This window comes from Acidobacteriaceae bacterium (assembly GCA_028283655.1).
Classification (GTDB): domain Bacteria; phylum Acidobacteriota; class Terriglobia; order Terriglobales; family Acidobacteriaceae; genus Granulicella.
The window spans coordinates 1-230,686 of the sequence record JAPWKE010000003.1; the positions used below are offsets into that span (position 1 = coordinate 1).

Genomic DNA, 230,686 nt, shown 5'->3' on the forward strand with positions numbered 1-230,686 from the left:
AACACATACTTCTGTTTTCACGGCACCAGAACCTGCCCGGCAGGGTCGCGGCCGCGAACGTCATTGCCATCCGCCACCGAGTGCGGCGTAGAGCTGCACCAGGGAAAGCGCCTCCTGCTCCTGCACACTCGCCAGATTCAATTGTGCGGAGAAGAGATTCGTGTCATTTGTAAGGACCTCAAGGTAGCTGCTGCGGCCATTGTCGTAGCGAAGCCGCGCAAGCTTCACGGACTGACTCGCGGCCTCGGTTTGCTTCTCCTGCGCGATACGGTCCTCTTTCGACTTCTGGTAAACAATTAGCGCATTCGAGACATCCCGGAATGCAGAGGCAATGGTCTTCTGGTAGCTGACCACCATCTCCTGCTGCGTGGCCTCCGCTTCCTTAAGATTGTTCTTGAGCTTGCCTCCGGCAAACAGAGGCTGGCTGATGGAGCCGTTGGCAAGCCAGTAGCTGCTGCTTGAATCGAAGAGCTTGTTCAGTTGGCTCGTCGACGTTCCTCCAAGCGCCGTGAGGCTGATCTGGGGAAAGAACTGCGCACGGGCCACACCAATGCGGGCGTTGGCCGCCACCAGTTCAGCTTCCGCTCTCTGGATGTCGGGACGCCGCTCCAGAAGTTGAGAGGGGATGCCCATCGGAATCTCTTCCGGATGTGGCTGTTCGGTATTACGCTTGCCGCGTGGAATAGGTCCCGGGTTGCGTCCCAGCAGCAGGGACAAGCCGTTCTCCTGTTCACGGATCTGGCTTTCGAGCTGTGGTTGCACTGACTCGGCGGCGTAAAGAAGCTGTTCTGCCTGATGGACGTCGGCCATCGTCGTCGCTCCGGTCCGTTCCCGCAGACTCACCAGACGCAGGGATTCCTTCCGGGAATCAAGTGTGGCCTTCGTGATTTCGAGCTGAGCGTCGAGAGCGCGAAGCTGGACATAGGCCGAAGCGACGTCGATCACGACGGAGCTGAGCGTGGCGCGGCGGCCCCACTCCGTCGCCAGAAGCTCGGCCCGCGCAGCTTCGTTCTGACGCCGATAGAGCCCCCAGAAATCGAGGTTCCACGCTGCTGTAGCGGTGAATCCGCCACCGTAGTACTTCGGAGACGACTCATTGCCCAACAGGCCGCTGGGAATGCCAACGGCGCTGTAGGCCGCTCCGGCGTTCGCTGATGGAAGCATCTGGGCCTTCGTCACCCCGACCTGCGCTTGCTGTTCGAGAATACGTTGCGCCGCGATGCGAACATCGTAGTTGTTCTTAATCGCCTCGGCCACCAGGGCTTTCAGCTCCTCATCCTTGAAGACCTCCGACCACTTGAGATCGGCTACGGAAGCCTGTCCCGCAGGATCTTTCGTCACGAGTGCTGCGTCACGGTAGGTGGGAGGGGCCGTAACCGCGGGACGCTTGTAATGAGGGCCAACCATGCATCCGCTGAGAAATAACAAGCTGGCGACAGAAAGACCGGCAATTTCGGCCGGCTTTGTTTTTCGGCCCCGTTTCTTGTGGGCTTGTATAGGCTGCGTCATGATTGCATCGATCCAATCGACCGCCGGAATCGCACCAGCGCGGCTGTAAAAAAGAGAGCGGCGATCCCAAGCATCGCAAGGAACTGTGGCCACACAACATCGAATCCCGCCCCACGGTAAAGAATCGCCTGAGCCAGGCTCACGAAGTGCGTGGTGGGTGCAACCAGCATGATCTTCTGCACAAGCAGCGGCATGCTCTCGCGTGGTGTCAGTGAACCGGAGAGGATCTGCAGGGGCAGGAGAATGAGGATCATCAGCAGGCCGAACTGAGGCATCGAGCGGGCAATCGTACCGAGGAAGATGCCCATGGAGGTCGTCGCGAGCAGGCTGATCACCACACCGGCAAGAAACAGCGGCACGGAACCGGAGATCACTACTCCGAGAGCTCCCTTGACCATCACTTCCAGTCCGAATGCGGCGGCGAGAAGAACCACCAGGGCCATCGACCAGACTTTCGAGACCATAATCTCGAACGGCGTGAGAGGCATCACCAGCAGGTGCTCGATGGTTCCATGCTCGCGCTCGCGGATCAGCGCGGCGCCCGTAAGGATAATCGAAAGCATCGTGACGTTATTGATGATCTCCATCACGCCGGAAAACCAGGACTGTGTGAGGTTAGGGTTGAACATCATGCGCGGTTCGAGCGATATAGGGGCTGCTTCGACCGAACGATACCGCCGGGCGAAGTCGGTGACATCGCCACTCACGATGCTCTGCAGATAGCCTGCACCGATAAAGGCTTGACTGACCAGAGTTGCGTCTACATTCAGTTGAACCGCGGGCGAGCGCCCCGCGAGCACATCCCTCTGAAAGTTGGGAGGGATGTCCACGGAGAAGGTATAGCGGCCAGCATTCATACCCGCGTCCGCGTTCTGCTGCGTGGTGATTGTCGGAGCATTGAAGTAGGGAGGGTAGATGCTATCGATGATGTTCATCGATAGCTGGGACCGATCCTCGTCGACAATGGCGACGGGCGCGCGTTGCAGCGTTTCCGGCTGGGCGTGAGCCGCCACATAGATCCCGAGAGAGAAGGACCACGCAATGAGGATCAGCATGGCAGGATCGCGATACAGGCTCCGGAACTCTTTGATGCCGAGATGAAAGATATTCCCAAGGCTGCGGAGCATCGCTACTCTCCCTGCTTCTTCAGCAGCAAGACGCTGCCGATGGTAAGTACCGGAATCGTTGCAAGCAAGGCGAAGAACGATCCAGACAGATCGGAGAAGGAGAGTCCCTTCGAAAAGGCACCGCGGCAGATGGTGAGAAAGTGTGTGGTGGGATAGATATGGCCGATGAATGCTCCGAAGCCGGAAAGAGACGATACAGGATTCAGCAGCCCCGCAAACTGGACTGCGGGCAGTAGGGTTCCCATAGCCGTCCCAAAGATCGCTGCAATCTGGCTTTCCATAAGCGTCGAGGTGAGCAGACCGAAGGCGGTCGACGCTGTGACATAGATGACGGCGCCTGTGGCAAGCGCGAGCAGGCTGCCATTGATTGGAACACGAAACAGGAATACTGCCATAAGGGTCATAAGGACGAAATTAATCATGCCAACGACGATGTACGGCAGTTGCTTTCCAAGTAGAAACTCGAGCTTCGTGACTGGCGTGGTGTAAAGATTGAGGATCGACCCAAGTTCCTTTTCACGCACGACCCCAAGAGCCGTCAGCATGGACGGAATGAAGATCAAAAGCAGGGGGATCACTGCGGGAACCATCGCGATCAGGCTTTCCACGTCCGGGTTGTAGCGGTACCTTGTTTCGAGAGAATAGAGACCCGCCGTGCTGGCGCCGAGGCGATGGACCGCAAGGTCGGAGAGATAGTCCCCATGCATGCCCTGCACATAGCCCAGGGCCGTCTCGGCCCGCTGCGGCATGGAGCCATCGAGCCACACGCCGATCGCCGGCTGGGCGCCCCGGAGAAGATCGCGTCCATAGTTCGGCGGAAGCTCGATGGCCAGGCTCAGCTCGCCGCTGCGCAGCCGTCGATCCATCTCCTGATAGTCCGAAATCGGCGGTTTTTCTACGAAGTAGCGTGAGCCGGAGAGATTGAGCGCATAGTCCTGGCTGGCTGCACTCTGGTCGTGGTCGAGCACCGCAAAGGTCAGGTTGTCGACGTCCATATTGATGCCGTAACCAATGATGAACATGAGCAACAGCGTCCCGCCCAGAGCGAGGGTCATGCGGATGGGATCGCGCCGCAGTTCCAGCGCCTCTCGATAGGCGTAACTCAGCAACCGCTGCAGGCTGAAGGTCCTGTGCTGTCGCGTTTTGTTCCCAGCTTGCGTTGGAGCTGGTTGAGTAGCAGTCTCCGGAGTGGCATCATGCTTTGCATCGGAAGTCTGGGCCTGCTCGAGATACAGGATGAATGTGTCCTCGAGTGTCTTTTGCCCGCTCTTTGCGACCAAGTCGGCGGGCGTTCCGGTGGTCAGGATTCGTCCCGCATGCATGAGCGAGATCCGGTCACACCGCTCCGCCTCATTCATGAAGTGCGTCGAGATGAAGATCGTCACGCCATCACTCCGGGAGAGGTCCAGCATCAGCTCCCAGAAGGTGTCGCGTGCTACCGGATCGACGCCAGAGGTCGGCTCGTCGAGGATCAGCATCGCAGGTTTGTGAATGACTGCGACCGCGAGCGACAGGCGTTGGCGAATTCCCAAGGGCAATCCTTCAGGAAGTTGATCGATGACCGAGGCCAGATCGAAACGCTGCACCATCTCATCCACACGCCCATCGATCTGCTCTTTAGGCACGTGAAAGAGCTGCGCATGAAGTACCAGGTTCTGCCGGACCGTAAGCTCCGTGTACAGCGAAAACGCCTGAGACATGTATCCGACATTGCGGCGGGTTTCGATGTCACTGCTCACCGATTTGCCGAACAACAGTGCTGTGCCTTCGGTCGCCGGAAGAAGTCCGGTTAGCATCTTCATGGTGGTCGACTTGCCGCACCCGTTCGATCCAAGAAAACCGAAGATCTCCCCACGCTCCACGGTCAACGTCACATGATCGACGGCGGTAAATTTGCCGAAACGCCGGGTCAGGTCACGCGCTTCAATCGCCACCTCCGCATTCGGCTTTCGTGGCGGAATCACAAGCGTATGGTGGCCCTGCCGGTCCTGTTCCGGGAGTAATTCCACGAACGCTGCGTCGAGTGTCGTTTGACCGGTACGCTGCCGTATTTCCGCTGCGGTCCCTGTGGCCAGAACGCGGCCGGCATTCATGGCGACCAGCCAGTCGAAGCGTTCCGCTTCTTCCATATAAGCGGTCGCAACGATCACGCTCATGCCGGCACGACGCGAGCGTATCCGGTCGATCAACTCCCAGAACTGACGGCGTGAGAGAGGATCGACGCCGGTGGTGGGCTCATCGAGGATCAGCAGATCGGGATCATGGATCAGCGAGCAGCACAGGCCAAGTTTCTGCTTCATGCCACCCGAAAGCTGACCCGCCGGACGGTCGCGAAAGGCAGACAAGTCTGTGCTCTCAAGCAGCTCGTCGATGTGCCACGTTCTTTCCGACTTCGATTGACCGAAGAGGCGCCCGAAGAAGTCGATGTTTTCGAGCACAGAGAGCGTGGGATAGAGGTTTTTTCCCAATCCCTGCGGCATGTACGCAACCTGTGGGCAGACGCGCTCACGATGGCCGCTATCCGCCATGCTGCCGCCCAGCACTTCGACAGAACCGCTCTGGATCTTTCGTGCTCCTGCGATTAGCGCCAGCACGGTAGACTTGCCGGTTCCATCGGGGCCGATAAAGCCGACCATCTTTCCTTCGTGGATATCCAGCGTGACCCCCTCGGCGGCGAGCGTCTTGCCGTAACGATGCGTTACGTCTTGAAGGCGCACCACGGAAGAGGTCTGAGCCATTATTGGGTGATCCTTGTCTTCAGGTTGTCAGGCCAAGGCACAGAGGGATCCACGCGAACGTAGGCAACTCCGGGCAAGCCGGACTTCACCTGCGTAATGTGCTTGCGCAGCAGATCGGGATCGATCCTCGCCTTAATGCGGAAGACAAGCTTTTGGCGCTCGCTTTCGGTCTCGACTGTTTTTGGTGTGAACTGAGCGACATTGGCGACAAAGGATACGGTGGCGGGGATGACATACTGCGGAGCAGCATCCAGCACAATATGAACTTCAGATCCCATCGCCACCTTTCCGGCCACCGTCTCCGGCAGGAAGAAGGTCATATAGACATCGCTGAGATCGACCATGCTGAGGACTTTGCCGCCCGGGGAGACGACCTCACCTGGTTGGGCAATGCGGAACTGGACCCTTCCGGACCGCGCAGCGCGCAGCTCGTTGTCCGCGATCTCTGACTTCAGACGATTCTCCGTGGCGATAGCGGCGTCCACATGAGAGCGGGCTTCCAATACCTGGGAGTTCGCTGCGGTGACCGTTGCCTTTGAAGCGGCGGCCTGCGCCTTGGCTGCAAGGACAGCTGCCGCGCTTCCTTTCTGGCGAGCCATGTCGTCTTCGTACTCCTGGATGGAGGCCGCATGCTGTTCGGACAGAACCCTGGTGCGTTCCGCGGTCTTCTCGGCCGAGACCTGCTCCGCCTCCCGCTGGGAGACAACAGCGTTCGCGGCCGCGACTTCGCTCTGATGCTGACCGACAACCGAAAGCGCGGCCTCGATCGCGTTCCGCGACTCGGCTTCTTCCGCCTTTGCCTGCTGCAGTTGTGCCTGAAGGACATCCGTATCGATGCGGGCTACCACCTGGCCAGCGGTGACGAAGTCACCATCGTTCACCAGCATCTCGGTAATGCGTCCGGCATTCTTGGACGCAATATCCAGTTCGGTGGCTTCCACGCGTCCGTTCCCGCTCGCGAAGGCCGGACCTAATGTCTTCGGCCGCAGGCGTAGCCATGCAATGTATCCCGCAGTAGCCAGCACAGCAACAATCAGCACAGCCACGATTCCCCTGATCAGGCGGTGGACTGATGACGGAGCCGTGGGGATCCTGGATGGCGGCTTTATGGCAATGCCGGCTGCGGGTTGAGGAGGCTGTTGCGAAGAAGGGGTGTCATTCATGCTGTCAGCGGCCGGTCCTGGACTATAGCATTCGCGGGCGGACTAGAACGATTTTGTCGGCCGACCGCGCGTACTTCTCAGATTCAACTCGCTGCAGCAAAGTCGCAGAACTTCACTCGGAGTCCTTCGGATGAGCTTACATTTTCGAGCGATACGCATCCATATACATACTGTATACGAAAGGCGAATGGTAGTGGTAATTGGGTCTCACGGCAATGAGAAGTACGTAGAACCGGGTTCATCGATGAGGGGCTGTGTGAGAAGCCTATATGCAAGCCTAACAAGCTCCGCAGGCAGGGTTTGTGACGCCAATCACATCCGAAACGAACGCAGGGTACCGTTGCGGTTCTGAACGAGAGGGGTTTCTTGAGTCATGTACGTTCAGGTTTCGTGACGACGGCGCAGATACCGTACCGTCTTTTCGAACGCACGACGGATTCGCGTTTAGAGGAATTGAGCCTAAGCTTCCAAAGCTGCCGACAAGTGCCTGTGTCATATACATACTGCATCGAAAGCGCGCCACTGGCCTCAGGTGGTGAGTCACGATAAGGAAGTCGTCGCGGGCCTCTACCTTTCGGTCAAGTTGCATACGTGAAGTGAACCAGAAATGCGACTGTCCTATCCGAGGGTTCATCAAACCCATAGCGGGGCATAGGAGGGTACATCTCCTCATGCGCGCCTGCGGAATTATTGAGGAAGGACCGCGCTTGGAACAACTCACCACGATTCTTGTTCTGCTTTTTGCAGTGTGCGTAACGGGTGTGCTTTCGCTCGTATCGCGAATCCCATTACCACTCCTGCAGATCGGTCTCGGCATAGCTCTGGCGGCTCTTCACGTCCACAGCGCTATGGACCCATCCTTGTTTCTTCTATTATTTGTGGCGCCCCTACTTTACGTGGACGCCTACCGCTTTCCTCGCTCAGAATTTGTCAGCCTGAGGACTCCCATTCTGAGGATGGCTGTAGGCTTGGTGGTGTTCACCGTCGTCGGAGCCGGTTACTTCATTCACTGGCTCATTCCATCCATGCCGCTGGCTGCCAGTTTCGCCCTCGCCGCCGTTTTGTCGCCTACGGATGCTGTCGCCCTTTCAGGTTCGATTCGAGGAGTGCGTATCCCCTCTCGTCTGCTTCACCTGCTGGAAGGAGAAGCCCTTCTTAATGATGCGTCTGGGCTTGTCTGCTTCCGGTTCGCGGTTGCGGCAGCACTTACGGGCGTATTTTCCGCGACACATGCCCTGATGACCTTTCTTCAGGTTTCACTGGGTGGCATTGCTGTCGGGGCAGTGATTGCCTTTGTCGTGATGCAGGGGGAGCGATGGATTGGGAAGAGACTCGGTTCCCATCCAGCTTCCCAGATCCTGATGACGCTCCTGCTGCCATTTGCTGCCTATCTCGGGGCGGAACACATGGGTTTCTCTGGCATCTTATCGGCCGTCTCAGCTGGATTCATCGGCAATCTTGTCCTCCAGGAGATCCCGGAAGCAGAGACCCGGATCAAGTCGGAAGTCATCACCGACATGATCGAGTTCACCTTCAATGGCCTCATCTTCATCCTTCTCGGTCTGCAACTGCCCGCGATCGCGAGGAGCATTCCGGCTGTCATCAAGGAACATCATCTTCACTCGCCCTGGGTTCTGGGCGCATTTGTTTTAGGGATCACAATCGTTCTCGGGTTCCTGCGATTCTTCTGGTCATGGTCCTCCCTGAAATGGACTTCTCTTCTGAGAAGACACAAGGAGGACACCCGGACCCGCACGCCCAAAAGACTGCTCGTGGCTACAGCCTTCGCTGGCGTTCGGGGTGCGGTGACGCTGGCTGCGGTACTTTCACTGCCCACCAGCTTGAACGATGGCACACCTTTCCCCGGACGGCAGTTGGCGATTCTCCTGGCTGCCGGCGTGATTCTGTTTTCCCTCGTGTCGGCCTCAGTGGCGCTGCCTATGGTCATGAAAGGGATTCACGATCCACCAGAGTCCTCTCTCGCGTCCCAGAGTCGAAGAGCTCGGATCTCTGCCGCTCATGCAGCGATTCGAAGGCTCGACGAGCTTGAAAAGGAGTCGGCGAAGGAAGGCAGTCTGCCGGAAGACGTGGCAACGGTTTCGAACCGTCTGAAAGATTACTATCTCAGGCGGGTCGAGGGGCTTGATGGTCACGGGGCGGGCATGGAAAGAGCCAACACACATCGGCAGCAGGAGAGGATGCTTCGCATGGAGGCACTTCGTGCGGAGAGGCACGAGATCAACCGCCTGGTTCAGGAAAGGCTTCTCGACTCGGAAGCTGCGCGTGTCATCCTGCACAAACTCGACAATAGCGAGGTGACGCTGTAGGACGTCTACGCGCGGATACGGGCCGACGCGCGTCCATGCCAAACCGACGCAGCGGTCTCTTCTGTAGCTCGCGGCGCGCACGCAGGCGCCGGGATTTTACGGCTGCCAGCGAAAGATTCAAGCGTTTTGCCACCTCTGGAAGAGGGACCTCTTCCGTAAGCTCGATTTGAAGGATGGTCCGGAGGGAAGCCGGCAGGAACATGATCGCCGAACGAACCTGGTCAATACTCTGCTGTCGAATGAGCCGTTCCTCAATGGACTCACCTGCAGGAAGCCGGCCCTTTCGGATAAGAACAGCCTCCATCGTCGTCAGTTCATCGGAGTACTCGATACGACGATGTTCCTGACGTCTCTGGATCATATAGACCTCGTTGATGACGATCCTCGTGATCCACGTCGAGAAGAGAGACTCATTGCGAAAAGTAGTCACGTTCCGCCACGCCTTGAAGAGTCCGGACTGAACGGCATCTTCCGCCTCAGACCGGTTAAGTGTATATCGTTCTGCGGTCCGGAGCAGGCGTTCGCGCCAGCGCTCGCTCAGCACTTCAAAGGCTTTCTCATCCCCGTTGAAGGCTTGTAGAACGATGGATTCATCATTCTCGTATTTCATGGAATCCTATCCGCTTCAACGATTGTGACCCTTGCACATACGATTTGATATACATACTGTACATGAAGGATTGATTGACCTATCGGAGAGCGGACGATGGCAAATGCGGAACGATGGCAACCTAAGGCAAATCCGTGGCTTATCGCGGCGACTGTTGCGCTGGCTGCTTTTATGGAAGTGTTGGATACATCCATTGCGAATGTCGCCCTTCCCCACATCGCAGGCAATCTAGGGGCCAGCCAGGACCAGGGAACGTGGGTGCTCACAAGCTACCTGGTTTCGAACGCAATCATCCTGCCGGTCGGAGCGTGGGCTTCGAGCGTCATCGGGCGCAAGAACTTCTTCCTGCTCTGCATCATCATCTTCACGGTCGCAAGTTTTCTCTGCGGCATCGCCCCATCGCTTCCGATTCTGCTGCTAGCTCGCATCATTCAGGGAATTGGCGGAGGCGGTCTTCAGCCGATGGCGCAGGCCATCATGGCCGACTCCTTTGAAGAGAAGAAACGCGGATTGGCGTTCTCGCTCTACGGACTCGTCGCCGTTCTCGCTCCGTCCATCGGACCGACTATGGGAGGTTGGATCACGGACAACTATTCCTGGCGATGGATCTTCTACATCAATCTTCCGGTCGGTATTCTGGCGTTCGTTCTGGTGACCAGGCTGGTCGAAGATCCACCCTGGATCAGAGCAGATCGCAACAACCTTCGGCGGCTGGATTACATTGGCCTCGCGTTTCTGACATTGGCCATGGGTGGTATGCAGATCTTCCTGGATAAGGGCGAGGAGAACGACTGGTTTGCGTCCAATTTCATTCGCGCGTTTGCGGCCATGTTTGTGGCCGGCATGGTAGGTCTGATTTGGTGGGAGTGGCGCGCGAAGAATCCCATCATGAACATCAAGCTCTTTCGCTACAAGAACTTTGCGATCTGCTGCGCTCTGATGATTCTGGTGGGGGGCGTATTGAACGCCGCAACTGTGCTCCAGCCACAATTCCTCCAGCAGTTGCTGGGTTACACGGCGACCAGTGCCGGGGAGGCGCTCACGTGGGGAGGTGTCACTCTCCTCTTCGTCATGCCGATGGCGGGAATTGCGACAAGCAAGTTCGCCGCGAGGAACCTTGCTGCAGTCGGATTCTGCTTTTTCGCGGCTGCTTACTATTACGCGTCCACCCACCTAAGCCTGCAGATGAGCTTTGGCTTTGCCTCCTGGCTGCGGGTGATCCAGATGATCCCAATCCCGTTCTGCTTCATCGCCATCACCAATGCGGCTTATGTCGGTCTGCCGAAAGAGGCAAGCAATCAGGTGTCAGGCATCATCAACTTCGTTCGCAATGTGGGCGGCAGCATCTTCATCGCGGTGACGGGCGCCATCGTCACCAATCGCTCGCTCTTCCACCAGGCGCGGCTGCAAGAGGCGATGCAGCCAGGCAGTATTGCCTTCACGAATCAGGTGAACGCCCTTGCCGGTTATTTCCAGACGATGGTCAGCCATCCGGAGGCTGTCCAGATGGCCCGGGGAACGATCTACCAGCAACTTAACCAGCAAGCCGCCGCGCAGGCCTACCAGGACATCTATCGATGGTTGTCGTGGATGTCCGTTGCCATGATCGCGGCGGCGTTCATGCTCAGCAAGAACCGTCCCGGCGAAGGGGCCCCTGCGGGGGAAGCTGTTCACTGATGCGAATCTCTTCCCTACGGATAAAATGTTGACTTGCCACAATCGGCGACTTGGTACTCTACGCAAATGCCTCGGAAATCTGCTTCTACTCATACCGCTCCAGCGAGGAAACCTCGTCTTTCCCGCCAGGAGCGCAAGACACAGACGCGCGCCAGCCTCATCGAGACGGGGCGGCGCCACATTCTGCGTGAGGGGCTCGGAGACGCTGCTGCGGAACGTATCGCTGAAGAGGCAGGGTTTTCCCGGGGTGCATTCTATGGCAACTTCACCGACAAAGAGGACCTTTTTCTCACCATCGTGCGGGACGACCAGGAAAAACGTTTCAGTGTGTTCCGAACGATCCTTGAAAGCGATGAACCCGTCGAGAGCCTCTTGAAGCGTCTTCGCGAAGCTCTTGCGGACCGGGTCACCGATCCGGAATGGATCATTCTGGAAGCAGAATTCGAGGCTGGCGCGTTACGCAGCGAGAAGATGCGTCAGACCTACATCGAGCTGTATCGCAGCATGCTGAAGGATGGGCGGCGGATCCTCAAGAAACTGGCTCAACAACCTGGAATCCAGTTCACCCTGCCTCCGAACGAGTTCCTGATGGCGATGCTTAGCTTCGCCCATGGCATGGCCGTGAGCCAACGCCTGCTTGGATCGGAGATCTCCGTCAAGGGGACGCGCAAGCTGATCTGCTCTATCTTCGATCGGCTGCTTACGACGAAATAGGGGAAAGCAGAGGAACTCGTCAACATCAGGGTTGCGCCTCCAACACCGTCAGGCTGCGGCCGGTAGCACCCGTTCGAAGGGAGTCCGTCGTCACTACCAGCGTCACCCCTGGAGTAAGTTCCTCGTCCAGTAGCGCGCGAAACGCGTCCGGAATGTGAACGCGACGACGTTCCGAGTCGCTCAGTTCTTTGCTCCCAACCCAGTTCTCTCCAGGCAGGGGTAGCTGCATCCAGTGAAATCCTTTGGCATCAACCTGTGTCAAGCTATATGCCGCGGTTTCTGTGATCTCTCCGGCAATCGTTACAGGAGAAGATCCAATCAGAATCCCGTTGCGCAGAACGATCAATCTGCGATCGGCGCCACTGAGAATGAGCGAGACTGGACCACTCGTCGACTTCTCCGGCTGCCAGATCCAAGCACCATCCTCCGCTTTTTCCGTAGAAGCTTCACTCTGAAGCAGGTCCGGCGTGGGTGCGACCCTCGGAACTTCGTCCAGTTTCGTAATCACGACCGTCATTCCTAGCGCCGTCGTGGCATACAGCAGCTTTGCAAAAGCCATGGGCATCCGGACGCATCCATGGGAGGCAGGAAACCCCGGAAGATTGCCTGCGTGCATCGCCACGCCCGACCAAGTGAGCCGCTGCATGTAGGGCATGGGCGCCGAGTCATAGAGGTTGGATTTGTGATGGACCTGCTTCTGGAGAACCGTGAAGACGCCTGTAGGAGTCTCATGGCCCACCTTGCCAGTAGATACGGTCGAAATCCCGATAAGCACGCCGTTTCTGTAGACATAACACCGTTGCGACGGCAAGCTTACCACGGCCAAAATTGGTCCGGACGGGGCAATGGATGGCGCCCAAAGGAACTCTCCCGGCTTCAAGCTTTGCACCGCGTCGGAGAAGCGATCGATTCCCTGCGCGGTTGCCTGAGTCCACGAATTGCGAGGGCAACTCCACAAGAGCAGGGCACACTTCAGGCCCCCAAGCAGTACATCACGTCGTGTTTGCCGAATTTCCATTGGCCTCCATTGCCGGTTTCGCGTGAGCTCATTAACGAAAATTCTATCCGACATCCATAAAATCCGGCCGTTGCTGCCGACTTGCCGCTGAACTCGCTTCCCGCGAAATCCATAACGGTACATTCTCAGAAGGTATACGATAGTTTTGATATGCATAGTGCATATGAAAGTGAGCACTAGCTACTGCAATCCCAAACGATTGGAGAGGAATCGCACTATGAGCGCACTGTATTCAACCCGGGTGATCGCGCGAGGAGGCCGTAACGGAACGGCTCGGAGCGACGACGGCCTGCTGGACCTTAAGCTCGCTCTCCCCGGGACAATGGGCGGAAGCGGAGATGCCACCAACCCCGAACAGCTTTTTGCTGCCGGATATGCCGCATGCTTCGGCAATGCCGTCATCCATGTCACCCGAAACAAAGAGAAGAAAATCAAGGACGATGACGTCGAGGTTGCCGCGACCGTCAGCATGTCACCAAATGGTGCTGGAGGGTTTTGCCTTTCTGTCGCGCTTGATGTGACGATCGCCGGCGTGGATCAGTCGACTGCCGAAGAAGCGGTCAAAGCAGCGCATGTGGCATGTCCCTACTCCAATGCGGTCCGCGGAAACATTGATGTGGCACTCTCGGTGAAAACACGCTGAACTTTACCAGGTAGCGGTAGTTCCGGAGTTGACCTTGCGATTCGAGTACCGCTCAGCTCCAACACTTCGATTCAGTTTGAAAGCCCGATAGGAGGACGTTATGGCGGAAGCGGGACTTAGAGGAATAGCACGGGAGTCGGTCGGATGGTCTATCGGACTCAGCGTTGTAATGATCGTCGTCGGGTTAGTGGCACTGGCGGCCCCATTGGCAGCAGGCGTTGCCGTGACAGGCGTGGTGGCGTGGGGCTTGCTCCTTCTTGGAGTTCTACACCTGTGGTTTGCCTGGCACACACGTGCGGCGGGTGCTCTTATCTGGGAACTCCTCATCGGTGGAGCGTATCTTTTCGCGGGCATCTTCATCCTTACTCATCCGCTCGCCGGCCTGGTCACACTCACGCTGCTTCTTGGCTCCTACCTTCTTATCAAGGGAGTAGTGGAGATTATCGGAGGTTTCAGCACGCGGGGCGTACCCGGCGGTGGATGGTTGCTGATTGACGGCGTCGTCTCGCTGATCCTGTCGGCAATGATTTGGTTTCATCTGCCTTCGACCGCCGTTTGGGTCATCGGTACATTGATCGGCTTCTCGATTCTGTTCAGCGGGCTATCGCGACTCTTCCTTTCACTAGCGGCTCGCCGCGTACTTTTGCGCGCTTAATGCTTTTGCTGATCTCGCCCAGCCGCTCGACCTACGCTATATCCGCGGGCTGTAGCCACTGAATTCGTGGAGCAAGCTAACACCGGAGCGGTGGTTATCAACCCTGGAATCGATCGTGCTCAGTCGCACGACAACTTACACAAGATGTGCTGTCGACATCTCTCAATTAGAGACAATGAGAATTTCGTATCAGTTTTCGGCTCGAAGTGTTCTGCTTTCCGCAGCAATGTGCGTGCTGGCGGGAGCGTGTCTGAATGCGCAAGCTCTCAAGGCATCCGCCGTCGACAGAAAGACTGTGGAGGAGGCTGCCAGCCAGGCATCTACTCCTGCGGAGATGGCGACACAAACAGCGAACGGCTCAGCGCCTGGCCAGCCGACTGCTCCGAAGCCTGAGACCGCTGCTCGCCTGGCATCCCTTCCGAAGCCTCTGCCACCAGCACTGACCCAGGGCATCAATGTGGACGTGCGGTCCAAAGCCATTCTGGCCCACCTGAACGAGGTTATCCGCTATTACCGTATGGCTGTGACGCCCATCCAGAAAACGGGGGAGCCGAGCGATATGTTGTACGCCGAGCAGGCACAGGCAGGAGCCACTCAGGCAGCGCAGTTGGCCTTTCAATCGGCGAGAGATGAGGCCGCCCTGCTGGCTCGTATTGAGGGGCAGCCCGGTTCGTCTTCAGCAGACGCGCAACAAGGTGAAACCCAGAAGCTGACCGCCGCCCAAGCTGCCGCGACAAAACAGATCAACGATCTTCTCAACCGCCGGGATGCATTGAAGCAGCAGATTGAAAATGCTCCTTCTGCGAATCGTGCAGCACTGCAGGAGCATGAAGAGGATGTCGAGGGTCAGCTCGAACTGGCTCAAGCCACCTCTGAAGCTCTGGCCAAGGTTTCAGGCATCTCGAATTCACAAACAAACAGCGGCTTGCAGGGCGACATCGATTCGCTGCAGCATGCGGCACCGGAGCTGATCGACGGTAAAGTGAAGCCGGTCGCGAACACGATCGAACCCATCGGATCGTTGCACGATTCGGGTGTGACGACTCAGGCTATGGTCCTTTTTCAGTTGCTCGGCGCCGCGCGCGCAATTGATCAGCGCATCACCGAGACGCAGAAGCTGCACGACCAGGCGCTTGAATTGAGAACGCCCCTGGTCAATATCCTCCGTGCCACCCTAGAGGCCGGTCGCAAGCTGCAGACGCAACCGAACCCAGATTCTTCGGTAGCTCCAGGTTCAGGATCCGCGAACCCTCCTTCGTCGGTCGATCTGAAGGCAAGAAAGAAAACCTACGACGAGCTTAGTGACGCCTTCAGGACAATTTCCGCGGTGTCTACTCCGATCAGTCAAGAGGTGCTGTTATTGGAGCAGGCGCGCGGTAACCTGCTGTCATGGCGTGCGGCCGTTGACGCAGAGCGCAGCACGATCGTTCATTCTCTACTGATACGTGTGTTGGCGATCGCGATCGCGCTTTTCCTGATTCTTGCTCTCAGTGAAGTGTGGCGAAGGGCGGCAACTCGCTACGTGCAGGATGTTCGGCGGCGGCGACAGCTGTTGCTCATACGGCGCATCGTGATCGGCTTTCTGATCGGCATCGTATTGCTCCTGGGATTCGTCTCACAATTCAGCTCCTTGGCTACATTCGCGGGTTTTATCACTGCAGGTATTGCAGTGGGACTGCAAACCATTCTGCTATCGGTCGCCGCCTACTTCTTTATCGTGGGACGCTATGGCGTTCGTGTGGGCGATCGCATCACCGTGGCAGGCGTAACGGGAGATGTGGTCGAAGTGGGTCTCGTGCGCTTCTACATGATGGAATTGACCGGTACAGGAACCGAGTTGCACCAGACGGGCCGTGTGGCTGTTTTTGCGAACTCTGTGCTCTTTCAGACCGGCACACCAATTTACAAACAGATCCCGGGAACGAACTATGCGTGGCACGAACTCACGCTCAAGCTCAAGCCCGGGAGCGATTATCGCGTTGCTACAGAGCCCGTTCGGACCGCGATCGAAAAGGTATACGACACCTACAAAGGACAGATCGAGCAACAACACAAAACCGTAGAGTCATGGATGGACACCGCTCTCGACGCGCCAAAGATAGAAGCACGCTTGCAGCTCTCGGATGGTCTGCAATATGCAGTGCTTTATCCGGTTGAGATCGATGATGCTTCCGAGATAGACGAGCAAATCGTGCAGCAGGTACTTGACGTGGTAACGCTGAACACGACGATATCTAGCATCGTGGATGGTCCCCCGACGGTACGGGCCGTCGTAAAGGGCTAAGGTGCGGAATGGTTGGCACGCATCCGTGTTATCGCCGGCGAACGATTCTTGAAGCCTGAGCTTCCTCGCGTAGTTCCGTGACGCAATCTCTGGGGAGCCATGTAAGTGAATGTTGTGACAGCAATGTCGTGCGATAGCCGTTCATCCGTGGCATTCTTTTTTTGACTTGCGTATAGAGCAGGTCCTGGAATTGCCTTCGGAGGGTGCACCAAATCGTTCGACGAGTCGCCTTGACACTGCGGGTTCCAAGTTGCGTTCTGCACTTCTACTGGGCTATCCGACACGGCAGCGCTACGGATTGCCTTCCGCGGGCTGGATCGAACCGCTTAGGTTTCGATTCGCGCCACGCTCCAGTTCTCGCAGAACTCGAACCGCTGCCATGCCGTCCTTCTGACTGACCTCCCGCAGCAGATCGTCACGAAGATCCCGAATCACCTTGTCGAGCTTTCTTACCAAGCCCCTTCCCTTAGGCGTTAGATGGATCGTTTTCGCTCTCCCGTCCCCGGGATCGGGTTTGCGTAATAACAATCCATCCCGTTCCAGTTGATCGACGGAGCGTACGACTGCCGCTTCATCGATCCCGGCCTCATACGCAATAACCTTCTGCTGGACCCCGTTGCCCATTCGCGCAACCACGAGAATCGGTGCTGCCACAGAGAGAGAAACTCCAAAGCGTTCCAAGGCCGCTCCAGCGGCCTTCTGCCATGCGCGCCCGGCTGGAAGAACCATCCAGGTCAGGGCGACCGCCCATTCGTCGCTCGATTTATAAGACATAAAGATAGTTGACGCATCAACGATCTGGCGCGTCTAACAAAGAGTAGCACTCCTCCCAGCGGACGGGTGCAGGGAGAATGGCATATGAGCAGACTGCAGGGAAAGGTGGCATTGGTTACGGGAGCCGCACAGGGGATGGGCGAGTCCCACGTCCAGCGCTTCATCGCAGAAGGCGCGAAGGTGATCCTGACCGATCTCAATCAGGATGGAGGGTCTGCGCTCGCTGCCAAGCTCGGGAAGAACGCTTTGTTCCTTCACCATGATGTGACGAGAGCTGAGGACTGGACAACCGTTATCCAGAAGGGCGAGGCAGAATTTGGGCCCATCACCATCCTTGTGAACAATGCCGGCGTACTTGGTCCAGTCGCAAAGACAATCGATATCAGCGAAGCGGACTACCTGAAGGTTTGTGCGATCAACCAGACATCAGTTTTCTTGGGCATGAAGGCTGTCTTGCCCTCGATGTTGAAGGCGGGCATCGGTTCCATCGTCAACATCTCCTCCATTGCGGGCATCGCAGCCAACTATGGCTTCCCCAACCTTGCATATGTCGGGAGCAAGTTCGCGGTACGAGGCATGACGAAGGCCACCGCAGTCGAATACGCTTCGAAGAACATCCGTGTGAACTCCGTGCACCCGGGCTTCATCCAGACACCTATGATGGTGGCGGCAACCGATGAAAAGGGCGGAGACGCACTCAGTCTGATTCCTCAAGGGCGCATCGCCGAACCGGGCGAGGTCACCAATCTTGTGCTGTTCCTGGCCTCGGATGAGGCGTCGTTCATCACCGGTACCGAACACATCGTCGACGGCGGCATGCTGGCCCAGTAACGGAGGAAGATACATGCGAGCTATCCAACTGAAGGGCGTCGGAGATCTGGTTCAGACCGAAGTGCCGAAGCCAAACATTGTGGCGGGGCAGGTGCTGCTCCGCGTTACCGCCGCTGGCATTTGCCAGACCGACGTGCACATTCGGCGATCCACCAGGCGGATGATTCCGGACGGGACCATTCTGGGCCATGAGATTGCGGGAGAGATCGTCGACATTGCCGACGACGTACAACGCTTCTCGATCGGTGACCAGGTTGTCGTCCATCCGGTATGGTCCTGCGGCATCTGCCGCATGTGTGTTGCGGGCCAGGAGAACGCCTGCCGCAACACCGGGGGGCGGTTCTATCCACCACCAACGCCCGGAGTTTCCGTGAACGGGGGCATGGCAGAGTACGTTGCGGTGCCGTCATCTGCGCTGGTGCCGGCTGCAGGCCTCGACCCGGTCTTTGCAGCTGTCCTTCCGGACGCGGGCCTGGTTCCGTACCATTCGATCGAAGCGGCCAAAGACCTACTCCGTCCAGGAGCGACGGTCGTTGTCATCGGCATCGGAGGGCTGGGACAGTTCGCCATCGAGCTCCTCCGTGAGCTGACGGGAGCAACAGTCATCGCTCTCGACATCAAGGACGACCTGCTCGCCGCCATCAAGGATAAGGTCTCCTATGCCTTCCGCTCCGACGATCCAGCGGTTGCCGCGCAGGTGCTGAAGGTAACCGAAGGCTACGGTGCGGACGTGGTCTTCGACATCGTAGGAAACACCGCCACGCTGGCGTTAGCTGCTGCGGTCGTTGCTCCTTACGGAGCCATCCGCGTGCCGGGACTCAGTAACGGCGTCTTTCAGTTCGAGGCGGACCAGCTGTCCACCTCGCTTCCATGGGGCGCTTCGATTACTCGCCCGTATAGCGGGACGCACAAAAACCTGCACGACCTTGTAGCGCTAGCAAAGACCGGAAGGATCAGGGCAAACCTCACCCCGTACACCTTCGATCAGGCTCTCTTGGCACTTGATGATCTGGAGGCCGGAAAGATCAACGGCCGTGCGGTCATCAAGATGAGTTGAACAGCTTCAACGGTGAACCGGGCCGGGATCTGATCTCGCGCCGCGCTGTCTCTTCCGTCAGAGACACGACGATGGCCGAATCTGTGCGTCGGCCCAGCTAGGCGGAACGCTCGTCAGCGAAAATGCAGCCGGCTGAGCTTGTTGACATCCAATGGAATGAATCGAAAGGAGGATAGCCTCTATGGCCTATCAAACAATCAATCCCAATGACGAAGTGTTGATCAAGAGCTTTCCGGAACATAGCGACGAACAGATGGAAGAGATCATCACGCGGGCTGAATCAACCTACAAGAACGATTGGAGCCGGAAGACTCTGGCTGAGCGCAAGACGATTCTCAAGAAGGCGGCTTCGATCCTACGGGAAAAACGTGACGAATTTGCCAAACCCATCACTCTCGAGATGGGCAAACTATTCCGGGAAGCGCAGGGCGAGGTGGATCTCAGTGCCGACATCCTCGATTACTATGCCGACAACGCCGAGGCATTTCTTGCACCCGAAAAGCTGAAGGTGGAGGAAGGCGAGGCCTATGTCGAGAGTGCACCGCTGGGCGTGATCTTCTGCGTCGAACCTTGGAACTTCCCGTACTACCAGCTGACGCGGGTCGCAGGGCCGAACCTCATGGTGGGCAATACGCTTATCGTGAAGCACGCCCCAAACGTGCCACAGTGCGCTCTAGCATTCGAGAAGCTGTTCCTTGATGCCGGTGCTCCCGTCGGAGCTTATAGCAACGTTTTCCTCTCGAATGAGCAATCAGCTGTAGCGATCGCGGATACGCGCATAAAGGGAGTGGCTCTCACTGGTAGCGAACGGGCTGGCGCCGCAGTCGCCGCAGAGGCAGGCAAAGCGCTCAAGAAGAGCACGATGGAATTGGGCGGCAGCGATGCTTTCATCGTGCTCGACGATGCGGACATGGATACGGCCATCAAGTGGGGTGTTTGGGGCCGTATGAACAACACCGGCCAGTGCTGCGTGGCTGCTAAGCGGTTCATCCTTGACGAGAAGATAGCGGATACGTTCGTCGATCGATTTAGAAAAGAGCTAGAAAAGCTCGTTCCCGGCGACCCGATGGAAGAAAAGACGACACTTGGGCCATTGTGCACCGCTGGCGCTCTCGATTTAGTCCAGAAGCAGATCAAGACCGCTGTAGACGATGGCGCGAAAGTGCTGCTTGGAGGCAAACGTTTGGACCGGAAGGGATACTTCCTCGCACCCACGATCCTGACCGATATCAAACCGGAGAACCCCGCCTATTATCAGGAGTTCTTCGCTCCGGTGGCCCTGATCTTCCGCGTGAAGAACGAACAGGAGGCGGTGAAGCTGGCGAATGATTCCCCGTACGGTCTTGGTGGAACTGTCATCACCAAAGACATAGAGCGTGGGAAGCGAGTAGCCCGGCAGATCGAAACCGGGATGGTCTTTATCAACCAGGCAACATGGACCGCTCCGGATCTGCCATTCGGCGGAGTGAAGAACTCTGGGTACGGTCGCGAACTTTCTGATCTTGGCATCGGTGAGTTCGTGAATAAGAAATTGATTCGCGTAGCTTGAGCACCGCGACTTGACCGTTTGCAGGAAGCTACCCAGCTAAGAGCCCTGACCCGTTGCATAGTGCCAACTGTCTGCGTCACTCACGAGCTATGTACAAACTCGTGGGTGACACGGATCTTAGGAGTGATCCGCGGACTCGCGACGTGAAATCCCGCCGCTCCAGATTCGCTGGCGGTCGTGTCGCTATGACCTGTTCGCCCGAACCGATGATTGCTCCAAAATGCGATTTGGAGCGTGGGAACAGAAAGCCAAATCTGGGAACATTACGGGAACAAGAACCTGTTCCAGGGGCGTTTTCAGAGCTTATGGAGCGACCGAGCCTTGAAAATACAATTAGTTACCAAAACGGTCGGTTATGGCATGAAAGTTCCCGTCGGTTCTGAGATCGCCAATTATGTATCTTTGTTTTCTATGATTTGTCTCTATTAGTCCGGGAACAGAACCGTCTTTCTAGGAACATTTTGGGAACTGCACGGATAGCTTTCTAATTGGTAGAGGTGCTCGGCCCCATTCTTCGGGAATGACTAGTTCCAAGAAGCGATCGTGCGCTATCTATTGCGCCCCCGATCTCACATTGATCCTGTTTGACGGTTTCGGAGCGACCCAATATCCGCCTTGCCGTGTTGTACGGGAGCGCCGCGCCCACCTCCTGCGTAAAGCACATCCTATCGGCACCACCTAGTGTGACGCTTGCCAAGCATGCCGCTTACAGCGTCGACAAGAAATGCATTAGAGCAGTGTCGTCTCTCCAATGCCGCTTTCCCTGACGAGGACTTAACTTGTTTAGCTGCACGCGGAACCGTTCTGGCGTCAGGCTCAGAAACCGGGCTGCAGTGCTGAGATTTTTGTACCCCATGTACACCGAGAGAGCCGGGAGCATGCGATTAATATCAGCGCCGCGTCTATGCCATGCCGTCAGGCGGTGGACTGCAAACGTGTATCGAAGGTCATGCAAGCGAGGAGGCTGAGAGACGCCATCCTGGTCGGTGATTCCGGCGCGGATTCGGAGCCTTCGGAACGCCGTGATGAGATGAGTCTCTGTCAACGGTTTGTCGTCCTTGCAGTGGAAGAACGCTTGAGTACTGGAATTTCGCCGCTGATGGGAGTTGCAGTAGCTTTTCAAGGCTTTGTACAGGTCAGGCCCGAAGGGAATCGTCCGGGACGGCTCTAAGCGGCTATTTCTGATGGTGACCAGTCTGTGTTGGAGATCAACATCCTCTCGCGTGATTCTTACTGCTTCACGGGCCCAGGTACCGGTGCCATAAAGAAACAGCAAAATAGTGCGAAGTGTCCGTGCGTCCATCCGGCAGAAGGCATGTGCTTGTGAGATTCGCGTGCTCTTAAGCAACAGACGAACTTCTGTCTGCGAATAGATGTATGAAACGAAGACTCGCTCTGGTGGGCGTCGCGGAGGAGGCATGGGCAGCGAGCGCATTTGGTCACGGGCTATCCAGAAAAGGAAAAAACTGCGCAGCGCGTTATATTTGTTGATCCAAGTCCCATCCGATGTATGCCGATCGTTAAGAAAGCCGCCGACTTGCTCGTAGCGAATCTTGTCGAGAGGGATGTCGCCGACACAGCGACAAAACAAGGCAAGTCTCTCATTTCCTTCTTTGAAATTTATTCCTGCATTTCGTTTTTGTTCAACGTATCGCTCAATGCCTTGTTGGAGTTTCATAGCACCCCCGATAAGCTGAAGGCCGCCACCTTACGCAGCAAGCGGATGTCGTAGCGGGCATAGATGCTCACAGAATTGAGGTCGCGATGTCCAAGAAAGGCTGCGATCTCCTCCAGGGAGGAGCCTTGGCTGAGCAAGCGAGTGGCGCAGGCGTGACGAAGTCCGTGCGGGCCAGCATTCACCGACTCGATACCCATGCTCTTCATCCGGTCCGATACAACTTGGAACAATCCGCCAACCCCAAAGGGAGGATGTGGCGGACACAAAGAGACGAAAAGGTGGCGGGAAGCGCATTTGGGACGGCACCGGAGGTACTCAATGATCGCCTCGCCTACTTCGTACTGGATCGGGTAGTACTGGATCCCCCCGTTCTTTCCTCGACGCACCATGAATGTCTCACTGCGCCAGTCAAAATCGCCAAGTTCGAGTCTGGCTACCTCACCTCTACGCAGACCGTACACTGCCAGAAGCAACAGGATGGCGCGGGTGCGGAGTTCCTTTGGGCCGGCCTTTCCCCTTTTCTGAACGAGCCTGCGCACGTCCTTCCATGCCGGCCCGCGGGCAGGGCCTCGATACCGAGGTAACCTCGGACTGCGGATGCCAAAGGGAATACCAGGGAGGCACCAGCCCATGATCTCAGCATAGGTGAAGAAGGAGCGCAGTGCATTGCAATATGCTGCGATGTAGCTGTCCGATCTTTTCAAAGCGCGCATCTGCGCGAAGTACTCATCCAGATCTGAAACTCGGATGGTTGCCAAGGTGTTGTGCCGCGGCGCGGCTGATCGGAGGAAGGTCGCGACGTTTCCACGATAGCTCTCGATAGTGTCCAGCTTAAGACCACGGGTGCGCAGCGCATCGGAGTAGTGCCCGATCTCGACCGAAAAGGGTGGTGATGCGACAGGTGCCAAGCTTCCGTTGAAGGTAAACCACTGTTTTGCCCGAAGGACAAAATACTTTGTGATTCCCGGCAGCGGGCATCTCCTTTCTGGCCCGACGTAAGCGGCCCAAACTTGACCCGCGGCTTCAATTTCATCGAGGGTAACGTTGCGAAGCTCCGTGAGCTCCATAATGCGCACGATGTGGAGTAGATAGGATGCCGTCATGCGTATCGTTACGCGGCTGAGCCCTCGCGCAGAGAGGTGTTGGAGAAATTGCTCCCTTTCCTTCAGCAACGGCGCACTATTTTGTCGCAAGCGGAAGCTCGGAAAACGTGAAAGACTTTCGATCACGGTCTTATCCCCTTTGTTCGAAGCCCATCCGGATGAGGCAAGGTAAAACATGTAGCAACGGACAAGAAGCGATATTCAGGTCAGCGGCGTATCAATCAGTGTCGTTCAACAAACCGTCGAGGAATTTCATGAGCGCTGCGTCGTCCCGCCATCTCTTCTTGCCCTTTCGAGGGCTGAGTTTGTTGAGTTGCGCTCGAAACCGCTCCGGAGTCTGGCGTAGATAGCGTTCCGCCGTGACAAGGTTATGTTGTCCCATGTAAGTCGAGAGTGCCGGAATCATCCGGCTCATGTCCGCGCCATGCTTAAACCATGCTGTCAATCGGTGCACCGCGAAGGTATATCGCAGGTCCTGCATCCGCGGCTGGTAGCGTGCACCGTCATCTCGGTCAACGCCTGCTTGCTTTCGCACCTTCTGGAACGTCTTGCTCGCCGTGCTCGCTTTGATTTGCGATCCATCTTTGGTCAGGAAGAATTGCGGGGCCTTCCTCGCCTCTTTGTGAGAGTGCGTCCGATGGTACTTCAACAAAATGTCGTACAGATCAGAGCCAATCGGAATCTCGCGCGCACGGCGGGCCACGCTAGTGCGAAAGAGGATGCGTCTACGGCGAAAGTCTATGTCACTGCGTTCCAGTTGGACCGCTTCGCCGAGCCCCGCACCCGTTCCATAGAGAAATAGAAGCAGGGTGCGAAAGGTGCGAGCTCCGATCACGGCGTTCCTGTCCCGTTGCGTCACTCCGGCGGCCACCAGCAACCGCCGGAGTTCGGTCCGCGAGTAGACGTAGGGAACAAATGTTTGTATCGGAAAACGCCGGGGTGGAGGCAGCGGCAATCTATAGATTTCATTGCGGGCCTTCCAGTAGCAGAAGAACTGGCGTAGGACGCAGTATTTGTTGTACCAGGTTGCTGCGGCGGTCAGAGGGCCGTCGAGAAATGGCTCAATCTGGTTCGCCCGGATTCGATTCAGGGGCAGATCGCCGAGCTGCCGGTACAGAGACCGCAGGTTTTGCGCCCCCTTCAACCATGGAGCGCCTTCGGACTGTCTGGCTTCGATGTAGATTTCAATTCCTTTTTGGAGTCTCATCACAACCCCGCCAAGCGAAAAGCAGCGACTTTGCGAAGCGCGGCCGTGTCGCATTGAGCATAGATACTGACGGATTTTGTATCGCGATGTCCCAGAAAGTCCGCGATCTCTTTAAGGGATGACCCTTTCTGAAGTAGGCGCGTTGCACATGCGTGACGTAAAGCGTGGGGCCCCATATGGCGGAGCTCGATTCCAAGGGTTCGCAACCGCCTCGATACGGTTCTCCATACACTGGTATGCAGGAGCGGTCCCCAGGGGCGTCGCTCTCCAAGGAAGACGTGCCGGTCAGAGACACGCGGCCGAGCATATCGAAGGTAGTTGAGGATCGCTTCTCCAACCTCGTACTGGATCGGATATTGCTGAATCCCACCACGCTTGGCGCGCCGAACAGTGAAGACTTCACTCTGCCAATCAAAGTCTTCCAAACGCAGTTGAATGACCTCGCTACTGCGAAGGCCATACACCGCAAACAACAACAGAAGCGCCCTAGCGCGGATTTGCTCGGGTTCGCTCCCTTCGGCCAGCTTCAACATCTGGCCAACCTGTGCCGAAGTTGGTCCGGTAGGACGCGGCTCGTCTTTTGGAACGCGGGGGATTCGGATGGCCGACGCGAGATTCGGTGCACACCAGCCGCACATTTCGGCGAAACGGAAGAAGCTTCGCAACGCCTGGCATTGGTTGGCAACGCCGCGGGGTCTCCATCCTTCCGTGCGCTTCTCGCTAATGAACTTGTCAACGCCAGCGACCGAGACCGTTTCAAGATCTCCATCCTGGGCTGCCAACCACGTTAAGAAGGCCTGGGCACGGTTGGAATAGCCGCGAACCGTCGCTGCGGAAAGGCGATAAGTAGATTGCAGCGCGTTTGCGAATACTTGCGTCTCTTCGTGGAAAGGAAGGCTTGGGCGAACCTCCAACTTGCCGTGGAACCGAAGCCATGCGTGAGCATACTTGATAAAAGATTTCGGAGACCCCGAGTTGCAATGACCGGGATCTCGGTACTCCCCCCGATATTCCGCCCAGAATTCCGCACCTCTCTTAATCTCCTCTTCGTAAACCACACGTAGTTCATGAAGACCGAGGATTCGGATCGTGTGGAGCATATATGCCGCTGCAGTGGTTAACGCATTATGGCTATAACCCTCTTCGAGCATGTGCCTCAGATATCGTTCCCGCTCCTGACGCAACGGTGCTCGGCGATGTTTTTCAATGACTTCTGACCTCTGATAGATCTGCTCAAACATCTGTCCTCCACGTTTGCTGATTTCAAGCTGTCGCCCTCGAAGAATTGAGGCGTAAAGCGAAATCTGGAGCCATGAGGATAATAGAGCTATTGACCGGCTGCGAGTTCGATCCGGACGCGCAGGTCCAGGTGCAGCTCGTCGGTATGTGTAATCTCACCGAGAGGACTGCCGGTAAGCCCCACTCGAACGGGCACCAAGCACGGAATAAGGATCAGAAGTTGCTTCCGCGATTTGTCGGCGTTAATAGAGTAACCCTAGAGTGACAGGGTCCGCAGAAGTTCGAAATCGAGTAGCGCGTCGGTCACTGGATGACCACCACCGAGTTCCACAAGAATCGTCTTTCGGTCGATCCGAGCGTTATCAGCATCGACGCCGCTGCCATCGACAAGAGCCTCCCAGTGAGATCTCTCCTGCCACTCCAGTCGTGTGGACCATCTTCTATGTCGGCCTATGCGCTATTCGGTAAGCGCGAGCTCGACATTCTTGTCTGGGAAAACTGCGCGAATTTCGATGTGTCCTCCGAGCGCGCTGACGTAATTCCGCAGCGTTCCCAGTTTGACTTCGGCGCGTTTTTCCAAGCGGGAAACTTCGCTTTGCTCGATCTTCATGGCGTGAGCGAGCTTTCCCTGAGTCATCTTGCGGTCTTTGCGCAGCTGATCGAGCGTCATGCGTTCCAGAATCGCATTGGCGCGCTTCCTCGCGCGCGCGCGGCTGGCCTTGGTCATCAGCTCATCGGCGATGCTGTCGTAGGAGAGGGTTTTGTTTGCCATGATGTCCTTTCTGGCTTGAGGAATGCACGTTCAGATTCAAGACTCTTTCTTCAGTGCCCGGAGGTGTTCGCGGTACAGTTCATCCGCCCTGCGGATCAACTTCTCGTAAAACCCGCGACGCCCATGTTTGTCACCGCCGATGAGCAGGATGGCGGCGCGCCTGGGATCGAAGGCAAAGAAGGCGCGAAGCGCCAAATGTTTATCGTGCGCGGTCCGCAGCTCCTTCATATTGGGGAATGCCGAGCCCTTGACGGTATCAACGTAGGGCCGATTGAGTACCGGTCCTTTCTCCTTGAGAAGGTTCACAGCTACGTCGAATGACTCCCGCTCTAGGGGAGAAAGGGTCTGCATCCATTCCCGAAACTCAGAAGTCGCTCGAATCTCATAAGACACTCATATATTATGAGGTACACCTCATATGCGGTCAAGATCATATTCACCATTGCGCCGGCAAGCAGGGACCAAGCGGTCTCAGGATCAGCTTCGAGCTGATATTGCCATCTTTCCCGCAGAGCTGCGAGCGCTTCTGCTGGATCCGTCCAGCTCGATCTGATGATTCATGGCACTTCCGGGGTCTACGCCGATCGCGCCGGAGTAATTGAACATTATCGAACTCTCCATGCCGTACACCAACGACCGTCTTCAGGCTGCGATTGAGCGCGTCGCCCGCATCCTCGGCCAGGACCTTACCAGCCAGAATCCTCACCTGAATACCTGTGGCTCACTCGTCGCAGAGCGCTGATCCAAAAGAGCTGGACCGCCTTGTGAGCCTGGAAGAACAACAGGCCGAAATATTGGCGCTATGAGTCATCCATTTCCGTTTCGCAAGGTCTACGGTGCGGCAATCATCCTAGCCGTCATTACGCTTTACGGACTGCTTTCAGCACCCTTTGGAGACGGCGTGTGGGATGAGCTTTCGTGAATAGCCTTGGCCATTCCGCTCTCTCATAGTATGGAAGGTCGGCCGCGGGGCTTCTAGCTTGGCCAGCAAGGACGCTCCATCTCATGGCGCCCTCGTGATTACAAGCGGCGCGCTCGCGCAACGGACGGGAGACGAGAGAATAACCCCATCTAGCTCTTGATTAAAAAGAGGCTTACTTCGAAATGTCCGTATCGGAATTGGTTTGTCGCCGATATCTCAGGCAGCATCCTTGAATGAGGGGCCTCCGGAATGGAACGACAGCAATTCGGATGGTTGCGGGGACTTAATTTGAATCTGCGTAGTGGCTCGGAACCAATGACCTGAACCAACTTTGGCATCAATTCTAAGGACTTCTAACATCATGATTCTAAAGCCGGATTGCGCGGGAACAATTGACCTCGTTTTGGGAACATTATGGGAACAAGAACCTGTTCCAGGGGCGTTTTCAGAGCTTATGGAGCGACCAGAGCCTTGAAAATACAATAAGTTAGCAAAACGGTCGGTTATGGCATGGAAGAGGTCATCGGTTCGATCCCGATCAGGTCCACCAAACGCTTTCCTCCTTTAGGGACATTCCTATCCGCGACTCGGTCGCAAATCTTACAACATACTTCTGACGTAGCTTCCAAAGCTTTGTTCTTTGGACTATAGATACAGCTGTTCTTTAAATACTGTTCTTTGCTGGGATTTTTCCCGTGAAGAGATGTGCTGGATCTTGTGTGCGAGAGAAAGCCGTTAGCGCGACGGTAGAGTGTCCTGTGCGCTGCTGAGGTCTTTTACTTCGATCCCGCTCTTGCCTAGTTGCTGAGACTGCTGCAGCAGATACGCGAGACGAAAAGCTGCCTCGTAATAAGGGAGGCCTCCGGGGTGCACGTTGGAGATGCAGTTCCGGTCCGAGTCGGTGAGCCCTGGGCGGGGGCCGTAGGTCATGTAGATGCCAAGGCTGTCGGGAGAACTTAGTCCCGGCCGTTCGCCGATGAGCACGATCACGGCGGTGGAGTGTCGCAGTGCGCCGATCTGGTCTCCCAGAGCCACGCGCGCTTGTGTCGCGATGACGATCGCATCCCACTCCCACCCAGCGATGCTGCGTCGTATTTCGGTGAGCAGAGGAACGGCGTGGCGAGCGACGGCAACAGAAGATAGACCATCGGCGATCACTATGGTCAGCGTATTCGCGCGAGCTTCAGCAGGTGTGAGGCGAGCGGCGCATTCGGGGGCAAGCTGTCGGCCCAGGTCAGGCCGCTGCAGATACTGGGCGCGCGTGATGGCGCGGCTTTGAGCTCTTATAGCAGCGAAGCCCGAGGCCATGAGGCTCTGCTCCAGCAGGTCAACATCGAGGGCAACGTGCACGGCATCACGAGCACACGCGTGAGCCATGTCAAAGTTCAGCACTTCCTGCGTGGACAGGCTTGCCCCTGTGTGAGGCAGCGCGATGCGCGCCTTCGTATAGCGGCGCAGAGAGTTCCATGCAGACCCCGGCGTGTGGATGCGTGAGGGGGAATCACTCATGCTGTTTCCCCGCTTGCAAGCCGCGGTGCGTCAAAAGCGTCGGCCAGCGTGTGGCCATCCTTTGGAGTCAGAAGTCGACCCTGCGTGTCTGTAACTCCCATATGTTCGAGCCATGCTTCGAACTCAGGAGCACGACGCAGGCCAAGCACCTCTTGTAGATAGAGCGCGTCATGGAACGAAGTGCTTTGGTAGTTGAGCATGATGTCATCGGCGCCGGGAACTCCGATGATGAAGTTCACACCCGCTACGCCAAGCAGCGTGAGCAGTGTGTCCATATCGTTCTGGTCGGCTTCTGCGTGGTTGGTGTAGCAGATGTCGCATCCCATGGGCAGGCCAAGAAGCTTGCCGCAAAAGTGGTCTTCGAGACCTGCGCGTGTGATCTGCTTGCCGTCGTAGAGATACTCCGGGCCGATGAAGCCGACGACCGTGTTCACCAGCAGAGGCTGAAAACGGCGAGCGACGGAGTAGGCTCGCGCTTCGCAGGTTTGCAGGTCGATGCCGTGATGAGCGTCTGCAGAAAGCGCGCTGCCCTGGCCGGTTTCAAAGTACATGACGTTCTGCCCGACCGTGCCGCGATGCAGAGCGAGTGCTGCCTGTTGTGCTTCTTCAAGCACAGCGAGATTAATGCCAAAAGAGGCGTTAGCCTTCTGTGTGCCTGCAATGGACTGAAAGACGAGATCTACGGGTGCACCTGCTTCTATCGCCTGAATGGTATTGGTGACATGCGTGAGCACGCATGTCTGTACGGGCGCGTCGAAGTGGATGCGAAAGCGGTCGAGTTCGCGCAGAATGCGTATGGCTTCGGGAACGCTGTCGCTGGCCGGGTTGATGCCGATCACGGCATCGCCTGCGCCGAGCATCAGGCCATCGAGCGTAGAGGCGAAGATGCCGCGCAGGTCGTCGGTGGGGTGGTTGGGTTGAAGGCGCACGGACAGACGACCTGGCAGGCCGATCGTGTTGCGGAAACGAGTGACCACGCGCATGTTTCGCGTGGCAAGGATCAGGTCCTGATTCCTCATCAGCCGCGAAACAGCAGCGGCCATCTCCGGCGTAATACCCGGAGCAACGGCGGTGAACTCTTCCGTCGTTCGCGTGAGATCGAGAAGCCACTCGCGGAAGCCGCCGACGGTGAGATGGCGCAGCGGGGCAAAGGCCGCCTCGTCGTGCGTGTCTATGATCAGGCGCGAGACTTCGTCCTCTTCGTAAGGGACAAGGCACTCATTAAGGAAGCTTCTTAGTGGCACGTCCGCAAGCGCCATGCGGGCTGCCATCCGCTCTTTGTCCGACTCTGCGGCGACACCGGCGAGAGCATCGCCGGAGCGATAGGGGCTTGAGCGCGCCAGCAGCGTCTTAAGGTCGGCGAAGCGATATGTCTGGCCATCGACTGTATGCGAGTAAGACATCGTTCTTAGCGGGAGGAGTTCTTACAGAGCCTCTCCGGGAACCTCCTGCGTGTTTTTTGCTGCAAGGCTGCGCTGAATTCGAAACAGAACATATCCCACCGCAAGCATGGCGAGGAAGAGAAGCGATACCAGACGGTTGTAGTAGACCAGACTGCACAAGGCAACCATCGCGCAGATCAGGGTCCACACTGGCATGAACGGATAACCGATGGCCCGGAACGGGCGAGGCAGATCGGGTTCGCGTTTCCGCAGGCGGATCAGCGCGAGCATACTCGACATATACATCACCAGCGCGCCAAGGGCAGAGACGGTGACGATATTGGCCGTCAGCGGCTGGCCGCCGAAGTGGATGAAGCTGTCGCTGTAGATTGCCGCGATGCCCACTGCGCCTCCGGCAAGAATGGCGATCCAGGGTGTTCCGAATCGCGGATGAATCGCGCCGAGAATGCGCGGTAGGTACCCTGCGCGAGCGAGTGCGTACATCTGTCGTGAGTAGCCGAGGATGATGCCGTGGAAGGACGCGACCAGGCCGAAGAGTCCCAGCCATACCAGCATGTGCAGCCATCCGCTGCGCGCTCCTACGATCATCTTCATGGCTTGCGGCAGTGGATCGTTAATGTTGGCAAGCAAGCTCCAGTCGCCTGCTGATCCAGCAAAGAACATGACGCCAAGAGCCAGCAGGAGGAGCGTGCCAATGCCTGCGAGATACGCAATGGGGATAGAGCGGCGAGGCTCGCGGACCTCCTCTGCCGCCATCGCCACGCCTTCTATGGCGAGGAAGAACCAGATGGCAAAAGGCATTGCCGCAAACATACCGCCAACAAGGTGAGGCGTGAAGTGATTGCTGCCTGCCCAGCCGTTATGAACGAAGTTGCTGAGATGTGCGCCGGGAGCTACGACGGCCATGAATACGAGTAACTCCACAATGGCCAGAATGGTGACCATCAACTCGAAGTTCGCGGCAATTTGTACACCGACGATGTTGAGCGCCATGAACACAAAGTAAGCGATGACTGCGGCTGTTCGCTGGGGCAGGGAAGGGAACTGCACGTTGAGATACGCTCCAATCGCCAGCGCGATGGCTGGTGGAGCGAAGACGAACTCAATGAGCGTGGCCGCGCCGGTCAGGTAAGCGCCTGTTGGGCCAAAGGCGCGCAAAGCATACGCGAATGGGCCGCCAGCGTTTGGAATCGCCGTAGTGAGTTCTGTAAACGAAAAGATGAACGCCGTGTACATGGCCGCAACGAAGAGAGTGGTAACCAGAAAGCCCAGAGTTCCGGCCGCAGCCCAGCCGTAACTCCAACCGAAGTACTCACCTGAAATGACGAGTCCGACAGCGATGGCCCAGAGTTGCGTTGTGCCGAGTGTCGCTTTGAGGTGGCTTTCGCTTTCCAATGCGGTTCTCCTTGTGTGATGCTGCGATCACAGTGAGCGTGCAGCATGATGTATTCAGTTTTCGTGCAGGACGGATACGAGGAGAATATCTATTCTGTGGAGCTGCGGGTAGCGATAATCGGCAACACAATGTAGCGACACCTGTTTCCTGCAACATAGCTCAAGCTGCAGCCGCAGCGGTTTTTGTCATAGCTGTTCGGATAGCCGTATTTCGCGGCATGTTGCCGAACCTCGATAACGGCTACTTCAAGACACCGATACACTATGTCCAGAAACTCATGTCACCAGGTGCTGAGGCGTTATTTTCGCTTGCAGCATGTTGAGGTTTTGCAATGACGATGAAGAACTCCCGCCGGGATTTTCTCCGCTTGTCCGGTGGTGCCCTGGCTACTTCCACCTTCCTTCCGGCCAGCATTCAGCGGGCTCTAGCGATCGCTCCCGACGCGCGCACCGGCAGCATTCAGGACGTGCAGCACGTCGTCATCCTCATGCAGGAAAACCGGTCGTTCGACCATTACTATGGAACGCTTCGCGGTGTGCGCGGCTTTCAGGACCCTCGTCCATTTCATCTGCCCGATGGCCAGCCAAACTGGTTCCAGCCCGTGGCTCGTGTGAAGACTCCGCACTACAAAGACCGCGGGCTGAAAGCTGACGCCACGCACGTGTTGCCCTGGTACATCAATCCTCAGCGAACCACCGAGCACCAGGCAGGTACGGACCACGGATGGGCCAGCGGGCATGGCTCGTGGAACCAGGGGCGCTGGAACGATTGGGTCACGCAGAAGCAGGACGTGCTCACCATGGGGCATCTCAAGCGCGAGGATTTGAGCTTCCACTTTGCGCTCGCAGACGCCTTCACTATCTGCGACTCCTACTTCTCGTCGCTGCACGGAGACACATGCCCGAACCGCATCTTTCTGTGGAGCGGCACCTGCGATCCCAGTAACACGATGGGCAAACGCAGCAATGGCCCGGGGCTTTGGGAGCGTGCCCACACCAATGGCTATACCTGGACGACCTATCCCGAGCGGCTGGAAGCGGCCGGCGTAAGCTGGCGAGTCTATCAGGGAGGAACCGGCGAACCTGGTGCTCCAACCGATAACTACACGGATAACTCGCTGGAGTTCTTTTCGGCGTATCAGGTGAAGGAAGGCGCCGATCCTCAAAGCCCTCTCGTGCAGAAGGGCGCGACGAATCGCACTCTTCGTCAGTTGCGCAAAGATGTTCTCGCAGGCGATCTGCCGCAGGTGAGCTGGGTCGTGGCTCCTTATAAAAATTGTGAACATCCGGAGGCCTCCCCCACGGATGGCGCGTATTACATCAACCAGGTGATTGAGGCACTTACTGCAGATCCTGAAGTCTGGAGCCGCACGGTGCTCTTCCTGAACTACGACGAGAACGATGGGCTCTTCGACCACGTTGTTCCACCGATGCCTCCACTTAGCAGCAAGCGCGGGCACCAGGGCATGATGTCTACCGAACTGCACGAAAGCCTGAAGCATGAGCTGCTGGACCTTGACCGCTTTCCTGCGGAAGAGCATCCGCTGATTCCCATGGACAGCGTTGGTCCGACGAGAAAGGGGCTGCAGCCGGTGGGGTTGGGAGCACGCGTGCCCATGACAATCATCTCGCCGTGGACGCGGGGCGGCTGGGTTTGTTCGGAGGTCTTTGACCATACATCCGTGCTGCGTTTTCTTGAAGCGCGTTTCAACGTGAAGGAGAGCAACATCAGCGCATGGCGCCGCTCTATCTGCGGCGATCTCACCTCTGCGTTCGACTTTTCTCGGCGACCGGAACCTGTGGCCGCGCACTTTGCGGTGCCTCGGCCTGCGAAGACGCTGCGTCAGCCTTACAGTGTGCCTGCCGTGCAGGAGATGCCGCAGCAAGAGCCTGGGACGCGTCCTTCTCGCGCGTTGCCGTATCAGTTGCTCGTCAACGGACGCGGCGAGGCCGGGCACTTTCAAGTGAGCTTCGAAAATCAAGGCAAAGTGGGAGCGGCGTTTGCCGTGCAGGACAGCACGAAACCCGACGCTGAGCCGAGGCGTTACACCGTGGTCGCTGGTGACACGCTTACAGATACGTGGACCGCAAAGGGTGGTCGCTATGACCTGACTGTTCACGGCCCACACGGATATCTGCGTCAGTTTGCGGGGCAACTTGGTGATGAGACTGAAGCGGAAGTACGTTATCTGAGCGCAGCGCAGACCCTCGTGCTCTTGCTGCGGAACTCAGGGCCACAAGTGGCTACAGTAAGTGTTGCCGAGAGTTACAGCGGGCAGCAGGCGAGTTATCGTCTGGCGGCTGGCGAAAGTAAGAAGGTCGAATGGCCGATGGCAGAGAGTCACGGCTGGTATGACCTCGTTGTTCGTGCGGATCACTCTGGCGATGTGGCCACGCTGTACTTGCGCCGCTTTGCAGGTCACATCGAGAGTGGTCGTGATAGCCTCAGCGATCCGGCTATCTACAAAGCAGCAGAGAAAGCAGCAGAGAAGGTCACCGCATAAAGTCGTCAGGACTCGCGGTGACCCTTTCTGCTATTTCTGCTCAGCTTCGATGAGCGCTTTTGCCCAGCCGCTTTGCGGATCAAAGATTCCGCCATCCTTGCGGCCGTGCGCTGTGCCTGTCCACACAATGCAGCCATCGGCACCCAGTCGCTTCAGTGTTTGCATGCGAAAGGCCATCTGCTCGTAGGTGAGGAACGTGGTGGTTCCTTTGCGCGACACTTCAGGCGTAACGTACGGCAGAACAGGTTTATTGGGGTCATAGGCGCGGGCCGCATGGATGGCGAACGCAGCCGCACGTTCCCAGTCTTTGTCCTCCAGGGCATGGTCCCAGTTATAGAGCGACGGGCTGAAGTAGTCGACGAGCGCGGCTACCTGGCGGTAGTCGTCGTTCAGGTGGTCGTACTTTGTGGCAAGATCGGGAGTCCAGCCATACGTTACTTGCGGTACGGTAGCGTAAAGCCCAACCTTCGCTTTCGGGTTGACCTTGTGAAACTCCTTCAGCACCTGCACGTAGAGCGCGGGCGTGCGAGGTGTATCGAATCGCTTCCAGCTCTCCATGTCCAGCGATACAAGCTCGCCGGGCTTCGTTTTCGTCGATTCCGCAACACTGTCGATCTTCGATACGTTGATGGCTGCATCGTTCGGATGACTCTTCTCTACATCCAGCAGACGGCCCTCGTAGACGAGGTTGATGGGCTGTATGCCGTATTTTGCGGCTGCAAACGGATCGATGTGGGCAGAGGCCGCAGGCGTGTCGCCAGCCATCGGATACACGATGAAACCGTAGACAGTGAACGGATGTTTCGACTGCGCTTCTGCTCTTGGTGCAGAGCTTTGCAGAAAGCCAAGAGTCAAAACCGAGGCGGTGATCAGTATCCGTTTCGTGAAGTTCATCGTGCAGTGTTCCTCGCTGAAAGTAGTTCGTTCGTTTGAGTAGTACGAAAAGTGTCGAAGGCTGCAACGGTAAGGTTGCAGGGACAGTCATCGAGCATAAGCCGAGAGTGGACTCTTCTCAGCACGGCTTCAGGCGGTTGGCTTCATGCGAAGAATACCGGCGTGCGTATAGGGCAGCAGTGCTTCCCGAATTTTGTGCAGCACGATCGCTTCCGGCTTCATGCAAAGCTCACCAAGACGCACGGCCAGATACTGCGAGGGGAGAAACGCGGAAAGCAGAGTCTCGGGAATGCTCACTGTACTCAGGTTCTCCATCAGGGTTTTGTACGCAGCGTCTACGGCAGGGTGCTTCCAGTAGTAGCGCAGACGGTCACTGTAGCTATAGCGGCGCAGCACCTTTTGCTGCAACTCGTCGCCGTGATAATGCTTGCTCCACTCCTTCGGTGTGGCCAGCATCTCTGCTTCCATCACCTGAGCGAGATGCGAGCAACGGGATTCGGGGATGAGCTCTTTCTCAATGCCTTCCAGGGCGAAGAGGGCTTCGCGCATGGCGAAGGTCAGCGCAGGGCCCACCTTTTGCAGAACAAATCCATCCTGGGCCAGCAGCTTGTAGGCCGAGGCCTTCTGGTAGTCCGTTGAATGCGCTTCGAAGACCATGTGGGGCTCTGCCTGGAGTACAGTCTGCAGCTCTGCTGTCTTCTCCGGGCGGTACTCTACAACGCTGTCGTGGTTGAACTCCACGCCCGGTTGTACGACCAGACCCACCACGCGAGGCCACACATGCGCGAGTCCTGCTGCTTCGAACATCCGATGATGTATCGCCAGTGTCTCCAGCGCATCTGTCCTCTTCGTTACTTCCAGCTCGCTCAGCGATTCGGTCGCTCCTCCCGGAACAGGAACCTCCGTACCGATGATGTAGAAGCGTGGTGCTCCTTCAGCTCCCCGTTCGGCGGCCTGGCAGAGTCGCGCTGCACGCTCGGCGATGATCTCTCCCGGCAGCACGTGCGGCTCTCCGGCGCAGGGCATGCTTGCATCCAGATGAATCTTCACGAAGCCAGCGCGGGAGTACTCCTCCACCATGGCTTCTGCCAGCGGCATGGCCTCTTCTGCGGGCAGGTTCTGCCACGGGTTTGGCCCCAGATGGTCGCCGCCCAGCAGAATCTGATCCAGCGGGAAGTCTTGCTCACGAGAAAGATCGAAAACGAAATCTCGGAAATCTGCCGGGCGCATACCCGTATAGCCACCAAACTGATTCACTTGGTTGCTCGTGGCCTCAACCAGCAAAGGCGAGCCATCGGATTTCGCCTGTTGTAGCGCCGCTTTCACCACCAGCGGGTGAGCTGAGCACACGGAGTACAACGCTGCGGGCTGGCCCGAGGTGTACGTCTGGACAAGCCGTTCAAGCAATTCCGGCATCGTAGAAAACCCTCCAAAAGCATCAATCAATGCAAAAACTAACATAAAGAAGTAAAAAGTTCTTGCAAAATTAAACAATTCGGTGCGAAATGGAGATGCATTCATTCTCATTTCGGTGGAGTCCACTCCATGAAGCGGCTGCCCCAAGCGTTCCCTACGTCGTTGTTCTGTCCATGGCTGTTCTGCCTGTGCCTGGTCTTTTTTGCGGGAACTTCCATGTCTGCGCAGGACTTTACCGTCCAGGCGCGGCCGGGCAAAGCCTCGGTTCTGCCTGGCGGCAACGTGGTGCTGACTCCCGTTGTTCAAGGCAGCGGCGGATACTCGGGGACGACCGCGCTTTCAGCCAGCGGGCTGCCTACGGGAGTGACGGCGAGCTTCGCTCCTGCTTCTGTCAGCGGGTCGTGGGCGGTGAGCCTGCTCACCCTCAGCACGACAAGCAGCACGCCGGCGGGAACGTACAGCATCACACTCTCGGGCGTTGGCGGTGGTCTAACGCGTACGACAACATTCAGCCTTACCGTTGCGCCGTCGTTCACGTTTACGCATCCCGGTATTCTTCTCGGCGCCACGCAGCTTGCGAACATCGAGTCGAAGGTGGCGCAGTCAACCTCACCCTGGAGCAGCGCGTATAGCGCGGCCAGTGGCAGCAGCTATGGATCGTTGACCTATGCTGCAACGCCCCATGCCTCGGTCGATACAACAACAACTGCGAGCACCGACCTCATCAACGATTCGGAAGCGGCGTATACACAAGCGCTGCTCTGGTACATCACTCGGAACAGCACCTACGCGAACAACGCCATCGCGATCATGAATGCATGGTCGAGTACGATGACAGGCGGGTTCTCGGGATCTAACGATTACAACGTCGCGGCCTGGGCAGGGGACAACTTTCCTCGGGCCGCTGAGATCATTCGTTACACCTATCTCGACTCCAGCGGTGCGGCGTTGTGGTCTTCGACAGACATCACGCAGTTCAAGTCCTTCCTCACCTCACAGTTCGTTCCCATGCTCACAAATGATCGTGGACAAGGAGATTACGGTGGCAACCTTCACGCTTCCACGGCTGCTGCTGAGATCAACATCGGCGTCTTTCTGGATGATCCTGCGACGTTCTTTCGTGGGCTCTGGATGTGGCGCTATGCTTTACCCGCATATGTCTATGAGCCCGGCGACGGTAGCTATCCTGCGCCTCCTATCGACTGGACCGCGAGTTATAGCTCAATAACAAATATGGTTACGCTCTGGTATGGCCAACCTATGTTCTCTGAAGGTTTGAGCCAGGAGACGTGCCGTGACCTTGGTCATACGCGCTGGGGTTTTGCGGCACTGGCTAATGGCGCGGAGACCGCATATCTGCAAGGCGTCGATCTCTATGCGGAGTCATCGCTCGGCACAAGCAATGCCACGCGGATGCAGGATGGCTTGGAGTTCAACTCCACGTATCTCAACGGCGCAACGCCACCGAGCACGTTGTGCAGCGGAACGTTGACAGCAGGCAGTTCCGTTGGAACGGGAGAGATCGCCTACAACGCTCTGGTCAATCGCCGTGGCCTTAGTCTGCCAGAGACCAGCACGTTTCTCTCGGGGCAGCGGCCTACCGGTGCGAACTACTTCATGAACTGGGAGACACTTACCCACTACATGAATGCAGCCACGTCGACGGCCTCGATAGCCGTGTCGCCTGCGAGCATCGTCGCCGGAACAGCGAGCTTTCCTCTCGCTGCCACGATCAGCTTTGCGAACACCGCAACGCCAACCGGGGCGGTCACGTTTCTGGTGAGCGGCTCTGCCTACTCTGCATCCTGCTCCACCACCAGCTCGACAACGATCGCCTGCAGCTCCGCAGATACGGGCAGTGCAAGCCTTGCGGCTGGCACGTACACCATCACCGCTTCTCAGGCGGCAGACTCTTTCTACGGATATGTGGCGGGTACAAACTCGCTTGTTGTTACTCCAGCGCCCGACTTTACCTTTGTGTCCTCCGGCAGCGCGAGCCAATCGATTGTCTCGGGAAGCACCGCGACCTTCCTCTTTTCGCTGACTCCGACAGGGAGCGCCTATCCCGGCGCGGTCAGCTTTTCTGTTAGCTGCCTGCCGCAGGGAGCATCCTGCAGTGTGACTCCCTTATCGCTGTTGGCAACAGCAGGCGCACAGACCGTTACGCTGACGGTGCAGACACCGGCACGCACTGCGATGTCCAGGGCTCCACGCGGGCCAGAGTCCTTGCTGCTTGCAGGCCTCATATTTCTGCCGATGGGTTTGCGTCGTCGCCGCAAACGCCGGCTCCGGCCAGCGTTACTTGCGTTGCTCTCCGTGGGAGTACTTCCGCTGCTGATCGGCTGCGGAAGTTCCAGCACCAGCGCGACGACAGCGTACACGCTGACCCTCATCGCGACGAGTGGGGCGGTGCAGCATAGCCGTACCGTTACGCTCACTCTTCAATAAAGCCTGTTTACCGTTTTATGTCGAATTGCATTGTTTGGTTGTGGTAAAAGTGGTCTTACTCATCTAAAAAAATGTATTCGGAACCCCGAGAGGGCGGACCGAGATGTTTGCTTCACCCAGGGAGGTTGTACTGATGGCTCTTCATTCGTCGTTCCTGCAGCGCAACAGAAGTTTCGTGCGTGGCTCCGTAGCATCTGCTTTGGCCGTTTTCCTGTCGTTTGGAGTCTCTGGATGCGGGGTGGGTACGCTGGCGGGTTCTTCTGCGCCGAGCACCGGAGCCTTTACTCTGTCCGGCAATCTTCACGGCGGACAGCAGCCCATCATTGGGGCCACGGTGAACCTATATCGAACAGGCACTACCGGCTACGGCAAGGGATCAACCTTGCTGGCGACCTATACAACGGGCACAGGCGGCAACTTTGCTTTTACCAAGAGTGCAACGAACAGCGACGCGGTCGACGGTTCCACGGCCACATGGGCTTGCCCCACTGCGGGCGATCCGCAGATCTACCTGCTGGCAATTGGTGGTAACACGCAGGGGCAGGCCGCCTCGACGACAACTTCGGGGAACTCGACGATCACGACCTCGCAGTCAAACACGGCATCCGTCATGATGAGCGCGCTCGGCAAGTGCTCCACCATCAGCAGCAGCACTGTCGTCCAGATCAATGAAATGACGACCGTTGCCAGTGTTGTGGCGTTGCAGCAGTACATCAATCCCGGCACATCGGCTGGCACAGCCACTGTTGGTACCAGCAGTTCGACGCAGGGTACGGTTGGTTTGAACAACGCGCAGAGCGGCATTACGAACCTGGTGAACATCGCCAGCGGTCAGCCGATGGGCGTCAATACCGTGACGAACAATGGCCTCTCCGTAACCGTAACGCCCGAGGCTGCGAAGCTCGTGACGATGGCCAACATTCTGGCGGCGTGCATCAACTCCACTAACGGTGTGACGACGACAACCACAACGACAAACGGTTCTTCCAACTCTTCCAGCGTCCCCTCAACCTCGACTTCCTGCGCGGACCTAATGGCTGCTGCTGCGCCACCAGCATTGGCCTCGACCACGAGCCAGCCGTCGGCCACATTCAATGCGGCCGTGGATACCCTGCAGGCTGCGTACTACATGGCGGTCAATCCAACAGATGCCGGCACTGTCGCAAGTTGCCAGAGCACGAGTGGAGCGACGACGAACATCGCTTGCCTCTATGGTCTTAGTTCCAGCATCGGGCCGTTTGCTCCGGGGCTGACCGCAGTTCCTACTGACTGGACGATCGGTGTCAATTACGCGAGTACCAGCGCCTGTACCTATGGCAGCTTCCTGCTCTATCCCTACTTGCTGGAGTCGGATGCTCAGGGCAACATCTGGGCTGTCAGCGGTGGAAGCAACGCGACGCTCTCGGAGCTGTCTCCTGCTGGCGTGCCCCAGGTTTGTGCGCTTGGCAACACCGCCAGCGGTCGTGGCATTGCGATCGATATCGCGGGCTATGTCTGGATCTCGGCGTACACCGGAACCTCCGGCATTCTGCGCTATGACCCAACATCGAGTTCCTCCATCGCGTTCAATGAGAGTGGCATCACGCCGTACGCGATCACTGCTGATGGCAGCGGCAATATTTTCTACACGTCGAGCGTCAGCAAGATCGTGCGTGAGCTTCCGGGAGCGAGCTCAGCAACCGCGGCTGTGACCGGGCAAACCATCGGCGGAGCCATCACAGCCACTCCCTACTTCATGGCGGTTGACCAGGCGGGCCGCATCTGGGTAACAGACACCAGCACGACTGGCGGACTGTATGACTTCTACCCCGATACCAGCGCGAACGCGACGAATGGGTACAGCACTGCAAACGTTGGCAGCACCACGTACACCTATAACAACTATGGCATTGCGGTGGATGGATCAAACGTCATCTGGATGCCAAACAGCAGCTCGCGCAACACTCTGGGCTGGGTCACTCCTGCATCGGCCAGCACGGCGACGCTGAACGCTACGGCTGCCTACGCTGGAGGCATTACCTCTCCGCGCGGTGCTGCTGTGGATGGAGCCGGCAACATCTGGGCTCCGAACGGAGTCGCCGAGCTTTCCGGTCTCTACTCTGTCTCCAAGTTCGATAAGAGCGGTAACGCGCTTTCGCCTACGGTAGGCACGACCTCTGCTGCGAACAACGGTGGTTATCAAAAGCCCACGACAGTGTTCTCCAACACGCTGCGTGGTGTCACGATCGATCCTTCGGGCAATGTGTGGATGGGCAGCAACACCACCACAGGCACCAGCATTGCAGAGATTGTCGGGGCAGCGGTTCCGGTGGTGATGCCCTTGAGCGTGCAACTGCAAAACGGCACGGTTGCTACCAAACCGTAGCTCGTTTCTTACCAGGAAATTCCAGAACCTGCAGAGGCGATGTGCGTCGCTTCTGCAGGTATTTTTTTGTAGCGCGTAGGCTGTGGGTTGGCGTTGTAGCAGTCAAGTCATGTCAGGATCGAAGTGCGCATGGAACAGGAAAGAGGCCCCGGCAACTTGCTGGGGCCTCTTAGCTAACTTGCGACTACTTTTGGATTGCCAGATGTAGCGGGAGATCGCGTGAAGAGTTGCCCACCCACACGGTGTACGTGCCAGGAGTTACGGTCCACGCACTCCGTTCTGCAGACCAGATAGAGAAAGAGCGTGCATCCATCGACAGGTGAACGCGCTTCCTCTCTCCCGGCCGCAGCGCCACCTTGGCAAAGTCCCGCAATTGCCGAGGCGGTTCGCCTGCAGACGACGGATAGCTAAGGTAGAGCTGAGCAACATCCGCTCCTGCTCTTGGTCCATCGTTCTGCACGAGTGCAGAGACATCCACCCGGCCACCAGGCAGAGGCTTGACGCGAAGCGAGGAGTAGCGGAAGTGCGTGTAGCTCAAGCCAAAGCCGAAGGGGAAGAGCGGCGTTTGCTGGTGCGCGTCCTGCCAGCGATAGCCTACCTCCAGCTTCTCGGTGTAATGCTCAACCCCATGCACCCCGGGATATTGATCGGCTGTGTTGGCTGGAACGCTCGCATCCGATGCCGGGAATGTTATCGGCAGTTTGGATGAAGGATCGACGACGCCGGTCAGGACATCGGCGACCGCGTTGCCTCCCTCTTCACCAGGGAACCACGCCTCCAGAACACCGGCAACTTTGTTCAACCAAGGCATCAGCACCGGCGTCCCTGTTTGCAGAACCACAATCGTGTGTGGGTTCGCGGCAGCAACCGCTTCAATCAGGTGATTCTGCAACGCAGGTAGCGCCAGTGTTGGAGCGTCGTAACCTTCATGCGCCCACTCGCCAACAAACACTACCGCCGTATCGGCATGGCGAGCGGCTTCCACTGCTCTTGCAACGCCGGGAGTTTCAACGCCTGCAGGAAGCTTCCAGTAGAGGCGAGCAAGCCCGCGAGCCGTAGAGACATACTCTGCACGCAACGCGTAAGGATGGCCTGCTTCGAGATGTACTCGAAGCTCGCGGTTCTCCAGCGAGTTGGGCGTTTGCTTCTGATCGTCGAGCAGTAGTTTGTCATCGAGATACAAACGCATCTTGCCCCACATCTCGAAGCCTATCGTGTACTCGCCGGTCGCGGGCGCTTGCAGCGTCGTTGTCCAGCGCAGAGAGAACTGCGGCAGCATATCGGCGAACGGCGCACCAAACTCGTCGCGAATCTCTGGAATCCGTTCCGTGCGAACAGCCTTCGGCGTTCCGCTGAAGGTCGTGTTGGCAAAGTACTCCGCCTTCACTCCGTTGCTTGAAGAATTGTTCGGCAAGGACAGAGCGAGGCCATCTATCGTGTCCTGGCGATCAACAAATCCGGTTCCTCCAACGGGGGCATAGTGTACCTGCTCCACACCGAAGCGCTCTCGCAACGCGTCAATGGGCGTCACGGTATGAAGCGGAAGCACGAAGGCTGCTCCACCACCTTCGAGCAACTGATCTGTTTCCGGCCCGATCACTGCAATCGAATGGTTCTTCGTCGTCAAAGGCAATATGCCCCCTGCGTTACGCAGAAGAACGATACCGTCCGTTGCCAGCTTACGAGCTGCGCGCGCTCCGGCAGCTTCGTCGATAGGCTTCACTGTCGGCAATGGGTGATTGAAGAGCCCAAAATGCATCATCGTTTCATAACGCCTGCGCAAGGCCTGATCCACGAGCGCAACCGGCACTTCGCCTGACGCAACCTTCTTCAGAAACTCCTGGTTGAAGGTATCGCCCTTCGGCATCTCGAGATCAAGCCCGGCCCGTATGTCTTGCACTGCATCGTGGGCCGCTCCAAAGTCAGAGACAACAAAGCCATCAAACTTCCAGTCATGACGGAGGACCTTCGTTAGCAGGTCGTCGTTCTGGCAGGCGTATCGCCCGTTCAGTTTGTTATAAGCGCACATGAACGAAGCCACATGCGCACGCTTCACCGCAGCTTCAAAGGCAGGGAAGTAGATCTCACGCATCGTGCGATCGTCTGCTTCTGCATCGACGAAGAGACGATTGTCTTCCTGATTGTTCAGCGCAAAGTGCTTGACGTTCGCGAGTACATGCAGGCTTTGCACTCCGCGAATGTTTGCCACTGCAATCTCGCTCGTAAGAAACGGATCTTCGCCAAAGCCTTCAAACGTGCGTCCGCTGCCAGGTATGCGAGCGATGTTTACGGTTGGAGATTCGAGCATGGTGCGGCCAATGTCGAGCACTTCACGAGCAACGCTCTCACCGTAAAGCCACGCATCCTGCTTGTCCCAGGAAGCGGCGATTGCCAGCGGCGCCGGATAGGCTGTCGCTCGTGGCTGCACAAAGTCCGTAGGGCCAATGCCTGCGGGCCCATTCGCCATTGGCAAGGGAGGAATGCCCAGCCGCGGTATCCCAGGCACCCAGCGGTCATGCACCTTCGTATCCGGGCCATGTAGTTGCTGAATTTTCTCCTCAAGCGTCATCTGCTTGAGCAGTTTGTCGGCGCGCTCTTTCTCGTTCTTGCTTTGAGCGTGCAAGGGAGTGGCAAGCAATGTGGCCGCTAGTAATCCGAGTACGATGCTGCGCTGTTGCATGGCGGGGATGGTCCCTTCTTGAAAGCCTGGTGCTCTCGTGTCTTGAAGAACGTTTTAGAACGACTGCTCGATCTCTTCGAGAGTCCGGCCTTTGGTTTCGGGCAGAAAGAAGGCGGCAGCAACGAAGTACACAACGCTGCACAGCGCCCAGATCGCAAACATTACGGCGTACCCATGGTGCGTGACCGTCGGAAGAAACATGCCTGCGATAAGAGTCGAGACTCCTTGATTCAGCAGCAGCGCCACACCCATGCCGATAGAACGAATGCGCGTCGGCATCAACTCTGAGAGTGTCAGCCAGACAACAACACCAGGTCCAATCGCGAAGCACACGATGAAGAGACCCAATGAAAACGCGATGGCCCAGCTCTGCATATTGCTGGGTTGCGGCAATATGTTCGCCGCTCGTATTTGAATTGCTGTTACACCGTAGGATGTCTGCGGAGCCAGCGAAAGCTCATCATGGCCTGAGCTTGCCAGTGTGGCAATCTTCTCACCCTGACCATCGCTGTAGATCACGGTAAGTGCGGTTGGCGCATGGTCGCTGCTCCATGCCGTGAGGTCCGCAGACGCAAGCTGCAGCGAGCCATTCTCCATATGGCTGCGCACCTGCGAGGTGACGTCCACACGTCTAGCTTCTTCTTTATGGAACAGCAGCGCAGTGAAAGAAAGAGTCAGAACAATACCCGCCGTGCCGATGGTCAGCAGAAACTTGCGACCCTTGCGGTCGATAAGAGAAACCGCCAGCAGGCTGATCACACAATTGACAAGCTTCACGGCAAAGTCACCCTGCGTCGCGTGGGCGGGACTCATCCCTGCCTGCTTCAGAATGACCGCAAGATATCCAAGAATGGAGTTGATGCCCGTGGCCTGATTGCATGCAAGGATCACGCAGGCCAGCACGAACGGGAAGACATATTTGCGCTGCAGCAGCGATCCTGCATGTTGGCTCTTTGTGTTTTGGCTCTCATCGTTCGCAGCTTGTATTGCTGCAATCTCATGGTCGGCTTCATCTTCTGTCGCCAACCGCATCAGAGAGGCGCGAGCCTTTTGCACACGACCTTTGCGCAGTAGCCAGCGGGGTGTTTCGCTCAGCCCGAACGTACCCAGAAAGAAGAGAAGTCCCGGAACCATCACACTGAGGAACATTCCTCGCCAGGCGTGATCTTCCGCTGCGTGAATGAGCGCAGCGTCACCCGCGGCTGCGGCAATCTGCATCTCCGCGTGCCGAATAAAGTACCAGCCAATAGCCGCAGCAAGTACGATGCCGAGTGTCAGCATGAACTGGAAGATCGCCGAACCTCGCCCACGCGTGGAAGCCGGAAGGGTCTCTGCAAGATACAGCGGAACGAGAACTGCGATCACACCTCCGCTGATGCCTTGAAGCAGACGGCCGAGGAAGAGCATCATGAAGCCCTGCGAAAGCACGATCAGCACGACGCTCATCACAAACAGCAGTCCGCTCACGATCATCATCTTTTTGCGGCCAAGCAGATCCGCCAGGATGCCCGCGACCAATGAAGAGAACATGCTCCCGCCCAAGACCGCCGCAACAATAAAGGAGGTCTGTGTCACCGTCAGGTCGATTGTCTTCGCCAGATAAAGCAGCGCAGCAGAGATGATGCCCACATCGATGCCATAAAGCAGGCCTCCCAGCCCGGCGATCAGCAGCAGAAATCTTCCATAGAAGCTCGATGTTCGGGTCGTGGTCAGCGCGGGGACGGTGGGCGAAAGAGTCGGCATCGAAGTTCCTATTGACTATATTTTTATTTCGCTTTGTTTTTTTATGTTACGATAAATTTCGTTGCAGCACATATTGCTAGTGAGAAAAAGCTCACATCTGAAGGGGACGCGTATGCAAATGGAGATGAAGTCGGTGAAAACGCTGTCTGAGATTCTGAATCAGCCCAGTGTCTGGGAGACCTGCCTGAAGAGCGTTACAGGGACGGATCTGGAGACGCTTTTCGGTGCTCATGATCCGCGTCAGGAGTCCTGGCTTTTTGTTGGCTGCGGAACGAGCTACTACCTGGCGCAGGCCGCTGCTGCCAGCTTTACGGAGTTGCTCGATGCGCCAGCTGCTGCTGTCCCGGCTTCGGAGATTATGCTTCAGCCCCAGTTGGTTTTCGCTGGCGGCCGTCCATGCTTCCCGGTCCTGATTTCGCGCTCTGGTCATACCTCGGAGGTTTTGCAGGTTGCAGAGATTCTGCGTGCTCGCGGTGTAGAGTTCCTTGCCGTGACCTGCGACGGCCGCGAACTTGAGAGCACGACGCCCTTTGTTCTCAAGCTTCCTGTGCAGGAAGAGAGCACGGTGATGACCTCCTCATTCACCTCCATGTTGCTCGGTCTGCAATGCGTGGCTGCGCGTATTGCGGGCAACCAGGGGTTCATCGACGAGTTACATCTTCTTCCTGCTCACCTCGAGCGTCTGCTGAAGCAGTACGAGCAGAGCGTAGAAGTGTTCGCGCAAAATCATATTGAAGACTTTGCTGTACTCGGTCAGGGCGCGCTCTATGCGATTGCTTCTGAAGTCGCGTTGAAGCTGATGGAGTCTTCCTCGACCTACGCCCAGTACTTCCACACGCTGGAGTTCCGGCATGGACCGAAGTCCATCGTTGGTCCGGACACTCTCGTTTGTGCGCTGCTTTCGGAGCGTAATTTGAATGTGGAGATGCCGGTCCTTCTGGAGATGAAGCAGCTTGGCTCTCGGATCGCCGCGGTCGTGAACCATGCGCCTGACGCGCTGCGTGCGCAGGCTGATCTTCTCGTGGAGTTGAGCCTGCCCGTGTCGGAGCTGGCGAGCCTGGTTGTGTACGTGGTGTGGGGCCAGTTACTGGGCAGCTACCGTGGTTTGGAGAAGGGGCTCGATCCCGACAATCCACGCAACCTCAGCCGTGTCGTTACCATTTAGCTGGAGGTCTGCGCGTGCGTCGTTTCGACATCACCATTGCAGGGGAAGTGAACCTGGATCTCATTCTTCCGGGGCTTCCTGCTGCTCTGCCTGAAGAGCGCGAGTTGCTGGCGACGGACTTTGTTTCGACGCTTGGCAGCTCGTCCGCCATTTTGGCTCACAACCTCTCCATCCTCGATGCGAAGGTTGGCTTCATCACCGCTGTGGGTGGGGATCCTTTCGCTGGCCTTGCCATGGAGTGGTTGAAGTCGGCGAGCGTCGATCTTTCTAAAGTAGTGGAGTTTGCTGCAGGGAAGACCGGCGTAACGCTGTTGCTGCCGCATGGGAAGACTCGTCATATCCTGACGTATCCCGGTGTGATGGCGGAGATGACGGTGAGCGATCTCGACGTGGACTATCTTGCGTCGGGCCGTCACTTTCATCTCTCTTCACTGTTCCTGCAAACAGCTCTCCAGCCCGGCTTGCCAGAGTTGTTCCGCACGCTTAAGGCACGCGGCGTAACGTTATCGCTCGATACGAACGATGATCCTGAAGACCGCTGGGGCGCGCCTCTCGAAGAACTGCTTGGCCTTGTCGACATCTTCCTGCCGAACGAAGATGAAGCTTGTCGCATCGCAGGCACGCGTGATGTGGACGCTGCCCTGACGTATCTGGCCAAACGTACTCCGGTGGTCGCGATCAAGTGTGGTCGTAGAGGTTCGCTGGTGCAGGCTGGGGAAGATCGTTGGGAGGTCGCCTCGCAAACGGTTACCCCTGTCGATACCATCGGCGCAGGAGACAGCTTCAACTCCGGCTTTCTCAAGGCTTACCTAAACGGCAGTTCCTGGCAGCGTTGTGCAGAGTGGGGCAACGCCACGGCAGCACTGTCCACGTTGCGAGCAGGCGGCGTCGAGGCCTTCCGTGATGCCGAATTGCGATCAGCTTTTTTGCAAACCGCACTCAACCCGCAGGTCGGTTGAGATGCAGGGCATCACGCTGCAAAATGAACTCGCTTCGGCAACAATCATGCCTGCGCAAGGCGGTCGCGTAGCCTCTCTGCGCAGCCTGCTAACGGGCGTCGAGTTCCTGTGGCAGGCGCCGACGCCCTGGAGTTTGCGGCAGCCTGGGGAAGATGCAAACTTTGCTCATGGTGCTGCTGCAGGGATTGAAGAGTGTCTGCCGACTGTTGCTCGCTGCGAAGCCGCAGGGACGCCGCTACCCGACCATGGAGACTTCTGGCAGTTGCCGTGGCAGGTGCTTGCTGTGTCCGCCAACGCTGCGACGTTGCGTGCAGAGGGTTTCTCCCTGCCTCTTGCCTTCGAGAAAACCTACACGCTACGCGGTGCTGCGCTTTGTCTTGAATCGAAGATCACGAACATCGGCGCAGAAGACACGTCATTCCTTTATGCGGCACATCCATTGTTGGCCGTGGACGAGGGCGACCGCATCGTGCTTCCAGATGAGTGCGCAAACCTCGCACTATTTGATTCGCGACACACGCGCCTGGGACACAAGGGCACTCAGCTCTCATGGCCGCAAGCTGCGCTCGCTAGCGGCGAAGGAGTCGTTGACCTCAGTTTGATCGGTGCGTTCGACGACGACACTGCCGAGATGCTTTACACCCCGCGGCTTCTTCATGGCGTTTGTGGTCTGTATCGCAGCGCCTATCGGCAGGGAATCAGCCTTTATTTCTCAGAAGACTCGTTGCCCTGGATGGGCTTGTGGATCTGTTGTGGCGGCTGGCCGGACGATGGCTCGCCGCGGCAGTACGCCTTTGCACCAGAGCCTACCTCTGCTCCATGCGGATCGTTGTCCCAGGCCCTTGCTGAATCCTCTGCAACTGTTCTGTCTCCCGGAGCCAGCTTCAACTTTTCGCTGGAGTTCGCGCTGAGTGATTCTGGCATCGACCTTGCCGACTTTACCGCTCGTACTCTTCACCGAGCTTGACGATTCATGGAAGGGGCGTATCGTAAGGAAACGATAGTTCATTCTAGAAATATTGTTGAGGCGGGAATGAGTCCGAAGGGCCCAAAACAGAAACATGCCGTTAGCGAAGCTGGAAGCGAGCCTGTCGCCGCAGCGCAGAACATGCTCATCGGCGAGCGCCGGCAGCATGTCATGCGGCTGCTGGAGCGTGACGGCCGCGTACTCGTCTCTGAGCTTTCGACTCAGCTAGGCATCTCGCCCATCACTATTCGCAAAGACCTCGATTACCTTGAGTCAAAAGGTCTGGTGGAGCGCACGCATGGTGGCGCGCTGGCTCCACAGAAGACGGCGATGCTCGACCGTCCGCTGAAGGAAAAAGAGTCGCAGCAGACCCGCGAGAAGCAGTTGATCGCAGAAGCCGCCGCTTCGCTCGTGCAGGAAGGGCAGTGCGTTCTGCTGGACTCCGGCACGACCACGACGGCCGTAGCGAAGGAGCTGCGCCGCTTCTCCAATCTCACGATCGTCACCAACGCGCTGAATATTGCAGCGGAGTTGAGCGACACAGACTTCGACATCATCTTGATCGGTGGCAACCTTCGCAAGAACGCTTTCTCGCTGGTCGGGCCACTTGCCGAAGACGTTCTGCGCGAGATTCACGCGGACATCCTTTTTCTCGGTGTGGATGGCTTCGATGTCGAGACGGGCATCACGACGCCCAGCGTACAGGAAGCCAGGGTGAACCGCGTGATGGCGAACGTCTCACGCAAGGTCGTGGCCGTTTGCGATTCGACCAAATTCTCCCGCCGCAGCCTTGCGCTCATCATCCCACCTTCTGCGGTCCACAAAGTCATCACAGACAGCAATATCGACGCAAAAACGAAGCAGGCGCTGGAAGCTGCAGGCGTCAGCGTAGTCACTGTTTAAATCTGGCTCGCTGCGGTATATCGTTTAGTATCGTTTTATATGGAATATCGTTTCCTGGTAAAGCGCATGCTGACGGCCGCCTTGGCTCTGCCCCTGGCGAAGGCTTCCCTGGCTCAGTCACCCTCGACTTTCACAAATGAACTTCTGCCGCAGCCAATGCAATTGCGTGCAAGCGCAAGGGGTTCGTTTCGTGTCGCTGCGGGCTGGAATATCTCTTCGCCGTCGATCGCAAACCCAACGGTTTCCGCTATTGCGAAGCGTACGGTGACGCGTCTGCAGAACGAAACAGGCATCTGGTTCAGCGATCCATGGCAGCCCTCAGCCGGTAAAGCCGCCGCGCTGACGCTTGCCGTAGAGGACACCTCTGTGACGCAGCCATACTTCGGCATGGACGAGAGCTACCGTCTCGATGTGGACGCTTCCGGCGCACATCTTTCCAGCCACACACTCTTCGGTCTCCAGCGTGGTGTTGAGACATTCCTGCAACTCGTACAGCATGATCCTGCGGGATACTATCTGCCTTCGGTCCACATTGACGATGCTCCTCGCTTTGCATGGCGCGGATTGATGCTCGATGCCGGGCGACACTTCCAACCTGTCAGTGTCGTTCTGCGAACGCTGGACGCGATGGCCTCCGTCAAGCTCAACGTGCTGCATCTGCACCTGTCGGAAAACCAGGGCTTCCGCGTCGAGAGCAAGCGCTTCCCGAAGCTGACGGGTGAAGGCTCGAACGGCGAGTTCTACACGCAGGCGGACATTCATCACATTGTGGCGTATGCCACATCGTTGGGCATACGTGTCGTGCCAGAGTTCGATCTGCCTGGGCATACAACGAGCTGGTTCGTTGGCTATCCCGAGCTCGCAAGTCTGCAGAAGAGCTATCAGACCGACCGAACCTTCGGTGTGCATGATGAAGCCATCGACCCCACGCGTGAGTCCACGTACAAGTTTCTCGATGCCTTCTTTGGTGAGATGGCAGAGCTCTTTCCTGACAGCTATGTGCACATCGGTGGCGATGAAAGCAACGGCAAGCAGTGGCAGTCGAATCCTGCGATTCAAGCCTTCATGAAAGATCATCATCTCGCCGACAAAGCTGCCTTGCAGGCGTACTTCAACCGTCGCCTGCAGGAGATCTTGCAGCGGCATGGCAAGAAGATGGTGGGCTGGGATGAGATTATCCACCCCGATCTTCCTTCGGATGTAATCGTGCAGAACTGGCATGGTGTGTCGTTCCTCGCCCAGGCTGCGCGCGATGGCCACAGAGGCTTCTCTTCCAAGCCGTATTACCTCGACCACAACGAGACTGCTGAGTCGATGTATAAGGCTGATCCTGTCTCGCCGGACGCCCACCTCACGGACGCGCAGGCAAAGCTGATCGTTGGTGGCGAAGCCTGCATGTGGAGTGAGCAGGCTGTTCCGCTCACCATCGACTCGCGTATCTGGCCTCGTACAGCAGCCGTAGCGGAACGCCTCTGGTCGCCTGCTACTGTTGTGGACATCGACGATATGTATCGTCGTCTGCGGCAGGAGGAGTTGCGCCTCGATGCCATGGGCATTGAAAACCTCTCTGGCCCGCAGCGTATGCTGCGCCAGCTCTTGGGGCAGCGCAATCCTGTGTCGTTGCAGGTTCTCGCGAATGCCGTGCAGCCCGATGATTTTCATGATCGTGCTCGCTTACAGAAGAACACCGTCGATACGCCAATGACTGGCTTCGTCGACTCTGTCGTCTTCGATCCGCCGCTGCGTCATGATCTGCAGATCACGATGCAACAGTACCTGCAGGGCAACGCAAGCGATTCGTCCGCAGCGCAGCAGCGTTTGCAGGCCCTCTTCTCGAGCTGGCAGCAAGCAGGAGACGCTTTGAAGGCGCAGTGTGCCGAAGAGCCTCGTCTGAACGTTGTTGCTTCTCGCGCAGCTCAACTTGCAGACCTTGGTCGTCTCTCGCTTGCCGTTTTACAAAGTCACCAAAGCCGCACGTCTTTGCCTGCATCGCAGCACCAGCAGTTGGACGCTCTTTTTGAAAAGTCCTCTGCACGTGATGCCTCGATGGTGGAGTTTGTCGTGCTTCCCCCGCTGAAGGAGTTGTTGAAAGCTACGCCGTAAGCGTGCAAACCAAGCAAGAAAAAATGCCCAGCTGCGCTCTCCAACGCAGCTGGGCAAACTTGTTTGCGACGTAATTAACGCTGTAGCTTTGGCAGCAGCCGCAGCGCGTTCTCGCGATACACCTTGCGCAGCACGTCGTCTGGCAGGAAGATGCCGTAAATGTTCCACCGGCCCTGGCGCGACGCGTGCGAAGGATAGTCGAAGTACTCGTCCGCCGTTTCCAGGAAGCGGAAGTGCAGGCGATACATCTCTACATTTGGCAGCAGGTCGGTGCCAAACAGAATGCGGTCCGCATAGCGCAGGAAAAACTCGCGTGCAGCATACGGCTGCCTACCCAACTCCGGCGTGCGCGCGCTCATGTCGATCATCAGGTTGGGCAGGCGATCAAGCTGCTCGCTGAGATAGCGGAGATCTTCACCGCTCTCTGCACAGTGGGCGCCAATAAACGTGATCTCAGGATGCCGTGCGATCACTCGGTTGCGTTGTTCCATCAGCTCGCGCTTTGTTACCGGTACCTCATGAAAGCCCCAGTCCGGGTGAGCGGCCAGCTCTTCATAGCGTTCATTCTGTGGATCAATTGGCTCAAAGAACGCGCTGGGATCAGCCGTGTGGAACATCACGGGAAGCCCCAGTTTGGCACACGCGTCGAAGATCGGAATAAAGCGCTCATCGTCGATCGTCAGCAGCTTGCCCTGTTCATCGCGCAGCACTAACCCGAGGTCTTTCCAGAACTTGATCGCGACTGCGCCATGGTCCACCATCCGCTGAAGGCGTTCGATCGTAGTTTGAATAAACTCCGGGCTATCGATATCACTCCAGTCCATCCACCCGATAGAGGAGAAGCGTTCCGGGGCTGCTGCATGAAAGCGATCCATGATCGCCAGAGCCTCATCGCCCACCTTCATCGTGATGTTCACGACATGCTCAATGCCGGTCTGGTCCATGATCTTGAGCACTTCGAGTGGGTCGGTCGAGTCCAGATGATTGTGATAGTCGATCGCGGCAAACTTCGCCCGCTCCACAACCGACACGGGCGTCACAAGGCTGGACTTGGGGTGAAAGTCGCTCAGGCGAAGGTCCACTTCTGCCGTAGCGTTCACCAGATCAACGAACATGTCCCTTTTCTCGACAGCAGAGTCCATCAGAATCCCCTCCATACCGTTTTCGCTTGGAAAAACGTTCTGCTCCATCATCATTTTCAGTACGCTAGCTGAATATGAATGCAAAAGCGTAAAAAGCGAAATAAAACACTTGCAAAATATAGCATGAAAAAGCTATAAAAACTCACACACCATTTTACGTATCCGTTCCGGGGTTTTGTGCCCGGGAGCGAGGTTGGAGGAACCATGAGTTTGCACCTGATGGGGTCGGCGGTTCTCAATATGCTGAAACCGAAAGCGAAGCGGGTAGTTCAGTCGATGTTCCTCCTTGGTGTTGCGACGGGAGCGCTGGCGCAGACCACGACCACCAGCATTGTTGGTCGTGTGCTCGATCCTTCTGGCGCGGTTGTGCCAAAGGCGCAGGTCGTTATGCAGAACAAGGACACGAACCAGGAGCTTCGCACGCTCACCGACTCGCACGGCGAGTACCGCATCGATCTTCTGCCTGCTGGTACGTATGACGAGAAGGTAACGGCTTCGGGTTATAAGACGACCGTACAGCCCGGGCTCGTTCTCTATGTTGGCCAGGTCGTAACGCTCAACGCCAGCCTGTCGATCGGTGAAGCTTCTACGACGGTGGAAGTGAGCACGGCGCAGCCCATCGTCAACACGACGAACAGCGAAATCGGCGAAACGATCACCTCGCGCGAGATTACCGATCTTCCGCTCGTCGACCGTAACGCTTACACTTTGCTGGACATCATTCCCGGCGTGCAGAACAACCAGAACAGCATCGTATTTGGCTACCCTGAGCAGCGCACCATCGTGAATGGTGGCTACGACGCCGGCACCGGTTCAGTGAACTACTTCCTCGACGGCGGACCGAACCTCACAGGTCTTCGCAACACCGGCAACATCACGCCCAACCCCGATGCTCTGCAGGAGTTCCGCGTGCAGACCAACGGGTACAGCGCAGAGTACGGCCGCTTCCCCGGCGGCATTATCAACGCCATCACAAAGTCCGGTACCAACGACTTCCACGGCACGGTGTTTGAGTTCAACCGCAATCAGGCTCTTGCCGCCAGAACGTATGGTTCTGATGCCTTGCCGAAGGCCCCGCTCAACCGCAATCAATTTGGCGGAACGTTAGGTGGTCCCCTCCGCAAGGACAAGCTCTTCTTCTTTGGCTCCTATGCTGGCCTTCGCCAGGACGCGGCAAACTTTGTGAACAGCGCCGTTGTTCCTACTGAAGCAGAGCGCAGCGGCGATTTCAGTGGCGACGCGGCAACTGCGCTTCCCGTGGATATCTCAGGCACCACACCTGCGCTCTTTGCGTGCGGCGGAGTCGTCGGCAAGATCTGTTCCACGCAACTTGATCCTTCTGCCGTAAAGATCATGAACGACTACATCCCCCACGCCAACGTGGGGACGAATCTCTGGCAGGGGTATCTCGCAACCTCCGTTCACTCTGACGACTTCCTCGCCAAACTCACAGCGAACCTCAGCGAGCGCCAGCATCTGAACGTGCTCTACTTCAACACCAGCGGTAACAGCCTGCTTCCGGCGAACAGCTCCACGAACCTGCCCTGGGCTAACATCTATTACCACTGGCGTCAGCAGAACTCGAACATCGTGCATGACTATGTGATCTCTCCCTCGTTGATCAACCAGACGTGGATCACGTACACGCGAAACTTCGCGGGCCGCGTCGGCTCCCCTGGCACTGGTCTTGACGATCTCGACTCGTCCTTCACCACGCAGGGAACGAAGAGCCTGCCGTACATCACGGTTACGGGTTACTTCACACTCGGCAACGCTGTGCAGGGCCCCGTCGCAGGAACGAACTTCTACTCCGTGCGCGACATGCTCACCTGGACGCATGGCCGTCACTCCATTCGGTTCGGCGGTGAATCCTCGCTCGATAAGGACATTCAGCAGATCACGCAAACGAACTACGGTGTCTTTAGCTTCGGCACAACGATGACCGCCGGCACGGTGAACAAGGTGAAGTACACCGGCAACGCGCTGGCAGCGTTTGAAATTGGAAGCCCCACCGGCGTATCGCAGGGTTCGCCCGTCACGGGCTACACGAATAGCTGGAACACAGCACTGTTCCTGCAGGATGACTACCGCATTCTTCCGCGCCTTACGTTGAATCTCGGTATTCGTTGGGACATCCAAACGCCACCGACTGACCCGGAGAATAAGGAAGGTACTTACATCGCTGGTCGTCAGTCGGTCGTTCGCCCCACTGCACCTGTTGGTCAGCTCTTCCCAGGAGATGCCGGTGTTACGCGAGGCATCACGCCAGTTCGCTGGAACCACATCTCGCCTCGCGTAGGTTTCGCGTACGACCTCTTCGGCAACAGCCGCACCTCCATCCGCGGTGGAGCAGGCCTCTTCTGGGGCAGCACCTCCGGCAACGAGTGGAACCAGATGGAGAACTTTGTGCCCTGGTCGCTTACCTTCACCTTCACGAACGCCGGCAGCATTACCGGCGCACGCTTGAGCGATCCGTACAAGAATCTGGCTGGCGGCAATCCCTACCCTTACTCCGGTGGCTGGCCTGTGGCCGGAGCGCAGATCTACGGCATCTCCACGGACTATAACGGCCCCTATATTTACCACGGCAACTTCTCCGTCCAGCAGCAACTCACGAATACCATCGGCATCCAGATTGCTTATGTAGGAGCTCTGGCGCACGCGCTGCCATTCTCAACGGACGTCAACTATCCAGTGTTGGACGCAACGGCAAAAACAGGTGCCGCAAGCGCTCTGGCGCGGCGTCCGAACCCACTCTTTGGTCAGGTGGCGCTTACCAAGTCGAATCAAACGGCGTCGTATCATGCCCTGCAGGTGACCGGACAGAAGCGTATTGGTTCTTCGTTCACCATGTCTGCGTTCTATATCTGGAGCAAGGCGATGAGCAGCACCTCCATGCAGACACAGAACACAAACTCCGGTGCACAGGACTTCAACAAGCTTGGCGCTGAGCGTGGACTCTCCGACTACGACATCCGCAATCAGTTTGTGGCAAGCCTCATCTGGCGCAGCCATCTCTATAGCGGAAGGTCGCGTTGGATCGGCTCAACGGTCAACGACTGGGGTGTTTCTCTTATCGCAAAGGTCCACACCGGCAATCCTTACAACTTGTTGAATGGTGGCGATGCAAACCTCGATGGCAGCAGCAGCTACGATCGCCCTGAGCTCGTTGGAAACTCCAAGAATATCGCCGTTCGTTCGAATAAGGAGTGGTTCAACACCGCGGCGTTTGCCTACAACACACCAACCAACGGCAATCCTGTAGATGGCAACACGCCACGCAACTACATCATCGGGCCTGGGTATCGTGATATCGACCTGTCGCTTACGCGTAACTTCCATGTCACGAGAAAGACGGTTCTACAGGTACGTGCGGACGGCTCCAACGCTTTCAATATGGCGACGTTCACAACTCCTGCTACAAACCAGCGCACGATCACATCCAGTCTTTTTGGCCAGTTGAACACAACGAACCCAAACCGACTCGTTCAGCTTGGTGCAAAGCTGTTGTTCTAGTTACAGCCGCACGGGTTCAACATAGGCAGAAAAGGGAGCAACCATCTGGTTGCTCCCTTTCTGCCTATGTTCTTTAGCGCTAATGAGCGATGGTTGTAGAGCCTGACTTGGAGTTGCCGCGCGGCCCTGTCACGGTTCCGCTTGCGGTCGAGGTGCCGTTCCCGTTGTTCGTTGTGGAGCCATTCACCGAAGTCGTCCCTCCCTTGACTCCCGTTACCGAGCCAGACTCCGTCGTGCCTGTGGGGGCTCTGGTCGCGCTGCCTTGTCCTGACACCTGGTTGCCTCGCGCTCCTGTGACGGTTCCACTACCGGATACGGAGTTGCCGGTTCGTGAGGCTGTGCTCGTTGCCGTCGTGCCATGCGGGCCGGTGCGCGTGTGCTGTGCCAATGCTGGCACTGTAAGTAGAAGGACGATCGGAGAAACAGCCAGTAGCATTCGGTTCATTGGGTCACCTTTCACAATTCCCATGCTTTTTACTTAGCACGCTGTTCCAATCGAACACATCCTCTTTGGGTAAGTCTTCTTTGCCGACACTTCCTTACACTACAAAGATTCGACTCTCTTTCGCGGACTGCACCCGGGATGGGAAACTCGTAAACAGAACTCGAATAGGTACAGGTGGCGTGTTTTGAATCCTGCAGGCGAACCTTCATGACGCAGATACTGTTGATCGACGACGACAAAGAGTTATGCCACGGCTTGCAGCGGCTTCTTCGCATGGACGGCTTTGAGCTTTCCTTCGTGCACGACGCTCGCGACGGCCTGCTGCGCGCTGTGGAATCGACCTTCGAGCTTATCGTTCTCGACGTCATGCTCCCCGGCGGCGATGGCAGGGTTCTGTTACGAAAGCTGAGAACCTCATCCGATGTTCCTGTCATCATGTTGACCGCTCGCGGCGATGAGAAGGATCGCATCCTGGGGTTAGAGCTTGGTGCAGATGACTACCTCCCCAAGCCCTTCAACGTGCGTGAACTGATCGCACGAATGCGTGCTGTACTCAAGCGCAAAGGCGCGGAAGCCTCGCTGCCTCTGCTTCATCTTGGCGATATCGAAATTCATCCTGTGCTGCGACAGGTCAAGCAGAAGGGGGAAGCCCTCTCGCTTACTGGCACCGAGTTTGAAATCCTTCTCGTCCTCGCGCGATCAGCGGGCAGAGTCGTTACCAGGGATGAGATCGCAGAGGCCTGCCTCGGGCGCTCCATCGGAGCCTTCGACCGCAGCGTCGACAACCACATCAGCAACCTCCGCAAGAAGCTCGGTCCTGCACCCGACGGCAATGAGAGAATCCAAAGTCTGCGCGGTGTCGGCTATCTCTACATCGGCGAGTCGCAACAGTGAGGCTCATCCACTCGCTCTACGCCAAAATTTTCAGCTGGTTCTGGTTGACGCTTGGCGTCGGCGCGTTGCTCGTCCTCATCGTCACTCTCTTTACCGGGACGCAGCCTCTTGGCCGCCGCTGGGCGCGGCTCACGCAGGACATGTACGCTCACAGCGCCATTGACTTTTACCAGAGCGGTGGAACCCCTGCCCTCCAACGTTACGTAGACATCCTGCAGAAGTCGTCCGGCATACAGGCCGCACTACTGGACGAACATCAACAGAACGTTTTGCCGCGTCCCACACCTCCAAACGTCCAAAGTGTTCTGGCAGATAGCCTGCGTCGGCAGCGGTCTGCTGTACATCTGGGAAGAGTCTGGACCTCTGCAACACCACTCTTGTACGGCTCGCGCAGATTCCTCTTTGTGATGGAGGTCCACCCACTGGATGGCTTTGTCGACGGAACCTTTGCAAGACCTTTTCTCAATCGCCTCCTGCTCGCGTTTCTCGTCGCCTCACTCTTCTGCCTGCTTCTTACGCGGCATATCGTGGCTCCTGTAAAGGCGTTGCAGCTAGGTGCACAGCGGCTGGCCGCTGGAGATCTCAGAACCCGAGTAGCGCCGGAAGTAACGGCTCGCAACGATGAACTCGCCGACACCGCGCGCGCCTTCGACCAGATGGCCGACCGCATGCAGCTACTCATACAAGGACGGCAGGAGCTACTGGCAGACATCTCTCATGAGCTGCGATCACCACTTACGCGAATCTCCGTTTGCGCAGAACTCATTCAGCGAGGCGAACTCGATGTTGTTGAGCGCATCCAGGTCGACGTCAAACGCATGAACGCCATGATCGGCCAGATCCTGTTGTTGACGCGCCTGGATCTGCAACCGCCTGCCGTGGTCTCTGATGCTATTGACTTGCCGGGGATGCTCGAAAGCATCACACAGGACGCTGCTTTGGAAGCGCAGCACTTGGACAAAAGCATCCACCTTCATGTTGGTAGTTCCTGCATCATCCACGGGGAAGCGAACCTTATTCGCAGCGCAATTGAGAACGTTGTGCGTAATGCCGTTCGTTACACCGAGCCTGGCACTACCGTAGAGGTCGCTGCTCAACGCCTCTTCCTCCATGAGCAAACCTTGTGTGAGGTCATCATCACCGATAGCGGAACCGGCGTTCCTGAAGACGCATTGCAGAAGCTGTTTGATCCCTTCTTCCGCGTCTCGGAAGCCCGCGAACATGATTCCGAAGGAACAGGCCTGGGCCTCTCCATCTCACGTCGCATCGTGGAAATGCACAACGGCACCATCTATGCGCGTAACCGTTCCGATCGTCCAGGCTTGCAGGTATGCCTGCAGCTTCCTACGAAGTAACTCGTTTACCGCAGGCAAATTAGCCTGGACACTTCGTGACAATCTCATCCGCAACAGCTGAGTCCTCTTGAGGTTCTATGTATGTGTCAGTACGGCGCACAGATCGCCGTGACAGACGCAAAGGAGAACTTCGATGAAGCTCAATATGCCCATACTCGCGCTCGGTGCGCTCGCACTTTCCTTTACAGCAGCTCATGCTCAGGTATCCAAAAGCACCACGGTGACAGGACCCAACGGACAGACCGCAACTCGCAATACTACTCATGTCAACGGTCAGACCTCGGTGACGACCACCGGTCCGAATGGCAACTCTGCATCGCGTACGACCAATCGTTATGCGGGCGGCAGCTCCACCGTCGCCACCGGTCCGAACGGTAACACCGCAACTCGCACGGTCAGCGGCCGCGGCACAGGCGTGACCACGGTCAACCGCTCTGGCCCTCGTGGCAGCTCTTCACGCGTCACTACTCGCTAATCAGATTGCATAACGGCGAGACGTCTACCGCGTCTCGCTACGTACCTCCGCAAGCGACTCGCGCAACAACTTCCTCATTGCTCTCATTACCGGCGGAGAGGGCTGGCATAACAATCAGTCAACCGCGCCCGCTTCGACTGGGACGACCCACTTGCTGGCTCCGGCGGCGGCGCACAGCACTAACGGGAGAGGGTAGCGGCACAGAAAATCGAACAGGCCTACCTCCTGTGCCGCTTGTTTCCCCTGCGTTTTCCTTCGCGCCTCTCAGTAGGATGAAGGAGATGTCTGAAGCCACTACTCTCGATCCGCAAACGCTCTCTTATATCGCTTCAACGCTGAACCTTCCTCTTCCGTCCATCAAGGCCGTAATGGGGCTGCTGGATGAAGGTTCCACCGTGCCCTTCATCGCGCGCTACCGCAAAGAGGCGACAGGCAATCTCGACGAAGTACAGATTCGCGACGTCGCCGACAAGATCAGCTACTTCCGCGACCTCCTGCAGCGCCGCGCAACCGTGCTCGCCTCCATCGCGGAGCAGGGCAAGCTGACCGACGAGTTGAAGGCCCGTATCCTGGCCACGCTCGATCGCAGCGAACTGGAAGATCTGTACCTGCCTTACAAGCCAAAGCGCCGCACCAAGGCAACCATCGCCCGCGAGAAGGGACTCGCTCCACTCGCGGAGTACATCTGGCAGCAGCAGCCTGCCGCGTTGGATCTGATCGCCCTCGCGCAGACTCTGGTCGATCCCGCGAAGGAAGTCGCAACCATCGAGGAAGCTCTCGAAGGCGCCCGCCATATCGTCGCCGAACTCATCACCGAAGACGCGCACGTCCGCAAGGCAGCTCGTCAACTCATGTTCGATGAAGGCACCATCATAAGCCGCAAGCTCACAGACGCCACCGACGAGCAAGAGAAGTTCAAGATGTACTACGAGTACCGCGAGCCCGTGAAGGCGATCCCCTCACATCGCATGCTCGCGATCCGTCGCGGCGAAGCCGAGAACGTACTCTACTGGCTCATCGAACTCGACGAACCTCGCATCCTCTCTCTCGTCTCCTCGCACGTCGTACGCGCCGAAGGCGACTGGTCGCCGCACCTGCGCACCGCCATCGAAGACTGCTGGAAGCGCCTGCTGAACTCCTCCATCCAGGGTGAAATTCGTCTCGAGCTTAAGCGTCGCTCCGACACTGCGGCCATCGACGTCTTCCGCGAAAACCTGAAGCATCTCCTGCTCGCCGCCCCCGCCGGTCCCATCGGCGTTCTCGGCGTGGACCCCGGCCTGCGCACCGGTTGCAAGCTCGCCGTCGTCGACGAAACCGGCAAGTTCCTCGCCGACGACGTCATCTACCCGCACACCGGTCGTGTCCGCGAAGCCAACGACAAGCTCGCCGTCCTCATCGCGAAGCACAACATCCGCGCCATCGCGATCGGCAACGGCACCGCCTCGCGCGAGACCGACGCCTTCGTCAGTGACTTCTTCAAAGAGAAGGACCTCTCCGGCATCTTCCGCGTCACCGTGTCGGAGGCGGGCGCCAGCGTCTACTCCGCCTCGGACATCGCCCGCCAGGAGTTTCCCAACCTCGACCTCACCGTACGTGGCGCCATCTCCATCGCGCGTCGCCTGCAGGACCCCTTGTCCGAACTCGTGAAGGTCGATCCCAAGTCCATCGGTGTCGGGCAGTATCAGCACGACGTCGATCAGCGCCAGCTGCAGCAGTCGCTCGAAGCCACCATCGAGAGCTGCGTGAACCGCGTCGGCGTCGATCTCAACACTGCATCGTGGACGCTCCTGCGTTACGTTGCGGGCATCACCGAGCGCATCGCATTGAACATCGTCAGCTTCCGCGATCAGCACGGCCGCTTCCTCTCTCGCTCGCAGCTTCATGAAGTCTCAGGCGTCGGTCCCAAGACCTTTGAGCAGGCCGCAGGCTTCCTGCGCGTGCGCGACGGCGAGCAGCCTCTCGACAACACCGCCGTGCACCCCGAGTCATACGGCCTCGTGGAAGAGATCGCTCGCTCGCTCGCCACGCCCGTCTCCGACCTCATCCGCAGCCCGCAACTGCTGACCGGCGTCAACAAGGCAAACTTCGCCGTCGGCAGCTTCACGTTGAACGACATTCTCGAAGAGTTGAAGAAGCCCGGCCGCGATCCGCGCGACACCTTCGTCGCTCCTTCGTTCAACGAAGCTGTTCGCGAAATTTCTGACGTAGAGCAGGGCATGGTGCTCGAAGGTGTCGTCACGAACGTCACAAAGTTCGGTGCCTTCGTCGACGTCGGCGTCCATCAGGACGGCCTCGTGCACATCTCCGAAATCTCGAACCGCTACATCAAGGACCCGTCCGAAGCCTTGAAGGCTGGCGAGATCGTCAAGGTGAAGGTGCTCAACGTCGACACGAAGACCAAGCGCATCTCGCTTTCGATCAAAGCGCTGCTCGCACCTTCAGGAGCGCAGCCAAAGCGGCGCAACTCGCCCCCTCCGGCCGAGGTCTCCATGCAGGACAAGCTCGCTTCGCTCTCCTCGCGCTGGCGCACCAACTAACGCCGCACTCGCGGCCACAAACAGAGACGCCCACAGCCTCGGCTGTGGGCGTCTCTGTTGGCACTCTCACGTTAGCGAAGCGTCTGTCCCGTCAGATAAGCCACCGTATTCGCCATCCAGCGCATCTGCAACGGAGCCGCAAACGCAGGCGCGCGATGCACCATCACAGGCGTCTTGCCCACATTGCACAGGAAGCTCGCCGCACCCACTTCGCGGTCATGATCGCGGCTATAACCCATGATCACCACCGGGTCGCTCGCCCCCGCCGCACGCTCAATCATCAGCCCGTTGGAGAGCTTGCCATGCGCCTGGTAATGCACGCCCAGCGCACGGTCCACGGGCATTCCCGCAAACGTAGCGTGCTCGCGTACAAACAGCCAGTTGCCCATCCACGGCGCGCGCGTATCACCCACTTGGCTCGTATAGGTGAACGCACCCATCGTGGCAAGCTGCTTTGCCACGCCATCGGCAAGGTAATCATCCGGCACAACCGCCAGCAGCGGAGTGCCGCTCCTCACGGCCTTCAGCACCGCTTCGTCAATGTGGCCAAGCGGCTCCTTCTCGTGCAGATCGCCCTTCTTCGCCTGTGCTTCCAGCCCGGTCTCATCGCCAATCTGGCGGTCGAACTTCGAGCCCACCTGCACGCCCGAAGCCACCAGCAGATCGTATGTTTCGCCTGCCTTGAACTCCTCCACCGTAACGCCGGCAATCGCCTCAAGCTGCTTGCGCGTCGGGCTTAGCAGACTGCTCACGCCCACGCGCACCGGCTTCTTGAAGCCAAGCTTCGTGTTCGCCACCCAAAGGTCACGAGTGAACGCTGCGCCCGTCGTCAGTGGCGCTTCAAACACCAGCTTGTGGATGCCTTCTTCCTCAAACGCCGGTGTCTGCACATCGCCTGCAAGCAGGTAGCTGAACTGATCGGCAACGTTTGCCGGCACGTCATACTCACCCACAACCTTCCGCTTGCCGGTCGGCGAAACCACCGTCAGCTTCACCTTTTTCGCCGCCTTCACCTCGGCCAGCGAAGCGCCCGTATCGTTCAGCAGAAAGAGGTCGACCGTCGCGCTTTCACCTACGGCGTAGTTGAGGTTGTGCTGCTTGGCCACCAGCCGTATCGGACGCAGGCTCGACGCAATGTACTCGGGATCGCCCTTGAAGTTGCGCAGATTGTCCACGATGCCCGAGTGGTTTTCAATCGCCGTCGACTCCCATCCGCTGATCGCTGCAAAGTCAATCTCGTCGCAGATGCGCGCGTTCTCCATGTACTGCTGCCAGCTCTCGTAGCACTTGTCGCCCAGGGATCGAAAGAGCTTGTCCGTCGTCGGAAACGCCTTCTCAAATCCCCACCGGCGGAAGAACTTCACATAGCTCGTAAGGATCTCGCGATGGTCCGTCAGGTCGTAGCTATGGCCCGTGCCGCCGAACTCCTTGTTCTCCAACTGGTGCACCATCAGCGAGTGGTTGTCCGCAACCGCGCAGCCTTCCATCTCACCAAACTCCACCAGCACCTTCTTCAGCGGCTCGTTGTAGGTGAACTTCTGTGCGCTCTTGTAGAACTCGTCGTACCACTGGTCGCCAGAGCCTTGATGGTTGTTCCACCATCCGCCCCACTCTTCCTTATCGCTGCGATGGATGTCCTCGTTGTACGGCTCATACCAGGCCTGCGCCGCACCACGAGCGACGAAGCCATCGTTCAGCACCACCATGCGAGAAGGGTCTTCCTCATGCATGATCTCCAGTGGGCGGAACGTGTCCGGGTTCTTCAGGTCCGCGCCAATCTCGTTCTGCAGCGCATACTCAATCAGCGACGGATGGCTGCGGAACGCGCGCACCATGTAGCGGCACTTCGCCAGCATGAAGCGCTGCGAGAACAGGTCGGCAAAATCCTTCGGCTTCGCCATGATCAGGTCCGGCGTGTTCGTGTCAGCCTTTGCCGGAATCTTGCCCATCGCAAGCTTGCCGCCACCCGGCTCCATGTAACGCAGCAGCCCCAGGCGGTCATGCACGCGGAAGACATCTTCCTTGCCCACGTTGCGATGGAAGTTCAGGCAGTTCAATCCCAGCTTCTTCGCCTGCACCACCTCGCGCTCCGCAAGCTCCAGCGTCGGGAAGAGAGCGTTGTGCCCCCAGTAGCCCCATGAGATCGACGTATAGATCTTGAAGCGGCGACCGTTCATGCGGAAGAGCGCATTCGTCCCCAGCCCTTCAGGCGCAAACCAGCGGAAGCCGAACGGAACCACACGCACATGCTGCGCTCCGTCAGTGCTCTTCGCCGTCACGCGCACGTGATACATCACCGGCGTATGCAGGTCCCACAGCTGCGCCTTCGGATAGCTCAGCTTCGCCTGCATCGCAGGAGCTTGCGGATCAGCCGCAAGCTTCACACCCTCTCCCGCAGCCTTCGCCACGACGTTGCCCGTTCGCGGGTCCAGCACCTCGAACTCCGTCGAAGTCACCTTGCCCTCAAACTTCGCAAACGCCGTCACCGTGCGGCCTTCAGGCGTATTCAGCACCCAGGCGTCTTCAATGTGCCCGCCCATCGGCGCGGCTTCAATCTCCATGCCGCGATCGAGCCCGCCAAAGCCATGCGACCGCATGAACTTCACCTTGCCCCACGTAATCGTGCCGCCGTCCACCCAGTCGTAGCGTCCGCCGGGGTTGGTAATGCGCACGCTCAGCATGTTCTTGCCGCCGGGCTTTGCAGCCTCGGTCAGGTCGCAGCGTAACGGCAGCTCTTCCATGATCGAGTAGCCCACCAGCTTTTCGTTCAGGAAGACTTCGGCCCGCATACGCGCTCCCCGAATGTGCAGCAGAATCCGCTTGCCCTGCATCGACGCCGGAATCTCCAGCGAGCGTGTCCACCAGCTCACGCCTTCGTACGCTCCGTTTTGCGGCACCGCGTCGGTCGCGGCGTAGCGATACTCCTCCGGCGTATAGGGTCGCGAGCCATTGGTTCCCCAGAAGTACTGCTCGACCGTCGCAGGTAAAGGAACAACCGCGCACTCCTTGCCGGGCTTCTGCGCATACAGCGCCTGCCATCCACCGGTTGGCGGTCGTACCTCCAGCTTGCTCAACTCAAACTCAGTCGGAAGGAAGATGTCATCGTCTTCCCACTTCGCCTGCGTATCCAGCCAGACGGTCCATCCTGTATCGGGAACCAGCGTGCCTTTCAGCACTGTCTCGGGGCCGCTCTTCGTCGCTTCGGGCTTTGCTGCCATTGCTCCGCGAGCTGTTGAAAGCGCACCAACCGCAGCACTGGTCTTCAAGAATGTCCGTCTATCCATCGTTGCTTCCTTTGCCTCTGTTTCGCTTGTTTACTTCGTGGTCGTTGTCATGCCCGCCCCGGTTGCAATGCCCGGTCCCGTGGCGGCTTTTACGTTGAACTCTTTTACGCCCACTTCGGCGTACTGTAGCCGCGCACCCTTTTGCGCGCTCAACTGCACATTCCGTAGCCGAAGCCCGCGAATCGGAGCTTCCGGCAGCCCCACCACCAGCATTGCTTCCTTGGCTCCCGTGGCTTTCACGTTCTCCAGCGTGATGTCATGAAAGTGAGGTGTCAGCCGTGTCAGCGGGGCTTGTTCAATCGTCGGCGGAACCTTCGGATAGAACGCGCTGATCAGCACCGCCGTCCCCACGTCTTCCATCTCGATGTCCCGATAGGTGAAGTCGCCGATATCGCCCCCGCGATCGCGGTTGCTCTTGATCCGGATGCCCGTTCCCGTGCCTTTGAAGTGAATGCGTTCGGCCAGCACATGCTGCACACCGCCAGCGATCTCGCTTCCAATCGAAAGCCCATGCCCGTGCAGCATCACGCAATCGCGAATCGTAATGTACGCGCTCGGCGCATCCGGCCCCGGTGATCCCGGCTGTCCGCTCTTGATCGCAATGTTGTCGTCGCCGGTATCAATCGTGACGTGGTCGATCAGCACATGCGTCGACGAGAACGGATCGATCCCATCGGTGTTGTGCGACGTCTGCGGCGCATACACCTTCATGTTGCGAAACGTCACATCGTCCGAGTAGTAGGGAACGATCTGCCACATCGGGCTGTTCTCCACCAGCACATCTTCCATCAGCACATGCTTGCAGTGGTCGAAAACAACCAGCCGTGGTCGCGTATAGCCCTTCTCATCGCGATGGTTCCACCACGTGTCGCCGCGCCCATCAATCGTGCCGCCACCTGTGATGACGATGTCGCTCGCATCCTTTGCCGAGAGCAGCGACTGCCGTCCCCGATCATGAAACTCTTCCATCTCCGGAAAGTCTTCATGATTGGGCGAAGCAGCCAGCGTCGCGTCCTTCGCAATCTTCAGCGTTACACCACTCGGCAGCACCAGCGGTCCACTCAGAAAGACCCCGCCCGCCAGCGTCACCGTACCGCCATGCGCGCAGCCGTCCAGCGCCTTCTGCAGCGCGGTCGTACTCACGCTCTGGCCGTCAGCTTTAGCACCAAACGCGGTCGCGTCACAAACCTTTTGCGCATGCGCTGCCAGCCCCAGGCTGGTGAGCAGCAGGGCAGTGGCAAATCGTCTCTTCGGGGAGGTCGCTGGCGATTTCATAAGTCGCCAGCAAGTGTAGACACTTTTATTTCGGTCTGACAACTAATTATTCTGACCGCGCGTAAAAGCTTTCAAAACACGCAAAACGCGTCATTTCGCGACGCGTTTTGCGGCCTGTTTTTAGCGAATATTGCCTTCTTCGGGGTCGTAGACCACGATTCCAAGGTCGGTCAGCTTGTCGATGGCCCGCTCCATGGAGCGCCGAACCGTGGGTTCGGCGGACGCCGGAACCTTGTGAGCTTCTTCGAGCGCGATCACGCGGCCATAGGGCCACGCGCTTTCGGGAATCGACGAAACAGCCTCACCCAGCTTGTCAAAGCTGATATTCAGCTCCTGTTTGCGGGCGCCGATCGGGCGTGTGATGCCTCCAACTCCAATGGGGGAAGGGTTGGCATCTGCCAGCGTCACGCGCAGCTCCAGCATCGACGCCTGCACTGTAATGCTGGGGTTTTGCCACGATTCCATCGAGTGGATCGCCATAAAGCGCGACTTGGACGGCGGCGGAATCATCGCCAATTCAGAGCGCTGCGAGTCGACAATAGCCTGTGCGTCTGCTTTCGCCTGTTCGCTCTGCGGCGTCGGAATCGACGACGAATGGCAACCGGTAAGCAGAAAAACGAGGCCGATAGCTGGAAAGATCTTGCGGAGCATCACCGAAACAGCATAGCAAGTTCAGGGTTCTGTATCCTCAGGCAATATCGTGTCGAGAATGAAGCGTCGGCCAATTCGCAGTTTCCCGCTCCAGCTTGGCCTGCTCGTCGCCGTCTGTGGGTTCACCGCTGCGCCCTACAACGCCGCAGCGCAGACCCTGCCACAGGCTCCTTTTGCGCCGCAGGCGCTGCCACAGGCCCCGTCCGCGACGCTGACGTCGGCTGTGACCGGAACCGTTGTGGATTCGGGCGGCAGCGTCATTCCCGGCGCTACGGTGAGGTTGTTGCCTGCCCTTGCGCCGGAGTCTGCTGCGCGCAGCGTCACCACAGGTGCAGACGGCACCTTCCGCTTCAACAACGTGCCTCCGGGAACCGTAACGCTTACGGTGACGGACAGCGACTGGGCGACCGTGACGATGCAGCAGGCGATTGCGCCTTCCAGTGTGATCACGCTTCCGGCGATTGTCTTCACCATGCCTACGGCGCACTTCGAGGTTTCCGCGATCACCCAGCACCAGGCGGCGGAGCTGGAGGTCAAGAAGGCCGAGCAGCAGCGTCTTCTGGGCGTTCTACCGAACTTTGGCGTGGTCTACAACTGGAACGCGCCGCCGATCGATACGAAGCAAAAGTTTGAGCTGGCAACGCGGTTTGTCATCGATCCGGTCACGATCGGGCTCAACTTCGCCATCGCTGGCGCTTCACGGGCTGGTGGCGGGTACACCACCTTTGGGCCGGGAGCGAAGGGCTACTTCAGGCTGGTGGGGACGTTCACGCTGGATACCGTGATCGGTAATGAGTTGACCGGGGCGATCTACCCGACGATCTTCCATCAGGACCCTCGCTACTTCTGGAAGGGCACGGGCAGCGTGGGCTCGCGTATCGGCTACGCGCTTTCGCGTGCCGTTATCTGCCGTGGCGATAACGGGAAAAATCAGCCGAGCTACTCCGGGATTCTCGGCAGTTTTTCGGCGGGCGCGCTTTCGAACCTTTACTACCCGGCGAGCGATAACAAGGGCGCAACGCTTACGCTGGAGAACGGCCTGATCTCTATCGGCAGCACGGCGCTGGGCAATATCGTGCAGGAGTTTGTCTTCAAGCGATTCACGCCGAAGTCACACAAGCCGAAGGACGTCGACCAGACCGCTCCATAACGCAGTACCACAGCGTCGGGGCGATACAATCGTAGAGTTATGGTCAAGGGAATTACATCTATCGTCCCGCTTGCGTCGGGCGAAACATTGGAACGTCTCAGCAGCCTCTTTCGCGCCCTCGGTTTTGAGGACGGCAAGGGCTGGAGCGATGCCTCCGGTCGCGGCTCAGCGCACATTGCGCCACTGGGAAATCTTGAGTTTGTCTCCGGCCGCATGCCGTCTGTTCCGCAACTGCTGATTGAAGTTACGCAGCTGGACCAGATGTACAGCATTGTGCGTGCATGGATGGCGGAGAACGTCGCGCCGACAGAGCTCGATAGCCGTCTTTCGGTTGCGGCTGCGACCCACTGGAACTCGCGCCTCTTTACCGTCAAGTTTGCTGAAGGCGTGGAGCTGGGCTTCTGGGAGTCGGAGAATCCGCTGCATGGCAAGCCTGCGGCGATTGAAGGCGACCTCGTTGTCACCGGTCAGCGTTATGCGATCGTGGTGGCGCGTTGGAACGCGGTGATTACGGACCGCCTGCTGCAGGGTTCGCTGGATGCGTTGCACCGCTCAGGCTGCAAGCCTACGGACATTGAGATTGTGCGCGTTCCTGGCGCGTGGGAGATTCCTTCTGCCGCACGTACGCTGGCGGAGACGAAGCGTTTTGCAGGCATCATCACGCTCGGCGTGCTGCTGCGCGGAGAGACGGCCCACTACGAGGCGATCTACACCGAAGTAGCGCGCGGCATCGGCCAGGCACAGCAGGAGACGGGCGTGCCCCATGCGTTCGGCGTACTGACGTGCGAGACGCTAGAGCAGGCGTTGGACCGCGCCGGCCTGAAGGCTGGCAACAAGGGTTTTGAAGCTGCGATTGCTGCCATTGAGATGGCGTCGATTCAAAGCAAGATTGCAGGAGGCGTGCGCTAATGGGCAGCCGTCGTAAGAGTCGTGAACTTGCCATGCAGATGCTCTTTCAGGGAGATCTGGGCAAGCAGAAGCCGGAAGACGTCGAGCGCGTCTTCTGGGAGTCGCGTGATGACATTGACGATGAGACCCGAGGCTTTGCCGACGATCTTCATCGCCTTGCTACCAAGCACGAAGACGAAGTGGATGCGCTGATCACCAAGCACGCGCAGAACTGGCGTCTGGAGCGCATGGCTGCGGTGGACCGTAACGTCCTGCGGACGGCTGTGGCCGAGATGCTGGGCTTCCCCAAGACGCCTGCCGCGGTGATCATCAACGAGTCGCTGGAGATTGCCCGCCGCTATGCCGCGCCGGAGAGCGTTCAGTTCCTGAACGGTGTGCTCGACGCGATCGGCCGCGAGATGCTGGAAAAGCGCCTGGCTCTTTAGTCAGCCGCAAGTCACTTCCATGTCTCTCTGAGTTCAACCCATAACTTTCGAGCAGCAACAGCAAGGCCCTCCGCGATGGAGGGCCTTGCTGTTGCTGCTTTGCTTTGTGGCTTAGCTGCGTACCTTGCGCGGACGCTGCACGATCAGGTTCGGTGTTGCCGTTCCGGAGTTCGTGAGGTTCGGCAGAGCCGGTGCGAGCTGGCTGCTGTCGGTCAGGGTCGGCGTTCCGCTGGTCGGGTAGGAGACGGTGATGAGATGCACCACGTTGTCGCCAGCCGTTCCGAGGTAGAACGTGTCATCATCGCTTGCCCATGTTCCCGCTACGGGCGCTGTCGGCGTTCCGCTGGCGGTAGACAGGGTGAAGTTCTGAAGCGTTCCCGTTGCCGCCGTAGCGTTGGTGAGGTAGTAGGGAACCACACCGTTGCCGGTTCCGGTGAAGGTCACGAAGGCGATCTCACCGTTCGACGCAGGCTGGACACCGGTGATGGTTGTCGGGGTCACGTTTGAGAGAGCCTTGGTGGAAGGCGTGCTGGTGAACGTCACTGCGGCGGTAGCCGTGGTGCAGTCCGTGGCAGCCGTCAACTGGGCGCTGGGCAGGTACAGGTCCGACACGCCCGTCGCGGTGGAAGCGCCGAGGATGTGCAGACCGCCCGTGGTGGTTGCCGTTGCCAGACGATCGGTCTTCACAGCCTGTGAGTCGGCGATCGGAACGTAGGCGTTGCTGGTCGTCGGGGGCGTGCTCGTTCCCGTCGTTGTGGTGGTCGAGCAGTACGAGCGACCGTCGGTGTTGGGCGAACCGGCGAAGTACGCGCCGATCGCCGGCACCATGGTGACGACATCGTTGTAGGTGGTATCGGTGCCCGTCAGGGTGACCGGCTGCCAGTTGGTGTTGGTGGAGTACATCAGCACCAGATTCGTGTTGGTGGTGACGTACAGCGTGGTGCTGTCCGGCGACCAGGAGGCGTGCGTTGCCGTTGCGCCGTAGTAGGTCGCAACAGAGCCTGCGCTCGATACCAGCGAGACCGTTCCGCGGGAGGAGTCGGTGACCACAACACTGGTTCCGTTCGGGGAAACCGACAGAACGGTTCCGGGGACGGTGGTGAAGGTGGCAGATACCGCGTTGCTGGAGGTGCTGTACTCCATCAGCGCGCCGGGGCCACCGGTGGGGTAGGTGGTGCTGATCGTCGTGGGGTTATTGCCGCCCATCCAGATCGTCGAGCCATCGACGGACATGACCATCGAGTTCGGGATGTAGGGGAGCTTGACCAGGTTGCCGGTGGTGCCGGTGGAGTAGTCAATCGGGTAGATGTACTGCGAGTTGGTGCTCGCGACGTACAGAGCCGAGGAGACGGATCCGCCCGAGACCACATTGATGCCGTTGGAGGCGATCGGCTTGCCGTTGCCGTTGTAGCCGAGTGCCGTGGAAGGCCCGGGGTTACAGGTCGGCGGCTGGCAGACGGCCGTGATCGTGGCCGAGCTTGGATACGTCGGTGTGATGCTGCCGGTGGCGGCAGGAATCGTAGCCGGGTTGGAGGACTGGTAAGTGAGGGTGAGTCCTGTTAGAGACTTTCCTGCCGTATCCAGAATCGTGGCGTTGAACGGCTGCGTGTTGTTCACCGGAACGCTCAGCGGCGAGGTCGCCGTGGTGCCGGTGGCTGCCAGGGTAATCGAAGCAGGGGGGCAGACCGAGAAGTAGCCGGTGTTGAAGCCGCTGGCTGACTGTGCGATCGTCGCCGTAAGGATGGCGGAACCGGGCAGGAGCGCTGTCGCCACACCGTTCTGGTCGAAGCTTACGATGCCTGTGCTGCCCTGTGCTGCCAGCGTGATCTTGCCGGCTTTGCAGGTGATGTTGTCCGCAGCGTTCGTCGTATTGTTGGCGTACACACGCACGGCAACCTGGCGGGTGTCGTTCTGCGAGATGCAGCTTGTTCCGTCATAGACCGTAGCGCCGGTGACGACCGTGGTCGGATCAGCCGGGCAGCAGGTGGTGTCGGGGTCTACGAACGTAGATATGTCCGTGCCGGAACAACTTCTTTGCGCCGATTGGCCGAACGCAATACCTGTCGCAGGGGCGTGAACGTAGACGGCGATGGCATTTGAAGAGATGCCGTTGCTCGTCAACGTGACGTAGGCCTGGTAGTTGGTGGTGCTGGTCGGAGCGGTGCAGGTGGTGTAATCCGCAATGCCGCCGCCGGTGTTGCGGTTCCAGGAACCGCCGCAGATCGAACCCGTTGTCGGGTTGATGTCCGCGAGGGCCATGTTGCTGGTTCCGTAGGTGACCGAACCCAGAGACACCGAGGAGCCTTTGCAGTCATAGCCGGTCGCGGCCAGCGAGGACTGGTAGATCTGGCCATAGTTGACCGAGATTCCCGTCACCGAAAGCGAGGGAGAGAGCTGGATCGACGTCAGCTGCCCGATGACGGGACCGGAGTCGCCGCCGTTGCAGTACTGAACCGTCGTCTTTTTTGCGCAACCAGCAACGGTCATACCGAAGGGAATTGCAAAGAAAAGAAGCATTGCCAGGCCTAACACACGCCGAGCCACATAGTTGGAAAGCAACCGCACTAGTAAAACCCTCCCCGCTCAACCGGAACTCCAGCTCGAACGGTTAATACCCCGCACATCTGCGCAGAAATCCGAGTTTCCAGTTTACAGGAAGGGCGTCGGTCCTGCGGGCACAAGAATGATGCTGAAGAGACCGAGATTCTGGCGTTTGGTGAGCGATACAGCGGAGAAGCCTGAAATCTTTGTCCCGAGAACGCTGCAGACGGCTGGAAAATCTCTCCAGAACGCAGTGAGGGCCGGTGAGGTGTCTCACCGGCCCTCACTGTTTTGGAGCTACTTCATGTTGTCGTCAAACCACTTCTCAATTCGTTGGCTGCGATCGCGGATGTGCGCGGGATCGCGGAAGCCATGGCCTTCGTTGGGGTAAACGACGAGTTGTGTTATTACGCCGCGGGCCTTGAGCGCGCTCCAGAACTCGAAGCTCTGCGGGGCAGGGCACTCGCCGTCGCGGTCGCCCACGATCACGAGTGTCGGGGTGACGACGTTCTTGATGAAGGTGATGGGGGAGGACTTGGCGTAGACGGCAGGATCGTCATAGACGCTTGCGCCGAAGAACGGGATCATCCATTCGGAGATCTGGTTCTCGCCGTAGTAGCTCTGCCAGTTGGCGACGCCTGCTCCAGCCATGGCGGCCTTGAAGCGCGGTGTCTGGGTGACGGCAAACATCGTCATGTAGCCGCCATAGCTCCAACCGAGGATGCCTTCGCGGTTCTTGTCGACGGAGGGGAGGTCGTGCTCGAGTTTGTCGAGGCCGGTGAGGATGTCGCGGAGATCGCCGTAGCCGAAGTCCTTGCGGTTGGCCTGGGTGAAGGCCTCGCCCTGGCCGAAGGAGCCGCGCGGGTTGGGCTGGAAGATGAAGTAGCTCTTCGGCAGCGTTCCGCTCATGGACCAGCGCGAACCGATGGAGGCCGACGGGCCGCCGTGGACCTCGGTGAGGATGCCGTACTTCTTGTGCTCGTCGAAGTTGGCAGGGAAGGTGAGCCAGCCCTGTACGTGGAAGCCGTCGGAGACCCACTCGACCGAGATGGTCTTGCGGTCGGGTGTTGCGCCTGCGTTGAAGTGTGTCAGCGGATGGAGCTTATCAGGCTCCCCACCCCAGATCTCCGGCGCTTTGTTGATGCCGGATTCGACGAAGGCGAAGATGCCGTTGTTGGAGAAGGAGATGGCGTTCTTGATCGGACCGCCGCCGACGGAGACCTCGCCCAGATCGGTTGCGCTGCCGGGAACGAGCGCGTGGGTGTTGGTGTCGTAAGAGGGGATGAGGATGTGGCCGCGGTGATCTTCGGTGAAGCCGATGGTGTGGTCGCTTACCCAGGCCTCGTAGGTGGGGGTGCCGTCGATGTCGGGTGTGATGTCGACAGGGGTAGAGCCAGGCTTGGCGTCGAGGACGTAGATGTCGCCGCCGGTGGAGCCCTGATCGCTCATCAGGCCGCCGATAAGAGCGATCTTCTTGCCGTCAGGTGACCACCGCGGGACGGCGATCTGCAGGCCGTGGAGCGCGCCGGGGGCGGTGACGGGGTCGAGGAGGAGTTCGTCCTTGCCGTTCCTGACGGCGAAGAGCTTGGCCACCCACCAGTTGTTCTCGCCGGGAGCCTTGGCGCTGACGGTGGCGAGGGTCTTCGAGTCAGGAGCCCAGGAGAACTCGTAGGTGTACATGGCGCGCGAGGCCGGAACGAGCCACTCGCCCTTGCCGCTGGCGGTATCTACGCCGTAGACGCCCTGAATTTCGATATTGTCCTCGCCGATGACGCCGGCGAAGGGCTTCATGGCATCGAGTGCACCGGCCGAGCGGGTGGCGTTCTCGACGAAGAGGAAGGCGATCTTCTTGCCGTCGGGGGACCAGGCGGCCTGCTCCAGGTTGCCGGTGATGTGCGTCAACTGGCGGCTCTTGCCGTCGGCCGGAGTGTAGAGGAAGATCTGCTCCTGGCCGGGCTTGGCTTCTTTGCCGGTGCAGGTCGAGGTGTAGGCGAGGGTCTTCGAGTCCGGCGACCAGACCGGCGAAGTGTTCGAGCAGTTCGTCTGGTCAGAGGGGACGACGATCTTTTCCTTGCTCATATCTGCCGAAGGCATGGGGAGCAGATGGAGTTGAGAGCCCTCTTTGCTGCGTATGGTGTACGCCACGGTGCTGCCGTCCGGCGAAATCGCTACGGCACCCGGGGTGCGCAGCGCGGGGGATTTAGGCGTGTGGCTTTGAGCGAAGGTCAGCGCGGGCGCGAGAGCGAAAATGGCGGCCGAAAAGAGGGAAATTCTCATGCACGGAGAATATCAGCCGCAGCCAGAGGAGGCGTTTTGGCAACTGTTGCCGTGTTATCTCTTGCGGAATCAAGAGTTCCGAGCTGATGCGCGGGTGGGAGGGCTCTGTTTCGTTGCTATCTGACGCTTGCTGAAGAGTTTGTGCCGTATCACGGTTGCAGGAGAATCCTTGACTCCCGGTACCGGAATTGATACCTTGACTAGGTTCCGCGTGTTTCGGGAATAGGTGTATCTGCACGACAGGATCACCGCTGTCTGCGACTCGCAAGCCTTGTCCCTGTGACAGGCCAGAGCGGGCCGGAACGAACCGGAAACGGAGTTGGGCAAGCGTTTGTAAGAGTGCGAGAAGCCCCGGCCACCGTCCGATCGTCTCAATGAATTGAGCAGAATGCAGTACGCGCAAGGTTTTTAAGATGTACGGCCACGCGCAGGATTCAGAACTTCGCCGGAGCTTGTTTGCAAGCTCCGCCTTTCGTGTGTGCGCTGTAAGTTACAGCCGCATGAATGAAGAGTGAAGGAGCTGCCCTGTGTTTGTGTTCGAGGAAGAAATCGGAAGTTCCTGGCGTCATCGGCGCTCAGGACTGCAACCAGTAAAGGAATTGAAGTGCCTACATTTCATCAGCTCGTAAAGCAGGGCCGTACCCCGACCCGTTACAAGACCGCCTCGCCTGCCCTGCAGGGTTCGCCCCAGCGCCGTGGCGTTTGCACCCGCGTCTACACCCAGACGCCGAAGAAGCCGAACTCGGCTCTCCGTAAGGTTGCTCGTGTACGCCTGACCAACGGCATCGAAGTCACCACCTACATCCCGGGCATCGGCCACAACCTGCAGGAGCACTCGATTGTGCTCATCCGCGGCGGCCGTGTGAAGGATTTGCCGGGTGTTCGTTACCACGTCGTGCGCGGCACGCTGGATTCGGTAGGCGTTGCCAACCGTAAGCAGAGCCGCTCGAAGTACGGCGCAAAGCGTCCGAAGGCGACTGCCAAGTAAAGGATTCAGGACCCAGATTCAGGGTTCAGAGTTGAAATAAACGTTTGCAAACCCGGGGCCATAAAGCCCCGGGCCCTTGCACCTAACAAGCTCTGCTCGTGAGAAGTCACCGCGCAGAGGGAAGAAGAGAAAGAACGATGCCGAGAAAAGGTCATATTGCAAAGCGCGAAGTGGCGGCTGATCCGATTTACCAGTCGACCCTCGTAACGAAGTTTGTCAACAACATGATGTGGGGCGGCAAGAAGTCGACCGCACAGAAGATCTTCTACGAGGCGATGACGAACCTCGAGCAGAAGGGTGGCGACGAAGCCCTCAAGCTCTTCAAGAAGGCTGTTGAGAACGTCAAGCCGATGTTGGAAGTGAAGTCCCGTCGTGTTGGTGGTGCGAACTACCAGGTGCCGATCGAAGTGAACCCGGAGCGCCGCACCTCGCTGGCGATCCGCTGGATTATCTCCTACGGTCGCGCTCGCGGCGAAAAGGGCATGGTTGACAAGCTCACCGCTGAGCTGCTCGACGCAGCAAACGGCCGTGGCGCCGCGATGAAGAAGAAGGAAGACGTTCATCGTATGGCAGAAGCCAACAAGGCCTTCGCTCACTATCGCTGGTAAAGACAGGGCCGAGGGTCACGGGCCAAGTGCTCTGACCCTCGCGCCAGTTTTGAGATTGGCCCCGGCCCTCGGCCTTTGGCCCTGACAAGGTAAGACGTAACCGCGAGCCTGAGTTGCTCGCAGAAAAGACACGAAACGTGGCACGCACGATTCCTCTTCAAAAATGTCGCAACATTGGCATCATGGCGCACATCGACGCCGGCAAGACGACGACGACGGAGCGCATCCTGTTCTACACAGGTGTCAACCACCGCATCGGCGAAGTGCATGAAGGCACTGCGACCATGGACTGGATGGAACAGGAGCAGGAGCGCGGTATCACCATCACCTCCGCTGCTACCACCTGCACCTGGAATGGCATCCGCATCAACATTATCGACACCCCCGGCCACGTGGATTTCACGGCCGAAGTAGAGCGTTCGCTGCGCGTCCTCGACGGCGCAGTCGCCTGCTTTGACGCTGTTGCCGGTGTGCAGCCGCAGTCGGAGACGGTGTGGCGTCAGGCTGACAAGTACAAGGTTCCTCGCGTTTGCTTCATCAATAAGATGGACAAGGCCGGTGCGGATGCTGTGTACGCAACCTCGACGATCGTCGACCGTCTCGGCGCTCGCGCTGTGCCGATCAACATCCAGATTGGTGCAGAGGCGAAGTTCCTTGGCGTGGTCGATCTCGTCAAGATGAAGGCGATTTTCTGGCACGACGAGACCATGGGCGCCGAGTACTCGGTGGAAGAGATTCCTGCCGACCTGCTCGAGAAGGCCAAGACGGCTCGCAACTTCCTGATTGAAGCTGTTGCTGATTCGGACGACGCGCTGATGAACCACTTCCTCGAAGGCACCGAGCCGAGCGAAGCCGAACTGAAGGCTGCGATCCGTAAGGCGACCATCGGAATGCACATCTTCCCGGTTCTCTGCGGTTCTTCGTTCAAGAACAAGGGTGTTCAGACACTGCTCGACGCAGTGGTTGACTACCTGCCGAGCCCGCTGGACATTCCTCCCATGATCGGTCACAACCCCGACAACATGGAAGAAGAGATCATCCGCAACGCGAACGACGAAGAGCCGTTGTCGGCACTTGGTTTCAAGATCATGACGGATCCGTTCGTCGGTCAGCTGATCTTCATCCGTATCTACTCGGGCGTTCTGCGCACGGGCGATACGACGCTGAACCCGCGTACCGGCAAGACCGAGCGCATCGGCCGTCTGTTGAAGATGCACGCCAACAAGCGCGAAGAAATCACAGAGATCATGGCCGGCGATATCTGCGCGGCTGTGGGTCTGAAGAACCTCGTGACGGGCGACACCATCTGCTCGACGAAGGACCCGGTTGTTCTCGAGTCGATCGACTTCCCGAAGCCTGTTATCGAGGTTGCGGTAGAGCCGAAGACGAAGGCCGACCAGGAAAAGATGGGCATCGCTCTCGCCAAGCTGGCGCAGGAAGATCCCACCTTCAACGTGCGTACGGATACGACGAATGGTCAGACGATCATCGCCGGCATGGGCGAGCTTCACCTGGAAATCATCGTGGATCGTATGATGCGCGAGTACAAGGTGGAAGCAAACGTTGGTAAGCCTCAGGTGAACTACCGCGAGACGATCCGCGGCAACGGCGAAGCGGAAGGCAAGTACATCCGCCAGACCGGTGGTTCGGGTAACTACGGCCACGCCAAGATCCGCATCTCGCCGAACGAGCCTGGTAAGGGCTACGAGTTCTCGAACGACACCAAGGGCGGCACGATTCCCAAGGAGTACATCAAGCCGATCGACCAGGGCATCCAGGAAGCGATGTCGGGCGGCGTGCTGGCAGGCTACGAGATGGTCGACATCAAGGTGTCGCTCTATGACGGCAGCTACCACGATGTCGATTCCAACGAAATGGCGTTCAAGATTGCCGGTTCGATGGCGTTCAAGGAAGCTGCTCGCAAGGCGAAGCCTGTACTTCTGGAGCCGGTGATGGCTGTTGAAGTGACTGTTCCCGAAGACTTCATGGGCACGATCATCGGCGATCTGAACTCGCGTCGTGGTCGCATCGAAGGCATGGAAATGGTCGGCAACACGCAGGCCATCCGCGCAACGGTGCCGTTGTCCACGATGTTCGGTTATGCCACGCACATGCGTGGTGCGACCCAGGGCCGTGCGAACTACTCGATGCAGTTCAAGCAGTACGAGGAAGCTCCGCGCTCGGTGTCGGAAGAAGTTATCGCAAAGGTTCAGGGCAAGGACAAGTAAGTCAGGTCCTAGCTTTACGACTTTCGCAATCGTAAGCCGCGCGCTGGAGCCGAAAAGTACTATTCGGCGCGCGCACAAACAAGGGTTTGCAACAGAAGCACATCCAGGACGGAGAAGGACTCATGGCGAAGGAAAAATTTGACCGTAGCAAACCGCACGTAAACGTAGGCACGATCGGTCACATCGATCACGGCAAGACGACGTTGACTGCGGCGATTACGAAGGTGTTGTCGAAGCACAACCCGAAGAACGCGTTCAAGTCGTTCGATCAGATCGATAACGCACCGGAAGAGCGCGAGCGCGGTATCACGATCTCGACGTCTCACGTGGAGTATGAGACGGCGAACCGTCACTATGCACACGTTGATTGCCCGGGCCACGCGGATTACATCAAGAACATGATCACGGGCGCAGCGCAGATGGACGGCGCGATCCTCGTGGTTGCAGCGACCGACGGCCCGATGCCCCAGACGAAGGAGCACGTTCTGCTCGCTCGTCAGGTAGGCGTACCGTACATCGTTGTGTTCCTGAACAAGTGCGATGCGGTGGAAGACGAAGAACTGATCGACCTGGTCGAGATGGAAGTTCGTGAGCTTCTGTCGAAGTACGAGTTCCCGGGCGACGACGTTCCCGTGGTTCGTGGTTCGGCCCTGGGCGCGCTGAACGGCGAAGCACAGTGGGAAGCGAAGATCGACGAGCTGATGCAGGCAGTGGACGACAACGTTCCCCAGCCTGACCGTCTTGTCGACCTGCCGTTCCTGATGCCGATCGAAGATATCTTCTCGATCTCGGGTCGTGGCACGGTGGTCACGGGTCGTATCGAGCGCGGCAAGATCAAGGTTGGCGAAGCGGCACAGATCGTCGGCTTCCGCGACACGCAGGCGACGACGGTTACCGGCGTTGAGATGTTCAAGAAGCAGCTTGACGAAGGTCTTGCCGGCGACAACGCAGGTCTGCTGCTCCGCGGCACGGCGAAGGACGACGTTGAGCGCGGCATGGTTCTTGCCAAGCCGGGTTCGATCACTCCTCACACGGTGTTCACGGGCGAAGTGTACGTGTTGTCGAAGGAAGAAGGCGGTCGTCACACCCCGTTCTTCAACGGCTACCGTCCCCAGTTCTACTTCCGCACTACGGACGTGACGGGATCGGCGAAGCTGCCGGAAGGTACGGAGATGGTGATGCCTGGCGATAACATCTCGCTGGAGATCACGCTTCACACGCCGGTTGCGATGGAAAAGGGTCTGCGTTTCGCTATCCGTGAGGGTGGCCGCACCGTTGGTGCAGGCGCGATCTCGGAAATCATCAAGTAACGAGGGTCCAGGGCTTAGGGCCCAGGGTCCAGAACGACAAGAACGGCCACCGAGGAATCGGTGGCCGTTCTGCGTTGGGTGGAAGGCCGGAGCTGAAGCCCACCTCGACTCGGGTCGGGAGTCGGGAGTCGGGAAGGCAAAGGCCTAACGCGAAGTTCGTGAAGGGGACCGGGGCGCGCGGAGACGTGGTGGCTCGGCTCGTGGTAAGCAAACCCGTCACTGCGTTCAGGATGGCAAACTTGGCTGGTCGTGGAGTCGCTGAGTGCTTGATGGCCGAGGGGGCGTGGAGGGTAAGGGCTGTGGGCGATTCAGGCGAAGGGATGTTCTGAAAAAACGAAACAACTTTGTTGGCGCAGTGTTTCTCTAATGGAAGGTAAATGGAGGTTCCCATGTTTGGAAAAAGAATCGCGCAGCTTTCGGTTTTAGGTCTGGCTTTTGCAGGACTCGCAGGAACAGTGGCATTAGAACCGGCATCCGCACAGGTTGTTGTCGGTGTGGCTCCGGCTTGTCCGTATGGCTATTTCGACTATGCGCCCTATGATTGCGCACCATATGGATATTACGGTCCTGATTGGTTTACGGACGGTATCTTTATCGGCGCGGGCCCCTGGTTCCATGGTGGACGTGGGTTCTATGGTCACGTCGACAATCGGTATGACCCGCGTCATGGCTACAATGGTCCGTTCCCAGGACGTGGCGTACAGGCGTTCAACAACTTCCACGGCAATGAGGCTCGTGATGGGCGCGGCCATGTGGGCAACGCCGGACATAGCGCCGGTGGAGAGCACATGGGCGGCTTCTCTGGCGGCGGGCATGCTGGCGGTGGTGGCGGACACGCAGGTGGTGGCGGTGGTCGCCACTAAAGCCTAAAGCCACCGCGCTTTCTGTTCATAGAAGGCGATGGCGGCGAATCGGAACAAAGCAAGAGGGCCATGCCGATTATGGCCCTCTTCGCTTTTGCAAAAAGCTAATGTTGTGGGATAATACGAAGAGCCTCGTGTGAGCCTGACCACGTGGTTCCAGCAGTACAACTCAGGTTACAAGTCAGCAGGGGACTCAAGCCCTGCGTCGCGGCGTGTCGGGAGTGATCCTGCCAAGCTGCTTGCCAGCCAAAGCGGCTGGCCACGATAGGAGTAACAAACATGCGCGAAATCATCACCCTCCAGTGCCCCGATTGCAAGAACAAGAACTACTCGACCACAAAGAACAAGAAGACGACCACCGGTCGCCTCGAGTTTTCGAAGTTCTGCAATACGTGCCGCAAGCACACCGCTCACAAGGAAACGAAGTAAACTGTTTCCTGTAGCGCGAGCCAGCGGGCTCTAAACAAGCCCGCCTCCCACAGGGGAGTAAGCTCAACGGTTAAACTGTCGGTCTCCAAAACCGAACTTCTCGGTTCGAATCCGAGCTCCCCTGCCAAACATCTTTAGAGCACTACCCGGGCGCCGCATGTTCTACACGCGCCGCATGTTTCAGGAGCAACCCAGCACCATGTCGAACGCAGTCGTCGAAACCCAGGATACCGGCGTAGCTGAGCAGACTCTGTCTGGTCCTCAGCGCTTGATGCAGTTCCTCCGCGATACGCGGAGCGAAATGGATAAAGTGGTTACGCCCACTCGCGAAGAAGTCAAGACAGGAACGATCGTTGTGATTGCGACCGTGTTCATCTTCGCTGCGTACTTCGAACTCGTCGATCTGGTGATCGGCAAGGGCATCGATCGACTTTTCGTACACGCGACCAAGTAACACCAGCCCCGGCAAAGAGAGCAACGACCCAATGGCAGAAGAATTCAATAACCAGGAAGCCGAAAACCTCGAAGCAGAAGTGCTGATGAGCGGCGAGGTCGAAGGCGATCACGTTGCACTGCCGGGCGAAGAGCCGCAGGCGGAAGAGGCTGTTCCGGCGCAGAACGAGAATTTCAAGTGGTACATCATTCACGCGTACTCAGGCTTTGAGCGCAAGGTGAAGGAGTCGCTTGAGAGCCGCGTGCGCGCGTATCATCTCGAGGATCGTGTGGGTCGTATCGAAATCCCGACCGAGCCGACGACCGAGATGCGCAATGGCAAGAAGTACACGATTGATCGTGTGTTCCTGCCGGGCTATGTTTTTGTTGAGATGGCGCTGGATAATGATCTCTGGCACGTGGTGAAGAACACGCCGCGCGTTACGGGCTTCCTCCAGACGGGCGATCAGCCGAACGCGCTGAGCGAGCAGGAAGTCAACAGCATGTTGAACCGCTCGGACGTTACGCGCGACAAGCCGCGTCTCAAGCTCAAGTTTACGAAGGGCGAGATTGTCCGTATTACCGAGGGACCATTCGCCAACTTTAACGGTGCTGTGGACGACATCAACGAAGACAAGCAGACCCTCAAGGTCATGGTTTCGATCTTCGGCCGTCCGACGCCTACCGAGGTTTCTTTCTCCAACGTCGATAAGTCCGACGAGGAGTAGATTTTCGGGCACTGGCAGGAGGAGATCAGACGTAAGTAAGGGACGGAAATCCCTACTGCTGTCTACGGTCTCACCCGCTGATGTCCCGCTTTACAGGAGCCCAGCCCGGGCGCTTCCCCGGACCTTCTAACTCCTGGCCCTGCAGTACAAATTCGCGCGCTCGTCGCGCATATGAAGAGGTAAGTAACAATGGCACCGAAGAAAATCACTGGTTACGTCAAGCTCCAGATTGTTGCCGGCAAGGCGACTCCGGCACCCCCGGTTGGTCCCGCGCTCGGTCAGGCTCAGGTCAACATCATGGAGTTCTGCAAGCAGTTCAACGAACGCACGAGCAAGGATCAGAGCGTTGCTGGCATGACCGTTCCGGTTGTGATCACCGTTTACGCTGATCGTACTTTCTCGTTCATCACGAAGACCCCCCCGGCTCCGGTGCTTCTGCTCAAGGCAGCTGGCATCGAAAAGGGTTCGGGCAAGCCGAACTCCGAGAAGAAGGGTTCTGTGACCGAGAAGCAGATCATCGAGATCGCAAAGGTCAAGATGCCCGACATGAACGCCGCTTCGATCGAAGCGGCTGCGAAGACCATCCGCGGCACCGCTCGCTCGATGGGCATCGATGTTGTCGCGTAACTTCTGACAATTGCTCTTTGCAAACGGCGTGCCTTCGGGCACGCCGTTTGCTTTCTCGTTTGTGCTTTGTGATGCAGAAAACAAAGGGCACTCCTTAAAGGAGCGCCCTTTGTTGCAGCAAACGCGAGCTAGAGGCTCGCCAGTGAATCGGATGTTCGGTGTTACTGCTTGTCGATGGTCACGGTCACGGTGACTGGAGCTTCAACGGGGATGTGGTTCACCGTTGCAGGCTCGAAGCGGTAATCCTTCACAGTCTGAAGGGCTGCTTCGTCAAAGTTCTTGCCTGCGGACTGAGCGATGGACAGATCTCCCGGGACACCGTTGCGGTCGACGACCAGGTGGACTGCAACCTTGGTTTCCTTGTCGGCTGTGACGATCTCGGCCTGCGGAATGGAAAGACCGGAAGCACGCACGAGGCGGGGAGCGGTCGTATCCGTCGGAGCGCCGAAGGAGTAGGAGAGCGAAGGATCGGTCGAGGACATAAGCGGATGGGCGAAGTCAGAGTCGACAACGGCGCGAATGTACTGGTGGGTGATGATGCGGGGAAGCTTGACGGCTACAGCAGCAGCTGCAGGGTTGGCACCGTGAATCCCGGCTGCCATTGCGCTATCAGGCGCGACGGAAGCTACGGTGTGGGTTTGGGCGAACGCAGCGGTCGAAATCAGGGCAAACGAGAGTAAGAAAGCGGGGCGCATTGGTATGTCCTCCGTGAAAAAAGCCAGATGTAACCAACACCAGAATATTTCTGCCACTATACGACTGTCAATAGAAAAAGCAGATATTTGAAAAGACTGTGGTTTTCACTTCTTTTCAGACGGGAATGTGCAAGAAAAATGGCCTCCGTAAATCGGAGGCCACGAAAACGAGCGCGCAGGCATGAGCTCGAAAGCAGGCAGACGAGTCTTCTGCAGAAGCTGCTCCCTGAGGTCGGCAGAGGCAAAGCAGCCGGGTTAGCCCAGAGAGTGGAGCTTAGGCGAAGAGTTGAGTCTGCCGTTCAGAACGGGCGGGTGCGGGGCCGAAGCGTCCACGAGGAAGGACGGCATCGGCGGATCCGGCATCGCGCGTCAGCAAAGCGTCCGTCGAGCGCTCGTTGAGTTTGAAGCGCCGGACGGCCGTTCGAATTCTTCCCGCCATCAACTGCCGGTAGTTGCTATCCGCAAAGTCCATGGTGGAGAAGCGGCGCGTGTACTCGTCAGAGAGGTGCGGGAAGTGCTCGCGGACGAAGCTCAGATACGTAGGGCGCGAACAAGACTTGAGGAAGAGCGGATGGCCGCCGAGGAAGCTGGCGTCCGCTTCGGCGGCACGTTTCGCGACGGCGTCTATCGAGGCCTGCGAGTCGTTGATGCCGTAGAGCAGCGGCGAGCAGAGCACGCCGGTCGTGATACCGGCCTCGCGCAGCTTTTTTACGGCGCCGAAGCGAAGATCGGGCCGCGGAGCGCGGGGTTCGAGCAGACGAGCGAGCCCACTGTCCGTGGTGGTGATGGTGATGTGAACCACGAGCTGATTGCGTTGGGCGATCTGGGCCAGGAGATCGACATCGCGTTCAATGAGTCGTGATTTGGTGATGATGCCTATCCGCAGTCCCTCGCGTTTGGCGAAGACCTCCAGAAGAGAGCGTGTGATGCCCACACGGCGCTCGATGGGCTGGTACGGATCGGTTGCTGTGCCGATGGCGATCTCCTGGGTGGAGTCGAAGCCGCGCAACTCCTGCTCCAGCAGCCAGGCGGCGTTCTCCTTCAGGTAGATCTCGCGTTCGAAGGCCAGGGCCCAGTTCTGCTGCGGTACATCATGGGTTCCAATCGGGACGGCGGCCACCGGCTCCGGTTGTAGAAACTCATGGGTGTAGCGCGCGTAGCAGTACTTGCAGCCGAACTCGCAGCCACGGTAGGGATTGATCGACCAGGCAACCCAGCCCATCCGCTTGGAGACGGAGTGGTTCATGATGGAGCGAGAGCGCATGGCCTTGAACTCGATCAGATGGCCGTCGTCGGCGTGGGTGGCTTCAGCAGCGAGCTTTGCCAGGCCGGACGGCTGCGAGGGAAGTATGGGGAACAACGTCGCGCCGCTCAGGTGTTCGGAGTTGGTCGTCATGTTATTCGCCATATCTTCGCCTCGTTGAAAACAGATACTAGGCGTTGCGGCTTATCGTGTCAATTGGAATTTTCGACGTCAGGAACGATGTCTTGGTTTCCAGACGGCATAGCCGAATTGCTCCGGGGTTGCCGTTTCGGCTAGTTCGTAATGGGAGTCGATGTATCGGCAGAGCCGCAGTTCAGGCGCGTCGGTATGGCGTATCGACGCGCGATAGTGCGTCAGAAATAGCATTTGCATGAGTTGCTGTGCTTCGGGTTCTGAGACCGTGCAGGGTGCCATCTGTTCGGGCATGATCAGCAGCGGGGCGTCGGGGTGCGCGACAAGTTCCCCGATTTTCCGGTTGATCTCTTCCTCTGTTACGGCATTTAGTGTGCCGAAAAAGTAGCCATCGTAAAGCTCTGGAGCATGAGAGGTGCCGAAGCGGGAAGGCGCGTAGGTTTGAGGCGCCAGTACCGTCTGCCCCGGAGCGAGATGGAAGATCGCATCTGGAGCGAAGGTTGTCGTATGGCTGAGGTCCCTATACATAGCGAGCTTTTGCTTCGCCTTCTCCGGGCCCAGCTCCTTCGTCATGCGCTTCAGTGTCCAGCGATCGAACGCGGTGGAACTGTCGATAGGTTCCTGTGCTAATCGGGAGAGGATTACAACTTTGCCAATGTTGCTGGGCTGTTTCCGCAGGTAAAGCAGGCTGGGCAATACGACGATGATCAACAGGTTCACCGGAAGCATCAACCGCCAGATGCGAGGATAGCCGGCAAGGACGAGAAGCCCGACGAGCACGATCCCGTAAGTGTTGTTCCATAGATGCAGGGAATCGCAACGGCCAAGTGCTGCGGGTAGCGCTGGGAAAGAGACTGCCAGGATCATCATCCAGGAATCCGGGCTGCTTTGCCGCAGCCGTGTTGCGGCATAGCAGGTGGCAACCGTGACGATCGCGAGAAAGAGCACGGTGTAAACATTCAGGCTGATGGGAAAGTTCATGCCGCCCTTGCTGAAAGCTTTGAGGGTGTCAAGGGCGTGCAGGCGATTGGCGAGTGAGATGAGGGCGGCGTTAAGCAGGAGCAGGAGAGCGCACCAGGGTAGCCCCCTGCGCTTGTCAGAGAGAAAGGCGTCCCAGCAGAAGAAGGCAAGTGATCCAATGGCACAAGCGATTGCAAGCTCCGGTGAGAGGACTAGCATCACTGCCGTGCCGCAAGCAGCGACAAGCGTGGTTTGCCCCCAGTGGCTGCCGTGATCACGTCTGAGGATACGGAGCGCAAGAAGCCCGAAGAAGCAAGGAGTTACGAAGCGCAGCAGGGTGTAGTTGAGGCCGTTGGAGAGGAGGCCGGGCAAGCTGCTGCCCCAAAGAATCAGAAAAATAACGTTTGCGCGTGGCCATTTGGGAGCGCTCCAGCGGAGCACCTGCGCCAGCATCAAAACGCCAGCTACGGAGGACAGAATCCAGCAGAGACCGTAGGCGTCTCCAATCGGGAGCCGCAACCATCGCATCAGGGCTGCCGGAGCGTAAAGGAAGAAGGCACCGTAAGCATATTCAAAGTCGATGTACGGGCGCTGACCATTGGCTACGTGCCAGATGCGATCAATCAAGTAGATGGACTCGTCATATCCGTTTACCCGGCGAGTGAGCAGGTAGAAAGCTAGGCAAAGCAGCGCGGTGCACGCAGAGGCCAGCGCAATCGTACGGGTCGAAAGCGGGGCTGGCTGTTGTCCGTCCTGCATCTGCAGGGAGGGCCCGAGTGCCAGCACCAGGAGGATTCCGACAGCCACCAGGGCCAGAGCCGCACGATTGCTGTAGCCAAACTCATAAGATAGTGACACGGTTGGCTGCATGGCCACGTGGTAAGGAACGGTGCAAAGAAGGACGAGAAGCGCGCAGAAGCCAACTACAAGCCAGAGCCAGCGTTTGCTCTGCAGTGCCTTGGATGGTGAGGTCATGTGCACTGATGCTATCGCAAGTCAGACAGACTCCCTTGGCTGCAAGTTGTCCTTCCGGACCATCCTGTGAGGTAAATCATCGTAGAAAGCATTGACTAATCTGAGCAGATACTCCATACTTAGAGGGTTGTCTGCACGCTATGTGTGGGCTCCCGTCGAAACCACGCCCATGCAGTGAACCGCATGTCCCGCCGGCGCCAGCCGTGACAAGGGAACCGGGGTGGAAGACAGAGAGAGAGTTTATGGCACGTAAAGTTTCCAAGAATGTCGCGAAAGCGCGCGCGCTCGTAGAGCAGCGTCCTTATTCGCTGGGCGATGCGATTCCCTTGCTCCAGAAGGCAAAGTTCGCAAAGTTTGATGAGACCGTCGACCTGACGCTGCGCCTCGGCGTAGATACCCGCCACGCTGACCAGATGGTTCGCGGTACGGTTGTGCTTCCGCACGGCCTCGGCGGCAAGTCGAAGATCGTTGCTGTTATCGCTTCGGGTGACAACCTGAAGGCTGCAGAAGCTGCCGGCGCTGAGTTCGTCGGTGGTGAAGATCTCGTTGAGCGCATCCAGAAGGAATCGTGGACCGGCTTTGATGCCCTGATCGCGACCCCTGACATGATGCGTTCGGTCGGTAAGCTCGGTAAGGTTCTCGGTCCCCGCGGCTTGATGCCGAACCCGAAGACCGGCACCGTGACCACGGATGTCGCTTCAGCGATCGCGGAAATCAAGGCCGGTAAGGTCGAGTTCCGCGCTGACAAGACCGCTCTGGTTCACGTTCCCGTGGGCAAGCTGAGCTTCCCGATCGAAAAGATCGCGGAGAACGCGATGAGCGTGATCTCGGCAGTGGTCAAGGCGAAGCCGTCGGCTGCCAAGGGCAAGTATGTGAAGCGCATCGTGCTTTCGTCGACGATGGGCCCGGGCGTTGAGCTCGAGGCTGCTACCGCTGAAGCTGCTTCCAAGGCGTAAGTGTTCCGCGCCGGCTTCCGGCGCACAGAAATTTCGCTGACCGCAGGGTCAGCACGAAGGCGAGATTCCCTATGGCATTGACCAAGGCGAAAAAGAATCAGAAGGTCCAGTTCCTCGCGCAGGAACTGGAAAGCTCGACTTCCGCGATCATTGGCACCTTCAAGGGCCTGACCGCGTCGAAGGATTTTGAGCTTCGTAAGGTCGTCCGCAATGCGGGCGGTCACTACCACGTTGTGAAGAACAAGCTCGCGGCTCAGTCGTCGAAGGGCACCAAGGTTGAGGCTGCTCTGCAGGGTCTCAAGGGTGTTTCGTCGGTAGCCTACACGTCGGGTGACCCGGTGGCGCTGGCAAAGGCTCTGTCGACCTGGGTGAAGGACAACGCAGAGTTCACGTTCAAGCTCGGCATCGTTGATGGCAAGGTCATCGACGTGAGTGAAGTCCAAGCTCTGGCAAGCCTGCCGGGCAAGGAAGAGCTCTTCTCGAAGCTGCTGTTCCTGATCAACGCCCCGGCTACGCGCCTGGCAACGGTGATCAACGCTACCGGCCGCAACCTTGCGGTGGTGGTGAACCAGGCTGTCGAGCAGAACAAGTTCGCTGGCGCTGCTCCTGTCGCTTCGGCTCATACCGAAGAGGCAGCCGCAGGCGAGCAGCCTTCGGGTGCAGCACAGCCGGAAAATTCGACAGCCTCGCAGGCTGGCGAAGCGGTTGACGAAGCACCGGCAGAAGGCGCGTAAGAGCGTAGACGCAAAGTTTCGCTGTTTCTAAGTCCCCGTGGGGCGCATGTCTGGCGCAACGGAACCTGCGGACGATGAAGGGCAGCAACCCTGGGCAGAAGAACGCCAAGGGCAGGCAAAAACATCAGCAACATCAATTTTGTAATACCGGAGAATAACAATGGCAGACATCCAGCAGTTGGAAGATCAGATCGTTTCGCTCAGCCTGCTCGAAGCAGCTGAGTTGGTAAAGAAGCTCGAAGAGCGCCTCGGCGTTTCGGCAGCAGCAGCAACCGTTGCAGCAGCACCGGCTGGTGCAGCAGCACCGGCAGCAGAAGAGAAGACCGAGTTCACGGTCATCCTCAAGGAAGCTGGCGCAAACAAGATCAACACCATCAAGGCTGTTCGTGAAGTTACGGGCCTCGGCCTGAAGGAAGCTAAGGACCTGGTTGACGGTGCTCCGAAGCCCCTGAAGGAGAACATCTCGAAGGACGACGCGCAGGCACTGGCGAAGAAGTTCGAAGGCATCGCAGCAGTCGAACTCAAGTAGTTCGGTGCGGGCTTTTCGCCCGCAGCAGGCAAAGGCAGGGCTTCGGTCCTGCCTTTGTTGTGTGTGAAGCAGGTGCGGACTTGCATCCCGAGGCCGACCGCGGTATCCTCTTTTATGGGGAGGCTTGCGGTAGCCTCGGTGTGCACTGCATTCCCGCTTCCCGAAACGTTCAAGTCCTGGGCAGTACCCCGGTTCATCCTGGCAATGCGAAGCAGGTTACGGAGCCGGCCACACTATCGTTCGAGCAGCGGATCGATAGCGTGAAACATAAGCAATCCAGCGCAATTCTTGAAAGCTCGGCCAGGCTTTCAGAGGCGGCGTTATACCGGGTTTCCATCAACTGATTTCAGTGCAACGGTCTTTACCGGCGCTCTTGGGACTACGTGTCCGCAAGGCGCTTTTCGTGTTTTCCGCGACATTTTAGCCATTTTTTAGTTTTGACCTCGCAGAATGCTTCGCGAGGGTATCAACCTGCGCTGAGGATCAGCCACCACGAGGAGTGGTTGAGCCGGAAGGGCGCAACAGAAGTCAAAGACAGTGATGCCGATTTCGGCAGCACCGTTCTTCCTCGAGACAAGTAACAGGAGAGCTCATGTCCGACTCGACCACCAAGCAGGAACTGCGGCCAATTCGCAGCCGTCTTGATTTTTCCAAAATCCCTACCAGCATCCAGATCCCAAACCTTATCGAGGTTCAGCGCCGTTCGTATGAGCGCTTCCTCCAGATGGACAAACTGCCGCAGGAGCGCGAGGACAACGGCCTCCAGTCGGTTTTTGCGTCTGTCTTCCCGATCACCGATTTCCGCAATGTGTCGGAGCTTGAGTTTGTCGATTACACGATCGGCAACTGGGAGTGCAAGTGCAGCTTCCTCAAGGGGCTGAACCATCTGCGTACCGCGTGCTCGCATTGCGGCCACATGGTGATCACTGACCCGTTCCATCCGGGCGACGTACTCTGCAAGTTCTGCGGAACGTACAACAAGAACACCCCGGACTTCTGCACCAAGTGCGGCGACCCTGTGGGTCTGCAGTTGAAGTACGACCAGGCTGAGTGCGAAGAGCGCGGCATGACGTACTCGGCTCCGCTGAAGGTGACGATCCGCCTGAAGATCTACGATAAGGACCCGGAGACGGGTGTGAAGACCCTGCGCGATATGAAGGAGCAGGAAGTCTTCTTCGGCGATATCCCGCTGATGTCGGCCAACGGCACCTTCATCGTGAACGGCACGGAGCGCGTTATCGTTTCGCAGCTTCACCGTTCGCCTGGCGTGTTCTTTGAAACGGCGAACAACCGTACGTACTTCCTCGGCAAGATCATCCCGTACCGCGGTTCGTGGGTGGAGTTCGAGTACGACCAGAAGAACATCCTGTACGTCCGCATCGATCGCAAGCGCAAGTTCCTGGGAACGATCTTCCTGCGTGCTCTCGGCCTGCGTGCGGATGAGGAAATTCTCAAGACGTTCTACACGGTTGACACGGTCAACGTGAAGGACGGCAAGCTTTCGTGGGCGATTAGCTCCGAGGACAAGGCGACCAACGTTGTTGGCACGCGTTCGACCTCGTCGCTGGTGGTTGACGGCAAGGAAGTTGTCGCAAGCGGCAAGAAGATCGGTGCTTCGGCGCTGAAGGCCCTGCGTGCTGGCGGCGTGACTTCGATCGAAGTCGAGAACTCCGAGTTCGAAGGCGCTTTGACCGCAGCCGACGTTGTCGACATGTCGACGGGCGAGTTGCTGTATGAAGCCAACCAGGAGCTCTCGGCCGACAAGCTGCACAAGATCGCACAGTCGGGCGTGACCTCGCTGGAAGTCTTCTTCCCGGACCGCGACGAAGTGGGCAACATCATCGCCAACACGTTGCGCCGCGACTCCGTGCGCAAGCCGGAAGAAGCGCTGATCGAGATCTACCGCAAGCTGCGTCCGGGTGACCCACCGACGCTGGATACGGCGACCGCTCTGTTCGAAGGCATGTTCTTCGACGCGCGCAAGTATGACTTCTCGCGTGTAGGCCGTCTGAAGTTCAACATCAAGCTGTATGAGAACCAGGATTCGGCTGGCCTCGATCACCGTACGTTGACCCCTGAGGACTTCTACGGCACGATCCGCTACCTGCTGAAGCTGCGCAAGAATATCGGTGTTGTGGACGATATCGATCATCTCGGCAACCGTCGCGTTCGCGCGGTGGGCGAGTTGATGGAGAACCAGTTCCGCATCGGTCTCGTGCGTATGGAACGCGCCATCAAGGAAAAGATGAGCGTGTACCAGGAGATGTCGACGGCGATGCCGCACGACCTCATCAACGCCAAGCCGGTTATGGCCGCGATCCGCGAGTTCTTCGGTTCCTCGCAGCTCTCGCAGTTCATGGATCAGACCAACCCGCTCTCGGAGATCACGCACAAGCGCCGCCTGTCGGCCCTTGGACCTGGTGGTCTGTCGCGTGAGCGCGCTGGCTTCGAAGTCCGCGACGTCCATCCGACTCACTACGGCCGTATCTGCCCGATCGAAACGCCTGAAGGACCGAACATCGGTCTTATCTCGTCGCTGTCGTGCTTTGCGCGCATCAACGAGTACGGCTTCATCGAGTCGCCGTACCGCCGCGTGAAGGACGGTCGCGTGCTGGATTACGTGGCTGTTTCGAATGCTGGTGAGTCCGGTATGCGTCAGGGCGACACGCTGGAGATCAGCGAGTCGGTTGTTCTGAACGATCGCCTGAAGAAGGAAAGCAAGCGTGCGGCAGAGTTTGAGCCGTTCAGCTTCTACCTCTCGGCGTGGGAAGAGGACCGTCACACGATCGCTCAGGCGAACATCGCGCTCGACGGCGAAGGACACATGACCGAAGATCTGGTCAATGCCCGTCGCACCGGCGACTTCGTGCTCGTTCCGAAGGCGGAAGTGGATTACATGGACGTCTCGCCGAAGCAGCTTGTTTCGGTCGCTGCGTCGCTGGTTCCGTTCCTCGAGCATGACGATGCGAACCGCGCCCTGATGGGTGCGAACATGCAGCGTCAGTCGGTTCCTCTGCTGGTAGCTGAGGCTCCGTTCGTTGGTACCGGCATGGAAGGCGTTACGGCTCGCGATTCGGGTGCTGTGATTCTGGCCAAGCGTAACGGCATCATCGATTCGGTCGACTCCGAGCGCATCATCGTTCGTGTAGAAGGCGAGCACCACCCCACGCAGCTTTCGCGTGAGGTCGGTTCGGACATCTACACGCTGACGAAGTTCAAGCGCTCGAACCAGAACACCTGCATCAACCAGAAGCCGATCGTTCGCAAGGGCGACCGCGTTCTCAAGGGACAGGTTCTAGCCGATGGTCCTTGCACGGAGCAGGGCGAGCTTGGTCTCGGCCGTAACGTGCTGGTGGCCTTCATGCCGTGGCGCGGTTACAACTTCGAGGACGCGATCCTCATCTCGGAAAAGCTGGTCCGCGAGGACTACTACACCTCGATCCACATCGAGGAGTTCGAGATTGAAGCGCGCGACACGAAGCTGGGACCGGAAGAGATTACGCGTGATATTCCGAACGTCTCCGAGCACGCTCTGCGTGATCTGGACGAGTCGGGCATCATCCGTATCGGCGCCAAGATCAGCCACAACGACATCCTCGTCGGCAAGGTAACGCCCAAGGGCGAAACCCAGTTGACGCCGGAAGAGAAGCTGCTCCGCGCGATCTTCGGCGAAAAGGCCGGCGATGTACGCGATGCTTCGCTGACGTGCCCTCCGGGCATCGAAGGCACGGTCGTTGACGTTCGCATCTTCAGCCGCAAGGGTCAGGAAAAGGACCAGCGCGCACTGCAGATCGAGCAGGAACAGATCGAGAAGCTGGAGCGCAACCTTGCTGACGAAATCCGCATTCTTACGGACGAGCGTCTGAAGCGTCTTGACGGCATCCTTGGCGACAAGGAAGTGCTGGCTGACCTGCATGACGAGCGTACGAACAAGAAGCTGCTTTCGAAGGGCGATGTGCTCACCCGTGATCAGATCGAGCTCATCTCGACGCGTAACCTGAAGCGTATTCGCTACGCTGACAAGGACCCGCGCGTGAACGAGCAGATCGACGAGATCGAAGAGATGACCTCGCGTCAGATCGACGTTCTGCGCAAGATCACCAATGAGAAGATCGCGAAGATGGGCAAGGGCGACGAGCTGAGCCCTGGCGTTATCAAGATGGTCAAGGTCTACATCGCCATGAAGCGTAAGCTTTCGGTCGGCGATAAGATGGCCGGTCGTCACGGTAACAAGGGTGTTATCGCCCGCATTCTGCCGGAAGAGGATATGCCTTACCTCCCGGATGGAACGCCGGTCGAAATCGTCCTGAACCCGCTGGGCGTACCTTCGCGTATGAACGTCGGACAGATTCTCGAAACGCATCTTGGCTGGGCCGCTCACACGCTCGGCGCCAAGGTGGCTGCTCTCGCTGCACAGGCGCAGGAAGCCAACGCGGTTCGCGAGATCTTCTCCGAGCAGTTCAAGGGCACGGCTGCACTGAACCAGCTTCTGAAGCTGGATGACGAGCAGACGCTGCGTGTTGCGAAGGGCATGGGCCGCGGTATCTGGTTCGGCACGGCAGTGTTCGACGGTGCGCAGGAGACGGAGATCAAGGCGCTGCTTGCAGCGGCTGGTTTGCCGAGCTCGGGTAAGAGCGCGCTGATCGACGGCATGACTGGCGATGAGTTCGAGCAGCCTGTAACCGTTGGTTACATCTACATGCTCAAGCTGTCGCATCTTGTCGACGACAAGATCCACGCTCGTTCGATCGGACCGTACTCGCTCATCACGCAGCAGCCGCTGGGTGGTAAGGCGCAGTTCGGCGGACAGCGCTTCGGCGAAATGGAAGTGTGGGCGCTTGAGGCTTATGGCGCTGCCTACATCCTGCAGGAGCTGCTCACCGCGAAGTCTGACGATGTGTTCGGCCGTACGAAGATCTACGAGGCCATCGTCAAGGGTGAAGCTGCGATCGAGCCGGGCGTGCCCGAGTCGTTCAACGTTCTCATCCGCGAACTGCAGTCTCTCTGCCTGGACGTCGAGTTGGTGAAAGCCACCGGCGCCCCGACCGAGGACGAGCTCGTGAGCGTGCCTGAACTCGCTGTAGCGGACTAACTCATTCCGCCCGACTCTGTTCTTCCTGAGCTTGCGTAACGGCAGGGAAGAACGGAGGGCAGGGCGATGACTTTGAACCATTCGCGGAGTGCAGAGGATCGCGCCGCATAGCAACTTAGCAGAAAGACAGCAGCGAAGCTCGCAACAGGCTCTGATGGAAACGCGACAGAGCGAAGTACAAAGTTGGCATCGAGCTAAGCACTGCAACGGAGAGAAAAATATGTTCCGCTCCAGCCCGTTTGATACACAGAACCCGATCGCTGACTTCGACTCGATCAAGATTCAGCTTGCGAGCCCCGAGAAGATCCGCTCGTGGTCGCACGGCGAAGTCACGAAGCCGGAAACCATCAACTACCGTACGTTCAAGCCCGAACGCGACGGTCTTTTCTGCGCCCGCATCTTTGGACCGATCACTGACTGGGAGTGCCTCTGCGGCAAGTACAAGCGCATGAAGCACCGCGGCGTGATCTGCGACAAGTGTGGCGTTGAAGTCACCCTGTCGAAGGTTCGTCGTGAGCGCCTCGGCCACATCGAGCTGGCTTCGCCCTGCTCGCACGTGTGGTTCTTCAAGGGCCTGCCCTCGCGTATCGGCCACCTGCTCGACATCTCGCTGCGTGAGCTCGAAGCTGTTCTCTACTTCGAGTCGTATGTCGTGGTCGATCCAGGTGACGCGCCCGTAAAGGAGCGCGAAGTTATCAAGGACGAGAATCGCTTCCGCGAGCTCGACCAGCAGTATCGTCCGTCCGGCTTCAAGGCCATGATGGGCGCTGAAGCGATCAAGGAACTCCTCAAGCGCGTTGAGATTCAGGAGCTCGCTATCGAGCTTCGTGAGCGCATGAAGACCGAGACCTCGCTGCAGAAGAAGCTGAAGTACTCCAAGCGTTTGAAGGTGGTCGAGGCTTTCCGTAAGTCCGACAACAAGCCGCAGTGGATGATTCTCGACGTGATCCCTGTGATCCCGCCTGAGCTTCGCCCGCTTGTGCCGCTTGACGGTGGCCGCTTCGCGACTTCGGATCTCAACGATCTGTATCGCCGCGTGATCAACCGTAACAACCGCCTCAAGAAGCTCATGGACCTCCATGCCCCTGAAGTGATTGTGCGTAACGAAAAGCGCATGCTGCAGGAAGCTGTTGATGCTCTGTTCGACAACGGCCGTCGTGGCCGCGTGTTGCGCGGTGCGAACAACCGTCCGCTGAAGTCGCTCTCTGACACCCTGAAGGGCAAGCAGGGCCGCTTCCGTCAGAACCTGCTCGGTAAGCGCGTCGACTACTCTGGCCGTTCGGTCATCGTGGTTGGTCCGGAACTGAAGCTGCACCAGTGCGGTCTGCCGAAGAAGATGGCGCTTGAACTCTTCAAGCCGTTCATTTATCACCGTCTCGAGCAGACGGGCCACTGCACGACCATCAAGCAGGCCAAGGAGATGGTAGAGCAGCAGGAGTCGATCGTCTGGGACATCCTCGAAGAGGTTATCAAGGATCATCCGGTTCTGTTGAACCGCGCCCCGACGCTGCATCGCCTCGGCATCCAGGCTTTCGAGCCTGTGCTGGTCGAAGGTAAGGCCATCAAGATTCACCCGCTCGTCTGCACGGCGTTCAACGCCGACTTCGACGGTGACCAGATGGCTGTGCACATCCCGCTGAGCCCTGAAGCGCAGATCGAAGCTTCGGTGCTGATGCTGGCTTCGCACAACATCCTCTCGCCCGCATCCGGTCAGCCGATCTCGGTTCCGACGCAGGATCTGGTGCTTGGTCTGTACTACCTGACCAAGGCCAAGGTGGGTGCAAAGGGTGAAGGCCGCGTCTTCGCCAACATTGAAGAAGTACTGATGGCGCTCGAAGCCAAGCAGGTCGAGACGCTTTCGCCGATCCGCCTGCGTTATACCGGCCCCGTGCTGGATATGACGACGGCGTACGACGATCAGGACCTCACGCACACCGAGCCGGTCGAGTTCACCAAGCAGTACATCAACACGACCGTTGGTCGCGCGATCCTGAACGATCGTCTGCCGGAAGGTATGCCGTTCGTGAACGGCCTGCTGAAGAAGAAGGGCATCGGCCAGCTCATCAACTACCTGTACCTGAACCTCGGCCTCGAAGTGACCGTGCACGCGCTCGATCGCATCAAGGAACTGGGCTTCCAGTACGCTACCCGCTCGGGTCTCTCGGTTGGTCTGGATGACATGGTCATCCCGGCGACGAAGTACACGGTTGTGGGCGATGCTGAAAAGCAGGTCATCACGCTGCAGCAGCAGTACCTCGAAGGTTCGATCACCAACCTGGAGCGTTCGAACAAGGTGACGCAGATGTGGTCGGCAGTTACCGATCGCGTTGCGGACGAAATGTTCAACAACATGAAGCGCGCTGACAAGGAAGGCGCCATGAACCCGATCTACATCATGGCGGACTCGGGCGCTCGTGGTTCCAAGCAGCAGATTCGTCAGCTCTCCGGTATGCGTGGTTTGATGGCTAAGCCCTCGGGCGAAATCATCGAATCGCCGATCAAGGCGAACTTCCGCGAAGGTCTGACCGTTCTCGAGTACTTCATCTCGACGCACGGTGCTCGTAAGGGCCTTGCTGATACCGCGCTGAAGACCGCTGACTCGGGTTACCTGACCCGTCGTCTGGTCGATGTGGCACAGGACGTGATCATCTCCGAGCTCGATTGCGGCACGGTGGAAGGCATCTACGTGATGCCGATCATCGAAGCCGGCGAAATCATCGAACCGCTGCGTGACCGTATCATCGGCCGCGTAACGCTCGAGAAGCTGAAGGACTTCGAAGGCAAGACGATCGTCGAGATCAACGATGAGATCGACGAAGACAAGGCCTCCGCAATCCAGGCTGCCGGTATCGAGAAGGTGAAGATCCGCTCGGTGCTGACGTGCGAGTCCAAGCGCGGATGCTGCATCCGTTGCTATGGCCGTAACCTTGGTTCGGGCAAGATGGTCGAACTCGGCGAAGCTGTCGGCGTTATCGCTGCACAGTCGATCGGCGAGCCTGGCACCCAGCTCACCATGCGTACCTTCCACGTAGGTGGAACGGCATCGCGTGTGGCGGATGCTTCGCACCTCGAAGCCAAGAACGCAGGTCGCGTTCACTTCATCAACCTCGCTACCGTTCGCTCGAAGGACGGCGGCCTGGTTGCCTTCAACCGCTCGGGTTCTATCGCCATTATTGACGAGAAGGGCCGCGAGAAGGAACGCTACGCGATCGTTTACGGCGCGAAGCTGAAGGTCGAAGACGGCGATCAAGTCAAGCTCGGCGATCTGCTTGGCGAGTGGGACCCCTACACCTTCTCCATCCTCACGGAAATCGAAGGCACGGTGCAATTCAAGGACCTGCAGGAAGGCGTTACGCTGCACGAAGAGATCGATGAAGTTACCGGTCTCTCGCGTCTCGTAGTGGCTGACTCGCCGGACGAAAAGCGCCAGCCGATGATTCTCATCAAGGGCGCCAAGGGAACGAAGCGTTACATCATGCCGAGCCGTGCTCACCTTATGGTGCAGGATGGCGACGAGCTTTCGCCTGGTGACATCCTGGCGAAGATCCCGCGCGAAACGACGCGTACGAAGGACATCACGGGCGGTCTGCCGCGCGTTGTGGAACTCTTCGAAGCGCGTAAGCCGCGTGATCCGGCGATCATCGCCAAGCTTGACGGTGCGATCCGCTTCGGCGATGTGTCGAAGGGCCAGCGTAAGGTGTACATCACGGCTGACAACGGTACGGAAGACGAGTACTCGGTGCCGCGTGGTGTGTACGTCAACGTGCAGGAAGGCGAGCGTGTACGCGCCGGCGATGCTCTCATCGACGGACCGCGTAACCCGCACGACATTCTCGAGGTTCTTGGCGAGCGCGAGCTGCAGATCTACCTGGTAAACGAAATCCAGGAAGTCTACCGCTTGCAGGGCGTGTCCATCTCGGACAAGCACATCGAAACCATCGTTCGCCAGATGCTGCGCTGGGTGAAGATCGAAGAAGTTGGCGACACCAACTTCCTGCTGGAACAGCAGATCGATCGCTTCCGCTTCAACGCAGAGAACCAGCGTGTGTTGATGGATGGTGGCCGTCCGGCTATCGGCCGTCCGCTGCTGCTGGGCATCACGAAGGCGTCGCTCTCGACGGACAGCTTCATCTCGGCTGCTTCGTTCCAGGAGACCACGCGCGTACTCACCGAAGCGTCGATCAACGGCGCGGTGGACACGCTCCGCGGTCTGAAGGAGAACGTCATCGTCGGCCGTCTTATCCCTGCCGGAACGGGTATGGAGTACTACCGCAACGTCGAGCTCTCTCCTGAGCTTGAAGAAGCGGCAGCCCAGATCCAGGCCGAAGTACAGGAAGCGCATGAAGCGGAAGAGCGTGAGCTCGAGCAGATGCGTATGGAAGGCGAACAGGAAGAACTGGCAGCAGAGTAACGCTGCAGGTCAGACTGAAACAGCGAAGGGCAGACTCGAAAGAGTCTGCCCTTTTTGCTTTGCTGGAACTCTCTTTCGCCATCCTCGTCTAACGGGATATGCGCTCCTTTTGTGTGTTTGGCTCCTTGCTGCTGGCGGGTGTTCTTGCCGTGGATGGACAGCAGCCTGTTGCGTCTCAGCCTGTTGCTGTGGATGCAGGTTCTACGCTTTCGGTTGAGGCCCGGCTGGTGGTTGTGCCCGTGGTGGTGCGGGACAAGCATGGGGCGATTGTCAAAGGGCTGGCGCAAAGTAACTTTGCGTTGCAGGTGGATGGCGTGGCGCAGAACGTTCGCTACTTTGACCGCGACAGCGACGTGCCTCTGACGGTTGGACTGCTGGTGGACAGCAGTCGCAGCCAGCGGGAGGTGCTCGAAGATGAGCGAAGCGCGAGCACAACGTTCTTGCAGAAGATGCTTGCGCCCGAGCGTGATCGCGCGTTTGTGTTGCAGTTTGCGGGCAGCGTTGAGCTGCTGCAGGACATCACAAACTCGCGGCCGAAGCTGCAGGAGGCGTTGCAGCAGGTGGACACGGCACCGTCTCGTCCGACGGGCAGAGATTCGAACGATCCGGATGCGAACGACCCTGACCATCGGGGTGGAGGGCGTCAGCGTGGTGGTGGCACGGCGATGTATGACGCTGTGTTTCTTTCAGCCGATGAGGTCGTGAACAAGCAGGCGGGACGCAAGGCGTTCATCCTGCTGACGGACGGTGTGGACAATGGCAGCCGCGAGACGCTGGCAAAGTCGATAGAAGCGGCGCAGCGTAAGGATGTTGTGATCTACGCGATTTATTACAAGGGCAAAGAGCATGATGGCGGTGGCCGTGGCTTTGGGTTTCCTGGCGGTGGTGGGCATGGGATGGGGCTGCCGGGTGGAGGAGGAGGACGTGGTGGTGGATGGCCCGGAGGCGGTGGTGGTGGCGGTCGCAATGGTGGTGGTGATCATCACGAGAACGTCGATGGGAGGAAGATTCTGGAGCGTCTCTGTGGCGAGACCGGCGGGCGTGTCTTTGAGGTGACGAAGAAGGAGACGGTGGAGAAGATCTATGCGGAGATTGGTGAGGAGTTGCGCTCGCAGTTCCGGCTTGGGTTTACGCCTTCGGAGGCAACGGCTTCGGAGGGCTATCACCAGATTTCAGTGACACTGGCCGGATCGGCGGCGAAGGAGAAGGACACGATACAGACTCGCGATGGCTACTATACAAAGGTGGCGAAGCAGGGTGTCGATCGATAGAGTGTAGAGCGTAACAAGGGCGGCTTGCCAAATGGCAAGCCGCCCTTGTTTGTTGGGGCTTGAGTTAGTGCGCCGCAGATGTGGCGAAGGCTGTATTCAGAAGCTTGGCGAGGCGGATGCCGGCGAGTTCGAGGCGGGTTTCGACGATGGGGATGTTCTTGTCGTAGTACGCCTCGTCGATGTTGGTTCCGGGGAGGACGAGCGCGGTGTCGGCGAGGTCGTGCGACTCCTGGGCCCACGCTACGGAGTCGCCGTCGCCGGGTTCGAGATGCTTGTCGGTGATCTGCTGCTCGAGCCTCTTGAGCCACTCGGCATCGGTGTGGTGTGCGTGGTCGATGAGGCCGTCGTCCCAGACTTCGTGGAGTTCATGGTGGCCCCACTTGCTCTTCTCTTCGCCGAAGAAGGTGACGGGGATGTCGTTGGCTCCGCGGCCGAGACCGTAGGCGTGGAAGGGCTGGTGCTCGTCGCCGACGAGGTGGACGAGGAACTTGAGCGCGACGGCGCGGTCGGCGGTGTCGAGCGAGGGATCGTTGATGCGTTCTAGGTTGTAGGGGATGCGATCGACGACGCAGTCGCGCCACTTGTCCGCGTGCGAACCGAGGGTGACGCCGGGTTGCGTCTGGCAGTCGCGGTCTCTGTTGTAGGTCAGGCTGGGCGGGATGTTGACGTAGTGCCAGAAGGCGGTCTGGCGATTGCCTGAGAGGTAACCATCGGCCCATGAAGCCACGTCGCCGAGGCTCTCTTTGCCGAGCAGGGCCTGCACCTGTGCCTTGGCCTGCGGGGTGAGGTGGTCCCAGGCCACTTCCGCGACGAGGCGGTGACCGGTGCGTCCCCAGGCCCATGCAGGGGCCGAGAGCGTGAGTAGCAAAGCAGCAGCGAAGAGCGTGCGCAGTGATTTCATGAGGGAAGTATAAGCGGTGACGTTTTTTCCTGTGTGAGATCTCGATGTTGGGTTTCTAGCCCCACTGAGATGAGGCGTTTCTGACAGATACTGTCATGTCCTTGGTGCTTATCGATGGCACGAGCGTTTTTAGAACAGTAAGTGCTGCGCGTGTTGCGGATGTGATTTGCTATTTGAATCGGAGCAACGGTGTGTTTTCCGCAAGTGATTGATTCCTTGATGCGTGGCTTTTCTTCCTGTAGAAACGACCGATGAGGCACATCTCGTGGAGCGATGCGTGCATCTACAATCACTGAACCGCTTGCTGCGCATGACGCTGGCAAGGGAATTGGAGAAGAGATGAAATTCAAGATTGCTTCAGGTCTCGTTCTGTCTGCGTTGCTTGCTGGTGCTCCTGTCGTGGCTTTGGCACAGCATCATGATGATCACGATAACCACGGTGGAAGCCCCCATGGTTATGTGCAGCATAACGATTGGCACAAGGGTGGACGTATGCCCTCCGGTGACTGGAACCGTGGAGCTCGTGTGGATTATCGCTCGCACCATTTGAACGCTCCTCCTCGTGGTTACGAGTGGCGCGAAGTGGACGGTAACTACGTCCTCGCTGGCATCGCTACCGGCATCATTGCATCGACGATCATTGCTTCGTCAGTTCACTAGACTGCTGTTGAATCGCGAAAATAATAGAGGCGGATTGAGAAATCAATCCGCCTCTATCGTTTTAAGCATTGCAGGGTGTGCGCTTTTTGTTGGCGATTTCCCGTGATCGTCAGGCCTGCAGGAGTGCGTGCAGGTCGAGGGGGCGAGTGTACATGGTGAGGTTGCCGCTGGCGTCGAGGGGCCACTCTTCGCGGGGACGGTCCCAGTAAAGTTCGACGCCGTTGCCGTCAGGGTCGCGGAGGTAGAGAGCTTCACTGACACCGTGGTCGGCGGCCCCATCGAGCGCGATGTTGGCCTGCATGAGGCGGCGGAGAGCGTCGCCGAGTTCTGCGCGTGTGGGATAGAGGATGGCTGTGTGAAACAGGCCGGTGGCGCCGAAGGGCGGCTGCTGGCCGTTCAGGCTCTCCCAGGTGTTGAGGCCGATGTGATGGTGGTAGCCCCCTGCAGAGAGGAACGCGGCCGAGGTGCCGAACATCTGCATGAGCTGAAAGCCGAGTACGCCCGAGTAGAAGGCGAGGGCGCGCTCAATGTTGGCGACCTTCAGATGGATGTGGCCAATGCGGACGCCGGGGTGGATCGGTGGGGTAGCCGCGGGTGATTGCGTTGTCGATGCCATATAGCATCCGATGCGACGGAGCGTGGCAGGACGCAAAAGCGCGGTGACGTCTGCGTCATTTTGTCGCGCTAAGAGGCTTGTCGCAAGGCCAAAAAACTCGCGTAGACTAAGGCCACTTTTTCGAAGGAGGCGTTACGGTATGCGGAAGTTCTTTGGCTGGCTGGTGGGCTTGGTGACATTGGTTGTGATCGTGGTGCTGATTGCGGCTTCCCAGAAGCCGGATACGTATCGTGTCGAGCGCGGCATAGATATCAATGCGCCGTCGAGCAAGGTTGCGCCTCTGGTGCAGGACTTCCACTACTTTGCGCTGTGGTCGCCGTGGCAGCATCTTGATCCCAAGATGAAGGAGACATACTCGGGTGCGGCTTCGGGAGTGGGTGCAGTGTTGGCCTGGGAAGGGAACAAGGACGCAGGTTCGGGGCGTATGGAGATTCTGCGCGCGGTGCCCCTGGAGACGGACGTCAAGCTTGATTTTTATAAGCCGTTTGAAAGTTCAAGCAGCGTGACGTACACCATGACTCCGCTGGCTTCGGGAGGCACGCATGTGGTGTGGTCGATGAGCGGAGCGATGCACCTGCCGGAGAAGGTGATGTGTCTGTTCAAGAACATGGACGCGATGATTGGCCCGGACTTTGAACGCGGACTGGCGAAGATGAAGCAGGTGGCTGAAGACCCTACGCAACCGTAGTTGGTTTGCGGCTTAGGTCAGGTGGCCGTGTGGCTGAGTGGGCAGCGTGAAGTGGAAGGTGGAACCTTCGCCGAGCGTGCTGGTGGCCCAGATGTGGCCGCCGTGCTGCTGCAGAATGGAGCGGCAGATGGCGAGTCCAAGGCCTGTGCCACCCATGGTGCGTGAGTCCGAGGCATCCACTTGTTTGAAGCGTTCGAAGATCTGCTGTAGCTTGTCGGCAGGAATGCCGCGACCGTGATCCTGAACCTCAAGGATGGCTTCATCCGGTGCAACATACTGCGCAGAGAGCCGCACCTCGCTAGGCAACGTTGCGGTGGTGGGCGAGAACTTGATGGCGTTGGAAAGAAGGTTCGTCAACGTCTGCAGAATGCGGTCCGGATCAGCCCATACCATCACGTCGTTCGGCTCGATCTGGAAGCGGATGTTGGCCTTCTGGGCTGTCGCCTGCATCAGGTGTGTGGCTCGCTCAAAGAGTTCGGCGACAGAGCATTGGACCGCGTGCATCTCCGATTTGCCGGAACCGATGCGCTCCAGATCGAGGATGTCGTTGACGAGGCGGCCGAGGCGGTCGGTGTTGCCGATGGCGATGTCCATCATCTGCTTCATCTTCTCGGGACGTGAGCTGAGCGCGCCGCCGCTGATCAGACCAAGGGCCGCTCGCAACGAAGTAAGCGGTGTACGCAGTTCATGAGAGACAGTCGAGATGAACTCGTCCTTCATGCGGTCGAGCTGGTTGCGTTCTGAGATGTCAGAGAACGCGACGACGACGCCGACGGCGCGTCCTGAGATGGGGATTCCGTCCACCATGGAACCGACGGTTATGGAGGAAGAGGACGCAGGAGGCAGCGCTGTGATGTGCGCTCCGGAAACGGTTGTCACGGCCTGGTTCGACTCCCATGCTGAGGGTGCAGCGCTCTCGCCAATGAAGCTGTCGTCCGTGGCTTCAATCTGCGGTCGCGCGACGTACTCCACGGGGAAGCTTGTGCCGTCCTTGCGCCAGAAGACTTCGTTGGAGACGCGGATCGAAGTCATGTTGCGCAGCGTCGCCTGGATGGGGCATTCGCTGATAGGGCATGGTGTGCCGTCTGCGCGAGTGTGGTGGATGAGGTCGTGCATGTTGCGACCGAGCATCTCTTCCGGCTTGTAGCCGAACATCTGCGCGGCGGCGGTATTGACGACGGTGCAGTTGCCCTGCAGGTCGATGCCGTAGATGCCGTCGCCAACTGATTCGAGCACTGAGTTCGATTGACGGATGAGGGTATGGAGCTTTTCGTCGGCGCGGACCTGGTCCGTGATATCGATGCCGAAACCGAGGATATAGCGTTCGTTGTTCTGAGGTTCGACGAGCCGGTTGCGATAGGCGATGACGCGTTCAGAGGCGTCAGGTTGACGCAGATACAACAGGCCGGAGGCTTCGCCCTGAGCAAGCAGTTCCTGGAAGTACGGCGCAATCTTATGACGACGATGAGGCTCGACAAACTCGGCGAGTGAGTGGCCGATAACCTCGTCTACCGTGCGGCCTGCGAGCTGTGCGCCGAAGTCGTTGATCGACAGTATCGTGCCGGAGAGGTCGTGGGTGCAGACCATGCCGAGCGAACCTTCGACGATCTGCCGATAACGTGCTTCGGATTCGCGGATGGCGCTTTCTGCAACGCGCTGCTCAGTGACGTCGATGCCGGTGGCGATCACGAAGGCGACCTCGCCAAGGGAGTCGACGAGTGCGGTGGCAGACCAGGAGATACGGCGACGAGTGCCGTCGGCGGCCGTCCAGTAGTTTTCGTACGCGGTGGGAAACTCGCCGTTGCGGATGCGTTCGAAGCTTTCGATGTACTCGGGTACATCCTCTTCGGGGATGAGGCGTTCCCAGGCGTACTTGCCGAGGAGTTCCGAGGAGTTATAACCGGAGATGATTTCGCAGGCACGGTTGAAGCGCACGATGCGGCCAGCGGTGTCGTAGACAACGACGAGTGCGCCGACGGTGTCGAGCACGGCAGAGACGAAGTTGCGCTCGACGGTCAGCGCACTTTCGACGCGCTGGCGAGCACGGGTGGCGGTGTCACGCTGGCGCACACGTACGGAAAGCTCAAGGCGCGTGGTGACCATGTGTGCGAGGCTTTCGAGCGCGTCGACCTGCGGCTCTGTAAGCTTGCGCGCTGTGTGGTCCATGACCGAGAGCGCGCCGATAGCGATAGCGTGCGGTGTGAGCACCGGAGCGCCAGCGTAAAAGCGATAGCGGTGGTCTGCCAGCGCGATGCCGCCGGGTGAGTACACCGGGTCGCGACGCGCGTCGGGAATCTGATAAACACCGTCGCCGGCGATCGTGGTTTCGCAGGGCAGAGAGTAACGAGGAGTCGTCGTGGCGTCGATGCCGTGGCGCCCGAGCAGAAGGACCTCATCGTGTTCGATGATGGAGACAAAAGCCACGGGAGAGTTGGTTATCTGCGCCGCGAGACGAGCGATGTCATCGTACGCAGGATCACGCGGCAGTTCGTCGAGCGCATAGTGCTCGAGAGCTGCGAGGCGAGCCTCATCGGATTCGTACAGGGTGGACATCATTCTGCATCCTTAAGCATAGAAATCAGGAGCTTTTCGGGCTGTCCCACTTTCAGGCAAGGTTGCGAACGTCAGTCACCAAAGGGTAACCAAAAATTCATTATGGGAAATCGGAGATGATCTGACGCAAACCGAGAAAGGTCGCAAGGGCGTCAGGGCTTAGGCAGGGCGCAGCAGTCTGCTGCGGCATCGTTGGCGGAGGCGTCGAGGGCGACCTTCCACTGGCCGTTTACCTTCTTCCAGACGGTGATGTAGCGGCCTTCGCGCAGCACGGGCTGGCCGGAGGCGTCGTGGGAGCGGCCGGTGTAATGGCCCCAGGTGAAGCCGGAGTCGCCGGAGGGGCCGATACGCGCGCCGTCGGGCGTCCAGGAGAGCTGGTACTGTTTGGGGTCCCACTGGGTGTGGGAGGCGATGGCGGTGTGGCCGATGAGGGGGGCCTTGCCGTCGGGGAGTTCGATGCCGTCGTCGGCAAACCAGCGAGAGAAGGCTGCTCCGCCGCCCTGGGCGGTGTCGGCGGCAAACTTTGCTTCGAGTTGCAGGAGTTCGAGCTCGCCGGGAGTGGTGGAGGGCGAGGTGAGCGGCTGGGGGGCGCTCGTGGCGGGCTCGGGCGTGAGCATTTGTGCGCGGACGCTGCAGGACGCAACGAGCAGGGCGGCGACGAGAACGGCAGAGCGCAGCATGAGTGAATTTTACGGCGGCCGCTTTGAGCGCGGTTGCGCGTTTACCGTGGCGCTGGTTTTTCCGTGGCTGCGCGAAGGCAGGTCAGGCTGGTATGCTCGGCTGCAAGATGCCGAAACGGATGGAACGAAAAGAGTTGACGGTGATTGCCGTCGCAGTGGTGGCGCTTGCGCTTGGCGCCGGACTTCAGGTGGCTTCTCTGCATGCTGGAATCACGGCTGCATCGCTGCATGTTGCAGGTGTGGTGACCCGCTGGGCAGGTGTGCTGGCGCTGGTGTGGTTTGGTATTCGTCGCAAGAGCCTGACACCCTGGATCTTCGTCGCGATGGTGGCGGGAGCAGAGCTGGGGTTTGACGCACCGCACTTTGCCGTCGACCTGAAGGTCTTTTCGGATATCTTCCTGCGTCTGATCAAGACGATCGTTGCTCCGCTGATTCTGGCGACGCTGGTGGTGGGCATTGCGGGCCACGGCGACCTGAAGGGCGTAGGGCGCATGGGTGTGAAGGCACTTGTGTACTTTGAGGTGGTCACGACGCTGGCGCTGGGCGTGGGACTGCTGGCGATCAATGTGACGAAGGCCGGTGTCGGGTTGACGTTTCCGGCGACGAGCGCGGCTGTGGTGGCGACGGTGAGCAAGCCGCCTGCACAGCATTGGAACGACGTGCTGTTGCATATGTTCCCGGAGAACCTGGCGAAGAGTATTGCCGATGGGCAGATTCTGCAGGTTGCGGTCTTTGCGATTATCTTCGCGATCGCGCTGGCGACATTGAGCGAGGCCAAGCGCGCGCCGGTGATGCGGTTGTGCGAAAGCCTGGCCGAGGTGATGTTCCGTTTTACGAACGTCGTGATGTACTTTGCGCCGGTGGGTGTGGGTGCGGCGATGGCGTACACCGTGGGCAGCATGGGGCTGGGTGTGCTGGTGAACCTGGGCAAGCTGCTGCTGACGCTATATGGTGCGCTGGCGATCTTTGCCGTGCTGGTGCTGCTGCCGGCAGCGCTGATCTTCAAGGTGCCGATTGCGAAGTTTATTGCCGCAGTGGCTGAGCCCGCGACGATAGCGTTTGCAACGGCGACGAGCGAGGCAGCCCTTCCGCGTGCGATGGAGCAGATGGAAGCTCTGGGTGTGCCGCGGCGCATTGTGGCGTTTGTGATCCCGGCGGGGTATAGCTTCAATCTCGATGGGTCGACGCTGTACCTGGCGGTGGCGAGTATCTTTGTGGCGCAGGCAGCGGGGATTCACCTGACGCTGGGGCAGCAGTTGGTGATGATGTTGACGCTGGTGCTGACGAGCAAGGGCGTTGCCGGTGTGCCGCGCGCGACGCTGGTGGTGTTGCTCGCAACAGCCGCGACGTTCAAGCTGCCGGAAGCACCTATCTTTGTGATCCTGGGCATTGACGCGTTGATGGACATGGCGCGCACGATGGTGAACGTGGTGGGCAACTGTCTCGCTTCGGTGGTGGTCGCGAAGTGGGAGGGGCAGTTTGGTATTGAGCCTCTGGACCCGGTGGTAGCTGAAGGCGTAGGACTGGAGCTCGAGGGGTAAAGGGTAGAGAAACGCGAAAGCGGTGGCTGAAGAGGCCACCGCTTTCGCGTTTTGATTTGCTGTCTGGGGTGGGCTGAATCCCTGTTCCCTGAAACTAGAGCTGTGGTTAGTGCGAGGGTGCGGGGATGATTTTCTGGAAGACCAGCCAGTCTTTGAGCAGTGTGGGGAAGGCTGAGGCGGTGACTCCGGTAGGGGAGAGGCCGAAGCCGTGGCCACCGTCCGCGAAGATGACGAGCGAGGCGGAGACGCCTGCGTCCTTGAGCGCACGGTAGTAAACGGGGGAGTTGTTGCCGTAGCTCTTGTCGTTTTCTGCAGCGGCGATGAAGGTGGGCGCGACGTCTTTGGTCGGCACCATGTTCGGGTCCACGGTGTGCTGGTCAGGGTCGACGGCGAGGTAGGCCGGATAGCCCAGGATGACGAAGTCAGGACGCGCGGTGATGGTGGCGAGGACGTCCTTGGCCGCAGGCGTAGACAGTACGTGGTCGTTGTCGTAGTGCATGGAGAGGTCGGCGGAGAGGTGGCCTCCTGCAGAGAAGCCCATGACGCCAATGTGGTGCGGGTCGATGTGCCACTCCGCAGCGTGCGAGCGGACGATGCGGACGGCCTGCTGCGCGTCTTCGAGCGGGGCGAGGTTGTCGTGGTAACGCTGCGGCCACGGGACGCGGTACTTGGCGACCGCGCAGAAGACACCCAGCTGATTGAACCACTGGCAGGGGAGCACGCCCTCGTGAGTGTAGGCGAGACGCTGGTAGCCTCCACCGGGGAAAACGACGACGGCGGAGCCGGTGGGCTTGATGCCAGCAGGCACGGGATAAAGCGCGAGCGTGGGAACGGTGACGTTGGAGACGCGTGTGACATTGATGCCGGGGTAGAGAGGGCTGGTGCCGTCGACGCTGGACTCGGCTTCCTTGGTTTGTGGAGGCTCCGGCGTGCCGTGAGGCCAGAGTGGAAGCGTCTGTGCGGAAGCTGTGCAGGCGGCGAAGGCGATCACGGACGCAGAGGCGAGGTGAAGAGCGGAGCGGGACAGACGGTTCAGCATGGACGCCATGGTACTCCGATGGTGTGGCGATTGGCTTTGGAATGCAAAGGAAAACGGCTGCGTCCGAGGACGCAGCCGTTTGGGTGATGCCGGTTCGCTTACTGCACCTTGAGGGTGAAGGTCGCGGTCTTGGTGTAGGAGGTGGACTTGGCAGTGACGGTCACGGTCGACGAGCCGACTGGGGTTCCGTCGTTGCCGCAACCGGTGATGCCAGCCAGCGTGAGGCCGAAGGCCAGAACGATAGCGAGCGTTCCGATGCGCGAGCGCATGCGGCGACGGAAGGCCAGAGGCAGAGCGAGCAAGCCAAAAGCCAGTGCCGTTTCACCACCATGCTTGCCGAAGGGCGAGCTGTTGTGGTGGAGAGCAGCGTTGTCGACTGCGATGGTCACGGTAGAGGTTCCCGAGCCGGTGAGGCTGGCCGGAGAGAACGAGCAGCGCGATCCCGAGGGCAGGCCCGAGCAGGTGAGAGCAACCGTCTCGCTGAAGCCGTTGACAGCCTGAATGCCGACGGTCATGAGCTGCGTCTTCTGCTCAGCAGAAGCTGTCAGTGAGGTGTTGCTGAGGATCAGAGTGAAGTCAGCAACCGGAACCGGGACGATGGTAACCGGGGCGGGTGTAGCCGTCGTATAGGGGGTGGTGTAGGTCGTGTCGCCGTTGTAGGTTGCGGTGACAGAGTGAGATCCGAGAGCGAGCGTGGTGGTGGTGTAGGTCCAGGTGCCGTTGCCGGTCGAGGTGCCTGCGCCAAGCGTGTTGCTGCCGTCGGTGAAGGTGACTGTTCCGGTCGGGGTGCCGACGTTGCCACCGAAGACCGCAGTAAAGACCACGCTGGTTCCGAGCGTCGCCGAAGATGTCGATGCGGAGATGGTTCCGCTGGTGATCTCAGGCGGGGTGGTAGCGTCCTGCACCGACAGCGAAGCGGTAGCTGTGGAGCTCAAGCTGTTCGAATCCGTAGCCTTGAAGGTGATGGTGTAGCTGCCTGTCGCAACTGTTGTCGGGATGGAGTACGTGTAGCTGTAGGTGCCGGTGCCACTTGCTGTTAGAGCCTGGGTGGCCGATCCGCCGATGCTGCTGAGGTCAACAGTTTCGGTTGTCAGGGCGCCGGTTCCAGGAGCGATCGCCACGCTAAAGGCGACGGGGTTGCCGGCAACGATGCTGGAGGGAGTCGCAGTAGCGGAGGTCAGGGTGGGGGCGACGGCTGTGCCTGCGCAGGGAGCGGTTGTTGAGGCCAAGTCGTGCGGCACAGCAGAGGTAGATGTAGAGAAATCGGTCGAGTTGTTACCCGTGTTTGTGCAGGTAACCGTACGTACGCTTGCCGAGGTTGCCGCGATTGTGGGGGCGGCACCTGTGCCCTGGTAGCAATTTGCGGCAGAGCTGCCGACATAGTCAATAATTGCTGAATTAACGCAGGCCGTTCCATTGAGTGTGATCGTCAGTGCGGTGGTATTGTTCACGAGAAACACTTTGCCACCTGCACCAGCCATGGAAAAAGAACCAACGGCTGCTGTTACGTCAGCCGCGACCGGGAGAGCTGCCCCCGTATAGGTTGCCGTCGAGCTTCCCGTGGGACCTGCAATCAGGTAGTACTGGCCCGGAGCCAGAGTGACTCCGCTGGGGATCGCTACAACGTTTGTCGCTGTGGTCGCTGTTTGCCCAGTCGACATGTACTGGACAGACCATCCGCCGATGCTTTGGGTGGTTCCACTCATGTTGAAGAGCTCAACATAGTCCTGGCTGTACAGATAATTGCTAGCTGTGCCAGTACCGCCTCCACCGCCAAATACTTGCGAGATCACGACAGTTGATGAGGTCGATTGAGCCGACGCAAGACTGGACGCTGCGAAAAGTACAAAAACAGCGGCACACAAACGCCGCATGGCGCGTGGAGCAACAGTAAATAGGGACATGGAGGCAATCCTAACCCGTCGAGGAGGCTTTTGTGTGTAATTTTGCGTCAAAAAAATGTGAGCGCGGTGGATTGCCGCTCTGATTGGTACACTTGATCGTTAGGCGTCCGGAGTGGGTGCCCCTGGATTTGAGCAACATGAGTGAGTATTTGAGCCGGATCAAGTCTCCGGCAGATGTAAAGAAACTCGGAATGGTTGAACTGGAACGGCTGGCGGAAGAGATTCGCGAGCGTTTAATCCAGGGTGTGGCCAAAACCGGCGGACATATCGGGCCGAACCTTGGCGTGGTGGAGCTGACCATTGCCATGCACTACGTGTTCGATACTCCTCAAGACAGCTTCGTTTTCGACGTGAGCCACCAGAGCTATGTTCATAAGCTGCTTACCGGGCGTGAGGATCGTTTTGACACGATTCGTCAGCCGGGCGGCTTGAATGGCTTTATGCTTCGGACAGAAAGCGAGCACGACAGCTTTGGCGCAGGACATGCCGGAACAGCTCTGAGCGCAGCGCTGGGCATGGCCGTGGCGCGCGATATGAGCGGTGGCGACGAGCATGTGGTGGCGCTGGCGGGAGATGCGGCGTTTACCAACGGCATCAGCTTTGAGGCGTTGAACAATGTGGCTGCCCAGACCAAGCGGCTGATCATTGTGCTCAACGACAACGAGTGGTCAATTGATAAGAACGTCGGCGCAATTGCGGAGTACTTCCACAAGATTGCGACGAACCCGACGTATGTGAATCTGCACGAGCGCGTGACCGACCTGCTGCATAAGTTCGGTGGCGATGCTGCGCGTCATGTGGCACGCAAGGCAGAGGAAGCGGCCAAGGGTGTGATCGGCCGCAGCATGATCTTTGAAGAGTTTGGCTTGAACTACTATGGCCCGATCGATGGCCATAATCTGCCGCTGCTGATCGAAACCTTCCAGTTTCTGAAGACGCAGAACCGGCCGGTGATCCTACATGCCTTGACCCAGAAGGGCCGCGGCTTCCAGCCTGCGCTGGACAAGGTCAAGAAGTTCCACGGACTGGGACCGTATGACCCGGCGACGGGCGAGACCAAGGCTGTTGGTCAGAAGACGTACTCGGAGATCTTTGCCGAGAGTCTGAACAAGCTGGCGGACATGGATCGCAATGTTGTGGCGATTACGGCTGCGATGCCGAACGGCACCGCGCTCGATGTCTTCCGTCCAAAGCATCCTGATCGCTACTTCGACGTAGGCATTGCGGAAGAGCATGCGGTGTTGTTTGCCGCAGGTATGGCGACAAAGGGCTATCGACCGTTCTGCGCGATCTACTCGACGTTCCTGCAGCGCGCGTTCGACCAGGTGGTGCATGACGTTGCCTTGCAGGAGTTGCCGGTTGTGTTCTGCATGGACCGTGGCGGTTTGAGCGGCGATGACGGTCCGACGCACCACGGACTCTTCGACATCAGCTATCTGCGCAGCGTTCCAAACCTCATCCACATGGACCCCAAGGATGAGGATGAGATGCAGGACATGATGTTCACCGCGCTGAAGCACAATGGCGCAAGCGCGATCCGTTATCCGCGAGGAACGGGGCCGGGCGTTGCGGTGAAGGATGTTCCGGTAGCACTTGAGATCGGCAAGGCTGAGGTGATCCGCGATGGCTCGGATGTAGCGATTTTCTCGCTGGGCAATATGCTGCCCGATGCGGAAAAGATTGCTGCCCAGTTGACGGCGGAAGGGCATTCGGTCGCGGTGATCAACGCTCGCTTTGCGAAGCCGGTCGATGCAGAGTGCGTGGTGAAGTATGCGCGCCGTTGCGGTCTTCTGGTAACGCTGGAAGATCATGTGCTGGCGGGTGGCTTTGGCTCGGCTGTGCTGGAGACGCTGAACGCTGCCGGGCTTGAGACGCCGGTGGTTCGCGTGGGCTGGCCGGATGAGTTCATCGAGCACGGTAAGCCCGAGGACCTGCGCAAGAAGTATGGTCTTACAGCGGAAGCAGCGCTCGAACGTGTGCGTCCGCTAATGCGTAAACCGGTTTCAGCTTAGTCAATTCTTTCGTTCGAACAGCCCGACATCTTCGATGTCGGGCTGTTCGCTTTTTGGTCATCAGGCGAAACGAGTTCCAGCCGACTGGGCTGCTCTGGCGAGCAGAGGTAACGTTCGTTCCTGGCGTATGCGAAAGGCGTAGGCCAGGGCGCGGCGGGCGATGAGGAGGTTCGCCAGCGCGCCGAGAGGGCCGAGCGGAAGCTCATAGGTGATGTCGTCGGTGACGCGAGTGCCAGGGCGGCCGTCCGGGCCGGGTTCCGGCTTCACAGAGTGGCAGTGGCGCCAGCTCTTGAAGGGACCACGGAGCTGTATGTCGCAGAAGCCTTCGTTCCAGCGGAAGTCTTCGATCAGGGCTTCCCAGCCACCGCGCGCTGGTATGCGAGGGAGTGCGCGGGCGCTGATGAGGATACGGCTGCCGTTGCCAGCAACGATGCCGGGAAACCGCGGTGAGTCGAGTGGGCGCGGAGGCGGAGGGGCAAAGGACCCCTCCTCAATGCGGACCTGCTGCCAGGGTGGCATGAGACGGGGGAGATTTTCAGGATTCGCGAAGAAAGCGAAGACCAGTTCCGACGGGTAGGGAAGCCATTGCTCTGCGTGGAATCGGTGAGGCATCACGCTTAGGATGCCGCATCGGACACGTCTGCACATTTTTTGCACAGGAAAATCTATATGCGACTTTCGCAGTCCGATATTTGGGGTAAGGTAGTAAGTGAATTAGGACTACTTGAGTCGCAGATGGGCGGATGGTAAGCCTCTCAGCTTTGCTGCCGCTCGACTCAGGTTTGTGGTTCTCCATTCATATGCTCGATTCCTGGCTGCAGCGCAGTGTTTTGTCTCCGTGCTGTGCTGCAGTTTCTTTTCGGCTTAGACATCAGGCTTTGGCAGCGCATACTGCCAAAGAAGCGCTCGCATCACCCTCATGGTGCGAGCGCCAAATTGTTTTCGGGCAAAAAACGGCGTGGGCCGAAGCCCACGCCGTGAAGTGTGCGTCTTCATTGAGAGATTTTGTTAGGGCATCAGGACGGTGTCGATGACGTGGATGACGCCGTTCGACTGGAAGACGTCTGCGGTGGTGATCCAGGCTGTGCCGCCCTTTTCGTCCGTGATCTTGATCTTGCCCATGTCCATGGTGAAGGTCAGCATGCCGCCCTCAACAGTCTTGGCGCTGTAGGTGCCGCCGCCCTTCTTGATCCACTTCATCAGTTCCTTCGATGAGATCTTGCCGGGGACGACGTGGTAGGTGAGGATCTTGGTGAGCGTGGCCTTGTTCTCGGGCTTGACGAGGTTTTCCACCGTGCCTGCGGGGAGCTTGGCGAAGGCTTCGTCGGTGGGAGCGAAGACGGTGAAGGGGCCGGGGGAGTTGAGCGTGTCGACGAGCCCGGCAGCCTTGACGGCTGCGACGAGCGTCTTGTGGATCGGCGAGTTGACTGCGTTCTCAACGATGGTCTTGGTGGGGTACATGGCAGCGCCACCCACGGTGGGGTCCATCTTCTGTGCGGATGCTGCGCCGGTGGTGAGTGCGAGAGCGGCGACGGCCGCGAAAGCGAGTAGTGTCTTCTTCATCGGGAAAATCCTCCTGGTACGTGGTGCGTGAAGTGCGGGACAGTTCGCTTCTCCGGCCGGAGCGAGCAACATGATGGAAACGCTGCCACGAGGGAAGTGGATTGCCTTGGGCGAAAAATTCTTTTGATGGTGTTTGCGAGGCAGGGTCCGTTGCGTTGACAAAGAGGGCCGTTCGCTCGTCAACTCAAAGCGATGGATGCGGTCACCAAAACGATGAGCACGAAGAGCGGAGCTGCGACGAAGAAGACATCGCGCCATGATGGCGGATTGCTGCTGGTTGCGCTCTTCAAGCTGGGCAAAGCGCTCTTCTTTGTCTGCGTGGGCTTTGGGGCGCTGCATCTGGTGCATCGCGATGTCGGCAATGTGGCGATGCATATTGCCAGCATTTTTCGACTCGACACGGAAGGCCCGGTGGTGCGGTTTCTGCTGGATCGCGCAGACCTGATCCAGGGGCACCAGCTTCGGAGAACCGCGCTCTTTGCGCTGCTGTACTCCGGCGTGTGCGTGGTGGAGGGAACTGGGCTTTACCTAGAGAAGGTGTGGGCGGAGTACTTCACCATCACCCTGACCGTGCTGGCGCTGCCGTGGGAGATTTATGAGCTGATTCACGATCCCAATATGTTTCGGGCGGGATTGCTGGTGCTGAACCTGGTGGTGCTGGGGTATCTGCTGCTGATCCTGCGGAACAGCCGACGCAAGCGCGTGGAGTAGTTAGGGCTTGTGCGTTGTCGGGTCTGAAAACCCTTCTTTTTGTGACCGAGACGGCGGGCTAGGCCACCTCTACTCCGGTGGCGTTGCGCCCCGGGGATTTCGTGTCTGCGCCACAACATTGGCGGCAGGAAGCGATTCTGGTTTTGCGGTTTGCCGATCTGCTCCACTTTCTTCCACTCAGAGCTCGAAAATGGTTTCGGGAGTGAGGTTCGCAGGTGAGGAATGCGGTTTGGTGACTTCGATTCAGGATTTCGCGAATGCGCTGAACCATGATGAATACTGAGTTTTGTGGTGTATTTTCGCCCCAGCTTCGCCTTTAGCTGAGAGCGAACTCCGTCGCAAGTAAGACATTTGCTACGACTCAGCCATGCAAACACTATATGTAGTGGTGGTGTTACCGATTACAGCTATCCGCTGTTTTTTCCACACTTATGCCGCGAAAAATTCTGCGGCGTTCCCAATTTAGGGCTTGCACCGGGAGGTGCCTTGCGAGATTCTTGTGGAGTCAAGTGGTTAAAAGTGGTCTAAAGGGGTTGACCGAAGCAAGATTTCGACTCAATCCTACGTCGTTCCGGGCTCTGAAGGAAGTAGTCGCCTAGGTTCCGTGTCCGAAAGGCAATAAACGTGTTTCGCGGAAATCATCCAGCTCGGGTCGACGAAAAGGGACGCCTTAAGGTTCCTGCCGATTTCAAGCGCCGCGTCGACGAGTTGTACGGGCCACAGTTCTTCATCACGAGCCGCGACGGCAAGCGCGCGGAGATTTACCCGATGAAGGAGTGGGAAAAGATCGAGGAATCGATCGCGAAGGCTCCCGCTTCGGGTGCGAAGCGCAAGTTTCTGGACGTAACGAACTATTACGGCCAGGTGGTTGAGATGGATGGGCAGGGCCGGTTGCTGATTCCGCAGGTATTGCGCGGTGCGGCCGTGATCGAAGGCGATGTTGCGGTACTGGGGCAGCAGACGTTCCTGGCAGTGGTGAACGACCAGAAGCATAAGGCGGCGCTTGAGGCAGAGCCTCTGACGGATGCCGATATCGAAGCTCTGGGTGTGATTGGTTTGTAGGACTTTGCTCCTGAGTGGAGCGCATGAGGCGGATGACCGATGGAAAAGCCGCAACATGTTCCGGTTCTTTTCGATGAATGTCTTGACTATCTGAATTTGAAGCCCGGCGCGACGGTGGTAGACGCGACGCTGGGGTTCGGTGGGCACTCTTCGGGGATTATCCGGAGGCTCGGACCGAGCGGCAAGCTGATCGCGTTTGATCGCGATCCCAAGGCGATGGCTTTGGCGAAGGAACGGCTGGCAGGAGTTGCTGCTGAACTGGGTTCCGAGATGCCGCAGGTTGAGTTTGTGCCGCGAGCGTTTTCTGAGGCGCGCGAAGTGATCGCGCCGAGGTCGCTCGATGGTCTGCTGGCGGATTTTGGCGTCAGCAGCATGCAGCTGGATGAAGCTGCACGAGGGTTTAGTTTTCGGGCCGATGGGCCGCTGGATATGCGCATGGACGCACGCAGCGAGCTGACGGCCGAACAAGTGGTAAATCAGGCGGACGAAGAGGATCTCGCCAACCTGATTTACGAATTCGGAGAGGAAAGGAGGTCGCGGAGAATCGCCAGAGCAATTGTGCGGGCGCGGCCGGTGACGAGTACTGCAGAGCTTGCAGCAATCGTCTCGGCCGCTGCCCCGCCCAATAAATCGGACAAGATTCATCCGGCGACGCGCACTTTCCAGGCAATCCGAATTCGCGTGAATGATGAGCTGGGTGAGATCCGATCGCTGCTGGAAAGCGCGGGGAGCTTGCTGAAGCCGGGTGGCAGAGTGGTGCTGATCAGCTTCCACTCGCTGGAAGACCGGTTGGTGAAGGATGCGTTTCGCGACGGCGCGCAGAAGGGTGAGTGGGAGATGCTCACACGTAAGCCGGTTGTGGCAACAGAAGAAGAAGCGCGAGTGAATCCGCGCAGTCGCAGTGCAAAGATGCGCGCGGCAGAGAAGATTTTTGTAAGGCAACCGAGGCTTAGGCCGAGGTGAGCAGTTGGGCTCGAAAGCGCAGCCGGTATTTGTAACGGGAACGGTGAAGGCTGAAGGCTTTTGGAGGCAGAACAATGGCGACGATGGTAATGGCAGGCGAACAGATGGAGCGGATGCACTCTCGCAAGGCGGCTGGCCGCGGCGTGAGCATGGCAGACCGTAACCGTGAGCTGTATGAAGCGCAGCGTTCGCGTCGTCGCGGGCCTACGCCTGAGATGTTCTTCACCAAACACCTGGACAACAGCCGCATTGTGAAGGCGGATGATCCTGAACGCCGCCGCGAGATGAAGACGTTCACCGTGGTGACGATGGTCTTCTTCATGCTGACGATGGTGTATGTCTACCAGCATTTTTCGGCGATCGAAGTGGGCTACAAGGTGGAAGCGCAGAAGCAGCAGGTGGAGCAGTTGCGTGAGACCAACCGCCAGCTTCGTTTGAGCGAAGCGCAGTTGAGCGATCCGGGCCGCATTGACCGCATTGCGAAGCAGCTTGGCCTGGATGAGCCGTTGCCTGGGCAGGTTGTTCGCCCGAATGGCGGGGACGGCACGGTGCTTGCACAGGCGAAGCTGCCAGGCGCTCCCTTCGTCAACTAACGAGGTCGTCTACTACAACATTTTTCAGCAGGGTCCCCATGAAAACATCGCGACAGACATTGACCGCACCCATTCGTCGGGTGCGCTTTGTCTATGTGGCGATGTTTTTCTGCTTCTGGACGATTGTGATTGCATTGCGCCTGGTGTGGCTGCAGGTGATTCAGCACCAGCATTACGTGGAACGCGCAGCGCAGCAGCAGGAGCGTACGTTTGAGGTGGCCCCGCGGCGTGGTGTGCTCTATGACCGCAACCTTCGCGAGCTGGCGATGACGGTGCTGACGGACTCGGTGTATGCGGTGCCGAAGGAGCTGGGCGAGAACCGCGAGAACGCTGCGGAGCTGCTGGCGAAGATCGTTCATACGGACCCACAGGACCGGTTTACAAGCGAACACCAGATGATGGCGCGTTTCAATGCCTCGCGCAACTTTGCATGGGTGGCTCGCAAGCTTGATCCGGATACAGCGCAGCGTGTGCGTGAGCTGAACCTGAAGGGCGTGTACTTCCAGAAAGAGTTCAAGCGCTTCTATCCGAACTCTGATCTAGCGGCGCATGTGCTGGGGTATGTGGGCACGGATGACAACGGTCTGGCCGGCCTGGAGAGCGAGTTTGACGATGAGTTGCATGGCACGCCGGGGCACATGCTCACGGCGGTGGATGCGAAGCGGCATGTGATGGGTTCGGTGGAGAGTGAGCCTATGCCGGGTGAGAACCTGGTGCTTACTATCGACGCAAATATCCAGTACATGGCGGAGCGCGCGCTGGATGCGCAGGTGGCGAAGTTCAAGGCGTTGCACGGAACGATTGTGGTGCAGGACCCGCACACGGGGAACATTCTGGCGCTGGCGGTGAGCCCGCGTTTCAATCCGAATGATTCGAGGCATATTGAGCCCGGCCAGTTGAATAATCTCGCGGTGAGCGATGTGTATGAACCTGGTTCGACGTTCAAGCTCGTGACGTATGCAGCGGCGCTGGATGGCGCAGGTGTTGAGCCGACGGACAAGGTCGATTGCCAGGGCGGCGCGTGGACGATGTATGGCCGTACGCTGCATGACGATAAAGACGACCACTTCGGCGTGGTGAGCGTGCAGTATGCGCTGGAGCACTCGAGCGATGTGGGCGCGGCGAAGCTGGCGATGAAGCTTGGCAACGACAAGTTCTACAAGTACATCAAGGGCTTCGGGTTTGGCGATCGCAGCGGCATTGAACTGCCGAGTGAGACGCGCGGGCTGCTGCGGAATCCGCGCAAGTGGGGCGCGACGAGCTTCATGTCGATTGCTATCGGCCAGGAAGTGGGCGTGACGCCTGTTCAACTGGTGACGATGGTGTCGACGATTGCGAATGGTGGCGTGTATCTGCCGCCGCACGTTCTGCTGGAGTCGACGGACGAGGTGAAGGGTGATCCTCGGTTGGCGACGCGTCCGTTCAAGCCTGTGATGCAGTTGCCGAAGGATCTGCCGGATGGTTCCCGGCGCGTGATCAGCGAGATGACCAGCGCGAAGATGCGCATGATGATGCAGGGCATCGTGACCGAGGGCACGGGCAGGCTGGCTGCGCTGAACGGCTATAGCTCGGCGGGTAAGACGGGCACGGCGGAGAAGATTGATCCGGCGACGCATACGTACTCGCACACGAAGCTGGTGGCGAGTTTTGCAGGATTCGCCCCGGTGAGTGCGCCGGCGATTTCTGTGGCGGTTGTGATTGACCAGCCCAGCGTGGGAACGGGCTACGGTGGAACGACGTCGGCACCGGTGTTCAGCGAGGTTGCGCAGGAAGTGCTGGAGTATCTGGGTGTACCGCATGACCAGCCGCTGAAGTCGAAGACGCAGTTTACACAGGAGCTGGCGGCGGTGAAGCCAGAGGCTGATGGCCCGAGCGATGTGGAGCCTTCGAGCGATCTGCAGGCGATGTATGACGAGGTGAACACATTGCCTCCGGATGATCCTTTGCGCCAGCCACAGGCCGCAGCAGCGATTGCAGCGAACCAGGTGGCAGATGCTGCCGCGGCGGAAGCTTCGCAGCGTGCGGCGCTAGCGTCGGGTCAGCGCAAGGGTATTCTGGGGCTGCCGGATAAGGTGCTGGCAGCGTTCCATGCGAATGGGAATACGACCTCGGTGATGCCGGGGGCGAGCGTAACGACGCCCGTGCCAGCCACAACGGTGCAGCCTTCTGTGCAAGTACGCAGTTCCACGGCCGTGGTGGTGGATGCAGGCAAGCGTGTGGCTGTGCCGGACTTCCACGGGCAGGCGTTGCGCAGCGTGGTGGAGAACGCCGGTGCGCTGGGGCTGCGTGTGCAGATGCTGGGCAGCGGACTGGCGAAGGACCAGGCCCCCGCTGCGGGGACGATGGTGCCTCCCGGCACGGAAGTGGTTGTGAGGTTCGCACGCTGATGCCTTCGCTCTGGCTCGCGGTTCCGATTGGTCTGTTGATTGGCGTGTGTGTGGGGCTGGCGGGAACAAGCGGTGCGTTTCTGATTCCCACGCTGGTGTATGTCTTCGGAGAGAGGCAACTACGGGCACAAGGAACGGCGCTCTTCATTGCGTTGACGCCGGTGTGGCTGGGGCCGCTGATTCCTTACTGGCGGTCCGGGCATGTGAACTGGCGTCTTGGCGCGGTGCTTGGAATAGGTTTGGCTGTGGGTGGGTATTACGGCGCACAATGGGCGCAGCGGCTTCCGGAAGCCGTGGCGCGGCGATGCTTTGGCGGCATGTTGCTGGTGGTGGCGATACGTATGCTGGTGCAGCGATAGGAGAACAGGATGCAGTGGCGAACGTTGCTGGAAGAGGTAAACCCTCTCGCTTTCGGCGGTGCGGATGTGAATGTCACGGGGGTGCAGTATGACTCCCGACGTGTGGGTGCGGGCGATTTATTTGTAGCGATGCGTGGCGGCACGGTGGACGGCAATCAGTTCATCGCGAAGGCGCGTGAGCTTGGCGCGGTAGCTGTGCTGACGGATTCGCGAGAGATGTTTGATGTGTTGGGTCAGCAGGACTTTCCTGTGGCTCTGGTGGAGCATGGTCGGCGAGCGCTGGCTGAAGCTAGTGCTGCGTTGTTCGGACATCCTGAGCGAGTGTTGAAGGTGAGTGCTGTGACCGGCACCAACGGCAAGACGACGACGGCGTTTCTGCTGGCTCAGTTGCTGGAAGCCGTTGGACGCAAGCTGCTGCTGCTGGGTACGGTGGAGACTCGGATTGCCGGGCAGGTGCTGGAGAGCAAGCACACGACGCCGGAAGCGCGTGACCTGTATGCGTTGTTTGCCGAGGCTGTGAAGGCCGGATGCACGGAAGTGGTCATGGAAATGAGTTCGCATGCGCTGGATCAGGAGCGCGTGTGGGGCGTGCCGGTGGATGTGGCGATGTTCACGAACCTGACGCAGGACCATCTGGATTATCACGGCTCGATGAAGGAGTATGCACGCGCGAAGGCGAAGCTCTTTCATGGCGTGGGTGGCGGAGCGCCGCGTGTGGCGGTGATCCATGACGACGCCGAGTTTGCGGGCCTGATGATGGATGCGTACGACGGGGAAGAGTTCGTTGTGCGCTACGGAACGACGGAGAGTGCGAACCATCGTGCGGAGAAGATTGCGCTGGCTGCAGGCCGGACGGAGTTTGCGTTTGTGACACCGGAGAAGACGGTGCAGGTGGTTTCTCCGCTGACGGGCATGGTGAACGTCGAGAACTTGATGGCGGCGATGTGTGCGGCGTTGGCTCGGGGACTGTCGCTGGAGCAGGTGGTGGAAGCTGCGGCGAAGTTGAAGGCTGCACCGGGACGGTTTGAAGTGGTGCCGGGGAGCGAGGCTGCTGGCTTTACGGTGGTGGTGGATTACGCGCACACCGAGGATGCGTTGGCGAACCTGCTGCGGCTGGCGCATGATCTGGTAGCTCCGCGGGGTGGACGTGTGATTACGCTGTTTGGTTGTGGCGGCGATCGCGATCGCACAAAGCGACCGAAGATGGGCCGCGTGGCTGCTGCGGCGAGCGACTTCGTGGTGCTTACGAGTGACAATCCTCGCAGCGAAGAGCCGATGGAGATACTTGATGAAGTGATGTCTGGCGTACGCGAAGCTGTGGGGCAGTTCGCCGGTGAGTTTGTGGTGGAAGAAGATCGCCGCGCAGCGATTGAGATTGCGATTCGTGCGGCGAAGCCCGGAGACATTGTGTTGCTGGCGGGTAAGGGGCACGAGAAGACGCAGACATTCGCGGACCGCACGGTGGAGTTTGATGACGTAGCTGAGGCTGCGAAGGTGTTGAAGGAGTTGAGCGCTTGAAGCTGACGCTGGGGCAGATTGCGGATTGGATTCATGCAGAGGGCGAGTTCGACTCGGCGAAGGAAGCGCTGGGGTACTCGATCGATACGCGCACGATTGGTGCGGGTGATTTGTACTTTGCGGTGAAGGGCGAGCGGCTGGATGGGCACGACTTTATCGAGCAGGCATTGGCGAACGGCGCTGTGGCTGCGGTGGTGAGCCAGCACTGGCTGGCTCCTTCGGGCTTTGATGAGTGCCTGCTGTTGCGTGTGCCGGAAGAGTGCGACGACTGTGTGTTGAACGCGATGCAGAAGCTGGCGAGCGCCGTGCGCAGGTATTGGGGCAAGCGTGTTATCGGCGTGACGGGGTCGGCGGGGAAGACGACGACGAAGGAGTGCATCGCTGCAGTGCTGGCGGCAAGGTTCGCTGTACTGAAGACGGAAGGCAACTACAACAACCACTTCGGTGTGCCGCTGACGCTGTTGCGACTGGAGTCGGAGCACGAGGTTGCCGTGGTCGAGATGGGCATGAACCACGCGGGCGAGATCGCGCTGCTGGCGAAGATTGCTGCGCCGAACTGGGGCGTGGTGTCGAACGTGGGCATGGCGCATACGGAGTTCTTCGCCGATGGGATTGATGGCGTGGCGCGCGCGAAGCGGGAGCTGATTGAAGCTCTGCCTGCGGATGGTGTGGCCTTTTTGAACGCCGATGATGAGCGCGTGCGTCGCTTCGGCGAAGGGCTTGTGGTGAGGGTGGTGCTTTATGGCACGAACGAGGGCGCTGACGTTCGCGCGACGGAGATTACCGAGCGCGGGTTGTTTGGCACAGAGTTTGTTCGCGTGAGCGAGGGCGTCGCGCCGGGTGTGGAGACGCGTTGGCCTGTGCATTTGCATCTGCCGGGAAGGCACAATGTGCTGAACGCGCTGGCGGCCTTTGCGGTGGCGCGCGAAGCGGGCGTTGAGCTGGGCGATGCGGTGGCGGCGATGGAGAAGCTGCAGCCAACGGAGAAGCGCGGCAGCACGCTGGAGTGGAACGGCGCGATGATCGTGAACGACACGTATAACTCGAACCCTTCGGCGCTGCAGGCGATGATTCGGGCGCTGGCAGGAACGGGTGCTGAGCGTCGGGTGCTGGTCGCGGGCGAGATGCGCGAGTTGGGGCCGGAGGGCGAGGCGCTGCATCGGGCGTGCGGCAAAGCTGCGGCCGATGCGGGGATTGATGTTGTCGTGGGCGTGCATGGGCTTGCGGCGGCGCTGGTAGACGCTGCGCGGGAGGCCGGTGCGGAAGCGCACTTTGTCGAAACGCCGGAAGAGGCTGGCGAGTGGATGAAGACGCAGCTGCGGGATGGTGATGTGGCTCTGCTGAAGGCTTCGCGTGGGGTTCGGCTGGAGCGGGCGCTTGCCGTGTTGTCGTAAACCATTGGCCTTGCAGGTTCCCGTGTCGAAATCAACAATCGCGAAGGCGATACGCCCCGCGTATTCTTAGCCGGAGGTCTCGCGCGTTTGCTTTTCTGGCTGCTTTATCAAAAGCTCTTTCCGTACTTTCGCCTGTTCCGAATTTTTCGGTACGTTACGTTTCGCTGCGTCTTCGCGAGCCTGACGGCGTTGCTGATCGGGCTGCTGATTGGACCGTTTGTGATTGATCGGCTGCGGCAGTTTCAGATTGGCCAGTACATCCGCGAAGAAGGTCCGCAGAGCCACCAGAAGAAGGGTGGTACGCCGACGATGGGCGGCGTGCTGATCTGCATCAGCATTCTGGTCCCGACGCTGCTCTGGAGCGATCTGTCGAATCCCTTTGTGTGGCTGGTGATCTTCTCGACGCTGGCGTTTGCGGCGATTGGCTTTGCAGATGACTACATCAAGGTGGTGCATAAGCGGAACCTTGGGCTTACGTCGAAGCAGAAGTTGCTGTGTCAGTTTGTGGCGAGTGGAGCGGTGGCGATTGCGCTGCTGGTGCTGGATTGGCGCGGCATTTATTCGACGCGGCTGGTCGTGCCGTTTCTGAAGCAGTACAGGCCGAACCTGATTATCGACAGCCTGCTACATACGCATCTTTGGCCGCTGGCTTTTTTGCCGTTCGTGCTGTTTGTGATGTTTGTGATCACGGGTTCGTCGAACGCCGTGAACCTGACCGATGGGCTGGATGGGTTAGCGATTGGCTGCACGATCATCGCTGCTGGTGCGCTGACAATGCTGACGTATGTGAGTGGCCATGCGGTGTTTTCAAATTATCTCGAGCTGCAGCGAATGCCTGCGGTCAGCGAGCTGACGATCTTCTGCGGAGCGATGGTGGGGGCCTCGATCGGCTTCCTTTGGTACAACGCTCATCCGGCGGAGATCTTCATGGGTGACGTTGGATCGCTTATGCTGGGCGGCGCGATTGCGACGGTCGCGGTAGTGATCAAGCAGGAACTGCTGCTGCCGTTTATAGGCGGTGTGTTCATCCTGGAAGCGCTGAGTGTGATGCTGCAGGTGGGCAGTTATAAGCTGCGCAAAGGCAAGCGTATCTTCCGCATGGCGCCGATTCATCATCACTTCGAACTGCTGGGATGGAGCGAGTCGAAGGTGATTGCGCGGTTCTGGATTCTGGCGCTGGTGTTTGCGCTGTTTGCGTTGACTACGTTGAAGCTGAGGTAGGACGTGAGTCAGGCTGAACGAATTGCAGCTATTAATGTTTCTCGAATTTGCTCAAAGGCTGTGGTGCTTAGCTGGCCGAGCGTTTGTGTGATGAGATTCTCATGTGCTGAAAATAACTTCGTCGGGCGAGCATAGCTCACATGAGGAAGGCCGCCGGAAACGAAGGATGGTTTGTCGAGTGCAACGGCAAAGCGATCTGCAAAAGGATTGCTTGTGATTTGGCAGATAATCCAGTCGTGATGCTGTAACGGCACGAGAAGCAACGCTGGGCGAAGCTTGCGACCTGTGAGGTCGGAGTAAGGAAATGGAACAGCGACTACTTGACCAGCTGCAAGTATGCCCATGCTTCGTCCTCTTCCGGTCGCAACCAGTCGGCGAGTGCTTGTTCTGAGGCCTGGTAGAGTTCGTGATCTGCTGAGTCCCAGACCAGCGTTGCGTGACCATTGGGCAGAGTAATAGACGCATCTACTGGGCGGATATTGCCGACTTTGTCGATTACGACCTCAACAGACCTTGTCATCTCAACCTCGCGCTGGCGATCTTGATACAGTGCGATGATAGCAGTCGAGGAATTTGCGCGGATGAGCATGGACGTCAAAGGCAAACGGATTCTGGTTGCAGGCATTGGGAAGAGCGGGCTTGCGGCGGCGCACTTTTTGAAGCAGCGTGGAGCGCGGGTGACGATCTCGGATTCGCGTCCGGCGACGTTGATTGCGGAGCTTCCGGGGTTGTTGGATAGTGCTGTCGATGTTGAGGTTGGCGGGCATGGCTTGCTGACCTTTCGTCGGCAGGATTTGATTGTAGTTTCGCCAGGTGTGCCGCTGAGCGTGCCGGAGATCAAGCAGGTACGCGCGCTCGGGATGCGTGTGATCGGCGAGTTGGAGCTGGGGTATCAGTTCCTCGCAGGTGAGGTGATTGCGATCACCGGATCGAATGGCAAGACCACGACGACGACGCTGGTGGGCGAGATTTTGCAGGCCTCTGGCAAGCCTACGCAGGTGGGTGGGAATATCGGTACGCCTGTGACCGAGATGGTGGAGGGCTCGACAGCGGAGACGTGGTCTGTGCTTGAGGTTTCCAGCTTTCAACTGGAAACGATCGAGACGTTCAAACCTCGCATTGCGGCGGTGTTGAACATTACGCCCGATCATCTCGATAGGCATGGGTCGTTTGAGAACTATGCGGCGGCGAAGGCGCGCATCACCGAGAAGCAGGATGCGAGTGATTTCCTGGTATTGAACGGTGAGGATGAGCCGACGAAGCTGGTCGCTGCGAAGACGAAGGCGCAGATTTTCTGGTTTAGCGCGAAGCGGCAGGTGAAGCGCGGAGCGTTTGTGGATCGCGATGCGGTGGTGTTTCGTCGCGAAGAAAATGGGCCGTTTGAGCCGGTGTTGCCGGTGAGCGAAATTCCGCTGGCCGGGCAGCACAACGTGGAGAATGTGCTGGCTGCGGTGGTAATGGCGAAGCTGGCGGGTGTCGAGAGCGAAGTGATTCGCGCGACGGTGGCGACGTTCAAGGCTGTGGAGCATCGGCTGGAGTTCACGCGCGAGGTAGATGGCGTGCGTTACTACAACGATTCGAAGGCCACGAATGTGGATGCTACGGCGAAGGCGGTGGAGGCTTTTGTGGGCGGCGTTCACCTGATTCTCGGCGGCAAGGACAAGGATTCGGATTATGCCACGCTGGCCTCGCTACTGCGCGAGCGGGTGAAGATGGTTATCACGATTGGTACGGCTGCGGAAAAGATTGAGCGGCAACTGTCCGGTGTCGTGAAGATAGAGAGAGCGGGAACGATGGAGCGCGCGGTGTTGCTGGCGAAGGAGCTGGCGGTGACGGGCGACGTTGTTCTGCTGGCGCCGGCGTGTGCCAGCTTTGATCAGTTTCAGAACTACGAGCATCGTGGCCGCGTCTTCAAGGAGATCGTTGGCCGCTTGTAGCGGTGAAGGCGATCGTTCGCGTTGGGCCAAGAGGGTAGCGGGCGATGGCGAAGCGCGTAGGCGTAGACAAATGGATGTTCGGCACGGTGCTTACGCTCGTGATGTTCGGGCTGGTGATGGTGTTTTCGGCATCGGCCGTCATCGCGAAGGCGACGCAGGGTTCACCGTACGCGTTTGTGGCGAAGCAGGCTGTGTTTGTCGCGATCGGGCTGGTAGGCCTGTTTGTGTTGATGAAGGTGGATTATCGCCGCTACAACAATCCGAAGGTGATCTTCCCGATGATGGGAGTTACGGCGCTGCTGTTGCTGGCCGTGTTTGCGATGGGCGCGATGAATGGAGCGCATCGCTGGATTCGCTTTGGTGGCTTTACCCTGCAGCCGAGTGAGTTGGCGAAGCCGGTGATTGTGCTGTTCCTGGCATGGTTTCTGCAGACGCGTATCCACCAGATTGACAACATTAAAGAGACGATTCTGCCGGCGGCGCTCCCGCCGCTGGTGTTCATTGCGCTGATCTTGAAAGAGCCCGACCTCGGCACGGCGATGGTTTGTGCCGTGGTGCTGATGGCGATGCTTTATCTCGCAGGGATGCAGATGAAATGGATCGGCGCTGCAATTCTGGCGGCTACCCCGGTGATGTACTTCATGCTATTCCGCGTGGCATGGCGGCGGGCGCGACTGATGGCGTTCTGGAACCCGGAAGCCGATCCCCGCGGGGTTGGATACCACACACTGCAGTCGCTGATCGCGGTGGGGACGGGAGGTATCCACGGCAAGGGTTTGATGGAAGGCGTGCAGAAGCTGTTCTTTCTGCCGGAGCCACATACGGACTTTATCTTCGCGGTGATCTGCGAAGAGCTGGGGCTGATTGGCGCGCTGCTGGTGTTGGCTGCGTTCTGTGTCCTGGGCTTTCGTGGGCTGCGGGCGGCGTACAGGTCGACCGATCCGTTTGCACGCTTTGTGGCGTTTGGTATGACGACGACGATCCTGGTGCAGGCATTCTTCAACATCAGCGTTGTGCTGTCGATTGTGCCGAATAAGGGGCTTCCGCTGCCGTTCATCTCTTCCGGTGGCACGAGTGTGGCGATCATGCTGGCGTGTATGGGCGTGTTGCTGAATGTGACGAGAGAGATTGACTGATGGCGTTACGAGTGATCATTGCCGGTGGAGGCACCGGGGGGCATGTGGTTCCGGCGCTGGCGATCGGGCGCAAACTGCGAGAGGAGTATGACGGTGAGTGTGTCTACGTGGGCACGCAGCGCGGCATTGAAACGAAGCTGGTTCCCGAAGCCGGGTTTCGGCTGGAGCTGGTGCGCTCAGGGCAGTTGAACCGGGTGAGTTTGAAGACGAAGCTGAAGACGTACCTCGATCTTCCGCGCGGTGTGCTGCAGTGCATGGCGCTGATGCGGTCGTTCAAGCCGCAGGTAGTGGTGGGCGTAGGCGGCTATGCCAGCGGGCCAGCGATGCTGGCAGCGGTGCTGATGCGCGTGCCGACGCTGATGTATGAGCCGAACGCTGTGCCGGGGATGACGAACCGTTTGCTGGGCAAGCGCGTGAGTGCGGCGGCGGTGAACTTTGCGGCGACCGTACCGTTCTTTCACGGCGCTGAGGTGACGGGTGTGCCGGTGCGCGAGGAGATCTTCGCGATCCCGGAGAAGGTTGGTGGTGAGCCTCGTCTGCTGGTGACGGCGGGTAGTAACGGGGCGCAGATATTTAACGATCTGATGCCGCGAATTGTGGCTCGTTTGCTGCGCGAGGTGCCGGGGTTGACGGTGGTGCATCAGGCCGGTGCACGGCATCTGGAGATGACTCGTGCGGCGTTTGCGGCGAGCGAGGCTGATCCTGCGCGGTGGTCGGTCGAGGCGTTTCTGGCAGACATGCCTGCGCAGTATGCCGCAGCGGATGTCGTATTGGCGCGGTCGGGTTCTACGGTCAGTGAGCTATGCGCGGCGGGCAAGCCGTCGCTGCTGGTTCCGTTTCCGCAGGCTGCGGACGATCATCAGCGGAAGAACGCCGAAGTGCTGGCAGAGGCTGGTGCGGCGCGGATGATTCTGCAACGCGATGTGACGGCCGAGGTGCTGGCGGAGAATCTGCTGGAGATGCTGAGGGATCAGGCACTGCGGAGCAATATGTCGCGTGCCGCGCGGTCGCTGGCCAAGCCGGGAGCTCTGGACCGCATAGCCGGAATGGTTGTGCGGCTGGCTGAGGGTAGAGGGTAGAGAAAAGAAAACGGCTGAGGCGGGTTGCCTCAGCCGTTGCTGTTCTTGCGGGTCTAGTGGTGTCCGCCGTTGCTGTGGCTTCCGCCGCCACCGCCGCCGTGGGATCCACCGCTGGGTGCGCCACCACCGTGAGAGGCGCCACCACCGGAAGGCTGTCCACCGCCGTGGGACGAGCTGCCACCGGAAGACTGGGCTCCATGAGCGGAGCTTCCTCCAGAAGGCTGCCCGCCGCCGTGGTATCCGCTGGACTGTCCGCCACTGTAGCTCTGGGGGGTGGATGTGCTTCCGCTACGGTTGTTGCTTCCGCCGTTGTTATAGCTTCCGCCACCATTGCTGGGCTGTCCGCCGCCATGGTTGTTGTAGCCGGAGTTTCCGCCAGGCTGTCCACCGTGGTTAGAGTACCCCTCCGAACCGCGACCGTTGATGGACGAACCATGGTTGAAGTTTCCACCACCGCCGTGTCCGCCGTTGGAGTACTGCGAGGGCGGATGCGACTGGAAGGAGGCTCCGCCGGGATGGCCGTTATAGCCAGCGTACGGACGGTTGTAGACCGAGCCACGGAAGCCGGGGCCGAAGTGGCCGTAGGAGCGGTTGTACCAGAAGCGTCCACCGTTCCAGTAGCCGCCGTAGAAGCCTACGCCGAAGTAGCCGAAGCCGTAGTTGATGCCGCCGTAGTAGCCGACAGTACGACCCCAGTAGCCGGCATTCCAGTAATAGCCTCCGGTACCCCAACCCCACCAGCCGGGCGTCCAAAGAGCGTCGGTGTAGGGAGGCATAACCCAGGCGCCGTCGACCCAGTAGTAGCCGTCGGGGCCCCAGGCATAGTAGCCGGGCGTCCAGATGTAGCCGTCGCCGGGGATTTCGGGCTGATCGTATGCCGGGATCGGAGGCGGTGCGTAGCCCGCGGTAATGCCTACGGCGACCTGTGCCTGTGCCGCAGGAGCCTGAATAAGTGCCGCAACGCCGAGCACGGCGACTGCGAGGGTAGTACGAATTGCGCCCTTGATCTTCATGATTTCAATCCTGCCACGCGTGGCCTTCGGTTTTTCCTGCGAATCTGCTGCAGGTTTCGCGGCCCACGCGAGAAATTTGCGACCGGTATTGCTCTTTCCCGGCTCTCGTACAGATTAGACACAAGTGTGTCGGTGGAGTTGCGCGGAGTTTTGCTCTCCAAAGATAGTGTCAGGGCCAGATAGCCGTTTGTTACTTGAGGATGAGCGGTATAAGATTTTCGAACTGTGCAGGCAGGCGTAGGTAGATGGCTGTCATCTCGTGATCGCCCTTGGGGGCGAATTGAATCGTTCCGTGGATCGATTGATCGTTAGGGTGGATCCAGCTGTCTGTGCCGATGCCTTTCGTGTTGGGAGGCGTAGTGAACTCAACGAAGGTGTCGGAACGATAGGTTAGCTTGTCGGTTGGATAGGGGCCGAATGGGAAATCTTTCGCAGGTTCAATGCCCTCCGCTATGACGCTTCGCGCGTAACTCCTATATTTGGGGAAGACACGTGCGACGGTCTTCGCCACCGCAAGGCGGCCTGATGTGTCGCCTAACATCTCCGCTACTTGAATGCCATAGCCGGTGATGCCTCTCCATCTCGGTTTGGAGTTGAAGTAGTCACTGGTGGAAATCGGTTCGGGACGGACAAAGAGTTGATGGCCGTCCGATCCCTCAAGAGCGAAGCAGTGCCAACCTTTAGGTGCGAGAATGCCGGGGCCGCCTTTGGCTTGGTAGTAGGCAAGTTGGCCACTAGGATCCTTTGGGATGATGCCTGTTGGCCTGGTCGGCGCGGGCTCGGATCCTGTTTGCCCATCACTCGGGCAGCCAACGAAGGGTGTTGTCGCGTAGCAGGAGTATGAAAGAGTTGCGAGGAAAAATATGGTGAAGATCAGTTTGCGCATAAAAGTCCTCTGCGGCTGGTGCTCATGAGTGAAAAGTAGCATAGGCTGCACCGTGGCTTCATGCAAAATGGAGGAGTCGATCTTTCGCCCGGAAGCAGCCCATTGAACACTCCTGATCACGCCCTTTTTGCCCCTTCGCAGCGTATCCACTTCATCGGTATCGGTGGAATCGGGATGAGCGGCATTGCCGAGATATTGCTGACGATTGGCTATGCGGTTTCGGGGTCGGATATGCGCGAGTCGCCGGGGACGGAGAGGCTGCGCGGGCTGGGCGCGACGATCTATATCGGTCACGCGGCGGGGAACTCGGCAGCGAGCGATGTGGTCGTGACCAGCTCTGCCGTGGCGAAGGACAATCCCGAGGTGATGGAGGCGCGGTCGCGGAAGATTCCCGTGATTCAGCGCGCGGAGATGCTCGCTGAGTTGATGCGGCTGAAGTACGGCATCGCTGTAGCGGGGATGCACGGCAAAACGACGACGACGAGCATGATTGCGGCCGTTCTCGCGGGTGGCGAGCTTGATCCGACGGTGGTCGTTGGGGGGCGCGTGGATGCGCTGGGGTCGAACGCCAAGCTGGGCAAGTCGCAGTATCTGGTTGCTGAGGCGGACGAGAGCGATCGCTCGTTTCTGAAGCTGCCTCCGGTGCTGGCCGTGGTGACGAACCTCGACCGCGAGCACATGGATACCTACCGCGATATGGCGGATGTCGAGGGCGCGTTTCTTGAGTTCATGGACAAGGTGCCGTTTTACGGAGCGATCACCGCGTGTATCGATAACCCGATGCTGAAGGCGGTATTGCCGCGCGTAACGCGCAAGCTCTACACCTATGGCGAGAGTGCGGAGGCGGACTTCCGGCTGCGAATTCTGCCGACGGGCAACGGTGTGCGTTCGACGTTTGAGGTGAACACGCGTGGACTGGTGCTAGGGCCGTTCACGCTGTCGGTGCCGGGGAAGCACAATATTCTGAACGCGACAGCAGCGGTCGCCGTAGGGGTGCAGCTTGGGATTGCGCCGGAGAAGATTGCTGCCGGGCTGGAGAGCTTCCGAGGCGTGGATCGCAGGTTCCAGACCAAGGGGGTGGAGCGTGGGGTGACGGTGGTGGACGATTACGGCCATCATCCGACGGAAGTGAAGGCGACGCTGGCAGCGGCGCGGAGCTGTGGCTTCGGGCGTGTGCTGGTCTTGTTCCAGCCGCATCGTTATACGCGTACACGAGATTTGATGGACGATTTCGCTGGTGCGTTTGGGGATGCGGACGCGGTGCAGGTACTGGATATTTATGCCGCCAGCGAGCAGCCGATTGAAGGCATTAGCGGCGAAACTCTGGCTGCGGCGATACGGCAGGCTGGCGGAGGGCGCGTGACGTATGCGGACTCCGTCGCTCTGGCGGTGGAGCGTCTGGTAGCGGACGCGCGGCCCGGGGATTGCATCCTGACGCTGGGGGCCGGGAGTGTTTCGCAGGCCGGGCCGGTGTTGTTGGACGCGTTGAAGAGCTAGAGAGGCGAGGGGCGTAGGACGGCAGGGCTAGGTGATCTAACCCTTTCTGTTCCTTTCTGTTATTTCTTGCCTACTTCCTCGTTTTCCTACTCTCCTTGCTTTCCCCTACTTTCCTGGTCTCTCCCTACTTCCTTCGCTTTTCCTGCTTTCCTGCCACCTTGCACCTCATCCCCTGTTCCTTCGCGGGTTCCTCGCTGTAACGGCTCGGTTTTGTGGGCGTTGGCGTGGATAGAATCAGTGGCAGGCGATTCTCTCGCGGCCTTGCTCGGGCTGCGTGGTATGAAATTGAAGCTGAAACGCGGATCTCGCGGAAGTGCGGTGCTGGATGCGCCGGAGGAGATGTACGCCTCGGAGATGGAGCATCCATTCGCTGAAGCTTCCGAGACCCCCGCTACGTGGGAACCGGCTCCTGCCGGTGCGTTTCAGCGTGCGCGCGAACGGGCTGCTGCTGGCGAATCAACAGGAGAAGAAGCGTATGTGCCGCGACGTGGCACGACGCCGAAGTTCAGCCTGCGAACCAGTGTGCCGAAGTCCATGGCCGGGCGGCTGGTCTTTGCTTCTGCAGCGTTTCTGGTGCTGGGAGCGGCTGCTGTTGCGGTCGCTGCTGTGCGGCACTCGTTGCTGCGCGATGATCGCTTCGCCATTACGACCTCCTCTGACATTGAAATCAGTGGCAACGAACATCTGACGCGCTCGCAGTTACTGAGCGTCTTTGGTTCGGATCTGGAGCGCAATATCTTCAAGGTGCCGCTGACGGAGCGGCGCGCGGATCTGGAGCGTTTGCCGTGGATTCAGCATGCGACCGTGATGCGGTTGCTACCGAACCATCTGCGAGTGAGTGTGACGGAGCGGACGCCGGTGGCGTTTGTGCGGCAGGGAACGCAGATCGGGCTGGTGGATGAGAGCGGCGTGCTGCTGGATATGCCGCAGGATGCCGCGGGCGATCCGCATTACTCGTTCCCCGTACTGACGGGGCTGAATCCGGGCGACGCGTTGTCGACGCGTGCGGCGCGGATGCAGGTCTATGCCAAGTTTATGCAGGCACTGGGCGGCGATTCGGCCGAGGGCAAGAAGCGCACCGAGACGTTGAGCGAGGTGGATGTTTCGAACCCAGAGGACGTGAAGGCGCTGGTCGCGATGAACGGCTCGGATGTGCTGGTCCACTTTGGCGACGAGCAGTTTCTCGACCGCTACAACGAGTTTGCGCAGCATCTGCCGGAGTGGAGAGCGCAGTATCCGAAGCTGAGCTCGGCGGACATGCGCTATGAGCGGCAGGTGGTGCTGGAGATGGCGCCAGGGGCTGGGACTCAGGCGGCTGCTGCGGCTCCGAGTACGAGTGCTGCAACGGCAGCGGCTCCTGTGGCTGCGATGGTGGCGGCAAAGCCAGCAGCGGCGAAGCCTGTGCTGCGGCGAGCGAAGGCTGAGAGCAAGAGTGCGGTAGCGAAGAAAATGATGGCGGAGAAGCTGGCGCGAGCACGAGCGGCAGCCCATGCGCATCCAGTTCATCCCCGGCAGGTGAGCCAATGAATCAACGCAACGAAAACCTGATTACTGTTCTTGATGCAGGCAGCACGAAGAGCTGTGTGCTGGTGGCTGAGCTGGTCGATGGCGTCCTACGTTATCGCGGCCATGGGCTTGAGCCGTCGAAGGGCATGCGACGCGGTGTGATCTCCGATCTTGGCCCCGCGGCTGAGGTGATCGACCGGGCGGCGCTGCAGGCGGAGCGCGTGAGCAAGGCGCCGATTGAGTCCACGGTGGTTGGCATCGGTGGGCCGCACATTCGCGGCGTGAACTCGCAGGGTGGCATCAGTATGGGCTCGCGCATGAAGGAGATCACGCGCGAGGACGTGCGTTCAGCAATCGATCGCGCACGTTCGATCGGGCTGGCGCCTGATCGCGAGGTGCTGCATTTGTTGCCGCAGCAGTTCATCCTGGATGACCAGTCGGCGATCCATGATCCGGTGGGCATGGTGGGGAATCGGCTGGAGGTTTCGCTGCATATCTCGACGTGCTCGGGGTCGGCGGCGCAGTCGGTGGTGACGTGCGCGAACAAAGCCGGGCTTGAGGTGACGGACACGGTCTTCGAGGGCATTGCGGCGGCGGAAGCAGTGCTGAGCGCGGACGAGCGCGAACTGGGCGTATGCATTGTGGACATTGGAGCTAGCTCGACGGAGCTGGTTGTGTTCTTCGAAGGCTCGGTGGCGCATACGGCGGTGCTGCCGATCGGTGGCGACCACTTCACGAACGATCTGGCAGTAGGTCTGCATGTGTCGCTGGATGAGGCCGAAGGGCTGAAGCGCGCGTATGGCAACTGCGTGGTGACGGCTGTTCCGCAGTTGAATGAGATTGAGATCGGCGGCGACCTGGCTACGGGCGGGCAGACGGCACGGATCGTCCGGCAGCGCTTTCTGGCGGAGATTCTGGAGCCGCGTGCGCGTGAGCTGTTGACGATGCTGCGCGATAACCTGCGCCAGGGTGGCGTGCTGGAGGCGATGGGCGCGGGCTGCGTGTTCACAGGCGGCGGAGCGAACCTGACCGGGCTGCTGGACCATGCGGAAAGCCTGCTGCGCGTACCTGCCCGGATCGGGTATCCGGTGCCGCTGAGCCGTATGCCTGCGGAGCTGGCCAAGCCGGAGTTTTCGGTGGCAATTGGCATGTTGCTCTACACGCACCGGACACAGGTTCGGAAGGCGAGCGAAGAGCAGGGGCTGCGGCAGAAGCTGAAGTCGATCTTTGCGGGAAGCTTTTAGCGGATTCTGTCTACAAAATACGCTCGGGGTTCGTGTTTCCGGAGCGGCGAACGGTACACTGGAAGCATGAAATTCGGCAGGATCGTTGGTCTTGGTTTGGCGCTGTTGGGATGCGCCGCGGCGCATGCACAGTTATCGATTTACGGCACGTATACGGCGTCGCGTCACACCGGCCTGACCTGCCTGGATTCGCAGAACGAATGCTCGGGTACGGAAAACAACGCTGCGGGCGATCACTCGTCACGCATCAACCTGACCGGTGGATGGGGCGGCGTTAGCTACGACTGGAAGAAGTATGGCCCGGCGATGATCGGCTTCGATCTGCGTGCTGGCGAAGGCCACGCGAACCGCTCGGCGACGAGCAGCGCGGGTGGCGCAGGCGCAACGGCTTCGCAGAACGTGCTGGCGGGTGTGAAGGCAAGCTTCCATACCCCGATTCACGCGTTGAAGCCCTATGCGCAGGTTTCCGCTGGCTGGGCTCGCTCGAATCTGACGGAGCCATTTGGCACGACGACTGTGTCTCCGACGTCTGATTCTCCTGTTCCTCCGGCGAAGTATGACAACTTCTTCCAGGTGGAAGGCTTTGTCGGCGCGGACATCAAGATCTTTCCGGTGCTGGACCTGCGAATTATCGAGTTGGGTATCGGCAATATGAACCGTCTGGGCAATGGATCGGGCGCGAGTTCTGTCGGCGTAATGTCGGCTGGAGTCGGCGTCGTGTTTCACTTCCCGTCAGCTCACTAAAAGGCTTTTGGAGGCCTGGGTAACTCCGGGCACTTCAGGGGGAATCGAAGTAGATACATCATGCGCGGGCAACCGCGCATTTCCTTCTGGGGATTCCGCACTCCTGTTGTGCAGAATCAAAACAAGTATTTTTGCCAACGCCTGAGGAGATGCACCATGTCCTATCAGCCTGACGACTCGCTCAGGATCCACTACCACGACGAATCGCAGCGTTCGGCGCGCATCAAGGTCATTGGCGTGGGCGGCGGTGGCAACAACGCTGTCAATCGCATGATTGCTGCAGGTGTTGAAGGCGTTGAGTTTATCGCCGCAAACACCGATGCGCAGGCGTTAGAGACTTCGCAGGCTCCGGTAAAACTGCAGCTTGGCGTGAAGCTGACGAGCGGCCTCGGCGCGGGCGCGAATCCTGACATCGGGCGTCGTGCGGCGTTGGAAGACTCGGACAAGATTATTGAGTCGCTGGAAGGCGCGGACATGGTTTTTGTCACGGCTGGTCTCGGCGGCGGTACGGGTACAGGGGCGGCCCCAGTGATCGCTTCGCTCGCGAGCGAGATGGGCGCACTGACCGTTGCGGTCGTGACGCGGCCGTTTGCTTTCGAAGGCAAGCGCCGTATCAAGCAGGCGGAGCGCGGGTTGCAGGAGCTGCTCGAGTCGGTCGATACGCTGATCGTGATCCCGAACGAGAAACTGCTGGCTGTAGCGAAGGATGCGGGCTTCTTTGAGAGCTTCCGCATTGCCGACGATGTGCTGCGCCAGGGAGTGCAGGGCATTTCGGACATTATTACGATTCCGGGCGTCATCAACCGCGACTTTGCGGATGTGAAGACGACGATGGCCGGCATGGGCTACTCCGTGATGGGAACGGCTGTTCGCTCAGGTCCTGACCGCGCGAAGGAAGCGGCGTTGGCTGCGATGGCTTCGCCGCTGCTGGAGTCTGGGGCGATCGATGGAGCTCGAGGCATTCTGATCAACGTGACCGGTAGCTCGAACCTGAAGCTGAACGAAGTGGTGGAAGCTTCGACGCTGATCCAGGACGCGGCCCACGAAGATGCAAACATTATCTTTGGCGCGGTGCAGGACGAGGCGATGGGCGATGACGTGAAGATCACGGTAATCGCGACGGGCTTCCGTGAAGAGTCGGCCCAGCGTCGCGAGCGGATGCTCGGTGAGGCCGCATTTGGTGGCGCTCGTGTGTCGGAGGCTCCGGCTGAACCGCCACGCATTAGCATTCGTCCGCAGGCTGCTCCGTTTGCCAGCGAGGTGCGTGAAGCTGCTGCCCCCGTTGCAGAGAAGGTTGCGGAGCCGGAGATTCCGGTGACGCGTCCCGCTGGAGTTTTAGCAACACCGGCAAACGATGGGCTGGAAGGTTTCCCCGGCTTCCGTCCCGAAGCGAACGCTCCGCGTGTAATAACACCTCCGACGAACCCCTACTACGAGCAGGCGCGTGAGCAGGCTGCTTTGCGCGAGGCCTCAACGCAGACGGTGACGTTCCGTGAAGAGAGTTCTCATAGCGAACGCGTTGCCGGAGCGTATGTTCCGCAGGCGGCGGCGGAGCCGAAGCCGGAGCTGGTTCCGGTGCCCGCGTCGGTTTTTGATGACGACTTCTTCCGCACACCGAATGGTGAGCGGCGCGAAAGTGCAGGCGCGGAGGCGCAGTGGCCTGAAGCAAAGGTTCCGACCTTCGGCGGCTATGCGCCTGATGTGAATTCGCCGGATGGCGATGAGCTGGATATACCGGCGTTTCTGCGCAAAAACCACTAAGCTGGCAGCGCGTCTAAATAGAGTACGAGGACGAAGGGTGACGGGCTTCATGCGGAACTGGATGGCGGCTGGATTGGCGTTGGCGGCGATGGCGACACCGTTGCTGGCACAGAGTCATAAGTCGACGGCTGGCCGTCATGCCCATGCTGCGGCTCCACATCACTCCAAGGCGACGACGGCTACGAAGCATCACAGCAGCGGAACACACAGCGCGACGAAGCATGTGACAACGCGTGGTGCACGCCGTGCTGGTGTGGCCCTGCATCCCAGGGCACATATTCACGCGGAACGCTTCTATACATCGAGCTTTGTGACGACGCCGCAGGGTGAAGGCGATGTGACTGCTGGGGAAGATCCGGTTGTTCGCGCGGCTGCGATTGAAGCGCTGGGCAATATGAATGGCACGGTGCTGGCGATCGATCCTTCGAGCGGCCGCATTCTGACAATGGTGAACCAGAAGCTGGCGCTAAGCGCAGGCGCGGAGCCTTGCTCGACGATCAAGGTCATGGTCGCGTTGGCGGGATTGAAGGAAGGCCTGATCAAGGCTGATACGCCGGTGAGTCTTGGTGGGCATTACTCGCTGGACTTGACCCATGCGTTGGCGAAGAGCGTGAACCTGTACTTTGAGGTTTTGGGGCGAGCGCTTGGGTTTGAGCGTGTGAAGCACTACGCGAATGAGTTTGGGCTGGGCGAACTGGCTGGATACAACATTGCCGGTGAACAGCTAGGGACGTATCCTGACGTTCCGCTGCCGCAGGCGCAGGGGGGCGTAGGCCGGATGTGCTCATTTGGCGAGTCGATCAGCATGACGCCGCTGCAGCTTGGCGCGCTGGTTTCCTCGATTGCGAACGGCGGCACGCTCTACTATCTGCAGCACCCGACGACGAAGGAAGAAGTGAAAGACTTCCAGCCGAAGGTGAAGCGCCTAGTCGACATCAAGAACATTGTGCCGGAGATTCTGCCGGGCATGGCGGGTGCGGTGAACTATGGCACGGCGCGTGGGCTTCATGCGAGCTTCGTGTCGTTCCCAGTACTGGGGAAGACGGGCACATGCTCCAACAACGGAACGCGCTATGGCTGGTTTGTAAGCTATGGCGAAGCCCCGACGGGGCGCATCGTGACGGTGATCTTCTTGAACGGCGATCACAATGTAGCCGGGCCGCGTGCGGCGGAGTTGACCGGTGTGTTCTACAAGGCGATGCTGGAACGCAACTACTTTGCACCGGGTGGCACGGCCCCTTCGCAGACCACGACCGCTCCTGCGGCGCAGGCTGTTGGTCAGTAACAACGCATCCTACGAGGCACAATGAAGATTCTTTCTGCACAAGAGATGGCCGCGGCGGATCGCCGTTCGGTTGAAGCTGGTATTTCGATCAGTGAGTTGATGGCGAACGCCGGTCACGCTGTCGCCGAGTTTGTGCGCGAGCAGTTTCCCGAGCGTCGCAACATCGTGGTGCTGGCGGGCAAAGGCAACAACGGCGGCGATGGCATGGTGGCTGCGGCTGAACTCGCGGAAGGCTACGGCGATGTGCGCATCGCGTTGCTGGGGCGTGCAAGTGAGTTGAAGGGTGAAGCGTTGGCTGCGTGGGAGAACGCGGGCGAGGCTGCGAAGATCGAAGTCGAGAATATTGACGATCTGTTGGAGGCGCTGGAGGATGCTGACCTGATCGTCGATGCTGTGGTGGGTACAGGATTTAAACCTCCGCTGCGTGGGATGGCAGCGATGGCACGCGACCTGGTGAATGAGTTGCCGCTGCCGGTGCTGGCTGTGGACCTGCCCAGTGGATGGAGTGCAGATTCGCTGGAAGAGAAGACTCCCGAAGCGTTTCGCGCGGATGCTGTTGTGACGTTTGCTGCTCCGAAGCTGGCACATGTGTTCGGTCATCTGACGGCTCCGGAGGTCTTCGCCCCGGTGGTTGTGGCGCAGATTGGAACGCCGTCCGATGCGATCGTCTCCGAGGCAAAGCTGTCATGGACAGGCGAAAGCAAGGCGATTACGGAGAAGCCGCGTGACATCAACTCAAACAAAGGCCGTTTCGGACATGTGCTGATTGTGGGCGGAGCGTACGGCAAGGCTGGCGCGCCGTCGATGGCAAGCCTGGCAGCGCTGCGAGCCGGTGCAGGGCTGGTGACGGCAGCGGTCGAGCGCGAGATTCTGCCGCTCGTGGCGGGGATTGCCCCGGAGTTGATGATGGCTCCGCTGGACCTTTCGACTACGAGTTTTGACGCGTTAACGAAGGGCATTACCGTGGCGGGAGTGGGACCCGGGCTGGGAACGAGTGATGAGGCGAAGGCGTTTGTGGAGCGCTTTGTTTCTGAGGTCGATCTGCCGATGGTGCTCGATGCGGACGCGCTGAATATTGTGGCCGGGCGTTTGTCGCTGCTCAAAGAGGCTGTCGATGCAGGCAAGGCCAAAGGCAAGCCAAGGACGATTGTGCTGACACCGCATCCGGGCGAGATGGGTCGTTTGGCCGGGCTGACCGTGAAGGAAGTCGAGGCAGATCGCGTCGGGCTGGCCCGGAAGTTTGCCACGGAGAACGGTGTGACGCTGGTGCTGAAGGGCTGGCGGACGTTGGTGGCGCACCCCGATGGGCGCATCGCCGTGAACACAACCGGCAACCCCAGCATGGCGAAGGGCGGCTCGGGAGACATTCTCACGGGCATCGTTGCGGCGATGGTGGGGCAGTTTCCGGAGCGTGTGGCCGAGGCCGTGGAGGCTGCGGTGTACTTGCACGGATTGGCGGGAGACTTCGCCTGCCGTGCGCAGGATGAGCACACGGTGCTCGCAACGGACACGGCGACGCACTTGTGCGAGGCGTTTCAATCGCGCTCGGTGGACGGCGGCGGCGTGACATGGATTACAGGACTGGCGGCACGATGAGAGAGTGGACTCGCGAGAAGCGGCTGCGTACGCGCAGCGTGAATGGAACGCTTGCCCTGGGCGAGATGATGACGGAGCTTCTGCTGGCCCCGAAGCTTGTTGTGCTGCGTGGCCAGTTGGGTGCAGGGAAGACGACGCTGGTGCGCGGCATGGCGCAGGCCATCGGCGCGGATGTGAGCGAGGTTTCCAGCCCTACGTTCACGCTGGTGCAGGAGTATCGCGGACGGAAGACGAGACTCTTTCACCTCGATTTGTATCGGTTGGAAGAAGAGCGCGAGCTTGAGGGAATCGGCTTGTGGGAGCTGATGGAAGAGCCGGATACGCTGGTGATGGTCGAGTGGGGTGACCGCTTTGCGTCCGTGATGGAGCGGGCCGATGCGGAGATCTTTATGGAGCAGGGCGAGGAAGAGAACGAACGCCTGCTGCTGGTTCACTGGCGGGATTAGTCGCAAGAGCAGCGGTTCGAAAAAGAAGACGCCAACACGCGACGAACGCCAAGTTACGCCAAGAAAGCTAAAGCAGGAAGCATTGGCGGTTTTGTGCGGCTTAAAACTATTTTGGAGCAACACAAAGGCCGCGAGACGTTAGTCGCGGCCCTTTCCTTTTTTACTGGAAGCGCATTTTCTTGTTTGATCTGGCGCGCTGTGCAGCTTGTTTTCTTGAGTGAGTGTTACAGGTGCTGCAGTGTTTCCTTACTGTGAGTTACAGCGAACGCCAGTCAGCGTTCGAACGATCACGCATACCGATGAAGGTAGGAAGGAACACGGTCAGCGAAGCAAAGGTGGTAAGCATTGCGAGGTACATAGTTATCTCCAAGATTCAGACGCACGGGTTTTCCCGGCGCGAATGCCCAAGTCATTTGGGGTTGTCAGGGTATGTCTTTCAGTGAGGGCAGTTACGGGATCATGACCCGGCCGTCTCAAGCACTGATTGTTTCGGAGCCCTTGGCCAGATGCGTGTCGGCTATTTGCCGTACCGTTCTGGCTCTGCTTCCTGAAACCTTATACGTATAGGATACGCGAAAGTTCCATCGGTTGCGCTTTTATCGAACATTCGTTCGGTAAACGACTCTGAGCGGCTGCTTGTTTTCAGCGTTGCTCGTGTCAACACTTACTCATACGCAGTGGCGGCGTAGAAGTTCCATGATTTATTTCAGCCTTATTCTGCAAGGTTTTTGTGCGTAGAGTTACTTGCTTCCGCGGGGGTGAAAGCGGTAGATCGCACAGAGTTCGTCGCCGGTGGAACCGTACTCGGCCTGCTGGGCGATCTCGGCGAGGTCGGCGAGATGGTCGTCAGGCGACATAGGGACGCGGCCCAGCCAGATGCGGGTGAAGCAGGGATCGTGGTCGAGCAGGGAGTCGTGCTCGGCGTTGGCGTAGATGAGGTCGAAGGGCTGCGAATCGGCGGCCTGTGACTGCTCGACATGGCGCAGGAAGCGGCGCAGGAGCATGGCCTCAAAGGGGTGGAAGAGGAAGGCCAATGTGGGCGCGCTAGGCAGCGGATGGGTGGTCGCGTCGGCGTTGTGCAGCACGATGGGTGCGAGCGGTTCGGCGGTGGGATCGTTGTGCCAAAGCTCGATGTTGCGCGTGGCAACGCGGGCGAGTTCGGGATTTAGTTCGATGCCCTCGACGCGGAGGAAGGGCAGTTGTGAGGCGAGCAGAACAGCTCGTCCTTTGCCTGCGCCAACGTCGAGGAAGACGGTCTGCTCAATGGGCCGTTGCGGGTGAAGCTGCTGCAGCCAGAGGTCGGCGAGTGCTTCGAGGATGGAGGGCGCGATGCCGTAGTAGGCCGTGAGGTCTTCGTGCTTGTGCGCTGTGTCCTGCGCGATGGTCGTGCCGGGGATGAGGCCGGAGGTGTCGGTGCCGTGGTCGCGGTCGAAGGGATGAACGGCGGGGACGATCGGGGAGTTCTTGCGCGGCGGCATGGTGGTTAGAGTGTAGAGCTTTGCGGGCAGAGCGTAAGAGGACGGCGCGTCCGGCTGTGGGAAAGCGGCGTCTGCGCGGTCGACAAGCAGATCGTTCGCGGGGTTCGGGAAGCTAAGGATTTTCATGGAAGAGCTGACGTACGGCCGTCTACTGACTAGCGGAGCATGGGGAAGAGCGGCGGAAGCAGCTTCAACTCTGTGCGGGAGATGGTTTCGAGGCCCGCGAGACGGTTCTCGATCTGCGCGGAGAGCTGAGCGTTCAGGCCTTCGTCGCTGGTCGGGGAGAGCAGGCGAACGTGAGCGATGAACTTCGCGGGGACGCCGGGGATGCCGACGCCGGGAGCGTCCTCGTCAGGCGTGAGGCTGAAGCCCTGCACAAGGTGTGCGTCCACGATATTTTGGCGCGAGACGGGATCGAAGCAGTCGCGCAGGGCGAGTAGGAGGTCGGCTTCGGTCATTAGGCCGTCGTGTCGTGGTGCTGTTCGGTGCAGCCCTTCAGGTGGTGTGAGAGCGGCTCCTGCCAGGACGGGTCGTTCTTGTGCGAGCGGTAGAACTCAAGCCAGGTCTTGCAGCCGCGAACGTCGGCGAGCAGATCAGCATTCACTTTCAGGTTCGGCGAAGGGACGGCCGCTTCTGCGCTCTGGAGCGCTTTGAATGCTGGAGAAAACTGCTCCGTCGGCGCGTCGCGAAGGCTGGCGGCGTTGTCAAACGCTGCCCAGAGCTGCTGGGACTGCGTGGAGGCATCTGCGGGAGCGGCGGTGGTGAGATGTTTCGCCTGCCGGTAGCGGTAGAGGTTCCACGCGCCGAGGGCGAGGACGATGACGAGCAGAATGATTTGTCGCGGCTTGAGCGTCATGGGAGCGGTTCCTTAGTGCTTGCGGTCGACGAGGTAGCTGGCCAGCGCCTTGAGCGGCTCGGCTGCAGGGCCGAAGGGAGCGAGTGCGGCGAAGGCGTCGGCGATGAGGGTTTCGGCGTCCTTGATGGATTGCTCGAGACCGTAGACGGCGGGCCAGGTGGACTTTTCGGTCGCGGTGTCCTTGCCTGCGGTCTTGCCGAGCTCTTCCGAGGTCTGCGTCATGTCGAGGACGTCGTCGACGATCTGGAAGGCGAGCCCGGCCTTTTCGCCGAAGGTACGCAGAGCGCTGATGGCGTCGGCGTGCGTGCAGGTGAAACCTGCGGTCTTGCCCTGCGCGAGGCAGTAGCCGAGGCCGAGCAGGCCGCCGGTGACGATGCTGGTGGTGATGAGCGCGCCGGTCTTGGCCCTGTGAATCTGTTCAACGAGCGAAGCGGTGGGCTTCTGGCCTTCGCCTTCGATATCCATCACCTGGCCGCCGATCATGCCGGGAGGCAACTCGCCAGGGAGGTCCGAGCCGGGCGTGGGGCCGACGCCTGTGCCGATAGCAAAGGCGAAGTCGTGGAGGATCTCAACGACCGTGGGCGGGGAGGCGGGAAGCTGCGCGATGGTCTGAAAGGCGAGCGTCTGCAGGGCATCGCCCGCGAGGATCGCGATGGCTTCTCCGTAGACGACGTGGCAGGTGGGCTTGCCGCGGCGGAGGTCGTCGTTGTCGAGCGCCGGAAGATCGTCGTGGATGAGCGAGTAGGTGTGCACCATCTCGAGGGCAGCGCCGAGTTCGACAGCGCCTTCTGGGAGCGTTCCGGCGACGGCACGCGCGGCTTCCATCGCAAGGATGGGGCGGAGGCGCTTTCCACCGGCGAAGGTGGAGTGCCGCATGGCGCGGTGGATGGAGTGCGGCGCCGTGGTGGCCGCGGGCAACAGGCGCTCTAGCGCTTCGTCGGTGACGAGGACACCGGACTTCAGGAGGGATTGAACGTCGACGGACATGTTTACAGTGTGATTCTACGGGAACGGAGCCGACTGCTGACGGCAAAGAGCAGAAGTGCGAGCAGGGAAATGCCCAGACCCAGCCAGCGCGTGGGCGGAGTTTGCCAGCGGATGTCGATGGTGCTGCGTCCGGCAGGAAGTTCTACGGCGAGGAGTCCGTCGTTACGCCTGATGGTCTTCGCGGGGGCGCCATTGCGGGTAATGAGCCAGCGCGGGTAGGCGCGGAGGTTGAGCACGAGCGTTTTCGGCGTTGGTGCAGTGAGTTCTAGATGGTCCGGGGCCGATTGTGAGAGCGTCTGCTCGGGCGGAGGCGTGCCGAAGTCGACGTCTGGAGCGTTTGCGTTCGGGTTGGGCAGGGTATCGGGTGCGAAGGCCTGCGGATCGGTGGTGAGCCACCAGCCGGGCGAGTCGAAGCGCAGGAGGTCGTTGTCGGCGTTGAGTGGAGTGTACTCATCGGTGGGCTGGGTGCCGTGGGCGCTGCGATAAAGCTCGGCAACATCCTGCGGGCGCTCGTGGATGGGGCAGCCCTGAAGATACTGCGGCGCGAGCGAGAAGCTGAGGGCGCAGGCGACGACTGCGGCTAGCGGAAGGCTCCAGCGCTGGGGTAGCTTGACCGCTGCGGCGCATAGCAACGCCACAACCGGTGCGAGTAGCGCGAGCAGACGCCAGGAGAACTGCAGGAAGGCAAGTTCGGGCAGATGACGCCAGACGAAGAGCGACCACGGCGTCAGCAGGAAGGCGATGAGCAGGGTGATGGCGAGCGTGGAGCGTTGGATGCGTTTCGGAAGGGCCAGCTTCGGTGAACGCAGGGCCGCGAGCAGGGCGATGGCTGCGGCGATGAGCAGGGCGATCGCGATGCGGCTGACCTGCGCGTTGACGAAGTCGTGTGCGGCGTCGCCGTCGTGGGCAAAGAGCGTGTTGCTGGCGACACTGAGGCCGGGGATAACGGCCATGTCGATAGAGACGAAACGGCGTTCGTAGGCTGCGGGCAATAGATAGCAGGCTGCGAGTGCGAGGCCCCCGAGGAGTCCGGCAGAGAAGCTTATGAGTGTGGCTCGGACGGCATCGCGTTCGCGCCAGAGGCGCAGCAGCGCGAGCAGCACGAGAGCGTATGTGCCGATGACACCTGCGGGGGCGTTGGTGAGCCAGAGCAGCGCGAGCGGCCAGGCGAGTGACCAGGCTCGTGGGCGTTCCTGCCACGCGGCGAGCAGGAGCAATGGCATCCATGCGGCAGCGAGAAGCTCGGCGAAAGCGGTGCGCTCCCATGCGGTGAAGAGCATGTACGGATTCGCAGCGTAAAGTACGGCGGCAAAGCAGGCAATGTGTGTTGGAGCGAAGCGGCGTGCAAGCGCGTACATGCTGGCAGCGGCGGCGCAGAGAACCAGCGTGGTGTACGTCGCAGGCACGATGCCGAAGGGAAGCACGAGTGTAAGGAGCGCGCCGAGCGTCCACGAGAGCGGCGGGTAAAAAAGGAAGCGTGGTTCGCCGGCGTGCCATGCGGCTGCGTCGTTCCACGCAGGGAAGAAGTCGCCGTGGCGAAAGTGGCTGGCGGCGTTGAGCCAACTTTCCGTATGGAAGGCTATGTCATGGCCGCAGGAACTGCCGTTGGTCCAGAGCGGCAGCGTGGCGAAGGCCGCGAGAAGGATTGCGGCGAACAGCCAGTGGCCGTTGCGTTGGTTGGACAGTGGCTGCGGCATGGGTGATTAGAGTGTAGATCGTGGCGGTTGAGGGGAGGGGGAGAGCAGGAAAGCAGGAGAGCAGGAAAGTAGGAACGTAAGCTGGAGCGATAGCTTCGCAGTCGATGCGTACATCCCTCACTGCGTGAGGAATGACAGCTGTGGGAGGGATGGTTCTAGCCTTCACTGACAACTGACAACGTCCTAAACCGGCACCAACGGCTGATGCGGTTCAGGAGGAAACTCAACACGCATCGGGTCGCCTGCGTGGACGTCGCCGCCGGTGAGCACGATGCTCATGACGCCCGCTCTACGGCTGCGCTTGCCGCTGGCTTCGCGGTCTCCCCAGAGGTGTTGTTGCAGGCCGTTCTGTAGCTTGTCAATCTGGTGGCAAGGCGTGCGCAGGCCTGTGAGTTCAACGACGGCTTTGTTGCCCAGGTAGAGCCGCGTGCCGGTGGGCAGTGCGAGTAAGTCGATGCCGCGTGTGAGAACGTTTTCTCCGAGTTCTCCCGCGGCGACAGCGAAGCCTTTGCCGCGAAGTTCGTCGAGCATCTCGCTGGCGAAGAGGTGAACCTGCGAGTGGTTGGGTGTGGTCGGGTCTTTACGCTGCAGGTAGAGGTGCTGGATGAAGCGGCCGCAGTGTGCGTCGCCTTCGACACCTTCCCCAGTGAGAAGGCGGATGCTGTTGCGCGGCTGCTTGCTGAAACCATGCGCAGGACTAAGGCTGACGGACTCTATGGCGGCAGTCATGGAAGTAGTTTAGCTGGAATCATCGCGCCTTCAGCAGTCTGCGCAGGCTTCTGGAGGGGCTGTAGGGGCGTAATTTTTACGACGAGCAAATTTATTACATATGAAATTACTTCACAGCCAATGAAAAATTATCTTGACACTCTGTTTCCCCTCTCCGTAGTATCCGCAGGTCTTTGAGACGGCTAATTTTCAGTCGGGCTGGAGTGTGCGATGGTTTTCAAGTGGCGCAGCATCATGACGTGGGTCGTCATGGCAGTATTTTTCGTTGCATTCACTGGCGGGGAAAGAGCGGCTGCACAAAGTTCCTCTGCTGGTGTGGTGGGCAGTGTTTCTGACGCTTCAGGGGCTCGTCTTCCCGGCGCGAAGCTTGTGCTGACGAACGTGGATACGAATGTTGTTCGCGAAACAACGTCGAACAACGCAGGGGATTACACGTTTGCAGGAGTGCCGCCAGCGCGCTACACGCTGGCGATTTCAGCCGCGTCGTTTCAAACGCAGAAGTTTGCTGCCTTTGAAGTTGCGGTCGATCAAAAAGTGAACATCGCAGCAACACTCAAGCCAGGTGATGTCGCGACGAGCGTTACGGTAGAGGCCGAAGGTGCACAGGTGGAGTCCACCACCGCGCAACTCGGTACGGTGATTGGCACGCAGCAGGTAAACAATCTCCCGCTCAATGGGCGTAACTTTACTCAGTTACTACAGCTAACTCCGGGCGCGACTCCGATCAGTACGGGGCAGAACGCTGGCGGCAGCGGAGCGGCGATCAACAGCGGTAGCAGCTTTGAGTTTCCAGCAATCAACGGTCAGAACAATCGTTCGACGTTGTATCTGGTGGATGGCATCAACGACAACAATAGCCACTACAACGAGTACGCTGTGCCGCCGATCATTGATGTGGTGCAGGAGTTCAAGATCAACACGCACAATGATGCGCAGTACGGGCAGGTTCTTGGTGGTGTCGTCAATATCATCACCAAGAGTGGTACGAACTCGTTACACGGGTCTGCGTGGGAGTTTATTCGCAACAACGATTTTGATGCTCACACATACTTTCCGTCGGCGACGAACCAGTATCACCAGAACCAGTTTGGTGCGCAGGCGGGCGGCCCTGTGTTGCTTCCGAAGATTTACAACGGCCGCAACAAAACGTTCTTCGAAGTTGGTTTTGAAGGGTTTCATTACAGCAAGGCGGCACAGTCCTATTACCTGCAGCCAACGGCAGCACAGCTTGGCGAGAGTACGTGGGGTGGGCCGCAGAACTTAGCGTTTGCTGATTTCAGTCCCGCTACAACAGGGTGCACACTGGGAACGGCAGCTGCTCTGGCCACGTCAAAGTGCCAGCTCTACAACCCTACCGGCACGGCAAACGCGAACTCAAATCGTCCTGCATTCGCGGGCAATCAAATTCCCGTATCCCTGCTTGATCCTCACGCGGTCGCGTTTGTGAATGCTGTCTTCGGGCCGCCGATTACGATTCCTGGAATCTCCCCAACTGTAGACAACGGGCAAATTACTACGCCTACGCGGCAGTCCACCTACAACTACACGGCGCGTATCGATCAGCATCTCGGCGATCACGACTTTCTTTTTGCTCGTTACTCTGCCTTCCAGTCAGACGGCTCGAGCGCCTCCAGTCTTCCGCATCTCTTCGGAGCTTCCACGTTGGACTCGCAACAGTATGGCGTTAGCTGGACACATGTCTTTGGCCCCACGCTGACAGCACAGGTGCAGTACGGACGTTCGCACATTAGTGCGAATGGAACGACTCACTTCGACATTGCCAATATCACTGGCATTTACGGCATGGATCCGGCGTACTCGCAAAGCTACATCGATGGCATCACGGTAGCACCGATTCTGTCTGTTTCCGGCGGCTTTAGCGGTGGTGAAACCAATAGCCCCTCGGCCAACCTTACGAATATCCACGAGTATCTTGGCTCCGTAACGAAGACCCACGGGCGTCATACGATGCAGGCTGGCGGTGGGTGGGACCAGTTCAATTACGGCAGCATTATTCGTCAGGGAACGATCACGTTCAGCGGTGCGTCCACGGCAAACTTCGCCGGTAATCCAGGATCTCTTGCGGGGACAGGTGGCTCTGCTGTCAGCGCGCAGTCGGGGCTTGGCCTGGCTGACTTCTTGCTCGATCAACCGAACGCAGCCAACAAGCGCAACGTAAATATCAGTCTTCGTATCGGTGGCGTTGCGAGCATTTACCTGCAGGATAGCTGGAAGTTGTCGCAAAAGCTGACGATGACGTATGGCCTTCGTTATGACAGAACGGTGTGGCCGCAGTACGGGAAATGGGATTCGGTCGGCAAGCAGGGCAGCATTGAGACCGGTGATTTCGATTTCAATAACGGTACCTATATTTTGCAGGTTGCGCCGCCTACATGTGCTGTGCGTGGAGCAGCTCCATGCCTGCCGTCTGCGGTTCTGCCGCCGCATGTTGTTGTCTCTCCGCATGGCAACATCATCCACGGCACAAAGACGAATGTTGGGCCACGCATAGGTATGGCTTATGCTGCGAACTCTACGCTGGCTATTCGTGCAGGCTTTGGCATCGTCTTTGATAACTGGTCTGGTGTCACGCAGGAAGCGCAGAACTTTCAAGGCTCGTGGCCGGACATCGGCACGCTTGCCGTTAGCAGTCTGAACACGCCGGGAACTTCGGCGTATACGACGGCTCAGAACCCCTTCGGTACGAGTTCCGGCATCTTCCCTGGCGCAACTCCGTTTGGATCGAATAACTCGAACTATAACGTTGACCCTCTGACGAAGAACCCTTACTCCGTGCAATACAATCTTGGCTTTCAGCAGCAACTTGGGCGTTCAACGATCTTCGAGATGAACTATGTTGGATCGGAGTCGCATCGTCTTGATCTCGGCGGCTACTACAACACAGGTACGCTTTCTACTGTTTCGTTTGCAACACGCCAGGCGCAGTACAACGCGAATCCTGGCGCTTACGGAAACGGTCCTGGAAACAACCCAACAGGGCAGCCCTACCCCTACATCATTCCTGTGAAGTATGACCACTCCGGCGGCAACGGAACGTACAACGCTCTGCAGGTGACTCTGACCCGTCGCTTCTCTCAAGGGCTGAGTTACAACCTCGCTTATACCTGGAGCAAGGCTATTGATGAAGGTGTTTCCGAGTACTTTGGTGCAGGCGGAACGGCTGGGGTGACGGGTGCTTCGCTGGAAGATCCTTACAACCCTCGCGGAAGTCGTGGACCATCAAGCTACAACATTCCACACCTGTTGACGCTGGGACTTTCGTACGCGATTCCCGTGGGCAAGAATGGTTTGATTACTACAGGTAAGCCTGTAGCGGACTACCTTCTCGGCAATTGGGAGGTAGGTACGTTCTTCGTCTTCCGTTCTGGACAGAACTTCAGCGTTTCGTCCGCAGGAGATATTGGCAACACTGGCAACGGTGCAACGTATGAACGAGCGAACCTTGTAGGAAACCCGTGGCAAGCAGGTGCGGTCGCCGGTAACCCGACATGTACGCCGCCTGCTGGGCCCGTGCGCACAAAGACGCAATGGTTCAATCCGTGCGCATTTGCTACACCCGCGCCAGGAACGCTTGGAGACTCCGGGCGCAGTGCGTTCCAGGCACAGAAGTACAACCAACTCGATGCCTCTGTTTCACGCATCTTTCCTATCTATCGTGAGCTGCAGTTCAAGCTGCGTGTTGATGCGTTTAACTCGTTGAACCATCCGGTATTGAATTATCCAGGTGCGCTCACTACGACGCCTTCTGCATTAGGGCAGATAACGAGCACTGCGAACTCACAACGTCAACTACAGTTCTCTGGCAAGATTGTGTTCTAGACGTCTGGCAAACTATGGGCCCTGTTCTCAACAAAGAACAGGGCCCATAGTTTGCTTGTGTATTGGATGGGACTTATTGGGGAAGCAATGTGAGCGTGTGCTTTGCGTGCACTGTCATCAGAGGTAGAGCGAAGGAAGAGCCGTCAAGGTAAGCGTGAGCCTGATCAAGAGCGTTAGGGCTGGCCAGGTTACCGGATTGACCAGAGGGAAGCGTGGCCACCGTGGCATCGGGTGAAGAGAGGTCAGTGGTGAAGCGTTCGCTGGCGCCAAACTTCTTCGCTGTGGCGTTGACGGTTGTGTTGTCGCCGCCGACAGACTGTGGTCCGAGACCGACAACGACGCCGAGGACACGGCGGAAGTAGCCGGGGTGTTCGCCAAAGAGTGGATGTGCGATGTTCTGTCGATGAACGTCGGCGTAGCGCCAGCGCGATAGATCACGCGGTGCCTTCGCCTCTTTCAGCGCATCGAGTGCTGTGGCTGCGAGGAAGTCGTTCCAGTTGTTGAAGCCTTGCGGCAGCCAGCGCGCAGGCTGCAGGAGCAGGATCGATTCGATGGCTGCGTCGGAGGACATCCAGTTGTAGAGCATCGCAACGTCGAGCGCCTTTTTGTCACTGGCCTTCATGCCGTCGTGTACGCGAATCTGGGGCGTGAGCAGCGCGGGACGAAGCTGCTTGCGGATGGCGTCTACGATGGCCGCAGCGCTGGACTCCGGTGTCATATCGCCACCGAAGTGACGCAGAAGATCGGCTGCGTTCTGCAGGCGGTCGGCGTCGCCCTTGGCGTAGTGGGCATGATCGATAGCGTAGGCGATACGGTGCGCGACGAAGCGATCGTAGTCGGAGTAGGTGTCGTGCTGAAGCTGTGTCATGTCCGCAGCTGTCAGTGAGACGCGGCCATCGAGACGGCGGTAGATGCGCTCGACGCGATAGGCGTTCGCCCAGTTGTTGGCGATGAAGTAGGGGTAGTCGTCGGGCGTGATGCGCGCGTTCGCCGTGGCAATAACGCCGTTCGGCGGGTCGACCACGGAGGGAAGCTCGTCGTACGGAATCTGCCCGACCCAGACCGCACTGGCGTCGCTGGCTGCAACAGGAACATCAGGAACCGGAGCGCCGATGGTGTAGTCGAGCTTTGCCTTTGGCGGAGCGATAGGCTCTGCGGGGGGGAGCTTCTTTTCTGCGACCGGACGGGGTGCGTGGAGCTGTTCGCGCAGTTCATGTGTGCTGTGGCGAGAGGCTCTGCGGCTTGTGGTCTTGCGGCGGGACGCGGCCTTGGGTGCTGGCTTTGGCTCGACTCTGTGAGCAGTGTGGCGATGACGCTGTGTTGGCTCCCAGGCTGCGAGCGTAAGGTGCGGGGTGAACTCGCGGAGCATGGTTTGTGCCCCGTCTCCGCTGTCTGCATCGGGCTCGTCTGCGGGGACGGGCGTGGTCTGCTGCTCGGGCGTCGGCTCACCCAGGTCGAGCGTGGGCAGATTACGCGGGCGGCGCTCCATGGAGCCGCGTACGGGGATGATGCCGACAGCGTGGTAGCCGATGTGATGTGCGTCGTCGGCCCAGACGAGGTTGAGCGTTGGGCCACCGAAGCCGCGGAAGGCTTCGACGAGCGACTGGCCGGAGGTGGCCTGCTCGATGGCGAGCAGAGGATTGCTGAGCGCGTTGGGCGCGTAGGCGGCCCACTCAAGCGCGAGCGAACGTTTCTCCCCGGGATAGAGGCTGGAAAGGATTGGCGTGCTGATGGTGCTGGCACCGAAAGGGTGTTCGGTCGTCTGCACCTCGACGGTGACGTTGCGGCGCGCGCGTACTTTGATGATCTCGGTGTGATGCTGGACGGGAGCCCACGCGCCGCTGCGCTGCTGGTACTCGAGCGAAGAGCCGGAGCCGCGAGTGTGTTCGATGTAGAGGTCCTGCACGTCGCCACCGAGGTTGGTGAAGCTCCACGCAACGTGCGCGTTGCGGCCAACCATGATGAATGGAACGCCTGGCAGCGAGAAGCCTGCGACATCGAGGTTCGGCGCGTGCAGCACGGCCTCATACCAGGTGTTGGGAATCTGCAGGCCGAGGTGCATATCGTTGGAGAGCAACGGCGCGCCAGAGGCGGAGCGCGAGGCGGCGACCGCCCAGTTGTTCGAACCCGCGCGGCAGTCGGTGCAGGCTTCACGGGTCAGGCTCTGTTGGCGGCGAAGCAGGTCGGCGGGTGCGATGAGCGAGGACTGCGTGGAGTCGAGCGGAATCTGCTCGATCTGTTCGACCGGCGTGGTGAGGTCGTGGCGTGGCTCGGACGGAATGCGGTCGCGGTACGTCGATGTGGGGTAGAGGTCGGCGAGGAGGTTCGCGGGCAGGTGGGTGGAGAGCGCCTCGCGGTTGAGCTTGACGGGGAAAGAGGTCGAGAGGTCCTGCCACATGGCGAGGAGGACGAGCAGGGAGTCGCGCGGCTGCCAGGGTTCTGGCGTGTAGTGCAGCAGGCTGAACTCGACGGGCAGAGCGTTGGAGTGGCTATTGAGAAAGGCGTTGACTCCGCGAGCGTAGGCTTCGAGCTGCTTGCGCTGGTCCTCGGGCATGCTGGCGACGGCGCGGTCGGCTGTGGCGCGAAGCTGCAGAATGCGTTGCTGACGATCGTGGTCGACGAGTCCAGAGCCGAGGATCTCGGCTAGCTCGCCGGCTGCGTGGCGGCGCGTGACATCCATCTGCCAGAGGCGGTCTTGCGCGGTGACGTAGCCCTGCGCAAAGAGCAGGTCGTCGATGGACTTTGCCGTGATGGCGGGAACGCCCTGGTCGTTGCGCGCGACGGTGACCGCCTCGCTGAGGCCAGCGGTGTGTGCTTCGCCGTCGAGCTGCGGCAGGCTGTCATGAAGATCGTGGCGCAGCGAAACGATGAAGCCGCCGAGGGAGAGCAGAAGGAAGAGGACAAGCGCTGCCGAGAGGAAGATCCACTTGCGCCAGCGCAGTTTGCTCGCCCTTGTCGCACGGGCGGCGATGGCCTCTGGTGATTCCTGTTGAATTTGACGGCGTCGCTGGCGGTACCGGGCTACGGCTTCTGCGGCCTGCATTCTCAGGGACGAGGCGCGAGCCTCCGCCTGTTCGCGCAGGTTGGGGCTGGCTTCAGCAGCTTCGTCTTCGTCGTGGCTGCGTCGCGTGAGAAGCCGGGGCTCGGACGTGGCCTCGGTGGGCTCATGTGCGGGCGTTTCGTTGCGCTGTTCCGGTTCGCCCGGCTGCTCGAAAGAGTTCATCACCAACCTTAGATTTTAGGCGGCGCTGTTGTGGAACCCCTCGGAGGCAGGCTTTGGTTCGGGTTCAGGCGAAGGCTGCGGGCCGCGTTTTACAAGCGCAATGGCAACGAGCGTGAGCAGGAGCGCGACCGTTCCGAAGACGGAGCCCTCTGGGCCGGTGGTGCCGCCGGAGAGCAGCTTCGGGCCAGCGACATGGGTGTTGAAGAGGCGGCCGAAGGAAAGACCGCCGCTGTCCGGCACGCCGAAGAGGAAGCTCTGCGCCCAGTCCCACGTAGCATGGAAACCGACACCCCACCACAGCGAGCCGGTACGCCACAGCGCGTAGCTGAAGACCATTCCCGCGACGAAGACTTGCAGAATGCCGAAGGCTGTTTCGCCTCCGTTGGCGATGTGGACGGCGGCGAAGAGCACCGACATCAGCGTAGCGGCGAGCCAGAACGAAGCGCTGAACGGCGACTGCGGCGAGAGCTTTTCGCCAAGGCCCCAGACGCCGCGCATCAGCGTGAACTGCAGATAGCCGCGGAACATGTACTCTTCCGCGAAGCCGACGCAGATGAAGCCGATCAGCCACTTGATGCCAAAGGCCAGCGCGGTCGCGCCATGCACGTTGAGACCATCAAAGATCAGCCAGCCACCGGCGTGGAGAACACCGATGAGTGCCGTCATCATGGCAAGCCCCCAGAGAGCGCCGGGAAGGATGTCCCACACGCGATTGCGGCCCAGACCATAGGCACGCATTGGCCGCCGTTCGCCTTTGGCGAAGAACCAGCAGATGCCGAGCAGGCCGAGAAACTCAATGCCATCATTTGCGATCGGGAAGATGGGCATCAGGTCACGGTGGACCGGCGGTACAACCTGTCCGGGGTGGGCTGCAGCGTAGGCATGGGCCTGCTGTATAGCTTTGAACTGCCCGGAGAGCCCGACGGCGAAGACGCCGGAGATGCTCATGATGACGATTGAAAGAACGACATAGATGGCAAAGCCCCATCCGGCGCGCATACCAAAACGACCAAAGAAGACGCTATTCGGCTCTTCGGGCTTAGTGAAGGCTGCAACGGGCGGCTCCTGCGGGGTGAGCTGTTCGGGGTCGCGAAGTTCTTCCATGCGGATAGGGCTCCTGAGTGTCGCCGATGCGAAGTTCCCTCCAGCATACGCGGTATCCTGAGAAGCGTTTGCCGCTTTCGGCCGAGGTGTTTGCCCGTGAACTGCCGTGTTTTCTTCCATGACAAATGTTTTGACGGCGCCTGCTCCGCGTCGCTGTTTACCCGCTTTCATCGCGAGTGCGTCGGTACGGCCTCGAGCTTCGAGTATCGCGGACTGGTGCATAAGGCTGGTGCACTCTTCGACGAAAGCTCCTTCCTCACGGAGGGAGAAAACGCTGTCGTCGACTTCAAGTTCAACCCTTCGGAGAAGGTGACCTGGTGGTTCGATCATCATCAGTCCGCGTTTGCGAATGAGGCGGAAGAGACCGCTTTTCGAGCAGGGCAGGTAAACGCGGACGGTACTTCCGGACCGAAGGCGATGCGGCAGTTTTTTGACCCCAGCTATGTCAGTTGCACTGGCTGGATCGCACATATTGCCAGCACGAAGTTCGGCATGGATGTTGCCCCGCTGGCTGAGTTGATCCACTGGGCCAACATCGTGGACGGTGCAAAGTACGAGAGTGCGAAGGCTGCGGTGGAGATGGCTGAGCCCGCGATGAAGCTGACGATGGCGATCGAGAGTGCGCCGGATGCGGAGTTCGGCCAGAAGATGATTCCGCTGCTCACGGAGATGAGCCTGCAGCAGGTGCTCGAGCAGCTGTTTGTTGCCGAGCGCATCGCTCCGCTCCTGGAGAAGCATCGTGCACAGATCGCGTTGATTGAAAGCCGTTCGAAGCTCGACCGCGAGGTGATTACGTTCGACATTGCGGACCAGCCGACCGAGGGCTACAACAAGTTCATCCCGTACTACCTGCACCCAGGTGGCACGTACCATGTGGGTCTATCGAAGTCGAGCTTCCGCACGAAGATCAGCGTGGGGACAAACCCGTGGACGACGAAGCCTGCGAGCGAGCTGGCGAATATTGCGGCGATCTGCGAGCGCTATGGCGGCGGCGGACACCCGCGCGTAGGAGCGATCAGCTTCCCGGTAGAGAAGGAAGAGGATGCCCGTGCTGCAGCCGCGGAGATCGTCGCGCAGTTGCGTGATCTTGCGAAGTAGTTTTGTCTAAGTGCAAAGAGAAGAGGTCACAGCCAAGGCTGTGACCTCTTCTCTTTGTGATGGTGAAGCGTTACGGATGCATCCGCAGCTTGGTGATGTCATTGAAGAGCACGAATGCTGCAAAGAGGATGAGGCAGACGAACGCGACCTGGTAGACGCGCTCTTTCACCACGATGCTCACGTCACGCCGCGTGATGCTCTCCCAAAGGAGGAAGAGAATCATGCCGCCGTCGAGCAACGGCATCGGCAACAGATTGAAGATGCCGAGATTGATCGAGATCATGCTCATCACGCGTACCAGCGTCCACATGCCAAATTGCGTGGCCATATCGATCTCTTGCGCGATGCCGACGGGGCCACTTAGAGCCTTCACCGAAACATGGCGTGTGAAGAGGCCTTTGAGTACCTTGAAGATCTGCGTGGCATCATCCTTGTTGTCCTTGAACGACTGCTTCAGCGCAGCGCCAAAAGGCAGGTGGACGACCTTGATCGGTGTCGGGCGGTTCGTGAAACCGAGGCGGTAGGCGATGTTGCCTGCGCCATTGTCAAGCTTCTCCGGCGTGATGCTGACGGCGAGCGTTTGACCCTTACGCAGAATGGTGAGCACCGCAGGCTTGCCGCCCTGGTCCTTCATGTACGCGAGCAGTGCCATCACCGAGTGCGGAGCCATGCCGTCGATACGCTCAAGCTCGTCACCGGCCTGAACCCCTGCGCGGTCAGCAGGCGTGCCGGCAGCGACGGAGTACACGCCAACAGGCTCGGCTTGCTCGCGTGGAATGAAGCCGATGGCCGGAAGCATTGCGCTCGGGTCTGGCTGCTGATCGTTGCCGCCGGAGACTGCGTGAATTGTTCCACTGTGCGACTTGCCGTTGTGCTGCCAGGTGATGGGCAGGTCGCGGTTCAGGTTCAGCGCACTGTTGGTGAGCACATCGTTCCAGGTAGGCGCTTTGGTGTCGCCGTACGCGATGATGGTGTCACCGGAGGCGATGCCGAGTTTCGCAGCGCTGCTGCTGGCGGTGACATAGTCCACGATGGCTGGGCCATCGAGGTACTGGTCCACTTCGTGGTGGAAGAGCCCCATGGCCAGCAGCAGGCAGATGGAGAGGACAAAGTTGGCAAACGGACCAGCGAGGGCGATGAGAATCCGCTGCCAGCGCGGGCGTGCGTTGAACTCCGCAGGGTCATGCGGGTGGTCCGCGCCGTGCAGATCAATGCCTTCATCGAGACGTCGCTCGGCAGGGTTGTCGTTATCGCCCGCCATCTTCACATAGCCGCCGAGCGGCAGCAGGGAGATGCGGTAGTCGGTGTCGCCACGCTTGATGCCGATAACGCGAGGACCAAAGCCAATGGAGAAGGTTTCGACGCGCACGCCGCAGAGTTTGGCCATGGCGAAGTGGCCGAACTCATGGACCAGCACCATGATGCCGAGCACAATGGTGAATTCAACAACGACGAGCAGAATATGGGTAGCGGTCATAGCGTGGCGTGATCTCTCGGAAAGTTAGGCAGTGACAGCTTTGGTGTTGGCAACGGCTTCTCGGGCCAGTTCGCGGGCGAGACGGTCGGCGGCCAGCACATCCTGAATAGACGCTGGCGAGGCCTTGGCCGTGAGCGTGAGCACTCGCTCGATAGTACGTGGGATGCCGAGAAACGGTAGATCCCCACGCAAAAAAGCCTCGACGGCGATTTCGTCGGCGGCGTTCAGGGCGATGCAATGCGCTTGCGACGCGCCTGCGGCTTCATACGCCAGGCGCAGGCAAGGGAAGCGTTCAAAGTCAGGCTGCTGGAAGTCCAGGCGTGAGAGGGCGGCCATGTCGAAGGTCAGGTCGCTCGCAATGCGCTCGGGGTAGGCCATCGCGTAGAGGATCGGCAGGCGCATGTCGGTCACGGAGATTTGCGCGAGGATCGAGCCGTCGACGTACTCGACCAGCGAGTGGATCGTCGACTGCGGATGCACGGTGACCTTCACCTTTTCGGGCGGCAGGTTGAAGAGGCGGCAGGCTTCGATGATCTCGAGGCCCTTGTTCAGCATGGTCGCGGAGTCGACGGTGATGCGCTGACCCATCACCCATGTCGGATGCTTCAACGCCTGTGCGGGCGTGATGTGTTCGAAGTCGGCGAGCGGCGTGTTGCGGAAGGGGCCACCGGAGGCGGTGAGCCATATCTGCTTTACTTCGCTGGCAGCGCCGCCACGCATACACTGGTGGATCGCGTTGTGCTCGCTGTCGATGGGCAACAGAGCCACACCGCGCTCGCGCGCGGCTTCAAGGATCAGGTCACCAGCTGCGACGAGCGCTTCCTTATTTGCAAGGCCGATGGTCTTGCCCGCGAGCACGGCAGCGTAGGTGGCTTCGAGGCCTGCGACGCCGACGATGGCGGAGACGACAAAGTCAGCCTCGGGGAGCGTGGCCACGCGAACGGTTCCAGCTGTGCCGTAGACGACGTCGATGCCGGCAATACCGGCGGCCTTCAGCTTCGCTTCCAGCGCGTTGGCAAGCTCTTCGGTCGAGATGGAGACGACCTTCGGCCTCCATCGCACGCACTGCTCGAAGGCAAGCGTGAGGTTGGAACCGGCGGCAAGAGCTACGGGATGGAACTGGTCGGGGTGCGACTCGCAGATGCTGAGGGTGCTCGTACCGATAGAGCCGGTCGAGCCGAGGATGCTGATCTTCTTCACTCAGCTATTTTCGCAGATATGCAGGATTCCCTGCGTGCGATAGGAGTTGGACTGGAGTTTCCCGTTTGTATACTGGCTGCCATGGTGAAGCAGGTGTTGATGGTACGCGCGGGGCGCGATTCGATCTTTATCGATGAGTTCTTGTCTCGACAGATGGTGGCGATCGGGTGGTGGCAGTTGGGTGATCTTTCGGATGTTCGTAGCCGCGATCAGATTCGAGGGCTTGTTGAAAGGGCATGGCCTGATAGCAACAAGTTTCAAAACTCTTCCAGTGTTGGTCAGGTGTATCGTTTTCGTTCAGAGCTTGTGCCCGGAGCTACGACCGCTACCTATGATTCCAACCGTCGCGTATATCACCTCGGCACCGTTACTGGGGAGTATATCTACCACCCAGAGTATGATCCCGAACTTGTTCATACGAAGGCTGTGAAGTGGGAAAAAGAGATTGCGCGTGATGTATTGTCCGCAGCAGCTAAGAACTCGCTTGGTTCAATCTCTACGATTTTTCGTCTCTCTGACGAAGCTGCTGAGGAGCTGCGTGGAGCAGGGCAGAAGGCAATTGCTATACCCGTCACCGAATCCGTTGAGGACGAGGCTGAAGGCGAGACCGAAGTGCGAAGGGATACTGAGCAGCGTGCGCTTGAGTTCTTGCAGGATAGGTTGAGTAAACTCGCTTGGGACGAAATGCAGGAACTTGTCGCAGGGCTGCTGCGTGCGATGGGTTATAAGACTAGGATTTCCCCCGCAGGACCTGATCGGGGAAGAGACATCCTTGCATCACCTGATGGCTTTGGTTTCCAGCCTCCACGGATCGTAGTCGAAGTAAAGCACCGTAAGAACACGATGGGGGCACCTGAAGTCCGCAGTTTTGTCGGCGGTCTACGCCAAAACGATAATGGTCTTTATGTGAGTACGGGCGGGTTCACTCGCGAAGCGCGGTATGAAGCCGACCGCACAAATCAAAATTTGACTCTTATGGACGCAGACGACCTTGGAAAGGCCATCGTGGAGCACTACGACCAGATGGATGCTGAAGCGCGGGCGTTACTTCCCCTAAAGAAGATTTACTGGCCAGTTTAGAAGCTACCCAGCGAGTAATACTCCTTCACTACCCACACAAACCACAGCACCGGCGCCGCCAGCAGCAGGGCGTCGATGCGGTCGAGGATGCCGCCGTGGCCGGGTAGCAGAGTACCCGAGTCCTTGATGCCTGCGCCGCGCTTCAGTGCCGACTCCAGCAGGTCGCCAAACTGGGCAGCGATGTTCAGACCGACTGCAAGCAGAACGTACTCCCACCACGGGGCTGAGGTGTGCAGCCGCGTGTAGCCGGAGCCGTTCGTCGCCAGCCATCCACCAAGCCACACCAGAGCCATGCCGAAGCCTACGGCGGCGGCCACCGAAGCAACCGCGCCTTCCCAGGTCTTGTTTGGAGAAAGAGTGGGGGCGAGCTTGTGCTTGCCGAAGTTCTTGCCGACGTAGAGCGCGGCAATGTCTCCGCACCAGACGCAGAGAAAGAGGAAGAGCAGAAGCGCCGTGCCGTTCTCCAGCGACCAGATCTGCGGCAGCAGCGTCAGCGGGTACGCGATGTACACGAGCAACAGAACGCCGGAGGCTGTCTCGCCAAGCACGCGATCGACGCCGGTGGTCAGTGCGTTCCACGCAAAGAGCACGAGCGTGGAGAAGACGACAGCGGTGATCGTGTCCTGCGGGCGCAGGAAGACGGCGAGGAAGAAGAGCGTAATCGCCGCGATCGTCCACCAGAGCGGGATAGGGCTTTTGCCTGCGGCGGAGATGGTGCGGAACTCCATCGCGGCCAGAATAGCGATCAGGGCGGCGAGGAGCGTGATCATCCACAGCTTGCCGAGCAGCACAAGCGAGACGACGATGGCGATCAAAACTACGGCTGTAAGTACGCGCTTCATTCGTTGTTGAGGATACATGGTGGAGCCGCCGAGCGTACGATTCGGCGGCTCCCCACGCTGCTACACAGCGCAGTTCGGGATGTGGTTCTGGATGCAGAACTCCTTCTGCTGCTCCTTGCCATCTTCAACGGATTTGTCGAACGCAAGCTTTCCGACGATGACGGCTGTGGCGAACGCCCCGACCATCAACAGGCCGCCAACAGCGAGCCAGTGCTCTGCATGTTTGCGCTTTGTTTCCAGATAGTTCAGGTCGGCGGTCTGCTGCTTGGCGAGCGGCATCCCATTGAGCAGCTTAAGCTGGCTGGTGACGTTTTCAACGGACATGTCGAAGAGGTCGCGCTTGTGGTCGAGGCCTGCGAGGGCGGGAACGGTGATCGTCCAGAGCGGCTCCATGGAGTGCGGATTGACGATGGTGAGCTTCAGGTAGGGATGATGGCCGATGTACTCCCGCGAGCCATCGTCGCCATAGATGGTGAATGGTTGCGTGGTCTCGGTGAGTTGCAGAATTACGTCGGCCTGCGCGGGGTCGCGGACGACGCGGTAGCGTCCCCAGTTCTTCAGCGATGCCTCCAGCAATGGGACAGCGTTGGCTCTGTACTGCGGCCATCCCGGTTGCTCGCCCATGTCGACCAGCGCGACGGTCTGGGCGTCCATCAGTAGTTGTTGGGCGCTGGCTTCGGGCAGGTATTGCGCTGGTGCTGCCGGCTGTTGGGCGCTGGCTGTAGTTCCCACGAAAAAGGCGGTGATCAACGCGGCTGCGACCGCGGAGTGAAGACGATAAAGAAAACGCATGACGATGTTCCTCTTCTTCGGCCGCAAAGGGGCCGATGAAACCGGGCGCAGCGCCGCGTGCTGTCGCGAAGGCGCAGCGGCGTGGCCCGGAGAGCTCACGGGGGAAGCTTCGGGCGCGAGGCACGCGCGGGAAGCTCCTACGTTGTGGCGAGGGAAGGAGAGGCTGCTATTCGCGGCGAGAGAAGCGCGCCCGCTGCGGCAGAACGGCGAGAGACGCCAGCGAGGAGCTTGTGTAGCGTTGCTTAGTCTCTGCGGCAATGAGCAGGAGCGCTGCCAGGACGAGCGTCCAGGCGATGCTTTGTAGAGGGGCTGCAATGGGAAGGTCGGGCAGAGCGACCGTGGCGGCGCGAGCGTCTGTTCTCCGCTGTTGCGGCGGAGCAACGGTCAGCTTGACCACTTGTTGAGGAGCCTGCGTAAGGCTGGCGGCGACCGCTGCTCTGTTCGCGGCGTGTGCCGTCTGGCTGAAGAGCAGCACATGGCACAGCAGCGTAATCAGGAACAAATGCGAACGCCGCGTGATGCTCATGGAGCGGGCCTCAGAGGAAGGGGGCGAGCTCAAACGCTCGCACTTCTACAGGTGAGGACGCGTGGTCTTCAGAAAAGTCTCTGAGGATGGATGTTTTATTTTGAGTTCGTTGCTGCAAGTTCTGCTTCGGTCGGCAGAACGTCGGAGAGGTTCTCGTCGCTGGTTTCACCCAGGCCGCCGAAGCGGCGCTCGCGCTGCTGGTAGGCATGAATCGCCTCCAGCAGATGCTCGCCGCGGAAGTCCGGCCACAGGCGGTCGGTGACGAAGATCTCGGAGTACGCAAGCTGCCAGAGCAGGAAGTTCGAGATGCGCTGCTCGCCCGAGGTGCGGATGACAAGGTCAGGATCAGGCATGTGCGCGGTGTACAGGTTCTGCGCCAGCGTATCTTCGTCGATGCGCGTGCGGATGGCCTCGTCACCACCTTCGGCTGCGAGCATATCTTCGATGGAGATGCCGCGCTTCTGGGCCTCGGTAAACATCTTCGTGACGATCGAGCGAGCGGAGTCGACGATCTCGGCTCGAGAGCCGTAGTTGAGTGCGAGCGTCAGCGTGGTGCCGGTATTCTTCGCGGTCTGCTCTGCAGCCCAGCGCATCGTTTCCTGCACGTCTTCGCTCAGTTCATGCGTGCGCCCAATGTAGGCCATGCGAATGTTGTTCGCGTTCATGCGCTCGACGTTGGAGACGAGGTAGTTCTTCAGCAGCTTCATCAGGAAGCTGACTTCTGCGCCGGGGCGGCGCAGGTTGTTTTCGATGGAGAAGGCGTAGAGCGTGATCCATGGCACGTCGATCCGTGACGCTGTCTCGACAACGTACTGCACACTCTCTGCGCCCTGCTGGTGTCCGAGGAAGCGCTTCAGCGCACGCTTGCCCGCCCAGCGGCCATTGCCGTCCATGATGATGGCGACGTGCTGCGGCATGCGGTCGAGGCAAAGCTCGTCGTAGATACGACGCTCGGCGAGCGTGAGCTCGTGGGAGCGGTTCGACCGCTGATAGGGGTTTTGCTTCTGGGACTGGGACACGGCTGCTCTCGCTTGTCGAAAGGGTAGCAAAAAACCGCGGCACTGAGCACGGTGGAAACTACGTCGGTATGCTGAAGCCTGATTCTCCGGAGGGAAAAGGATGGGATTTCTCAGCAAACGGAAGCTCCGCAGACTGGCTTCCAGGGCGAAGGGCCTGCTACTTGGACGCAAAGACCACCAGCATCCGTTCGATGTGCAGCATGGCACAGATACCAGCGGCGTGATTGCGGGGGCGAGCCTGGGGGCGGGGGGCGAAAGCGATCAGCACATTACCGCTTACGCTGGCGTTCCGCCGTCGCGGATGCTGGCTGCGCTGGAGATCTGGACGCAGCAGATTGGAGATCGTCCTGTCAGCGACTTCGCTTTTTTTGACCTCGGCTGCGGCAAGGGACGATCGCTGCTGTTAGGCAGCCAACTGCCGTTTCGCAGCGCACTGGGGGTCGAACTCGACGCCGATCTGGCGAAAATCGCGCAACGGAATGCCGCGCTTTGGACCTCGGCAGGGAAGGCTGCGTGTGCGATTCGGGCGGAACAGGGCGATGCGACGAAGGTCCTCTACGGCGAAGGCCCGCGCCTTGTCTTTCTCTACAACCCCTTCGGTCCGCCGGTCATGCGTATCGTGCTGAACGCTTTGTCCGCGATGGGTGGAGAAACGTACATCATCTACCAGAACGAGTACGACGCAACCCCGCTTCAAGGCGATGAGCGGTTGGAGCAGCTCTTCCGCAACTCGCTGCCCATGTCGGATGAGGATGCTGTGGCTGATCCGGTGGCCTCACCGGAGGACATAACTGGCATTTACCGGATGCGGCAGCCTTCTTTGCGCTAAATGGAGAGACGCCCCTCCACTCCTTTGTGAAAAGGGGCGGAGGGGCGTCTGGAGGAAAGAAGGTCGCGCTGCTGCTGGTGTTTAGGCCAGCTTGCGGGTGCGGCCCTGGGCCAGTTCGCGAACGTGGTTCAGGAAGATCGACTTCTGTGTCGCGTTCAGGTGCTGGGTGTACTTGGCGATCTCGGCCAGGAAGGGGTCGGAGGTCAGCATGGCGGCCTCGTCCTTGTGGCGCGTCGGAGCATCACGCAGCAGGGCGGAGATGTCCACCTGCAGGGCGCGGGCCAGGCGGTCGAGCGAGGACAGCGTCGGCATGGCCTTCGCATTCTCGATCTTGGAGATGTAGGTCCGCGGAACGTTCATGCGCGCAGCCAACTGGCGCTGCGAGAGGTTGCGGACGCGGCGCAGATCACGCACAGCGGTCGCTACCTGAATCGTGCCTTCCTCTTCGCCCTCGGCGGGCGCAGGAACGAGCGAGATGGTTGTTTGGGGCTTGGGAAGCTCAGGCAGCAAAGACTTCTTGCAGCGTCGGCACGTATCTGCTGAGGTCCGGAACTGGACCAGCTTGCAGTGTTCGCACTTGAGGACTTCGCGTTCTGCGACGAGTTCCTGTACGGGAGCCACGACGGGGACGGGTGCCATCGAAGTTGCCATGTTGTATGTTGCGCGGACGGCTGCCAGAGCGGGGCGCCGACCGATTCACGTCCGATAACGGAGGTGAACGATGTGCCTAGAGTGACACCCCGTATCGAGAGAGTCAAGGGTTATCCCGGAGATACTCCCAGAAAAGTGGCAGGAGACAGGGAAGAGAACCAAAGTAGTAAACATCGCGTTCAGCCATTACGCGATACTTCGCCTGCTAACTCGTTCTCTTCATAGAAGATTGCCTCTTAGTCTTCGCCTTTTGTGATCTGCGCAACGTTGGCGGCATCGAAGAGTCCCTGCATGATTTCTGCTGAATTTGGGCTCACGGCCCGGCAAAGATCGCTGATCACAATCGTTTCAAAGCCGAGACGTGCCGCATCCAGCGCAGAATTTCCCACGCAATAGTCGTATGCCAAGCCGCAGAAGAAGAGCCGCGTCAACCTGCGCTCGCGCAGATAGCCAGCAAGCCCGGTGGGCGTCTGCTTATCATTTTCGACAAACGCCGAGTAGCTGTCGATCTGTTTGCGGAAGCCTTTTCGCAGGAGGAGTTCTGCGTGCGGAATGTTGACCGCAATCTCAGCGCCGGGCGTGGCCTGCACGCAGTGGTCTGGCCAGAGTTGCTGTGTGCCGTACTCGGCTTCAACCGTTTCGGTGAACGGCTGTTTGTCATGCGTGGAGGCGAAGGAGATATGCCCTGCCGGATGCCAGTCCGCTGTGAGGAGGACGTGCTCGAAGCGCTTCGCCAACTCTTCGATTGGCTGGATGATCTCATCTCCACCCGCAACGCCAAGCGATCCGCCGGGCAGGAAATCCCGTTGCATGTCGATGACGAGAAGGGCGTCAGTAGGGCGAAGATTGAGCGCGGCAGACATAGCCGCAGCATACTCCTGCGGTTGCGAGAGAATAGAAGTCTATGGTCAAGATCGTTGAAAGCCCGCGGGATTTCTTTGCAGGACTGCGCAAACAGGTGCGCATCGAAGATAAGGCGCGCTACATGCGTGCCCTGGTGGAGAGTGGCTTCCAGCATCTCGATGCTGTGGGCTTTGTGAGTCCGCGTTTTTTGCCTCAACTGGCCGACGCAGAAGAGTTGCTCGATTACCTCGACCCACCCGATGACGTCGAAGTGATTGGCATGGTTGTGGACGCGCACGGCGCAAAAGAAGCCGTGAAGACAAAGACCCTCTCCACGCTGGGTTTTGCTTACTCGATCTCGCCAACGTTCCTGGACAAGAGCCAACGGCAGACGCCGGAAGATGCGCTGGAACAGCTCGAGCAGATCGGCGAGATTGCGTACAAGGCGGGCAGCGACATCGTGGCGTATGTGGCGATGGCATTTGGCAATCCGTACCGCGACTCGTGGGATATCGATGAAGTGGTGAGCGCGGTAGATCTGTTGGTGGATGCAGGTGTCGAGCAGGTGACACTGGCTGACACCGCAGGCACTGCCAGCCCGGCACTGATTCGCGACGTGATGAGTTGTGTGCTCGACGTACATGGTGGTGTTGAGATCGGCCTGCGACTGCGCGGCGATCGCGCGACGTTGGCGGACAAGGTAAAGGCTGCCTATGATGCTGGCTGTCGCCGTTTCGATAGCTGTGTCGGCGGGCGCGGCGAGCTACCCTTCTTCTCGGACGCGATGCCGATGTTGCCGACCGAAGTGCTGGTGGCTACATTGCATTCGTTGAACGCTGAGCTTCCCCGTCTGCGCCCGCTCGACGGGTTGGCGAACACAACGGCGGACCTCGCCAAGCGCTTCGGCTGAGAGCGATACTGAAGACGATGAACAACAACCTTCTCCAGCATGGATACTCTGAATCGCACGTGCGCGTGCGCTATGCAGAAACCGACCAGATGGGCGTGGTGTATCACGCGAATTATCTGGTCTGGTTTGAGGTGGGTCGCGTGGACTTCATTCGTGCCATGGGGCTGGACTACGCGGCCATGGAGCGTGAAGAGGGTGCGTTGATCGCGGTTGTTGAAGCCCGTGCGCGATACAAGGCTCCGGCGCGTTATGACGATCAGCTTGTAGTACGGACGAAACTCGCGGGTGTGCGTGGATCGATTGTGCGCTTTGAGTATGAAGTGCGACGTGGTGAGGACGTGTTGTGCAGCGGTGAGACGGTACACATGGTCGTGGGCCGCGACATGAAGCGGCGTACGATGCCGGCCAAGTACGCCGCAGAGTTTGCGCGTGTCGCGCACCCGGAGAGCGAGTAAGCGATGCTGCCAAATGGAACGACAATTTCGGTCGCAATGATTGCTCGTAATGAAGAGAAAAACCTGCCGCGTACGCTGGCCGCGCTGCAGGGCTGGGTGGATGAGATCGTTGTCGTCGACTCTGGCTCGAAAGATCGTACGCCGGAGATCGTGCGCGAGTACGGCGCGCAACACCATTGGAACCTTGACTTCAAAGGCCACCCGGAACAGAAGAACATTGCGATCTCAAAGTGCGTCGGCGACTGGATCCTGCTGCTCGATGCCGATGAGGTGGTCACGCCGGAGCTTACCGCAGAGATTCAGCAGGAGCTTGGCCGAGAGCCGAAGTTTGAGGCCTACTACATCCCTCGGCTCAACATCTTTATGACGACGTGGATGCGCCACGGCGGCCTGTATCCCGATGCGAAGCTGCGTTTGTTCAAGCGCGGCTCGGCGTTTGTCGATGAGTCGATCGGGCCGCACGGCACGCCGCAGTACGGTGGCAACAAGGGGATGCTGAAGAGCGACCTCAAGCACTACGGCTACCCGGACTTTGCCAACTACCTCGACCACATGAACGAGTACAGCTCGGATGCGATTCCGGCGATGCTGCGCAAGGGCATCAAGCCCGGCGCAATGCTCGTTCAGTCGTGGACGAACCCCATCTTCAGCTTCGTGAAGAACTACCTCTTCCGCGGCGGGTTTCTCGATGGCTATGATGCTCTGATCTTCCACGCCAACCATGCTGTGTACGTGCACTGGAAGTACGTGAAGGCATGGGACGCGTTGCGTCGGCAGAACTCGACTACGGGCGAGTAGTGCGCGTCGCGTGAGCTTCGATCTGTGCCACAAAGCGCAGGTCGATCAGGCCATCTTCACCCGGACTGCGCAGCGTTGTGCCTTCGCGCACGCACTCGGCCAGATGCTCGGCTTCGAGTTGAAAGAGCGAAGGGTTCTTCTTGTCATCCTGCATCGAAATCGTTTCAAGCTGGCCTGGGCTGCGGCGTAGCTGCGCTTCAAGCTCTGTGCGTTTGTAGTCGAAGGCGTGTCGCAGGGTCAGTGTGCCGAGTGAGCCGCGCACGGCGAGCACATCGGCGTCGCGTTCCATGTACGACGAGTGGCAGGTGAAGCTTGCGTTGCTTTCGATCTTGCCCTGCCAGCGCGCGTCAACCTCCATGCCAGCGGCGTTCTGCTGAATGTGCGCGGCGATCAGCTTTGATTCGCCGAAGAGCGTGTGCAGGCCGTGGATGGGATAGACGCCGACGTCGAAGAGCGAGCCTCCACCAGCAAGTGCAGGATCGAAGCGCCAGCCGGGTTTGGCAACCACACCAAAGTTTGCGCGAACGTGCTGGATGACTCCGAGTGATCCGCCATGGATCAAGCGATGTGCTTCGCGGTGCATCGGATCGTAGTCCAGGCGATAGCCAATCATCAGCAACCGGTTCGCTGCTTTGCAGGCTGTGATCATCGCTTGTGCGTCCACTACATTGCCAGCCATCGGCTTTTCGCAGAGCACATGCTTGCACGCAGCAGCGGCTTCTTCGGTGAAGCGGCGATGCAGAGAGACGGGCAGCGCGATATAGACGGCATCGATGCTCGTATCCTTCGCCAGCGTGCTCACCTGGTCGTAGCTATAGGCGTGCGTCACATCCCAGCGCTTGCCGAACTTCGCCGCGCGCTCCACGCTGCTGCTTACGATGGCGGCGACACGTGCGATCTTTGAGCCCGCGAGCGCTTCGCACAGCTTCTCCGCGCCGTGGCCGGTGCCGAGAATGGCGTAGCCAAAGCGTCCGTCGTCAGGATTGCGATGACGAGAGAAGAGGGAAGCAAGCGAGAACATACTTTGATTGTCGCTCAGGCTGCTGCGGAATGCTGCTCTTCGATCTGCGTAGGGGCCTGTGGCTTGATGGGCAGACGGCGCACGCGCTCCCACGTCTTCGTAAACTTCCAACTCGTGTAGGTCGCGTGATACAGGTGCAGCAACAGGCCTTCGCGACCATCGAGGAAGCCGAGCAGGAAAAAGTACGTCCAGATGAACTTCAGGTGTGGCACCAGGAAGGCGCCGAGGAAGAAGCGCAGGTAGGAGTTGCCGAGGCCTTTGCCGCGCTCCGCTGCCATCGCCGAACCGATGTTCGAGTAGCGGTCCATGTGCTCGATGTAATGCGAAAGCGTGGGGTAGGCGTGGTGGATGATGTCGTAGTCGAGCGTGTCGGAGGCGCCGTCGAAGGTGATCGCTTCGTGTACAGGGCGGTCTTCGAACTGCGGCGTCGTGGTGAAGCTTGCCGCCGTACGGCGGAAGAGGCGCAGCTTCGGATCGGGGTAGAAGCCGCCCCGCTTGATCCAGCGCCCGAGAAACAGGTTGCGGCGCTTCAGGTTATAAGCGTCCACCGGCGGATTCGTCGGCAGCATCAGACGAATCTGCCGCTGCAACTCAGGGCTTAGCTCTTCGTCCGCGTCGAGAGAAAGGATCCAGGTGCCGGAGCATTGCGATATCGCAAAGTTCTTCTGCGCCGCAAACCCCGGCCACTCGCGCTCGATGACGGTCGCTCCGAACTCACGAGCAATTTCCACGGTACGGTCGGTTGAGCCGGAGTCCACGATGATGACCTCATCGGCCCAGGCGACGCTGGCCAGCGTACGCGGAAGATTCTCTTCTTCGTTGAGTGTGACGAGTGCGACCGAGAGCAGAGGCATGGGAGGGTGAAACCTCGTTTACGTAATGGAAATGGTTGGATCGCTTAGCTGTTCCTGCAGCAGGCGCTCGGTGAGCGTGCGCAGGTCTTCCCCTGTTTTGGGCAGAACGAACGCGTGTGCCGCTTCGTTCCACTCCAGCTTGAAGCTGGTGGATTGCGCTGAGATCCAGATCTGGCGCACAGGAGTGTTGGGGCTGTAAACAAAGCGTGCACTGGCGTCATCCTCAAACAGAATGTTCAGCACGCCGTTCTTCTCTTCCACTTCGAAGCCGCCGGCTTCTTCAGCGCGGATAAGCGCCTGCTTCAGTGTTTCGAGTGCCCGGTCGGATTCATTGCGGAAAGTTGCTTCGTCGATCATGCTCGCAGTGTAAACGGAAGCCTATACCTCGTGCTGTGGAGCAGGCAACGGCTCGCGGCTATGAGCCCTGGTTTGGTTCCACGAGATACACAATTCCGTACTTATCGTCGCTCATAAGAAACTTGTCTGGCCCCAACCTCAACAAGCCGCAGGGGCGTCCGCTGGCGTGGAAGATGTCTGTCGTCGTCGGCGTCCAGAAGCCGGTCAGGAAGTCACGCGGCGTGCGGTCGCCAGGAGTGAAGCGCACGATGCGGTACGCCGGATTGTCAGGACGCCCTGCGCCGGGGCCATGCAGGGCCACAAGGAAGCTGTTGCGCAATACCTTGCTCTCTTCGCCAAAGTACGCAAAGCCAAGCGGCGCACCGTGTGCCTGGAACCACGCATAGACCGCAGGCACATGCTCGCAGGAGGCCAGCGGCTCCTGCACCGGGCCGAGATCTGGTCCGGTCTGCGTGTGTACTTGCGCTGCCAGGTTTGTTCCTGCGCCTTTGATGTTTGCGGGCTGTTTGCCGTAGATACGCTGCGTCTCCAGCGGCTTTTCAGCCACAGCGGCGTCGTTCTCTCCCGGGTTATCCGGCAGTGGCGAACTGTCGTGCGTCGGTGTGCCGTGGGCGAAGTAGCACGTAGGCCAGCCGTAGTGCGGCGGAGTCTTCTGCGCGATGGGACCGGGGTGATCGTTCGAGTCCAGCTCGAAGAACGGATCGTCGGGCATCTCCACGCCCAGGTGGTCGTCGCCCATGTTGCTGGCGAAGAGCGCTCCCCCGTCGAGTTCCTGCACGAAGCGCATGTCCACGGCGTTGCGCATGCCGTGCGCGACGATGCTCAGGTTCTTGCCGTCGGGGTCCATTGCGGTGATCGCTGCTCGTACGGCCTCGCGCTCCTTGCAGTAGTTGCAGGACGAGCCGACCGCGACGTAGACGCGCGTTCGCCCATGTAGCGTGCCGATAGCCACCGTACGTGTCAGGTGCCAGCCGCCGTATTTGTAGCCCAGACCGTAGTCGGGATACTTCGTCAGCATCTCGGGCTCGCCGCTTGGGTGCAGATCGCCAGCCTTGTAACGGTAGCGAACCAGCTTGTCTGTGAGCGGAAGATAGAGCCACGTTTGCTGTGTGGCCGGATCCGTCCAGAACGCGAGGTTGTTCGGGTTGCGAAGATGCGTCAGATACGGCGTGATCTTCGTATAGCTGTGCGTCTTTGCGTCGTAGCCGTCGAGAATGTAGACCGCGCCGCGAGTATTGTCGGCGAGATTGTACATCGAGGTCAGGAAGATGCGGCCGTCGGGTGACTGGGTAAAGAATCGTGCGCGCGGAATGCCCCGAGCCACGATGTGAATGTCCAGCTCATGCGGCAGCATCAGTGTCACGCTCTTGCCGGGCGCGTACATCAGCTTGTGGGCTGCGGCGGCCTGCGCGGAGGCAGGCACCGGAACAAGAGCAAGCAGGAGCAAAGAGGGCAGCAGAGAGCGAAGCAGGGCACGCATACGCCGTTTGACGCCGAAATCGCGTCGCAGGACTCTCCGTTTCGGCAAAGTCCCGCAGAGTTATCGCGGAGTGCGGGTTCCCGTGTACGGGCAGGTACCGTTTGGCCCAGCCGGGTCGTAACGCAGCATGGTGTCAGAGAAGACGAGCGGCTGGCAGGAAAACTCGCGTAGCCGCGAAAGCTGGAAGAAGCGGGCATCCGCGAGCGGGTCGTCCGAGTCTTTGCCTGCGATATGTCCCACAGCGGTCACCATCTGGAAGCGGCGAGTGCCTGCTGGTGCTGTGTGATCCGGTTCCAGCCAGCGTCGCGTGATCTCGCAGGTACCGCGCTGTTTTTTGCTCGATACCTCGCAGCGGCGAGAGCCCGAGACGAAGCTCACCGTCACGATAGCGCGGTTGTTCAGCACACGCACATGCGCTTCGTTCTCCTGAAAGTCGCCGTTGGCCTGATTTTCGCGGACACGAAAGACAGCGCGATACTTCAGCGGATCGAGCATGGAGCGATTGGTGCGCAGGAACGTTGAGGGTGTGGAGCTGGCATCAGCAAACGCCGTGGGGAAGATCACCGTGGCCAGACGATGCCACTCGCTGCCGTTCGGCACGAGCACGGCGGTCACCAGGTGGTGGTCTAGTTCGACGGTGAGCAGAGCGTCCATCTCATCGCTAGTGCCCAGTGGAGCAAGTTCCATGTGGACGCTGTGAGGCTTTGGTGCCGCCACGTTCTTCGCGGTGTACTGCGTGGGAACGCCGAGGGCGTTGAGCGCATCGCGTCGCGTGCGATCGTCATCCGCCGTAAGCTGCCGCACGATGGATTGCGGAGCCTGCACGGCGTAGTTGACGGAGTAAAACTCAATCGCTCCCAGCCCGGAGCTTACCGGCGCCCAGCTCGTTGCAGGCGTGGCGCCGCTGGTGTGGGGTTCGTGGGACAAGTTGGCAGGAGGCGCCGTCGGGGGCGAGGAAAGTCCACTATGCCGCTGCGCCATCGAGGGCTGTGCTATAAGGCACAGCCCTGCGAAGGTGAGAAGTGAATTGTGCGTGAAAGTGCGCACGCGTTGTGCGTTCATGGGCCCTTTGGGGTGGGTTAGAAGGGGATATCGTCGTCGGTGATGCCCTGATCGGCGTAATCCGGCGCAGGTGCCTGCGCGTAGGAAGAAGACGATGAGGAAGAAGAAGCTGCGCGTGATCCGGAGTAGCCGCTGCCCGAGGAACGCTCGTAGCTGCCGCCACCGCCGCCTGTCTCACCACGACCGCCCAGCAGGCTCATGTCGTTGACGAGAATCTCGGTGCGGTACTTCTTCTGGCCGCTTTCTTTGTCGTCCCAGGAACGTGTCTGGATCTTGCCTTCGACGTAAAGCTGCGTGCCCTTTTTCACGTAATCCCGGATGATTTCTGCCGTGCGGCCGAACGCGACCAGATTGTGCCATTCGGTCTTATCGACCCACTGGCCTGTCTGGTCCTTCTGCCGGTCAGCCGTTGCCAGCGAGAAGCTGGCGATCTGCATACCGGACTGCGACGCGCGAATCTCGGGGTCTTTGCCGACGTTGCCCAGCAGGATGACTTTGTTAACGCCTTTTGCCATGGATGTGCTCCGTTTCCCGGCAAGGATAGCAGAGGCCGGGGGGTGGATTTTAGGGACTTTTAGCTGCGCTTGCGGTCGCCGAAGAACTTCAGCACGCCAAGCCCGAGCGAGAGGGTGCCGGTCGGCAGGCAGCCCATGGTGATCATCAGCATTAACCAGCCCGGGTTATTGTGCGGGCCCTGGCGGCTCACTCCGCCAAAGACGAAGAGCATCAGCATGGAAGCCAGAAACCCGGTGCCGAAGATGCAGGAGCCGGTAATAAGAAGTTTTCGTGTATCGTCGCGCATGATCCGCCTATCGGTAATACGCCAGCATGGCGTAGACGGCCACACCCGACACGGAAACGTACAGCCATATCGGGTAGGTCCAGCGAGCCAGTTTGCGGTGGGCGGGGAAGCGCCCGGTCAGAGACAGAAAAAAAGTGATGAGAATCATTGGCAGGCAGAGAATCGCCAGCAGGATATGTGGCGTCAGCAGCACCCAGAGATACAGGAAGCGCGCTGTCGGATAGGCCTTGGGGAAGAGCATATCGCCGTGCAGCACATGGTTCGCCACATAGGCCACAAGGAACACCGAGGACACGATGAACGCGCCGAACATGCTGTTGCGATGGGCTTTGATATTCCGCGCCTTGATGTAGCGGAAACCAATCACCAGAAAGATGGCGCAGAGTGCATTCAGCACGGCGTCCAGCGCGGGAAGAAACGCGAGATGCGTTCCGGCGACGTCGACCGGTGGATGGTAATAGACCAGCCACGAGAGAAAGAGGGAAGCAACCGCTGAGATCGCAATGATCGTCCAGATAACAGAAGCTGGCGTCTTTGCATTGGGGTCAGGGTGGGTGGTCGTCGTTGTCATTTGTGTGCGCGTCGTCTCGTCTTTCTAGCGGAGCAGCAGCCGTCCATGAGCGTTCAAAGCCATCGCCAGCAGCAGCAGCGGTAGATACAGCACCGAGGCGCGCAGCAGTTGCCTTGCAAAGATACGGTTTTCCGGGTCATTCGCGTTACGCGTGATGCGTCCGAAGCGAACTGTGGCCGCCAGGTAGTACATCGAGAGCAGGAACGCAGCAACGGCGTAAGGCCAACCCGTAATGCCGAGCCATGTTGGCCACATCGAGACAGGCACCATCAGCACGGCGTAAAAAATGGCCTGCAGATAGGTGGCGCGGGCGGCGTCTTCCGCTGGGTCCTGCGTCGCGGTCACGCGGATTCCGGCGCTCTTGTAATCCGCGCGATAAAGCCAGCCGATGGCCATAAAGTGCGGGAACTGCCAGACGAAAAGGATGGCGAACAACGCCACGGCGGGCCATTCGATCACGCCGCGTGCAGCCGTCCAGCCGATGAGCGGCGGTAAAGCTCCGGGGAACGCCCCGATGAACGTATTGAGTGTCGTGATGCGCTTGAGGGGCGTATAGATCGCCACGTAGCTGACTGCGGTCAGCAGTGTCAGCGTGCCGGTCAGCAGGTTTGTTTCGCGTGCCAGGTAGATCGAGCCGCCGAAAGTGAGCAGGAATCCAAGCAGCAGGCCATGCGCCAGGCCGATGCGATGCTGCGCCATGGGCCGCGCCGCTGTGCGAGGCATCAGACGGTCGGTGGCACGTTCCAGCGCCTGATTCAGTGCGCCGGAGCCGCAGGTCACGATTGCCACGCCCAGCATGGTGTGGATCAGCGCCATGGAAAACGGGCTGATGCCCGAGCGCAGGCAGCCCAGGTAGAAACCACCCGCTGCCGTCAGCAGTACCATCGCCGAAACGCGCGGCTTGAACAGGATGCTGTAGTCGCCCAGAAGGGACGTTCGCGGGGCGGCTTTGGCGCGGGAACCGGGCGTAGATGTAGCGGTAGCGGACACGTCACCTACAAGGATATCGCGCCTCTCCGTGTGGCGTTCGTTTTATGGCCGAAATCCGCCGACTTCCTTGCTTCAGGTGGCGTCGGCAGGAAGCTGAAAAGGTTCCGGGCTTGCAGTCCGGGCGGTTTTAGGCATATTCTGCGGGCAAGTAGGCGCAACTGGTGCTTCTTCACGTTGTGCCGCGAGTGAGGTCAGTCTTCAGCAGCGAAAGCGCGGAGAATGTACAGCTCGGAAGCGGAGGGCCGCCCGGTCAGAACGGGCGAGCGGCCACAGGATGGCGTGCGGTAACGCGTGTCCTCCGAAGTTGGTCGGACGCTCTACGCCACGCCATGGCCCGCACGGGCCACGATCTCATCACTGCCTGTTATCCCTCAGCCTGCCGTATTTGCAGTGTGCCAGTCACCAGGCTGAGTCATGTTCTGCTGTGCGAATCCTGCCTGGCTGGCCCGGAAATGGCCCCGGCGGACAATCTTTGCCCCCGCTGCGGGGTGGCCCAGGGCTGGGAATCTGCCCGGATGGCCGCTTCTCTGGGCATGAGCGAGTGCACCATGTGCCGGCTGGCTCCGCCGGAGTTCACGCGCGCAGTGGCCTACGCCGAGTACGGCGACACGCTGCGAGACCAGCTCTTCCTCCTCAAATATCAGCATCAACGCAACACCGCGACGCATCTTCTGGGCGCTCGTCTGGCTCAGGCGATTTTGCGGCTGCGGCCCGAAGCTGCCGAAAGCCTGCTTGTGGTGCCGGTGCCGCTCTACTTTGAGCGCGAGCGTGAACGCGGCTTCAATCAGGCCACGTTGCTCGCTCAGGGAGCGATCGCTCGCCTCCGCAGGCTTGCTCCCGGCTGGTCTCTCACACTGGCTGACAACGTGATGGTGCGCACGCGCCCCACGCCTCCGCTCTATTCGCTCTCGCCCAAGCAGCGCCGTTCGCGCCTTGCCGGAGCATTCCAGGTTCTCGCGCCCGAGGTCATTGCCGGGCGAGAGGTTTTGCTGCTTGACGACATTATGACCACCGGCTCCACCGCCCGCGAATGCGCTCGAGCTCTGCGCCGTGCGGGGGCCAGCAAGGTCTGGGTCGCAACGGTTGCGCGTACGCAACCGTTCGGCAGCGCATGGATGGATGAAGCTGCGATCAATGGCCCACCGCTGCCTTCGGGCGTTGCGTTGTGGGACGGAGGATCGTCCACGCAGATGCATTAGCGACGCAGCAGAAAAGTTTTTCTCAGAGGCTCAAGAAGTTCTTCAGCAAGACCAGCAAGTCGGAGGGAAGAGACAAGATGCAGCAGCATGGGAAGCGACTCAGCGGAAGCCACGCGACGCGCGCCGGACACGGTAAGCGCAACCACACCACCACGCCGGTTTCTGGCACTGCACGGGAGCAGGCGATTGAGATTCGCGCTGGCGTCTTTCGCCAGCCGGCCATGCAGACGCCTGTGCTGGTCCTGAATGCCAGCTATGAGCCGATCAACATCTGCGGCGCTCGCCGCGCTCTTGTGCTCGTGCTCAAGGGCGTTGCGCGCACCGAGGAAGAGCAGGGCAGCATGCTGCACTCGCACCGGCTGCGCATGCAGATGCCTTCGGTGATTCGGCTGCTGGAGTACCGCCGCATCCCGCACCAGACACGCGCGTTGAGTCGCAAGAACATCCTGCTGCGCGACCGCAACACCTGCCAGTACTGCCAGATCGTGCTCACCGGCGCAGAGCTTACCCTCGACCACGTGATTCCGCGCTCACGCGGCGGACTGTCGACGTGGGAGAACCTCGTCGCCTGCTGCAAGGACTGCAACCGCCGCAAGGGCAACACTATGCTGCATGATCTGCATGACATGAAACTGCTGCGCGAGCCTCGTCCGTTCTCGCTGCACACCTCGCGCCACATCATGCGCATGATCGGCTCGGCAGATGCCAACTGGAGAAAGTATCTCTACTTCGAAAACAACGCAGCAGCCTAAAGCGTAGTTCTCCGCTGCAAGTCCTGTAGCTGCAAGCAGAAGGCCCGCTCTCCACAAGAGGGCGGGCCTTTCGTATGTCTTAGGCTGTTTAGCGCTGGTGTTTGCCGCTCGTGAGTTTCGGAAAGACGAACTCCTGCATCACGGTGTTCAGCATTCGTCCACCGGTGATCACGAGAGCGGTCGTGAGCGTCAGGCTGACGCCACGGTCCGACGGCGGATAGTAGATGTTCGACGCTGCGCCCGAGATCAAATCGCCGCCAATGCTGGAGAAGTTGAACTCACGCTTGCCGCTATCGCTCCTGCAGAAGAACGGAGACGAGAGCGCATGCTTCATACGCGACTTCGTTGTTCCCGAGCCCTGCACGAAGTAGCGCGGGTCCTGATGCAGCAGCGACGGCAGAATCGCACCGCCGACAAGAATGTCGACGGCACCGTCGGCATACTCGGCGCCAACGCGCTGACCGTAGCCCTTCATGCCCTGCACATACGCAGGGCGATCAGCAGCCTGATTGAGCCCTGCAGCGAAGGCCGCTGCACCCAACGTGACCGGATCGATCAACGTGCGTCCTACCAGCTTGAACTTCTGCCCAGCGGACAGCGGTGCAAACACGGCGTTGGGATAGACCACATAGAAGTTCGGAATCAGACCGAACACTCGCTGTGTTTCTTCCTCGTGCAGCTGAATCTCCGCAGCCTCATGGACTGAGACCGCATCGACCTGATCTTCCACGGCAGGCACAAGCACAATCGCAGGCATATCGAAGGACTCGCCGGCGTGCAGTGTGATCGGAGCCAGCGTTTTGCTCTGGAAGCCCTTCACGGTCACCGTGATGGTGTACGGCGTTTCGGGGACGAGTCCATGCACCGTAAAGCTGCCGGAGTCATCGGAGGTAAAGCTGAGGTGGTCCGTCTTTGCGGGGCCGTTGAACTCCAGCGTAGCGTGCGGAATCGCCGCCTGATCGGGGTCAACAGTGGATCCATTTACCGTGGTCGCAAGCTGCGAAGACGGTGCGGAGGGCAATGCCTGAGCATTGCTATAAGACGTGCCAGCGAAACAGAGAATGCCGAGTAGGCAGATAGAACGAAAATTCATCACAGAAAACCTTTGTCAGCTTCCTGATGCTCGAAGCGAACCATTTGGTGCAAACTTTTGTATTTGAATTACTTCTTGGGCTGTTGCGTGTCGGGTTTTGTCGTCTGATCCTGCGGCAGTTCCTGGCCATCGAAGATTAGTTTGATCTTCGAGCGGAAGTTGAACTTCCGGTAGTCGGTGTACTTGACGGTGGAGCGCATGTGGACCGCTTGTGAGAGCGCTCCGTTCGACGCCGCAAAGTGCAGTACGCCTTCCGCCTTGGTGTAGGTGGGGAACCAGTACTTGCCGTCAATCTGCTGGTAATACGTTGTAAATGGGGGGGATAGGTCCTCTTTGCCAGCGCGCGTTTCCTGCGGTACGTTCATCCCATTGACCAGCACAATTTCGTAATCCTGCTGGTCGATCCAGAGCCGACCCTGGAAGTAGCGATGGCCCTTGACAAGCTGCTTTGGCGCCGCGTCGAAGACATACGTATCCAGGTCATCGACCTTCTGCCGCCCAACGTACGTGAGGTTGTAGTCGGGTAGTTGTGTCGTGGTAAGAATGAACGGCAGGCGCTCGGCGACGTCCTTGAGATCGTTCTCCGTCATGATCACGCGTTCAATCGTATTCTGCGGTGCGAAGACGACCTTCTCCACACGATGGCCATCTTTGTCGTCGAACGAGATGTCCGTAACCTGCATGTACTCGCCGTCCGGGCGCTCGGTGGTGTCCGAGATGGTGTCCATCTTCACCGTCTGGCGGAACTCATACTCCTCGCGGGCCTTCTCAAACGCAGCTTCGCGCGCCCCCATCTTCGTCACCAGGTCGGCGACCGAGATGCTGGAAGGCGCGGTCGGGTCGATCTTGCCAAAGCCCTCCTGGGCGTTTGCGGCAACGGGGCCAAGCACGAGTGCGGCAGTGAGGAGTATGGAAGGAAAACGCATGGTCTACAGATTAGACGGGGGAAGCGCGAGGAAGTTCCGCAACCTCTCATCCCGCTCTCCCTTCTCCATCGTGAAGCCTTTCGCCGCATCTTCTTCGCGATCTGTGCGACCTCTGGGTTGAGGCCGTCTCTCTCCTCTCAGGAGGTCTCATCGCAAAGGCTCGAAGCTTTTCGAAAAAACCTCAGGGCGTACACTGGCGGCGATGCGAAACCTTCTCGTTGCAACACTTTTCTCCATGGGCGCGATGGCGCTCGCGCAGCAACCTGCGGCCACCACCAAACGCCCCATGACATTCACCGACCTGATGGCGATGAAGCGCGTCAGCGATCCCCAGGTCTCGCCCAGCGGCAATTGGGTGCTCTTCTCGGTGACGGAAGTTTCGCTGGAGAAGAACCGCAAGGTGAACCACCTGTGGTCAGTGCCTTTGGACGGAGCTGAAGACCACGGGCCAAAAGAGAGCAAAGTTACGAACGGCAGTGGCGAAAGCAACGGCCGCTTCTCGCCCGATGGCAAGTGGGTGATGTACACCTCGAGTGAGACGGGTTCGTCGCAGATCTGGCTCGCACCGTGGGACGAGAAGAACGGCAAGCTCGGCGCGGGGCATCAGGTGACGGCGTTGGAAACCGAGGCCGATGGTGCGATCTGGGCACCGGATTCGCGGCATGTGTTGTTCACGTCGAGCGTGTGGCCTGCGTGTGAGTCGAAGCTGGCGGCGGGGCCTGCGCATGATGATGCCGAGGCAAAGTGCAACGCGGACAAGGATGCGGCGGAAGCGAAGAACCCGGTGAAGGCGCGGGTGTTTGATTCGTTGCTGTATCGGCACTGGAACCAGTTCATGGGGCCGAAGCACTCGCACATCTTCTATGCGGATGTGATGGCAGGCACGCATGTGTCGCCGACGGACCTGACGCCTGCGAGTGTGGTGGGTGATCATGAGGCGCCGACGTTCTCGCTGGGCGGACCGCTGGGGTATGCGATCTCGCCGGATGGCAGGGAGGTCGCTTACGTGGTGAACCTGGATAAGGTTCCGGCGGAGTCGACGAACAATGATGTGTTTGTGCTGGCGGTGGGGGCTGATCCGAAGACGGCGAAGAAGGTGAGCACGGCGGCGGGGAGCGATGATGGTCCGCAGTACTCGCCGGATGGGAAGTGGCTGGCTTGGCGGAGTCAGGCTCGGAATGGGTATGAGTCGGACAAGTTTGATCTGGTGGTGATGGATCGGGCTACGGGGAATATCAGGAACCTTACGTCGAAGTTTGATCGAAGTCTGGATGAGTTTACCTGGGGTGGTACTGGATCTCTACTGACTTCGAACTCGCTCAGTGGTCATACGAATATCCAGCTTGTTACGTTGGAGGGCAAGCTGAGCAATACCTACAATACATTCGAGGCTGGCCCGAGAGGTGAGTACAGCGACATCATTCCACTGCATACAGAAAACTCGGTGGTTGCTGTGCGAATGGCGTTGAATGAGCCTCCTGAGATTGCCAAAATTGCAAACACGATGGATAGTGGCACAACGAAAGATGGCCATGGCTTCTATCACTTTTTCGGCACGATGCATAAGAACCTCTCGCATCAGAACGACGCATTGGCTGCATCGTTGGAGTTACCGCGACTGGAGAATTTCGATTTCGCTGGCGCGAACGGCACGAAGGTGCAGGGCTTTATCGTGAAGCCCCCGAACTTTGATCCGGCGAAGAAGTATCCGGTGAAGTTTCTGATTCATGGTGGGCCGCAGGGGGCCTGGGGAGATGCCTGGTCGTATCGGTGGAACCCGGAGTTGTTTGCGGCGGATGGCTACGTTGTCGTGATGGTGAATCCGCGTGGGTCGGTGGGGTATGGGCAGAAGTTTACCGAGCAGGTGAGCGGCGATTGGGGTGGGCGTGCGTATGAAGACCTCATGCGCGGGTTGAATTATGCGGAGCAGCATTACAGCTTTATCGACAAGGACCGCGAGTGCGCGCTGGGTGCGAGCTATGGCGGTTACATGGCCGACTGGGTACTCACACACACGAATCGCTTCAAGTGCATCGTGACGCATGATGGCATGTACAACCCGCAGTCTGCGTTTGGTACGACGGAGGAGTTGTGGTTCAACGAGTGGGAGTATCGGCCGCTTGCGTCGAACGCTCCTGACGCCGTAGTGGAGCAGGCGAAGCCCGCGCACCCGTGGGACTTCTACGACAAGCCGGTAAGCGAAGACCCGTTCCGCAAGTGGTCGCCGATGCTGCACATCAAGGACGCGCATACGCCGACGCTGGTCGTGCATAGTCAGCACGACTACCGTCTCGATGTAAGCGAGGGCTTTCAGCTCTTCACCGCGCTGCAACTGCTCGGTGTGCCCTCGAAGATGCTCTACTTCCCGGACGAAAGCCACTGGGTGCAGAAGCCGAAGAACTCCGAACTCTGGTACCAGACCGTCAACGACTGGTGCGATCGCTGGACAGGCATGGGCAAGTACAAGAGCGTCGGCCCGGAGACGAGCCCTGCTGCCGCGAAGCCTGCGATACGCGTGATGAAGTCCGGGAAGAACGGAGGCTAGACGTGGCGTTTGGAAGACCGACAAAGCCGCGCGCGCCGAAGGGCTATACGGAGCTGCTCGACTTCGCTGTAAAGTCTCTCGGCGCAAAGATGAAGTCCGAGCGTGACCTCCGTCGCAAGCTCGCAGAGCGTGCCTCTCCGGACGACGACGGTCGTGCGGATGTCGAGCGCGTGATGGCGAAGCTGAAGGAGCTTGGCTATCTCAGCGACGAACGCTTCGCCGCAGACTACGCACGTCTGCGCCAGGAGAACGAAAAGCTTGGCCGCCGCCGCGTGCAGCAAGGGTTGATGCAGAAGGGCGTACCCTCTGCCGTGGCGAACGAGGCCATCGGCGCGCAGTACGACGAGGTCGACGAGGTGGTTCTGGCTCGTCAGTACGTCGAACGCAAACGGCTGAAACCACCCAGCGGCGACCGCGAGAAAAAGGCCAAGGAGACGGCGAAGATTATGCGGCGGCTCGTGGCTGCAGGCTTCTCCTCGCGCTCCGTATGGAAGGTTCTGCGCGACTGGGGCGGCAGCGACGTCGAAGAAGTCGATATCGCGGACGAGGACGCCTGAAGTCGTACAGTAAAAGGGTGGAGAGATAGATGATCGTCCGTCCGAAACCGAACGTGTTGCAGTTGATGTTTATCTGGCGTCAATCCATCCTGACGCAGATTTACGGCCAGATTCTTTCGATCTTCTTGTGGTCGCTCGCCGCGATAGGAATCGTGCGCCACTGGCCCACTGTCTTCCACGCCTGGAACGCCGCACCGTTCACCCTGCTCGGCGTCGCGATCTCCATCTTCCTCGGCTTCCGCAACAGTGCTTGCTACGACCGCTGGTGGGAGGCGCGCCGTCAACTCGGTGCGATGGTTGGCGAGATGCGTTCGTGGACACGCATCGTGCTTGCCTTGCCTGGTGAGGACGTTGAGCGTCGCCATCGCATGGTGCGCGGAGCCGCTGCGTTTACCTGGGCATTGATGGCTCATCTTCGCGGTAAACCAATGTCGCCTGAAGTGAGCGCCTACGTACCTGAGGAGTGGCTTGCAGCAGAGACCAACGACGTACCAACGCAGATCCTTGAGCACCTCAGCCTCGAAGCCGCAGCGATGCTGCGCGAAGACGTGATCACCGAGGTTGCGTACAAGCTTCTCGAAGAGCGCCTGGTGGCGTTCGCTGGGTTTCAGGTTGCGTGCGAACGCATTCGCGGAACTCCGACGCCTTTCACCTACACGCTCCTCGTACACCGCACGGCATATGCATACTGCGCCTTGTTGCCCTTTGGTCTGGTGACGTCGATGGGTTGGGGAACACCGTTGTTCGTCGCGCTGGTCGCGTACGCGTTCTTCGGCCTCGACGCTCTGGGCGATGAGCTCGAAGCGCCGTTCAGTGACCACCCAAACGCTCTCGCGTTGAGTTCGTTGGCCCGCACCATCGAGATCAGCCTGCTGCGTTCGATCGGGCAGACGCAGCTTCCTGCTCCGCTCGCGCCGACGGCCTGGATACTCGAGTGAGTTCGCAACCCACGAGGCTTGTCGCCATCGACTGGTCTGGCCGCATCGATGTGGCTGGGCAGCGGCGGCATATCTGGGCAGGCGTCTGGACGCAGCTTGCGAATGGTCGTGTGCGTGTGCAGCTTGAGGCTGGGCGGACGCGTGAAGAGATGGCCGCGTGGCTGATCGAGCTTGCCGCGGAGACGCCGAGCATGGTGATCGGCATCGATGCCTGCTTTAGCTTTCCTGCGTGGTTTTTGGAAGAGCATGGATGTGCCGATGCGTTTGCGTTCTGGCGCAAGGCGAATGCGGGGCTGGCGGAGCAGTGGCTTGCGCGCGAGTGCGATGAGATAGCTCGCGATGAACGCTTCTGGGGCAAGCCGCACAAACGGCCGGAGCAGTTCTGCGGCGAGGGATATCGGCGGATGTTTCGCTTTGCTGATTACGACAACAAGATCGCACAGGGGCTTGATGGGGGCGACCCGGAGCGAGCGGCGAAGATGCGTGGGATCACGGCGAAGTCTCCGTTTCAGATTGGCGGCTCGGGCTCGGTGGGGACGGGTTCGCTGCGCGTGATGCCGATGTTGGAGCGGCTACGCAAGGCGGGGTTTCGGGTGTGGCCGTTTGAGTCGTCCGCGGTGGGCGCGAAGCAGCCGCGACCGCTGGTGTGCGAGATGTACACGCGGCTGATGACGGGCGCGGTGGCGAAGTCGAATGCGGAGGCGCGGAAGGCGTATCTAGCGGCGAAGCGGAAGATGGATGCGCTGTATGCGTCGGTGGGCTCGGCGGTGATGCAGAAGGCGCGTGGGAGTGAGGATGCGTTCGATGCGCTGGTGAGCGTGGTGGAGCTTGCGCGGCACGCGGAGGAGTTTGCGGGGTTAAAGGCTACGCGAGATGCGGAGTTGAGGCGTGAGGGGCTGACGTGGTGGCCGGGAATTGTGGTTTAGTAATTCACTGTCGGCTTGTAGTCGAGCACATCAAGGCGGGCGTAGTGCTCGTTGACGATGGTGAGCTGCTGGAAATTGTTTGGGCTCTCTGCTTGCGCTGGAATTGTTCTGAACTCAACTGTGGTTTCGTAGTCGCAGGCTTCGTGATGGTCTGATTGATGCTCGCGGCCCTCCAAGAAGTCTTTCGCATTGTTCACCAGGGTTGCGTAGACGCCTTGGTTCGGACCGCTTTTGTAGCTAATGGTAGATTTTCCGTCTTTGCTGATACGGACGGTGAAGGTTATCGAAGTTTGCAAGTGCGCAGCGCGAGCGATTGGCGGAAAGATCGGGATCCTCGTGTCGACGACATGTATGTTGTCGCAGCTAGGTCCTTGTGCGGTTGCAGCAGCCGAGATGAATGAGAAAAATACTGCGATCAAAAGTCCACGCATATGCACCTCGCAGCCAAACTACACACTGATAAACTTGAAGTCTATGCGTAACTTGTCCGGCAATCAGATTCGTGAAGATTTTCTGCGGTTTTTTGAAGGGAAGGGGCACCGTCGTGTGCACTCTTCGTCGCTGGTTCCGGCCAATGATCCGACCCTGCTGTTTACCAATGCGGGTATGAACCAGTTCAAGGACGTGTTCCTTGGTGCCGAGAAGCGTGAGTACTCGCGCGCGACGACCTCGCAGAAGTGCGTGCGTGCAGGCGGCAAGCATAACGATCTGGAGAATGTCGGCTTCACGCGGCGTCATCACACGTTCTTTGAGATGCTCGGCAACTTCAGCTTCGGCGACTACTTCAAGAAGGACGCGATTGCGTATGCGTGGGAGCTGCTGACGTCGCCGGATTGGTTTGGAATTCCGACGGACAAGCTCTACGTCACGATCTTCGAGGGCAATGAGAGCGTGCCGCGCGATGACGAAGCCGCTGCGTTCTGGATGGAGATCGGTGTCCCTGCGGACCGTATCTTCGGCATGCCGGCGAAGGACAACTTCTGGCAGATGGGCGATACGGGCCCCTGCGGTCCTTGCTCGGAGATCTTCTATGACCTCGGCGTCGAGGGAGCGGAAGAGGCTGGTACGGACAAGCCGTTCCCGCAGGACGATCAGCGTTACATAGAGATCTGGAACCTGGTGTTCATGCAGTTTGATCGCGCGAGCGATGGCACGCTGACGCCGCTGCCGAAGCAGTCGGTGGATACGGGCATGGGCCTCGAGCGCGTCTCGGCCGTGCTGCAGGGTAAGCTGTCGAACTACGAGAGCGATCTGTTTACGCCGCTGATTGCTGCGGCGCAGAAGCTCACCGGCTTCAAGTCGGAGATGTCGTTGGAGCAGCTTGCGATCAGCGATAGTAAGGGTGCGCCTTCGCTGCGCATCATTGCGGACCATGCGCGTTGCGCAACATTCCTCATCGGCGATGGTGTGTTGCCTTCGAACGAAGGCCGCGGGTATGTGTTGCGCAAGATTCTTCGTCGTGGCATTCGTCATGGACGTTTGTTGGGGCAGGAGAAGCCGTTCATGCACGAGATGGTCTTGGTTGTGCGTGATGAGATGAAGGCGGCGTATCCGGAGTTGGTGGAGAGCGCCGAGCGCGTGGCGAAGGTGGTGCTCGCGGAAGAGCAGCAGTTTGCTCGTACGTTGGAGCTTGGTCTTCGCAACATGACGGAAGACGTACTGCGCGATGGTGCGAAGGCGTTCTCGTTGTACGAGACCTTCGGCATGCCGCTGGACTTCATGGTGGATGCGGCGCGTGATGCGGGAATTGAGTTCGACACGGAAGGCTTTGAGCGCGCGAAGTTGGAAGAGCAGCAGCGGGCTCGTGCTTCGTGGAAGGGCGGATCGCAGAAGACGGCGGCGCCGGTGTATCGCGAACTCGCGCAGACGGTGTTTGAAGGCTACGGCGCTACGCGTGTCGATGGCGCGAAGGTGATGGCGCTGGTGAAGGATGGCGTGGGCGTCAGCGCGTTGAACGCGGGCGAGCGTGGCGAGGTTGTGCTCGATGCGACGAGCTTCTATGCGGACTCCGGCGGACAGGTCGGCGATGTGGGTTGGCTGTATGCGGCGGATCATCAGACCGCTGTGGCTGAGGTGAGCGGATGCAAGAAGCCGGTGCAAGGTGTGTTCGCGCATCAGGTGGTGGCCAGACACACGATCGCTGTAGGCGACACGGTGGACACCGCGGTGAACGTGGGTGTGCGCAATGCGACAATGCGCAATCACACGGGAACGCATTTGCTGCACGCGGCGTTGCGCCAGGTATTGGGCACGCATGTGAAGCAGGCGGGATCGCTGAATGATCCGGGTCGTCTGCGCTTCGACTTCTCGCACTTTACAGGTGTAGCCGAGGAAGAGTTGCAGGAGATTGAGGACATCGTCAACACGCAGATTCTGGCGAACACGCCCGTGCAGACGATGGTGGATGTGCCGATCGATGTGGCCGTGCACGAGTATGGCGCGATGGCGTTGTTTGGCGAGAAGTACGGCGAGCGCGTGCGCGTGGTGAAGATTGGCGACTTCTCGACGGAGCTTTGCGGCGGCACGCACATTGCGGCGACGGGTGAGATTGGTTTGCTGAAGTTGGTGGGCGAGTCGAGTGTGTCGAGCGGCGTGCGTCGCGTGGAAGCGGTGACGGGCGCAGGTTCGTTGGAGCTCTTCCGCCGCGATGCCGAGGTGTCGAAGGTGGCCTCGCAGGTGGCGGGTGAGGCGAGCGCTTCGGCGCTGGTGGCTCGTCTGACATCGCAGGATGAGGAGCTGAAGAAGCTGCGTCGCGAGTTGGAGCAGATGCGCATGAAGTCGGCTTCGGCGGCGACGGCGGATGCGGCTTCGAACGCTGTGGAAGTGAAGGGCGTAAAGGTTCTCGCTCAGCGTGTCGACGCGTTGGACAAGTCGCAGATGCGCAACCTTGTGGATGAACTTCGCGGCAAACTGGGCACGGGCGTTGTGGTGCTGGGCGCAGCTACGGCTGAAGGCAAGGTTTCGCTGATCGTGGGTGTGACGAAGGAGTTGACCGGCAAGCTACAGGCAGGCAAGATCGTTGGCGCACTGGCGGCGAAGGTTGGCGGCAAGGGCGGTGGACGTCCTGACCTGGCTGAGGCTGGTGGCTCAGATGTAGCAGCGCTGGATGCTGCGCTCGCGGCTGCGGGTGAGGTTGTGAGCGAGCTTCTGGGCTAACCCCTCTACTCCCGGGTAATAGAAAGGGCTGCGGAGAAATCCGCAGCCCTTTCTTGTTTTGCTTTGAGAGAGATAGCCGGGTAACAGAAAAGAAAACGCGACGACGCCAAGGTCGCCAGGTTTCGCCACGAGAGTGGCGGCGGCAGGGCTGAGGGCCATCTCTACTCCAAAACGCAAAGGGCGCAGAGGCAGTCCTGGCTTAGCGGACGGACGTGCTTTGAGGTATCGCCCGGGGTACGCCGGAGGATTCACAGGGCGAGATGGGCGGGGAGAAAACCTAGACTAGATGAGCTATGGTCTCTTTCCGCCATCGTGGGTTGGTCGCCGGGTTACTGGGTGGGGTTGTGCTGCTGGCGCAGGCCCAGAGCGGTGGTGCGTGGGATGCCGCTGTGCAGGCGCGGCAGGCGTTTGAAACCAAGCCGGGGCACAGCAAGGCTGAGTATCGCCGCGTGATGGATAACTTCCGCACGATTTATCACGAGAACCCAGCCGATGTTCATGCCTCTCGCGCGGTGCAGCAGGTGGCCGAGTTGCTGGCCGAGCAGGGCCGTGAGCTGCATGACACCAAGAGCCTGAACGATTCCTTAGGGCAGTATGAGTTTCTGAAGCAGGCGTATCCGCGGTCGATGGCCGCGCGCGAGAGCGCCGATGTGACGCTGGATACGATCAAGGCCGGGACGAACTCGGCCGTGGTTCCCGTGGCTGCGGAGGTTGCGTCGAGTGAGGGCAACGGCGCTCCGGCGAGCGGCGACGATCATTATCATCCCCCGATACACCACGACGATGTCGCCGCAAAGCCCGCTGCAGAAGTCGCTTCGAGTGGCGTGATGGCTCCCGTGGTGAGGACGCCGGAGGCTGTGACGATTGCGCAGCCGGTAAGGGCGAAGTCAGACGCGGTGGAGTCCGTTGAGCTTGGCGCGAAGTCGTCTGAGCGCAAGCCGATGGCGATGGTGACGGGCATACGGCACTGGTCGACGTCGAGCTATACGCGCGTGGCGATCGACCTGGGGGATGAGGTGACGTATGAAGCGGCGCGGGTGGAGCATCCTGACCGCATCTACTTTGACCTGCACCATGCGAAGCTGGCGCATGAGTTGAGTGGCAAGAGCTTCAACGTAACGGATGACGGTTTTCTGACGCGGATTCGCGCGGCGCAGTACTCGGACGATGTGACGCGCGTGGTGCTGGATGTGCACGAGGTGGCGGAGTACTCGGCATTCTTGCTGCCGAATCCTTATCGGCTGATTATCGACATCCACGGCAAAGAGCAGGGACAAGGCCTCGTGCCCGATGCCCAGGGTGGAGCTGCGAGTCCTGTGGCTGGGCCCGCGGAGAACCTCGACGCAAAGAGCGCGAAGGGGACGCAAAGAGAGAGCACCCCTACGGAGACTGTGAAGCCGAAGGCCGAGGGCGCTCGTGCAGGTGTGGAGGTTTCGAGCTTGCCGCCGATGGCGGTGACGGATGGCAGCGCTGATTTTGGCTTGCCCTCGCGTGGTGCGAAGCGAAGCGCGACGGTGGCTGCGCCTCGCGTGGTGGTCTCGCAGAGATCGACCGCCTCGCGGCCGGTGCCGAACTCGACCGTGTCTACGGTAGGAGCAAGCACGCCGGACGTGGCGGCGGTGAGCAGACAGCCAGGCCGTGTGGATGCGACACGACGACCCACGTCGGGGCCGATCGCGGAGAAGACGCTGGTGGCGTCTGTACCCGTGAGGCCGGGGCGGCATGTGACCGGCGAGCCGACCAAGGCTGCTCCACCGACGGCGGATGGCGAGACGAGCCTGATGCGTGCGCTGGGGTTGAAGATCGGTCGCATCGTGATCGATGCCGGGCATGGCGGACATGACTCGGGCACGCTGGGCGTGGATGGCATTGAAGAAAAGGACGTCGTGCTCGATGTAGCGCTGCGGTTAGGCAAGCTTCTGCATGAACGGCTGGGCGCGGAGATTGTGTACACGCGCGCGGACGATACCTTTATCCCGCTGGAGACGCGGACAGCGATTGCGAACAAGGCGCAGGCGGACCTGTTTATCAGCGTTCATGCGAATAGCTCAAGCGATGCAAGCGCCCGCGGCGTCGAGGTGTACTACCTGAACTTCACAAGCGACCCGGATGCGATGCGGGTCGCGGGGCGAGAGAACGCTGTCTCGAACGCGAGCGTGCATGAGCTGAGCGAGCTGGTGAAGAAGATCACGCTGAAGGACAAGATCGAAGAGAGCCGCGAGCTGGCGAGCGATGTGGACCAGTCCCTCTATGCGGGGCTGGAGCGCGGTAACGGCGATCTGCGGAATCGCGGCGTAAAGAAGGCTCCGTTTGTGGTGTTGATTGGCGCGAATATGCCGTCGATCCTGGCAGAGATTTCTTTTGTAACGAACCCCCGCGATGCGGCTCAACTGCGAACGAGCGAGTATCGGCAGCGGGTGGCGGAGAGCTTGTTTGCCGGGGTGCGACGGTATGCCGAGGGGATTAACGGGACGAAAGCCAGGCCTGCGACGCAGCGGGCTGAGCGGTAGGCCTTAGGGCCCAGGCCGTGTTGTATCGGGTTGCTCGGTGTGTGGTGCAACTCCCTTTTGATCAAGAGTATACGGCGATATTTTCTTGACAACTATCTGGAATGCGAGCAGACTCGCTTCACCACAACAGCACCTGCTTTCCGTGTAGCCTGCGTAGCTGTTTCATTCGGTCACACTCTGAGGCCCCGGTACGCTTTCCGGATTTTTTCTCGAAAATCGAATTCTTTTTACGGCGGCGGAGTTCTCGTTGCTGTCCTGACTTCGTGCGCCTCTGTGCGCCCTATTGGTTGTGAACTGGCTGAGGAGGCCTGCGGACTTATGAAGAGTTTGGCAATGTGTGCAGCAACCATCTTGATGTTGAGCGGTAGTGGGTATGTGCAGGCGCAGGATGTTGCGGGCGGCCCGCCGAAGATTCTGCAGATTGTGAGCGAAGAGTTGAAGCCGACGACGAGCTCTGCGGCCCATGAGAAGACGGAGGGTGCGTTCCTCCAGGCGCTTGTTTCCTCGAAATCGAAGTCGCGCTACCTCGGGATGACCTCACTGACCGGTGCGCCGCGCGCCTTGTTCTTCAGCGCGTACTCCTCGTTTGGGGAGTGGGAAGAGGAGGTCAAGGGCAACAGCAAGCTTCCCGGGCTGGATGCCGCGATGGATAAGGCCATGGCGGCGGATGGCGCGCTGCTGAGCGGAATCACGATGACTGCGTGGAGCCATCGCAGCGACATGAGCATGAATGAGCAAAATCTGAAGGGCGTGCGTTACCTGGAGATCTCGCAGTACAACCTGAAGCCCGGACATACGGGCGAATGGGGTGAGCTGGCCAGGCTGGTGATGGCTGGCTATAAGGAAGGTATTCCCGAGGCAAGCTGGACGGTCTACGAGCAGACCTATGGAGGGCAGGGGGATTCATTTCTGGTGATCGTCACGCTGAAATCGGCGGCAGAGGTCGACGAGCATATGGCGGGCGGCAGGAAGTTTGCTGAGGCGCTGGGGCCGGAGCGCATGAAAAAGCTCGAGGAGCTAACGGCTTCGAGTGTCGAAAGCCAGCAAAGCAACATCTTCGTCTTTGCGCCGAAGATCAGCTATCCCGACCAGGCTATGACGGACGCTGATCCTACGTTCTGGAAGCAGCCGAAGGTAGCGCCGAAGAAGTAACTTTGCTGCAAGACACAAAACAGCGATGGCCTCCGTGAAGGAGGCCATCGCTGTTTTGTGTCCGAGGACAAGTCTTCGCTGGCGAGGTTTAGCCCGCGAGGTAGAACTCGGCGACTTCGAGATCGCCGGGCTGGGTGACCTTGAAGTTGCGGCTGGATCCGGGAACGACGTAAACGGGAACGCCCGCGCGCTCGAGGAGCGAGGCTTCGTCGGTGCCGGTGAACTCGTCGCGCTGAGCTTCGGTGAAGGCGCGGCGCATAAGCGGGACCAGTGAACCCTGCGGGGTCTGCGCGTGGACGATGAGTTCACGCGGAATCGTGGCGGTGATGAGGGCGCCGTCGGCGGTGCGCTCGACCTGCTTGATGGTATCGATGGCGGGCATGCCGACGATGGCGGCCCCATGTTTGCGGATAGCTTCGATGGTTTTGCCGATGGTAGCCGGTTCGATGAGCGGGCGCACGGCGTCGTGGACGAGGACGATGTCGTCGTCGGAGGTCGAGGGCAGGGCGCTGAGGGCGTTGGCGACAGAGTCCTGACGGGTGTCGCCGCCGGTGACGACGTGGACACGGCCGTGGAGGGAGTGCGTGTCGAGCAGTTCGTTCATGCGCGGCTTTTCGTTTTCGCGCACGGCGAGGTAGACGCCGGTGACTTCGGGTAGGGCGAGGAAGGCCTGAATGGAGTGGACGAGGATGGGCAGGCCCTTGATTTCGAGGAACTGCTTTGGCGCGCCGCCCGTCTGGGCCATGCGGGTGCCGATGCCGGCTGCGGGAAGAATGACGAAAACGCTCATGGGAGACGTAGTTTAGCGCAGTGGAGGAGGGTTTAGGGGGCAGGGTATAGGGTTTAGCAATGCTGGGGCATCGGGAAGGCGTTGCCATTAGGCTTAGTGGATGGCGAAGGGTACTGTGATTCTGCCGCTGGATGCGGCTTTGTTTCGTAAGGGGGAGCGGGTTTGCTGTGCGGTGTCGGGTGGGGCCGACTCGACGGCGATGCTGCTGGCGATGGTGGAGGCCAATGGCCGAAAGGATCCGCTGGGCGTGGAGTTGAGCGCAGCGCATGTTCACCATGGGCTGCGAGGCGAAGAAGCTGACGGCGATGAGGCGTTTGTGCGCGAGCTTTGTGAGCGGCTGGGGGTGCCGCTAACCGTGTTTCTCGTGGACACGACAGCCCGTATGGAGGCCGAGGGCGAAGGGCTGGAAGAAGCGGCCCGGACGCTGCGGTATGCGGCTTTGCGCGGGTTGGCGGTGGATGCCATCGCAACGGCGCACACGCTGGATGATCAGGCTGAGACTGTGGTGATGAAGCTGTTGCGCGGAGCGTGGACTGAGGGTTTGGGGGGGATTGCCCCAGAATTAGAGGGAAAAGCGCAGAGTTTAGAGCCAAGAGACAGCGGGCCGAGGGTGGTAAGGCCGGTTTTGCGGGTTCGGAGGAGCGAAATTGAAACGTTTTTATACGCGCGGGAGCAGGGTTGGAGAGAGGATTCGTCGAACCAAAATGTGAGTCTGACGCGGAATAAGGTGCGGCATGAGTTGATGCCGGTGCTGCGTGGATTCAACCCGGGGCTGGATGGAGTGCTGGCCGGGATGGCTGAGGTGGCCCGCGAGGAAGAGGCTTTCTGGGCGGTCGAGGTGGAGCGGACGCTGCGAGCGGTGTTGTTGCCCGGCAAGCCGGTGCGTGGGGGCGGCCGGGCGAGTTCGACGGCGGCCGGGTCGGCGAGTGGGGCGGTGGAGATTGAGCGGCTGAAGGCGATGCCTGCGGCGCTGCGGCGGCGGGTGATTCGGGCAGCGATCCGAGCCGCTGGGGTTCGGCTGACGGCGGAGGAGACGGCGAAGGTGCTGGCCTTGGGTGGTTTTGGCGGGTTCCCGGGAGTTACGGGGAAGATTGGGAGCCGGTTGGAGCTGCGCGAGGGGCTGCGGGTGGAGCGGTCGGCGAGAGAGCTGCAGTGGAGCCGGGAGTCGGCCGATAAGGGGATTTGAGGCTCGGGATCGAGGCCGGAGCTTGAGGCCGGAGCTTGAGGCCGGGTAGGGAAAGAAGACGCCACGACGCTACGGTCGCCAAGTTTCGCTACGTAAAGGCGAGAGCTTGAAGGGCGAAGGGCGAGAAAAGCGAGAGAAGCTTGAAAGGCGAACACGGAGGACACAGGGGAGCCACGGAGGGGCACGGAGGGATTGGTGGGATTGGGGATGCAATAAATGGCGGGGTGGTGCGTTATTGGTTTGTGGTGCGTGGTTACGGAAAGGTCGCTGGAGAGGATTTGCGCTGACGAAAAAGGCGTAGGGATTTCCAGCAACGTAAAAGGTGCATCAGCGTAGAATTATTGGTACTTCCCGCCGGTTGCACCCTTCGGCGGCGGATGTCGTCTAAAGTATGCAAGGCATTGGGAAGTGCGCCTGCTTGCGAGTCTGCGTAGCGGCTCTGTAGGCGAGAGGAAACGAGGAACAAGTTTGAATTCAACGGTCAAACATCTGCTGATCTGGATCCTGACGGTTACATGCCTGATTGGCGTGTGGCAGTTTGTTTCTAAAAACATGAGCGCGGGACACAATCAGGCCATCAGCCTGAGCAAGCTGCAGACCGACGCGGATGCGGGCAAGATTTCTGAGCTGACGGTGAACGGTACCGAGGTGACGGGCAAGTACAAGGAGAGCAAGGAGTCGTTCACGACGACGATTCCGGCCAACTACCCTGACCTGTACAAGGACCTGCAGCAGCACGGCGTAAACGTAACCGTGAAGGACCAGCAGGGCAACATGTGGATTTCGGTGTTGCTGAACATTGCACCGATCGTGGTGATCCTGGCCCTGTTCCTGTTCATGATGCGCCAGATGCAGTCGGGCGGAAACAAGGCGATGAGCTTTGGCAAGAACCGCGCTCGTCTGCTCTCGATGCAGCAGAAGAAGGTGACGTTCAAGGACGTTGCCGGCGTGAACGAAGCGAAGGAAGAGCTGAAGGAGATCATCGAGTTTCTGCGTGAGTCGCAGAAGTTCCAGCGCCTGGGCGGACGTATTCCCAAGGGCGTGCTGATGGTCGGACCTCCGGGCACGGGTAAGACGTTGCTGGCACGCGCGGTTGCGGGTGAAGCAAATGTTCCGTTCTTCTCGATCTCGGGTTCGGACTTCGTGGAAATGTTTGTGGGTGTTGGTGCGAGCCGCGTTCGTGACCTGTTTGAACAGGGCAAGAAGAACGCTCCGTGCATCATCTTCATCGACGAAATCGATGCGGTTGGACGTCACCGTGGCGCAGGTCTCGGCGGCGGACACGATGAGCGCGAGCAGACGCTGAACCAGCTTCTCGTCGAGATGGACGGCTTTGAGTCCAACGATGGCGTGATCCTGGTAGCGGCGACGAACCGCCCGGATGTACTTGATCCGGCTCTGCTTCGCCCGGGCCGTTTCGATCGTCGCGTGATCGTCGATCGTCCTGACATCCGTGGCCGCGAAGAGGTTCTGCGCGTCCATGCGAAGAAGGTTCCGATGTCGGATGATGTCGACCTGAACATCCTGGCTCGTGGAACACCGGGCTTCAGCGGTGCAGACCTGGCGAACATGGTGAACGAAGCTGCTTTGACGGCGGCCCGTTTCAACCGCAAGGCTGTCCACATGTACGACTTCGAAGTTGCCAAGGACAAGGTCCTGATGGGTGCAGAGCGTCGTTCGATGCTGCGCAGCCCGGAGGAGATCAAGAACACGGCGTACCACGAAGCGGGACATACGCTGGTGGCTGCACTGCGCGATCACTCGGATCCGCTGCATAAGGTGACGATTATCCCGCGTGGCATGGCGCTGGGCGTGACGGTGTATCTGCCGGATGACGACCAGCACCAGGTGACGAAGGACTACCTCGAAACGCGCCTGGCTATGATGATGGGCGGACGTATCGCGGAAGAGATCTTCACCAAGCAGATGACGACGGGTGCAGGCAGCGATATCGAGCGCGCAACGGCTTTGGCTCGTGCGATGGTGTGCGAGTACGGTATGTCGCCGCTTGGACCGATGACGTTCGGCAAGAAGGAACAGGAAGTGTTCCTGGGCCGTGATCTTGGCCAGTCGCGTGACTTCTCGGAAGACACGGCTCGTCAGATCGACACCGAAGTACGTCGCTTCATCGATGCGGCTTATCAGTCGGCGTATGCGATTCTGGACGCGAACCACGACATCATGCACCGCATGGCAACTGCCCTGGTGGAGCGTGAGACGCTGGATGCGGCAGAGATCGAGTTGATCATCGCAGGCAAGGAGCTTCCGCCGATGAAGTCGGCTCTGGCTGCTGCCGGCAGCGGTGACGACACGCAGGAAGTGTTGAAGCCGGGCGGCGGACGCAAGCCGGGCTTTGGCGAGAGCGCACATACGCCTGCGTAAGAGCAGGAAGTCGGAAAAGCAAGGAAGAAAGGGCGGCCATTGGCCGCTCTTTCTTTTGTCTCGGTTAGGATGGTGCCGAGGTTTCTCATGACATTTTCAGGGATGTCCAGGAGAGCTGTCGCATTTGCTCTTGCTCTTGTGTTCTCAGGTTGCGTTTCGAGCGGCAATCCGTCGCCGGTTGCGCCGGGAGATCCGCTGTCGATTACGAAGCAGCCAGCGGATGCCAGTGTTCCGATGGGGCTTACGGCCACGTTTTCGGTACAGGCGAGCGGCTCCAATCTGCAGTATCAATGGCTGAAGAGTGGCGCAAGCATCAGCGGCGCCACGAGCAGCAGCTACACCACGCCGATTACGGCTTATGCCGATGATGGGTCGAGCTATTCGGTGAGAGTGAGCGGGCAGGGTGGAAGCGTGACAAGCTCTGTGGCGCATCTGAGTGTGACTGCGCGTGCGCCTGTTACGGGCGATCTGCGGTTCGGTCAGGTTGGATCGTCGGCGACCGTCAACGGATACTCTGTCGGCGACGTAAAAGTCGTTGTTCCTGTGGGGTGTCCTCCACCGGGAGGATCCTCTCCCAGCTATTCCTATGGGGGGTTTGGGAGCTCTCTGCAGGTTGGAAATAATGCCTGCACGTGGTCGTATGAGATTCTGGGGCTCTCAGCGTCGATCCGGACGTTCTACGGTGTGGCGCAGGTCGCTCAATTGGACTCCGTTCTGTCGCAATCGAGCACGCCTGAACTGTCTGGAAGTGATTCGCGTTCGGTGGTGAGTGGGTTGCAGATACCCTCTGTTTACAGCAGTTACGTTGCGTACACCTATCGATCCGACTCGCAGGGGGCGGCGTATACACGTTCTGAGGCTACGGTCTCTGTGGCTGATTTTCCTGCGATAGCAGCGCAAGAGGCTGCAAGTGGTCGGGTGATCACGGCGTTCTATGTGCTCGGCTCGAACGTGACGTACTTTGCTTATGGCTGGGCGGGAGACCCGAATAGCGTTTATGAAACACAAGTGGTCTCAGGCACGCTTGCTACTGCTGCCGATATGGTCAAGAGTCTTGCCGCGCAGGGGTATATCGTGACGGCGAGCACGACGGGGCAGGCTGCCGACGGAAGTGGGGTATGGATTGTCGGAACGCGTTTCCAGGGCGACGCGACCCCAAGGCCTGTTCTTGTCGAGTACGGTGGCATCGATCAACTGGAGGCAGGGGGATATGCTTTGGTGATCTGGTCTCAGGATTTCAACGGCGGCTTGTCGGGCTCTCAACTAATTGGTGAGAGGTAGATCTGTGGGTTTGTAATCGACGGCAAAGGTCGGGGCTGGAGCCCCGACCTACCGGTTTACGCACAGTTGGAATTTGTCGATACATAGGGAAGCGTTGAAGCACAATAGAGGGATGAAGCTTGCTCTCTGTCTTGCCGCTTGTGCTTTGTGCTCGGCCGTAGCTTTGGCGCAGGGTTCGACCGCTGTGACGAACACGACGCCGGGGTCGGCGAGTGCGGCGCAGAGGGCGCGGGCGCTGGATGTGCTGAAGCCGCCGACGGCGGATGATCTGCTGCGTGGGCCGTATGGGACGTATCGCGCGAACAATGATCTGCTGAGCTACAAGCTGGATGTGCGCGTGGACCCGGTGGCGCAGACGATCAAGGGCGTGAATACCGTACGCTTCCGCATGCTGAAGGACGGGTCGCGGATACAGCTTGATCTGACACCGGAGCTGGCCGTAGACAGCGCCACGATGGATGGGAAAGCGCTGAAGGTTTCGCGCGATCTGCGCGCTGTGTTTATCGACACGCCGGAGGCAATGCGCAAGGGCAAGGTGTATGCGGTGGCCGTGGCTTGGAGTGGGAAGCCGGTGAAGCAGGGACGGTTCGGGTGCTTCTCATTCGACAAGGACAAGGAAGGCAAGCCGTGGATTACGACGGCGTGCGAAGAAGAAGGCGCAAGCACCTGGTGGCCGAACAAGGACCAGTGGAAGGATGAGCCGCAGGAAGGCATGGAGATCAATGTCTCGGTGCCGAACGGCTTGATGGATGTGTCGAACGGGCGGTTCGTGGGTTCGAAGGATTTAGGCGATGGCTACACCGAGTGGAAGTGGAAGGTGAGCTATGGCATCAACAACTACGATGTGGCGCTGAACATTGGAGAGTATGTTCACTGGTCGCTGCCAAAGCATGGCGAGACGACGCTCGACTTCTATGTGTTGCCGGAGAACCTGGAGAAGAGCAAGGTGCAGTTTGCACAGGTGCCGGAGATGCTGGAGGCGTATGAGCATTACTTCGGCGAGTATCCGTTTGTGCGCGATGGATACAAGCTGGTCGATGTACCGTATGCGGGCATGGAGCACCAGAGCGCGGTGGCGTATGGCAATCGCTATGCGAACGGATACTACGGTCGCGACTGGACGGGGGCGGGGATTTCGACGAAGTTCGACTTCATCATCATTCATGAGAGTGGGCATGAGTGGTTTGGCAACGCGGTGACGGCGGCGGACAAGTGCGATATGTGGATCCACGAAGGATGGACCACGTATATGGAGTTGCTGTATGTGGAGTATCGCTGGGGGAAGGGCGATATGCTGCGCTATGCGAATGGGCTGAAGCCGAAGGTGCATAACGAGCGGCCGGTGATTCCGCCGTGCGGGGTGAACGCGGAGCCGCCGCAGGACCAGTACTTCAAGGGCGCGTTGATGATCAATACGCTGCGCTCGCTGGTGGGCGATGATGCGAAGTGGTTTGCGGATATTCACGACTTCTATCAGCAGTTCAAGTATCAGCAGATTACGACGGCGCAGGTGGAGGATTGGTGGTCGAAGCGGACGGGGATGATGCTGAAGCCGTTCTTTGACGAGTATCTGCGCCATGCGACGATGCCTGTGCTGGAGTTGAAGTTTGCGGACGGTAAGGTGAGCTATCGCTACAAGGCAGAGGAAGCGAAGTTTGCGATGCCGGTGAAGGTGGGCGAGGCTGCGCACTGGAATGTGGTGACGCCGGTGGTGGGTGAGTGGAAGTGGATGCCGTGGACGAAGGGCAAGGATGCGTTTGCGGTGGATACAGATGAGTACTTCGTCGATGTGGTGAAGGAGTAGGCGTGGTGAAGAAAAGCTTCAACGCGAAGTTTGCAAGGTTGGCCGCGAAGTTCGCGACGGTGATGGTGGCAGGAGTGATAGGTTTGCCTGCGCTTGTTGGTTGCGGCTATCACCAGGCTGGAGCGGCGACGCATCTGCCGGCGGGTGTGCAGACGCTGGCGGTGCCGGTGTTCAAGACGAAGGTGCAGGCGTATCGCACGGAGCGCGTGTTTACGGAGGCCGTGGTGCGGGAGTTGAATACGCGTACGGGGTACAAGGTGCTGACGTCAAGCGGTGATGGCACGTGGAGCGGGGCGACGGCGGATGCAGTGTTGCGAGGCACGATCGAGCAGGAGAGTGTGGCGCCGTTGACGTATGACCAGAACAGCGGACAGACGTCGAGCTACCTGGTGACGATTGTGGCGAGTGTAGAGATCACCTCACGCGATGGCCGCGTGCTGTATCGCAACGATCAGTTCGGATGGCATGAGCAGTACCAGTCGACGCAGGATCTTTCGAGCTTCGTGCAGGAAGATTCGGCGGCGGTGGGGCGTATTGGGCATGACTTTGCGCAGGCGCTGGTGAGCGATGTGCTGCATAGTTTCTAGAGCGTAGCGAAAAGAAGACGCCAAGGTCGCCATGCTTCGCCAAGAAAGACAAAGCGAACACGGAGGGACACGGGGCGTCACGGAGAGACACGGGGCGTCACGGAGAGACACGGGGCGTCACGGAGAGACACGGGGAAAGACGTGACCAGAAGGGCGAGAGGTTTCGCTACGCGAAGGGGTAGAGGTTGTCATGGTTGAGGGGATTGCAAAAGGGCTGAAGAGTTTTGCGGCGGTGGATCGGTTTCTGGCCGAGGTGCAGGGTGATGCCCGCAAGCCGGGCTATGTGCTGCTGGGTGATGAAGCGTATCTGCAGCAAAGGGCGCGGCGTGGTGTGCTGGATGCGTTGCTGTCGCCGGAGATGCGCGAGTTCTCGCTGCATGACCTGGACCTGAGCAACGATATGACGATCTTCGATGTGCTGGATCTGGCGCAGACGCCTTCGTTGATGGCTCCGTTTCAGGTACTGTTTGTCCGCAATGTGAAGTCGTTGTATGGGCGTGGGTCGAAGAAGGAAGAGTTTGCGGCGCTGGATGGTTATTTTCGACGACCGAACCCGGGTGCTCTGCTGATCTTTGTAGCGGACCATGTGTCGCTGCCGCAGGATTTGCGGCGTATGGACATGACGGAGAAGGAGCGCGCAGAGAAGATTCGCGAGACGCTGGGCGATGGCTGTGGGATGGTCGAGTTGCAGCGCGTGAGCGAGGATGACGCGACGGAGTGGGTGCGACGGGCGTCGCAGGCGAAGGGTGTGGAGTTTACTCCGGATGCGGCGCGGGAACTGGTGGACTCGCTGGGTGCGGAGATGCTGGCGATTGAGAGTGAGGTGGAGAAGCTGTCGCTTTATGCGAGTGCTCATGCGAAGCCGCGACTCGATGTGTCGGATGTGGAAGAGATGGTTGCGGCAGCGAAGCAGCGCGGGATCTATGAGCTGACGGATGCGATCAGCCAGAAGGATGCGCCGCGTGCGCTGGCGTTGCTGCACGGGTTGCTGAATGCGTCAGAAGGTGGCGAGGATGCGGCGATTGGGCATGTGTTCACGCTGGCAAAGACGTATCGGCAGATGCTGGTGCTGAACGAAAACCGTGTGACCGATCAACGAGCGATGTGGGGCGTGTTGTGGCCGGGGTTCCGTGTGGCCCCGTTTGCGGCGGACCAGTTGATCGCGCAGGCTCGGCGGTATCGTGACCGCACGGAGTTGCGGCGCGGGTTGCGCTGGATTGCGAAGGCCGATGTGGAACTGCGGTCGAGCCCGCCGGATAAGCGGCTGGTGCTGGAGCGGCTGGTGATGCGGTTGGTGGGACGCGAGAAGGCTGTGGCTGCCGAGGTTTAGGTGGCTGGGTGGGGAAAGAAGACGCGAAGGCCGCGAATGTTTCGCCGCGAAGATAAAGGCGAACACGGCGAACGCTGAGAGGCACGGTGGGACACGGAGGTGATCTGTGGCTAATGCGGGTGTCGCTTGCCGATGATGGCGGGTGAGTCTTCTGAAGGGACGGCGTGTGGGTCGTCGAGTTGTTCCTGCGGGATAATTGGCGCGGTTGCGCCGGTGATGCGGAGGGTTGTGGCGTCACGGCGTGGGCTTTCGATCGCAATGGAGTGAGTGCCTTCAAAGCCGTGGTGCGGGCGCGGGAAGCTGACGATGTAGCGGGCGCGGAGCAGGCGGAAGGTGTCGGCGATGTCCTTGGCGGCATCCTGGGGTTCTGCGGCCATGACAACGCCGCCGCTGCCGCTGGCGATGGAAAGGAGATTATCGGACGCTTCGTCGGTCGCGAAGGCGTCTGGGTGCGGGCTGTTCTGGATGAGCCGTGAGATACCAAAGTGATTGGCGTAGTAGCGCCAGCGATCCCTATAACCGAAAACTGCGATGCCCTGGGTGGAGGTGTACTCCTTGATTTGTTGCCAGGTGGGTTTGCTGTGGTCCTCATCCCCCTGAGTGACGACGAGGAGCACACGGCGACCGTGCTGCTTGCCGAGCCATTGGGCAACGATGGCCATGGAGCCGAGCAATGGTGGTGATGAGTTGTTGCAGTTGTGGTGTGGACCGGCAGGGCGCAGAGCATGGGACGCTCTCAGGTTGTTGATCGCTTCTTCCAGTTGCAGTGTGGTGGGTGAGGAGAAGGTGGCATTGGTTTGTGCGAGGCCGCAGTCGACAGCGTAAAGACGAAGAGAGTCCTGCGGCAGGAGCAGGCTGGGCGCCAGTTGCGCGAACTGCTTCGTGAACTCATTGAGGTACTTCGTTTGAGAGCCGGCATCTTCGAAGAGGACGGCCATGGCGATGGGGTCATCGCTTTCGGGGTGGACGTCGGTGGGATGAAACGGCTTGCCCGAGTCGAGCGAAAGCAGGATGCTTTGACGGTCGAGGTTGGGGACGGGATTGGCGTCGTCGTCGAGGATAAGCGCGGCGAACTGGATGCGGTCGGCGTAGACGTGCAGCGTGTAGTCGGGGTCGGCGGGGGGCGGCGCAGGGGTTTGCGCGGACGCGAACAGCGTGCTCGATAGAAGCAGCGTTATGAGAAGCAGTCTGCGGAACACGCGAGTAGTATCGCAGAAGCAATGCTTTGCGGAGGATATGGGATGCGAAAGGCGTTTGTTGGCGCAGCTTTGGCGCTGGCTTTTGGGGGCGGAAGTGTTGTGTGGGCGCAGACGGCCAGTGACCCGGTGAAGGACGCTGTGGCGTTTGTGAGCGAGCACTCTGACAAGCATGAGTATCGCATTCCGATGCGCGATGGCGCGAAGCTCTATGTGAAGGTGTGGGCACCGAAGGATGGCTTTGCCGACAAGGGGCCGTACCCGATTCTGATGTCGCGTACACCGTATAGCTGTGGCGATTACGGTGGGACGAAGCGGATGCCGAGCGTGACGGGGAACCCGGCGCTGCTGATGAGCGGCTACATCCTGGTCTGCGAGGATGTGCGCGGACGCTGGGCGAGCGAAGGCACCTGGTATGAGATGACTCCGTCACATGATGGCAAGGGTGTGGACGAGTCCAGCGATATGCACGACACCGTGGACTGGTTGCTGAAGCATGTGCCGAATAACAACGGGCGTGTGGGCATTATGGGCATTAGCTACCCGGGGTTCTATACGGCGGCGAGCATTGTGGACTCGCACCCGGCGATCAAGGCGGCAAGTCCGCAGGCCCCGATCATCGATCTTTGGATGGGCGATGATGCTTATCATGGCGGCGCGTTCATGCTGAGCGCGAACCACTCGTTCTATGCGCCGTTCTTCCGTCCGCAGAAGAACCCGACGACGGAACGCGAGAAGGCGACGTTCAAGTTTCCGACGCAGGACATGTACCAGTACTACCTGGGGATGGGAACGCTCGGGAAGCTGGACTCTCCTGCGGGTGGAACGAATCCTTACTTCCATGACCAGGTGGCGCACTCAGAGTATGGGCCTTACTGGCAGGCGCGAGATATCGGGCTGCATCTGCATGGCGTGAAGGCGGCTGTGATGAACGTTGGCGGATGGTTCGATGCGGAGGACCTGGCAGGGCCGGTGCATTCGCTGCACCAGATCGACAAGCTGAGCCCGGAGGCTCCGGCGAATACGCTGGTCGAGGGGCCGTGGGTGCATGGTGGATGGGCGCGGTCGGACGGATCGCGACTGGGCGATGTCGAGTTTGGATCGAAGACGGCGGAGTTCTACCGCGAGAAAATTGAAGCGCCGTTCTTTGAGCACTACCTGAAGGGCAGGGCGTGGGACGGACTGCCGAAGGCGTATGTGTTTGAGACGGGCAGCGATGTGTGGCGCAAGTATGACGCGTGGCCGCCGAAGCCTGCGGTGGCGAAGGAGCTGTACTTTCAGCCGGATGGTGGGTTGGCATGGAGCGTGCCCACCGAGGCGAAGAGCAGCGACAGCTATGTGAGCGATCCGGCGCACCCGGTGCCGTTTACGCCGTACGTGACGGGGCCGGATGTTCCGCAGCGCTACATGGATGATGACCAGCGTTTCGCGCTGACGCGTGGTGACGTAATCGCTTACGAGACGGCTCCGCTGACAGAGGATGTGACGATTGTGGGGCCGGTGAAGCCGAGTTTGATGATTGCTTCAACGGGAACTGATTCGGACTTTGTGGTGAAGTTGATTGACGTGTACGCGGAGGACTTCAAGCAGGCGGATGAAGAACCGGTTAGCGGGAAGCGTTCGCAGGCTCCGCCGGTGGTGATGCAGGGCTACCAGATGCTGGTTCGTGGTGAGCCGTTCCGCGCGAAGTATCGCGAGAGCTGGACGGCACCGTCGCCGCTGGTTCCGGGCAAGGTGACGAAGGTGGCGTTCACGATGCAGGATGTGAACCACACGTTCCTGAAGGGCCACCGGATTATGGTGCAGGTACAGAGCTCGTGGTTCCCGCTGGTGGACCGCAATCCACAGGTGTTCATGGATATCTACAAGGCGAAGCCGGAGGATTTCAAGCCGGCGACAGAGACGGTGTTCCATGAGTCCGGAGCGGCGAGCGGTGTGCAGGTGCTGGTGATGCCGGGCGTTCGCTGACAGGGATACGAAAAGAAAACGCCAAGGCGCTAAGTGCGCCAAGGTTCGCCAAGAAAGGCTAAAGAACGGCGCAGAGGGCGCCGAGTTATCCGCAGAGATTGTGGAGAGGCTCGGTGCCCTTTCTGCTGTTATCGGGGATGGTTCGGTGGGATGGCTTTGCGGGGCCGCTGTGCTGAGAATGGAAGGATGGGTGCGGAGAGCAACGCGGTGCTGCTGAAGGAGTATGCGATGCATCTGCGCGTAGAGCGCGGGCTGCGTCCGCTGAGCTGCGAAGCGTATGCAACGGACCTGGGGATGTTTGCGGAGTTCCTCGAAGGCCGCAATGTTGTGTTGATGGTGGCAAGGCAGGACGAGGTCAGCGGCTTCATGCAGCATCTGCGCGAGCATGGGCAGGAGTCGCGGTCGGTGGCGCGGAAGCTGAGCTCGCTGCGGGGCTTCTATCGCTGGCTGCTGAAGGACAAGCGCATCACGCATGATCCTACGGTGAATATCGAAAGCCCGAAGGCGTGGAAGGTGTTGCCGAAGAGTCTGCCTGCGGCAGATGTGAACGAGATGCTGGAGCGTACGGGCGCGGCCGCTCGGATGGCGGATGCGGATGGGATTGCGTTGCGCGACCATGCGATGCTCGAGCTACTGTATGCGGGTGGGTTGCGTGTGGGGGAGATTGTGGCGCTGCGCGAAGAGGATCTGCGGCTGGATGTGCAGAGCGTGCAGGTGCGGGGCAAGGGCGACAAAGAACGCATTGTGCCGATTCATGCGAAGGCTGTTGCGGCGATTGAAGAGTATGTTCAGCGAGGGCGCACGGAGCTTGTGCGGCGTGCGAAGAGTGGAAGCGGATTGCAGCGTGCGTTGTTTCTGAGCGCGCGTGGCAGAGTGATGACGACGGCCTCGGTGTGGGAGATGGTGAAGTCGCTGAATCGCAATGCGAGCCCGCATAAGTTGCGGCATTCGTGCGCGACGCATATGGTGGAGCGTGGAGCGGACCTGCGTACGGTGCAGACGATTCTGGGTCATGCGGACATTGCGACGACGCAGGTGTATACGCATCTGGCGATCGATCGGTTGAAGCAGGTGCATCGGCAGTTTCATCCGAGAGCGAAGCGGGTGGGAGCGTGAGCTCGACCTTTGAGTCGCTGGCGGAACGCTACCTTGCGATGCTGCGCGATGAGCGCGGATCGAGCGAGCATACGCTGCGTGCGTATCGCCGCGAGGTGGGTGACTTCGCGGCGTTTCTTACGGAAATGTTTGGAGCCCATGGCGATGTGCGGCGCGTGGAGCACACGCATATCCGTGCGTACATGGCGGCACTATTTGATCGTGGGCTGACGAAGGCGAGTGTGGCTCGCGCGCTGGCTGCGGTGCGGAGCTGGTTCAAGTGGATGGCGCGGGCGGGTGTGATTGAAGCCAACCCTGCGGTGCTGGTGCAGACGCCGAAGCTGCCGAAGCATCTGCCGCGTGTGCCGAGCATGGCTGAGGTGAATGGCGTGCTGGATTCGCTGGAGCAGGTTCCGATAGCGAAGAAGAGACAGTCGAACACCGAGGGCACAGAGGATCACGGAGTATGGCCGGAGAGAGACCGCGTGATCTTTGAGCTGCTCTATGGCTGCGGGATTCGCAACTCGGAGCTGTGTGGTTTGGACCTGGAGAATATTCTGTGGCGTGATGATGCGGTGCGGGTGTTTGGCAAGGGAAGCAAGGAGCGCATTGTGCCGCTGGGGGACGCTGCCGCGCAGGCGATGAAGGCGTATCTGCCGCAACGCGCAGAGCGGCTGGAGCGTGCAGGTAAGGGCAAGATGGTGGAGGCCGGACCGCTGCTGTTGAATGCCCGGATGCGTGGAGAGTGCAGGCTGACGACGCGCAGCGTGGGGCGCATTGTGAAGGGGATTGCTGTGCGCGGAGGGCTGGCTGCGGATGTGCATCCACATACGCTGCGCCATGCGTTTGGAACGCACATGTTGGAAGAGGGAGCCGATCTGCGCGCGATCCAGGAGATGCTGGGGCATGAACGGTTGTCGACGACGCAGCGGTACACGCAGCTTACGGTGGGACAGGTGCAGCGCGTGTATGACGCGACGCATCCGCGAGCGACAGAGTAGTCCGTACACGCAGAAGCAGAATTACGCGCTGAAGGTCTTTGCGGGAAGAGCTTCGTTCACGAACATATTGGCAGAGTGGACGCGGTTGCGGCCTGCAGCCTTCGCAGCATAGAGCGCCGTATCGGCAGCGTGGAGAAGATCTCTCGGCGTATCGAGATGGGGGCCGGGAGTGGTTGCGACGCCGCCACTCACGGTTGTGAAGAGAGTGAGAGCAATGTTGGAGTCGCTGGCTGCGGGAGCGCCGGCGAGTTCGATCATGCGGCGAATGCGCTGGGCGACTCGAATGGCAAGAGCATGTGCGGTGTCGGGCAAAAGGATGACAAACTCTTCGCCACCGTAACGTGCGGCGTAATCGTCTTTGCCGCGAAGCGATTGCAGGATGAGTTGCGAGACACGACGGATGACCTCGTCTCCGTACAGATGCCCCTGCGTGTCGTTGACGCGTTTGAAGTTGTCGATGTCGAAGAGGATGACGGAGAGCGGTTTTGCTGTGGCGTGAGACTGCTTCCATAGCTCGACATAGCGGCGCTCGAAGGCGGCCCGATTGCCGAGGCCTGAGAGGGCATCGTGTGCAGAGAGCCGGGCGAGTTCGCTGTTGAGCGCGATGAGTTGCCGATGCTGGAGGTCTGTGCGAATGCCGAGCAGGAAGGTGAGGCGGGACTCGCGTTCCAGGCTGTAACCGGCTATGAGGATGAAGAGTTCGCCCCAGAGGATAGGGGTTGCTGTGTAGATACGCGAGTGCGTGTTGAGTGTCGGGTCATGAGCAAGCGCGATGACTTGAATAAGGATGAAGATTGCGGTGAGGATGCTGGCGTATTTGAAGCGCAAACGCACGACAACGATGGCGAGCAGTTGCGTCGTGAGTACGCTGACCTGAGCGGCAGAGCTAAGCGAACGTGTGAGGCCGCTGTAAAGCGCAATGTTCGAGAGCGCTACCAGGGTTGCGGCAACCACAATGTTGCTTTCGCGCACGGTGTGGCTCTCGTTGGTGTTCAGCGTATTGGCAAAGATGAGCAGTGGAAGAACGAGCAGCAGGCGAATGCCGAGTGCGAGTGCCAGGCGTTCCGGGATGAACGCGGCGTCGCCGACCAGAAGGAGCGCATAGACAGCAATGCACATCCATCCGAGCTGAGCTCGGCGGAGGGCGCGTTTCGGTGCGCCGGAGTTGAGGAACTGCGCTTCCAGCGCTGACGAAAAGCTGAAACGTGTGAAAGGGTGCTTTTGCAGTCGGCGGATCGCGAGCTCAACGTGTTCGATCGTGTAGGCAGCCGGGTTGGACACTTCGTTACTCATCTTCAACGGTAGAAGCTTGGTGCCCTGGGCTCCATGGCACCAAGGGGGGAGCGACGACTACTTGTGTGTCATCCTTTGCACTATTGGGTGGATGGAAGCTCAGTAACGCGGAACGGAGGGATCGATGACGCTGGACCATAGATCGATGCCGCCGGAAACCGATTGCGCGCGCGAAAATCCCTGCTGCTGCAGCCAGTTTGCGACGGAGAGCGAACGGGCACCGTGATGACAAAGCACTGCAATGGCCTGGTCTTCGTCGAGTTCGCTGAAGGCGCGTGACGGAACTTCACCCATCGGCATCAGCTTGGAGCCCGGGATGCTGGCGGTGTCGTACTCCCACTGTTCCCGTACGTCGAGCAAGAGGGGAGGCGTAGTGCTGGAGAGCTGTGCTTTGAGCTGGTCAACCGTAATTTCTAGATTCATAAGTGGAAGCATAGATCGTTACTTACAGTAAAAGGTTTTGCGTGAACGGGATTTTTCCCGTACGGCTGCATCTCTATGAGAAATAAGGACACCCGGATGCTCTGAATGTTGTGTCCCAGAGTGAAATAATCTGCACGCGAACGGTTCATCGCTGGTGAAGAGCAATTATCTCGTGTCTCAGTAAGTTAGACGGCAACTGTAGCTATTTGAGTTTTCCCGGGATCGCGTTTGTCTCTTGGAAGGTTGCGGCTTCTTCTCCATCCAGCGGAGCTATGGGTGCCGGGATGTGACTGATTTTTAGACGACGATCGAGGATGATCTGCGTGCTGTCGCGGCCGACGAGCAGTGGGCCGAGGTATCCGGCTTTGCGTGTGCGGCTGCGTAGAGTCGCGTCCGGCACGTTGCCCTTGGTGACGATATGGGAGTAGACCGCGAGTCTTGGATGCGCGGCGCGGAAGAGCTCGGAGGTCTGCGTGATGGCGAGTAGTTTGGCGAAGACGGGTCTCCACTTCGGCAGGCTCTCCTGCTCGGGAGTTCCAGCGGCTACGTTCGCGATCAGGATGTCTGCGTTGGCTGCTGCTGCGGTGAGCGCGGGCGTGAGCGTGCAGTCGCCGGTGAGGAAGACACTGTGCTCTGCGTTAGCGATGCGGTAGGCGAAGGCCGGGGCTCCGTCGGCGTGGCTGACGGTGGTGGGGGTGATGGTCAACGAGCCGAGGTGGATGGGTTGCTGGTCGGCTACTTCGATGACGTGGACATCGAGGTTGCGCGCGAGGGCTGTGGGGTTGGCGCGGGCGGAGAGGTCATGCGCGTACATGGCACGCATGCCGTCGATCATGGACTGCGTGCCGCGCGGGCCGTAGACGGTGAGCGGCGTGGTGCGATGCAGCAGGAACCAGGGGGTGATCCAGAGGTCCGGGAGGCCGCTGATGTGGTCGCTGTGCAGGTGCGTGAGGAAGACCGTGGTGACTGTGGCCGGATTGATGCGCGCGCGGTAGAGGTTGGCGAGCGTGTTGCGGCCTGCGTCGACGAGGATGGCTTGATGGTCGCTCTGGATGAGCGTGGCGATGCCGCTGCGGCTGGGCGTGAGCTCCGGGCCGCCCGTGCCGACGAGAGTGACGGTGATCTGTTGGGCGTGAGCGGAGATAGCCAGGAAGAAGAGCAAAGAGAACAGCCGCAGGACTTGAGTCCGTGCGGCTGTTGCTTGCTTGCGTTGGAAACGCATTATGCGTTGGCTCCGTGGCACTTTTTGTACTTTTTGCCGGAGCCGCAGGGGCAGAGGTCGTTACGACCAACCTCGGGACCAGAGCGGTGCGGCGTGTTGGGCGTGCCGGGGTCTGCGGTTCCGGGGACAGCGCCGCTTTCACGCGTCATGCCAAGTTCGCGCTGCTTGCGGGCTTCGAACTCACGCTCGAGCGCGTCGATGGTGGTGTGGGCCGCCTGCTGCTGAGGTGCACCGAGCGCCTGATGCGAGAACTGTGCCGGGATCTGCTGCGCTGCGGCAGCGAGTTGCTCCTGCTGCGCCATGTGCGCGTCGTACGCGGCCTGCTGGGCTGCGGCCATTGCGGACTGCAGAGCCTGAAGCTGCTCGGCGGACTCGATGGGCGTGCCGTCGGGAGCGAGGATCTGCATACGGAAGAGATGACGCGCGGTCTGCTCCTGGAAGGAGAGCATCATCTGCTCGAACATGTCGAAGGACTCCTTCTTGTAGGCAACGAGCGGGTCCTGCTGCGCGTAGCCGCGGAGCCCGATGCCTTCCTTGAGGTGGTCCATGTTGAGGAGGTGGTCCTTCCAGAGCTGGTCGAGCACGGAGAGCATGACGACGCGCTCGTGGTAACGCATGGTGTCGGAGGAGAGGATGCTTTCCTTCACCGCGTAACGCTTGCCGAGTGCTTCAAAGACGGCGTCGCCGAGTTCGCGGCGCGTCATGCTGGAGGCGTTGGGAATCTCTTCGGCAAGCTTCGCGCCGAAGACGTCTTCGACACCGTTAAAGAGGTTCTCGAGGTTCCACTGGTCGGGGTGCTGCGAGGCCGGAGCGAACTGGTCGAGGATGCCGGAGAGGATCGTCGCGGTGTAGTCCTCGGTGATGAGTTCGCGCTGTTCGACGCCTTCCATGAGCTGGCGGCGGAGCATGTAGACGGCCTCGCGCTGCTTGTTCATAACGTCGTCGTACTCGAGCACGTGCTTACGTGATTCGAAGTTCTGCGATTCGACAGCCTTCTGTGCGGCTTCGATGCGGCGCGAGATCATCTTGCTTTCGATCGGCACGCCTTCTTCCATGCCGAGCGACTGTAGCAGGGTGGAGACCCACTCACGCGCGAAGATACGCATGAGATCGTCTTCGAGCGAAAGGAAGAAGCGCGAGCTGCCGGGGTCGCCCTGACGACCGGCGCGGCCGCGAAGCTGGTTGTCGACGCGGCGTGATTCGTGGCGTTCGGTACCGAGGATGTGCAGACCACCGGCTTCGAGCACGGCTGCCTGTTCGATCTTGGTGGCAGCCTGGTGTGCGGCGAAGACTTCGTTGTACTTCTCTTCCGTGACCTCGAACTCCTGCGACTGGTAGAGGAAGCGGACGAAGCCGGGTGCGGCGTTGGGTGAGATTTCGCCTTCGACCGCAGAGAGCGCGCGAGCGAGGTTCCGCTTCACGAGATCCTGGCGTGCCATGAACTCGGCGTTGCCACCGAGCAGAATGTCGGTACCGCGGCCAGCCATGTTGGTGGCGATGGTGACCATGCCGAGGCGGCCGGCCTGGGCGACGATCTCGGCTTCCTTCTCATGGAACTTTGCGTTCAGCACGACGTGGCGGACGCCCTTGCGCTGCAGGATGCTGGAGAGCAGCTCGGACTTTTCGATGCTCGTGGTGCCGACCAGCACAGGACGCTTTTCGGCGTGGAGCTTCTCGATTTCGTCAGCGACAGCGAAGTACTTTTCCTGCGACGTGCGGTAGACGACGTCGGGGTTTTCGATGCGCTGCATCTTGCGGTTGGTGGGGATGACGACGATGTCGAGCTTGTAGATGCTGTCGAACTCAGCGGCTTCTGTTTCGGCCGTACCGGTCATGCCGGAGAGCTTCTTGTAGAGGCGGAAGTAGTTCTGGAAGGTGATGGTGGCGAGGGTCTGGTCTTCCTTGCGGACCTCGACGCCTTCCTTGGCTTCGACGGCCTGGTGCAGGCCATCGGACCAGCGGCGGCCCGGCATCAGGCGACCGGTGAAGGTGTCGACGATGATGACTTCGCCGTCCTTGACGATGTACTCCACATCGCGCGTGTAGAGCGCGTGCGCCTTAATGGCGGTCTCGATGTGGTGCTTCATGTCCCAGTTTTCGGGGTCAGCGATGTTACCGATACCGAGAAGCTTTTCGATCTTTTCCCAGCCTTCGTCGGTCACGGTGACAGCGCGTGCCTTTTCGTCGACGACGTAGTCGCCCGACCAGGTCTTGGTGTCGATGGTTTCGATCAGCTCACCGGCTTCGAGGCCGGGGATGATCTTATCGGCGATGGCGTACTTGTCGGTCGTCTTATCCGTGGGGCCGGAGATGATGAGCGGCGTACGGGCTTCGTCGATGAGGATGGAGTCGACTTCGTCGACGATGCAGTAGTACTGGTCGCGCTGCACCATCTGCGAGAGCTCGAACTTCATATTGTCGCGCAGGTAGTCGAAGCCGAGTTCGTTGTTGGTGCCGTAGGTGATGTCGCAGGTGTAGGCAGCCTGGCGCTCGGCGTCGTCGAGTTCGTGCGTGATGACGCCGACGGAGAGACCGAGGAAGCTGTAGACCTTGCCCATCCACTCGGCGTCGCGCTTGGCGAGGTAGTCGTTGACGGTGACGACGTGAACACCCTTGCCGGCGAGCGCGTTGAGGTAGCAGGGAAGGGTGGCGACGAGCGTTTTGCCTTCACCGGTCTTCATTTCGGCGATCTTGCCGGAGTGGAGAACCATGCCGCCGATCATCTGCACGTCGTAGTGGCGCATACCGATGATGCGTCCTGCGCCTTCACGAACGACGGCGAAGGCTTCGGGCAGGATGGCGTCCAACTCGCGCTGCTCGGCTGCCTTGATTTCGGCGGGATCGGTGAGGTCCTTGCGGGCGTCTTCGATGCGCTGCTGGAAGGCTGCGGTCTTGCCGCGGAGTTCGTCGTCGGTGAGCTTCTTGAGCGACTCTTCGAAGCTGTTGATCTGATCGAGGACGGGCATCATGCGCTTGACGGCGCGCTCGTTGGAGGTGCCAAACACTTTGGCGAGGGTCTTGTTGAACACAGTAGGTCCTTGATTTTCGGTGGGCGCAGAAGTATGCGCGAGAGTGCTGCTGAGGCCTGCCTGAGGCGAGGGCCGAAAGGGGAGCGACGAGGCTAGAGCCGAGTCGCGGGTGTTGCGGTGCGTGCGTGGATGCTGGCCGTTTGCGCTACAGGTGCGGGCGGAGCCCAAACAAGGGTGCGCTGTGCCTGAGCTTCAGCAGAGAGCTGAAGTGGCTGTGTGGCTTCCGGACGTGCAGGCTCGGGGTGCTCGTTTGCGTTGGCCCTGGCGGCCGCACGGGCGGCCTCGGCTGCGTGGCGCAGCAGGAGCACGTCGATGTAGCGGCCGGTAAAAATGTTCTCGCGCGCAGGCTGGGCGCTGGCAGAAGCCAGCGAGGACAGCAGCAGCAAAAGGCAGGCGAGATGGCGTGGACGCAAAGACACGTTACTTCCTAGTTTAGACGCACGCGAGCAGGATATAGGATGGGCGTGAATTCTGGAGGAACGGAAACTAATGGTTTGGATAGCACGGGCGGCGGTCGCAGCGGTATTGGCAGGGGCTTCGGTGGGCGTTTTGGCGCAGCAACCGGCCCCGTGGACGGTGAAACCGGAGTGGGTGAAGGCCCATGAGGAGTTTCTCGCCAGTGATGTGCTGGCGGGGCGCGGATCGGCCACTCGCGATGAGGAAATTGCCGCAACTTACGTTGCCAGCGAGTTTGAGGGCTATGGTCTGAAGACGGCGCCGGGGATGAGCAGCTATATCCAGAGCGCGGAGTTGCAGGGGCCGATGCTGAACGGGCACGCCCAGTTGGTGGCGGGCGACCAGACGTTTGTAGAAGGCAAGGACTTTGATCTGCTGATGGTCGGCGGCGGAGCGACGAGCGGACGCGTGCTGAAGGTTCCTGCGAGTGATGCGGGTTCGAAGAGTGATCTGCAGCAGAACGCGGTGTTGCTGACGGACGTTGCCACGAACCGGGCGCTGGGTTCGGCGCGCGAGTTGTCGGGAGCGCAGGCGGCGATGATTCTGCTGCCTGAGGATGCGTCGACGGACAGGATGCTGACGATGTTTGGCGGAAAGCCGCGAGTTCCTGCGGCACTGAAGGAAGGGCAGTTGAAGCCGGGACGGGGAACAGTGCTGGCGCTGTATCCGGAGGCGTACAAGAAGCTGCTTGCGGTGAAGCAAAGTTCGCCGATATCCCTGAAGCTATTCGGCACAAACCAGACGGAGCGCAAGACGTACAACGCGATCGGCTATCTGAAAGGCACGGACCCGAACGCGGGGACGATTCTGCTGACGGCGCACCTCGATCACCTGGGCACGGGCAAGCCGGTGAACGGCGACGGCATCTGGAACGGGGCGAACGACGATGCTGCCGGAACGACGGCTGTACTGGAGATGGCGCACGCGCTGGCGGCTGGGCCGAAGCTTCGTCGCAGCGTGCTGTTTGTCTGCTATGGATCGGAGGAGATGGGAGAGTTTGGCTCGCTGTACTTCGGCGCGCACTCGCCGGTGCCGCTGAAGGAGTTGATCGCGAACCTCGAGTTCGAGATGATCGGCAACCAGGATCCGAAGATGCCGAAGGGCGTGCTGTTGCTGACCGGCTATGACCGCTCGAACCTGGGGCCGACGCTGAAGGAGCATGGTGCGCTGGTGGGGCCTGATCCTTATCCGGAAGAGCACTTCTTTGAGCGTTCGGACAACTATCAGCTTGCTCTGAAGGGGGTCGTGGCGCACACGGCGGCGGGATGGGGAACGGTGCCGACGTATCACCAGCCGGACGACGATCTGGCGCATCTCGACCTGCCGTTCATGACGACGGCGATCCAGTCGCTGATCGAACCGATTCGGTGGCTGGCTTCGAGCGACTTCGTGCCGAAGTGGAATCACGGCGGCCAGCCGAAGGGTGATTAGAGCGGTGCTTAGCGCGTAGGGGATAGAGAGTAAAGCGTAGAGGGCTTCTGCGGCGGGCGATTTGCTGGCTGCGGAAGCCCTCTTTGTTTGTGACTTAGCGTTTGTGACTTAGCGGAGGCGCTTGGCCATGGCTTCGAGGTAGGTGCGGGTGTCGGTGAGGTCCTGTGCGGAGAGTGTGGGGGCCGTCTGCTTGAGCATCGCTATGTACCAGTCGATCTCGGAGGGGAGGACGGGATAGCCGATGTTGCTCTTCTTATCGCCGTTCAGATAAGAGTTCGTGATTGGCTTGCCGTTAGGGCTGGTGACGATGAGGAAGGGGAAGCCTGGTTCGGTGGCCGCTCCCAGGGCGGAGCGGAGTTTTTCGCCACCGGGAGTGTCGCTGTGTTTGGAGTCGCCGGGGCGCTCGCCGACGTCGATGCGTTCGACGACGAAGGCCTTTTCGGTGATGGCCTTCATCTTCGGGTCTTCGAGGAAGCGCTCGTAGAGTTTGCAGGGACCACACCAGGAGGCGGAGAAGACGAGCAGCACGTTCTTGTGCTCGGTGGTGGCTTCGGTGCGAGCGTGGGCGAAGATGGCTTCGGCGGTTTCCGGCCCGGCTGCTTTTGCGGGGTGTGCCGCTGAGATCGTAAGGACTAGGACGGCTGCTGCGGCTAGTTTGCGGAACGGGTTCGGCATGGGACTCGACTCCTGAAGGATGAGGTGGCGTCAGGATACATTGCGACGGCTTTGCGCTAGGATGGGCGTCAAACGCAGCTGTTCATTGCAGGAAACCGCTGGCAGAGTTGGGCGCGACCGTGCATGTGGATAATCTGGTAGTGGATGGCGAAGGCACGGTGACGGTCTTCCGCGACCCGATGGGCGCGACGATGGCGATCTTTCAGCAGAAGCAGTAACCAGCGAAAGAGGTTCGGTTTTGGCAACGATCACACGACGTTCGATGATGGCGAAGATGGCAGCGGTTGCGGCGACACTGGCGGTGAAGAGTCCGCTGGAAGCACAGGTGGCAAAGGCTCGGCCGAACATTCTGTATGCGTTGGCCGATGACTGGGGCTGGCCTCATGCGTCGATCGCCCATGATGCGGTGGTGAAGACGCCAACGTTCGATCGTGTGTGTCATGAAGGGGTGATGTTCACGAATGCGTTCGTGGCCGCGCCTTCGTGTACGCCTTCGCGGGCTGCGATGTTGACCGGGCAGTGGCCGTGGCGGTTAGGAGAAGGTACGAACCTTTCGAGCACGCTGCCGGTGAAGTATCCGGTGTATCCAGATCTGCTGGAAGCGGCTGGGTACTTCGTGGGGTATGTGGGGAAGGGGTGGGACCCGGGTGTGGTGGAGGCCGGTGGCCGCAAGAGGAATCCGGCGGGCGACAAGTACGAGAGCATCGAGGCGTTCTTCGCGGCGAGGCCGGAGGGCAAGCCGTTCTGCCTGTGGTTTGGCAGTCATGATCCGCATCGCCCGTACAAGGATGAGCAGTACAAGGGAGTGATTGATCCGGCGAAGGTGGTGGTGCCTCCGTATCTTCCTGATTCGCCCGAAGTACGGCAGGACATTGCGGATTACTACTTTGCGGTGGAGCGCTATGACCGCGATACGGGGGCAATTCTGGCACGGCTGGAGAAGAGCGGTGAGCTTGACCAGACGATGGTGGTCATGGCGGGCGATAACGGCTGGCCGTTTGCGCGCGCGAAGGCCGGAATCTATGACGTGGGGACGCATGTTCCGCTGGCCGTGCGCTGGAAGGGGCATACCCGTGTAGGCGCGGTGGAGGAGCAGTTTGTGAGCCTGGAGGACATTGCTCCGACGTTCCTCGAAGCTGCTTCGGTGAAGATCCCGGCGGAGATGACAGGCCGGCCGTGGCAGCCGCTGCTTCGGTCGGGAGCAAAGCAGCCGGGACGCGATAGCGTGCTCACGGGCATGGAGCGCCACATGGGCGCGCGCGGCCGGGTGAATCCGGCAGGGTATCCGATGCGTGCGCTGCGCACGAAGGAGTGGCTGTACATCCGCAACTTCAAGCCGGAACGTTATCCGGCGGGCGACCCGGCGTGCAGGCCGGTGACGCATGAGCAGTTGAAGACGTCTACGTATTCGGGCTATGCCGATATCGATGCGGGGCTGAGCAAGGCGTACCTTGTGGAGCATAAGGATGAGGTGCCGGTTGAACCGAAGTTCGAACTGGCGACGGGACGGCGTCCTGCGCAGGAGCTTTATTACATGCCGGAGGATCCTTACCAGCTGAAGAATTTGGCCGGTGAGGCGAAGTACCAGGCGAAGCTGAAGCAGATGGATGCGGAGTTGATGCGGCAGTTGCGGCTGACGGATGATCCTCGATTGAGGGGCGTAGAGTTGGATCGTCAGCCGTTGCGTCATACGGGAAATTTTGAGGCCGAGCGGGTGAAGGCGTTTGAAGACTGCCCGGCTGATCCGATGGTGGCACCGGAACGAAAGTAGGAGCGAAGCAACGATGGGCAATGCAGCGAAGTTTGCGCAGGAACATGGCGCGCGGTTTGTAGATGAGTTGAAGGATTTGTTGCGGATTCCGTCCGTGTCGACGGCGCCGGAGCATGTAGACGATGTTCGCAAGGCCGCACAGTTTGTGGCCGATCATCTGAAGGCTGCAGGGCTGGAGAATGTTCGGCTGATTGAGACCTCGACGGCTGAACGTAAGGGGCATCCGCTGGTTTATGCGGATTGGCTCCATGTGCCGGGCAAGCCGACGGTGCTTTGCTACGGGCACTATGATGTTCAACCCGCGGAGCCGTTGGAGGAGTGGAAGTCGCCGCCGTTTGAGCCGACCGAGCGTGATGGCAACATCTATGCGCGTGGTGCGGTGGACGACAAGGGCCAGCTCTGGATGCATGTGAAGGCGCTGGAGTCGTTGCTGAAGGCGGATGGCACGCTGCCCGTGAACATCAAGGTCATCATCGAGGGTGAGGAAGAGGTTGGCGGCGAAGGCATTGCGGCGTTTGTGCGCGAGCACGGCGATGTGCTGAAGGCCGATGCCGCGCTGGTGAGCGATACCGAGATGTTTGCGCCGGAGTTGCCGACGCTGTGCGTTGGGTTGCGCGGCATGATTTACACCGAGCTTGAGGTTCGAGGAGCAGCGACGGACCTGCACTCAGGCATGTACGGCGGTGCGGCCCCGAATCCGTTCGTCGCGCTGGCGCAGATGATTGCTCTGATGAAACGCGCGGACGGCCACATTGCGATCCCGGGTTTCTATGACAACGTGGAAGCACCGACGAAGGCTGAGCTGGAGGCATGGCGCTCGCTGCCGTTCGATGAAGAGCACTATCGCAAGACTGAGGTGGGCTCGCCTGCGCTGACGGGTGAGGAAGCGTTCAGCGTGCTCGAGCGTACATGGTCGCGCCCGACGATGGACGTTCATGGAATGCCTGGCGGCTTTATCGGCGCAGGGGCGAAGACGGTGATTCCGGCCAAGGCTGTGGCGAAGATCAGCTTCCGCCTGGTGCCGGGGATGAAACCTGCCGAGACGTTTGCGAAGTACAAGAAGTTTGTCGAAGAGAACACGCCGAAGGGCGTAGTCGCTGAGGCGCGGATGATTCACTCGGGCGAGCCGATTGTGGTGTCCACCGATAACGATTACATCGGCGCTGCGGCTGAGGCGATGCACGAGGTCTGGGGCAAGGACACGGTATATGTGCGTGGCGGCGGTTCGATTCCGATCGTAGGCGACTTCGTGCGCGAGCTTGGCATCCCGACGGTGATGATGGGGTTTGGTCTGCCGGATGACAATCTTCATGCACCGAACGAGAAGTTCCACTTGCCGAACTTCCATCGCGGCATCGCCTCGATCATTCGCTTCTTTGAGCTGGTAGGGAAGTAGGCGATGCAGCGTCTGCCGGTGCATGGGTTTGTGCTGGTGGGCGGGCAGAGCTCGCGCATGGGCACGGACAAGGCGCTGCTGCCGTTTCATGGCAGGCCGATGGTGGAGATCGCTGTCGGAAAGTTGAAGGAAGTGTGTGAGGTCGTTTCGGTTGTGGGCAACCGGGACGACCTCGCAGCGTTTGCCCCGGTGGTGCATGAGGCGCGTGTGGGCTGCGGCCCTGTGGCAGGGGTTGAGGCGGGGCTTGCCGCCGCAGAGCGTGCGTGGACGATGTTTATTCCCGTGGATGTGCCACTGGTTCCGGCGAGCGTGCTACACGAGTGGGCGGACGCGGTGCTGGCCCGTGACGAGGTCAGGGTGAGCCATTTGTTTGCCGAGGTAAACCAGCCTGCGTTCTGCATGGTGCAGCGGAGCTGCGAGGCAGCGGTGCACGCGAGCGTGGAAGCGGGGGAACGGCGGTTGCTGCGGCTGCTGTCGGGGCTGGAAGGTTACTGGCGCTACGATCTGCCATCACGGGAGGTGGAGCGATGGTTCGCCAACGTTAATACTCCCGAAGAATTGATTGCAGCGGAAGCTGCGTCATACTAGGCGTATGGCAACCGAGCCGAACCATCCCGAAGCGCCGCATGTGCATGACCCCGAGGAGCCGCTGACGGCGGATTTGACGCCGGATGTTGCGCCCGTGATGGCTGCATTTCTTGGAGAGGTCGCCGAGCATGTGGCTACGGAAGCGCCGCCGGATGTTTTTTCTTCCCATCAGGGCCGTGTGCAGGATGAGGTTGCCGCGCATGTAGGGCCGTACATTGCGTTTCAGCATGTCCATAAGGCGTTCGGAGACTTCACCGTGCTTGAGGATGTGAATTTTTATGTAAACGCCGGCGAGACGTTATGCATCCTCGGACGTTCGGGTGTGGGCAAGTCCGTGTCACTGCAGATTCTGATGGGCTTTCTGAAGCCGGACAGCGGCGTGGTGCTGGTGGCAGGACAGGACATTGCGCATTACAGCGAGCAGCAGATGCAGGACGTTCGCCGCAAGGTGACGATGGTATTTCAGAACGGCGCACTGTTTGACTCGATCTCGGTGGGCGAGAACGTGGCGTTTCCGCTGCGTGAGCGCGGTGACATGAACGAAGAGCAGATGCTGCAGGTGGTCAAAGGGCTGCTGGAGATGGTGGGCGTGGCGGGCATGGAAGACAAGCTGCCGAGCGATCTGTCGACAGGGATGAAGCGTTCCGTGGCGATTGCGCGGGCGCTGGCCGCGCAGCCTACGGCCGTGCTCTATGACGAGCCGACGACGATGGTGGATCCGCTGATGGGGCGATTGCTGGGCGACCTGATTCAACGTTTAAAGCAGCAGTTGCATCTGACTAGTATCGTTGTGACTCACGATATGCGATTCGCGGAAAAACTTGCAGACAGGGTTGTGTTTCTTCACGAAGGCAAGGCGCGCTTCTTCGGCACGATTGAGGAGTTGCGAGCGACGGAAGACCCGATTTTGAAAGAGTTTCTCGCGTTGGACGAGCTTGTTTTACCTCGCTGACCCGAAAGCCGCAGAGGGTTACTAAGGTACTGCGTGGTAGCCTACAGAAACACTCCAGCGCGCAGTTTCTGCGCTTTTAAAATAACGGCCTTTTGGCCTTAAAAGGCACAATCAAGGAGCCTTGCAGGTGACGACGCCCGACTATCTTGAGCAGATCGTAATCTCCAACCGGAGACGGCGAGAGAAGGCTCGAGCGCGAGGGCAAAACGGCCGGGTCAGCGTGTTTTCCGCTACCGCAGTCGCCTGGGGAGTACTGGACGGACTTTCTGCTGTTGTGGCCGGGTTGCTGGCCTTCCGCTGGGGAACTCACGTTTCCTTGCGTTCGTTGCACATGCAGGTCCACGGCTGGAACAGTTGGCTTCAGAACGCCACACTGCTTTCTTTCCTCTACCTGTTGGTTTTCGTTGCCTACTTTGTCGTTTCTGCGCGCTTTAATGGCCTCTATCGCTCGGTAGATAACTACAGCGGATTGCATGAACAGCGCCTCGTAGTGCAAACCGCATTAACCTCCAGCCTGTTGCTTTGCGGAACGCTGTATGTTCTTCCTGCGTATGAGGTTTCGCGGCTCTCCGTGCTGTACATGGTGCTGCTGACGATGGGGCTGGTGATGGTTCGCCGGGCGCTGTGGCGAAAGCTTCGCCAGCGGCAGTTTCTGGAAGGACTGGAGACGCGCAATGTGCTCATCATCGGTGATGGCCGTGTAGGACATGCGCTGAAGAACCACCTGGAAGCGTTGCCGCATATGGGCTTCCGCTTCAAAGGCTTTGTCACGCTGGAGGATCGCGAAGAGATTGCGGCTTCTTCGCAGGTGATTGGCAGCATAGCGAACTGCGTGGCGTTGGCTCGTTCGCTATTTGTCGATGAAATTTTCTTCTCTACACCTGCTGATAAGGCAACGGTCATTGGCGTTGTGGAAGAGGCTCGCGCGCTTGGTATCGATGTGCGTGTGGTGCCTGATTTGTATGATGGGCTGGCGTGGAATGCGCCGGTAGAGTACATCGGCCAGTTTCCGACGATTCCGCTGCACCGTGGAGATTTCCCGCGTGGCGCGTACATGGCGAAGCGCGTGATGGATGTGGTGCTCTCCTCGCTCATCCTGTTGGTCATCTCGCCGATCCTTGTGACGATTGCCTTGCTGGTTCGCTTCGACTCCGAGGGGCCGATTCTTTATCGGGCTGAGCGTATCGGTCGTAAGGGCCGCATGTTCAAGTGCTTCAAGTTCCGTTCGATGGTCTCCAATGCGGACAAGATCAAGAAAGACCTTGCCCACCTGAACGAGCGCAACGATGTACTGTTCAAGATCACGAACGACCCGCGCATTACGAAGGTCGGTGCACGGTTGCGTAAGTACTCGCTGGATGAACTGCCGCAGTTGTTCAACGTGCTGAAGGGCGATATGAGCCTGGTGGGGCCGCGTCCTCCGCTAGCCTCGGAGGTTGCGAAGTATGATCTTTCGCACCTTCGCCGTCTCGATGTGCTGCCCGGTATGACGGGGCTCTGGCAGGTAGAAGCGCGGCAGGATCCTTCGTTCGACAGCTACATTTCGTTGGACACGGCGTACGTCGAAAACTGGAATCTCATGCTGGATCTTCGGATTCTTGCGCGTACGGTGAGCGTTGTGTTGCAAGGCACAGGCTCTTAGCGCGTTAGACTAAGGTCGTGCGAATCGCGCTAGCCCAGATCAACCCGACTGTCGGGGACTTCGACGGAAATTACGCAAGAATTGCGAGCTTTTACGAGCGCGCAGTAGAGGCAGGCGTTGAGCTTGTCATGTTCCCTGAACTGGCGACGTGCGGCTATTGGCCCGCGGACCTGCTGGAGAAGGAAACCTTTCTGCTGAAGGCGGAAGAGACGCTTGTTCGCGTCGCTGCGCTGACGGCGGGCGAAGGCAAGCCTGCGATCCTGTGCGGCTCGGTACTGCGCTGTGAAGGCGCGGGAGAAAAGCCGGTGCGCAACGTCGCTGCCGTCTGCGACGGCGGCCAGATTCAGTTTGTGCAGACGAAGACTCTGTTGCCGTTCTACGACGTCTTCGATGAGCAGCGATACTTCGAGCCCGCCAACCAGGTTGGGCTGACGATGATTAAAGGTCAGCCGGTTGCGATCACAATCTGCGAAGACGCCTGGAACGACAAGATGTTCTGGCCGCGACAGGTGTATCCGGTCGATCCGGTGGAAGAGCTGATGAAGCAGTGGGCGGTGCTGCCGCAGCCGCTGAGCGGGCATCGCGTGATCCTGAACATTTCGGCGTCGCCTTACTGGCACAACAAGTGCGAGACGCGTTACCGGATGATCGGCGCGCTGGCCAAGCGGCATCGCGCGACGGTGGTCATGGTTAACCAGGTTGGTGCGAATGATTCGCTGGTCTTTGATGGTGCTTCGTTTGCGATGAACGCGAACGGGGAGCTGATGGCGCAGTCGCAGGCGTTTGTTGAAGATCTGGTGCTGCTCGACACGACTTCGACGGTAACGATCGAAGAGCCTGTGGACACTGTTGCCGCCGAGACCGCGCGTACGTGGGATGCGTTGGTCATGGGCACGCGTGATTATCTGCGGAAGTCGGGATTCAAGAAGGCTCTGATCGGGCTGAGCGGTGGCATTGATTCTGCACTGGTGGCGGCGATTGCTGTGGAAGCGTTGGGAGCGGAGAACGTTCTGGGTGTCGGTATGCCGAGCGAGTTTTCGTCAGAGGGCTCCGTGACGGACGCGCGCGAGCTGGCCGAGAACCTTGGAATTCGTTTTGAGATTGCGCCGGTGAAGTCGATCTTCGACGATTACACGCGGGTGCTGGAGCCGTTCTTTGCGGGCACGCCGTTCGGCCTGGCGGAGGAGAACCTGCAGCCGCGCGTTCGCGGCACGCTGCTGATGGCACTGTCGAACAAGACCGGTGCGCTGGTGCTGACGACGGGCAACAAGAGCGAGATGGCGACGGGATACTGCACGCTCTACGGCGACATGGTCGGCGCAATCGCGGTAATTGCGGACTGCTACAAGACCGAGGTCTACGCACTGAGCCGTTATGCTAACCGCGAGCGTAGGATCATCCCGCAAGAGACGTTGACCAAGCCACCGAGTGCGGAGCTTCGGCCGGGGCAGAAGGACACGGATTCGCTGCCGGAGTATGAGGTGCTCGACCCGATTCTTCGGCTGTATATCGAAGACCTGCTGCCAGCCGAGGAGATTGTTGCGCGGCTTGGTGTGGAGCTTGAGCTGGTGCACCGGATTATCCGTCTGGTAGAGATCAACGAGTACAAGCGCCAGCAGGCGGCGCCGGTGTTGAAGGTTTCGAAGAAGTCTTTTGGGCGCGGGCGACGGTTTCCGATCGTCGCAGTGCGTTCATAGCAAGTTTGTTGAAAGAAGAGGAGTAAAGCAGAGTGAACGTGGCGATGAAGACGGCAGTACTTGGTGTGTTGGGCGCAGTGGCTGTATTGGCAGCTTCTGCACAGACGGCGGAACCCGCAGCTCCGAAGCCGCAGGCTTCGGCACAGGCTGCGGTGGCAGCAGCGGCAGCAGCGAAGAACCCGTTCCCGCCGGTAAACCCGAAGAACTTTACAGCAGCAACGCCGACTCCGGCGGATGTGAACTCGTTCCTGAAGGAGCTTTGGGGTTATGACGAGAACCGTACCTGGAGCGTGGTAGGCATTCAGAAGACGCCTGCTCCCGGTGTTGCGAAGGTGACCGTGATGATCGCCGACAAGGCGCAGCCGGGCAAGGAAGCGTCGACTGTCTTCTATGTGACTCCCGATGGCAAGCATGCGCTGGCTGGTGAAGTGATCGACTTCGGCGCGCAGCCGTTTGCGGAGAAGAAGGCGACGCTGTTGGCTGAGGCCAAGGGGCCTTCGCGCGGAGCCAAGGGCGATGGTCTGCTGCTGGTAGAGTTTGCCGACCTGCAGTGCCCGCACTGCAAGGAAGCGCAGGACACGATGGACCAGCTTGCAACTGACTTCCCGCAGGCGCGCATCGTGTTTGAGAATTACCCGATCACCGAGATCCATCCCTATGCCGAAGAGGCTGCGGCGATGGGCGTGTGCGTGCGCAAGGCAAAGGGCGATCCTGCGTTCTTCACCTACGCGAGTGCGGTGTTTGAGGCCCAGGCTGCTTTGACAGCTTCCAACCACGAAGGCGCGCTGGCCACGGCAGTTACCCGTGCAGGAGCCGACGCGAAGGTTGTGGCCGCTTGTGCGGCAACTCCGGCGACGATCGCAGAGGTAAACGCAGAGCGCAAGCTGGGCGAAGACCTGGGCGTAAACCAGACGCCGACGCTGATGGTGAACGGCTGGGCTTTGCCGGTGGCCTCTGTACCGTACGAAGTATTGAAGAAGATGATCGCGTACCGCGCTGGTCTGGATGGCGTGACGGTGCACCTGCAGCCAACGCTGACGGAGCTGAAGTAAGCGAGTGAAGCAGGGGAGCGGGCGTCGAACGACGTCCGCTTCTTTGTTTATGCGGCTTCGGAGAGATTTCCTCAGAAGAGTACATTTCGTCGGGGTGGGCTTTGCATTTCAAGGCGGTTTCCGCTTATACTGGTTGAGGCAGGGCGGGAGTAGCTCAGTGGTAGAGTGCTTCCTTGCCAAGGAAGATGTCGCCGGTTCGACCCCGGTCTCCCGCTCCAAAAACACCCTCTTCGTGGTACACCCCCATTACAATTTGTGAGTGTTACCAATCTGGAGTCTCAGGTGTAAGCCGGTGTGTGTGTGTCGAGGCGCGGTACCCAAGTGGTAAGGGAGAGGTCTGCAAAACCTTTATGCGTCGGTTCGATCCCGACCCGCGCCTCCATCATAAAGTCATTGAAAATGAATGACGGTGGCTTTGCTTCCTAGATTTTGCGTCAAGTATTGTGGCTACGGCTTACCGGAAGCGACAAACAAAGACGTGCCAACACCCATCTCAGCCTCTACAGTTACGATTTACATCTGGCATTAGCTGGCTGCAAGCCAATAGTCGCGCTGATGTGACTTGTGGGAGCATCTCAGCTGAAGAATTGCGTCTTGGGCGAGAGCTTAAAGATCAGATTCCGTTCGCACGCCTGCATAACCTGATACGAATGTTAAGCCTCTATCCGACGCACTCCCTTTTCTTGCAAGACAAGAAGATTCATGACGCGATGGAAAAGGTTATTGGCACACGTGCGCAACTCGGCCGCCTGAAAGCTCAATGCGATAAGGCGAATGTTTGCATTGTCACAGGAATCACTCAACAGCGACTCGTCCGCATATACAGCGGCGTGCCGAAGCAATCATTTACAAAAGCGCAATCACGTTTTAGCCGCAGCCTTGCCCCCTTTGTTCCTTCCGCAGGCCAATGCTTGAATCTACGGGTTACGGGTAATATGGCCGTACTCGAAGAGTGCACTGCGTCGCGAAGGATTTATGTGACTTTCAGAATGATTTATCTGTCTTGATTGAAGGGAGATAGATTTATGACAGCCGTAGATATCTTTGATGCGTGGGCTGTGTACACGTTTTGGCAAATTCAACACCTGAATCTTCACTTGCTTGGCTAACGAGAACATAAATGGGTTTATCTCTAAATCCCATGGGAGAGCAATACGTGATCATGCATGTTCAAACCGCGCTCCTTGCGAAGGATTGATAATGAGTCCTCATTCTGAAGACTTTCGATTCTTGGCTTCAAACAGCGCTGACGTTATCTGTCGATGCGATGTCAACAGCGTTATGCGCTATGTCTCCCCGTCTTCAACTCGCGTCCTCGGTTGGGCGCCGGAAGAGATGACGGGCAAGCGTATCCTGGACTTCGCTGTGATGGACGATATTCAACTACTGACGGCTGCAGTGGCGCAATGGCATGCACCTGAAATCAAAGCGAATATCGTAGTAGCTCGATTGAAGAAAAGAGATGGATCAATATGCTGGTATGAAATTCACACTGGGATCGTTCATGATGAAGCAGGTTATGCAACCGGTGCGGCAGTCGTCATAAGAGACACTTCGGAGCGAAAGTTGCTCGAAGATAAGCTTATTGTATTGGCCTCCACGGATGGTCTCACGGGACTGGCAAACCGTCGTTCGTTTGATGAAGCTCTGGAGCGAGAATGGGCACGTACGTTGCACGATGGTTCAAAAATATCGTTGATACTTCTCGATATCGACCACTTCAAGAGATTTAATGATTGTTATGGCCATCAGGCAGGTGATTCTTGCTTGCGTGATATAGCCACAAGCATCATGAGCACTGTGCGCAAGACTGATATTGTTGCTCGCTATGGAGGTGAAGAGATAGCTATTATTCTCCCCGATTGTGGAGCGGCAGAGGCCACGGCTATTGCGGAAAATATCAGGCAGGCAATTGAACGTTTAGAGATACCTTATAAAGAGGCTGCTACGGGTACGAATATCGTCACTGCAAGCCTTGGTGTCACTACATCTATTGCAAGCGGTAGTGACGTTCTGCTGGCGCCTGAGGCGCTTATCCAGATTGCAGATAGGGCTCTTTACATGGCCAAACTGAGCGGCCGTAACACAGTAGCCACGGCATAGCTAAATGAACTTGGTTCCCCAAATTATTGAGTCGAACGCTATTGTATCCGCCCAGAGGGATGTCAATCGAACAAATATTACTTGTTAAAAATTATACTTTTTATTATTTATCGTAAATTTCGTATGCAACTTTTTCTGCATAAGAGTATGTGAAGTATTATCGGTTACCAATTCGCTACGTAATGCTTATTGAACGCATTCTGTTGATTAAAACTGAAGGGCAGATGGGTTTCTCAATCAGATCGAAGTGAATGCCTTGAAGTTTGTCTAGCGATAACTTATCAACAAATCGCATCTTTCCTGAAAAGAACATGGTCTGCCCGGCTTGATTTGTACCAGTTGTAATCATTGGAACTGGATACAAGGAGCTGGTTATGGCAAGGAAACGGCATACAGCTGAGCAGGTGGTGAACCTGCTTCGGCAAGTGGAAGTAGGGATCGCGAACGGCAAGACGACTGTTCTTGCGTGCAAGGAAGCGTTGATCACAGAGCAGACGTACTACCGCTGGCGCAAAGAGTACGGCGGTCTGCAGGTGGACCAGGCGAAACGGCTGAAGGAGTTGGAGCAGGAGAACTCGAAGCTGAAGCGCCTGGTTGCGAACCTGAGCCTGGAGAAGCTGGTGTTGAAGGACATCGCGGAGGGAAACTTCTAAGCCCTGAGCGACGGCGTTGTGCGGTGGATCATGCTCAGCAGAAGGGCATGAGTGAGCGCTGGGCGTGTCGTGTGGTGAAGCAACCGCGCGGCACGCAGCGTTATCGACCGACACAGCGCGAAGATGAAGATCAACTCACACAAGCCATCGTTGTTCTGGCCGGCCAGTATGGCCGCTACGGTTACCGGCGCATCACGGCGCTGCTGGTGCATGCGGGCTGGAAGGTGGGCAAGGATCGCGTGGAGCGCATCTGGCGTCGCGAGGGGCTGAAGGTACCGAAGAAGCAGAAGCCACGCGGTAGGCTGTGGCTCAACGATGGATCGTGTGTGCGGCTGCGGCCGATGCATCGCAACCATGTGTGGAGCTACGACTTCGTCAGCGTGCGAACGCATGACGGCAGGACGGCGCGTACGTTGAACCTGATCGACGAGCACACACGTGAGGCGCTCATCGTAAAGGTAGAGCGGCGCTGGTCGAGTGCGAAGGTGATCGAAGCACTGGCTGATGTGATGGTGAGCAAGGGCGTGCCCGAGCATCTTCGCTCGGACAACGGACCGGAGTTCGTGGCGCATGATCTACGTACATGGCTGGCCAAGACAGGAGCAAAGACGATGTACATCGAACCCGGTTCACCGTGGGAGAACGGTTACTGCGAAAGCTTCAACTCGAAGATGAGAGATGAGTTCCTGAACGGTGAGATCTTCTACTCGCTGAAGGAACTGCGTGTGCTGGCCGAACGCTGGCGCAGGCATTACAACACCGCCAGACCGCACTCATCACTAGGCTACAGACCGCCGGCGCCAGAGGCCTGGCTAGCATCCACTGTTCGGCGGCAAGAGGAGCCGGTCGCTTCGCTCCCAGCTCCTCTTACCGCCTTATCGTGCATCGATCTGAACTCAGAAATCGTTGCGCTACACTAACAATCCAACTGGTACAAAAGATCGGTCAGGCCAAACACAATCTGAATCATCGGGTAATGCTTCTTCATCTGTACCACGAGCTCTATGCCACTCATTTCGGAGCCCAGCGTGTCCGCGATAAGGCAATCGGGTAGAAAGTCCGGTGCTCTTTCAAGAGCTTTCTTGCCACTATAGACCACAGATACGAGAAACCCAGACCTGCACAGAATTTCTCCCAGTGTATCGGCAACAAGTTTTGCATCGTCAGCAATAAGAATTCTGAGTGGCTCGTGAGGGGTTGTTCGAGTCAGGTTTTTCTTAGCAGAGGTATGCATATGTAGGTCACTAAGCATTTCAGTAGCGGATAGATATGATGACAACATCGGTTCGTTCCATGCAATGTTCGATTGCAGATCTAAATTACTTCTAAAAGCATTCATACTAAAACCCGTTCCGTCTCATTACGGGGAGGCGTACGGGACCACTCCTGCGTGATCTTTAACCGACCACGCAGGAAGATCATCTTAAAATCTAGACGACTGATTACCCGCTGTCCTTCGTATTCTCCAGGTAAGTATTATGGATCCCAGGAATGCGGCGAACACTGTATAAAGCAAGCCTTCATCATCAGCGAAGCCGCACATACGCATGACTATACCTCCGACTAGAGAACCCACAATGCCGACAACGATATCCGGTAGGACTCCATAGCCATGGCCCTTCATGATTTTTCCGGTGAGATAACCCGCTATGAGACCCACAAATAACCACCAAACAATAAACATGGACTCGTCTAGACTCCTTCATAAATATCTTTGGCCAGTGATCAAGATAAAGACCGGGAAGACCTCCCCGTCTCGATCAAGAGAGAACAGGAAGCTGGATCGTCTGTCCGATCGAAATAGAATCAGGTTGGATACCATTGATCTCGGCAACTTTGAGGTACTTGTTTGCGTTGCCATAGAAGAGAACGCAAATGGCACTAAGCGTATCTCCTTCTTGAATCATGTAGGGTTGATTCTCTGGACCTGCCGTTGCAATCTCATGATGCAGATCGGCGTATTGGGGATCTACATGTTTGATCGTGTCCCATATTCTGTTGGCAACAACTACGCTAGGCACAGATCCCTTAATATGGAGCTGCTCTCCGTCGAGGTCGACGACTTCAACAGTCGCGCCGTAGGGCGAAAACTGATCCATTTTCTCCATTACTGGAGCGTATTTCTGCTTTAACTGTTCAAGATCGGCCATAATTCTTACCCTTATCTCTCGTAATGATGGAGCGGTTAGATGTAAATCAATTGCAACTCCGGAACGCGTTTGGAGTTGCAAGAACGTCAAAGAAGTTTTCCAAGTATGGATTGCAGCAGGCTTCCTGAATCGGGCACTGGGATGCCCGTTGGGGTTCCGTCCTGATCTGTATGGCCATTCGTCACAAAGTGATGGATCACGAGAGGAATTAGAGCTGCCAAGCCGATCTCAATGACATTCGGCGGTAGACCAGTACGCTCTGAGATCTTTTCAATCACACCCGTATTGCCTAGCCCTTGCTGAATTTGATCAGGAGTCGCGTGCTGAGACTCCCCCGTGGACCACTGTTGCACTAAACCGCCCAGACCATTTTGCTGAAAGGCTTGAAAGATACCTGAAATACCACCAGGTGCGTTCTCAAGCTCTTGTATGAGGCCACTACCCACCGCTGCAGTGTCGCCATTGCCACGCTGTTCTGTTAAAGACGAAACGATATCCAAAATTCCCATAATTTTTCCTCTCTATTCCACTTTGTAGTTCCAATATCAGTGAGAAGCCCATCGATCGGCTATTTCGAGCAGGTTTTGTTTGCATCAGGATGGAAACCCTTTGTCTTAGCATCAGCCTCGGACATGTATGCACCCTTCTTGGTGGTGCCATAGAAGCGAGTGCCCGAACAGTGGTAGACCTTGGTCGCTGTATTCACCCAGACCATACCGGGGCCAGCGTTGGACCTAGAACTGGTAGTTGGGAGCTTGGTGTCGGGTACATTTGATGTACCGACTGAATTGCCTTGATTGCCGCTTGCTGTCGTCGCAGTCATAGGTTTCGTGGCGACATTTGTAGAGGCTGTCACGTACCAAGTCTTTACGCCCTTATGTCCGCTGCAAGCCCCCGACTTCTTGGCGTTCTGCGAATACGTCCCGTCGTTGCACAACCCTGTCGACCCTGCAGGAATAGCTGATGAAGTTTGGGCATTAGAACTGATACACGCGCCAATGGAAGCTATAGACAGTACCGCTGCGAAATAAAACTTCATTTTGAACTCCACGTATGTATCGTGCGGTAAGGGAGATTCTGCACGACTGCCCTTTAGCGCGTCGGCGAAGAACTCAGGAAAAACGTAGAGCACGGGCAAACTGCGCTGTTGAATCCAGCTGTGCGCCTGATCAGTACTGCGAAATCAGTAAATGACCTCCGAAATTTGCGTAGAACTCGTATGAATATCTATCAAAGAATGAATGACATGAATCTCCTTCTGTATCTATAAGAAGCAGAGCCGTCGAACCGTTTTGATGGCCGCGCCGTGGTGAGCATTGTTGCCTTTTTGATACAGCCTGCCGTCATGGGGAAGTAAAGGAATGCATGAGCATAATATCTAAGGAGTCAAATTCAGTTTCAGTAAATATGTCTTTAGTCAGATTTACTACATCGTTTATGAGCGATGAGCTATGAGTTCCTTTGAGCAGCATTCTGGAGGTTCTCCTCGTGCGATCTGCGATCTCTGTTTCACTTGAAAAGACAATAGTGCTTGAGAGAAAGTAACACGTTGAAGAACTTAAGAAAGGTTATGAGAAGAAAAATAGCGGTCTATACAATTAGGTTGGGTTAACCAACAATTTGGTTGTAGGGGTACAGGAGAACGTGAGATGCTGAACTCGATGAATGGCACTCCTACTGGAAGATCTGATAGGGCCCCAGACTCGGACGAAGAGCTCGTATCTCAGGCAACGCAAGCAGCCGAAGGTGATTTTCGCGCCTTCGAAGAGCTAGTTATGCGTTATCAAAAGCGTGTTGTTGCCAATTGTCGATCAATCACACGAGATGTCAATAACGCTGAAGACTTGGCGCAAGAAGTCCTCGTCAAAGTTTTCTTTGGCCTGCGTGGATTTGAGAAACGATCTTCTTTTGGGCATTGGCTGAAACGCATTAAGATCAATCATTGCCTGAATCACCTCAAAAAGAATTCCCAGTCTTTCGTTGATGTTGGAGACCCGGAAACAAGCGAGTTCGAAGAACTCAAAGTGAAGGTCACAGCAGAAGGAGTTGCTGGCGCGATGGGTGAAAAAAAGCTCATCAGCTCCGTATTGGAGTCGATGCCGCATACTCTGCGGATTCCGTTAGTTTTGTGCGACATGGACGAGCTGTCCTACGAGGAAGTTGCGAAGTCTTTGGGAATCGGACTTTCTGCAACGAAGATGCGGATCAAACGTGCGCGTCAAGAGTTTAGGATCCGATACGAGAAAGCACGTTCGATGAGCACCATTGTAGGGAAGAAATGAATACCCATTCTGAAGATGATGGGCACGAGGTGGATCCAGGAGAGCCAGTAAAGGAACTGGCTGGGTTCGAGTATGACACCTCAGCTACGCTCCTCGGGAAGGTTCGACGCGCTATCGGGAGACGGGTGGTGATGGCGCAGGTTACTTCGTTTGCATTTGAGATGCCATCGTCTGTTTTAAAGGAATTTGGGTCGGTATTGATTGAGTCATTGAGTGCTAACGGCACCAAAAAGGATAATTAAGGTGAGAGAGAGACTGGTTGAGGCGTTTAGTCACTTGGGCAATACGATCCTGTCCGCTATTCCTAAAATAGCTGTGGGATTTTTGCTGGTCGTCGTGGGTGTGATTGCGGCGAAGCTGATTGAGATCGTATTGCGAACTCTTCTTGTGCGCGTTCGATTTGACGGCTTAATGGAAAAAACCGGTATCGATAAAGCTCTGCAGCGAATTGGTCTTCGCAAACAACTGAACGTATTCATCCCAAAGCTCGTCTATTTTCTGGTGTTGTTCTTGTTGGCAAAGACAGCCAGCGATGCGCTTGGCCTGATTGCCATTTCCAATGCGATAGGCGCGTTTTTTTCTTATTTACCGAATGTAGTTGCTGCTCTTTTGCTCTTGATCTTGGGTACTACGCTCGGACAGTTTGCAGGTGAGACGGTAACGCAGGCAGCTGAAAACTCCGGCATCGAGTCAGCAGTGGTGTTAGGGAAGCTGGCTTCATCTTTGATCGTGTTCGTCGTTGCCATGATGGCGATTGCACAGCTCAAGATCGATACGGAAATGGTACGAATCGTGACTAGCTTCTTTCTTGGAGCAGGCGCGCTAGCGTTTGGCCTAGCGTTTGGCCTGGGGTCGCGAGATATCGTCCAGAACATTATGGTTGGTTTTTACGCTCGCAAGATGCTTGCGGTTGGCAAAGATCTGGAGATTGCCGGACAGAGAGGAACTCTCACAGCGATCACTGCGACTCATGTGATTCTGGACAACGAAGGAAAAAACATCGTTATTGCGAACTCCAACCTTCTCGAAGCTGCTTACAAGTCTTCACATGAGTAAGAGGAACAATCGTTTTGAGTGAATCGATCCATCATTATGGCCTAGTTCAGTTCCTTGTCGTGGAGTGAATATATGCCGAGCTCAGACAGCGCAATAGCCACGGGAGAATTCGTTACTCGAAGCCGCAATCGCTGAGTTTGCACTGGTTGATCCAGACGGATAAGCCTGCAGGGGCCAATGCTGGTAGCTGCTGCAATGGGAACCCAATGATCGTCC

187 protein-coding genes and 3 tRNA genes (1 of these 190 cut by a window edge) are annotated in these 230,686 nt (G+C 59.0%); 106 read left to right on the forward strand and 84 right to left on the reverse strand.

What is annotated here, in order from left to right:
* Positions 1 to 60: 60 nt before the first annotated feature.
* The 4 genes from PW792_02855 to PW792_02870 are packed head-to-tail and all read right to left on the reverse strand — an operon-like array spanning position 61 to position 6,414.
* Positions 61 to 1,509, reverse strand: a complete 1,449-nt coding sequence (locus PW792_02855; protein MDE1160868.1) for an efflux transporter outer membrane subunit — start codon at positions 1,507 to 1,509, stop codon at positions 61 to 63.
* Positions 1,506 to 2,636: an ABC transporter permease gene (locus PW792_02860; GenBank protein ID MDE1160869.1), complete on the reverse strand. Its 1,131-nt coding sequence runs from the start codon at positions 2,634 to 2,636 to the stop codon at positions 1,506 to 1,508. The genes PW792_02855 and PW792_02860 overlap by 4 nt, the downstream gene beginning before the upstream one ends.
* A 2-nt stretch (positions 2,637 to 2,638) precedes the next feature.
* Positions 2,639 to 5,374 carry a ribosome-associated ATPase/putative transporter RbbA gene (gene rbbA / locus PW792_02865; GenBank protein MDE1160870.1) on the reverse strand — a complete coding sequence of 912 codons (2,736 nt, stop codon included), beginning with the start codon at positions 5,372 to 5,374 and terminating at the stop codon, positions 2,639 to 2,641.
* Positions 5,374 to 6,414, reverse strand: coding sequence for an HlyD family efflux transporter periplasmic adaptor subunit (locus PW792_02870; GenBank protein ID MDE1160871.1), 1,041 nt, complete (start codon positions 6,412 to 6,414; stop codon positions 5,374 to 5,376). The genes rbbA and PW792_02870 overlap by 1 nt, the downstream gene beginning before the upstream one ends.
* Before the next feature lie 830 nt (positions 6,415 to 7,244).
* Here PW792_02870 and PW792_02875 point away from each other — a divergent pair.
* Positions 7,245 to 8,864: a Na+/H+ antiporter gene (locus PW792_02875; protein ID MDE1160872.1), complete on the forward strand. Its 1,620-nt coding sequence runs from the start codon at positions 7,245 to 7,247 to the stop codon at positions 8,862 to 8,864.
* Here the strand turns inward: PW792_02875 and PW792_02880 are convergent.
* Entirely contained in the window at positions 8,824 to 9,474 is a 651-nt protein-coding gene (locus PW792_02880) for a sigma-70 family RNA polymerase sigma factor (protein MDE1160873.1), read from the reverse strand. The genes PW792_02875 and PW792_02880 overlap by 41 nt on opposite strands.
* A gap of 96 nt (positions 9,475 to 9,570) precedes the next feature.
* On the opposite strand from PW792_02880, the gene PW792_02885 reads away from it, so the two are divergent.
* Both PW792_02885 and PW792_02890 read left to right on the forward strand, forming a co-directional pair.
* Positions 9,571 to 11,151, forward strand: a complete 1,581-nt coding sequence (locus PW792_02885; protein MDE1160874.1) for a DHA2 family efflux MFS transporter permease subunit — start codon at positions 9,571 to 9,573, stop codon at positions 11,149 to 11,151.
* A 66-nt stretch (positions 11,152 to 11,217) separates the two neighbouring features.
* Entirely contained in the window at positions 11,218 to 11,865 is a 648-nt protein-coding gene (locus PW792_02890; protein ID MDE1160875.1) for a TetR/AcrR family transcriptional regulator, read from the forward strand.
* A 25-nt stretch (positions 11,866 to 11,890) separates the two neighbouring features.
* Here PW792_02890 and PW792_02895 read toward each other — a convergent pair whose 3' ends face one another.
* A complete protein-coding gene (locus tag PW792_02895; protein ID MDE1160876.1) occupies positions 11,891 to 12,883 on the reverse strand; it encodes a L,D-transpeptidase in 993 nt (330 codons plus the stop codon).
* Positions 12,884 to 13,100: 217 nt separating this feature from the next.
* On the opposite strand from PW792_02895, the gene PW792_02900 reads away from it, so the two are divergent.
* The 3 genes from PW792_02900 to PW792_02910 all read left to right on the forward strand — a co-directional run bounded on the left by PW792_02900 (position 13,101) and on the right by PW792_02910 (position 16,465).
* A complete protein-coding gene (locus tag PW792_02900) occupies positions 13,101 to 13,526 on the forward strand; it encodes an organic hydroperoxide resistance protein (GenBank protein MDE1160877.1) in 426 nt (141 codons plus the stop codon).
* 100 nt (positions 13,527 to 13,626) lie between these two features.
* Positions 13,627 to 14,181, forward strand: a complete 555-nt coding sequence (locus tag PW792_02905) for a DUF308 domain-containing protein (GenBank protein MDE1160878.1) — start codon at positions 13,627 to 13,629, stop codon at positions 14,179 to 14,181.
* Positions 14,182 to 14,644: 463 nt separating this feature from the next.
* Positions 14,645 to 16,465 (forward strand): mechanosensitive ion channel family protein, encoded by a 1,821-nt coding sequence (locus PW792_02910; protein MDE1160879.1) that lies wholly within the window; start codon positions 14,645 to 14,647, stop codon positions 16,463 to 16,465.
* Positions 16,466 to 16,756: 291 nt separating this feature from the next.
* Here the strand turns inward: PW792_02910 and PW792_02915 are convergent, their stop codons facing one another.
* Positions 16,757 to 17,239 carry a MarR family transcriptional regulator gene (locus PW792_02915; GenBank protein ID MDE1160880.1) on the reverse strand — a complete coding sequence of 161 codons (483 nt, stop codon included), beginning with the start codon at positions 17,237 to 17,239 and terminating at the stop codon, positions 16,757 to 16,759.
* A gap of 84 nt (positions 17,240 to 17,323) precedes the next feature.
* Between PW792_02915 and PW792_02920 the strand changes: the two genes are divergently transcribed.
* The 3 genes from PW792_02920 (at position 17,324) to PW792_02930 (ending at position 20,676) form a co-directional block, all read left to right on the forward strand.
* Positions 17,324 to 18,070 (forward strand): glucose 1-dehydrogenase, encoded by a 747-nt coding sequence (locus PW792_02920; GenBank protein MDE1160881.1) that lies wholly within the window; start codon positions 17,324 to 17,326, stop codon positions 18,068 to 18,070.
* 13 nt (positions 18,071 to 18,083) lie between these two features.
* On the forward strand, positions 18,084 to 19,127 hold the full coding sequence (locus PW792_02925) for an alcohol dehydrogenase catalytic domain-containing protein (GenBank protein ID MDE1160882.1): 1,044 nt from the start codon (positions 18,084 to 18,086) through the stop codon (positions 19,125 to 19,127).
* 181 nt (positions 19,128 to 19,308) lie between these two features.
* Entirely contained in the window at positions 19,309 to 20,676 is a 1,368-nt protein-coding gene (locus PW792_02930; GenBank protein ID MDE1160883.1) for an NAD-dependent succinate-semialdehyde dehydrogenase, read from the forward strand.
* A gap of 706 nt (positions 20,677 to 21,382) precedes the next feature.
* Here the strand turns inward: PW792_02930 and PW792_02935 are convergent.
* The 6 genes from PW792_02935 to PW792_02960 form a co-directional block, all read right to left on the reverse strand.
* On the reverse strand, positions 21,383 to 22,354 hold the full coding sequence (locus PW792_02935) for a tyrosine-type recombinase/integrase (protein ID MDE1160884.1): 972 nt from the start codon (positions 22,352 to 22,354) through the stop codon (positions 21,383 to 21,385).
* On the reverse strand, positions 22,351 to 23,583 hold the full coding sequence (locus PW792_02940; GenBank protein MDE1160885.1) for a tyrosine-type recombinase/integrase: 1,233 nt from the start codon (positions 23,581 to 23,583) through the stop codon (positions 22,351 to 22,353). Before PW792_02940 ends, PW792_02935 begins: the two co-directional genes overlap by 4 nt.
* A gap of 91 nt (positions 23,584 to 23,674) precedes the next feature.
* Positions 23,675 to 24,601 (reverse strand): tyrosine-type recombinase/integrase, encoded by a 927-nt coding sequence (locus PW792_02945; protein MDE1160886.1) that lies wholly within the window; start codon positions 24,599 to 24,601, stop codon positions 23,675 to 23,677.
* A gap of 62 nt (positions 24,602 to 24,663) precedes the next feature.
* Positions 24,664 to 25,905 carry a site-specific integrase gene (locus PW792_02950; GenBank protein MDE1160887.1) on the reverse strand — a complete coding sequence of 414 codons (1,242 nt, stop codon included), beginning with the start codon at positions 25,903 to 25,905 and terminating at the stop codon, positions 24,664 to 24,666.
* Between the two features lie 455 nt (positions 25,906 to 26,360).
* On the reverse strand, positions 26,361 to 26,573 hold the full coding sequence (locus PW792_02955; protein MDE1160888.1) for a helix-turn-helix transcriptional regulator: 213 nt from the start codon (positions 26,571 to 26,573) through the stop codon (positions 26,361 to 26,363).
* A 138-nt stretch (positions 26,574 to 26,711) separates the two neighbouring features.
* The gene (locus PW792_02960; GenBank protein MDE1160889.1) at positions 26,712 to 27,026 is read right to left on the reverse strand and encodes a type II toxin-antitoxin system RelE/ParE family toxin; all 315 of its coding nucleotides are present in this window, start codon (positions 27,024 to 27,026) and stop codon (positions 26,712 to 26,714) included.
* A 247-nt stretch (positions 27,027 to 27,273) separates the two neighbouring features.
* Between PW792_02960 and PW792_02965 the strand changes: the two genes are divergently transcribed.
* The gene (locus tag PW792_02965; GenBank protein MDE1160890.1) at positions 27,274 to 27,417 is read left to right on the forward strand and encodes a hypothetical protein; all 144 of its coding nucleotides are present in this window, start codon (positions 27,274 to 27,276) and stop codon (positions 27,415 to 27,417) included.
* A 915-nt stretch (positions 27,418 to 28,332) separates the two neighbouring features.
* On the opposite strand, the gene eutC is transcribed toward PW792_02965, so the two are convergent.
* Genes eutC through eat form a run of 3 tightly spaced genes read right to left on the reverse strand, consistent with a single transcriptional unit; the run spans position 28,333 to position 31,904 of the window.
* Entirely contained in the window at positions 28,333 to 29,106 is a 774-nt protein-coding gene (gene eutC, locus PW792_02970; GenBank protein ID MDE1160891.1) for an ethanolamine ammonia-lyase subunit EutC, read from the reverse strand.
* On the reverse strand, positions 29,103 to 30,509 hold the full coding sequence (locus PW792_02975; protein ID MDE1160892.1) for an ethanolamine ammonia-lyase subunit EutB: 1,407 nt from the start codon (positions 30,507 to 30,509) through the stop codon (positions 29,103 to 29,105). Before PW792_02975 ends, eutC begins: the two co-directional genes overlap by 4 nt.
* Positions 30,510 to 30,530: 21 nt before the next feature.
* Positions 30,531 to 31,904 (reverse strand): ethanolamine permease, encoded by a 1,374-nt coding sequence (gene eat, locus PW792_02980; GenBank protein ID MDE1160893.1) that lies wholly within the window; start codon positions 31,902 to 31,904, stop codon positions 30,531 to 30,533.
* A 338-nt stretch (positions 31,905 to 32,242) separates the two neighbouring features.
* Between eat and PW792_02985 the strand changes: the two genes are divergently transcribed.
* Positions 32,243 to 34,408, forward strand: coding sequence for a phospholipase C, phosphocholine-specific (locus tag PW792_02985; protein MDE1160894.1), 2,166 nt, complete (start codon positions 32,243 to 32,245; stop codon positions 34,406 to 34,408).
* Positions 34,409 to 34,438: 30 nt separating this feature from the next.
* Here PW792_02985 and PW792_02990 read toward each other — a convergent pair whose 3' ends face one another.
* Both PW792_02990 and PW792_02995 read right to left on the reverse strand, forming a co-directional pair.
* Positions 34,439 to 35,302: a hypothetical protein gene (locus PW792_02990; GenBank protein ID MDE1160895.1), complete on the reverse strand. Its 864-nt coding sequence runs from the start codon at positions 35,300 to 35,302 to the stop codon at positions 34,439 to 34,441.
* 129 nt (positions 35,303 to 35,431) lie between these two features.
* Positions 35,432 to 36,718, reverse strand: coding sequence for a D-tagatose-bisphosphate aldolase, class II, non-catalytic subunit (locus PW792_02995; GenBank protein ID MDE1160896.1), 1,287 nt, complete (start codon positions 36,716 to 36,718; stop codon positions 35,432 to 35,434).
* Between the two features lie 216 nt (positions 36,719 to 36,934).
* Here PW792_02995 and PW792_03000 point away from each other — a divergent pair, with 216 nt between their 5' ends.
* The gene (locus PW792_03000) at positions 36,935 to 39,166 is read left to right on the forward strand and encodes an alginate lyase family protein (protein ID MDE1160897.1); all 2,232 of its coding nucleotides are present in this window, start codon (positions 36,935 to 36,937) and stop codon (positions 39,164 to 39,166) included.
* 133 nt (positions 39,167 to 39,299) lie between these two features.
* Positions 39,300 to 41,531, forward strand: a complete 2,232-nt coding sequence (locus PW792_03005; GenBank protein MDE1160898.1) for a hypothetical protein — start codon at positions 39,300 to 39,302, stop codon at positions 41,529 to 41,531.
* Between the two features lie 184 nt (positions 41,532 to 41,715).
* Here the strand turns inward: PW792_03005 and PW792_03010 are convergent, their stop codons facing one another.
* Positions 41,716 to 44,211 (reverse strand): glycoside hydrolase family 3 C-terminal domain-containing protein, encoded by a 2,496-nt coding sequence (locus tag PW792_03010; protein ID MDE1160899.1) that lies wholly within the window; start codon positions 44,209 to 44,211, stop codon positions 41,716 to 41,718.
* A gap of 54 nt (positions 44,212 to 44,265) precedes the next feature.
* Entirely contained in the window at positions 44,266 to 45,954 is a 1,689-nt protein-coding gene (locus PW792_03015) for an MFS transporter (protein MDE1160900.1), read from the reverse strand.
* Positions 45,955 to 46,087: 133 nt separating this feature from the next.
* Between PW792_03015 and PW792_03020 the strand changes: the two genes are divergently transcribed.
* The 5 genes from PW792_03020 to PW792_03040 all read left to right on the forward strand — a co-directional run bounded on the left by PW792_03020 (position 46,088) and on the right by PW792_03040 (position 52,051).
* The gene (locus tag PW792_03020; protein MDE1160901.1) at positions 46,088 to 47,119 is read left to right on the forward strand and encodes an SIS domain-containing protein; all 1,032 of its coding nucleotides are present in this window, start codon (positions 46,088 to 46,090) and stop codon (positions 47,117 to 47,119) included.
* A gap of 14 nt (positions 47,120 to 47,133) precedes the next feature.
* Complete coding sequence (locus tag PW792_03025; GenBank protein ID MDE1160902.1) at positions 47,134 to 48,078, forward strand: carbohydrate kinase family protein; 945 nt, start codon at positions 47,134 to 47,136, stop codon at positions 48,076 to 48,078.
* Position 48,079: 1 nt separating this feature from the next.
* Positions 48,080 to 49,045 (forward strand): aldose epimerase, encoded by a 966-nt coding sequence (locus PW792_03030; protein MDE1160903.1) that lies wholly within the window; start codon positions 48,080 to 48,082, stop codon positions 49,043 to 49,045.
* 66 nt (positions 49,046 to 49,111) lie between these two features.
* Positions 49,112 to 49,948 (forward strand): transcriptional repressor AgaR, encoded by an 837-nt coding sequence (agaR, locus tag PW792_03035; GenBank protein MDE1160904.1) that lies wholly within the window; start codon positions 49,112 to 49,114, stop codon positions 49,946 to 49,948.
* A gap of 66 nt (positions 49,949 to 50,014) precedes the next feature.
* Positions 50,015 to 52,051: a family 20 glycosylhydrolase gene (locus PW792_03040; protein ID MDE1160905.1), complete on the forward strand. Its 2,037-nt coding sequence runs from the start codon at positions 50,015 to 50,017 to the stop codon at positions 52,049 to 52,051.
* 74 nt (positions 52,052 to 52,125) lie between these two features.
* Here the strand turns inward: PW792_03040 and PW792_03045 are convergent, their stop codons facing one another.
* Complete coding sequence (locus tag PW792_03045; protein MDE1160906.1) at positions 52,126 to 53,166, reverse strand: amidohydrolase family protein; 1,041 nt, start codon at positions 53,164 to 53,166, stop codon at positions 52,126 to 52,128.
* A gap of 231 nt (positions 53,167 to 53,397) precedes the next feature.
* Here PW792_03045 and PW792_03050 point away from each other — a divergent pair, with 231 nt between their 5' ends.
* Positions 53,398 to 56,709, forward strand: a complete 3,312-nt coding sequence (locus PW792_03050) for a carboxypeptidase regulatory-like domain-containing protein (GenBank protein MDE1160907.1) — start codon at positions 53,398 to 53,400, stop codon at positions 56,707 to 56,709.
* Positions 56,710 to 56,788: 79 nt separating this feature from the next.
* On the opposite strand, the gene PW792_03055 is transcribed toward PW792_03050, so the two are convergent.
* Positions 56,789 to 57,154 carry a hypothetical protein gene (locus tag PW792_03055; GenBank protein MDE1160908.1) on the reverse strand — a complete coding sequence of 122 codons (366 nt, stop codon included), beginning with the start codon at positions 57,152 to 57,154 and terminating at the stop codon, positions 56,789 to 56,791.
* 207 nt (positions 57,155 to 57,361) lie between these two features.
* Here PW792_03055 and PW792_03060 point away from each other — a divergent pair, with 207 nt between their 5' ends.
* From PW792_03060 to PW792_03075, 4 genes are all read left to right on the forward strand, one after another.
* Positions 57,362 to 58,048: a response regulator transcription factor gene (locus PW792_03060; protein MDE1160909.1), complete on the forward strand. Its 687-nt coding sequence runs from the start codon at positions 57,362 to 57,364 to the stop codon at positions 58,046 to 58,048.
* A complete protein-coding gene (locus PW792_03065) occupies positions 58,045 to 59,403 on the forward strand; it encodes an ATP-binding protein (GenBank protein MDE1160910.1) in 1,359 nt (452 codons plus the stop codon). Before PW792_03060 ends, PW792_03065 begins: the two co-directional genes overlap by 4 nt.
* 133 nt (positions 59,404 to 59,536) lie before the next feature.
* Positions 59,537 to 59,878, forward strand: a complete 342-nt coding sequence (locus PW792_03070) for a hypothetical protein (GenBank protein MDE1160911.1) — start codon at positions 59,537 to 59,539, stop codon at positions 59,876 to 59,878.
* Between the two features lie 281 nt (positions 59,879 to 60,159).
* Positions 60,160 to 62,415, forward strand: coding sequence for a Tex family protein (locus tag PW792_03075; protein MDE1160912.1), 2,256 nt, complete (start codon positions 60,160 to 60,162; stop codon positions 62,413 to 62,415).
* Between the two features lie 71 nt (positions 62,416 to 62,486).
* Here the strand turns inward: PW792_03075 and PW792_03080 are convergent, their stop codons facing one another.
* From PW792_03080 to PW792_03090, 3 genes are all read right to left on the reverse strand, one after another.
* Positions 62,487 to 65,699 (reverse strand): glycoside hydrolase, encoded by a 3,213-nt coding sequence (locus tag PW792_03080; GenBank protein ID MDE1160913.1) that lies wholly within the window; start codon positions 65,697 to 65,699, stop codon positions 62,487 to 62,489.
* 30 nt (positions 65,700 to 65,729) lie between these two features.
* Positions 65,730 to 66,974 (reverse strand): glycoside hydrolase family 28 protein, encoded by a 1,245-nt coding sequence (locus tag PW792_03085; GenBank protein ID MDE1160914.1) that lies wholly within the window; start codon positions 66,972 to 66,974, stop codon positions 65,730 to 65,732.
* Between the two features lie 120 nt (positions 66,975 to 67,094).
* Complete coding sequence (locus PW792_03090) at positions 67,095 to 67,625, reverse strand: hypothetical protein (GenBank protein ID MDE1160915.1); 531 nt, start codon at positions 67,623 to 67,625, stop codon at positions 67,095 to 67,097.
* 58 nt (positions 67,626 to 67,683) lie between these two features.
* Between PW792_03090 and PW792_03095 the strand changes: the two genes are divergently transcribed.
* From PW792_03095 to nusB, 3 genes are read left to right on the forward strand one after another with little or no spacing between them, the layout of a single operon-like run.
* On the forward strand, positions 67,684 to 68,775 hold the full coding sequence (locus PW792_03095) for a carboxypeptidase-like regulatory domain-containing protein (protein ID MDE1160916.1): 1,092 nt from the start codon (positions 67,684 to 67,686) through the stop codon (positions 68,773 to 68,775).
* Positions 68,776 to 68,814: 39 nt separating this feature from the next.
* Positions 68,815 to 69,684 carry a 6,7-dimethyl-8-ribityllumazine synthase gene (gene ribH, locus PW792_03100; protein MDE1160917.1) on the forward strand — a complete coding sequence of 290 codons (870 nt, stop codon included), beginning with the start codon at positions 68,815 to 68,817 and terminating at the stop codon, positions 69,682 to 69,684.
* Positions 69,684 to 70,109 (forward strand): transcription antitermination factor NusB, encoded by a 426-nt coding sequence (nusB, locus tag PW792_03105; GenBank protein MDE1160918.1) that lies wholly within the window; start codon positions 69,684 to 69,686, stop codon positions 70,107 to 70,109. Before ribH ends, nusB begins: the two co-directional genes overlap by 1 nt.
* A 111-nt stretch (positions 70,110 to 70,220) precedes the next feature.
* On the opposite strand, the gene PW792_03110 is transcribed toward nusB, so the two are convergent.
* A complete protein-coding gene (locus PW792_03110; GenBank protein MDE1160919.1) occupies positions 70,221 to 72,626 on the reverse strand; it encodes a hypothetical protein in 2,406 nt (801 codons plus the stop codon).
* Between the two features lie 321 nt (positions 72,627 to 72,947).
* Complete coding sequence (locus tag PW792_03115) at positions 72,948 to 74,927, reverse strand: S9 family peptidase (GenBank protein MDE1160920.1); 1,980 nt, start codon at positions 74,925 to 74,927, stop codon at positions 72,948 to 72,950.
* A gap of 604 nt (positions 74,928 to 75,531) precedes the next feature.
* On the opposite strand from PW792_03115, the gene rpsL reads away from it, so the two are divergent.
* From rpsL to rplK, 10 genes are all read left to right on the forward strand, one after another.
* Entirely contained in the window at positions 75,532 to 75,915 is a 384-nt protein-coding gene (gene rpsL, locus PW792_03120) for a 30S ribosomal protein S12 (GenBank protein ID MDE1160921.1), read from the forward strand.
* 137 nt (positions 75,916 to 76,052) lie between these two features.
* Positions 76,053 to 76,523, forward strand: coding sequence for a 30S ribosomal protein S7 (rpsG, locus tag PW792_03125; protein ID MDE1160922.1), 471 nt, complete (start codon positions 76,053 to 76,055; stop codon positions 76,521 to 76,523).
* 137 nt (positions 76,524 to 76,660) lie between these two features.
* Positions 76,661 to 78,751 carry an elongation factor G gene (fusA, locus tag PW792_03130; protein MDE1160923.1) on the forward strand — a complete coding sequence of 697 codons (2,091 nt, stop codon included), beginning with the start codon at positions 76,661 to 76,663 and terminating at the stop codon, positions 78,749 to 78,751.
* A gap of 122 nt (positions 78,752 to 78,873) precedes the next feature.
* Positions 78,874 to 80,061, forward strand: coding sequence for an elongation factor Tu (tuf, locus tag PW792_03135; protein ID MDE1160924.1), 1,188 nt, complete (start codon positions 78,874 to 78,876; stop codon positions 80,059 to 80,061).
* 389 nt (positions 80,062 to 80,450) lie between these two features.
* On the forward strand, positions 80,451 to 80,924 hold the full coding sequence (locus tag PW792_03140) for a hypothetical protein (GenBank protein MDE1160925.1): 474 nt from the start codon (positions 80,451 to 80,453) through the stop codon (positions 80,922 to 80,924).
* 279 nt (positions 80,925 to 81,203) lie between these two features.
* Positions 81,204 to 81,353 (forward strand): 50S ribosomal protein L33, encoded by a 150-nt coding sequence (gene rpmG, locus PW792_03145; GenBank protein ID MDE1160926.1) that lies wholly within the window; start codon positions 81,204 to 81,206, stop codon positions 81,351 to 81,353.
* 51 nt (positions 81,354 to 81,404) lie between these two features.
* A tRNA-Trp gene (locus tag PW792_03150) sits at positions 81,405 to 81,480 on the forward strand.
* Positions 81,481 to 81,552: 72 nt separating this feature from the next.
* Positions 81,553 to 81,807, forward strand: coding sequence for a preprotein translocase subunit SecE (gene secE, locus PW792_03155; GenBank protein MDE1160927.1), 255 nt, complete (start codon positions 81,553 to 81,555; stop codon positions 81,805 to 81,807).
* A gap of 31 nt (positions 81,808 to 81,838) precedes the next feature.
* Entirely contained in the window at positions 81,839 to 82,513 is a 675-nt protein-coding gene (nusG, locus tag PW792_03160; GenBank protein ID MDE1160928.1) for a transcription termination/antitermination protein NusG, read from the forward strand.
* A 189-nt stretch (positions 82,514 to 82,702) separates the two neighbouring features.
* Positions 82,703 to 83,140, forward strand: coding sequence for a 50S ribosomal protein L11 (gene rplK / locus PW792_03165; protein ID MDE1160929.1), 438 nt, complete (start codon positions 82,703 to 82,705; stop codon positions 83,138 to 83,140).
* Between the two features lie 161 nt (positions 83,141 to 83,301).
* On the opposite strand, the gene PW792_03170 is transcribed toward rplK, so the two are convergent.
* The 3 genes from PW792_03170 to PW792_03180 all read right to left on the reverse strand — a co-directional run bounded on the left by PW792_03170 (position 83,302) and on the right by PW792_03180 (position 87,049).
* Complete coding sequence (locus tag PW792_03170) at positions 83,302 to 83,835, reverse strand: TonB family protein (protein MDE1160930.1); 534 nt, start codon at positions 83,833 to 83,835, stop codon at positions 83,302 to 83,304.
* 274 nt (positions 83,836 to 84,109) lie between these two features.
* Positions 84,110 to 85,243 carry a radical SAM protein gene (locus PW792_03175; protein ID MDE1160931.1) on the reverse strand — a complete coding sequence of 378 codons (1,134 nt, stop codon included), beginning with the start codon at positions 85,241 to 85,243 and terminating at the stop codon, positions 84,110 to 84,112.
* 66 nt (positions 85,244 to 85,309) lie between these two features.
* Positions 85,310 to 87,049, reverse strand: a complete 1,740-nt coding sequence (locus tag PW792_03180; protein MDE1160932.1) for a hypothetical protein — start codon at positions 87,047 to 87,049, stop codon at positions 85,310 to 85,312.
* Positions 87,050 to 87,408: 359 nt separating this feature from the next.
* Between PW792_03180 and rplA the strand changes: the two genes are divergently transcribed.
* From rplA to PW792_03210, 6 genes are all read left to right on the forward strand, one after another.
* Positions 87,409 to 88,122 (forward strand): 50S ribosomal protein L1, encoded by a 714-nt coding sequence (rplA, locus tag PW792_03185; protein ID MDE1160933.1) that lies wholly within the window; start codon positions 87,409 to 87,411, stop codon positions 88,120 to 88,122.
* 71 nt (positions 88,123 to 88,193) lie between these two features.
* Complete coding sequence (rplJ, locus tag PW792_03190; GenBank protein MDE1160934.1) at positions 88,194 to 88,856, forward strand: 50S ribosomal protein L10; 663 nt, start codon at positions 88,194 to 88,196, stop codon at positions 88,854 to 88,856.
* Positions 88,857 to 89,010: 154 nt separating this feature from the next.
* A complete protein-coding gene (gene rplL / locus PW792_03195; protein ID MDE1160935.1) occupies positions 89,011 to 89,385 on the forward strand; it encodes a 50S ribosomal protein L7/L12 in 375 nt (124 codons plus the stop codon).
* Between the two features lie 592 nt (positions 89,386 to 89,977).
* The gene (gene rpoB, locus PW792_03200) at positions 89,978 to 94,477 is read left to right on the forward strand and encodes a DNA-directed RNA polymerase subunit beta (protein ID MDE1160936.1); all 4,500 of its coding nucleotides are present in this window, start codon (positions 89,978 to 89,980) and stop codon (positions 94,475 to 94,477) included.
* A 220-nt stretch (positions 94,478 to 94,697) separates the two neighbouring features.
* Positions 94,698 to 98,888: a DNA-directed RNA polymerase subunit beta' gene (gene rpoC, locus PW792_03205; GenBank protein ID MDE1160937.1), complete on the forward strand. Its 4,191-nt coding sequence runs from the start codon at positions 94,698 to 94,700 to the stop codon at positions 98,886 to 98,888.
* Between the two features lie 98 nt (positions 98,889 to 98,986).
* Positions 98,987 to 100,159, forward strand: coding sequence for a VWA domain-containing protein (locus tag PW792_03210; protein MDE1160938.1), 1,173 nt, complete (start codon positions 98,987 to 98,989; stop codon positions 100,157 to 100,159).
* A gap of 64 nt (positions 100,160 to 100,223) precedes the next feature.
* Here PW792_03210 and PW792_03215 read toward each other — a convergent pair whose 3' ends face one another.
* Entirely contained in the window at positions 100,224 to 101,060 is an 837-nt protein-coding gene (locus PW792_03215; protein MDE1160939.1) for a S1/P1 nuclease, read from the reverse strand.
* A 273-nt stretch (positions 101,061 to 101,333) separates the two neighbouring features.
* Here PW792_03215 and PW792_03220 point away from each other — a divergent pair, with 273 nt between their 5' ends.
* Positions 101,334 to 101,720, forward strand: coding sequence for an RcnB family protein (locus PW792_03220; GenBank protein MDE1160940.1), 387 nt, complete (start codon positions 101,334 to 101,336; stop codon positions 101,718 to 101,720).
* A gap of 109 nt (positions 101,721 to 101,829) precedes the next feature.
* Here PW792_03220 and PW792_03225 read toward each other — a convergent pair whose 3' ends face one another.
* Positions 101,830 to 102,336, reverse strand: coding sequence for a VOC family protein (locus PW792_03225; protein ID MDE1160941.1), 507 nt, complete (start codon positions 102,334 to 102,336; stop codon positions 101,830 to 101,832).
* Between the two features lie 139 nt (positions 102,337 to 102,475).
* Between PW792_03225 and PW792_03230 the strand changes: the two genes are divergently transcribed.
* Positions 102,476 to 103,024: an SRPBCC family protein gene (locus PW792_03230; GenBank protein MDE1160942.1), complete on the forward strand. Its 549-nt coding sequence runs from the start codon at positions 102,476 to 102,478 to the stop codon at positions 103,022 to 103,024.
* A gap of 12 nt (positions 103,025 to 103,036) precedes the next feature.
* Here PW792_03230 and PW792_03235 read toward each other — a convergent pair whose 3' ends face one another.
* Together PW792_03235 and PW792_03240 are read right to left on the reverse strand one after the other, a co-directional pair.
* Complete coding sequence (locus tag PW792_03235) at positions 103,037 to 105,580, reverse strand: PAS domain S-box protein (GenBank protein ID MDE1160943.1); 2,544 nt, start codon at positions 105,578 to 105,580, stop codon at positions 103,037 to 103,039.
* Positions 105,581 to 105,729: 149 nt separating this feature from the next.
* Positions 105,730 to 106,257, reverse strand: coding sequence for a nuclear transport factor 2 family protein (locus tag PW792_03240; GenBank protein MDE1160944.1), 528 nt, complete (start codon positions 106,255 to 106,257; stop codon positions 105,730 to 105,732).
* 119 nt (positions 106,258 to 106,376) lie between these two features.
* Here PW792_03240 and PW792_03245 point away from each other — a divergent pair, with 119 nt between their 5' ends.
* On the forward strand, positions 106,377 to 107,798 hold the full coding sequence (locus PW792_03245; GenBank protein MDE1160945.1) for a cation:dicarboxylase symporter family transporter: 1,422 nt from the start codon (positions 106,377 to 106,379) through the stop codon (positions 107,796 to 107,798).
* A gap of 106 nt (positions 107,799 to 107,904) precedes the next feature.
* On the opposite strand, the gene PW792_03250 is transcribed toward PW792_03245, so the two are convergent.
* Both PW792_03250 and PW792_03255 read right to left on the reverse strand, forming a co-directional pair.
* Complete coding sequence (locus tag PW792_03250) at positions 107,905 to 108,846, reverse strand: alpha/beta hydrolase (protein ID MDE1160946.1); 942 nt, start codon at positions 108,844 to 108,846, stop codon at positions 107,905 to 107,907.
* An 89-nt stretch (positions 108,847 to 108,935) separates the two neighbouring features.
* Complete coding sequence (locus PW792_03255; GenBank protein ID MDE1160947.1) at positions 108,936 to 110,741, reverse strand: Ig-like domain repeat protein; 1,806 nt, start codon at positions 110,739 to 110,741, stop codon at positions 108,936 to 108,938.
* A gap of 137 nt (positions 110,742 to 110,878) precedes the next feature.
* On the opposite strand from PW792_03255, the gene dxs reads away from it, so the two are divergent.
* Complete coding sequence (gene dxs / locus PW792_03260) at positions 110,879 to 112,753, forward strand: 1-deoxy-D-xylulose-5-phosphate synthase (GenBank protein MDE1160948.1); 1,875 nt, start codon at positions 110,879 to 110,881, stop codon at positions 112,751 to 112,753.
* A gap of 60 nt (positions 112,754 to 112,813) precedes the next feature.
* On the opposite strand, the gene PW792_03265 is transcribed toward dxs, so the two are convergent.
* Positions 112,814 to 113,365: an SRPBCC family protein gene (locus tag PW792_03265; protein MDE1160949.1), complete on the reverse strand. Its 552-nt coding sequence runs from the start codon at positions 113,363 to 113,365 to the stop codon at positions 112,814 to 112,816.
* Between the two features lie 396 nt (positions 113,366 to 113,761).
* Positions 113,762 to 114,316, reverse strand: coding sequence for a fasciclin domain-containing protein (locus PW792_03270; GenBank protein MDE1160950.1), 555 nt, complete (start codon positions 114,314 to 114,316; stop codon positions 113,762 to 113,764).
* Between the two features lie 213 nt (positions 114,317 to 114,529).
* Between PW792_03270 and PW792_03275 the strand changes: the two genes are divergently transcribed.
* The 9 genes from PW792_03275 to mraY all read left to right on the forward strand — a co-directional run bounded on the left by PW792_03275 (position 114,530) and on the right by mraY (position 124,524).
* The gene (locus PW792_03275) at positions 114,530 to 115,027 is read left to right on the forward strand and encodes a DUF2127 domain-containing protein (protein ID MDE1160951.1); all 498 of its coding nucleotides are present in this window, start codon (positions 114,530 to 114,532) and stop codon (positions 115,025 to 115,027) included.
* Between the two features lie 624 nt (positions 115,028 to 115,651).
* A complete protein-coding gene (locus PW792_03280; GenBank protein MDE1160952.1) occupies positions 115,652 to 116,089 on the forward strand; it encodes a division/cell wall cluster transcriptional repressor MraZ in 438 nt (145 codons plus the stop codon).
* A 39-nt stretch (positions 116,090 to 116,128) separates the two neighbouring features.
* A complete protein-coding gene (gene rsmH, locus PW792_03285) occupies positions 116,129 to 117,052 on the forward strand; it encodes a 16S rRNA (cytosine(1402)-N(4))-methyltransferase RsmH (protein ID MDE1160953.1) in 924 nt (307 codons plus the stop codon).
* Between the two features lie 74 nt (positions 117,053 to 117,126).
* Positions 117,127 to 117,645, forward strand: a complete 519-nt coding sequence (locus PW792_03290) for a cell division protein FtsL (GenBank protein MDE1160954.1) — start codon at positions 117,127 to 117,129, stop codon at positions 117,643 to 117,645.
* Positions 117,646 to 117,683: 38 nt separating this feature from the next.
* Entirely contained in the window at positions 117,684 to 120,032 is a 2,349-nt protein-coding gene (locus PW792_03295) for a penicillin-binding protein (GenBank protein ID MDE1160955.1), read from the forward strand.
* Entirely contained in the window at positions 120,032 to 120,391 is a 360-nt protein-coding gene (locus PW792_03300; GenBank protein MDE1160956.1) for a sulfite exporter TauE/SafE family protein, read from the forward strand. The genes PW792_03295 and PW792_03300 overlap by 1 nt, the downstream gene beginning before the upstream one ends.
* A gap of 9 nt (positions 120,392 to 120,400) precedes the next feature.
* Positions 120,401 to 121,909: a UDP-N-acetylmuramoyl-L-alanyl-D-glutamate--2,6-diaminopimelate ligase gene (locus PW792_03305; protein MDE1160957.1), complete on the forward strand. Its 1,509-nt coding sequence runs from the start codon at positions 120,401 to 120,403 to the stop codon at positions 121,907 to 121,909.
* Positions 121,906 to 123,303: a UDP-N-acetylmuramoyl-tripeptide--D-alanyl-D-alanine ligase gene (locus PW792_03310; protein ID MDE1160958.1), complete on the forward strand. Its 1,398-nt coding sequence runs from the start codon at positions 121,906 to 121,908 to the stop codon at positions 123,301 to 123,303. The genes PW792_03305 and PW792_03310 overlap by 4 nt, the downstream gene beginning before the upstream one ends.
* 87 nt (positions 123,304 to 123,390) lie before the next feature.
* The gene (gene mraY / locus PW792_03315; protein ID MDE1160959.1) at positions 123,391 to 124,524 is read left to right on the forward strand and encodes a phospho-N-acetylmuramoyl-pentapeptide-transferase; all 1,134 of its coding nucleotides are present in this window, start codon (positions 123,391 to 123,393) and stop codon (positions 124,522 to 124,524) included.
* An 8-nt stretch (positions 124,525 to 124,532) separates the two neighbouring features.
* Here mraY and PW792_03320 read toward each other — a convergent pair whose 3' ends face one another.
* Entirely contained in the window at positions 124,533 to 124,868 is a 336-nt protein-coding gene (locus tag PW792_03320) for a type II toxin-antitoxin system PemK/MazF family toxin (GenBank protein ID MDE1160960.1), read from the reverse strand.
* Positions 124,841 to 125,113, reverse strand: a complete 273-nt coding sequence (locus PW792_03325; GenBank protein ID MDE1160961.1) for a hypothetical protein — start codon at positions 125,111 to 125,113, stop codon at positions 124,841 to 124,843. The genes PW792_03320 and PW792_03325 overlap by 28 nt, the downstream gene beginning before the upstream one ends.
* Between PW792_03325 and murD the strand changes: the two genes are divergently transcribed.
* Genes murD through murG form a run of 3 tightly spaced genes read left to right on the forward strand, consistent with a single transcriptional unit; the run spans position 125,112 to position 128,676 of the window.
* Positions 125,112 to 126,461, forward strand: a complete 1,350-nt coding sequence (gene murD / locus PW792_03330) for a UDP-N-acetylmuramoyl-L-alanine--D-glutamate ligase (GenBank protein ID MDE1160962.1) — start codon at positions 125,112 to 125,114, stop codon at positions 126,459 to 126,461. The genes PW792_03325 and murD overlap by 2 nt on opposite strands.
* 44 nt (positions 126,462 to 126,505) lie before the next feature.
* The gene (gene ftsW, locus PW792_03335) at positions 126,506 to 127,597 is read left to right on the forward strand and encodes a putative lipid II flippase FtsW (GenBank protein MDE1160963.1); all 1,092 of its coding nucleotides are present in this window, start codon (positions 126,506 to 126,508) and stop codon (positions 127,595 to 127,597) included.
* On the forward strand, positions 127,597 to 128,676 hold the full coding sequence (gene murG / locus PW792_03340; protein ID MDE1160964.1) for an undecaprenyldiphospho-muramoylpentapeptide beta-N-acetylglucosaminyltransferase: 1,080 nt from the start codon (positions 127,597 to 127,599) through the stop codon (positions 128,674 to 128,676). Before ftsW ends, murG begins: the two co-directional genes overlap by 1 nt.
* 53 nt (positions 128,677 to 128,729) lie before the next feature.
* Here murG and PW792_03345 read toward each other — a convergent pair whose 3' ends face one another.
* Both PW792_03345 and PW792_03350 read right to left on the reverse strand, forming a co-directional pair.
* Complete coding sequence (locus tag PW792_03345) at positions 128,730 to 129,689, reverse strand: YXWGXW repeat-containing protein (protein ID MDE1160965.1); 960 nt, start codon at positions 129,687 to 129,689, stop codon at positions 128,730 to 128,732.
* Positions 129,690 to 129,879: 190 nt separating this feature from the next.
* A complete protein-coding gene (locus tag PW792_03350; GenBank protein MDE1160966.1) occupies positions 129,880 to 130,575 on the reverse strand; it encodes a hypothetical protein in 696 nt (231 codons plus the stop codon).
* A gap of 102 nt (positions 130,576 to 130,677) precedes the next feature.
* Here PW792_03350 and murC point away from each other — a divergent pair, with 102 nt between their 5' ends.
* The 8 genes from murC to tsaE all read left to right on the forward strand — a co-directional run bounded on the left by murC (position 130,678) and on the right by tsaE (position 140,654).
* Complete coding sequence (gene murC / locus PW792_03355) at positions 130,678 to 132,072, forward strand: UDP-N-acetylmuramate--L-alanine ligase (GenBank protein ID MDE1160967.1); 1,395 nt, start codon at positions 130,678 to 130,680, stop codon at positions 132,070 to 132,072.
* Between the two features lie 279 nt (positions 132,073 to 132,351).
* Positions 132,352 to 133,599: an FtsQ-type POTRA domain-containing protein gene (locus PW792_03360; protein MDE1160968.1), complete on the forward strand. Its 1,248-nt coding sequence runs from the start codon at positions 132,352 to 132,354 to the stop codon at positions 133,597 to 133,599.
* On the forward strand, positions 133,596 to 134,822 hold the full coding sequence (gene ftsA, locus PW792_03365) for a cell division protein FtsA (protein MDE1160969.1): 1,227 nt from the start codon (positions 133,596 to 133,598) through the stop codon (positions 134,820 to 134,822). The genes PW792_03360 and ftsA overlap by 4 nt, the downstream gene beginning before the upstream one ends.
* Positions 134,823 to 134,888: 66 nt before the next feature.
* Positions 134,889 to 135,566, forward strand: a complete 678-nt coding sequence (locus PW792_03370) for a hypothetical protein (GenBank protein MDE1160970.1) — start codon at positions 134,889 to 134,891, stop codon at positions 135,564 to 135,566.
* Positions 135,567 to 135,722: 156 nt separating this feature from the next.
* Positions 135,723 to 137,327, forward strand: coding sequence for a cell division protein FtsZ (ftsZ, locus tag PW792_03375; protein MDE1160971.1), 1,605 nt, complete (start codon positions 135,723 to 135,725; stop codon positions 137,325 to 137,327).
* Between the two features lie 49 nt (positions 137,328 to 137,376).
* Positions 137,377 to 138,612: a penicillin-binding transpeptidase domain-containing protein gene (locus PW792_03380; GenBank protein ID MDE1160972.1), complete on the forward strand. Its 1,236-nt coding sequence runs from the start codon at positions 137,377 to 137,379 to the stop codon at positions 138,610 to 138,612.
* A gap of 21 nt (positions 138,613 to 138,633) precedes the next feature.
* Positions 138,634 to 140,208 carry an NAD(P)H-hydrate dehydratase gene (locus PW792_03385; GenBank protein ID MDE1160973.1) on the forward strand — a complete coding sequence of 525 codons (1,575 nt, stop codon included), beginning with the start codon at positions 138,634 to 138,636 and terminating at the stop codon, positions 140,206 to 140,208.
* Positions 140,205 to 140,654, forward strand: a complete 450-nt coding sequence (tsaE, locus tag PW792_03390) for a tRNA (adenosine(37)-N6)-threonylcarbamoyltransferase complex ATPase subunit type 1 TsaE (GenBank protein ID MDE1160974.1) — start codon at positions 140,205 to 140,207, stop codon at positions 140,652 to 140,654. The genes PW792_03385 and tsaE overlap by 4 nt, the downstream gene beginning before the upstream one ends.
* A 740-nt stretch (positions 140,655 to 141,394) precedes the next feature.
* Here tsaE and PW792_03395 read toward each other — a convergent pair.
* The 6 genes from PW792_03395 to PW792_03420 all read right to left on the reverse strand — a co-directional run bounded on the left by PW792_03395 (position 141,395) and on the right by PW792_03420 (position 146,401).
* Complete coding sequence (locus tag PW792_03395) at positions 141,395 to 142,258, reverse strand: class I SAM-dependent methyltransferase (protein ID MDE1160975.1); 864 nt, start codon at positions 142,256 to 142,258, stop codon at positions 141,395 to 141,397.
* 29 nt (positions 142,259 to 142,287) lie between these two features.
* A complete protein-coding gene (locus tag PW792_03400) occupies positions 142,288 to 142,590 on the reverse strand; it encodes a DUF59 domain-containing protein (protein ID MDE1160976.1) in 303 nt (100 codons plus the stop codon).
* Positions 142,590 to 142,988 carry a hypothetical protein gene (locus PW792_03405; protein MDE1160977.1) on the reverse strand — a complete coding sequence of 133 codons (399 nt, stop codon included), beginning with the start codon at positions 142,986 to 142,988 and terminating at the stop codon, positions 142,590 to 142,592. The genes PW792_03400 and PW792_03405 overlap by 1 nt, the downstream gene beginning before the upstream one ends.
* Before the next feature lie 12 nt (positions 142,989 to 143,000).
* Positions 143,001 to 143,975, reverse strand: a complete 975-nt coding sequence (locus PW792_03410; protein ID MDE1160978.1) for a polyprenyl synthetase family protein — start codon at positions 143,973 to 143,975, stop codon at positions 143,001 to 143,003.
* 2 nt (positions 143,976 to 143,977) lie between these two features.
* Positions 143,978 to 145,672, reverse strand: a complete 1,695-nt coding sequence (locus tag PW792_03415; GenBank protein MDE1160979.1) for a hypothetical protein — start codon at positions 145,670 to 145,672, stop codon at positions 143,978 to 143,980.
* A 183-nt stretch (positions 145,673 to 145,855) separates the two neighbouring features.
* On the reverse strand, positions 145,856 to 146,401 hold the full coding sequence (locus tag PW792_03420) for an MOSC domain-containing protein (protein MDE1160980.1): 546 nt from the start codon (positions 146,399 to 146,401) through the stop codon (positions 145,856 to 145,858).
* Between the two features lie 210 nt (positions 146,402 to 146,611).
* Between PW792_03420 and PW792_03425 the strand changes: the two genes are divergently transcribed.
* Positions 146,612 to 150,241 (forward strand): TonB-dependent receptor, encoded by a 3,630-nt coding sequence (locus tag PW792_03425; protein ID MDE1160981.1) that lies wholly within the window; start codon positions 146,612 to 146,614, stop codon positions 150,239 to 150,241.
* Positions 150,242 to 150,314: 73 nt separating this feature from the next.
* Here PW792_03425 and PW792_03430 read toward each other — a convergent pair whose 3' ends face one another.
* A complete protein-coding gene (locus PW792_03430) occupies positions 150,315 to 153,464 on the reverse strand; it encodes a penicillin acylase family protein (GenBank protein MDE1160982.1) in 3,150 nt (1,049 codons plus the stop codon).
* A 15-nt stretch (positions 153,465 to 153,479) separates the two neighbouring features.
* Positions 153,480 to 154,568: a CPBP family intramembrane metalloprotease gene (locus PW792_03435; protein ID MDE1160983.1), complete on the reverse strand. Its 1,089-nt coding sequence runs from the start codon at positions 154,566 to 154,568 to the stop codon at positions 153,480 to 153,482.
* Between the two features lie 96 nt (positions 154,569 to 154,664).
* Here PW792_03435 and PW792_03440 point away from each other — a divergent pair, with 96 nt between their 5' ends.
* Positions 154,665 to 155,666: a phosphoesterase gene (locus PW792_03440; protein ID MDE1160984.1), complete on the forward strand. Its 1,002-nt coding sequence runs from the start codon at positions 154,665 to 154,667 to the stop codon at positions 155,664 to 155,666.
* A gap of 70 nt (positions 155,667 to 155,736) precedes the next feature.
* Here PW792_03440 and rseP read toward each other — a convergent pair whose 3' ends face one another.
* Both rseP and PW792_03450 read right to left on the reverse strand, forming a co-directional pair.
* Positions 155,737 to 157,143: an RIP metalloprotease RseP gene (gene rseP / locus PW792_03445; protein MDE1160985.1), complete on the reverse strand. Its 1,407-nt coding sequence runs from the start codon at positions 157,141 to 157,143 to the stop codon at positions 155,737 to 155,739.
* A gap of 24 nt (positions 157,144 to 157,167) precedes the next feature.
* On the reverse strand, positions 157,168 to 158,343 hold the full coding sequence (locus PW792_03450) for a 1-deoxy-D-xylulose-5-phosphate reductoisomerase (GenBank protein ID MDE1160986.1): 1,176 nt from the start codon (positions 158,341 to 158,343) through the stop codon (positions 157,168 to 157,170).
* Between the two features lie 81 nt (positions 158,344 to 158,424).
* Here PW792_03450 and PW792_03455 point away from each other — a divergent pair, with 81 nt between their 5' ends.
* The gene (locus tag PW792_03455; GenBank protein ID MDE1160987.1) at positions 158,425 to 159,423 is read left to right on the forward strand and encodes a restriction endonuclease; all 999 of its coding nucleotides are present in this window, start codon (positions 158,425 to 158,427) and stop codon (positions 159,421 to 159,423) included.
* Here PW792_03455 and PW792_03460 read toward each other — a convergent pair.
* The 4 genes from PW792_03460 to uppS all read right to left on the reverse strand — a co-directional run bounded on the left by PW792_03460 (position 159,420) and on the right by uppS (position 162,602).
* Positions 159,420 to 160,265, reverse strand: a complete 846-nt coding sequence (locus PW792_03460) for a phosphatidate cytidylyltransferase (GenBank protein MDE1160988.1) — start codon at positions 160,263 to 160,265, stop codon at positions 159,420 to 159,422. The genes PW792_03455 and PW792_03460 overlap by 4 nt on opposite strands.
* Before the next feature lie 60 nt (positions 160,266 to 160,325).
* Positions 160,326 to 161,057 carry a hypothetical protein gene (locus tag PW792_03465; GenBank protein MDE1160989.1) on the reverse strand — a complete coding sequence of 244 codons (732 nt, stop codon included), beginning with the start codon at positions 161,055 to 161,057 and terminating at the stop codon, positions 160,326 to 160,328.
* A 166-nt stretch (positions 161,058 to 161,223) separates the two neighbouring features.
* Positions 161,224 to 161,583: a hypothetical protein gene (locus PW792_03470; protein ID MDE1160990.1), complete on the reverse strand. Its 360-nt coding sequence runs from the start codon at positions 161,581 to 161,583 to the stop codon at positions 161,224 to 161,226.
* 95 nt (positions 161,584 to 161,678) lie between these two features.
* A complete protein-coding gene (uppS, locus tag PW792_03475; GenBank protein ID MDE1160991.1) occupies positions 161,679 to 162,602 on the reverse strand; it encodes a polyprenyl diphosphate synthase in 924 nt (307 codons plus the stop codon).
* 100 nt (positions 162,603 to 162,702) lie between these two features.
* Here uppS and PW792_03480 point away from each other — a divergent pair, with 100 nt between their 5' ends.
* Positions 162,703 to 163,431, forward strand: coding sequence for a class I SAM-dependent methyltransferase (locus PW792_03480; protein MDE1160992.1), 729 nt, complete (start codon positions 162,703 to 162,705; stop codon positions 163,429 to 163,431).
* Positions 163,432 to 163,512: 81 nt separating this feature from the next.
* On the opposite strand, the gene PW792_03485 is transcribed toward PW792_03480, so the two are convergent.
* Together PW792_03485 and PW792_03490 are read right to left on the reverse strand one after the other, a co-directional pair.
* Positions 163,513 to 164,082 (reverse strand): helix-turn-helix transcriptional regulator, encoded by a 570-nt coding sequence (locus tag PW792_03485; protein MDE1160993.1) that lies wholly within the window; start codon positions 164,080 to 164,082, stop codon positions 163,513 to 163,515.
* Between the two features lie 236 nt (positions 164,083 to 164,318).
* Positions 164,319 to 164,945 (reverse strand): nicotinamidase, encoded by a 627-nt coding sequence (locus PW792_03490; GenBank protein ID MDE1160994.1) that lies wholly within the window; start codon positions 164,943 to 164,945, stop codon positions 164,319 to 164,321.
* Between the two features lie 41 nt (positions 164,946 to 164,986).
* On the opposite strand from PW792_03490, the gene PW792_03495 reads away from it, so the two are divergent.
* Genes PW792_03495 through PW792_03505 form a run of 3 tightly spaced genes read left to right on the forward strand, consistent with a single transcriptional unit; the run spans position 164,987 to position 167,088 of the window.
* Positions 164,987 to 165,835 carry a hydroxymethylglutaryl-CoA lyase gene (locus tag PW792_03495; GenBank protein ID MDE1160995.1) on the forward strand — a complete coding sequence of 283 codons (849 nt, stop codon included), beginning with the start codon at positions 164,987 to 164,989 and terminating at the stop codon, positions 165,833 to 165,835.
* A gap of 17 nt (positions 165,836 to 165,852) precedes the next feature.
* A complete protein-coding gene (locus tag PW792_03500; protein MDE1160996.1) occupies positions 165,853 to 166,290 on the forward strand; it encodes a thioesterase family protein in 438 nt (145 codons plus the stop codon).
* A gap of 3 nt (positions 166,291 to 166,293) precedes the next feature.
* Entirely contained in the window at positions 166,294 to 167,088 is a 795-nt protein-coding gene (locus tag PW792_03505; protein ID MDE1160997.1) for a glycosyltransferase family 2 protein, read from the forward strand.
* Here PW792_03505 and PW792_03510 read toward each other — a convergent pair.
* The 9 genes from PW792_03510 to cyoE all read right to left on the reverse strand — a co-directional run bounded on the left by PW792_03510 (position 167,075) and on the right by cyoE (position 174,225).
* Positions 167,075 to 168,109, reverse strand: coding sequence for a Gfo/Idh/MocA family oxidoreductase (locus PW792_03510; protein MDE1160998.1), 1,035 nt, complete (start codon positions 168,107 to 168,109; stop codon positions 167,075 to 167,077). The genes PW792_03505 and PW792_03510 overlap by 14 nt on opposite strands.
* Before the next feature lie 14 nt (positions 168,110 to 168,123).
* The gene (locus tag PW792_03515; protein ID MDE1160999.1) at positions 168,124 to 168,963 is read right to left on the reverse strand and encodes a glycosyltransferase family 2 protein; all 840 of its coding nucleotides are present in this window, start codon (positions 168,961 to 168,963) and stop codon (positions 168,124 to 168,126) included.
* 18 nt (positions 168,964 to 168,981) lie between these two features.
* Complete coding sequence (gene cyaY, locus PW792_03520) at positions 168,982 to 169,320, reverse strand: iron donor protein CyaY (protein MDE1161000.1); 339 nt, start codon at positions 169,318 to 169,320, stop codon at positions 168,982 to 168,984.
* A gap of 58 nt (positions 169,321 to 169,378) precedes the next feature.
* Positions 169,379 to 170,800, reverse strand: a complete 1,422-nt coding sequence (locus PW792_03525) for a hypothetical protein (GenBank protein MDE1161001.1) — start codon at positions 170,798 to 170,800, stop codon at positions 169,379 to 169,381.
* A gap of 60 nt (positions 170,801 to 170,860) precedes the next feature.
* Positions 170,861 to 171,727, reverse strand: coding sequence for a hypothetical protein (locus tag PW792_03530; protein MDE1161002.1), 867 nt, complete (start codon positions 171,725 to 171,727; stop codon positions 170,861 to 170,863).
* 152 nt (positions 171,728 to 171,879) lie between these two features.
* A complete protein-coding gene (ssb, locus tag PW792_03535) occupies positions 171,880 to 172,377 on the reverse strand; it encodes a single-stranded DNA-binding protein (protein ID MDE1161003.1) in 498 nt (165 codons plus the stop codon).
* Between the two features lie 59 nt (positions 172,378 to 172,436).
* A complete protein-coding gene (locus PW792_03540) occupies positions 172,437 to 172,664 on the reverse strand; it encodes a hypothetical protein (GenBank protein ID MDE1161004.1) in 228 nt (75 codons plus the stop codon).
* Positions 172,665 to 172,671: 7 nt separating this feature from the next.
* Positions 172,672 to 173,235 carry a DUF420 domain-containing protein gene (locus PW792_03545; protein MDE1161005.1) on the reverse strand — a complete coding sequence of 188 codons (564 nt, stop codon included), beginning with the start codon at positions 173,233 to 173,235 and terminating at the stop codon, positions 172,672 to 172,674.
* Positions 173,236 to 173,259: 24 nt separating this feature from the next.
* Positions 173,260 to 174,225, reverse strand: a complete 966-nt coding sequence (gene cyoE / locus PW792_03550) for a heme o synthase (protein MDE1161006.1) — start codon at positions 174,223 to 174,225, stop codon at positions 173,260 to 173,262.
* Between the two features lie 515 nt (positions 174,226 to 174,740).
* Between cyoE and PW792_03555 the strand changes: the two genes are divergently transcribed.
* Positions 174,741 to 175,424: a ComF family protein gene (locus PW792_03555; GenBank protein MDE1161007.1), complete on the forward strand. Its 684-nt coding sequence runs from the start codon at positions 174,741 to 174,743 to the stop codon at positions 175,422 to 175,424.
* 77 nt (positions 175,425 to 175,501) lie between these two features.
* Positions 175,502 to 176,176 carry an HNH endonuclease gene (locus tag PW792_03560; GenBank protein ID MDE1161008.1) on the forward strand — a complete coding sequence of 225 codons (675 nt, stop codon included), beginning with the start codon at positions 175,502 to 175,504 and terminating at the stop codon, positions 176,174 to 176,176.
* Between the two features lie 88 nt (positions 176,177 to 176,264).
* Here the strand turns inward: PW792_03560 and PW792_03565 are convergent, their stop codons facing one another.
* Positions 176,265 to 177,269 carry a carboxypeptidase-like regulatory domain-containing protein gene (locus tag PW792_03565; protein MDE1161009.1) on the reverse strand — a complete coding sequence of 335 codons (1,005 nt, stop codon included), beginning with the start codon at positions 177,267 to 177,269 and terminating at the stop codon, positions 176,265 to 176,267.
* A gap of 68 nt (positions 177,270 to 177,337) precedes the next feature.
* Positions 177,338 to 178,195 carry a hypothetical protein gene (locus tag PW792_03570; GenBank protein ID MDE1161010.1) on the reverse strand — a complete coding sequence of 286 codons (858 nt, stop codon included), beginning with the start codon at positions 178,193 to 178,195 and terminating at the stop codon, positions 177,338 to 177,340.
* Between the two features lie 202 nt (positions 178,196 to 178,397).
* On the opposite strand from PW792_03570, the gene PW792_03575 reads away from it, so the two are divergent.
* The 4 genes from PW792_03575 to PW792_03590 are packed head-to-tail and all read left to right on the forward strand — an operon-like array spanning position 178,398 to position 183,161.
* Positions 178,398 to 180,740, forward strand: a complete 2,343-nt coding sequence (locus tag PW792_03575; GenBank protein ID MDE1161011.1) for a S9 family peptidase — start codon at positions 178,398 to 178,400, stop codon at positions 180,738 to 180,740.
* A gap of 2 nt (positions 180,741 to 180,742) precedes the next feature.
* On the forward strand, positions 180,743 to 181,297 hold the full coding sequence (locus PW792_03580) for a regulatory protein RecX (GenBank protein MDE1161012.1): 555 nt from the start codon (positions 180,743 to 180,745) through the stop codon (positions 181,295 to 181,297).
* Positions 181,298 to 181,326: 29 nt separating this feature from the next.
* The gene (locus tag PW792_03585; GenBank protein MDE1161013.1) at positions 181,327 to 182,235 is read left to right on the forward strand and encodes a bestrophin family ion channel; all 909 of its coding nucleotides are present in this window, start codon (positions 181,327 to 181,329) and stop codon (positions 182,233 to 182,235) included.
* Positions 182,232 to 183,161 carry a hypothetical protein gene (locus PW792_03590; protein ID MDE1161014.1) on the forward strand — a complete coding sequence of 310 codons (930 nt, stop codon included), beginning with the start codon at positions 182,232 to 182,234 and terminating at the stop codon, positions 183,159 to 183,161. The genes PW792_03585 and PW792_03590 overlap by 4 nt, the downstream gene beginning before the upstream one ends.
* On the opposite strand, the gene PW792_03595 is transcribed toward PW792_03590, so the two are convergent.
* On the reverse strand, positions 183,158 to 183,592 hold the full coding sequence (locus PW792_03595; protein MDE1161015.1) for a hypothetical protein: 435 nt from the start codon (positions 183,590 to 183,592) through the stop codon (positions 183,158 to 183,160). The two genes, PW792_03590 and PW792_03595, sit on opposite strands and share 4 nt — an antisense overlap.
* Positions 183,593 to 183,635: 43 nt before the next feature.
* On the opposite strand from PW792_03595, the gene alaS reads away from it, so the two are divergent.
* The 3 genes from alaS (at position 183,636) to PW792_03610 (ending at position 189,979) form a co-directional block, all read left to right on the forward strand.
* Positions 183,636 to 186,317 carry an alanine--tRNA ligase gene (gene alaS, locus PW792_03600; GenBank protein MDE1161016.1) on the forward strand — a complete coding sequence of 894 codons (2,682 nt, stop codon included), beginning with the start codon at positions 183,636 to 183,638 and terminating at the stop codon, positions 186,315 to 186,317.
* Between the two features lie 293 nt (positions 186,318 to 186,610).
* Positions 186,611 to 188,827, forward strand: coding sequence for an N-acetylmuramoyl-L-alanine amidase (locus PW792_03605; protein MDE1161017.1), 2,217 nt, complete (start codon positions 186,611 to 186,613; stop codon positions 188,825 to 188,827).
* Between the two features lie 318 nt (positions 188,828 to 189,145).
* Positions 189,146 to 189,979: a hypothetical protein gene (locus PW792_03610; protein ID MDE1161018.1), complete on the forward strand. Its 834-nt coding sequence runs from the start codon at positions 189,146 to 189,148 to the stop codon at positions 189,977 to 189,979.
* A gap of 88 nt (positions 189,980 to 190,067) precedes the next feature.
* Here PW792_03610 and ispD read toward each other — a convergent pair whose 3' ends face one another.
* Positions 190,068 to 190,769, reverse strand: a complete 702-nt coding sequence (gene ispD / locus PW792_03615) for a 2-C-methyl-D-erythritol 4-phosphate cytidylyltransferase (protein ID MDE1161019.1) — start codon at positions 190,767 to 190,769, stop codon at positions 190,068 to 190,070.
* Between the two features lie 100 nt (positions 190,770 to 190,869).
* Here ispD and tilS point away from each other — a divergent pair, with 100 nt between their 5' ends.
* The 6 genes from tilS to holA all read left to right on the forward strand — a co-directional run bounded on the left by tilS (position 190,870) and on the right by holA (position 199,339).
* Positions 190,870 to 191,955 (forward strand): tRNA lysidine(34) synthetase TilS, encoded by a 1,086-nt coding sequence (tilS, locus tag PW792_03620; protein MDE1161020.1) that lies wholly within the window; start codon positions 190,870 to 190,872, stop codon positions 191,953 to 191,955.
* A gap of 468 nt (positions 191,956 to 192,423) precedes the next feature.
* On the forward strand, positions 192,424 to 194,337 hold the full coding sequence (gene ftsH, locus PW792_03625) for an ATP-dependent zinc metalloprotease FtsH (GenBank protein MDE1161021.1): 1,914 nt from the start codon (positions 192,424 to 192,426) through the stop codon (positions 194,335 to 194,337).
* Positions 194,338 to 194,439: 102 nt separating this feature from the next.
* Positions 194,440 to 195,618, forward strand: coding sequence for a hypothetical protein (locus tag PW792_03630; GenBank protein MDE1161022.1), 1,179 nt, complete (start codon positions 194,440 to 194,442; stop codon positions 195,616 to 195,618).
* Positions 195,619 to 195,730: 112 nt separating this feature from the next.
* Positions 195,731 to 197,422 carry a M1 family metallopeptidase gene (locus PW792_03635; protein ID MDE1161023.1) on the forward strand — a complete coding sequence of 564 codons (1,692 nt, stop codon included), beginning with the start codon at positions 195,731 to 195,733 and terminating at the stop codon, positions 197,420 to 197,422.
* A gap of 2 nt (positions 197,423 to 197,424) precedes the next feature.
* Complete coding sequence (locus tag PW792_03640) at positions 197,425 to 198,009, forward strand: LptE family protein (protein ID MDE1161024.1); 585 nt, start codon at positions 197,425 to 197,427, stop codon at positions 198,007 to 198,009.
* Between the two features lie 190 nt (positions 198,010 to 198,199).
* Entirely contained in the window at positions 198,200 to 199,339 is a 1,140-nt protein-coding gene (gene holA, locus PW792_03645; protein ID MDE1161025.1) for a DNA polymerase III subunit delta, read from the forward strand.
* Positions 199,340 to 199,449: 110 nt separating this feature from the next.
* Here holA and PW792_03650 read toward each other — a convergent pair whose 3' ends face one another.
* A complete protein-coding gene (locus PW792_03650; protein MDE1161026.1) occupies positions 199,450 to 200,538 on the reverse strand; it encodes a hypothetical protein in 1,089 nt (362 codons plus the stop codon).
* Between the two features lie 42 nt (positions 200,539 to 200,580).
* Between PW792_03650 and PW792_03655 the strand changes: the two genes are divergently transcribed.
* From PW792_03655 to PW792_03665, 3 genes are all read left to right on the forward strand, one after another.
* Positions 200,581 to 202,503, forward strand: a complete 1,923-nt coding sequence (locus PW792_03655) for a CocE/NonD family hydrolase (protein MDE1161027.1) — start codon at positions 200,581 to 200,583, stop codon at positions 202,501 to 202,503.
* Between the two features lie 186 nt (positions 202,504 to 202,689).
* On the forward strand, positions 202,690 to 203,619 hold the full coding sequence (locus tag PW792_03660) for a tyrosine recombinase (GenBank protein ID MDE1161028.1): 930 nt from the start codon (positions 202,690 to 202,692) through the stop codon (positions 203,617 to 203,619).
* Positions 203,616 to 204,599: a tyrosine recombinase XerC gene (locus PW792_03665; protein ID MDE1161029.1), complete on the forward strand. Its 984-nt coding sequence runs from the start codon at positions 203,616 to 203,618 to the stop codon at positions 204,597 to 204,599. The genes PW792_03660 and PW792_03665 overlap by 4 nt, the downstream gene beginning before the upstream one ends.
* Before the next feature lie 21 nt (positions 204,600 to 204,620).
* Here the strand turns inward: PW792_03665 and PW792_03670 are convergent, their stop codons facing one another.
* From PW792_03670 to PW792_03690, 5 genes are all read right to left on the reverse strand, one after another.
* Positions 204,621 to 205,892: a GGDEF domain-containing protein gene (locus PW792_03670; protein MDE1161030.1), complete on the reverse strand. Its 1,272-nt coding sequence runs from the start codon at positions 205,890 to 205,892 to the stop codon at positions 204,621 to 204,623.
* Positions 205,893 to 205,991: 99 nt separating this feature from the next.
* Positions 205,992 to 206,315, reverse strand: a complete 324-nt coding sequence (locus PW792_03675; GenBank protein ID MDE1161031.1) for a rhodanese-like domain-containing protein — start codon at positions 206,313 to 206,315, stop codon at positions 205,992 to 205,994.
* Positions 206,316 to 206,517: 202 nt separating this feature from the next.
* Positions 206,518 to 207,537, reverse strand: coding sequence for an MBL fold metallo-hydrolase (locus PW792_03680; protein MDE1161032.1), 1,020 nt, complete (start codon positions 207,535 to 207,537; stop codon positions 206,518 to 206,520).
* Positions 207,537 to 210,566: a preprotein translocase subunit SecA gene (gene secA, locus PW792_03685; GenBank protein ID MDE1161033.1), complete on the reverse strand. Its 3,030-nt coding sequence runs from the start codon at positions 210,564 to 210,566 to the stop codon at positions 207,537 to 207,539. The genes PW792_03680 and secA overlap by 1 nt, the downstream gene beginning before the upstream one ends.
* 92 nt (positions 210,567 to 210,658) lie before the next feature.
* Positions 210,659 to 210,985 (reverse strand): hypothetical protein, encoded by a 327-nt coding sequence (locus tag PW792_03690; protein ID MDE1161034.1) that lies wholly within the window; start codon positions 210,983 to 210,985, stop codon positions 210,659 to 210,661.
* Between the two features lie 70 nt (positions 210,986 to 211,055).
* Here PW792_03690 and PW792_03695 point away from each other — a divergent pair, with 70 nt between their 5' ends.
* Entirely contained in the window at positions 211,056 to 212,453 is a 1,398-nt protein-coding gene (locus PW792_03695) for a M28 family peptidase (GenBank protein MDE1161035.1), read from the forward strand.
* 108 nt (positions 212,454 to 212,561) lie between these two features.
* Here the strand turns inward: PW792_03695 and PW792_03700 are convergent, their stop codons facing one another.
* Complete coding sequence (locus PW792_03700) at positions 212,562 to 213,128, reverse strand: thioredoxin family protein (protein ID MDE1161036.1); 567 nt, start codon at positions 213,126 to 213,128, stop codon at positions 212,562 to 212,564.
* A gap of 238 nt (positions 213,129 to 213,366) precedes the next feature.
* On the opposite strand from PW792_03700, the gene PW792_03705 reads away from it, so the two are divergent.
* The 11 genes from PW792_03705 to PW792_03755 all read left to right on the forward strand — a co-directional run bounded on the left by PW792_03705 (position 213,367) and on the right by PW792_03755 (position 225,902).
* Entirely contained in the window at positions 213,367 to 214,899 is a 1,533-nt protein-coding gene (locus PW792_03705; GenBank protein ID MDE1161037.1) for a sulfatase, read from the forward strand.
* A 13-nt stretch (positions 214,900 to 214,912) separates the two neighbouring features.
* Positions 214,913 to 216,295 carry a dipeptidase gene (locus PW792_03710; protein ID MDE1161038.1) on the forward strand — a complete coding sequence of 461 codons (1,383 nt, stop codon included), beginning with the start codon at positions 214,913 to 214,915 and terminating at the stop codon, positions 216,293 to 216,295.
* Between the two features lie 3 nt (positions 216,296 to 216,298).
* Entirely contained in the window at positions 216,299 to 216,883 is a 585-nt protein-coding gene (locus PW792_03715) for a molybdenum cofactor guanylyltransferase (protein ID MDE1161039.1), read from the forward strand.
* A 4-nt stretch (positions 216,884 to 216,887) separates the two neighbouring features.
* Complete coding sequence (locus PW792_03720; GenBank protein ID MDE1161040.1) at positions 216,888 to 217,835, forward strand: ATP-binding cassette domain-containing protein; 948 nt, start codon at positions 216,888 to 216,890, stop codon at positions 217,833 to 217,835.
* Positions 217,836 to 217,962: 127 nt separating this feature from the next.
* On the forward strand, positions 217,963 to 219,477 hold the full coding sequence (locus PW792_03725; GenBank protein MDE1161041.1) for a sugar transferase: 1,515 nt from the start codon (positions 217,963 to 217,965) through the stop codon (positions 219,475 to 219,477).
* A gap of 17 nt (positions 219,478 to 219,494) precedes the next feature.
* The gene (locus PW792_03730) at positions 219,495 to 221,174 is read left to right on the forward strand and encodes an NAD+ synthase (protein MDE1161042.1); all 1,680 of its coding nucleotides are present in this window, start codon (positions 219,495 to 219,497) and stop codon (positions 221,172 to 221,174) included.
* A 44-nt stretch (positions 221,175 to 221,218) separates the two neighbouring features.
* On the forward strand, positions 221,219 to 222,226 hold the full coding sequence (locus PW792_03735; GenBank protein MDE1161043.1) for a thioredoxin domain-containing protein: 1,008 nt from the start codon (positions 221,219 to 221,221) through the stop codon (positions 222,224 to 222,226).
* Positions 222,227 to 222,369: 143 nt separating this feature from the next.
* Positions 222,370 to 222,444 (forward strand) — tRNA-Gly (locus PW792_03740).
* 89 nt (positions 222,445 to 222,533) lie between these two features.
* A tRNA-Cys gene (locus tag PW792_03745) sits at positions 222,534 to 222,608 on the forward strand.
* An 818-nt stretch (positions 222,609 to 223,426) separates the two neighbouring features.
* On the forward strand, positions 223,427 to 224,329 hold the full coding sequence (locus PW792_03750; GenBank protein ID MDE1161044.1) for a sensor domain-containing diguanylate cyclase: 903 nt from the start codon (positions 223,427 to 223,429) through the stop codon (positions 224,327 to 224,329).
* 374 nt (positions 224,330 to 224,703) lie between these two features.
* Positions 224,704 to 225,902, forward strand: a protein-coding gene (locus PW792_03755) for an IS3 family transposase (GenBank protein MDE1161045.1) whose coding sequence is annotated in 2 segments (ribosomal slippage) — positions 224,704 to 224,968 and positions 224,968 to 225,902 — 1,200 coding nt in all. Because the reading frame shifts where the segments join, the coding sequence is not laid out codon by codon here.
* Here the strand turns inward: PW792_03755 and PW792_03760 are convergent.
* From PW792_03760 to PW792_03780, 5 genes are all read right to left on the reverse strand, one after another.
* Complete coding sequence (locus tag PW792_03760) at positions 225,899 to 226,321, reverse strand: response regulator (protein ID MDE1161046.1); 423 nt, start codon at positions 226,319 to 226,321, stop codon at positions 225,899 to 225,901. The genes PW792_03755 and PW792_03760 overlap by 4 nt on opposite strands.
* Positions 226,322 to 226,405: 84 nt before the next feature.
* Positions 226,406 to 226,606 (reverse strand): GlsB/YeaQ/YmgE family stress response membrane protein, encoded by a 201-nt coding sequence (locus tag PW792_03765; GenBank protein MDE1161047.1) that lies wholly within the window; start codon positions 226,604 to 226,606, stop codon positions 226,406 to 226,408.
* 136 nt (positions 226,607 to 226,742) lie between these two features.
* The gene (locus tag PW792_03770) at positions 226,743 to 227,132 is read right to left on the reverse strand and encodes a LysM peptidoglycan-binding domain-containing protein (GenBank protein ID MDE1161048.1); all 390 of its coding nucleotides are present in this window, start codon (positions 227,130 to 227,132) and stop codon (positions 226,743 to 226,745) included.
* Between the two features lie 86 nt (positions 227,133 to 227,218).
* On the reverse strand, positions 227,219 to 227,641 hold the full coding sequence (locus tag PW792_03775; GenBank protein ID MDE1161049.1) for a YidB family protein: 423 nt from the start codon (positions 227,639 to 227,641) through the stop codon (positions 227,219 to 227,221).
* 59 nt (positions 227,642 to 227,700) lie between these two features.
* Entirely contained in the window at positions 227,701 to 228,171 is a 471-nt protein-coding gene (locus PW792_03780) for a DUF3761 domain-containing protein (protein MDE1161050.1), read from the reverse strand.
* Positions 228,172 to 228,781: 610 nt separating this feature from the next.
* Here PW792_03780 and PW792_03785 point away from each other — a divergent pair.
* From PW792_03785 to PW792_03795, 3 genes are read left to right on the forward strand one after another with little or no spacing between them, the layout of a single operon-like run.
* Positions 228,782 to 229,414 carry a sigma-70 family RNA polymerase sigma factor gene (locus PW792_03785; GenBank protein MDE1161051.1) on the forward strand — a complete coding sequence of 211 codons (633 nt, stop codon included), beginning with the start codon at positions 228,782 to 228,784 and terminating at the stop codon, positions 229,412 to 229,414.
* On the forward strand, positions 229,411 to 229,656 hold the full coding sequence (locus tag PW792_03790; protein ID MDE1161052.1) for a hypothetical protein: 246 nt from the start codon (positions 229,411 to 229,413) through the stop codon (positions 229,654 to 229,656). The genes PW792_03785 and PW792_03790 overlap by 4 nt, the downstream gene beginning before the upstream one ends.
* 34 nt (positions 229,657 to 229,690) lie before the next feature.
* Positions 229,691 to 230,470 (forward strand): mechanosensitive ion channel, encoded by a 780-nt coding sequence (locus PW792_03795; protein MDE1161053.1) that lies wholly within the window; start codon positions 229,691 to 229,693, stop codon positions 230,468 to 230,470.
* A 41-nt stretch (positions 230,471 to 230,511) separates the two neighbouring features.
* On the opposite strand, the gene PW792_03800 is transcribed toward PW792_03795, so the two are convergent.
* Positions 230,512 to 230,686 carry the final stretch of an alpha-L-fucosidase gene (locus PW792_03800; GenBank protein MDE1161054.1) on the reverse strand. Its footprint extends 1,340 nt past the window's final position, so only the last 175 of its 1,515 coding nucleotides appear in the window; the start codon falls outside the window, past its right edge; it ends in the stop codon at positions 230,512 to 230,514.

Excerpts from the sequence above, each read along its gene's own strand:
- PW792_02855 (MDE1160868.1), bottom strand. The coding sequence starts at position 1,509 with ATGACGCAGCCTATACAAGCCCACAAGAAACGGGGCCGAAAAACAAAG.
- PW792_02860 (MDE1160869.1), bottom strand. The coding sequence starts at position 2,636 with ATGCTCCGCAGCCTTGGGAATATCTTTCATCTCGGCATCAAAGAGTTC.
- rbbA (MDE1160870.1), bottom strand. The coding sequence starts at position 5,374 with ATGGCTCAGACCTCTTCCGTGGTGCGCCTTCAAGACGTAACGCATCGT.
- PW792_02880 (MDE1160873.1), bottom strand. The coding sequence starts at position 9,474 with ATGAAATACGAGAATGATGAATCCATCGTTCTACAAGCCTTCAACGGG.
- PW792_02885 (MDE1160874.1), top strand. The coding sequence starts at position 9,571 with ATGGCAAATGCGGAACGATGGCAACCTAAGGCAAATCCGTGGCTTATC.
- PW792_02890 (MDE1160875.1), top strand. The coding sequence starts at position 11,218 with ATGCCTCGGAAATCTGCTTCTACTCATACCGCTCCAGCGAGGAAACCT.
- PW792_02895 (MDE1160876.1), bottom strand. The coding sequence starts at position 12,883 with ATGGAAATTCGGCAAACACGACGTGATGTACTGCTTGGGGGCCTGAAG.
- PW792_02900 (MDE1160877.1), top strand. The coding sequence starts at position 13,101 with ATGAGCGCACTGTATTCAACCCGGGTGATCGCGCGAGGAGGCCGTAAC.
- PW792_02905 (MDE1160878.1), top strand. The coding sequence starts at position 13,627 with ATGGCGGAAGCGGGACTTAGAGGAATAGCACGGGAGTCGGTCGGATGG.
- PW792_02915 (MDE1160880.1), bottom strand. The coding sequence starts at position 17,239 with ATGTCTTATAAATCGAGCGACGAATGGGCGGTCGCCCTGACCTGGATG.
- PW792_02920 (MDE1160881.1), top strand. The coding sequence starts at position 17,324 with ATGAGCAGACTGCAGGGAAAGGTGGCATTGGTTACGGGAGCCGCACAG.
- PW792_02925 (MDE1160882.1), top strand. The coding sequence starts at position 18,084 with ATGCGAGCTATCCAACTGAAGGGCGTCGGAGATCTGGTTCAGACCGAA.
- PW792_02930 (MDE1160883.1), top strand. The coding sequence starts at position 19,309 with ATGGCCTATCAAACAATCAATCCCAATGACGAAGTGTTGATCAAGAGC.
- PW792_02935 (MDE1160884.1), bottom strand. The coding sequence starts at position 22,354 with ATGAAACTCCAACAAGGCATTGAGCGATACGTTGAACAAAAACGAAAT.
- PW792_02950 (MDE1160887.1), bottom strand. The coding sequence starts at position 25,905 with ATGTTTGAGCAGATCTATCAGAGGTCAGAAGTCATTGAAAAACATCGC.
- PW792_02955 (MDE1160888.1), bottom strand. The coding sequence starts at position 26,573 with ATGACGCTCGATCAGCTGCGCAAAGACCGCAAGATGACTCAGGGAAAG.
- PW792_02960 (MDE1160889.1), bottom strand. The coding sequence starts at position 27,026 with ATGCAGACCCTTTCTCCCCTAGAGCGGGAGTCATTCGACGTAGCTGTG.
- eutC (MDE1160891.1), bottom strand. The coding sequence starts at position 29,106 with ATGAGTGATTCCCCCTCACGCATCCACACGCCGGGGTCTGCATGGAAC.
- PW792_02975 (MDE1160892.1), bottom strand. The coding sequence starts at position 30,509 with ATGTCTTACTCGCATACAGTCGATGGCCAGACATATCGCTTCGCCGAC.
- PW792_02985 (MDE1160894.1), top strand. The coding sequence starts at position 32,243 with ATGAAGAACTCCCGCCGGGATTTTCTCCGCTTGTCCGGTGGTGCCCTG.
- PW792_02990 (MDE1160895.1), bottom strand. The coding sequence starts at position 35,302 with ATGAACTTCACGAAACGGATACTGATCACCGCCTCGGTTTTGACTCTT.
- PW792_02995 (MDE1160896.1), bottom strand. The coding sequence starts at position 36,718 with ATGCCGGAATTGCTTGAACGGCTTGTCCAGACGTACACCTCGGGCCAG.
- PW792_03000 (MDE1160897.1), top strand. The coding sequence starts at position 36,935 with ATGTCTGCGCAGGACTTTACCGTCCAGGCGCGGCCGGGCAAAGCCTCG.
- PW792_03005 (MDE1160898.1), top strand. The coding sequence starts at position 39,300 with ATGGCTCTTCATTCGTCGTTCCTGCAGCGCAACAGAAGTTTCGTGCGT.
- PW792_03010 (MDE1160899.1), bottom strand. The coding sequence starts at position 44,211 with ATGCAACAGCGCAGCATCGTACTCGGATTACTAGCGGCCACATTGCTT.
- PW792_03015 (MDE1160900.1), bottom strand. The coding sequence starts at position 45,954 with ATGCCGACTCTTTCGCCCACCGTCCCCGCGCTGACCACGACCCGAACA.
- PW792_03030 (MDE1160903.1), top strand. The coding sequence starts at position 48,080 with ATGCAGGGCATCACGCTGCAAAATGAACTCGCTTCGGCAACAATCATG.
- agaR (MDE1160904.1), top strand. The coding sequence starts at position 49,112 with ATGAGTCCGAAGGGCCCAAAACAGAAACATGCCGTTAGCGAAGCTGGA.
- PW792_03040 (MDE1160905.1), top strand. The coding sequence starts at position 50,015 with ATGCTGACGGCCGCCTTGGCTCTGCCCCTGGCGAAGGCTTCCCTGGCT.
- PW792_03045 (MDE1160906.1), bottom strand. The coding sequence starts at position 53,166 with ATGTTCGTTGATCTGGTGAACGCTACGGCAGAAGTGGACCTTCGCCTG.
- PW792_03050 (MDE1160907.1), top strand. The coding sequence starts at position 53,398 with ATGAGTTTGCACCTGATGGGGTCGGCGGTTCTCAATATGCTGAAACCG.
- PW792_03055 (MDE1160908.1), bottom strand. The coding sequence starts at position 57,154 with ATGAACCGAATGCTACTGGCTGTTTCTCCGATCGTCCTTCTACTTACA.
- PW792_03060 (MDE1160909.1), top strand. The coding sequence starts at position 57,362 with ATGACGCAGATACTGTTGATCGACGACGACAAAGAGTTATGCCACGGC.
- PW792_03070 (MDE1160911.1), top strand. The coding sequence starts at position 59,537 with ATGAAGCTCAATATGCCCATACTCGCGCTCGGTGCGCTCGCACTTTCC.
- PW792_03075 (MDE1160912.1), top strand. The coding sequence starts at position 60,160 with ATGTCTGAAGCCACTACTCTCGATCCGCAAACGCTCTCTTATATCGCT.
- PW792_03080 (MDE1160913.1), bottom strand. The coding sequence starts at position 65,699 with ATGGATAGACGGACATTCTTGAAGACCAGTGCTGCGGTTGGTGCGCTT.
- PW792_03085 (MDE1160914.1), bottom strand. The coding sequence starts at position 66,974 with ATGAAATCGCCAGCGACCTCCCCGAAGAGACGATTTGCCACTGCCCTG.
- PW792_03090 (MDE1160915.1), bottom strand. The coding sequence starts at position 67,625 with ATGCTCCGCAAGATCTTTCCAGCTATCGGCCTCGTTTTTCTGCTTACC.
- PW792_03095 (MDE1160916.1), top strand. The coding sequence starts at position 67,684 with ATGAAGCGTCGGCCAATTCGCAGTTTCCCGCTCCAGCTTGGCCTGCTC.
- ribH (MDE1160917.1), top strand. The coding sequence starts at position 68,815 with ATGGTCAAGGGAATTACATCTATCGTCCCGCTTGCGTCGGGCGAAACA.
- nusB (MDE1160918.1), top strand. The coding sequence starts at position 69,684 with ATGGGCAGCCGTCGTAAGAGTCGTGAACTTGCCATGCAGATGCTCTTT.
- PW792_03110 (MDE1160919.1), bottom strand. The coding sequence starts at position 72,626 with ATGCTTCTTTTCTTTGCAATTCCCTTCGGTATGACCGTTGCTGGTTGC.
- PW792_03115 (MDE1160920.1), bottom strand. The coding sequence starts at position 74,927 with ATGAGAATTTCCCTCTTTTCGGCCGCCATTTTCGCTCTCGCGCCCGCG.
- rpsG (MDE1160922.1), top strand. The coding sequence starts at position 76,053 with ATGCCGAGAAAAGGTCATATTGCAAAGCGCGAAGTGGCGGCTGATCCG.
- tuf (MDE1160924.1), top strand. The coding sequence starts at position 78,874 with ATGGCGAAGGAAAAATTTGACCGTAGCAAACCGCACGTAAACGTAGGC.
- PW792_03140 (MDE1160925.1), top strand. The coding sequence starts at position 80,451 with ATGTTTGGAAAAAGAATCGCGCAGCTTTCGGTTTTAGGTCTGGCTTTT.
- rpmG (MDE1160926.1), top strand. The coding sequence starts at position 81,204 with ATGCGCGAAATCATCACCCTCCAGTGCCCCGATTGCAAGAACAAGAAC.
- secE (MDE1160927.1), top strand. The coding sequence starts at position 81,553 with ATGTCGAACGCAGTCGTCGAAACCCAGGATACCGGCGTAGCTGAGCAG.
- nusG (MDE1160928.1), top strand. The coding sequence starts at position 81,839 with ATGGCAGAAGAATTCAATAACCAGGAAGCCGAAAACCTCGAAGCAGAA.
- rplK (MDE1160929.1), top strand. The coding sequence starts at position 82,703 with ATGGCACCGAAGAAAATCACTGGTTACGTCAAGCTCCAGATTGTTGCC.
- PW792_03170 (MDE1160930.1), bottom strand. The coding sequence starts at position 83,835 with ATGCGCCCCGCTTTCTTACTCTCGTTTGCCCTGATTTCGACCGCTGCG.
- PW792_03175 (MDE1160931.1), bottom strand. The coding sequence starts at position 85,243 with ATGGCGAATAACATGACGACCAACTCCGAACACCTGAGCGGCGCGACG.
- rplA (MDE1160933.1), top strand. The coding sequence starts at position 87,409 with ATGGCACGTAAAGTTTCCAAGAATGTCGCGAAAGCGCGCGCGCTCGTA.
- rplJ (MDE1160934.1), top strand. The coding sequence starts at position 88,194 with ATGGCATTGACCAAGGCGAAAAAGAATCAGAAGGTCCAGTTCCTCGCG.
- rpoB (MDE1160936.1), top strand. The coding sequence starts at position 89,978 with ATGTCCGACTCGACCACCAAGCAGGAACTGCGGCCAATTCGCAGCCGT.
- rpoC (MDE1160937.1), top strand. The coding sequence starts at position 94,698 with ATGTTCCGCTCCAGCCCGTTTGATACACAGAACCCGATCGCTGACTTC.
- PW792_03210 (MDE1160938.1), top strand. The coding sequence starts at position 98,987 with ATGCGCTCCTTTTGTGTGTTTGGCTCCTTGCTGCTGGCGGGTGTTCTT.
- PW792_03215 (MDE1160939.1), bottom strand. The coding sequence starts at position 101,060 with ATGAAATCACTGCGCACGCTCTTCGCTGCTGCTTTGCTACTCACGCTC.
- PW792_03220 (MDE1160940.1), top strand. The coding sequence starts at position 101,334 with ATGCGTGCATCTACAATCACTGAACCGCTTGCTGCGCATGACGCTGGC.
- PW792_03225 (MDE1160941.1), bottom strand. The coding sequence starts at position 102,336 with ATGGCATCGACAACGCAATCACCCGCGGCTACCCCACCGATCCACCCC.
- PW792_03230 (MDE1160942.1), top strand. The coding sequence starts at position 102,476 with ATGCGGAAGTTCTTTGGCTGGCTGGTGGGCTTGGTGACATTGGTTGTG.
- PW792_03235 (MDE1160943.1), bottom strand. The coding sequence starts at position 105,580 with ATGATGTCCACCCTGTACGAATCCGATGAGGCTCGCCTCGCAGCTCTC.
- PW792_03240 (MDE1160944.1), bottom strand. The coding sequence starts at position 106,257 with ATGCTGCGCTCTGCCGTTCTCGTCGCCGCCCTGCTCGTTGCGTCCTGC.
- PW792_03245 (MDE1160945.1), top strand. The coding sequence starts at position 106,377 with ATGGAACGAAAAGAGTTGACGGTGATTGCCGTCGCAGTGGTGGCGCTT.
- PW792_03250 (MDE1160946.1), bottom strand. The coding sequence starts at position 108,846 with ATGGCGTCCATGCTGAACCGTCTGTCCCGCTCCGCTCTTCACCTCGCC.
- PW792_03255 (MDE1160947.1), bottom strand. The coding sequence starts at position 110,741 with ATGTCCCTATTTACTGTTGCTCCACGCGCCATGCGGCGTTTGTGTGCC.
- dxs (MDE1160948.1), top strand. The coding sequence starts at position 110,879 with ATGAGTGAGTATTTGAGCCGGATCAAGTCTCCGGCAGATGTAAAGAAA.
- PW792_03265 (MDE1160949.1), bottom strand. The coding sequence starts at position 113,365 with ATGCCTCACCGATTCCACGCAGAGCAATGGCTTCCCTACCCGTCGGAA.
- PW792_03270 (MDE1160950.1), bottom strand. The coding sequence starts at position 114,316 with ATGAAGAAGACACTACTCGCTTTCGCGGCCGTCGCCGCTCTCGCACTC.
- PW792_03275 (MDE1160951.1), top strand. The coding sequence starts at position 114,530 with ATGAGCACGAAGAGCGGAGCTGCGACGAAGAAGACATCGCGCCATGAT.
- rsmH (MDE1160953.1), top strand. The coding sequence starts at position 116,129 with ATGGAAAAGCCGCAACATGTTCCGGTTCTTTTCGATGAATGTCTTGAC.
- PW792_03290 (MDE1160954.1), top strand. The coding sequence starts at position 117,127 with ATGGCGACGATGGTAATGGCAGGCGAACAGATGGAGCGGATGCACTCT.
- PW792_03295 (MDE1160955.1), top strand. The coding sequence starts at position 117,684 with ATGAAAACATCGCGACAGACATTGACCGCACCCATTCGTCGGGTGCGC.
- PW792_03300 (MDE1160956.1), top strand. The coding sequence starts at position 120,032 with ATGCCTTCGCTCTGGCTCGCGGTTCCGATTGGTCTGTTGATTGGCGTG.
- PW792_03305 (MDE1160957.1), top strand. The coding sequence starts at position 120,401 with ATGCAGTGGCGAACGTTGCTGGAAGAGGTAAACCCTCTCGCTTTCGGC.
- PW792_03320 (MDE1160960.1), bottom strand. The coding sequence starts at position 124,868 with ATGGGCATACTTGCAGCTGGTCAAGTAGTCGCTGTTCCATTTCCTTAC.
- murD (MDE1160962.1), top strand. The coding sequence starts at position 125,112 with ATGGACGTCAAAGGCAAACGGATTCTGGTTGCAGGCATTGGGAAGAGC.
- PW792_03325 (MDE1160961.1), bottom strand. The coding sequence starts at position 125,113 with ATGCTCATCCGCGCAAATTCCTCGACTGCTATCATCGCACTGTATCAA.
- ftsW (MDE1160963.1), top strand. The coding sequence starts at position 126,506 with ATGGCGAAGCGCGTAGGCGTAGACAAATGGATGTTCGGCACGGTGCTT.
- murG (MDE1160964.1), top strand. The coding sequence starts at position 127,597 with ATGGCGTTACGAGTGATCATTGCCGGTGGAGGCACCGGGGGGCATGTG.
- PW792_03345 (MDE1160965.1), bottom strand. The coding sequence starts at position 129,689 with ATGAAGATCAAGGGCGCAATTCGTACTACCCTCGCAGTCGCCGTGCTC.
- PW792_03350 (MDE1160966.1), bottom strand. The coding sequence starts at position 130,575 with ATGCGCAAACTGATCTTCACCATATTTTTCCTCGCAACTCTTTCATAC.
- PW792_03360 (MDE1160968.1), top strand. The coding sequence starts at position 132,352 with ATGAAATTGAAGCTGAAACGCGGATCTCGCGGAAGTGCGGTGCTGGAT.
- ftsA (MDE1160969.1), top strand. The coding sequence starts at position 133,596 with ATGAATCAACGCAACGAAAACCTGATTACTGTTCTTGATGCAGGCAGC.
- PW792_03370 (MDE1160970.1), top strand. The coding sequence starts at position 134,889 with ATGAAATTCGGCAGGATCGTTGGTCTTGGTTTGGCGCTGTTGGGATGC.
- ftsZ (MDE1160971.1), top strand. The coding sequence starts at position 135,723 with ATGTCCTATCAGCCTGACGACTCGCTCAGGATCCACTACCACGACGAA.
- PW792_03380 (MDE1160972.1), top strand. The coding sequence starts at position 137,377 with ATGCGGAACTGGATGGCGGCTGGATTGGCGTTGGCGGCGATGGCGACA.
- PW792_03385 (MDE1160973.1), top strand. The coding sequence starts at position 138,634 with ATGAAGATTCTTTCTGCACAAGAGATGGCCGCGGCGGATCGCCGTTCG.
- tsaE (MDE1160974.1), top strand. The coding sequence starts at position 140,205 with ATGAGAGAGTGGACTCGCGAGAAGCGGCTGCGTACGCGCAGCGTGAAT.
- PW792_03395 (MDE1160975.1), bottom strand. The coding sequence starts at position 142,258 with ATGAAAATCCTTAGCTTCCCGAACCCCGCGAACGATCTGCTTGTCGAC.
- PW792_03400 (MDE1160976.1), bottom strand. The coding sequence starts at position 142,590 with ATGACCGAAGCCGACCTCCTACTCGCCCTGCGCGACTGCTTCGATCCC.
- PW792_03405 (MDE1160977.1), bottom strand. The coding sequence starts at position 142,988 with ATGACGCTCAAGCCGCGACAAATCATTCTGCTCGTCATCGTCCTCGCC.
- PW792_03410 (MDE1160978.1), bottom strand. The coding sequence starts at position 143,975 with ATGTCCGTCGACGTTCAATCCCTCCTGAAGTCCGGTGTCCTCGTCACC.
- PW792_03415 (MDE1160979.1), bottom strand. The coding sequence starts at position 145,672 with ATGCCGCAGCCACTGTCCAACCAACGCAACGGCCACTGGCTGTTCGCC.
- PW792_03420 (MDE1160980.1), bottom strand. The coding sequence starts at position 146,401 with ATGACTGCCGCCATAGAGTCCGTCAGCCTTAGTCCTGCGCATGGTTTC.
- PW792_03425 (MDE1160981.1), top strand. The coding sequence starts at position 146,612 with ATGGTTTTCAAGTGGCGCAGCATCATGACGTGGGTCGTCATGGCAGTA.
- PW792_03430 (MDE1160982.1), bottom strand. The coding sequence starts at position 153,464 with ATGAACTCTTTCGAGCAGCCGGGCGAACCGGAACAGCGCAACGAAACG.
- PW792_03435 (MDE1160983.1), bottom strand. The coding sequence starts at position 154,568 with ATGGAAGAACTTCGCGACCCCGAACAGCTCACCCCGCAGGAGCCGCCC.
- rseP (MDE1160985.1), bottom strand. The coding sequence starts at position 157,143 with ATGACCGCTACCCATATTCTGCTCGTCGTTGTTGAATTCACCATTGTG.
- PW792_03455 (MDE1160987.1), top strand. The coding sequence starts at position 158,425 with ATGGTGAAGCAGGTGTTGATGGTACGCGCGGGGCGCGATTCGATCTTT.
- PW792_03460 (MDE1160988.1), bottom strand. The coding sequence starts at position 160,265 with ATGAAGCGCGTACTTACAGCCGTAGTTTTGATCGCCATCGTCGTCTCG.
- PW792_03465 (MDE1160989.1), bottom strand. The coding sequence starts at position 161,057 with ATGCGTTTTCTTTATCGTCTTCACTCCGCGGTCGCAGCCGCGTTGATC.
- PW792_03470 (MDE1160990.1), bottom strand. The coding sequence starts at position 161,583 with ATGAGCATCACGCGGCGTTCGCATTTGTTCCTGATTACGCTGCTGTGC.
- PW792_03480 (MDE1160992.1), top strand. The coding sequence starts at position 162,703 with ATGGGATTTCTCAGCAAACGGAAGCTCCGCAGACTGGCTTCCAGGGCG.
- PW792_03485 (MDE1160993.1), bottom strand. The coding sequence starts at position 164,082 with ATGGCAACTTCGATGGCACCCGTCCCCGTCGTGGCTCCCGTACAGGAA.
- PW792_03490 (MDE1160994.1), bottom strand. The coding sequence starts at position 164,945 with ATGTCTGCCGCGCTCAATCTTCGCCCTACTGACGCCCTTCTCGTCATC.
- PW792_03495 (MDE1160995.1), top strand. The coding sequence starts at position 164,987 with ATGGTCAAGATCGTTGAAAGCCCGCGGGATTTCTTTGCAGGACTGCGC.
- PW792_03500 (MDE1160996.1), top strand. The coding sequence starts at position 165,853 with ATGAACAACAACCTTCTCCAGCATGGATACTCTGAATCGCACGTGCGC.
- PW792_03505 (MDE1160997.1), top strand. The coding sequence starts at position 166,294 with ATGCTGCCAAATGGAACGACAATTTCGGTCGCAATGATTGCTCGTAAT.
- PW792_03510 (MDE1160998.1), bottom strand. The coding sequence starts at position 168,109 with ATGTTCTCGCTTGCTTCCCTCTTCTCTCGTCATCGCAATCCTGACGAC.
- PW792_03515 (MDE1160999.1), bottom strand. The coding sequence starts at position 168,963 with ATGCCTCTGCTCTCGGTCGCACTCGTCACACTCAACGAAGAAGAGAAT.
- cyaY (MDE1161000.1), bottom strand. The coding sequence starts at position 169,320 with ATGATCGACGAAGCAACTTTCCGCAATGAATCCGACCGGGCACTCGAA.
- PW792_03525 (MDE1161001.1), bottom strand. The coding sequence starts at position 170,800 with ATGCGTGCCCTGCTTCGCTCTCTGCTGCCCTCTTTGCTCCTGCTTGCT.
- ssb (MDE1161003.1), bottom strand. The coding sequence starts at position 172,377 with ATGGCAAAAGGCGTTAACAAAGTCATCCTGCTGGGCAACGTCGGCAAA.
- PW792_03540 (MDE1161004.1), bottom strand. The coding sequence starts at position 172,664 with ATGCGCGACGATACACGAAAACTTCTTATTACCGGCTCCTGCATCTTC.
- PW792_03545 (MDE1161005.1), bottom strand. The coding sequence starts at position 173,235 with ATGACAACGACGACCACCCACCCTGACCCCAATGCAAAGACGCCAGCT.
- PW792_03555 (MDE1161007.1), top strand. The coding sequence starts at position 174,741 with ATGGCCGCTTCTCTGGGCATGAGCGAGTGCACCATGTGCCGGCTGGCT.
- PW792_03560 (MDE1161008.1), top strand. The coding sequence starts at position 175,502 with ATGCAGCAGCATGGGAAGCGACTCAGCGGAAGCCACGCGACGCGCGCC.
- PW792_03565 (MDE1161009.1), bottom strand. The coding sequence starts at position 177,269 with ATGAATTTTCGTTCTATCTGCCTACTCGGCATTCTCTGTTTCGCTGGC.
- PW792_03570 (MDE1161010.1), bottom strand. The coding sequence starts at position 178,195 with ATGCGTTTTCCTTCCATACTCCTCACTGCCGCACTCGTGCTTGGCCCC.
- PW792_03575 (MDE1161011.1), top strand. The coding sequence starts at position 178,398 with ATGCGAAACCTTCTCGTTGCAACACTTTTCTCCATGGGCGCGATGGCG.
- PW792_03585 (MDE1161013.1), top strand. The coding sequence starts at position 181,327 with ATGATCGTCCGTCCGAAACCGAACGTGTTGCAGTTGATGTTTATCTGG.
- PW792_03595 (MDE1161015.1), bottom strand. The coding sequence starts at position 183,592 with ATGCGTGGACTTTTGATCGCAGTATTTTTCTCATTCATCTCGGCTGCT.
- alaS (MDE1161016.1), top strand. The coding sequence starts at position 183,636 with ATGCGTAACTTGTCCGGCAATCAGATTCGTGAAGATTTTCTGCGGTTT.
- PW792_03605 (MDE1161017.1), top strand. The coding sequence starts at position 186,611 with ATGGTCTCTTTCCGCCATCGTGGGTTGGTCGCCGGGTTACTGGGTGGG.
- PW792_03610 (MDE1161018.1), top strand. The coding sequence starts at position 189,146 with ATGAAGAGTTTGGCAATGTGTGCAGCAACCATCTTGATGTTGAGCGGT.
- ispD (MDE1161019.1), bottom strand. The coding sequence starts at position 190,769 with ATGAGCGTTTTCGTCATTCTTCCCGCAGCCGGCATCGGCACCCGCATG.
- tilS (MDE1161020.1), top strand. The coding sequence starts at position 190,870 with ATGGCGAAGGGTACTGTGATTCTGCCGCTGGATGCGGCTTTGTTTCGT.
- PW792_03630 (MDE1161022.1), top strand. The coding sequence starts at position 194,440 with ATGTCCAGGAGAGCTGTCGCATTTGCTCTTGCTCTTGTGTTCTCAGGT.
- PW792_03635 (MDE1161023.1), top strand. The coding sequence starts at position 195,731 with ATGAAGCTTGCTCTCTGTCTTGCCGCTTGTGCTTTGTGCTCGGCCGTA.
- holA (MDE1161025.1), top strand. The coding sequence starts at position 198,200 with ATGGTTGAGGGGATTGCAAAAGGGCTGAAGAGTTTTGCGGCGGTGGAT.
- PW792_03655 (MDE1161027.1), top strand. The coding sequence starts at position 200,581 with ATGCGAAAGGCGTTTGTTGGCGCAGCTTTGGCGCTGGCTTTTGGGGGC.
- PW792_03660 (MDE1161028.1), top strand. The coding sequence starts at position 202,690 with ATGGGTGCGGAGAGCAACGCGGTGCTGCTGAAGGAGTATGCGATGCAT.
- PW792_03670 (MDE1161030.1), bottom strand. The coding sequence starts at position 205,892 with ATGAGTAACGAAGTGTCCAACCCGGCTGCCTACACGATCGAACACGTT.
- PW792_03675 (MDE1161031.1), bottom strand. The coding sequence starts at position 206,315 with ATGAATCTAGAAATTACGGTTGACCAGCTCAAAGCACAGCTCTCCAGC.
- PW792_03680 (MDE1161032.1), bottom strand. The coding sequence starts at position 207,537 with ATGCGTTTCCAACGCAAGCAAGCAACAGCCGCACGGACTCAAGTCCTG.
- PW792_03695 (MDE1161035.1), top strand. The coding sequence starts at position 211,056 with ATGGTTTGGATAGCACGGGCGGCGGTCGCAGCGGTATTGGCAGGGGCT.
- PW792_03700 (MDE1161036.1), bottom strand. The coding sequence starts at position 213,128 with ATGCCGAACCCGTTCCGCAAACTAGCCGCAGCAGCCGTCCTAGTCCTT.
- PW792_03710 (MDE1161038.1), top strand. The coding sequence starts at position 214,913 with ATGGGCAATGCAGCGAAGTTTGCGCAGGAACATGGCGCGCGGTTTGTA.
- PW792_03715 (MDE1161039.1), top strand. The coding sequence starts at position 216,299 with ATGCAGCGTCTGCCGGTGCATGGGTTTGTGCTGGTGGGCGGGCAGAGC.
- PW792_03720 (MDE1161040.1), top strand. The coding sequence starts at position 216,888 with ATGGCAACCGAGCCGAACCATCCCGAAGCGCCGCATGTGCATGACCCC.
- PW792_03735 (MDE1161043.1), top strand. The coding sequence starts at position 221,219 with ATGAAGACGGCAGTACTTGGTGTGTTGGGCGCAGTGGCTGTATTGGCA.
- PW792_03750 (MDE1161044.1), top strand. The coding sequence starts at position 223,427 with ATGAGTCCTCATTCTGAAGACTTTCGATTCTTGGCTTCAAACAGCGCT.
- PW792_03760 (MDE1161046.1), bottom strand. The coding sequence starts at position 226,321 with ATGAATGCTTTTAGAAGTAATTTAGATCTGCAATCGAACATTGCATGG.
- PW792_03765 (MDE1161047.1), bottom strand. The coding sequence starts at position 226,606 with ATGAAGGGCCATGGCTATGGAGTCCTACCGGATATCGTTGTCGGCATT.
- PW792_03770 (MDE1161048.1), bottom strand. The coding sequence starts at position 227,132 with ATGGCCGATCTTGAACAGTTAAAGCAGAAATACGCTCCAGTAATGGAG.
- PW792_03775 (MDE1161049.1), bottom strand. The coding sequence starts at position 227,641 with ATGGGAATTTTGGATATCGTTTCGTCTTTAACAGAACAGCGTGGCAAT.
- PW792_03780 (MDE1161050.1), bottom strand. The coding sequence starts at position 228,171 with ATGAAGTTTTATTTCGCAGCGGTACTGTCTATAGCTTCCATTGGCGCG.
- PW792_03785 (MDE1161051.1), top strand. The coding sequence starts at position 228,782 with ATGCTGAACTCGATGAATGGCACTCCTACTGGAAGATCTGATAGGGCC.
- PW792_03790 (MDE1161052.1), top strand. The coding sequence starts at position 229,411 with ATGAATACCCATTCTGAAGATGATGGGCACGAGGTGGATCCAGGAGAG.